The 230,686-nt window shown below is 47.7% G+C and carries 200 protein-coding genes and 15 pseudogenes (2 of these 215 cut by a window edge); 101 read left to right on the forward strand and 114 right to left on the reverse strand.

Going from position 1 to position 230,686, the window contains the following annotated elements; genetic code table 11:
* From AC566Q_RS17115 to AC566Q_RS17175, 13 genes are all read right to left on the reverse strand, one after another.
* Window positions 1–115: the start of a hypothetical protein gene (locus AC566Q_RS17115; RefSeq protein WP_499608631.1), read on the reverse strand. 317 nt of this gene lie to the left of the window's left edge; 115 of the gene's 432 nt are visible here — the first part of the coding sequence; the start codon lies at window positions 113–115; its stop codon lies beyond the left edge, outside the window.
* An 18-nt stretch (window positions 116–133) separates the two neighbouring features.
* On the reverse strand, window positions 134–442 hold the full coding sequence (locus AC566Q_RS17120; RefSeq protein WP_499608634.1) for a HypC/HybG/HupF family hydrogenase formation chaperone: 309 nt from the start codon (window positions 440–442) through the stop codon (window positions 134–136).
* Window positions 442–1,068: a HyaD/HybD family hydrogenase maturation endopeptidase gene (locus AC566Q_RS17125; RefSeq protein ID WP_499608636.1), complete on the reverse strand. Its 627-nt coding sequence runs from the start codon at window positions 1,066–1,068 to the stop codon at window positions 442–444. The genes AC566Q_RS17120 and AC566Q_RS17125 overlap by 1 nt, the downstream gene beginning before the upstream one ends.
* Before the next feature lie 199 nt (window positions 1,069–1,267).
* A complete protein-coding gene (locus AC566Q_RS17130) occupies window positions 1,268–1,573 on the reverse strand; it encodes a HigA family addiction module antitoxin (RefSeq protein ID WP_499608639.1) in 306 nt (101 codons plus the stop codon).
* Between the two features lie 87 nt (window positions 1,574–1,660).
* Window positions 1,661–2,419: a Ni/Fe-hydrogenase, b-type cytochrome subunit gene (gene cybH, locus AC566Q_RS17135; protein WP_071978378.1), complete on the reverse strand. Its 759-nt coding sequence runs from the start codon at window positions 2,417–2,419 to the stop codon at window positions 1,661–1,663.
* Between the two features lie 35 nt (window positions 2,420–2,454).
* Window positions 2,455–4,263, reverse strand: coding sequence for a nickel-dependent hydrogenase large subunit (locus tag AC566Q_RS17140; RefSeq protein ID WP_020745479.1), 1,809 nt, complete (start codon window positions 4,261–4,263; stop codon window positions 2,455–2,457).
* The gene (locus AC566Q_RS17145) at window positions 4,263–5,339 is read right to left on the reverse strand and encodes a hydrogenase small subunit (RefSeq protein WP_020745478.1); all 1,077 of its coding nucleotides are present in this window, start codon (window positions 5,337–5,339) and stop codon (window positions 4,263–4,265) included. Before AC566Q_RS17145 ends, AC566Q_RS17140 begins: the two co-directional genes overlap by 1 nt.
* Before the next feature lie 343 nt (window positions 5,340–5,682).
* Window positions 5,683–7,986 (reverse strand): carbamoyltransferase HypF, encoded by a 2,304-nt coding sequence (gene hypF, locus AC566Q_RS17150; protein ID WP_499608648.1) that lies wholly within the window; start codon window positions 7,984–7,986, stop codon window positions 5,683–5,685.
* On the reverse strand, window positions 7,986–9,437 hold the full coding sequence (locus AC566Q_RS17155) for a nickel-dependent hydrogenase large subunit (RefSeq protein WP_499608651.1): 1,452 nt from the start codon (window positions 9,435–9,437) through the stop codon (window positions 7,986–7,988). Before AC566Q_RS17155 ends, hypF begins: the two co-directional genes overlap by 1 nt.
* A 32-nt stretch (window positions 9,438–9,469) precedes the next feature.
* Window positions 9,470–10,465, reverse strand: coding sequence for an NADH-quinone oxidoreductase subunit B family protein (locus tag AC566Q_RS17160; RefSeq protein WP_499608655.1), 996 nt, complete (start codon window positions 10,463–10,465; stop codon window positions 9,470–9,472).
* Entirely contained in the window at window positions 10,458–11,786 is a 1,329-nt protein-coding gene (locus AC566Q_RS17165; protein WP_499608660.1) for a PAS domain-containing sensor histidine kinase, read from the reverse strand. The genes AC566Q_RS17160 and AC566Q_RS17165 overlap by 8 nt, the downstream gene beginning before the upstream one ends.
* Before the next feature lie 127 nt (window positions 11,787–11,913).
* Window positions 11,914–12,552: a GNAT family N-acetyltransferase gene (locus AC566Q_RS17170; protein ID WP_499608663.1), complete on the reverse strand. Its 639-nt coding sequence runs from the start codon at window positions 12,550–12,552 to the stop codon at window positions 11,914–11,916.
* 366 nt (window positions 12,553–12,918) lie between these two features.
* Window positions 12,919–13,281, reverse strand: coding sequence for a DUF3192 domain-containing protein (locus tag AC566Q_RS17175; RefSeq protein WP_123324358.1), 363 nt, complete (start codon window positions 13,279–13,281; stop codon window positions 12,919–12,921).
* Window positions 13,282–13,495: 214 nt separating this feature from the next.
* Between AC566Q_RS17175 and AC566Q_RS17180 the strand changes: the two genes are divergently transcribed.
* Window positions 13,496–13,780 (forward strand): hypothetical protein, encoded by a 285-nt coding sequence (locus AC566Q_RS17180; protein WP_499608672.1) that lies wholly within the window; start codon window positions 13,496–13,498, stop codon window positions 13,778–13,780.
* Here AC566Q_RS17180 and syd read toward each other — a convergent pair.
* Window positions 13,777–14,325 carry a SecY-interacting protein gene (syd, locus tag AC566Q_RS17185; RefSeq protein ID WP_499608678.1) on the reverse strand — a complete coding sequence of 183 codons (549 nt, stop codon included), beginning with the start codon at window positions 14,323–14,325 and terminating at the stop codon, window positions 13,777–13,779. The two genes, AC566Q_RS17180 and syd, sit on opposite strands and share 4 nt — an antisense overlap.
* Window positions 14,326–14,448: 123 nt before the next feature.
* On the opposite strand from syd, the gene queF reads away from it, so the two are divergent.
* From queF to AC566Q_RS17225, 8 genes are all read left to right on the forward strand, one after another.
* Window positions 14,449–15,291 (forward strand): NADPH-dependent 7-cyano-7-deazaguanine reductase QueF, encoded by an 843-nt coding sequence (gene queF / locus AC566Q_RS17190; protein WP_499608682.1) that lies wholly within the window; start codon window positions 14,449–14,451, stop codon window positions 15,289–15,291.
* A gap of 43 nt (window positions 15,292–15,334) precedes the next feature.
* Window positions 15,335–16,837 carry a GGDEF domain-containing protein gene (locus AC566Q_RS17195; protein WP_499608686.1) on the forward strand — a complete coding sequence of 501 codons (1,503 nt, stop codon included), beginning with the start codon at window positions 15,335–15,337 and terminating at the stop codon, window positions 16,835–16,837.
* Window positions 16,834–18,198 (forward strand): nucleotide 5'-monophosphate nucleosidase PpnN, encoded by a 1,365-nt coding sequence (gene ppnN, locus AC566Q_RS17200; protein ID WP_499608689.1) that lies wholly within the window; start codon window positions 16,834–16,836, stop codon window positions 18,196–18,198. The genes AC566Q_RS17195 and ppnN overlap by 4 nt, the downstream gene beginning before the upstream one ends.
* A gap of 106 nt (window positions 18,199–18,304) precedes the next feature.
* Complete coding sequence (locus AC566Q_RS17205) at window positions 18,305–18,679, forward strand: DUF3192 domain-containing protein (RefSeq protein ID WP_105933852.1); 375 nt, start codon at window positions 18,305–18,307, stop codon at window positions 18,677–18,679.
* Between the two features lie 5 nt (window positions 18,680–18,684).
* Window positions 18,685–20,307 (forward strand): hypothetical protein, encoded by a 1,623-nt coding sequence (locus AC566Q_RS17210; protein ID WP_499608695.1) that lies wholly within the window; start codon window positions 18,685–18,687, stop codon window positions 20,305–20,307.
* 217 nt (window positions 20,308–20,524) lie between these two features.
* Window positions 20,525–21,532: an isocitrate dehydrogenase gene (locus tag AC566Q_RS17215; RefSeq protein WP_105933854.1), complete on the forward strand. Its 1,008-nt coding sequence runs from the start codon at window positions 20,525–20,527 to the stop codon at window positions 21,530–21,532.
* 383 nt (window positions 21,533–21,915) lie between these two features.
* Window positions 21,916–22,128 carry a hypothetical protein gene (locus tag AC566Q_RS17220; protein WP_105933855.1) on the forward strand — a complete coding sequence of 71 codons (213 nt, stop codon included), beginning with the start codon at window positions 21,916–21,918 and terminating at the stop codon, window positions 22,126–22,128.
* A gap of 62 nt (window positions 22,129–22,190) precedes the next feature.
* Window positions 22,191–22,610: a Dabb family protein gene (locus AC566Q_RS17225; protein ID WP_105933920.1), complete on the forward strand. Its 420-nt coding sequence runs from the start codon at window positions 22,191–22,193 to the stop codon at window positions 22,608–22,610.
* Window positions 22,611–22,682: 72 nt separating this feature from the next.
* Here the strand turns inward: AC566Q_RS17225 and AC566Q_RS17230 are convergent, their stop codons facing one another.
* From AC566Q_RS17230 to AC566Q_RS17250, 5 genes are read right to left on the reverse strand one after another with little or no spacing between them, the layout of a single operon-like run.
* Window positions 22,683–23,054 (reverse strand): sensor histidine kinase, encoded by a 372-nt coding sequence (locus AC566Q_RS17230; protein WP_170308421.1) that lies wholly within the window; start codon window positions 23,052–23,054, stop codon window positions 22,683–22,685.
* A 42-nt stretch (window positions 23,055–23,096) separates the two neighbouring features.
* On the reverse strand, window positions 23,097–23,999 hold the full coding sequence (locus tag AC566Q_RS17235; RefSeq protein ID WP_499608706.1) for a hypothetical protein: 903 nt from the start codon (window positions 23,997–23,999) through the stop codon (window positions 23,097–23,099).
* 12 nt (window positions 24,000–24,011) lie between these two features.
* Window positions 24,012–25,532: a DUF3369 domain-containing protein gene (locus AC566Q_RS17240; RefSeq protein WP_499608709.1), complete on the reverse strand. Its 1,521-nt coding sequence runs from the start codon at window positions 25,530–25,532 to the stop codon at window positions 24,012–24,014.
* A gap of 34 nt (window positions 25,533–25,566) precedes the next feature.
* Complete coding sequence (locus tag AC566Q_RS17245; protein WP_499608712.1) at window positions 25,567–25,899, reverse strand: ATP-binding protein; 333 nt, start codon at window positions 25,897–25,899, stop codon at window positions 25,567–25,569.
* Between the two features lie 50 nt (window positions 25,900–25,949).
* Window positions 25,950–26,984: a sensor histidine kinase gene (locus AC566Q_RS17250; protein ID WP_499608718.1), complete on the reverse strand. Its 1,035-nt coding sequence runs from the start codon at window positions 26,982–26,984 to the stop codon at window positions 25,950–25,952.
* Window positions 26,985–27,704: 720 nt separating this feature from the next.
* On the opposite strand from AC566Q_RS17250, the gene AC566Q_RS17255 reads away from it, so the two are divergent.
* The gene (locus AC566Q_RS17255) at window positions 27,705–28,019 is read left to right on the forward strand and encodes a ComEA family DNA-binding protein (RefSeq protein WP_499608721.1); all 315 of its coding nucleotides are present in this window, start codon (window positions 27,705–27,707) and stop codon (window positions 28,017–28,019) included.
* A gap of 99 nt (window positions 28,020–28,118) precedes the next feature.
* Here AC566Q_RS17255 and secF read toward each other — a convergent pair whose 3' ends face one another.
* The 6 genes from secF to AC566Q_RS17285 form a co-directional block, all read right to left on the reverse strand.
* Complete coding sequence (gene secF / locus AC566Q_RS17260; RefSeq protein ID WP_279318322.1) at window positions 28,119–29,060, reverse strand: protein translocase subunit SecF; 942 nt, start codon at window positions 29,058–29,060, stop codon at window positions 28,119–28,121.
* An 11-nt stretch (window positions 29,061–29,071) separates the two neighbouring features.
* Window positions 29,072–30,913, reverse strand: coding sequence for a protein translocase subunit SecD (secD, locus tag AC566Q_RS17265; RefSeq protein WP_499608726.1), 1,842 nt, complete (start codon window positions 30,911–30,913; stop codon window positions 29,072–29,074).
* A 54-nt stretch (window positions 30,914–30,967) separates the two neighbouring features.
* Window positions 30,968–31,306 carry a preprotein translocase subunit YajC gene (yajC, locus tag AC566Q_RS17270; protein ID WP_105933863.1) on the reverse strand — a complete coding sequence of 113 codons (339 nt, stop codon included), beginning with the start codon at window positions 31,304–31,306 and terminating at the stop codon, window positions 30,968–30,970.
* 21 nt (window positions 31,307–31,327) lie between these two features.
* The gene (gene tgt / locus AC566Q_RS17275; protein ID WP_499608734.1) at window positions 31,328–32,440 is read right to left on the reverse strand and encodes a tRNA guanosine(34) transglycosylase Tgt; all 1,113 of its coding nucleotides are present in this window, start codon (window positions 32,438–32,440) and stop codon (window positions 31,328–31,330) included.
* A gap of 95 nt (window positions 32,441–32,535) precedes the next feature.
* On the reverse strand, window positions 32,536–33,582 hold the full coding sequence (gene queA, locus AC566Q_RS17280; RefSeq protein ID WP_499608737.1) for a tRNA preQ1(34) S-adenosylmethionine ribosyltransferase-isomerase QueA: 1,047 nt from the start codon (window positions 33,580–33,582) through the stop codon (window positions 32,536–32,538).
* A 483-nt stretch (window positions 33,583–34,065) separates the two neighbouring features.
* Window positions 34,066–34,302 (reverse strand): DUF6471 domain-containing protein, encoded by a 237-nt coding sequence (locus tag AC566Q_RS17285; protein ID WP_499617539.1) that lies wholly within the window; start codon window positions 34,300–34,302, stop codon window positions 34,066–34,068.
* Between the two features lie 296 nt (window positions 34,303–34,598).
* Between AC566Q_RS17285 and AC566Q_RS17290 the strand changes: the two genes are divergently transcribed.
* From AC566Q_RS17290 to AC566Q_RS17330, 9 genes are all read left to right on the forward strand, one after another.
* Entirely contained in the window at window positions 34,599–34,988 is a 390-nt protein-coding gene (locus tag AC566Q_RS17290) for a DUF2170 family protein (protein ID WP_070177030.1), read from the forward strand.
* 15 nt (window positions 34,989–35,003) lie between these two features.
* Window positions 35,004–35,684, forward strand: a complete 681-nt coding sequence (locus AC566Q_RS17295; RefSeq protein WP_499608741.1) for a PspA/IM30 family protein — start codon at window positions 35,004–35,006, stop codon at window positions 35,682–35,684.
* Between the two features lie 114 nt (window positions 35,685–35,798).
* The gene (locus AC566Q_RS17300; protein ID WP_499608744.1) at window positions 35,799–36,851 is read left to right on the forward strand and encodes a potassium channel family protein; all 1,053 of its coding nucleotides are present in this window, start codon (window positions 35,799–35,801) and stop codon (window positions 36,849–36,851) included.
* Between the two features lies 1 nt (window position 36,852).
* Window positions 36,853–37,497, forward strand: coding sequence for a YjfK family protein (locus AC566Q_RS17305; protein WP_499608747.1), 645 nt, complete (start codon window positions 36,853–36,855; stop codon window positions 37,495–37,497).
* A 15-nt stretch (window positions 37,498–37,512) separates the two neighbouring features.
* Complete coding sequence (locus AC566Q_RS17310) at window positions 37,513–37,929, forward strand: DUF350 domain-containing protein (RefSeq protein WP_105933870.1); 417 nt, start codon at window positions 37,513–37,515, stop codon at window positions 37,927–37,929.
* A 10-nt stretch (window positions 37,930–37,939) separates the two neighbouring features.
* Window positions 37,940–38,560: a DUF1190 domain-containing protein gene (locus tag AC566Q_RS17315; RefSeq protein ID WP_499608752.1), complete on the forward strand. Its 621-nt coding sequence runs from the start codon at window positions 37,940–37,942 to the stop codon at window positions 38,558–38,560.
* 1 nt (window position 38,561) lies between these two features.
* Window positions 38,562–39,728: a glutathionylspermidine synthase family protein gene (locus AC566Q_RS17320; protein WP_499608755.1), complete on the forward strand. Its 1,167-nt coding sequence runs from the start codon at window positions 38,562–38,564 to the stop codon at window positions 39,726–39,728.
* Entirely contained in the window at window positions 39,725–40,276 is a 552-nt protein-coding gene (locus AC566Q_RS17325) for a rhomboid family intramembrane serine protease (RefSeq protein WP_105933873.1), read from the forward strand. Before AC566Q_RS17320 ends, AC566Q_RS17325 begins: the two co-directional genes overlap by 4 nt.
* A 42-nt stretch (window positions 40,277–40,318) precedes the next feature.
* On the forward strand, window positions 40,319–41,026 hold the full coding sequence (locus AC566Q_RS17330; protein ID WP_105933874.1) for a VC0807 family protein: 708 nt from the start codon (window positions 40,319–40,321) through the stop codon (window positions 41,024–41,026).
* Between the two features lie 97 nt (window positions 41,027–41,123).
* On the opposite strand, the gene AC566Q_RS17335 is transcribed toward AC566Q_RS17330, so the two are convergent.
* Complete coding sequence (locus AC566Q_RS17335) at window positions 41,124–41,780, reverse strand: spondin domain-containing protein (protein ID WP_105933875.1); 657 nt, start codon at window positions 41,778–41,780, stop codon at window positions 41,124–41,126.
* Between the two features lie 336 nt (window positions 41,781–42,116).
* On the opposite strand from AC566Q_RS17335, the gene AC566Q_RS17340 reads away from it, so the two are divergent.
* Together AC566Q_RS17340 and AC566Q_RS17345 are read left to right on the forward strand one after the other, a co-directional pair.
* Window positions 42,117–42,656 (forward strand): helix-turn-helix transcriptional regulator, encoded by a 540-nt coding sequence (locus AC566Q_RS17340; RefSeq protein WP_105933876.1) that lies wholly within the window; start codon window positions 42,117–42,119, stop codon window positions 42,654–42,656.
* A 58-nt stretch (window positions 42,657–42,714) separates the two neighbouring features.
* Window positions 42,715–43,164 carry a hypothetical protein gene (locus tag AC566Q_RS17345; RefSeq protein WP_499608762.1) on the forward strand — a complete coding sequence of 150 codons (450 nt, stop codon included), beginning with the start codon at window positions 42,715–42,717 and terminating at the stop codon, window positions 43,162–43,164.
* A 73-nt stretch (window positions 43,165–43,237) separates the two neighbouring features.
* Here AC566Q_RS17345 and AC566Q_RS17350 read toward each other — a convergent pair whose 3' ends face one another.
* Together AC566Q_RS17350 and AC566Q_RS17355 are read right to left on the reverse strand one after the other, a co-directional pair.
* Window positions 43,238–44,656 carry an alkaline phosphatase gene (locus AC566Q_RS17350; RefSeq protein WP_420836929.1) on the reverse strand — a complete coding sequence of 473 codons (1,419 nt, stop codon included), beginning with the start codon at window positions 44,654–44,656 and terminating at the stop codon, window positions 43,238–43,240.
* A 156-nt stretch (window positions 44,657–44,812) separates the two neighbouring features.
* Window positions 44,813–45,760 carry a chemotaxis protein CheV gene (locus AC566Q_RS17355; protein ID WP_170308422.1) on the reverse strand — a complete coding sequence of 316 codons (948 nt, stop codon included), beginning with the start codon at window positions 45,758–45,760 and terminating at the stop codon, window positions 44,813–44,815.
* A gap of 245 nt (window positions 45,761–46,005) precedes the next feature.
* Here AC566Q_RS17355 and AC566Q_RS17360 point away from each other — a divergent pair, with 245 nt between their 5' ends.
* The 4 genes from AC566Q_RS17360 (at window position 46,006) to AC566Q_RS17375 (ending at window position 52,195) form a co-directional block, all read left to right on the forward strand.
* Complete coding sequence (locus AC566Q_RS17360; protein ID WP_499608767.1) at window positions 46,006–47,598, forward strand: isocitrate lyase; 1,593 nt, start codon at window positions 46,006–46,008, stop codon at window positions 47,596–47,598.
* Window positions 47,599–47,896: 298 nt separating this feature from the next.
* On the forward strand, window positions 47,897–48,835 hold the full coding sequence (locus tag AC566Q_RS17365) for a LysR family transcriptional regulator (protein WP_499608770.1): 939 nt from the start codon (window positions 47,897–47,899) through the stop codon (window positions 48,833–48,835).
* A gap of 169 nt (window positions 48,836–49,004) precedes the next feature.
* A complete protein-coding gene (locus AC566Q_RS17370) occupies window positions 49,005–51,179 on the forward strand; it encodes a malate synthase G (protein WP_499608773.1) in 2,175 nt (724 codons plus the stop codon).
* Window positions 51,180–51,346: 167 nt separating this feature from the next.
* The gene (locus tag AC566Q_RS17375; RefSeq protein WP_499608776.1) at window positions 51,347–52,195 is read left to right on the forward strand and encodes a patatin-like phospholipase family protein; all 849 of its coding nucleotides are present in this window, start codon (window positions 51,347–51,349) and stop codon (window positions 52,193–52,195) included.
* Between the two features lie 15 nt (window positions 52,196–52,210).
* Here the strand turns inward: AC566Q_RS17375 and AC566Q_RS17380 are convergent, their stop codons facing one another.
* The 8 genes from AC566Q_RS17380 to AC566Q_RS17415 form a co-directional block, all read right to left on the reverse strand.
* Window positions 52,211–53,227, reverse strand: a complete 1,017-nt coding sequence (locus AC566Q_RS17380; protein WP_499608779.1) for an NAD-dependent epimerase — start codon at window positions 53,225–53,227, stop codon at window positions 52,211–52,213.
* 30 nt (window positions 53,228–53,257) lie between these two features.
* Entirely contained in the window at window positions 53,258–54,382 is a 1,125-nt protein-coding gene (locus tag AC566Q_RS17385) for a nucleotidyltransferase domain-containing protein (protein ID WP_170308423.1), read from the reverse strand.
* Complete coding sequence (locus tag AC566Q_RS17390; protein ID WP_499617541.1) at window positions 54,372–55,214, reverse strand: HprK-related kinase A; 843 nt, start codon at window positions 55,212–55,214, stop codon at window positions 54,372–54,374. Before AC566Q_RS17390 ends, AC566Q_RS17385 begins: the two co-directional genes overlap by 11 nt.
* Window positions 55,215–55,231: 17 nt before the next feature.
* Window positions 55,232–55,495, reverse strand: a complete 264-nt coding sequence (locus AC566Q_RS17395) for a hypothetical protein (RefSeq protein WP_499608782.1) — start codon at window positions 55,493–55,495, stop codon at window positions 55,232–55,234.
* The gene (locus tag AC566Q_RS17400) at window positions 55,476–55,727 is read right to left on the reverse strand and encodes a hypothetical protein (RefSeq protein ID WP_499608785.1); all 252 of its coding nucleotides are present in this window, start codon (window positions 55,725–55,727) and stop codon (window positions 55,476–55,478) included. Before AC566Q_RS17400 ends, AC566Q_RS17395 begins: the two co-directional genes overlap by 20 nt.
* 346 nt (window positions 55,728–56,073) lie before the next feature.
* Window positions 56,074–57,054 (reverse strand): IS5 family transposase, encoded by a 981-nt coding sequence (locus AC566Q_RS17405; RefSeq protein ID WP_230237739.1) that lies wholly within the window; start codon window positions 57,052–57,054, stop codon window positions 56,074–56,076.
* A 38-nt stretch (window positions 57,055–57,092) separates the two neighbouring features.
* Window positions 57,093–57,494: a hypothetical protein gene (locus AC566Q_RS17410; protein ID WP_499608790.1), complete on the reverse strand. Its 402-nt coding sequence runs from the start codon at window positions 57,492–57,494 to the stop codon at window positions 57,093–57,095.
* Window positions 57,495–57,680: 186 nt separating this feature from the next.
* Window positions 57,681–58,442 (reverse strand): S1 family peptidase, encoded by a 762-nt coding sequence (locus AC566Q_RS17415; protein ID WP_499608795.1) that lies wholly within the window; start codon window positions 58,440–58,442, stop codon window positions 57,681–57,683.
* A 57-nt stretch (window positions 58,443–58,499) separates the two neighbouring features.
* Here AC566Q_RS17415 and AC566Q_RS17420 point away from each other — a divergent pair, with 57 nt between their 5' ends.
* The 15 genes from AC566Q_RS17420 (at window position 58,500) to AC566Q_RS17490 (ending at window position 80,375) form a co-directional block, all read left to right on the forward strand.
* Complete coding sequence (locus AC566Q_RS17420; RefSeq protein ID WP_499608798.1) at window positions 58,500–59,279, forward strand: YdcF family protein; 780 nt, start codon at window positions 58,500–58,502, stop codon at window positions 59,277–59,279.
* A 121-nt stretch (window positions 59,280–59,400) separates the two neighbouring features.
* Window positions 59,401–60,198, forward strand: coding sequence for a PEP-CTERM/exosortase system-associated acyltransferase (locus AC566Q_RS17425; protein WP_499608803.1), 798 nt, complete (start codon window positions 59,401–59,403; stop codon window positions 60,196–60,198).
* 205 nt (window positions 60,199–60,403) lie between these two features.
* Complete coding sequence (locus tag AC566Q_RS17430; RefSeq protein ID WP_499608806.1) at window positions 60,404–61,249, forward strand: Npun_F0296 family exosortase-dependent surface protein; 846 nt, start codon at window positions 60,404–60,406, stop codon at window positions 61,247–61,249.
* A gap of 172 nt (window positions 61,250–61,421) precedes the next feature.
* Window positions 61,422–62,264 (forward strand): Npun_F0296 family exosortase-dependent surface protein, encoded by an 843-nt coding sequence (locus tag AC566Q_RS17435; RefSeq protein ID WP_499608809.1) that lies wholly within the window; start codon window positions 61,422–61,424, stop codon window positions 62,262–62,264.
* Between the two features lie 105 nt (window positions 62,265–62,369).
* Window positions 62,370–63,995 carry an FAD-binding protein gene (locus tag AC566Q_RS17440; protein ID WP_499608814.1) on the forward strand — a complete coding sequence of 542 codons (1,626 nt, stop codon included), beginning with the start codon at window positions 62,370–62,372 and terminating at the stop codon, window positions 63,993–63,995.
* 87 nt (window positions 63,996–64,082) lie between these two features.
* Window positions 64,083–66,812, forward strand: a complete 2,730-nt coding sequence (prsT, locus tag AC566Q_RS17445) for an XrtA/PEP-CTERM system TPR-repeat protein PrsT (protein ID WP_499608820.1) — start codon at window positions 64,083–64,085, stop codon at window positions 66,810–66,812.
* A 17-nt stretch (window positions 66,813–66,829) separates the two neighbouring features.
* Window positions 66,830–67,909: a GNAT family N-acetyltransferase gene (locus AC566Q_RS17450; protein WP_499608823.1), complete on the forward strand. Its 1,080-nt coding sequence runs from the start codon at window positions 66,830–66,832 to the stop codon at window positions 67,907–67,909.
* A 117-nt stretch (window positions 67,910–68,026) separates the two neighbouring features.
* Window positions 68,027–70,621: an RIFT barrel domain-containing protein gene (locus AC566Q_RS17455; protein ID WP_499608826.1), complete on the forward strand. Its 2,595-nt coding sequence runs from the start codon at window positions 68,027–68,029 to the stop codon at window positions 70,619–70,621.
* A 2-nt stretch (window positions 70,622–70,623) separates the two neighbouring features.
* Window positions 70,624–71,589, forward strand: coding sequence for a glycosyltransferase family 2 protein (locus tag AC566Q_RS17460; RefSeq protein ID WP_499617543.1), 966 nt, complete (start codon window positions 70,624–70,626; stop codon window positions 71,587–71,589).
* The gene (locus AC566Q_RS17465) at window positions 71,579–72,697 is read left to right on the forward strand and encodes a glycosyltransferase (RefSeq protein WP_499608829.1); all 1,119 of its coding nucleotides are present in this window, start codon (window positions 71,579–71,581) and stop codon (window positions 72,695–72,697) included. Before AC566Q_RS17460 ends, AC566Q_RS17465 begins: the two co-directional genes overlap by 11 nt.
* A gap of 9 nt (window positions 72,698–72,706) precedes the next feature.
* Window positions 72,707–73,723: a polysaccharide deacetylase family protein gene (locus tag AC566Q_RS17470; protein ID WP_499608833.1), complete on the forward strand. Its 1,017-nt coding sequence runs from the start codon at window positions 72,707–72,709 to the stop codon at window positions 73,721–73,723.
* Window positions 73,720–74,754, forward strand: coding sequence for a GNAT family N-acetyltransferase (locus AC566Q_RS17475; RefSeq protein ID WP_105933898.1), 1,035 nt, complete (start codon window positions 73,720–73,722; stop codon window positions 74,752–74,754). Before AC566Q_RS17470 ends, AC566Q_RS17475 begins: the two co-directional genes overlap by 4 nt.
* 12 nt (window positions 74,755–74,766) lie before the next feature.
* Window positions 74,767–76,668 (forward strand): asparagine synthase (glutamine-hydrolyzing), encoded by a 1,902-nt coding sequence (gene asnB, locus AC566Q_RS17480; protein ID WP_499608835.1) that lies wholly within the window; start codon window positions 74,767–74,769, stop codon window positions 76,666–76,668.
* Window positions 76,669–76,685: 17 nt separating this feature from the next.
* On the forward strand, window positions 76,686–77,783 hold the full coding sequence (locus AC566Q_RS17485; protein ID WP_338065253.1) for a glycosyltransferase family 4 protein: 1,098 nt from the start codon (window positions 76,686–76,688) through the stop codon (window positions 77,781–77,783).
* A gap of 27 nt (window positions 77,784–77,810) precedes the next feature.
* Entirely contained in the window at window positions 77,811–80,375 is a 2,565-nt protein-coding gene (locus tag AC566Q_RS17490) for a PHP domain-containing protein (protein ID WP_499608838.1), read from the forward strand.
* Window positions 80,376–80,393: 18 nt separating this feature from the next.
* On the opposite strand, the gene AC566Q_RS17495 is transcribed toward AC566Q_RS17490, so the two are convergent.
* From AC566Q_RS17495 to AC566Q_RS17510, 4 genes are read right to left on the reverse strand one after another with little or no spacing between them, the layout of a single operon-like run.
* Complete coding sequence (locus AC566Q_RS17495; protein WP_499608841.1) at window positions 80,394–81,221, reverse strand: hypothetical protein; 828 nt, start codon at window positions 81,219–81,221, stop codon at window positions 80,394–80,396.
* 57 nt (window positions 81,222–81,278) lie between these two features.
* The gene (locus AC566Q_RS17500; RefSeq protein WP_105933902.1) at window positions 81,279–82,754 is read right to left on the reverse strand and encodes an oligosaccharide flippase family protein; all 1,476 of its coding nucleotides are present in this window, start codon (window positions 82,752–82,754) and stop codon (window positions 81,279–81,281) included.
* Between the two features lie 60 nt (window positions 82,755–82,814).
* Window positions 82,815–83,693: a glycosyltransferase family A protein gene (locus AC566Q_RS17505; RefSeq protein ID WP_105933903.1), complete on the reverse strand. Its 879-nt coding sequence runs from the start codon at window positions 83,691–83,693 to the stop codon at window positions 82,815–82,817.
* Complete coding sequence (locus tag AC566Q_RS17510; protein WP_499608845.1) at window positions 83,690–85,042, reverse strand: O-antigen ligase family protein; 1,353 nt, start codon at window positions 85,040–85,042, stop codon at window positions 83,690–83,692. The genes AC566Q_RS17505 and AC566Q_RS17510 overlap by 4 nt, the downstream gene beginning before the upstream one ends.
* Before the next feature lie 296 nt (window positions 85,043–85,338).
* Here AC566Q_RS17510 and AC566Q_RS17515 point away from each other — a divergent pair, with 296 nt between their 5' ends.
* The gene (locus tag AC566Q_RS17515) at window positions 85,339–86,175 is read left to right on the forward strand and encodes a sulfotransferase family protein (RefSeq protein ID WP_499608850.1); all 837 of its coding nucleotides are present in this window, start codon (window positions 85,339–85,341) and stop codon (window positions 86,173–86,175) included.
* 51 nt (window positions 86,176–86,226) lie between these two features.
* Here the strand turns inward: AC566Q_RS17515 and AC566Q_RS17520 are convergent, their stop codons facing one another.
* Complete coding sequence (locus AC566Q_RS17520) at window positions 86,227–87,117, reverse strand: glycosyltransferase family A protein (RefSeq protein ID WP_499608855.1); 891 nt, start codon at window positions 87,115–87,117, stop codon at window positions 86,227–86,229.
* Between the two features lie 84 nt (window positions 87,118–87,201).
* Window positions 87,202–88,023 (reverse strand): hypothetical protein, encoded by an 822-nt coding sequence (locus AC566Q_RS17525; RefSeq protein ID WP_499608859.1) that lies wholly within the window; start codon window positions 88,021–88,023, stop codon window positions 87,202–87,204.
* 312 nt (window positions 88,024–88,335) lie between these two features.
* Here AC566Q_RS17525 and AC566Q_RS17530 point away from each other — a divergent pair, with 312 nt between their 5' ends.
* The gene (locus AC566Q_RS17530) at window positions 88,336–89,466 is read left to right on the forward strand and encodes a glycosyltransferase family 4 protein (RefSeq protein ID WP_499608863.1); all 1,131 of its coding nucleotides are present in this window, start codon (window positions 88,336–88,338) and stop codon (window positions 89,464–89,466) included.
* Here AC566Q_RS17530 and AC566Q_RS17535 read toward each other — a convergent pair.
* Complete coding sequence (locus tag AC566Q_RS17535) at window positions 89,463–90,614, reverse strand: glycosyltransferase family 4 protein (RefSeq protein ID WP_499608865.1); 1,152 nt, start codon at window positions 90,612–90,614, stop codon at window positions 89,463–89,465. The genes AC566Q_RS17530 and AC566Q_RS17535 overlap by 4 nt on opposite strands.
* A gap of 249 nt (window positions 90,615–90,863) precedes the next feature.
* Between AC566Q_RS17535 and AC566Q_RS17540 the strand changes: the two genes are divergently transcribed.
* Genes AC566Q_RS17540 through AC566Q_RS17550 form a run of 3 tightly spaced genes read left to right on the forward strand, consistent with a single transcriptional unit; the run spans window position 90,864 to window position 93,782 of the window.
* The gene (locus AC566Q_RS17540) at window positions 90,864–92,078 is read left to right on the forward strand and encodes a TIGR03087 family PEP-CTERM/XrtA system glycosyltransferase (protein WP_499617544.1); all 1,215 of its coding nucleotides are present in this window, start codon (window positions 90,864–90,866) and stop codon (window positions 92,076–92,078) included.
* Window positions 92,075–92,671, forward strand: a complete 597-nt coding sequence (locus tag AC566Q_RS17545; RefSeq protein WP_499608867.1) for an acyltransferase — start codon at window positions 92,075–92,077, stop codon at window positions 92,669–92,671. The genes AC566Q_RS17540 and AC566Q_RS17545 overlap by 4 nt, the downstream gene beginning before the upstream one ends.
* 1 nt (window position 92,672) lies before the next feature.
* A complete protein-coding gene (locus AC566Q_RS17550) occupies window positions 92,673–93,782 on the forward strand; it encodes a right-handed parallel beta-helix repeat-containing protein (RefSeq protein WP_499608870.1) in 1,110 nt (369 codons plus the stop codon).
* On the opposite strand, the gene AC566Q_RS17555 is transcribed toward AC566Q_RS17550, so the two are convergent.
* Genes AC566Q_RS17555 through AC566Q_RS17570 form a run of 4 tightly spaced genes read right to left on the reverse strand, consistent with a single transcriptional unit; the run spans window position 93,779 to window position 98,491 of the window.
* A complete protein-coding gene (locus AC566Q_RS17555) occupies window positions 93,779–94,672 on the reverse strand; it encodes an FkbM family methyltransferase (RefSeq protein WP_499608872.1) in 894 nt (297 codons plus the stop codon). The genes AC566Q_RS17550 and AC566Q_RS17555 overlap by 4 nt on opposite strands.
* Before the next feature lie 2 nt (window positions 94,673–94,674).
* On the reverse strand, window positions 94,675–96,216 hold the full coding sequence (xrtA, locus tag AC566Q_RS17560) for an exosortase A (RefSeq protein WP_499608875.1): 1,542 nt from the start codon (window positions 96,214–96,216) through the stop codon (window positions 94,675–94,677).
* Window positions 96,217–96,233: 17 nt separating this feature from the next.
* Complete coding sequence (locus AC566Q_RS17565) at window positions 96,234–97,046, reverse strand: XrtA system polysaccharide deacetylase (protein WP_499617546.1); 813 nt, start codon at window positions 97,044–97,046, stop codon at window positions 96,234–96,236.
* 32 nt (window positions 97,047–97,078) lie between these two features.
* Window positions 97,079–98,491 carry a TIGR03013 family XrtA/PEP-CTERM system glycosyltransferase gene (locus AC566Q_RS17570; RefSeq protein ID WP_105933915.1) on the reverse strand — a complete coding sequence of 471 codons (1,413 nt, stop codon included), beginning with the start codon at window positions 98,489–98,491 and terminating at the stop codon, window positions 97,079–97,081.
* A gap of 195 nt (window positions 98,492–98,686) precedes the next feature.
* On the opposite strand from AC566Q_RS17570, the gene AC566Q_RS17575 reads away from it, so the two are divergent.
* The 4 genes from AC566Q_RS17575 to AC566Q_RS17590 are packed head-to-tail and all read left to right on the forward strand — an operon-like array spanning window position 98,687 to window position 103,633.
* On the forward strand, window positions 98,687–99,319 hold the full coding sequence (locus tag AC566Q_RS17575) for an XrtA/PEP-CTERM system exopolysaccharide export protein (protein WP_105933916.1): 633 nt from the start codon (window positions 98,687–98,689) through the stop codon (window positions 99,317–99,319).
* A gap of 50 nt (window positions 99,320–99,369) precedes the next feature.
* Window positions 99,370–100,944: an XrtA system polysaccharide chain length determinant gene (locus AC566Q_RS17580; protein ID WP_105933917.1), complete on the forward strand. Its 1,575-nt coding sequence runs from the start codon at window positions 99,370–99,372 to the stop codon at window positions 100,942–100,944.
* Window positions 100,944–101,933: an XrtA-associated tyrosine autokinase gene (locus AC566Q_RS17585; RefSeq protein WP_105933918.1), complete on the forward strand. Its 990-nt coding sequence runs from the start codon at window positions 100,944–100,946 to the stop codon at window positions 101,931–101,933. Before AC566Q_RS17580 ends, AC566Q_RS17585 begins: the two co-directional genes overlap by 1 nt.
* A 20-nt stretch (window positions 101,934–101,953) precedes the next feature.
* Window positions 101,954–103,633 (forward strand): porin family protein, encoded by a 1,680-nt coding sequence (locus AC566Q_RS17590; protein ID WP_499608884.1) that lies wholly within the window; start codon window positions 101,954–101,956, stop codon window positions 103,631–103,633.
* 55 nt (window positions 103,634–103,688) lie between these two features.
* Here AC566Q_RS17590 and AC566Q_RS17595 read toward each other — a convergent pair.
* The 3 genes and pseudogenes from AC566Q_RS17595 to tnpA (AC566Q_RS17605) form a co-directional block, all read right to left on the reverse strand.
* Window positions 103,689–103,826 (reverse strand): annotated as a pseudogene (locus AC566Q_RS17595) (transposase); the annotation flags it as partial.
* 16 nt (window positions 103,827–103,842) lie between these two features.
* Window positions 103,843–104,872 (reverse strand): IS630 family transposase gene (locus AC566Q_RS17600; protein WP_499608887.1). Its coding sequence is split into 2 segments (ribosomal slippage): window positions 103,843–104,419 and window positions 104,418–104,872, totalling 1,032 coding nucleotides; the frame shifts between segments, so codons are not numbered across the junction.
* Between the two features lie 60 nt (window positions 104,873–104,932).
* Window positions 104,933–105,229 (reverse strand): annotated as a pseudogene (tnpA, locus tag AC566Q_RS17605) (IS200/IS605 family transposase); the annotation flags it as partial.
* Between the two features lie 208 nt (window positions 105,230–105,437).
* Between tnpA (AC566Q_RS17605) and AC566Q_RS17610 the strand changes: the two are divergent.
* Window positions 105,438–105,866: pseudogene (locus AC566Q_RS17610) on the forward strand (IS1595-like element ISAma5 family transposase); the annotation flags it as partial.
* 93 nt (window positions 105,867–105,959) lie between these two features.
* Here the strand turns inward: AC566Q_RS17610 and AC566Q_RS17615 are convergent.
* The 5 genes and pseudogenes from AC566Q_RS17615 to AC566Q_RS17635 form a co-directional block, all read right to left on the reverse strand.
* Entirely contained in the window at window positions 105,960–108,941 is a 2,982-nt protein-coding gene (locus tag AC566Q_RS17615; protein WP_250245381.1) for a Tn3 family transposase, read from the reverse strand.
* A gap of 138 nt (window positions 108,942–109,079) precedes the next feature.
* A pseudogene (locus tag AC566Q_RS17620) lies at window positions 109,080–109,931 on the reverse strand (conjugal transfer protein TraC); the annotation flags it as partial.
* Window positions 109,931–110,623 carry a DsbC family protein gene (locus tag AC566Q_RS17625; RefSeq protein WP_015066567.1) on the reverse strand — a complete coding sequence of 231 codons (693 nt, stop codon included), beginning with the start codon at window positions 110,621–110,623 and terminating at the stop codon, window positions 109,931–109,933. The pseudogene AC566Q_RS17620 and the gene AC566Q_RS17625, both read right to left, overlap by 1 nt.
* A gap of 210 nt (window positions 110,624–110,833) precedes the next feature.
* Window positions 110,834–111,088 (reverse strand): IS66 family insertion sequence element accessory protein TnpB, encoded by a 255-nt coding sequence (gene tnpB, locus AC566Q_RS17630; protein WP_011788498.1) that lies wholly within the window; start codon window positions 111,086–111,088, stop codon window positions 110,834–110,836.
* Complete coding sequence (locus tag AC566Q_RS17635) at window positions 111,085–111,357, reverse strand: hypothetical protein (protein WP_071979591.1); 273 nt, start codon at window positions 111,355–111,357, stop codon at window positions 111,085–111,087. The genes tnpB (AC566Q_RS17630) and AC566Q_RS17635 overlap by 4 nt, the downstream gene beginning before the upstream one ends.
* Window positions 111,358–111,476: 119 nt before the next feature.
* Between AC566Q_RS17635 and AC566Q_RS17640 the strand changes: the two are divergent.
* Window positions 111,477–111,979, forward strand: a pseudogene (locus AC566Q_RS17640) (IS4 family transposase); the annotation flags it as partial.
* A gap of 78 nt (window positions 111,980–112,057) precedes the next feature.
* On the opposite strand, the gene AC566Q_RS17645 reads toward AC566Q_RS17640, so the two are convergent.
* The 10 genes and pseudogenes from AC566Q_RS17645 to AC566Q_RS17690 form a co-directional block, all read right to left on the reverse strand.
* Window positions 112,058–112,249 carry a heavy-metal-associated domain-containing protein gene (locus AC566Q_RS17645; RefSeq protein WP_015066565.1) on the reverse strand — a complete coding sequence of 64 codons (192 nt, stop codon included), beginning with the start codon at window positions 112,247–112,249 and terminating at the stop codon, window positions 112,058–112,060.
* A gap of 97 nt (window positions 112,250–112,346) precedes the next feature.
* Window positions 112,347–112,730, reverse strand: a pseudogene (locus AC566Q_RS17650) (efflux RND transporter permease subunit).
* A pseudogene (locus AC566Q_RS17655) lies at window positions 112,721–113,254 on the reverse strand (efflux RND transporter permease subunit). Before AC566Q_RS17655 ends, AC566Q_RS17650 begins: the two co-directional pseudogenes overlap by 10 nt.
* Window positions 113,238–113,330, reverse strand: a pseudogene (locus tag AC566Q_RS17660) (hypothetical protein); the annotation flags it as partial. The pseudogenes AC566Q_RS17655 and AC566Q_RS17660, both read right to left, overlap by 17 nt.
* Before the next feature lie 213 nt (window positions 113,331–113,543).
* A complete protein-coding gene (locus tag AC566Q_RS17665; protein WP_011788495.1) occupies window positions 113,544–115,037 on the reverse strand; it encodes an efflux transporter outer membrane subunit in 1,494 nt (497 codons plus the stop codon).
* Window position 115,038: 1 nt separating this feature from the next.
* Window positions 115,039–118,230, reverse strand: a complete 3,192-nt coding sequence (locus tag AC566Q_RS17670; RefSeq protein ID WP_499608906.1) for an efflux RND transporter permease subunit — start codon at window positions 118,228–118,230, stop codon at window positions 115,039–115,041.
* The gene (locus AC566Q_RS17675; RefSeq protein ID WP_011788493.1) at window positions 118,227–119,537 is read right to left on the reverse strand and encodes an efflux RND transporter periplasmic adaptor subunit; all 1,311 of its coding nucleotides are present in this window, start codon (window positions 119,535–119,537) and stop codon (window positions 118,227–118,229) included. The genes AC566Q_RS17670 and AC566Q_RS17675 overlap by 4 nt, the downstream gene beginning before the upstream one ends.
* 361 nt (window positions 119,538–119,898) lie before the next feature.
* Window positions 119,899–122,553: a heavy metal translocating P-type ATPase gene (locus AC566Q_RS17680; protein ID WP_011788492.1), complete on the reverse strand. Its 2,655-nt coding sequence runs from the start codon at window positions 122,551–122,553 to the stop codon at window positions 119,899–119,901.
* A 596-nt stretch (window positions 122,554–123,149) separates the two neighbouring features.
* Window positions 123,150–123,428: an ArsR/SmtB family transcription factor gene (locus AC566Q_RS17685; protein ID WP_011788491.1), complete on the reverse strand. Its 279-nt coding sequence runs from the start codon at window positions 123,426–123,428 to the stop codon at window positions 123,150–123,152.
* 44 nt (window positions 123,429–123,472) lie between these two features.
* Window positions 123,473–124,501: a cation diffusion facilitator family transporter gene (locus tag AC566Q_RS17690; RefSeq protein ID WP_011788490.1), complete on the reverse strand. Its 1,029-nt coding sequence runs from the start codon at window positions 124,499–124,501 to the stop codon at window positions 123,473–123,475.
* Between the two features lie 345 nt (window positions 124,502–124,846).
* On the opposite strand from AC566Q_RS17690, the gene AC566Q_RS17695 reads away from it, so the two are divergent.
* Both AC566Q_RS17695 and AC566Q_RS17700 read left to right on the forward strand, forming a co-directional pair.
* Complete coding sequence (locus AC566Q_RS17695; protein ID WP_015066563.1) at window positions 124,847–125,545, forward strand: FAD-dependent oxidoreductase; 699 nt, start codon at window positions 124,847–124,849, stop codon at window positions 125,543–125,545.
* Window positions 125,487–125,825 carry an oxidoreductase dimerization domain-containing protein gene (locus AC566Q_RS17700; protein ID WP_231401330.1) on the forward strand — a complete coding sequence of 113 codons (339 nt, stop codon included), beginning with the start codon at window positions 125,487–125,489 and terminating at the stop codon, window positions 125,823–125,825. Before AC566Q_RS17695 ends, AC566Q_RS17700 begins: the two co-directional genes overlap by 59 nt.
* A 40-nt stretch (window positions 125,826–125,865) precedes the next feature.
* Here the strand turns inward: AC566Q_RS17700 and AC566Q_RS17705 are convergent, their stop codons facing one another.
* The 3 genes and pseudogenes from AC566Q_RS17705 to cueR (AC566Q_RS17715) form a co-directional block, all read right to left on the reverse strand.
* Complete coding sequence (locus tag AC566Q_RS17705; RefSeq protein ID WP_011788489.1) at window positions 125,866–126,219, reverse strand: ArsR/SmtB family transcription factor; 354 nt, start codon at window positions 126,217–126,219, stop codon at window positions 125,866–125,868.
* Between the two features lie 370 nt (window positions 126,220–126,589).
* A pseudogene (locus AC566Q_RS17710) lies at window positions 126,590–126,798 on the reverse strand (IS4 family transposase); the annotation flags it as partial.
* Window positions 126,799–126,981: 183 nt separating this feature from the next.
* The gene (cueR, locus tag AC566Q_RS17715; protein ID WP_011788488.1) at window positions 126,982–127,407 is read right to left on the reverse strand and encodes a Cu(I)-responsive transcriptional regulator; all 426 of its coding nucleotides are present in this window, start codon (window positions 127,405–127,407) and stop codon (window positions 126,982–126,984) included.
* A 1,049-nt stretch (window positions 127,408–128,456) separates the two neighbouring features.
* Between cueR (AC566Q_RS17715) and AC566Q_RS17720 the strand changes: the two are divergent.
* A pseudogene (locus AC566Q_RS17720) lies at window positions 128,457–128,906 on the forward strand (Cd(II)/Pb(II)-responsive transcriptional regulator).
* A 29-nt stretch (window positions 128,907–128,935) separates the two neighbouring features.
* Here AC566Q_RS17720 and AC566Q_RS17725 read toward each other — a convergent pair.
* From AC566Q_RS17725 to traL, 9 genes are all read right to left on the reverse strand, one after another.
* The gene (locus AC566Q_RS17725; protein WP_499608922.1) at window positions 128,936–129,892 is read right to left on the reverse strand and encodes an IS1595-like element ISAma5 family transposase; all 957 of its coding nucleotides are present in this window, start codon (window positions 129,890–129,892) and stop codon (window positions 128,936–128,938) included.
* A 127-nt stretch (window positions 129,893–130,019) separates the two neighbouring features.
* Window positions 130,020–130,484, reverse strand: coding sequence for a Cu(I)-responsive transcriptional regulator (gene cueR, locus AC566Q_RS17730; RefSeq protein ID WP_015066558.1), 465 nt, complete (start codon window positions 130,482–130,484; stop codon window positions 130,020–130,022).
* A gap of 25 nt (window positions 130,485–130,509) precedes the next feature.
* Window positions 130,510–133,005, reverse strand: a complete 2,496-nt coding sequence (locus tag AC566Q_RS17735) for a heavy metal translocating P-type ATPase (RefSeq protein WP_011788479.1) — start codon at window positions 133,003–133,005, stop codon at window positions 130,510–130,512.
* A 408-nt stretch (window positions 133,006–133,413) separates the two neighbouring features.
* Window positions 133,414–133,803 (reverse strand): TraA family conjugative transfer protein, encoded by a 390-nt coding sequence (traA, locus tag AC566Q_RS17740; RefSeq protein WP_011788478.1) that lies wholly within the window; start codon window positions 133,801–133,803, stop codon window positions 133,414–133,416.
* Window positions 133,800–134,372, reverse strand: coding sequence for a TraV family lipoprotein (locus AC566Q_RS17745; RefSeq protein WP_015066557.1), 573 nt, complete (start codon window positions 134,370–134,372; stop codon window positions 133,800–133,802). The genes traA and AC566Q_RS17745 overlap by 4 nt, the downstream gene beginning before the upstream one ends.
* A 74-nt stretch (window positions 134,373–134,446) precedes the next feature.
* Window positions 134,447–135,736, reverse strand: a complete 1,290-nt coding sequence (locus AC566Q_RS17750) for a TraB/VirB10 family protein (RefSeq protein ID WP_011788476.1) — start codon at window positions 135,734–135,736, stop codon at window positions 134,447–134,449.
* Between the two features lie 2 nt (window positions 135,737–135,738).
* Window positions 135,739–136,635 carry a TraK domain-containing protein gene (locus AC566Q_RS17755; protein WP_020743644.1) on the reverse strand — a complete coding sequence of 299 codons (897 nt, stop codon included), beginning with the start codon at window positions 136,633–136,635 and terminating at the stop codon, window positions 135,739–135,741.
* Entirely contained in the window at window positions 136,619–137,245 is a 627-nt protein-coding gene (locus AC566Q_RS17760) for a TraE/TraK family type IV conjugative transfer system protein (RefSeq protein WP_000667170.1), read from the reverse strand. Before AC566Q_RS17760 ends, AC566Q_RS17755 begins: the two co-directional genes overlap by 17 nt.
* Window positions 137,242–137,523: a type IV conjugative transfer system protein TraL gene (gene traL / locus AC566Q_RS17765; RefSeq protein ID WP_011788474.1), complete on the reverse strand. Its 282-nt coding sequence runs from the start codon at window positions 137,521–137,523 to the stop codon at window positions 137,242–137,244. Before traL ends, AC566Q_RS17760 begins: the two co-directional genes overlap by 4 nt.
* Before the next feature lie 288 nt (window positions 137,524–137,811).
* Between traL and AC566Q_RS17770 the strand changes: the two genes are divergently transcribed.
* Window positions 137,812–138,399 carry a hypothetical protein gene (locus AC566Q_RS17770; protein ID WP_011788472.1) on the forward strand — a complete coding sequence of 196 codons (588 nt, stop codon included), beginning with the start codon at window positions 137,812–137,814 and terminating at the stop codon, window positions 138,397–138,399.
* 26 nt (window positions 138,400–138,425) lie between these two features.
* On the opposite strand, the gene AC566Q_RS17775 is transcribed toward AC566Q_RS17770, so the two are convergent.
* The 4 genes and pseudogenes from AC566Q_RS17775 to AC566Q_RS17790 form a co-directional block, all read right to left on the reverse strand.
* Window positions 138,426–139,061, reverse strand: coding sequence for an IncC plasmid conjugative DNA transfer DtrJ family protein (locus AC566Q_RS17775; RefSeq protein ID WP_011788471.1), 636 nt, complete (start codon window positions 139,059–139,061; stop codon window positions 138,426–138,428).
* Window positions 139,048–139,608 carry a hypothetical protein gene (locus tag AC566Q_RS17780; RefSeq protein ID WP_011788470.1) on the reverse strand — a complete coding sequence of 187 codons (561 nt, stop codon included), beginning with the start codon at window positions 139,606–139,608 and terminating at the stop codon, window positions 139,048–139,050. Before AC566Q_RS17780 ends, AC566Q_RS17775 begins: the two co-directional genes overlap by 14 nt.
* Before the next feature lie 9 nt (window positions 139,609–139,617).
* Window positions 139,618–140,349, reverse strand: a pseudogene (locus AC566Q_RS17785) (TraM recognition domain-containing protein); the annotation flags it as partial.
* A 94-nt stretch (window positions 140,350–140,443) separates the two neighbouring features.
* Window positions 140,444–143,422, reverse strand: a complete 2,979-nt coding sequence (locus tag AC566Q_RS17790) for a Tn3-like element ISShfr9 family transposase (RefSeq protein WP_273604201.1) — start codon at window positions 143,420–143,422, stop codon at window positions 140,444–140,446.
* A 165-nt stretch (window positions 143,423–143,587) separates the two neighbouring features.
* Here AC566Q_RS17790 and AC566Q_RS17795 point away from each other — a divergent pair, with 165 nt between their 5' ends.
* The 13 genes and pseudogenes from AC566Q_RS17795 to AC566Q_RS17855 form a co-directional block, all read left to right on the forward strand.
* The gene (locus tag AC566Q_RS17795) at window positions 143,588–144,577 is read left to right on the forward strand and encodes a tyrosine-type recombinase/integrase (RefSeq protein ID WP_499608954.1); all 990 of its coding nucleotides are present in this window, start codon (window positions 143,588–143,590) and stop codon (window positions 144,575–144,577) included.
* 2 nt (window positions 144,578–144,579) lie between these two features.
* Window positions 144,580–144,966 carry a mercury resistance transcriptional regulator MerR gene (gene merR / locus AC566Q_RS17800; protein WP_040133151.1) on the forward strand — a complete coding sequence of 129 codons (387 nt, stop codon included), beginning with the start codon at window positions 144,580–144,582 and terminating at the stop codon, window positions 144,964–144,966.
* A 93-nt stretch (window positions 144,967–145,059) separates the two neighbouring features.
* Window positions 145,060–145,407, forward strand: a complete 348-nt coding sequence (locus AC566Q_RS17805; RefSeq protein WP_007642845.1) for a mercuric transporter MerT family protein — start codon at window positions 145,060–145,062, stop codon at window positions 145,405–145,407.
* A 55-nt stretch (window positions 145,408–145,462) separates the two neighbouring features.
* Window positions 145,463–145,738 (forward strand): mercury resistance system periplasmic binding protein MerP, encoded by a 276-nt coding sequence (gene merP / locus AC566Q_RS17810; RefSeq protein WP_011711647.1) that lies wholly within the window; start codon window positions 145,463–145,465, stop codon window positions 145,736–145,738.
* A gap of 3 nt (window positions 145,739–145,741) precedes the next feature.
* Window positions 145,742–146,161: an organomercurial transporter MerC gene (gene merC / locus AC566Q_RS17815; RefSeq protein ID WP_007642843.1), complete on the forward strand. Its 420-nt coding sequence runs from the start codon at window positions 145,742–145,744 to the stop codon at window positions 146,159–146,161.
* Window positions 146,162–146,198: 37 nt separating this feature from the next.
* A complete protein-coding gene (gene merA / locus AC566Q_RS17820) occupies window positions 146,199–147,866 on the forward strand; it encodes a mercury(II) reductase (RefSeq protein ID WP_255053959.1) in 1,668 nt (555 codons plus the stop codon).
* Between the two features lie 11 nt (window positions 147,867–147,877).
* Entirely contained in the window at window positions 147,878–148,678 is an 801-nt protein-coding gene (locus AC566Q_RS17825) for a putative bifunctional diguanylate cyclase/phosphodiesterase (RefSeq protein ID WP_499608967.1), read from the forward strand.
* A 19-nt stretch (window positions 148,679–148,697) separates the two neighbouring features.
* Window positions 148,698–149,132, forward strand: coding sequence for a MerR family transcriptional regulator (locus AC566Q_RS17830; RefSeq protein ID WP_011711644.1), 435 nt, complete (start codon window positions 148,698–148,700; stop codon window positions 149,130–149,132).
* Between the two features lie 23 nt (window positions 149,133–149,155).
* The gene (locus AC566Q_RS17835) at window positions 149,156–149,551 is read left to right on the forward strand and encodes a hypothetical protein (protein WP_101566845.1); all 396 of its coding nucleotides are present in this window, start codon (window positions 149,156–149,158) and stop codon (window positions 149,549–149,551) included.
* The gene (locus AC566Q_RS17840; protein ID WP_040133153.1) at window positions 149,548–150,114 is read left to right on the forward strand and encodes a hypothetical protein; all 567 of its coding nucleotides are present in this window, start codon (window positions 149,548–149,550) and stop codon (window positions 150,112–150,114) included. The genes AC566Q_RS17835 and AC566Q_RS17840 overlap by 4 nt, the downstream gene beginning before the upstream one ends.
* A 116-nt stretch (window positions 150,115–150,230) precedes the next feature.
* Window positions 150,231–151,373 (forward strand): annotated as a pseudogene (locus AC566Q_RS17845) (DUF4158 domain-containing protein); the annotation flags it as partial.
* A gap of 107 nt (window positions 151,374–151,480) precedes the next feature.
* Window positions 151,481–152,581: an ISAs1 family transposase gene (locus AC566Q_RS17850; RefSeq protein ID WP_123323549.1), complete on the forward strand. Its 1,101-nt coding sequence runs from the start codon at window positions 151,481–151,483 to the stop codon at window positions 152,579–152,581.
* Between the two features lie 17 nt (window positions 152,582–152,598).
* Window positions 152,599–153,375: pseudogene (locus AC566Q_RS17855) on the forward strand (Tn3 family transposase); the annotation flags it as partial.
* Between the two features lie 91 nt (window positions 153,376–153,466).
* On the opposite strand, the gene AC566Q_RS17860 reads toward AC566Q_RS17855, so the two are convergent.
* Window positions 153,467–156,445, reverse strand: coding sequence for a Tn3-like element ISShfr9 family transposase (locus tag AC566Q_RS17860; protein ID WP_273604201.1), 2,979 nt, complete (start codon window positions 156,443–156,445; stop codon window positions 153,467–153,469).
* 147 nt (window positions 156,446–156,592) lie between these two features.
* Between AC566Q_RS17860 and AC566Q_RS17865 the strand changes: the two genes are divergently transcribed.
* Together AC566Q_RS17865 and AC566Q_RS17870 are read left to right on the forward strand one after the other, a co-directional pair.
* Window positions 156,593–157,669 (forward strand): ATP-dependent nuclease, encoded by a 1,077-nt coding sequence (locus tag AC566Q_RS17865; RefSeq protein WP_273604200.1) that lies wholly within the window; start codon window positions 156,593–156,595, stop codon window positions 157,667–157,669.
* A complete protein-coding gene (locus AC566Q_RS17870) occupies window positions 157,666–159,342 on the forward strand; it encodes a UvrD-helicase domain-containing protein (protein ID WP_015066574.1) in 1,677 nt (558 codons plus the stop codon). Before AC566Q_RS17865 ends, AC566Q_RS17870 begins: the two co-directional genes overlap by 4 nt.
* Before the next feature lie 141 nt (window positions 159,343–159,483).
* Here the strand turns inward: AC566Q_RS17870 and traN are convergent, their stop codons facing one another.
* The 13 genes and pseudogenes from traN to AC566Q_RS17935 all read right to left on the reverse strand — a co-directional run bounded on the left by traN (window position 159,484) and on the right by AC566Q_RS17935 (window position 184,562).
* The gene (gene traN / locus AC566Q_RS17875) at window positions 159,484–163,176 is read right to left on the reverse strand and encodes a conjugal transfer protein TraN (protein ID WP_499608988.1); all 3,693 of its coding nucleotides are present in this window, start codon (window positions 163,174–163,176) and stop codon (window positions 159,484–159,486) included.
* 2 nt (window positions 163,177–163,178) lie between these two features.
* A complete protein-coding gene (locus AC566Q_RS17880; protein WP_024008827.1) occupies window positions 163,179–164,207 on the reverse strand; it encodes a TraU family protein in 1,029 nt (342 codons plus the stop codon).
* Window positions 164,191–165,318, reverse strand: a complete 1,128-nt coding sequence (locus tag AC566Q_RS17885; RefSeq protein WP_289108732.1) for a TrbC family F-type conjugative pilus assembly protein — start codon at window positions 165,316–165,318, stop codon at window positions 164,191–164,193. Before AC566Q_RS17885 ends, AC566Q_RS17880 begins: the two co-directional genes overlap by 17 nt.
* Window positions 165,319–165,325: 7 nt before the next feature.
* Complete coding sequence (locus AC566Q_RS17890) at window positions 165,326–165,838, reverse strand: S26 family signal peptidase (protein WP_015066570.1); 513 nt, start codon at window positions 165,836–165,838, stop codon at window positions 165,326–165,328.
* Window positions 165,822–166,169, reverse strand: a complete 348-nt coding sequence (locus AC566Q_RS17895; protein ID WP_015066569.1) for a hypothetical protein — start codon at window positions 166,167–166,169, stop codon at window positions 165,822–165,824. The genes AC566Q_RS17890 and AC566Q_RS17895 overlap by 17 nt, the downstream gene beginning before the upstream one ends.
* Window positions 166,162–167,718 (reverse strand): annotated as a pseudogene (traC, locus tag AC566Q_RS17900) (type IV secretion system protein TraC); the annotation flags it as partial. The pseudogene traC and the gene AC566Q_RS17895, both read right to left, overlap by 8 nt.
* 90 nt (window positions 167,719–167,808) lie before the next feature.
* Window positions 167,809–170,790, reverse strand: coding sequence for a Tn3 family transposase (locus AC566Q_RS17905; protein ID WP_278343597.1), 2,982 nt, complete (start codon window positions 170,788–170,790; stop codon window positions 167,809–167,811).
* A 102-nt stretch (window positions 170,791–170,892) separates the two neighbouring features.
* Window positions 170,893–174,792 carry a non-ribosomal peptide synthetase gene (locus tag AC566Q_RS17910; protein ID WP_499608998.1) on the reverse strand — a complete coding sequence of 1,300 codons (3,900 nt, stop codon included), beginning with the start codon at window positions 174,790–174,792 and terminating at the stop codon, window positions 170,893–170,895.
* Between the two features lie 135 nt (window positions 174,793–174,927).
* Entirely contained in the window at window positions 174,928–175,719 is a 792-nt protein-coding gene (locus tag AC566Q_RS17915; RefSeq protein ID WP_499609004.1) for an undecaprenyl-diphosphate phosphatase, read from the reverse strand.
* A gap of 80 nt (window positions 175,720–175,799) precedes the next feature.
* Window positions 175,800–180,617 (reverse strand): amino acid adenylation domain-containing protein, encoded by a 4,818-nt coding sequence (locus tag AC566Q_RS17920; RefSeq protein WP_499609007.1) that lies wholly within the window; start codon window positions 180,615–180,617, stop codon window positions 175,800–175,802.
* Between the two features lie 2 nt (window positions 180,618–180,619).
* A complete protein-coding gene (locus AC566Q_RS17925; protein ID WP_250245381.1) occupies window positions 180,620–183,601 on the reverse strand; it encodes a Tn3 family transposase in 2,982 nt (993 codons plus the stop codon).
* A gap of 102 nt (window positions 183,602–183,703) precedes the next feature.
* A complete protein-coding gene (locus tag AC566Q_RS17930) occupies window positions 183,704–183,874 on the reverse strand; it encodes a DNA adenine methylase (protein WP_499609023.1) in 171 nt (56 codons plus the stop codon).
* Between the two features lie 136 nt (window positions 183,875–184,010).
* A complete protein-coding gene (locus AC566Q_RS17935) occupies window positions 184,011–184,562 on the reverse strand; it encodes a hypothetical protein (protein WP_499609038.1) in 552 nt (183 codons plus the stop codon).
* A gap of 196 nt (window positions 184,563–184,758) precedes the next feature.
* Here AC566Q_RS17935 and AC566Q_RS17940 point away from each other — a divergent pair, with 196 nt between their 5' ends.
* Genes AC566Q_RS17940 through AC566Q_RS17955 form a run of 4 tightly spaced genes read left to right on the forward strand, consistent with a single transcriptional unit; the run spans window position 184,759 to window position 191,153 of the window.
* Entirely contained in the window at window positions 184,759–188,445 is a 3,687-nt protein-coding gene (locus AC566Q_RS17940) for an ATP-binding protein (protein ID WP_499609045.1), read from the forward strand.
* A 4-nt stretch (window positions 188,446–188,449) separates the two neighbouring features.
* Window positions 188,450–189,082, forward strand: a complete 633-nt coding sequence (locus AC566Q_RS17945) for a condensin complex protein MksE (RefSeq protein ID WP_499609051.1) — start codon at window positions 188,450–188,452, stop codon at window positions 189,080–189,082.
* The gene (locus AC566Q_RS17950) at window positions 189,082–190,305 is read left to right on the forward strand and encodes a hypothetical protein (protein ID WP_499609056.1); all 1,224 of its coding nucleotides are present in this window, start codon (window positions 189,082–189,084) and stop codon (window positions 190,303–190,305) included. Before AC566Q_RS17945 ends, AC566Q_RS17950 begins: the two co-directional genes overlap by 1 nt.
* On the forward strand, window positions 190,302–191,153 hold the full coding sequence (locus AC566Q_RS17955) for a DUF7281 domain-containing protein (RefSeq protein WP_499609059.1): 852 nt from the start codon (window positions 190,302–190,304) through the stop codon (window positions 191,151–191,153). The genes AC566Q_RS17950 and AC566Q_RS17955 overlap by 4 nt, the downstream gene beginning before the upstream one ends.
* Window positions 191,154–191,228: 75 nt before the next feature.
* Here AC566Q_RS17955 and AC566Q_RS17960 read toward each other — a convergent pair whose 3' ends face one another.
* The 3 genes from AC566Q_RS17960 to AC566Q_RS17970 all read right to left on the reverse strand — a co-directional run bounded on the left by AC566Q_RS17960 (window position 191,229) and on the right by AC566Q_RS17970 (window position 192,845).
* Complete coding sequence (locus AC566Q_RS17960; RefSeq protein WP_499609062.1) at window positions 191,229–191,900, reverse strand: hypothetical protein; 672 nt, start codon at window positions 191,898–191,900, stop codon at window positions 191,229–191,231.
* 70 nt (window positions 191,901–191,970) lie between these two features.
* Window positions 191,971–192,216 (reverse strand): helix-turn-helix domain-containing protein, encoded by a 246-nt coding sequence (locus tag AC566Q_RS17965; RefSeq protein WP_499609065.1) that lies wholly within the window; start codon window positions 192,214–192,216, stop codon window positions 191,971–191,973.
* Entirely contained in the window at window positions 192,213–192,845 is a 633-nt protein-coding gene (locus tag AC566Q_RS17970; RefSeq protein ID WP_499609068.1) for a hypothetical protein, read from the reverse strand. Before AC566Q_RS17970 ends, AC566Q_RS17965 begins: the two co-directional genes overlap by 4 nt.
* Before the next feature lie 453 nt (window positions 192,846–193,298).
* Here AC566Q_RS17970 and AC566Q_RS17975 point away from each other — a divergent pair, with 453 nt between their 5' ends.
* Window positions 193,299–194,402, forward strand: a complete 1,104-nt coding sequence (locus AC566Q_RS17975; RefSeq protein ID WP_499609071.1) for a tyrosine-type recombinase/integrase — start codon at window positions 193,299–193,301, stop codon at window positions 194,400–194,402.
* A gap of 87 nt (window positions 194,403–194,489) precedes the next feature.
* Here the strand turns inward: AC566Q_RS17975 and AC566Q_RS17980 are convergent, their stop codons facing one another.
* Window positions 194,490–194,807, reverse strand: a complete 318-nt coding sequence (locus AC566Q_RS17980) for a hypothetical protein (RefSeq protein ID WP_499609074.1) — start codon at window positions 194,805–194,807, stop codon at window positions 194,490–194,492.
* A gap of 343 nt (window positions 194,808–195,150) precedes the next feature.
* On the opposite strand from AC566Q_RS17980, the gene AC566Q_RS17985 reads away from it, so the two are divergent.
* Window positions 195,151–195,660, forward strand: coding sequence for a hypothetical protein (locus AC566Q_RS17985; RefSeq protein WP_499609077.1), 510 nt, complete (start codon window positions 195,151–195,153; stop codon window positions 195,658–195,660).
* A gap of 517 nt (window positions 195,661–196,177) precedes the next feature.
* Here the strand turns inward: AC566Q_RS17985 and AC566Q_RS17990 are convergent.
* Together AC566Q_RS17990 and AC566Q_RS17995 are read right to left on the reverse strand one after the other, a co-directional pair.
* Complete coding sequence (locus tag AC566Q_RS17990) at window positions 196,178–197,398, reverse strand: lipid A-modifier LpxR family protein (protein ID WP_499609081.1); 1,221 nt, start codon at window positions 197,396–197,398, stop codon at window positions 196,178–196,180.
* Window positions 197,399–197,673: 275 nt separating this feature from the next.
* Window positions 197,674–198,333, reverse strand: a complete 660-nt coding sequence (locus AC566Q_RS17995) for a hypothetical protein (RefSeq protein WP_499609084.1) — start codon at window positions 198,331–198,333, stop codon at window positions 197,674–197,676.
* A gap of 125 nt (window positions 198,334–198,458) precedes the next feature.
* On the opposite strand from AC566Q_RS17995, the gene AC566Q_RS18000 reads away from it, so the two are divergent.
* The 3 genes from AC566Q_RS18000 to AC566Q_RS18010 all read left to right on the forward strand — a co-directional run bounded on the left by AC566Q_RS18000 (window position 198,459) and on the right by AC566Q_RS18010 (window position 200,872).
* Window positions 198,459–198,764, forward strand: coding sequence for a hypothetical protein (locus tag AC566Q_RS18000; protein WP_499609087.1), 306 nt, complete (start codon window positions 198,459–198,461; stop codon window positions 198,762–198,764).
* A 200-nt stretch (window positions 198,765–198,964) separates the two neighbouring features.
* A complete protein-coding gene (locus AC566Q_RS18005; RefSeq protein ID WP_499609090.1) occupies window positions 198,965–199,426 on the forward strand; it encodes a hypothetical protein in 462 nt (153 codons plus the stop codon).
* 87 nt (window positions 199,427–199,513) lie between these two features.
* A complete protein-coding gene (locus AC566Q_RS18010) occupies window positions 199,514–200,872 on the forward strand; it encodes an alpha/beta hydrolase (RefSeq protein WP_499609094.1) in 1,359 nt (452 codons plus the stop codon).
* 72 nt (window positions 200,873–200,944) lie between these two features.
* On the opposite strand, the gene AC566Q_RS18015 is transcribed toward AC566Q_RS18010, so the two are convergent.
* Window positions 200,945–201,217 carry an HU family DNA-binding protein gene (locus AC566Q_RS18015; protein WP_278346678.1) on the reverse strand — a complete coding sequence of 91 codons (273 nt, stop codon included), beginning with the start codon at window positions 201,215–201,217 and terminating at the stop codon, window positions 200,945–200,947.
* 195 nt (window positions 201,218–201,412) lie between these two features.
* On the opposite strand from AC566Q_RS18015, the gene AC566Q_RS18020 reads away from it, so the two are divergent.
* The 7 genes from AC566Q_RS18020 to AC566Q_RS18050 all read left to right on the forward strand — a co-directional run bounded on the left by AC566Q_RS18020 (window position 201,413) and on the right by AC566Q_RS18050 (window position 204,757).
* Window positions 201,413–202,069 carry a response regulator gene (locus AC566Q_RS18020; RefSeq protein ID WP_278346677.1) on the forward strand — a complete coding sequence of 219 codons (657 nt, stop codon included), beginning with the start codon at window positions 201,413–201,415 and terminating at the stop codon, window positions 202,067–202,069.
* Window positions 202,070–202,256: 187 nt separating this feature from the next.
* Entirely contained in the window at window positions 202,257–202,631 is a 375-nt protein-coding gene (locus AC566Q_RS18025; RefSeq protein WP_278346676.1) for a hypothetical protein, read from the forward strand.
* An 81-nt stretch (window positions 202,632–202,712) separates the two neighbouring features.
* On the forward strand, window positions 202,713–203,051 hold the full coding sequence (locus AC566Q_RS18030) for a hypothetical protein (protein WP_499609099.1): 339 nt from the start codon (window positions 202,713–202,715) through the stop codon (window positions 203,049–203,051).
* The gene (locus AC566Q_RS18035; RefSeq protein WP_278346675.1) at window positions 203,044–203,328 is read left to right on the forward strand and encodes a helix-turn-helix domain-containing protein; all 285 of its coding nucleotides are present in this window, start codon (window positions 203,044–203,046) and stop codon (window positions 203,326–203,328) included. The genes AC566Q_RS18030 and AC566Q_RS18035 overlap by 8 nt, the downstream gene beginning before the upstream one ends.
* A gap of 38 nt (window positions 203,329–203,366) precedes the next feature.
* Window positions 203,367–203,675: a hypothetical protein gene (locus AC566Q_RS18040; RefSeq protein WP_278346674.1), complete on the forward strand. Its 309-nt coding sequence runs from the start codon at window positions 203,367–203,369 to the stop codon at window positions 203,673–203,675.
* Between the two features lie 268 nt (window positions 203,676–203,943).
* Window positions 203,944–204,498 (forward strand): hypothetical protein, encoded by a 555-nt coding sequence (locus AC566Q_RS18045; protein ID WP_278346673.1) that lies wholly within the window; start codon window positions 203,944–203,946, stop codon window positions 204,496–204,498.
* A complete protein-coding gene (locus AC566Q_RS18050) occupies window positions 204,491–204,757 on the forward strand; it encodes a hypothetical protein (RefSeq protein ID WP_278346672.1) in 267 nt (88 codons plus the stop codon). Before AC566Q_RS18045 ends, AC566Q_RS18050 begins: the two co-directional genes overlap by 8 nt.
* Window positions 204,758–204,881: 124 nt before the next feature.
* Here the strand turns inward: AC566Q_RS18050 and AC566Q_RS18055 are convergent, their stop codons facing one another.
* Window positions 204,882–205,616 carry a hypothetical protein gene (locus tag AC566Q_RS18055; RefSeq protein WP_499609107.1) on the reverse strand — a complete coding sequence of 245 codons (735 nt, stop codon included), beginning with the start codon at window positions 205,614–205,616 and terminating at the stop codon, window positions 204,882–204,884.
* 441 nt (window positions 205,617–206,057) lie between these two features.
* On the opposite strand from AC566Q_RS18055, the gene tnpA (AC566Q_RS18060) reads away from it, so the two are divergent.
* The 11 genes and pseudogenes from tnpA (AC566Q_RS18060) (at window position 206,058) to merA (AC566Q_RS18110) (ending at window position 214,825) form a co-directional block, all read left to right on the forward strand.
* Window positions 206,058–206,342: an IS66 family insertion sequence element accessory protein TnpA gene (gene tnpA, locus AC566Q_RS18060; RefSeq protein ID WP_499609110.1), complete on the forward strand. Its 285-nt coding sequence runs from the start codon at window positions 206,058–206,060 to the stop codon at window positions 206,340–206,342.
* Window positions 206,342–206,677 (forward strand): IS66 family insertion sequence element accessory protein TnpB, encoded by a 336-nt coding sequence (tnpB, locus tag AC566Q_RS18065; RefSeq protein ID WP_499609113.1) that lies wholly within the window; start codon window positions 206,342–206,344, stop codon window positions 206,675–206,677. The genes tnpA (AC566Q_RS18060) and tnpB (AC566Q_RS18065) overlap by 1 nt, the downstream gene beginning before the upstream one ends.
* Before the next feature lie 23 nt (window positions 206,678–206,700).
* Entirely contained in the window at window positions 206,701–208,257 is a 1,557-nt protein-coding gene (gene tnpC, locus AC566Q_RS18070; RefSeq protein ID WP_499609116.1) for an IS66 family transposase, read from the forward strand.
* A gap of 288 nt (window positions 208,258–208,545) precedes the next feature.
* Entirely contained in the window at window positions 208,546–209,547 is a 1,002-nt protein-coding gene (locus AC566Q_RS18075; RefSeq protein ID WP_499609119.1) for a hypothetical protein, read from the forward strand.
* Window positions 209,548–209,619: 72 nt separating this feature from the next.
* Window positions 209,620–210,609 (forward strand): MBL fold metallo-hydrolase, encoded by a 990-nt coding sequence (locus AC566Q_RS18080; RefSeq protein WP_499609122.1) that lies wholly within the window; start codon window positions 209,620–209,622, stop codon window positions 210,607–210,609.
* A gap of 40 nt (window positions 210,610–210,649) precedes the next feature.
* A complete protein-coding gene (locus AC566Q_RS18085; RefSeq protein WP_499609125.1) occupies window positions 210,650–210,964 on the forward strand; it encodes a hypothetical protein in 315 nt (104 codons plus the stop codon).
* Between the two features lie 616 nt (window positions 210,965–211,580).
* Window positions 211,581–211,976 (forward strand): mercury resistance transcriptional regulator MerR, encoded by a 396-nt coding sequence (merR, locus tag AC566Q_RS18090; protein ID WP_425292844.1) that lies wholly within the window; start codon window positions 211,581–211,583, stop codon window positions 211,974–211,976.
* An 84-nt stretch (window positions 211,977–212,060) separates the two neighbouring features.
* Entirely contained in the window at window positions 212,061–212,408 is a 348-nt protein-coding gene (locus AC566Q_RS18095; protein ID WP_012801203.1) for a mercuric transporter MerT family protein, read from the forward strand.
* Window positions 212,409–212,442: 34 nt separating this feature from the next.
* Window positions 212,443–212,718, forward strand: a complete 276-nt coding sequence (merP, locus tag AC566Q_RS18100; protein ID WP_012801202.1) for a mercury resistance system periplasmic binding protein MerP — start codon at window positions 212,443–212,445, stop codon at window positions 212,716–212,718.
* 13 nt (window positions 212,719–212,731) lie between these two features.
* A pseudogene (gene merC / locus AC566Q_RS18105) lies at window positions 212,732–213,177 on the forward strand (organomercurial transporter MerC).
* A gap of 10 nt (window positions 213,178–213,187) precedes the next feature.
* Complete coding sequence (merA, locus tag AC566Q_RS18110) at window positions 213,188–214,825, forward strand: mercury(II) reductase (RefSeq protein WP_012801201.1); 1,638 nt, start codon at window positions 213,188–213,190, stop codon at window positions 214,823–214,825.
* Between the two features lie 378 nt (window positions 214,826–215,203).
* On the opposite strand, the gene AC566Q_RS18115 is transcribed toward merA (AC566Q_RS18110), so the two are convergent.
* Both AC566Q_RS18115 and AC566Q_RS18120 read right to left on the reverse strand, forming a co-directional pair.
* Window positions 215,204–215,464: a bile acid:sodium symporter gene (locus tag AC566Q_RS18115; protein WP_499609130.1), complete on the reverse strand. Its 261-nt coding sequence runs from the start codon at window positions 215,462–215,464 to the stop codon at window positions 215,204–215,206.
* A 322-nt stretch (window positions 215,465–215,786) separates the two neighbouring features.
* Window positions 215,787–216,836, reverse strand: coding sequence for a DNA-binding protein (locus AC566Q_RS18120; protein ID WP_105934539.1), 1,050 nt, complete (start codon window positions 216,834–216,836; stop codon window positions 215,787–215,789).
* Between the two features lie 204 nt (window positions 216,837–217,040).
* Between AC566Q_RS18120 and AC566Q_RS18125 the strand changes: the two genes are divergently transcribed.
* The 3 genes from AC566Q_RS18125 (at window position 217,041) to AC566Q_RS18135 (ending at window position 219,771) form a co-directional block, all read left to right on the forward strand.
* On the forward strand, window positions 217,041–218,054 hold the full coding sequence (locus AC566Q_RS18125; RefSeq protein ID WP_037431571.1) for a tyrosine-type recombinase/integrase: 1,014 nt from the start codon (window positions 217,041–217,043) through the stop codon (window positions 218,052–218,054).
* A gap of 26 nt (window positions 218,055–218,080) precedes the next feature.
* A complete protein-coding gene (locus AC566Q_RS18130) occupies window positions 218,081–218,836 on the forward strand; it encodes a helix-turn-helix domain-containing protein (RefSeq protein WP_050991421.1) in 756 nt (251 codons plus the stop codon).
* 74 nt (window positions 218,837–218,910) lie between these two features.
* On the forward strand, window positions 218,911–219,771 hold the full coding sequence (locus AC566Q_RS18135; RefSeq protein WP_186507490.1) for a sterol desaturase family protein: 861 nt from the start codon (window positions 218,911–218,913) through the stop codon (window positions 219,769–219,771).
* 66 nt (window positions 219,772–219,837) lie between these two features.
* Here the strand turns inward: AC566Q_RS18135 and lspA are convergent, their stop codons facing one another.
* From lspA to AC566Q_RS18170, 7 genes are all read right to left on the reverse strand, one after another.
* Entirely contained in the window at window positions 219,838–220,374 is a 537-nt protein-coding gene (gene lspA / locus AC566Q_RS18140; RefSeq protein WP_140907663.1) for a signal peptidase II, read from the reverse strand.
* A 4-nt stretch (window positions 220,375–220,378) separates the two neighbouring features.
* Window positions 220,379–220,699, reverse strand: a complete 321-nt coding sequence (locus tag AC566Q_RS18145; protein ID WP_037431672.1) for a P-II family nitrogen regulator — start codon at window positions 220,697–220,699, stop codon at window positions 220,379–220,381.
* Between the two features lie 77 nt (window positions 220,700–220,776).
* On the reverse strand, window positions 220,777–223,917 hold the full coding sequence (locus tag AC566Q_RS18150) for an efflux RND transporter permease subunit (RefSeq protein ID WP_499609136.1): 3,141 nt from the start codon (window positions 223,915–223,917) through the stop codon (window positions 220,777–220,779).
* 74 nt (window positions 223,918–223,991) lie between these two features.
* Window positions 223,992–224,933 carry an efflux RND transporter periplasmic adaptor subunit gene (locus tag AC566Q_RS18155; protein WP_011711492.1) on the reverse strand — a complete coding sequence of 314 codons (942 nt, stop codon included), beginning with the start codon at window positions 224,931–224,933 and terminating at the stop codon, window positions 223,992–223,994.
* Window positions 224,930–226,270: a TolC family protein gene (locus AC566Q_RS18160; RefSeq protein ID WP_499609139.1), complete on the reverse strand. Its 1,341-nt coding sequence runs from the start codon at window positions 226,268–226,270 to the stop codon at window positions 224,930–224,932. Before AC566Q_RS18160 ends, AC566Q_RS18155 begins: the two co-directional genes overlap by 4 nt.
* Window positions 226,271–226,454: 184 nt before the next feature.
* Window positions 226,455–226,586, reverse strand: a complete 132-nt coding sequence (locus AC566Q_RS18165; RefSeq protein WP_499609142.1) for a hypothetical protein — start codon at window positions 226,584–226,586, stop codon at window positions 226,455–226,457.
* 315 nt (window positions 226,587–226,901) lie between these two features.
* Entirely contained in the window at window positions 226,902–227,801 is a 900-nt protein-coding gene (locus AC566Q_RS18170; RefSeq protein WP_011711494.1) for a cation efflux transmembrane domain-containing protein, read from the reverse strand.
* Window positions 227,802–227,878: 77 nt separating this feature from the next.
* Here AC566Q_RS18170 and cadR point away from each other — a divergent pair, with 77 nt between their 5' ends.
* A complete protein-coding gene (gene cadR, locus AC566Q_RS18175) occupies window positions 227,879–228,286 on the forward strand; it encodes a Cd(II)/Pb(II)-responsive transcriptional regulator (protein ID WP_105935174.1) in 408 nt (135 codons plus the stop codon).
* Here the strand turns inward: cadR and AC566Q_RS18180 are convergent.
* Together AC566Q_RS18180 and AC566Q_RS18185 are read right to left on the reverse strand one after the other, a co-directional pair.
* Window positions 228,264–230,252 (reverse strand): cytochrome c/FTR1 family iron permease, encoded by a 1,989-nt coding sequence (locus AC566Q_RS18180; RefSeq protein WP_499609146.1) that lies wholly within the window; start codon window positions 230,250–230,252, stop codon window positions 228,264–228,266. The two genes, cadR and AC566Q_RS18180, sit on opposite strands and share 23 nt — an antisense overlap.
* 230 nt (window positions 230,253–230,482) lie before the next feature.
* On the reverse strand, window positions 230,483–230,686 hold the 3' portion of the coding sequence (locus AC566Q_RS18185) for a GDCCVxC domain-containing (seleno)protein (protein WP_427616048.1). Its footprint extends 33 nt past the window's final position; only the last 204 of its 237 coding nucleotides appear in the window; its start codon lies off the right edge, out of view — the gene reads right to left on this strand; it ends in the stop codon at window positions 230,483–230,485.

The following is a 230,686-nucleotide window of genomic DNA, read 5'->3' on the forward strand; positions in this document are numbered from 1 at the left end:
CGGTTAAAAACAGCACACTAATTGGTGTCTGCTCAATGAAACCTTCAAAGTTATCGTCGTCGAGTAAGGGATAGCCTAATTCGTCGATAAGACGATTGATCAGCGGTGAGTTCATAGTGTTCTCTTATCTTATTTATTTTAAAAGCGGTTTTAAGTGGTCAGGTAGCTCAGGCTCCCGGTCTACCAGATCTTTGAAGCAATCGTCGAGATCGACACTGTGCCCGGACATCACCCGTTCTATAGCGCTGACGGCCTCTTCCACCTGTTGTGCCCGCGCTTCAGTGAGCACTTCCCGGGCAGCGTCTAAAAAGACTAACAACCAGTCACCAGCCACTACATCGCCCACCAGCGAGATATCAATCCAGCGCTGCTCTGCGCCGCGCTGACAGTAAGCCTTGTGGCTGTCGGTGTGAATAACCTGAAACGGCACGCCAATACACATTACTTGGTACTTTCCCCTACAGCTCCGCCTATTACACGGCTATCACCGGTACGGCACGCTGCCTGCTCATCCGGGCGGCCCTGCTCATAGTCGCTCAGGTTTAACTGACCCGGCGCCAGCGCCTGTGCCGTCCCTGCGCTTCGTTGCGCACAAATACCAAACTGCGTCAGGTAGGCCAGCGCAATGTCGATAGCGGGTTGCACCTGTGCCTTTACTTCCTCGCGCAAACTACCGCCAAAATCTTCCAGCTCAACCGGCTGACACCCCACCAGCAACAAATCCGCCGGGTAATGACCGGTAAACTCGGCCATGGCTAACACTTCCTGAAAACCGGTCTGATGCAGACTCATCTGTTTAGCGCCCATAAATTTAGGCACTTCGTCGTTATAGATGGTTTTTAAGGTGCCTGGTGCCAGGCCGTAATCAATAGCGTCGAACACCACAAGCACATCGGCTTCCTGAACATGCTGTACCAGATAAATGCCCTGGGTACCGCCATCCATGATTTTTACGTTGTCGCCAAAATCATAATCCTGGTTAAGCGCCTCAACACAGCGAACACCAAACCCTTCATCGGCCCATAACACATTGCCAATGCCTAAAATAAGTATTTGCTTTTCATTCATTAGATTTTGCACGGTAGTAAAACTCAGACTCTCTGACGCTTGCGCTAATTACATTTTATTTACATACATCAAGTTGCATGCCAACTTAGTAAAAAATCAGGAAGCGCCGTATGGCGGGGTGTCACGGGGGGCGTTACAAGTAACCATACTAAAAAAAAGGAAATAGATATAACAATACTATCCAGCAATTGGAAAGTTACTAACCACCCTCTTTAACGAATCGGCGGCTGGCATCGTACAGCTCCCAAAGCTGTTGTTTTTCCAACCAAAACATCGGTGTTGTCTGAAAGTGTCGGGCCAGTCTGATAGCGGTATCGGCAGAGATCGCACGTTGGCCTTTGATAATTTCGTGTACACGTCGGCGGGATATGCCTAACAGTCGCGCCAGCTCAGACTGGCTGATATTCAGCGGTTTAAGATAACAACGCTCAAGAAATATACCGGGATGTTCAGGCTTGCGGCTACTCAGACAATGGCTGCGAACATTGAGGTTGAAGGCTGTCATCCGGTTGCTCAGAATAGTCATTAAAATGGGTTAAAGAAAAAGGGACGCAGACGGGGTCAACAATTGCCTGCATCCCTCTGAGGAGCCTTAATCCGGCTTATCGTCCTTAAACATCCGCCAGCCGCTGATCATGGTGGAGATCAGACTTTGACGTGACATGATGTCTTCACGAATTGCCACATAGACATGGATCATAATAAAAGTGATCAGATACCACATGCCCAGGCGATGCCAGGTATGCACATCCTGACTCTGGCCAAACAGCGGGATCACCCAGCCAAACAACGTATCCTGCCAGCTTCCCTGCCCGGCACCTTCACTGTAAAGCGCAAAGCCTGTGAAGATCATAAAGATCATGCCGAGGATGAAGAAAAAGAACATGCCCAGTTGTGCCAGCGGGTTGTGACCGATGTACTTCTTGGGCGTCTTTTCCATAAACAGGTACCAGCGTACCTCGTGCCATACCTCTTTCCACCAGGCTTTCACAAAAAACTTGGGGAAGAACAGTTCACGGGAATGATGGTTCCCTACCAGCGCCCAGTACAACCGGCCGATAAAGCCCACGGTTACCACGTAAGCCGCGGCAAAGTGGGCAAATCGAATGTAACCCATCAGGAAATTATCGCTGGCTTCTCCCGGTAAAGTGGGTAAAGGCTGACCGATAAAATACCCCGTAACGCACAGGGTGATGATGGAAAACACGGTTATCCAGTGCCACAAGCGCACTGGCGCTTCGTAAACATACACCGCGGTTTGACGGCGGGTGATAACCTTCTCATCACCACTGTGATGGTTATCCGTAAGCTGACTTCTCTCAACAGCTTTGCTTTTCACTGACGTAGACATAATTGAGTCTCCAGAGAGAGCAACAGAGTGCTCTCTTAACGAATTTTCACTTTAGTCAGTTCCTGACCGTCTTCACTCATTACGTGTGTGGAACAGGCCAGACACGGGTCAAAGCTGTGTAAAGTTCGCAGGATTTCAACCGGCTCATCAGGGCGCTCCATGGGCGTATTAAGCAATGACGCTTCAAACGCACCGATATTGCCTTCTGAATCACGTGGAGAACCATTCCAGGTGGTGGGTACCACCGCCTGGTAGTTTTCAATTTTACCGTCTTTAATCTTAATCCAGTGACCCAGCGCACCACGCGGCGCTTCGTTGGTCCCCACACCTTTAGCCTCTTTAGGCCAGGTTTTCGGATCCCATTTTTCCACGTTGGCGGTAGAGGTATCACCGTTTTTAATGTTATTGACCAACTGATGCCAGTCATCCAGCATAGAGTCGACACACAGTTCAGAATCCAGCGCACGCGCCAGAGTGCGGCCCAGTGTTGAAGGCAGGAACTGCTTTAAGCCGAGGTCCATACCGGTAGCCTGATTAAACGCCGATAATGAGCGGTCAACCTGTTCCTGAACGTACTCTTTACCAGAAGCATAGGCCACGATGTAGCGTGATAGCGGTCCCACTTCCATGGCATGGCCTTTCCAGCGCGGTGATTTGATCCAGCTGTACTTAGCGCTTTCATCAAGCTCTTTAATATTCGTTTTGGTGCCTTTAAAGTTTGGCCCCAGTTCAAATTTCGCTTCGGTTTCACCGTCCCAGGGGTGCAGGCCTTTAGCGCCGTTGGCATACTGATACCAGCTATGATCCACGAACTCCTGAATTTCATCCGGATTACGCACATCCACCGGGTGTATCTCGTCCCAGTTGCCATTGATAATCGCGCCAGCCGGAATGAGGTCGGTAGATTTATCGCCCGGTACCACTGTGTGCGTGCCATAACTCAGCACGTTAGAAGCAGCCAGGCCGCCGCCGTACAACCAGTCTTTATAAAGCGTGGCAATGGCGATCACGTCCGGAATATAAACGTTTTTAATGAAGGCTTCTGCTTCGCGAATACGCTCCAGCACAAAGTTAAGGCTGGTCATATTAACCGGTGCGCCCGATGAGCCTGTACCGTCGAGGTTAATCGCACATGGCACACCGCCAACCATAAAGTTAGGGTGTGGGTTCTTACCGCCGAAAATAGTGTGGATCTTAACGATCTCTTTTTGCATATCCAGCGCTTCAAGGTAGTGCGCCACCGCCATCAAATCTGCTTCAGGCGGCAGTTTATAAGCCGGGTTGCTCCAGTAGCCATTGGCAAATAACCCTAACTGACCGCTTTCGATAAATTTCTTTATACGCGTTTGTACGTCACGGAAATAACCCGGACTGGATAACGGATGTGACGACGATATTTTCTGCTGTAGGGCAGAGGTAGCTTTCGGATCGGCTTTCAGCGCATTAACCGGGTTCACCCAGTCCAGCGCATGCAGATGATAAAAGTGCACCACGTGATCGTGGATATTCAGGGTCTTATCCATCAGGTGACGAATAAGGTGCGCATTTAACGGAATGTCGATGCCCAGCGCATCTTCTACGGCGCGAACACTGGTGAGTGCGTGGCAACCGGTACATACCCCACAAATACGTTCAACAAATGCCCAGGCATCACGCGGATCACGGCCTTTTAAAATCACTTCCAGCCCGCGCCACATGGTACCGGTAGATACCGCATTGCGGATAATATTATTATCGTCAACGTTCACTTCGCAGCGCATGTGCCCTTCAATACGGGTCACCGGATCCACCACAATACGGCGGCCTGAGCTGTCGAGTAATTTAGAATTTAACGGCGTGTTCATTATTCTTGTTCTCCCTTATGCTGCGCGCGTTTAACCGCACTAACGGCAGCATGGGCAGCAATCGCTGCACCTACACCGCCAGCAACGGCAGTGCCTACTTCATCAGCGTTCGATTCGATACCGAACTGGTTAATGTCAGTCAGACGGTCATAGAAGGAACCCTTGTCCCAGAACCCATCTTCTGAACAGCCAATACAACCGTGGCCTGCCTGGATTGGGAAGGACGTGCCTTCGTTCCAGCGCACCGTTGAACAGGCGTTATAAGTTGTTGGCCCTTTACAACCCACTTTGTAAAGGCAGTAGCCTTTACGCGCGCCCTCGTCATCCCACTGTTCAACAAACTGACCGGCATCGAAGTGCGGACGGCGATAACATTTGTCGTGGATACGCTGGCTGTAAAACATCTTCGGACGTCCCTGACGGTCCAGTTCCGGTACCTTGCCGAAAGTCAGCATATAGGTAATTACGCCGGTCATTACCTCTGCAATGGGCGGACAACCCGGCACTTTAATAATGGGCTTATCTTTGATTACTTTATGAATAGGTACCGCCTGAGTAGGGTTAGGACGTGCGGCCTGGACACAACCCCATGAGGCGCATGAGCCCCAGGCAATAATGGCTGCCGCATCTTTGGCGGCATGCTTAAGCTGGTCAAGGAATGGCTTACCACCAACGATACAGAACATGCCGTCTTCATTGAGCGGCGGATTACCTTCTACAGCCAGGATGTACTTACCCTTGTACTTCTGCATGGTCTCTTCAAGAATCGCTTCGGCCTGATGGCCTGCTGACGCCATTAACGTATCGTCGTAATCCAGTGAGATCATCGACAGTACAACGTCTTTCACCAAAGGGTGTGCAGAGCGAATAAAGGATTCAGAACAACAGGTACATTCCAGTCCGTGCAGCCACAGTACAGGGGTACGCTCCTTGGTTTCCATGGCATTGGCAATACGCGGTGCAAACGCGGGGCCCAGGCCTAATGCAGCAGCAGTCAGGCTACAATACTTCAGAAAACTGCGACGGGTAATCCCCTGTCGCCGCATGACTTCGTAAAAGGTCTCTAATTGGGACATTCGGTCCTCCGGCAGTGATACCGCTGAAGTTACACTTACCTCAAATTTGCACGGCCAATCGGTCTTGGTTTTTGTTCTGATGTAAGTTGCGTTCAGCTATTATTTTTCTAATAACACAGCGTGGTGTTTTGTTAGTACGCACAAGTCAGAATGCAAACAACAGACCAACTACAAAAACCATTTATTTTCATCAAGTTAGAATAAATCGAGAGAGAGTTACCTGAAGTCTACTTACCACTAGAAGAGGAAAGCGGAAAGTCTGTTTACACTGTGTTAACGGTGTTTCCAGACAGTAATTAATGAGGGGATGGCAGAGCAGAAGCTATGCCGGATAAAGCTGATTTTATTGATTTTTTGCCAGAGCAACCAGGGCCTGACCAAAGGCTATCCCGCCGTCATTCGCCGGCAATTGCTGATGCGTAAGGACTTTAAAGCCACTTGACTGCAAGGTATCCTGCAGCGCCTCACCAAGCAGCAGGTTTTGCATCACACCACCGGATAACACTACGGTTGTAAAGTCGTAAGCCGCTTTTAACTTTAACGTCATCTCACTAAGCGCAACCACCAGCCCTTTATGAAAAGCCATTGCCATAGCAGCTTTGCTCCGTCCCTGGCCTAAATCAGTTACAATCTGCTGCCACATCGCCTGTGGCACTATATGATTATCAGTGATCCTGAGATGATAAGGTTCAATATCTTCCTGACAGTTCAGAGCCAGCGATTCCAGCCGGATTGCGGCCTGCCCTTCGTAGGTGATTTGTGCAGGGGCGCAGCCAAGGGCTGTAGCAACGGCGTCAAACAGCCGGCCTGCAGAGCTACTCAACGGGCAGTTTAACTGCATTGTCAGCATTTTTTCGAAGCTGTTGCACATGGGGTCAGCAAACTGTGGGCAAATATCGGTCATTTCTGCCAGTTGTTCGGCAGTGAAGCATTGTCGGAGCTGAGCATACAGCGACCGCCAGGGTGACTTGATCGCATGAGCGCCACCAATTAAGGGAACCGGCGCTAGTGAGGCTATCCGTTTCATGGCAGCATAACCACCATATAAAAACTCGCCGCCCCACAGGGTCTCATCGGTGCCGAAACCGGTGCCATCCAGGCATATTCCGAGTACTGCATCGCCGGCCAGTGGATACTGATTGTCGCCCAGACAAGCGCCAATGTGCGCATGGTGATGCTGTACCCGGGTAAGGTGATTGCCCTGCTCTTCCAGGCTTACACCATGTTTTGTGGACAGATACTCCGGATGCATATCACAGACGTAATGTTCAGCAGCGTTTTCGTACAGCTCGCGATAGAGCTGCACAGTGTGCAAATATTCATCGAACGTACTGGCATCGTGCAGATCGCCAAGATGTTGGCTAATCACCGCCCGGCCATCCTTAACCAGACACAGTGTATTCTTTAACTGGCCGCCCAAAGCGATAAGTGTCTGCCCGGCAGAGAAGCCTGATGGTAGCGGTAAACTGGCAGGCGCATAGCCGCGCGCGCGGCGCAGCATTTGTGTACCGTATTTACCCGCCACCACCACCGAATCATCCAGGCGGTTGTGGATTGGCCGATTGTGCAACAGCAACAGATCGGCAATGTTATTTAACTGAGAGCGAGCCGCATCATTGGTGATCGCCTGGGGTTCTCCGGAACGATTACCACTGGTCATTATCAGCGGAAAGTCTACCTCTGCCAGGAGCAGATGATGTACCGGCGAATAAGGTAACATCACACCGATTTTCGTATTGTCAGGTGCAACCGATGGCGCAATTTTAAATTGCTCCGGGTTTTCCTGCCGGGACAACAGCACAACCGGCGCAGCAGGATGCGTTAGCAGCGCCTCATCCTGCTCGTTAACTCTGGCAAACTGCCTGACTGCCTCAATATTCGAGGCCATTAATGCCAGCGCTTTATGGGGGCGCTGTTTTCGTTCACGCAATCGTTTCACTGCCTGCTCGTTAGTGGCGTCACACGCTAAGTGAACCCCGCCAATCCCCTTTATCGCTACTATTTGACCACCCCGTAATGCCTCACCGAGGGCCTGAAACGGCGTTTCACTGGCGACTGGCCCGCCACCGGGTATTTCCAGCCAGCAATGAGGGCCGCAATCAGGGCAGGCATTTGGCTGGGCATGAAAGCGGCGATCGGCCGGGTTGTCATATTCCTGCTGACAAGCCGCACAGAGGGTAAATTCTACCATGGTGGTGGAGGCACGGTCGTAAGGAATTTGCCGGATAATACTCAGCCGCGGGCCGCAGTTGGTACAATTGATAAACGGATAATGATAACGGCGATCACCAGGCTGGCACAGCTCTGAAAGGCAGTCCGGGCAGGTAGCGGCATCCGGTGCACAGCCGGTAGTAACGATCCCCGACTGAGATACATCTATTGCAAAGGATGAAAATACAGGTAAATCCAACGCCTCTTGATGGATTGCATCAATCCGGGCCAGTGGCGGGAGCTGCTGCAACATCAGCTCAGCAAACTCACCAGCCTGCGCCTCACTACAGTTAAGCTCAACTATAACGCCACCGGCATCGTTGAAAACCCGCCCGGTGAGCTTTAACTCTGTTGCCAAACGCCAGACAAACGGGCGAAAACCCACGCCCTGAACAATCCCGTTAACGCGTAAGCGCATTCCTTTGCTGTGTGGCATTAATGCACCGTGCAGGCCATACAGGGATCGAAAGAACGGACAATATGTTGCACCGACACCGGTGTTTTTTCACCGCTCATTACCGGCGCGCCAACGACAGCTTGCTCCAGCGCACCGGGTTGTTCGTGTTGATCCCGGGGCGAAAAATTCCAGCTGGTCGGGGCGATAATCTGATAGTTACTGATTTTACCATTTTTCACTTCCAGCCAGTGACCTAAAGCGCCCCGCGCCGCTTCAACCAGGCCAACGCCGGAGGCCTCGGCAGGCATTTCACCGTGATGACAAAAGGGCGCCGTGGGATCAATTTGCTTTATCCACTGCTCCATTTGCCCTACCACAATGGCCACTTCAAGCAGTCTGGCCACCACCCGGCTTAACACATTGCCACCATGGCGGCTGATCATGTCTCGCATCAACGGGTGACCGTTAACTACCTGTCGCGCCAATGGCCCGACTTCCACCACCTCCTGACCTAAGCGGGGCGCTTTACACCAACTGTATCCTGCCTCGTTATCCAGCGTGGGTTGGGTAATTCCCTGCGCCGGCGGATGCGGATGATCGCTGTCACTCATCCAGCTATGGGAGTGATCTTCGACTATTCGGGCGATATCCAACGGACTTGTCTGGCCATTCCTATAGCTACCAGCTGCCCACATGGGGTCATCAATCGCCCCATAGGCTCCAAAGCTGAGGAAATGATCGGTTGCCCTGCCAAGCTGATGTAACTGTTGTACTTCAGCCACATGTAAAAAGCGGCGGAAATCAGAGCTCTGCCAGGGCTTTTGCTGATACCACTGCCATAATTCGGCTTCGCTTTTAAGCTGACTGATGGTGGTCAGGCTATCTCCAAATAAAGTACTTTCGAGAAAACGCTTAAATCCGGCAACGATAGCCAGTAAACGCATGCGCTCTTTGGGTTCAATCGCTTTGGCTACGCCACCCGGCTGTAAACTCAGGGTGTGTGGCCACTTGCCGGCCATCAACCCCATCAGGTGCAGAAAATCGGCCCGGGCTGGCAGCATCTGGGCCGCTGCGGAGCCTGCAGTGGCTTTAAACCGCCCCTGAATATCATCAAACCAGCTAGCCCCAGCGTATGTGTCGCGGGCAAAATCGGGCATAAAAAACAGATAAAAATGCGTGGTCAGATCGGTAATGTTCTCACTTGCCAGCACTAAGTTGGTACACAGCTCGCCGTTTTTAGGCATTCCCAGTCCCATGGCATCGGCTAACGCCCGGGCACTGGCTACCGACTGAGTAACTGAGCAAATACCACAGATCCGCGGTGTGTAAACCAGCGCATCCATGGGTTTGTGGCCCAGTAAAATTCGTTCAAACCCTCGATAAAGCGGCGAGTTTACTTCAGCTCGCTGTACTTTATCTTCCCCGGTTTCCAGGGTAATTTCCAGGTCCCCTTCCACGCGATTAAAGGGACCGGCGACAATTCGGCTCATACTGCTACTCTCTGACTGCACATACTGATAGTTCAGCCTTTGCGTTTATGAATGGTGGGCGGATAGATTAGCTGCTCGGCAATGGCATTCTTTTTTAACCGTTCAGGCGTGGCCGCTTTAGACAATTGCGCCAGGGCAACAAACCATGCTTTGGGCATATCGGTTGGCAGGCCAACCGGGATCCCGGCAATTTTGGGCGTTTGGCAAAAACTGTGGCCCGGTTCTTCAAATTCGGGGGCGGTGCAATTAATACACGGGTAGCCACCGTTGGTACAGGAACCCTGGCCATTCCAGGGCCGGCTGTTACAGTCAGCATGCGCCTGGGTGCCTTTACACCCCATATTTTCCATCATGCAACCGCGATCGCCCATATCCACCGCACTGGCTTTATATTCATAGAACTCGTTGCGCGAGCAACCATGATGCACCAGGTGCTCGGCGTACATACGCGGACGACCAAACTTATCGAGTTGCTCATCATTGTGTTCACCCAGCGCTATGCTCATCAGGGTTTCGGTAACCCAGTCAGGGTGCACCGGACAACCGGCGATATTAACCACCTGATCGCCACTTTGCGACGTAAAATCCTTACCCAGCAGTCCGCCCGCCATTTCGCCATCAAATTGCAGGCCCGTGGCATCAGTATCATTGGCACCAGCTGCCGTAATACCGCCGTAGGCCGCGCAGCTACCAACAGCAACAGTGTAGCGGGCAATATCCGCCAGCGCTTTTACCCACTCAATCATAGGCTTGCCGGTACCGCCCATTATGTGAAACTTACCGGTGCCCATGGGGCCGGTCATCATAGAGCCTTCGATACAAAGAATATCCAGAATAATGTCACCGGCCAGGATCCCCTCGAGCATGGCAATACACTCATCACCGGTGGCTTCGCTTAATGATGGATGCCAGAGCAGATTGATGCCCGCATTTTCAAACAGGGTCAGGACATCGGGGGATTCGGCATTGAGTAACGACATGGAACAGCCGCCGCAACCACCGGATTGCAGCCATAACAGATTAAGCATCAGCGGACTCCCGGTTAGGTAAAAACAGGCTAGCGATTGCACCGCCATCGATATGATTGTCGATGGATAATTCGCCATTATGTTGCGAAACGATACCATAACTAATTGATAAACCTAAGCCTGTTCCCATTCCAACTGGTTTGGTTGTATAAAAAGGCTCAAAAATTTGCGGCGCATCGTCGGCGCTGATCCCAGATCCGGTATCCCTTATGGTCAATAACACGCCATCATTATCTGCACTGGCATTGATGGTTAATCTGCGCGTCTCGGAAGCAGCCATGGCATCTACCGCGTTTTCGATCAGGTTGACCACGACCTGATGGATCTGCCCGGCATGGCCATAAGCTTCCAGTGGTCGGGGAATGTTGTCTACCACCTCAACCGCAAAATCACTTTCTTTCATTATCCAGTGTAAAGCGGTATGCACCGCGTGACTGAGGTCGAAAGACGCTTTCTCCGACACCTGCGCAGACGAGAACTGACGTAAATCATTGACGATTTCTTTTACTCTGTCTGCGCCTTCCATGGTGCCATCCACCAGCGAATTGAGATCTTTGATGGCCTTTTCCAGACGCATGTTTTCACGCATCTCGCGCAGCGCGTCACGGCTTTCACCGCTGGCTACCGCATCAAAGTAAGTGCTGAGTTTATCGGTGTAACGACGTAACACGTGCATGTTGCCATACACAAAGCTGATGGGATTGTTCAGCTCGTGGGCTACACCTGCCACCAGACGACCCAGAGAAGCCATTTTTTCTGACTGAATAAGTCGTTGCTGGGCGAGCTGTAATTCAGCATGGGCAATATTAAGCTCTTTATAGGCTCTTTGCAGCTCACCAAGAGGGCGTCCTACCAGCACCATGCCCACAGACTTACCGCGGTGATTTAAGCGCGCCGTACAATTTACCGATAACGGTACACTGCCCGACTTGCCCTGTAATTCCAGCTCGTAGTCGCGCACAGACTGAGCACGCAGGCGTTCGTAAAAGCCCTGTACCTTGTCGTGCAACTCCGGGGCGATAAAGGTTAAAATAGAACGACCAATCAGAGCCGATTCAGACTCCCCCACCAGCTCGGTTAATGCCCGGTTTACGCCTTCAATGATACCGTCGTTATCACACACGACGAGCACATCGTTCATAGCACTTTGAATACTGTCAGAAAAGCTTTTGGCCTCTTCCAGCTCAACGTTTTTTTCTTCGACTTCGACCTGTGACTGCACCAGATCCGCATAGGCTTCATCCATTTTCTGGATGACACTTACCCAGGCGTCTTCATTCTGAATGGCTTGTGCCGGATCGAAGTCTAGAGAGTCGGACATATCTGCAGCGTGTAATTATCTATACAGGCACTATACCTGACGGGATTCGGCCCGCAAGACTGACAAGGCATTTTCTCGGTAAAAGCAGGGCAGATTGCTCGCCCTGCACGGTATTCCCGGCGAACGATTATGGCCTTGGACGGAACATTACCTGCCCGGTTTTATTCGCAATTTCCACCTGCGCGACCTTTTGATAAAAGCCGTCGGAAAAAAACGTTTCGTATTTAGGCACCGTCACAAATACGCCTACCCCTTCTGAATCACGATGCTCAAGTAAGACACTGTCGATTGCCCGCATCAGCAGATGACCAAGACCGTGTGACTGATAGTCCGGATGCACCGCAATGAATGACAACAGGTGATACTTTTCAGCTGGCATGGCAGAGCGAATTTTTTCCTCTTTCTCGAGCATTTGCCGGGTACCGTAATAACCAGTGGTTAGTAGCATCTTTAACCGCCAGTGCCAGTAACGACCAGCCCCGGCAGCATTGTCTGGCCCTGTAAGACAGGCAACAGACAATAACCGTCCCTCATCAAACAAGCCAATAATGGGTTGCTCTGCTTCCCAGAAAGCAGTGAGTTCTTCGCGTATAGCCGAACGTAACCGCGATTCGTAGCCTTCTTTTTCGCTCTGGAATATTTGTAAAAAAATTGGATCGTCGTGGTAGGCGTTGTAAATGATGGATGCAGCCACTTTCAGATCTTCCGCCGATAAGTATGCGGCTCTGATTTTATCCAGGTTTTGTTTGATTTCCGCTTGTACCATAGCCTGTCTCCCGTGTGGTGGTGATGCGTAAACGCCAGTTATTGCGACCCAGGCCGCCCTCTCACTCAACCGCTCAGCGCTGCTGCTGAACAACAGCAAACTGAAAACAACAAGATTGGTTTTAAGAGTTACGTAATAGACGCACAAAAAGTGCATCAGTTCCCCACTCTAGCCGAAAAAATTACACCGTGTAAATATATCATTAACAATATTCATACATTTGAATAAGCTTAACTATGAGGATTGAGTGCAACAACCAGACAGGTAGTGCACCCACGCTATCATTAATTTGGCCGGCCAGACAGCAACAAGCCCGATAAACGGGATGTTTATCGGGCTTGTCCATAAGTGTAAACGGTGGGCGGATTAAATTTTACGAACCGCTTCTTCACCCCAACCAATTAAGCGGTTGTCTTTAAAGACCAGTGGCGTGCACTCGTCCTTAGTGGTGATGCCATCGTCCTCGGTTCGCTGCGTGCGATAGTAAAGGATCCGATAAACATGATCGCCCTCGCCTACCATTTCGTTAAAGTCGGCCACACCCATCTTACGGGTAACGTCTTCAAAGTGCGCATTCACTTCCAGATTGCTGATATGTTTGCGGTTGTTATACTCGCGCTGCTCCCAGCTGGCCTGATAGTGTTCTCTGTCGTCATCACCCACGGAGATAATACAGCCAGACAATAACATTGGTGCTACCAGAGCAGTACAAAGCATTAATTTTTTCATAGTGGTTCCCTGTTGAAAAATAATAAGTCACTAATGAACTTCAGGTAATCAAGAATGAGGCCAATTATAACTCGTTGAATTTTAAGGAATTTAAAAAAAGCCTCTTGGCGGCAGTGCTAACTATAGGTATGATTAGCGAAATTTTCGTTGTTTTGACTAACCTGCTACAGGCCAAGCCCGGCTGATGTGTTGGTCACCAGTTAAGAGTAAGCGCATGTCCTCTAAAGAAAACCATAAAACCTTGGTCGAAATCTGCCATACACTGGCGGCTGAAGGTCTGACACCGGGTGTAGGCTTATTACGTGGTAAAGCCCCGTTCAAGGTAACTGTGCTGGATGCCATCGAGGCGATAAAGGTATTTAACCAGCAAAACGTGCAGATCAAAGCTCAGCCCAAAACTCTGAGCGACAAAGAGCGCATCATTGAGCTGGAAAAACGGGTCGAACAGTTAGAACAGGCTCTCGCGGTGATAGAGAGCCGGTTGGCAAAGCTCAGTTAAGCGGCTGGCGTCAGGCCATCAATAAAGGTTGCCAGATCAGGTGCCAGACAACGAGTGGGTAATTTGCCTACCTGCTCCAGCACCACTTCGCCTGAGGCGTTATCGACAGACAAAATAAAGTCATCTTCATCGGTTAAGCCAAAAAATAGAGTGGGCGGCTGTTTTAGTCGCTGTTTCCTTAACAAATGCCCAATCAGGTTTTGTTGTAGCCGCTCGAAGTCCTCTTCACTGCAAACCTGCAATAATTCGCAGTTGCCCTGTTCAGCCTTAACCGGCAGATTAAAACTCCAGTAAGTGGTAAAGAACTTACAAAATTGCTCGTTCAGCGTGATGTGCAAGGCATTTTCGATATTGGCAAAAGTATATTCTCCTTCCATCGGTACGGGTTGCCAGGCGCAGGGCTCTCCCTGGCTGGCGTCCCCCACATAACAGGGGGATGCTAATTCCACTTCAAACTCAGTGGTCATCAGCACGGGATGAGACGCTGCTGCTTGTTGCAAATCGCGCATTAACTTATGCAATGATTGTTGAACTATTTTCTCCATTGCGATTCCATATCAGGTATAATAAACCCCTATAGTAAAGAATTTATGGCACTTTAAACACCAGCTTTGCATATTGAATGCGCGTGCCGTGATTAATCAGTGGTAAAAAAGTTACAGGACAGCATGACAGTAAAGCACTCTTCGCCACCGTCTCTTCCCGCCAACCTGACACTGGGTCAAAAGGTTGACTACATTGAACAGTACACGCCTGAGCTGTTGCAAGGTGTGCCGCGCTCGCTAAGCCGTGAACAAATTGGCGTTTCACAGCCCCTGCCGTTTGGCGGTGTGGATATCTGGAACGGTTATGAGCTTTCGTGGCTTAATCCGAAAGGCAAACCGCAGGTCGCCATTTTACAATGCCAGGTGCCGATTGATTCGCAAAACCTTATCGAGTCTAAGTCATTCAAGCTTTATCTGAACAGCTTCAACCAGTCGGTTTTCAGCAGCATAGATGAAGTGGCCCGACACCTAACCGAAGATTTATCGGCCTGTGCCCAGGCACCGGTTGACGTGCAATTATCCAGCGCCGGTCAGTTTGGCGCCCTTCACCTTGGTGAACTTGACGGCACCGTGATTGACGATCTGGACATCGAAATCAATACCTATGAGCCAAGCCCGGAGCTGCTCACAACCGGCGAACAGCAGGTTTCTGAAACCCTGGTGAGTCATTTATTAAAGTCTAATTGCCTGATCACCAGTCAGCCTGACTGGGCCAGTGTGCAAATTCATTACGAGGGCGCGGCCATAGACCACGCCGGATTGCTGGCTTATCTCATCTCGTTTCGCCAGCATAATGAGTTTCACGAGCAGTGTATCGAGCGAATTTTTTGTGATTTAATGAATCGTTGCAAGCCGCACAAGTTAGCTGTCTATGCGCGCTACACCCGCAGAGGCGGCTTAGATATCAACCCGCTACGGGCGAATTTTGATTTCAATGTATCGAACAATCGGTTAGCCCGGCAGTAGCATGCCGGCGGCTTTTTTGGCTAATAAGGAGCTTGCATAACATATGGAAGCGAAACAACTCCAATCGCTGCGCGCTCACAGTGAGCAACTCGCAGGATTTATAGTCCGGCTCACCAGTTATTATGAGGGACTATCGGCTGAGATTGATAAAGAATTACAGTCTCTGCGCGGTCATTTAAGTGGCAAGATTGATTTCACTCTGGCCACCCTATCCATGAATAAAGTCAGCCAGCTAATAATGCTGGAGCCCTACTCAGTAAAAACCCTGACTCAGGCCTGGCTTCGCCAGTTGGAAGAAGATATCCAGGCATTTCAGCGCCTGGTGACTGAGCCGGCGGCCCGCAGCCAGGCAGCCAAAGTCAGTAGTGCCTTGAAAAAGCCCATCAATGGCATCAGTGCCGTGCTGCCGCTCTATCAAAAGGTGTTAAAGTGCTATCAATCCGGCATGGGCAATACTGAAGAGACAGCGGCTGACAACCAACCCAATAACCGAACGGTACAGCTTAAACAAAACCTTATCGATGAGCTTGGCCAGTTGGTACAAACCTATATCCGGGTCAACCCGGAGGATGACTACATCGCCTCCCTGCAGGAAAGGCTTGGCCAGGGACTTACCGAAGAAGAGTTACTGAATAGCTGCCTGATCCTGATCCGGGTAATGGTTCAGGAAACCCTCACCGAGGCCAATACGGCCGGTAAAATTATTCAGCGGCTGAATAATGCCCTGGGTAATATTAACGGTGATGTGCAATCCAGTATTTCAAAAAGTGCCGAGAGTTTTGAGGCGCGCCAGTCTCGCAACCAGGAATTGCGAAACGTGCTGGAAGACATGGAAGACGCCCTGGAAGGCGAAAGCAATATCGACGACTTAAAGCAGCAGGCGCAGCACTACTTGGGCCAGATGGCTAACTCACTCAGTGCCGGTGAAGAAGCCGAGCGTCAGGAACAGGAGGGCCTGATGTCACTGCTGGTGTCCATGCAGCAACAGCTCTCGTCGCTGCAAAAACAAACCGACTCATACCGTAAAAAGCTGGTTGAGCAACGCATAAACATGTACACCGATCCGCTCACCCGGGTGCCCAACCGCATGGCATATAATGAAAGGGCTTCAAAAGAATGGGATCGCTGCCAGGCCCAGGACAAGCCACTGAGTATCGCGGTAGTCGACGTGGATCACTTTAAACGGATCAATGATAAGTACGGCCACGCCGCCGGTGATAAAACACTCCAGGCCATAGCACGCCACTTGAAAACCAACCTGACCAGCAGCGAGTTTATGGCACGCTGGGGCGGTGAAGAATTTATTATACTGTTGCCCGATCATGCCAGTGATAAACTGTTAAATCGCCTGAATGAGTTGCGCGAGGGACTGGCTAAGCTACCCTTTAAATTTAAACAAGAGCGCCTGACAGTCACAGCCTCCATCGGCGGTACCCAGTGCCGTACCGGGGAGAAGCTCGACGCCGCCTTTGAGCGGGCCGATAAAGGGCTATATAAAGCAAAATCCGGTGGTCGGAATCAGGTGGTCATTCAGGATAACGAATGAAAAAAATTCAGCTCAACCCTGTAGGTTGGATGAGCCAGCTCTCCCAACTTGAAGTCAGCAAGCTTGAAGACACCACAAACAGTAATCTGTACCAGCTCTTTCGTAACTGCTGCCTGGCAGTGCTTAATAGCGGTGTGGATGAAGACAACTACGAAATGTTGTTTGCCCCGTACGAATCCTTCGATATTCGGCTGATTAAACGGGAACGGGGCGTCAAACTCGAACTGATAAACCCGCCGGAAGTTGGCTTTGTCGACGAGCGATTGGTGAAAGGTGTTCACGAGCATCTGTTCTCAGTGTTACGCGACATGCTTTACATGGGCAATAAGTACGCCTTTGTACACGAGAACGCCCCTCAGGACAGCGGCAGCATTACCGACATGGTTTTTGATATGCTGCGTCACGCCAAAGTCATCGAACGCAACAACGAACTCAACACGATAGTATGCTGGGGTGGCCACTCCATTGGTCTTAAGGAATATAAATACACCAAGGAAGTGGGCTATCAGCTGGGTCTGCGCGAAATGAACATCTGCACCGGCTGCGGACCAGGGGCCATGAAAGGTCCCATGAAAGGCGCAGCCATTGGCCACGCTAAACAGCGTTACCGTGACGGCCGGTATATTGGTATCTCCGAACCCAGCATTATTGCCGCTGAGCCGCCCAACGCCATTGTTAATGAGCTGGTGATCATGCCCGACATTGAAAAACGTCTGGAATCCTTCGTTCGCATAGCGCACGGCATTATTATTTTCCCTGGCGGCGTAGGCACCGCTGAAGAATTGCTGTATTTGCTCGGTATTCTTATCCACGAGCGAAATGCCCAGCAGCCTTTCCCGGTAATATTAACCGGCCCGGCTGGCAGCGAGTCTTATTTTGAGGCTATCCACGAGTTCGTGGGCGCTACCCTGGGGCCCAAAGCACAAAATCGCTATCAGATTGTTGTGGACGATCCGGTGGAAGTTGCCCGGGTACTTGGCCAGGGCGTTAAAAAGGTTGAGCAGTTCAGACTGGCCATGGGTGATGCGTTCAGTTTTAACTGGTCACTGAAAATCGAAGACGACTTCCAGCAACCTTTTAATCCCACCCATAAATCCATGGCGGCGCTAAATCTGCACCGGGATCAACCGTTGTCTGATTTGGCGAATAACTTACGCAAAGCATTTTCGGGGATTGTAGCGGGTAACGTGAAAGCCGAAGGCATTCGCCAAATCCGCGATTTTGGCCCGTTTAATCTGTCTGGTGAAGCTGATTTAATGGCTCGCATCGACGCCTTGCTGAAATCCTTTGTTGCCCAGCAACGCATGAAATTACCTGGCACGGAATACCGGCCCTGTTATAGCATTAACCGTGATTCATAATCAGTAACATTCTTAAAGCTGACAGTGTGGCCTTAATTGGATAGACTACTATTGATTAAGGGCCGATAGGGCCATAATGAATTAACCAGTAAAACGACAAAGATAAATGAACAGTAAAGCAATCCGACTTATTTTGATCGGCGTAGCCTCTTACGCGGTCCTTGCTTTTTTACTCATCGCGTTTTATCCGGACAAGCCGGAGAACATGGACTGGCAGGACCGGGAAGAGTATAACAAAGTGCAGATTTCCAAACTGGAGCTGGGTATTACCCGTGCAGAAGTCATGGCTTTACTGGGCACGCCGGATATTACCGAGGCAAAAATGCAGGATAGCCGTGAAATCCAGGTCATGTTTTACCGTACCCAGCATGTTCGTGCCGATGGTATGACAACTCAGGATGAATGCACGCCGCTTTTATTCGAAAACGAAGCCCTGATTGCCTGGGGTGACGGTGCTTATCAAACCTACCTGAGTAGTTAATTAATTTGACGGCCATGCTGGCAGCCTTGCAGGAACTGGTGCGAGACAGCGAGGCGCTGCCGCCTTTGCCAGCTCAGGAAGCAGCTCAACTTTCCCGGTATCTTGATGTTAGCGCCCGCTGGCTCGATTTTGCCCAGGCCAACCTTCCACTGATGACAGTAGTGGCCAGCCGCCCTTATAACGTTACTGAGCCAACTAAATATTTATGGCTACGCCATATTTCTGTGTATGTACTGCTCTGTTTACGCAATCGGGTCAATCATCACACCCAGCAGCAAGGCGTTGCGGCGCTGTTGTCTTATTATCAGTTAAAACAGCAATCATTACTCAATAAACAGCGTCTGAGCAGTGCAATTAAACAACTCAGCCGTTGTGGCCAGCAATACTGGGCAGCGCATGTTCTGCCGGCAAGCAGACGCCCGCCCCTCTACAGCGATTGTTTTGATATTGCCTGGTTATGGCAACGCTACCTGTTGCGGGCTCCGGGCAGCGACTTTAACGATATTCTGGTCAAGCTGGCGATGACACTTCCGGTCACCGGACAACAACTCTTGCATGCCCTTACAGACTATCCCGGACTCCTTCACGAAGGCTTAATAACAGCCTCCGGACAGCATATCGGGCCGGTGATGAGTCAACTAACAGATCAGGTGCTCATTTACTCAAACACTGAGGAGCGTTTTTGCTGGCTGGCCAAAAAGCAGGTTCGCCTGATGCGCAAACAATCCCTTAGTGTTGAACACTGGGTCAGCCTGTTTAGCAAACTGGACGAACAACCGGAAGAAGGTGAAGTGATACGTCCTGGCGATCATGGCTGGGCACTACCTGTTAGTTACCCGACATCACGCCCGCCGCTTAGCCTGCAAACACTGTTAAAAGCACTTAATGATCCGGACATCGCGGTCGACAAAATAGTCGCGATGGTGGAGGTTGAGCCGGCTTTCAGTCATTTTCTGACCGATGCTGCATCAAAGGACAACCGCATGCAGTTACCGGTGCAGAATGTAAAGCAAAGTATTCTCACCTATGGCCTCGAAAGAGTCGGTCATATGCTTGTGCAGTACGCCCTTTTTCAGCGTTTAACCCAGCACTGGTTTCCGTTACTCGACTGGTATTCACGATTGGCTCAGACAGCCATTTTGCTTAGCAGCGAACTGGCTAATGAGAGTGGCCGGATAACCCCACAATATGCCAGCCTGGTGACCACCGTCGCCCTGTCGCCATTGTTTACGTCGGCGCAGGAAAAAGGCAAAACAGCGGTAAAACACAACGATCAACGGCTGTTTGATGTCACAACACTGCTGCAAAATAATACCGGGCAAGGTAACAGCGCCACCCGACAGCGCCTGATTTCACTCGCCAGCGCCTGGGAGCAGGACAAAGGTCAGTCACGATTGATAGCCTGCTGTGGCCGGCTGCCTCAGGAAGTTCCCGGATTATTGCGCCTGCCCCATTGTATAAGCGGATTGAGCCTTATCTGGGCCCGACAATGGCTGCTCGGACACAAGCCCTGCGCACAGACGACCGAGTTTATCCAACAAACCCAACAGGCATTCCCTCAACTGATTGCATTGCAATCGCAACTGCAGCCCAAGGTCAGTCATCTGCTCAATTGCCCGTTAACATAGCCAGCAATCAGAGGGCCTTAATAAACGCTGTTTATAAGCACTATGGCCTATTTAACTACTCATTTAGTCTTGCATCATATACACTTATGCCTGTGTAAAGACACCCTACAATTGATTACAAAAACGCCAGAGAAAAACCCTCTTGCGCAAAAATTACGCTACACTTATCAAAAAGCAAACGACCTAACGAATCAGTAAAAGTTATTAAGGATCTCTGATGACTCAACAACGCATTACTGTCATCCGCGGAGATGGTATCGGCCCGGATATTATTGATGCAGCAACGCAAATTTTAGATAAAGTAGGCTGTGACTTTGCCTATGATTACGCTGATGCCGGCCTGATGGCGCTGGAAAATCATGGCGAGCTATTACCTCAGGAAACGCTCGATCTGATCGCCAAAAACAAGGTGACCCTGAAGGGCCCACTGACCACCCCGGTTGGCGAAGGGTTTACTTCAATCAATGTAAGCCTGCGTAAGCAGTTTCAGCTCTATGCAAACGTGCGTCCGGTATTGTCTTTTAAAGGGACTAAGGCGCGTTACGAAGATATCGATATTATTACCGTGCGCGAAAATACTCAGGGCATGTACTCTGGTCTGGGGCAGGTAGTGTCTGAAGACGGAACCGAAGCTGAAGCGCGCAGTAAAATTACCCGTGAGGGTGCGGAAAAAATTGTGACTTTCGCCTACGAATTAGCCCGTCGCGAAGGCCGCAAGAAAGTGACCGCTGTACATAAAGCGAATATCCTTAAATCGACTTCAGGCTTGTTCCTGAAAGTCGCTCGCGAAATTGGTGAGAAATACCCGGATATCGAGTCTACTGAGATGATCGTAGACAACGCCTGTATGCAGCTGGTAATGAATCCTCACCAGTTCGACGTCATTGTTACCACTAACCTGTTTGGTGACATCCTGTCAGACCTGTGTGCCGGTCTGGTTGGCGGCCTGGGTATGGCACCTGGCGCCAACATCGGTGGTGAATGTGCTATTTTTGAAGCGGTACATGGCTCAGCACCAGACATCGCCGGCAAAAACCTGGCTAACCCTACCAGCGTGATCCTGGCTTCTGTACAGATGCTTGAATACCTGGGCATGGCCGACAAAGCTGAGGCCATCCGTTCAGCCCTGAAAGATGTGATTGAAAGTGGCGATCGCACTACCCGCGATCTGGGTGGCCAGCACGGCACTACCGAATTCACTCAGGCAATGCTGGAACGTTTGTAACCTGCATCTCGATTTCACTTAATGATAAGCAAGTCTTCGGACTTGCTTTTTTTTGTCTGGATAATACCAATCGGCATAGAGGTTTACCCTCTCAGAGTGAGTCAAAACGACTTAGATCACGACGCGTTCTCTGCGGCATAGTCATTCTATGCCCAGAGGGCGCAACACAGATGTAAGTCGTTTTGGCCACTCCCATCGGGCAAGGCTGGCAGGCTTTCTGGCGTTGTTACGCTTGCTTGATTTGGAACCACCAAACCTGTGCAACCAAGCCTAGCCACAAAACCTGCCAGTCTTGCTGAGAGGGTAAACCTCTATGCGGATTGGTATAAAGTGAACTATTTTTGTTGTTGTCTCGAATTAATGAGAGCAATAAGGAGAAAGTCATGTCTCAAACCACGCAAGACAATAGCATAGCCAATATGGCAGCGGTGCAAACCGCCATCGCTAATCAGGACAGTGCTGAGCTTAAACAATTGCTTGGCGGGCAAACACTCGACCCATTACAAAAAGCTTATCTTAAGGAGCTGGCGGAAATAGGCAGCGACAACCAAATCCGGCAAATTATCGACAATACGCCTCAAAAAGGTGATACCTAAACGTAGCTAAATGCCGGCAGAGTGTGCAATGATGAGAGCCTGGTCATTATATGAGTGAAGTTATGTCAGACTCCCAATCACAACGTCGTCGTTTTTTGTTAACAGCGGGCGCTGCCGCCGGTGCCGCAGCGCTGGCACCGGCATCAGCCGTTTCGGCCGGCGAAGTAACTCTGCCGACGATTCGCCACAGCGTATTTTTCTGGTTAAAGAATCCGGGTGATCAGGCCGATCGGGATGCCCTTATCGCGGGCCTGAAGACACTGGCTGGCATAGAAACGGTGAAAGGCATACAGATAGGCGTACCGGCATCCACCGAGAAACGCGACGTGGTCGACAACAGCTTTGACGTATCCGAGATGTTGTTATTTGATAATGTGGAAGGGCAAAACAGCTACCAGACCCACCCCATTCACCTGAAGTTTGTGGAAGACTGCGAACACCTCTGGCGAAAGGTGGTCGTTTACGACTCCATTGCTGTATAAGTAAGCTGTTCGGGCTACGCTTAATGCCAATTCAATCAGGTAGTCAGGCTCAGCCTCATCATTAACAGCCGGTTACGGGCTTTTTGGGCTGATATCCAGAGGCAGGGTAAAGGCAAATTCCACTCCCTTCTGTGGCGCCGACTTAAATGTTAAGTCGCCCTTAAGCTTATTGGTTGCCAGCGCTTTAACTATGGACAACCCCAAACCACTGCCGCCCGCTTCTCTGCGAGTGGTAAAGTAGCGTTCAAAGACAGCTTGCTGATCTGTTTTGGGTATACCGATCCCATTGTCACGATAGATTAATTTCAATGCCCCGCTATGAGAGTCTATTTCGCTGTATAAGGTGATTTGCTTCTTATCGATGCCGGTAAAAGCATGGTTAATCGAATTAAACACCAGGTTGGTGATAATTTGCGACAATGCACCAGGGAACGACCACAGCACACAATGGGGTATTTTTCCGACTTTCAGTTCGATGCCATAACGTCAGAGTTCCAGCATAAGACTGTTTGTCGTACTGTTAAGGACCGACTCCAATTCAAACCGAACAGCCTGGTCGGCGCCCTGATTTACGGCATTGGCTTTAAAATCCCCAATCAGCTTCACCGCTCTTTGCAGATTAAAAGCCAGCAAGTCCGCCACATCTTGCGACTCCTCCACAAAATGACGAAAAAATGATTCGGTAAGCTTGCCTGAAGAAAAATGCTTGTTGAGCTCGTTGAGTGACTCATTTAAATGAGACACCCCGGTAATAGCCACCCCAAGCGGGCTGTTGATTTCATGGGTAACACTGGCCACCAGCCTGCCCAGGCTCATCAAGCGTTCCTCTTCGGCAAGGGCTTCATAGGTTTTAGTTTGCGGTAGCGGCGCTGTTGAAAAGGTTTCCACTGAAAATAATGGCGACTCGCTAATGCGGCAAATGGTGGGTAGCAAGCTTTCTACCATATGGCATATCGCCTTCAGTTCATTGCCTTCGGGCTCCTCACCGCCTAACTCAAACACGCCCATATAATCTTCGCCACAGCCACACAACCAATGGTGTATCCAGGGCACGGATAAGGTTTCTCTGTCGGCTAAAAGAGCATGACTATAGTTGGTAGCGCTACTGCATACCCGTAGGTGCTGAGCGGTGGTTAGCTGCTCAATATACTGCCTGGTTGCTGCCGTTGGCGAGCGCCATGGGTATTCCAACAAAGGATTATTTCGCCCCAGCACAACGGGCACCCAATCAGCACTGTTGGTAGAGAGTACCCATAAGGTACACATAAATTCTTCGGGCATTCGCTGTTGCAGGGCATCAACCGCATATTGCAGCAGCGTAGTACTTTCGGTGTGACTACGGATGAGTCCAGCCCATTCATACGTCCAGTCAAAGCGATCTGTACTCATTGAAGCTCTTCCCTAGTCCGGATAGCGATTACGGATTTCCCAGAAGTCCTCGAAGTTATCGAGCAATAAATCAACCAGTCCCGGGTCAAAATGCTCGCCCCTTTCCTTCAGTAGCTCTTCACGAATGGTTTCTTTGGCCCATAGCTCCTTATAACAGCGTTTGGAACCGAGTGCGTCAAACACATCCGCCAATGCAGCAACCCGCCCGGCAATCGGAATGTCCGCGCCTTTTAAACCCAGTGGGTAGCCCTTGCCATTCCAACGCTCATGATGGGTCATACAAATCATGGCCGCGACTTTGAGGATGGGCTTGGTCGATTTTCTGAGGATATCGTGACCTACTGCGGCATGGGTTTTCATGGTTTCCCATTCTTCTAAATCCAGCTTGCCCGGTTTGTGCAGAATGCGATCAGGGATGGCCACTTTGCCAAAATCATGTAACGGTGCAGCCCGCTTTATAACCAGGCATTCCTCTTCAGGTAAACCGTATAACTGGGCCAGACGATAACTCACCAACGACACCCGTTTTACATGAGCCCCGGTTTCTTTGCTGCGCATCTCAACAGCATCCCCGAGCAGATAAACCAGCTCGCGCTGGGTGTCCAGTATTTCTTCGCCCTTAAGTAAGCTTGCGTAGGTAAGCGCAACATTAAAGCAATAGATATCGAGTAATTCCTGCTGCGCATCGGTGAGCTTGCCGTTGGTGTCAACATAGAGCAGTGACTGGTAACCACTTTCGGTTTCGGTGTAAAACACATAACCTTCCTCGCTATATAGCGACCGGCTTTCCTGCAGGGCTTTGTCGAATAAGCGCTGCACCGACTCCGGTAACCCTTCAGAGTCATCCCTGGCAATTACGTCGGCCATTGAGCCGGTGGCCGCCAGGATCCGTCGCTGACCATCAAAACCTCGCTCAGAAAAAGTTGTGCAATACACAGCGCTGGAGTCGAGCTGTAACAGGTTCATGATCTCTTTTAAAACCGCCGTCGCAAACTCGCTCATGGAACTCGGTTTGAGCATTTTACTGGTACTTTCAATTACCTGGCGTAGTCCTTTACGGTGGCTATCAATAGTCTGAATATCCCGGAAAGAGCGCAAGCCGCTATACATCAGGGTTTTAAGTTTCTGACTGGTTAATTCGGTTTTTTCTTTATAGTCGTTAATGTCATAACGTTCGATCACTTCATGTTCCGGGGCCTGCCCGGGCTGCCCGGTTCGCAGCACCAAGCGAACCAGGTGGTTACCCAGCTCATTCCGAACCTTATGTACCAAATCCAGCCCGGCATGATCGGTTTCCATCACTACATCAACCAATGCCAGTGCGATATCTTCATTGTCGGCAAAAATTTGCAGGGCTTCCCGGGCTGAGTAGGCATGTAAAAAACGGATCCGCTTGCCATCAAAACGAAACCGTTTAAGGGTTAAATCGGTAACCTTATGCACTTCGACTTCATCGTCAATGATCAACACGGTATAACCGTACTCCGCATCCGCCTGATCAGTTGGTACTTGTTCGGCCGATGATGTTTGCAATGCAAAAAGTGGGTTGGATATCACTGTTGACCTCTCACTTATTCAAGTCATGTAATTCAAAGGTCAACGCCAGACCTTCATCAACAAATATATTTAAGTCGCTGTCCAATTTACCTTTAACCAGGTTGTAAACTACGCTCAACCCCAGGCCGGCGTTGCCGGCACCACGGCAGGTGGTAAAGAACGGATCAACAATGCGTTCCAGCAAGGCTTTTTCTACGCCGGTGCCATTGTCTTTAAACAGCAGTAAATGGGTTTGACTATTTCCCTGGGTGTAGGGAAAAGTAATGCTTATCTCACAGTGCTTTTGCTCGGGCTTAAAGGCATGGCCTACCGCATTACTGGCGAGATAATTGAGAATGTCCAAAATGACATCCGGATAAGTGTAAACCATGGCACGCTTATCAATATTAGCGTTTAATTAGCGTTTATCTTTACCAGAGATCCCGGGTATTCATTGTAAAAACGTACAATAAACGAATCGACCAGCTCGGCTATAACCACGGGTTCAGGCGTCATGTTGGCATCGGAGCTGATTACATCGACTTTTTTAAACCGCGTAACCAGAGCCGATGCTTTATGCATATTACTCAGCGACAAGCTGACCATTTCATCCCCGGACTCCATAAACTCTTTAAAACGCTCAGCATCCAGGCAGCCCATATCGTAATCCTTACGCAAATCTCCCATCATTTCCTGTAAGTGAGACATGCTGGTGATACCTATCCCTAAAGGCGTATTCACTTCGTGAGCAACACCGGCAACAATACCGCCCATTGCTGATAGCTTTTCATTTTCCACCAGCCGCTGCTGGGCAAACTGAAGATCATCAAATGCCGCTTGCTTTTCGCGATTTGCCGACTTTAATCGCTGTGCCTGCACCACCAGATACACAACCAGTAAACTTAAAGTAAATGCCGCAACCGGGATAACTGAATAGGCAGCTTTGTGATGGAACAGATTGTTCTGATATGTCGACACCATCCATTGGCGATTAAAAAAATTCAGGGTAGCGACAAAGTCACCATTGGTGACATCTTCAGAACCGCTTATCACCTGATTGTGTTTACTGAACACCAGGCTGGGTAAACCTGATTCACGCTCAAACAAGGAGTAGCCATTATTTATCTGGTTATTCAGTGTTTGTTCAAGGGTGAAACCAACATCTATCAGTATGCCCACAAAACCCTGCTGCTCAGCTACCCGCTGTATAACAAACGTGTAATAGTGGTCATTGCTTTGAAGTTTAAATATAGGCGAGGCAACAACCCTGCGAGTATCCGAAAGACGTTTATACAGTTTATTAATGTCAGCCTTTTCGAGCAGGTCGTGAGAACTCAGCCCGGCCACAGAACTTGCTCCCTGCCAATAAGTTTGGGTTAACGACTGCTCTGATTGATTATCAGGTTCTGCCAGATAGGTCATGGCAACGATATTACCAAACTGCCCCATCACCAGATTGGTGTAACTGGCAAACTCATGGGCCTCTACCGACTGAGACGAGCGAAAAAGCTGTGCCAGTGAGCGCAGCGCATAAGCGTTGTAATCTAGCTACCTGCTTAATGTATCGATAAATTCCTGCATTGGGGCTTCGAAGCTGACTACCTGATCCTGTTTCAATAACGTTTGGCTAACTAAGGTACCCATTATGGTAATCACTACTACGAAAACTCCCCCCAAGCAAAAACGTGGTGAGCTGACTGGGCATTGATGATTTCCTGGATTTTTAATAACTATAGTTTAGTAATGTAAAGAGAGGTAATTTAACCGGGTAAAGAAACCTCACAACCAGGGCACTGCGGAGCTGTTACGACCAATAAAATTAAACGCTCAGACTTTAGCCGTTTTTTATTAAAGCTTAGTCTTTCACAAAACAAAACGACAAGACTCTGATGTTTAAAGACTTTTACAAAATAAGCGAAATGTAAAAGCGTTCATTATCAATATAAAGTTTGAGTGTAATCAATTTCGGTTAACAGCAAAATAGCAAAGATACACCTTTAGTATAATTTTTAATTTACGCTTGCCTGCACAATATTATTACCTGCTGAAGCTTGCAAAAAATGAGTCGGAGAACACAAAACTGGCCATTTTCTGTACTGCCGCTTTTCAGGAGAGATGAGTAGAGTAAAGGGGATGATTATCATCATTCACAACCTTTAGGAGCTACACATGAAATTATCCACTGTTCGTATCTGTATGATCGTGCTGGCGCTGTTCGCTGGCTTTAATAGCGCCGCTGCCGAGTCATTAAAAATGACCGACGAAGTTAGTCAGGTGGCAACCACTGAAGCTTTACTAAACCTGAACACCGCCTCGCTGGAGCAACTGATGACGTTACCGGGAATAGGCAAAAGCAAAGCAGCTGCCATTATTAATTACCGGGAGTCCCAGGGGCCTTTCAGCTCAGTGGATGAGCTGACCCGGGTAAAAGGTATCGGGGTTAAAATGCTGGCAAAACTCACCGGCAGCATTGAAGTCCGCTAATGCTTTAAGAAATTGTTTTTCAAGACTGGCGGACTGGCTACAAAAAAGCCGCGGAAATTTCCGCGGCTTTCATTTAAGCTTAGATAGCTTGTCTGCCATTTACGGCATTGCGTCCAAATCTTCACCTTCTTTTTCAACCTGCGGCGGCATAAGATCTTCTTTACTGATCCCCAGTGCCAATGCCACAGAGCTGGCAATATAGATAGAAGAATAGGTACCAACTACCACACCAAATAACAGCGCCGTGGCAAAACCATGGATAAGCGCACCACCCTTAAAGAACAGCGCCAGCAATACCAGCACAGTGGTTAATGAGGTAATGATGGTTCGGTTAAGTGTTTGGGTCAGTGAAATATTGATAATTTCCACCGGCTCTCCTTTGCGGATCTTGCGAAAATTTTCGCGGATCCGATCCGATACCACAATGGTATCGTTCAGCGAGTAACCAATAACCGCCAGTACAGCTGCCAGTACCGTCAGGTCGAATTCCAGTTGTAGAAACGAGAACAGCCCCAAAGTCAGCAGCACATCGTGTATCAGTGCCGATACCGAGCCCAGCGCAAAACGCCATTCAAATCGTGCCGCTACGTAAATAAGGATACAGATAAGCGCTACCAGCATCGCCAGACCGCCCTGTTCTGTGAGCTCTTCACCTACGTTTGGTCCAACAAACTCGATACGGCGTTTTTCTACACTGCTATCAGCCTGTTGCAGGATATCGATCACCTGATCACCAATAGTAACGGCTTTTACCCCTTCACGCGGCGCAATTCGGATGAGTACATCAGTACTGCTACCAAAATTCTGCACTACGGCATCAGGGAAGTCGTTAGCTGCCAGGGACGAACGAATTTCACCCAGATCAGCGGCTTGCTCATAACCGACTTCAATCAGCGTACCGCCGGTAAAATCCAGCCCCCAATTCAGGCTGTTAGTTACCAGCGAGAATATCGAAGCAAGGATTAGCAGCGTTGACAATACCATTGCGGGTAACCGCAATTTCATAAAGTTAACAGTTTCGGATAATTTTAATAATTGCATGTCAGACGCTCCTATATCGCCAGTTTGCTAACACGGCGACCACCCCAGACGGCATTTACAATCACCCGGGTAACCAGAATCGCGGTAAACATAGAAGTGGCGATACCAATCATCAGCGTAATCGAGAAGCCTTTTATCGGACCAGTACCAACGGCAAACAAAATCAAACCAGCAATAAAGGTGGTAATATTGGCATCAAGAATGGTCGAGAAAGCGCTGTCGTAGCCCTGATGGATTGCCTGTTGCGGACTGCGTCCATCGCGAATTTCTTCGCGGATACGCTCAAAGATCAGCACGTTGGCATCAACCGCCATACCAACCGTAAGAACAATACCTGCCATACCAGGCAACGTCAGGGTTGCCCCCGGGATCATCGACATAATGCCCACAATCATAACCAGGTTAAGGCCCAGTGCAATGTCAGCCACAATGCCGAAGGCTTTGTAATAAACCAGCATAAACACCATTACCAGCGCCAGACCCCAGATGATCGCCTGCATACCTAAATCGATATTTTCCTGACCCAGGCTTGGGCCAACGGTACGTTCTTCGACAATCTGAATTGGCGCAATCAAAGCACCAGCGCGAAGTAACAGGCTCAAATCACGGGCTTCTTTAGGTGAATCAAGACCAGTGATCTGGAAGTTACTGGCAAACTGACCACGGATGGTCGCTACATTGATAACTTCTTCGTGACGTTCAAAAATCAGTTTATCGTTGGCGTCACGTTCGCCGGTTGCTTTGTATTCAATAAACACGGTGGCCATAGGTTTACCCACGTTCTCGCGGGTATTGCGCGACATTTTATTACCACCTTCACTGTCAAGCGATATGCTGACCTGCGGCAAACCGTATTCATCAACGCCACTGTTAGCATCAATAATGTGGTTGCCGGTTACTACCACACGCTTGTCCAGCAGCACCGGACGTTCACCTTCATACAGCAGTTGTGAACCCGGCGGTACACGCCCAGCTATGGCGTCACGAACGTCGTTATCCTGATCTACCATTCTGAATTCCAGCGTCGCGGTGGCGTTCAGAATTTCTTTAGCCTGGGCGGTATCCTGAATACCCGGCAGTTGCACCACAATGCGCTCTGCGCCTTGCTTTTGCACCACAGGTTCAGCAACACCCAGTTGATTTACCCGGTTACGGATGATGGTGATGTTCTGCTTAACCGCATAGTCTCTTATCTCGGCAAGCTTCTGCTCAGAGAAACGGGCCCGCAGTACCAGATCATCCATTTCCTGATAAGTCAGGTCACGATTACGGTTTTCGAGGAAAAACTCCGCTTTATCAAGCGTTTCTTCATCGCGGAACTGGATATCAATAAAGCCATCGCGCACATTCACCGAGCGATAACGCAGTTTTTCTTCACGCAGTGCAGTACGAAAATCACTTTCGGCATCTTCCAGTGATTTACCAATGGCTTCGTTCATGTCGACTTCCATCAGGAAGTGCACACCACCACGTAAATCCAGCCCCAGTTTCATCGGCATGCCACCGAGGCCTTCAAGCCACTCGGGCGTATCAGGCGCAAGGTTCATGGCCACTACATAGTCAGTGCCCAGTTCACGATCAAGGAAATCACGCGCTTTTAACTGGCTGTCGGAATCCGGCAGACGGATCAGCAACTGCTCGTTTTCAAACTCTACCGATTTAATCGGAATGTTTTGTTCAGCAAGCGCGGTGGTGATTCGAGATTCGAGTGCTGCGGTGACAGTGGCGTTGCGCGAACCGGAAATTTGCACGGCATTATCTTCACCGTACAAATTTGGCAACGCATACAGGCCGCACATCAGTACCATAAACAGTACGACCAGCACCTTAAAAAATGAGTTTTGGTTTAACACAAAAATTCCCTACGACGGGCTGCAGTGATCACCGAGCCCGTTTTAGCTGGTTACTTAGATAGACTTCATTGTGCCTTTTGGCAGCACGGCACTTACGGCAGATTTTTGCACCACGATGTTGGTTTGGTCATTCAGCGCTACTTCAATAAAATCCTTTTCGTCAGACACTTTGGTTACTTTACCGACCATGCCGCCCTGGGTCAGAATCTCATCACCTTTGGCCAGTGATGATACCAGTGCTTTATGCTCTTTAACGCGTTTTGCCTGCGGACGATACAGCAGGAAATAGAAAATCAGGCCAAACACGCCCAGCATGATCAGCATTTCTAAACCGCCGCCCTGGCCACCGCCACCAGCTGTTTGTGCGTGTGCTTCGGAAATAAATAAACTCATAATGTTCCCCGTTATAAATTGTTATAAAGCCGGTACCGGCATGTTTTTCTGTGCGTAAAATTCGCTGACAAATTGGTCGAGAGTATTACTCGCAATCGCGTCCCGCAATCCCTGCATAACCCGTTGATAATAACGCAGGTTATGGATGGTATTGAGTCTGGCGCCAAGTATCTCATTGCACTTGTCGAGATGATGTAAATATGACCGAGAATAGTTTTTGCAAGTGTAACAATCACAATTTTCGTCGAGCGGACCCGTGTCATGCTTATGTTTGGCGTTGCGGATTTTTATCACACCTTCGGTGACAAACAAATGACCGTTACGAGCATTTCGGGTTGGCATCACGCAATCGAACATGTCAATGCCGCGGCGAACCGCCTCTACGATATCTTCCGGCTTCCCTACGCCCATCAGGTAGCGGGGCTTATGCTCAGGAATTTTCGGCGCCGTATGTTCGATGATGCGTATCATGTCTTCTTTGGGCTCGCCCACCGACAATCCGCCAATGGCGTAACCGTCGAAGTCAATATCCTCAAGACCAGCCAGCGAAATATCCCGCAAATCTTCGTACATGCCCCCCTGAATAATACCAAACAGAGCTGAAGGGTTATCGCCGTGGGCATCTTTACTGCGTCGCGCCCAGCGCAGCGACAACTCCATAGAAATTCGGGCTTCCTGCTGGGTAGCAGGGTACGGCGTACACTCATCGAAAATCATCACGATATCAGAGCCCAGATCACGCTGTACTTCCATGGATTTTTCCGGCGTCAGCAAAATCTTTTCGCCATTGATTGGCGAGCGGAAGGTCACCCCTTCTTCAGTGATTTTGCGTAAATCACCCAGGCTGAATACCTGAAAACCACCGGAATCGGTGAGAATTGGCTTTTGCCAGTGCATAAAATCGTGCAGATCACCGTGCTCTTTTATAATCCCGGTCCCCGGGCGCAACATCAGGTGAAAGGTGTTTCCCAGACAAATATGGGCACCGCTATCGGCCAGTTCTTCGGGGGTCATTCCTTTTACGGTACCGTAAGTACCTACCGGCATAAACGCCGGCGTTTCCACTTCGCCACGTTCAAACACCAGCTTTCCTCGTCTGGCGCGTCCGTCGGTATGGAGCAGTTCAAATTGCATGAGAAATTATATCCTGTCTGATCAAGAGGGCTATTTACGCACCCCCTTCGTCGATACTCAATTGAGGGCGGATTATACCAGCAATACAACAGAGATCATGTGTTAATGCTTTTTTCAATAAACATGCTGTCGCCGTAGCTATAAAAGCGGTATTCCTGTTCAATGGCTTCGGCGTAAGCCTTAAGCACATTGTCGCGCCCGGCAAAAGCACTGATCAGCATAATCAGCGTGGATTCAGGCAGGTGAAAGTTGGTGAACATGGCGTCCACTACCTTAAATTCGAAACCGGGATAAATAAAGATATCCGTGTCGGCCTGGAACGGCTCAATCACTTCGGCTTTATCGGCATGCAGCGCTGCAGACTCCAGTGAACGCACTGAAGTGGTTCCTACCGCAATCACGCGCTTACCAGCGGTTTTGGTGGCTCGTACTGCATCCACCACAGTTTGCGGCACAATGGCATATTCGCTGTGCATCTTGTGTTCAAGCACATTGTCGACCCGCACTGGCTGAAAAGTACCAGCACCTACGTGTAAAGTAACGTAAGCCAGATTAACCTGCTTTTCTGCCAGCGCGGCTAAAATGGTCTCGTCAAAATGCAATCCTGCCGTAGGTGCTGCTACGGCGCCGGGGGCCTGATTATAAACCGTTTGATAACGTTCTTTGTCGCTGTCTTCATCGGCTCTGTCTATATACGGTGGTAATGGCATATGGCCATGGGCTTCAAGCTGCTCAAGCACCGTACTCTCGCCGTCAAAAGACAGCTCAAACAACGCGTCCTGCCTGCCTGTTACGGTCACTTCAACCGCCCCTTCCAGGAGTAATTTAGTGCCGGGCTTCGGTGCTTTGCTGGCGCGCACATGGGCCAGCGCTTTATGCTCGTCCACAATGCGCTCAACCAGCACTTCCACTTTACCGCCAGAGGCCTTCTGCCCCAGCAGTCGAGCAGGTATGACCCGGGTATTATTAAATACCAGCAGATCCCCCGGCTCTACCAAATCAAGCATATCGCGGAACTGTTTATGCTCGACCGTGCCCGTTTTACCATCAAGATGTAACAAACGGCTGGCAGTGCGTTCGGCGGTAGGATGTTTAGCAATCAGGTGCTCGGGCAGTGTAAAACTAAAATCTGATAATTTCATGCAGCTCAAATGTCGTATCAAATTGCTTTTAAGTCGCGGAGAATAACCGCCCTAACGGGCTTTCCTTCGAGTCAAAAGGGTTTCTGTCAAAAATTGGCGGGAGTTTAACACATTTCGTCGAAAAAAGGCCGTGTCATCGGCTCAATTTCACGCTTTACAGCGGTATTTAAAAGCTCATTTAGCGGGTGGCAGTTTCAGGCCTGGCGACATTCTATTGAGCAACTGTAAAGCCTCAGTTCTCTTGCAATTCATTTACTTACAATTTCCCTGAATTTACCCTGCAAGTATCTCACCAACTTTAGGTATTTATATCCATACCAATGAATGCCGTATGATACACAGTTTTTCTTTTATTATTTTGGAATAAGACTATTATTTAATCAAAGCGATGATGTTCTCCCATCTTCCTTATTCGACCCAGTCATTTTGGCTGGGTTTTGTTTATGTACCACGCAATCCACGTATCTTCTGCCTTGTAGCAATTTAATCGCTGTCTCCGGCAGCCATTACCTCGGCCATCATCTCTGCCGATAACGGCCGTGCTTTGAGGACAAAAAGAATCTGTAACAGCAAATCGGCACCTAAAATGCCTTTATTCACTTTATTGCGCAAATTATCGGCCGTTTGCGAGACCCCTATTTCTGCCAGTTTGTCACTCAATCCCTGATATTTCACACCGCGCAGCGACATTTCCGAACGAATAATCCGCTGTACCACCATCCGCCATTGATTCTGACCTTTCAAAACAACCCCTTTTGTGAATTATAATTTACATTGACACACTTTTTTACACATATAGACATAATTATTATTGACTATTGCTACCTTAATTGTCTACACTTTTCCTCGTTCCGGCAGATATGCTCAAAAAAATCAGTCGGAACGGGCAATGAGAACAACACAGACTATCGGTTTAGAGACACTTTGTTGCACTAATTAACGTAAAGTCGTTGCAACAGTGTAGTAAATCTGACTAGAGTTAACGGCATTTAGCTGATTCGGTAAGGAGATATAGTATGGAATGGGATCTTGAACAACTTGAGGCCCTGTTTAAAGACATGGATGACCTGGTCGTCACCCGCGAGAAAGAATGTTTACTGATTGCAAATCAGGACGGGCTGGATGCCTGGCTGGCAATCAGCGGTGAGCAAATCATAGTTGAGAGTTTACTGTTTAACGCTTCGCAGGTTGCCGATAAAGCCGCTCTGGACCACGATATTCTGTCAACTCACATGCTTTTCCCACTCACAACGGTGGCCATATCCAACGTTAATGGAGAGGAATACTACACGGCATTCGGTGCGCTGAGCGCGCAGTCAAAAGCAGAGAGTATTCAAATTGAAGTGACTACGTTATTCCAGAACGTGGCAGCTTTCCTTGACGCTTATGAGTCACATTTGAAGTAATTTAAGGAGAAATTTATGTCTGTTTGGAAAAAACTGATCACAGCAGTGAAAGGTGGAGCCAACGAAGCGGCCCAGTCAGTGGTAGATAGTCAGGCAATCAGAATTCTTGAACAGGAAATTCGGGAAGCAAAAGAAGAGTTGCGCAAATCTGATCATGCCCGCACCCAGATTCTGGCTAAGTGCAAATTGTCACAGCAAAAAGTTGATGGATTTAACCAGTCGATTGCGGAGTATGAAGCCCATGCCCGTAAAGCTATCGACACCGACCGTGAACTGGCGCTTGATTGCGCACAAAAAGTTAGCGAACTGAAAGCTGAACGCGACCAGGAACAGCAATACCTCGACCAATTCAATGCGTCAGAGAAGCAGCTGGCTAAAAATATTCAGCAGGCAAAAGCCAACCTGCGTCGCCTGGAACAACAGGTTGATATGGTAAAAGCAACTGAAAGCGTGCAGAAGGCTCAGGTTGCAGTATCTTCCCGTCATATGGGCGCAAACAGCAAAATGAAGACGGCGACTGAGTCACTGTCGCGAATTCAGGAAAAGCAGAAAATGCGCACCGCGGAGCTCGAAGCAGCGGAAGAACTGGCTTCATCTGAATCGTCTGACGATTTAGAGAAGCGTCTGGCAGAGGCTGGCATCAAAGGCGGCCAGAGTTCGGCCGACGATGAGCTGGCGCGCATTTTAGGCAAGTAAATAAAATCAAGCGGTTAAGTCTCGGCTTGCTCTCTGGCAGGTACTTGGACTAACCGCTATTTTTTTGCGAAGATGGCAATCAACTCAACAACAGGGATAGTCAGTGGCGCCAATATGTGGATAAAGATCCGACGCGTAATGCTTAACTATTTTGCCGAATCACGATGGTACACCATCGTTCTGGCGACGCTGTTTTATGGCTTGTCGTCCTGGTTGTTACTTTATGCATTCGACGAACAGGCACTGACCGAAAGTGTTGATTTCATCTATTGGCTGGCAGTGACCGGCTCAACAGTTGGCTACGGTGATTTATCGCCGCAAACCCCTGCTGGCAAGCTTATTGTAGCCTTGTATGTTATCCCGCTAGGCTTAAGTATCTTTGCGATGATTGTTGGCCGGGTTGCCGCCTTTGTGGGAAATCAATGGAGAAAAGGTATTATGGGGTTATCCAGTCTCGATGTAAGCAACCATATTCTGGTCATTGGCTGGAATGAGCAACGCACGTTATTACTACTCAAACTACTCCTGCAGGAACGTCATTCTCTGGCTGAAAAGCCTGATATCGTGCTGTGTGTCAGAGCCGACATTACCAATCCCATGCCCGGTAAAATAGAATTCGTCCGGGTTGAATCGTTTAATAAAGATGAAGACATGGACAAGGCCTGTATCAGCTCGGCCTCCACCATTCTTATTGATAATCCCGAAGACGATTTAACCATGACCACCGCACTTTATTGTGCACAAAAGAATCCGTCGGCCCATCAGGTTGCGTATTTTAATGATGAAAGCCTGGTCCGGCTGCTGCAGATGCACTGCCCACAGGTAGAATGTACGCCCAGCGTGGCGGTTGAAATGCTCGCCAAAGCTGCTTTCGACCCCGGTTCCAGCACACTGCACCACGATTTGTTGAGCGTGGATGACGATGGTCAGGCGCAATTTTCTCTGACTATTCCCCACTCGGTTGAACCAGTGAGCTACCAAACCTTATTTATGGCGTTTAAACGTCAGTATGATGCTACCTTAATAGGTTGTGCCGGCGCTGAGCGCGGCCAATCCATTACGCTCAACCCCGCACTAAATACGGTTATTTCACCACAGGATAAACTTTATTATATCGCCAAAGCCCGCATTACCGATATTAACTGGAATGCGCTCACGGAGCAGTGATATGTTTAAAAAATGGTTTAAATCAGATGCCCCCAAAAATCCTGCCGCACCGGAGGTGATGGGTCTGTATTTAGGCGGCTCCTTTGAACTGGATGCGCTTAAACTCAAATTACTCACGCCACAATTGTGTATTGAAGGGGCGGCCAGCAAACATCTTATTCAGGCCGTAGGCCAGGCAGAGCTGGACAGCGGCGGCACCCTGTTACGCTTTTATACCGACGACGATGCCTTCCTGCAGGTAGTGCTTGACGGTGGTATGAGCGAAAACCACATTACCGATGTCAAGCTCTGGTACTTCTACTCTACCACCACTGTCGGCAACCAGTCGCAATGGCAACAATGTCTGAACAACGAAATTTCCCGCCCTACCTATGAACTTGAAGGCCATAGTTTTTCTCGCGTTTGGGATGCAGTAGGTGAAGAATCACCCCCGGTTGCGGTTACCGAGAAAACCTGGGAAGAAGACGGCGATGTGAGTGAAACCGACCAGTTTATGATGCTTTACGAGCGCGAAATGGATAACGACCGCACGGAGTCTTTGCTGGTTGCCGGCGAAGAAAAAATCGTCGGTGCCAATACCGATCGCTGCCTGGTGATCAGTACCGGTTTTGACATACAACCCTCAGATATTCGCATTAACGGCTAACAATAAGGAAAACGCATGGAAATTATCACTCAGTCGATGGCCGGACTTTTAAACTTCGCCCTGTATTTTGCGATCTCTATTATTTATCTGTTCATTTTTAAAGTGGTGTACGCCATGGTTACGCCGCACGATGAATGGAAACTGGTAAAACAGGAAAAGAACGTGGCCGCAGCCATTGGCTTTGGTGGCGCCATGGTTGGTTTCAGTCTCGCCCTGGCAAGCGCCGCGTCAAACTCTCTGGGGTTAATTGATTTTACCCTGTGGGGCATTGTTGCCGTGATTGCGCAGAGCCTGGCCTTTGCCCTGTTGCGGTTTAGTTTTATGCCGAAAATTGCCGAGCGCATTAATAACAATGAAGTTTCTGCCGGTGTTATGCTTGCTGCCATGTCGATTGCCGTGGGTATTCTGAATGCCGCTTGCATGACTTATTAGGAGTTTTGCGATGAGCCATTCACAAAAACGTTCTAAAAGTATTCATCTGCATCAGTTACGCAAAGCTTTTGCATTAAAACCGCTGGCCGTGGGTGTAGCCGGGATCATGCTCACCGCCTGTGGTGGCAGCCGCGAACAGTCAAACATTTATGTATCGCCGGAAGATTGCCAGCAGGATAATCCGGAAGCAACCGGCCAATGCCTGGCGGCATATGAGTCGGCGCTTGAGGAACATAATCGCACCGCGCCTAAATTCGACACGCAAAATGATTGCGAATACGAATTTGGTAATGACCGCTGTCAATATGTACAAACGTCATCAGGCAGCTTTTTTATGCCCTTTATGGCCGGTTACATGGTAAGTCAGTTGCTGCAGCCGCGGCCGTATTATTCGCAGCCTTTATACACCTCATTCTCCCCTTACTCGCCATTCCGTTCACGCTGGGTTACCTCAAACGGCTATGTATTTGATGGTGATATCAGAAGACGCTCATATAATGCACCCTCATCGGTATTTGAGAAAAAGCCAACCGTAAACCGCACTATTAAACGCGGCGGATTTGGCAGCAGCGTGCGGGCGAAATCGAGCTGGGGTAGTTCAAGCAGTAAATCCAAGGGCTGGGGCGGCTAGCATGTTCAGAATGGCCAGTCAGCCGCGCCACAACTGGCAACAGTTAGCGGCTGAATATGGTTTTCATTTTCATACCATGTACGGCGAACCCTACTGGGATGAAAGTGCTTACTATCAGTTTACCCTGCTTCAAATAGAACAGGACATTGAAGATCCCAGTGCCGAATTACACCAGATGTGTTTGCATGTGGTAGATAAAGTGGTTAATTCTGAGGCATTGCTAAGCCAGTGCCAGATCCCCCAACCACACTGGGATTTTATCGCCTCAAGCTGGCGTGAAAAACAACCTTCTCTGTATTCACGGCTGGATCTGGTTTACGACGGTCAATCTCCCGCCAAGCTGTTAGAAAACAATGCAGATACCCCCACTTCCCTGTATGAAACCGGCTTCTGGCAATGGCTATGGCTGGAGAATCTGGTGGATGCCGGTCAGATTGCGCGCCACGCCGATCAGTTTAACTCCTTGCAGGAGAAGCTCGTTTACCGGTTTGAGCAATTAAGACAGCAATATAATTATCAGCGTATTCACTTTAGTTGTTGTGAAGATTCGGTAGAGGATCGCGGCACCGTGCAATACCTGCAGGATTGTGCCAGTGCAGCGGGCATAGACGCACCGTTTTTGTTTATTGAAGACATAGGCCTGAGCGACACAGGCTACTTTACCGATTTAGACGACAACGCCATTACCCGATGTTTCAAACTGTACCCGTGGGAATTTATGCTTCGGGAGGAATTTGGTGATGCGCTGGAAGCCGCTGATGTAGGCTGGCTTGAGCCACCATGGAAATCAGTGTTATCCAATAAGGCGCTGCTGCCGCTGTTGTGGCAGGAATTTCCCAATCATCCCAATCTGTTACCGGCATTTTTTGAACAGGATAAGCATCGGACCACCGCCGGTAAGTGGATTAAAAAGCCGTTATTTTCCCGTGAAGGGGCCAATATCTCGCTGCTTAACGATAATGATTCACCAACCACCCTATCAGAAGGACCCTACGGTGAAGAAGGGTTTATCCTGCAACAGTACCAGCCACTGCCCCGCTACGGCGACCAATATGTATTGATTGGCAGTTGGCTGGTAGACGATTTACCGGCTGGCATTTCCATTCGGGAAGACCGTTCACTGATTACTCAGGACTTATCGCGCTATTTGCCGCACATTATTTTATGAAACAGTTTACCTTATCCCAGCAACTCAGAATTTTAGGCATATTGGCGCTCGGCCTGCTCGGCACCGAGTTTATTAATTTATTGCTGTCTAACTGGTTAAATCAATTCGGCATCCGTCCGCGCGATCCGGGCAACCTGCCGGGAATTTTTCTTGCCCCCTGGCTACACGCTAACCTCACCCATTTTGCCAGTAACTTTTTGCCATTATTACTGTTTATGTGGCTGAGTATGCAATGGGGCAAACTGACTTTTCTGAAGTCTACGCTGCTGATTTGGCTGGGCGCCGGCTTGCTGGTGTGGTTATTTGGTCGTAATGCTATGCACATTGGCGCCAGCGGCATTGTTTATGGTTACCTTGGCTTTCTCATCCTCGGCGGCTTTTATAGCAAAAAGTTACATTTATTGATTATTTCAGTAGTGATAGCCGTGCTATATGGCGGTATGATATTCGGTGTACTGCCCTTACAGCGATTTGTTTCCTTTGAATACCACCTGTTTGGTTTCATCATGGGCTTACTAAGTGCCCATCTGTGGGCGAAATCCTCATAAGCCGGGCTTGAAGCCTGCCATTGTAAGTAAAGAAGTTACCTTATGTCAGACCGCACACCGTCAACCGCTAAACCTCAGAATCAGGGGTTTCTGCCTAATCTGGCATTTAATATTGTCATCCCGGTGGTACTAATGAGCTATGCCAGCTCCGAAGAGTACTTAGGCCCGGCCTGGAGTATTGTGGCCGCACTGAGCTTTCCGCTGGGCTATGGTCTATGGGACTTAAAACAAAGCGGCAAGATTAACGGCTTTTCTGTACTCGGGATTGTCAGTGTGTTACTGACCGGAGGGATCAGTTTATTAAAGTTACCGGCAGAATATATTGCCATTAAAGAAGCCGCTATTCCGGCCCTGATAGGCATAGCTGTGCTGGTTACCCAGGCAACAGAAAAACCGCTGGTAAAGATGCTTATTCTTAACGATCAGATTATTAACTGGCCCAAATTGAATGAAGTGCTCGATCAGCAGAATAAGCAACCGCTGTTTAAGGAAAAAATCAGGCACTGCTCTTACATTGTTGCCGGTTCGTTTTTCTTATCCTCTACACTTAACTATATTCTTGCCAAGGTCATTCTGGTGAGCGAACCGGGTACCACGGCCTATACAGAAGAGTTAGGACGGATGACTGCATTGAGCTACCCGGTCATAGTTATCCCCTCTATGGTGTTACTGATTGCTGCACTGTGGTATCTGTTCAGCCAGATTGGCAAAATTACCGGTGAAGATATCGAGAGCTTTATTAATCAGTAATAAAACGGTTAGGGTGCAACTAATTACCTGATAAGGGCAGTCTGTCACACCTTCATCGCGCAATGAATTACTGCTCGATACCTTGCCTCAACATCGGTTAATACACCCGCTTTATTTTCACTATGGCTACTGGTCCCTGCCAGTCATACATCGCCTGACTCAAATCGGCCTCACCATGGATCCCGGCAGACGGGAAAATATAGCCCTCGCCTAAATCCGTATCGGAAAAGGCTTCACCGCCACAGGTCGGCCCTGGAATAAAGGCACATTCTTCTGAGTTAGTTTCGGTGCCGGCGTCATACGCCATGGCCAGATAGGTTGTTTGAGCCCGCATACCAGAAGGGAGGTCAATAGCCTGAGCAGCAACAATATTATCGTTGGTGGGTAATAACATAGACACCAGACTTAGTTTATTTTTGCCACCTCGGGCGTCTATAGAGAGTGTCACCGACTCACCAGGGCCTAACAAACCATCTGAGCTAACCGTTTGATAAACCCCATTCGATGCATCGAGCTCAGCCTGAAGCCCGGCAGTATCTCCACCTTCAGCCACCCGCCCAAGTGCCTCAGAAGCTGGCGCTCCCAGCTCAAATAAGCTCACCCGTTTGTTATGCGTGGCCAACAGGAATGGCGTAAAACTAATTCCAGAAGTGACATTCTGAATAGTCACCTCATAGGATTTTGCCGCGGCCATAGCCGGTGCGGTAAAGGCCAGTACTGCAGGTACTACTAATGAAAACACTATTTTTTTCATTTTCTTTTTCTCCGTAAAAGTCAGTAAATAGGGGGGTAGCCTGAAACCGCATTGACTCCTCCCCCCGCCAAGGAAAAGACTAGAAGCTTTGTTTCACACCAAAATCACGGAATTATCACGAAATGATCACGGCTCAATAGTCGTCAACTGAGGTCTTGATAGAACTGTAAGATGTTTTCCCTGACATTTTCAGAATGGACACAAAAACCGAAAAAACTAACAAAAATAGTAACTTGACACCTGGTGTCGTATTGGTAACGTAAGCGTTACGGGTGAATAACGTCAGGAAAACGGGCAACTCCTGTTAGCTTTAAATCGAGCCAACGGAGACCCTTAATGCAATTGAAAATTAACGCAAATAAACTTAAACAGCTCAGAGAAAGCCGCTGCTGGTCTCAGCAACAGCTTGCTGATATGTCGGGGTTAAGTTTAAGAACAGTTCAGAGAATTGAAGCAAAATCAGTGGCGTCACAGGAAAGCGTAAAATGCCTAGGCGCCGTGTTTGATATTGGCATTACTGACCTGTTTGCTGACGATGCGTTTACTGACAATCCTGCACCAGACTCTCCGCAACCCGATAAGGAAGCGCTCTCTGCTCCCTCGTCGATTGAAAATGACCAGAATGAATCACCGCGAACTGAACAAGGCAAGCTGGAAATCAGGAAGTTACATATCGCATTTTGGATTGTACTCGCCAGTCACCTGTTCGGTTTTTACGGTATTTTTAGCGCCTTTGGCGAACAACGCATTGATGAATCCACATTTCAGCTGTTAAAAAATACGGTTTCCATTGCGCTGGTCATTTCCGCTATCGTTTATTTCTTTAAGCATAATCGCCTGAAGAAAAAATACGGGCTTGGCTCATCTTTACTTTAAACCACCATTAACAGGCAGATTGCGTATTGCTGCGCGCTTTGCCGTAGAAGGAAGAAAGATGAACACTCAACCACTCAGCGTAAAATCGTTAGTTATCGCATTTTTGATATATGTTGTTACCACTGTCATTCTGGCAGTGGTGCTGTCGGTATTCTGGCAATCCGGTATTGATACCACCGCCTACTCGCAGCAACAATTAATCGACATGGCTGCGCAGTCAAACCTGTTGACGATTGGCTCAATGATTATTGGCAGTTTGATGGCAGTAATTTGTGCTTATTTTATTACCCGGCGCACCGGTAGCGACGGCTATAAGCATGCTATGTATTTTGCCGGACTGCTAATCCTGTATGGCATCTTAGGCGTTTTCCTGCATCCCGAACACCACGTTATTCAACAGGCTGCCAAATTACTTGCACCTGCACCACTGTGTTTACTGGGTGCCTGGTTTGCATTAGCAAATATGAATAAAAAACACGATAAAATGTCGCACGGAGCGTGCGAATAAAGATAAATGACGAACAGGGGCCTGTTCGTCATCTTTTAACGGCTCAAAGATTCGCCTCTGAAATAACTATTGATTACTCACAGCGCCAGTCGGTTTCAAAATCGCACTGGCTTTTTTCTTCTTTGGGAGCTGGTGTGGTTTCTGTTTTCACCACTGGAGCGCGCTTAGGTAATAAACCAAACAGCTTTTTGGCGATATCGGTATTGTCGTACTGCCCGTAAAACTGACTGCTACCGGCCCCGAATGCAAATACTTCTACATCTACCCCGGTATGACCGGTGGTGGTCCAGCCTGTATTTGACCGGATATCGAGCAAAGCCTTAATACCAGCAAAGCGCGCTTTAAGGTCGCCCTGTTTTGCCAGTTCTACTACTTGCTGTTTTTCTTTGTCGTTTAGCTCAAAGCCCAGTGCATCGCTAACATACGCTACTGGCGAGTCCATCTCGACGATATTCTGAGCGATGGTCTCCGGCGATTGTTTTAGGTTTTGCAGCCATTCAGGTGCCCAGCGATATTCGCCGCGCGCACCAATAGTCAATCCGCCTGTACTGTGATCGGCAGTGAGGACCACCAGCGTATCCGGATGTTCTTCTACATAGCTGACCAGATACTCCAGAGCAAGGTTCAGATCATGCATTTCAGCCATTGCTGCGGCAATATCATTAGAGTGACCAGCCCAGTCTACCTGACTGGCTTCCACCAGCAGAAAGAAGCCCTTATCGTTCTCTAAGTGCTTGATCGCATGCTCAGTGAGATAAGCCAGACGATTTTTACGCAGGTCATCGAGTGCCCAGGGCAGGCCTACTTCGGCAAAGAGTCCCAGCACATTTTCGCCGGCAGGTAGCGTGGCAAGTTTGTTGTAAGTATCTACATAGGCATAGCCAGCGTCGATAAATTCGCCGGTAACATTACGGTCTTGGCGCTCAAAGTATTTTGTACCGCCGCCAAGCATCACATCGGCTACAAACTCACCATTGATGCGATCGTCAAAAAAACTGTCGGCCAGTTCATTATAGTTCTGGCGGCTTTCATTGTGCGCAACATATGACGCTGGCGTGGCGTGAACAATTTGTGATGTTACGGCAACACCGGTGCGCATCCCCAGCTGTTTAGCCCGTTGCAGAATAGACGTCACCGGCTTTTTATTTTTATCAACGCCGATGGCACCGTTATAACTTTTCACACCAGAAGCCAGCGCTGTTGCTGAGGCGGCCGAATCGGTGACAAAACCAGAAACCTGATCAGGATACGTACTGGCATTACCCACAAAAATATCGTCCAGCACAACACCTTCCACCTCTGGCGTGTCGGGGTTGTCACGGAAATTACGATAAGCCGTGGTATAGGCTGGCCCCATGCCGTCTGAAACGATCATAATAATATTTTTAGGCGTTGAAGGGAGTTGTTTCTGGGTATTAGCGGTATCGGTAGTATTCACACAAGCCGACAACGCAAACGTTGCGGCCACTGCCACAAGCAATTTCTGTCGCACGATAGGTTCCTTTTTGTAATCTTAATATATCGCAGTGTATCGCTGCTATCTTACATCCGCATGAAAAACAGATAAGATGTTAAAACAACAGGTTAATTTTATCTAATCCAGAGTATACCGATATCCGTACCGGATGCCCATGCACCGGCTAAGCGTTTACAGCAACTCCCGCATGCGTTGCTGAACCACGTCAACCAGCATGTCTGGCTGAAATTTAGAGATAAAACGGTTACAACCTACTTTTTCAACCATGGCCTGATTAAAGCTACCGCTGAGCGAAGTATTCAGTGCAATAAATAAGTCTGCCATGCGCGGATCGGCTCGGACTTCCGCAGTTAACCGATAGCCGTCCATTTCGGGCATCTCGGCATCGGTAAACATCATCAAAATTTCATCGGTAACGGTTTTGCCTAAATCCGCCCACTCCTTCAGCAACATGAGAGCTTCAGCTCCATTGTGACATTCAAGAATGTGCAATCCGAGTTGTTCAAGGGTATCGCGAATTTGTTTGCGGGCTGTTGATGAATCATCGACGATGAGCACTTTTCGTCCTTTCAGGTGATCGACAACCTCATGATCAAGGATTTCTTCGGAGATTGAGACATCATATTCAATGATTTCGGCCAGCACTTTTTCCACATCGATAATCTCGACTAACTCTCGTTTACCCTGAATATCAATCTGAGTGATGGCGGTAAGAAAGTTTGTCTTACCGATGGATTTAGGCGGAGGCTGAATATCCTCCCAGGATGTATTAACAATACTGACCACATCACCAATCATAAACCCCTGCACAGAACGGTTATATTCGGTAATAATAACATTACGGTCGGTATTGCCATTCTCGGTGCTCACCGGGCGCATTCTAATGGCCTGCCGTAAGTCAATCACGGGGATTGTCAGCCCGCGGTAAATCGTTACACCCCGCAGATTACCATGGGTTCCGGGCATCATATTCATCTTCGGCACCGTGATGACTTCCTTAACCTTAAACACGTTGATAGCGTAGGTATGACGGGTTCCTAACCTGAACAACAATAACTCGAGGCGGTTTTCACCTACCAGCTTAGTTCGCTGATCAACTGACGAAAGTATTTCACTCATGATAAATGGCCTAACGAATATCCTTTCTTAATGATAGATTTTTTTTAATCACTTTGCGCGGAAAATCCTTAGTAATCACACTGTTCAGAATTCAAACACCAAACATTCACACAGATTATTACGATAATGAGGATTATATATTTCTGTTATTGGGCTCGCCGCTCTAGGATGAAATGGAAGTCGATGACAACCCAAGGGTGTTATCAGCAAAAGATTCATTCTATTTTCGGGAAGGAGAGACAGTCATGTCAGAATACCAAAATGCAATCGATCAGGTTGCCACGCTTAAGAGTCAATACAACGGTACTTGGGATGCCATCAGTCCAGATTTTGCTGCACGTATGGTTGTTCAAAACCGCTTCAAAACCGGTTTAGACGTTGCTAAGTATACGGCAAAAATTATGCGTCAGGACATGGCCGAGTACGATGCAGACTGTACTCAATACACGCAATCTTTAGGTTGCTGGCACGGGTTTGTTGGTCAGCAGAAAATGCTGTCTGTGAAGAAACATCAGGGCACTACCAGTAAGAGCTATCTTTATCTGTCTGGCTGGATGGTTGCCGCACTGCGTTCTGAGTTCGGTCCTCTGCCGGATCAGTCAATGCACGAGAAAACCTCAGTTGCATCATTAATCGAAGAACTTTACACCTTCCTGCGTCAGGCTGACGCACGTGAACTGGGTGACCTGTTCAAGCAGTTAGATGCTGCTAAAGCAAACGGTGGCGATGTAGCTGCAATCCAGGCGCAAATCGACAACTACGAAACACACGTTGTACCAATCATTGCCGATATCGATGCCGGTTTCGGTAACGAAGAAGCCACTTACCTGCTGGCGAAAAAGATGATTGAAGCGGGCGCGTGCTGTATCCAAATCGAAAACCAGGTATCTGATGCCAAGCAGTGTGGTCACCAGGACGGTAAGGTAACTGTTCCTCATGAAGACTTCCTGGCGAAAATCAACGCGGTTCGTTATGCCTTCTTAGAGCTGGGTGTAGACGATGGTGTTATCGTTGCTCGTACTGACTCATTAGGTGCCGGCCTGACGCAGAAGATCCCGGTGTCTACCAGCGAAGGTGACCTGGCTTCTCAGTACAACGCTTTCCTGCAAACTACACCGGTTAACTCAGTAGCAGACCTTAACGAAGGTGACCTGGTACTGAAGCAAAACGGCGAACTGGTTAAGCCTGAGCGTCTGCCTAACGGTCTGTTCCGCTTTAAACCTGACACCGGCGTAGCGCGTTGTGTACTGGATTGTATCACCAGCCTGCAAAACGGTGCAGACCTGCTGTGGATTGAAACTGAAAAACCACACGTTGGTCAAATCGGTAATATGGTTAACCAAATCCGTGAAGTTATCCCGAATGCGAAGCTGGTTTATAACAACTCACCTTCATTCAACTGGACACTGAGCTTCCGTCAACAGGTATTCGATGCATGGAGTGAAGCCGGTAAAGACGTATCTGCTTACGACCGCGCTAACCTGATGTCTGTTGAGTATGATGAAAGTGAACTGGCCGCCGAAGCAGATGCGAAAATCCAGAGCTTCCAGGCTGACGGTGCGCGTGAAGCAGGTATCTTCCACCACCTTATCACACTGCCGACTTACCACACTGCAGCGCTGTCTACTGACAACCTGGCGAAAGGTTACTTCGGTGAAGAAGGCATGCTGGCTTACGTTAAAGGCGTACAGCGTCAGGAAATCCGTCAGGGTCTGGCGTGCGTTAAGCACCAGGCAATGGCCGGTTCTGACTTAGGTGATACTCACAAAGAATACTTCTCTGGTGAGCAGGCACTGAAAGCCAGTGGTAAAGACAACACTATGAACCAGTTCGACTAATTCGACTCATTCCCAACTGAAACAAGTCGATTCGTGTTAAGCCTCCTTCGGGAGGCTTTTTTTATTCCCGTGTGGCCTGAAATATTGGTGGTTCTATCGGTTTTATTCACCATAATTATTTATTTTCAACCATTCACAAAACACATTCGCCCGCCCCAAAAAGCACATTTAGTCTTAATTTCAAGCAGTTAAACTAAAAACACTAAGAAAGCACTACGACCAAAGGCCTATCTGACAAGCACTCAGACTATGAGTATAATAGCGGCGTTTAATAAAACTAATACAGGCTATTACAGTTATGAATATTGCAAAGGTTGATTTGAATTTATTGGTGTATCTGGATGTCCTTTTGCGAGAAGGCAGTGTTACCCGCGCCGCAAATCAGCTTAGCATTACCCAGCCGGCAATGAGTAATGGTCTGAAACGCCTGCGAGATTTATTTAAGGATCCGCTGTTGGTTCGCACCAGTGACGGCATGACGCCCACAAAACGAGCGCTAGAACTGCAACCTGTGATCCGCGATGTGCTGAGCAAACTGGAAAGCTCTATCCAGCCGGAAACCGATTTTAACCCCGCCACCAGCAGCCGGACCTTCCGCATCATGACCAGTGATTATGCTGAATCGACGCTGCTACTGGAACTCCTTGGCAGATTAGCCGACTGTGCACCCAATATTACGTTGGATTTAATTACCCCCAGCGACGTGACCTTCCACGATGTGGAACAGGGCAAAGTGGATATGGCCATAAACCGCTTTGACGAATTGCCGCTGTCATTCCACCAGAAAGTGATTTGGTACGATAACTTCGCCTGTGTAATGAATAAAAAGCATCCCCTCGCCAGCCATTATGATTTAGAAACCTATCTGAAAGCGCAACATATCTGGGTCAGCAAAACCGGCTTTGGTGTGGGTGTCGGCATCGACCCCAATGAAGTACAAAAACTGGGCTGGGTTGATGCGGAGCTCACCAAACTCGGCAAACAACGTGATATCCGGGTATTCACCCGTCACTATCATGCCGCTTTGCAAATTGCCAAACGCCAGAGCCTGATCGCTACACTGCCCAGCAAAGCCGCTAAGATATTTACCGATGATCCGGATATCGTACTGCGCGAACCGCCGTTTGATATCCCGCCCATTGCACTCAAAATGGCCTGGAGTGCCCTGCTCCATCATGATGCCGGGCATATCTGGCTGCGTCGCCTGATCGGTGATGTGGCAGCAGAAATGCAATAGCTCACCTGATACCCTATTTAAGCGGTTTACCGGCGCAATGCCGGTAAACCCTGCTCAGTCAGCGCGCCAAATATTCACGCTACTTATGACAGCAATAAAAACCATAAACTAAAAATTTACCTCGCATCCCTCTAGACTGGAGGCTACTAACCGTAGACAGGGGACTTCTATGCAGGATTATATTCAGCGCGGCCGAATGCAGGTTGCGAAGATTTTAGACAAGTTTATTAATGAGCAAGCATTACCTGGCTCCGGCGTTGAGGAAACTGGCTTCTGGCAGGGTTTCGAGGCCATTCTGGATGAATTTGTTGGTCAGAACAAAGCTTTGCTGAACACACGTGACGAGCTGCAAGCCAAAATTGATGATTATCATAAAGCAGGCAATTCACCTACCGGCGCGCAGTACAAAATGTTTTTACAGGAAATTGGCTATTTACAGTCTGAGCCTGAAGACTTCTCCATTGAAACTGACAACGTCGATGCCGAAATGGCCACTATGGCGGGTCCGCAGTTAGTGGTTCCCATTAACAATGCCCGCTATGCCCTGAATGCCGCGAATGCGCGCTGGGGCAGTTTGTATGATGCCCTGTATGGTACTGATGTGATCAGCACCGACGGCGGAGCTGAAATCAGCAAAACGTTTAATCCGGTACGTGGCGAGAAAGTCATTCAGACTGCCCGGGAATGGCTCGACACCATGCTGCCATTATCTACCGGCAGTCATCAGCAGGCCGTTGGCTACGCCATAGATGGCAATAACATAGCTGTAAAATTAGCTGACGGTGATGTTGCCACGTTGGCTGACAGCGCCCAGTGGCAAGGCTATCAGGGTTCTGCCGAAGCACCTACAGCATTGTTATTTGTGCACAATGGCTTACATTTTGAAATCCAGATAGATAATTCTCACCCGATCGGAAAGACAGATCCGGCGGGTGTTAAAGACATTCTGGTTGAAGCAGCCTTAACCACCATTATGGACTGTGAAGACTCTGTTGCCGCCGTAGATGCTGAAGATAAAACCCTGGTCTATTCAAACTGGCTCGGGCTGATGAAAGGCACGCTGAACATCGAGATGCAAAAAGGCGATAAAACCTTTGAGCGTAAAATGAATCCGGACCGGGAATACACTTCACCATCCGGCGCTAGTTTAACGTTGTCGGGCCGTAGTCTGATGTTTGTCCGTAATGTGGGGCATCTGATGACCAACGACGCCATTTTGTTCGACGGTGAGGAAGTACCAGAAGGCATTATGGATGGGGTAATCACCTCACTGATTGCTAAACATGACCTGTTAGGTAACAGCACCTTTAAGAATACCCGTACCGGCAGTATCTATATTGTTAAGCCTAAAATGCATGGCCCTGATGAGGTCGCCTTCAGCAACGCGCTGTTTGGCCGCATTGAGGAAGTGGTTGGGCTGGAACCCTTCACCCTTAAAATGGGTATTATGGACGAAGAGCGCCGCACCAGTGTAAACCTGAAAGCTTGTATTGCGGCGGCTAAACAGCGCACCGTGTTTATTAATACCGGCTTTTTAGACCGTACCGGCGACGAAATTCACACATCAATGCTGGCAGGCCCCTTTGCAGACAAAGCCAGCCTGAAAGCCATGAAATGGATCCAGGCCTACGAGAAAGCTAACGTAAGCACCGGCCTGGCCTGTGGCTTATCAGGCAAAGCTCAGATTGGTAAGGGCATGTGGCCGATTCCGGATCAAATGGCGCAGATGATGGAAGCGAAGATTGGCCATCCGAAGTCAGGTGCGAATACGGCCTGGGTGCCCTCGCCGACTGCCGCAACGCTGCATGCGCTACACTACCATCAGGTTGATGTATTTGGCCTGCAAAAAGAACTGGCAAGTGAGCGCTTTGACGGGATTGATGACATCATCACCCTGCCCTTACTGGAAGATCCGTCGGCACTGACAGAGCAACAAATCCAGCGCGAAGTAGACAATAACGTTCAGGGTATTCTGGGCTATGTTGTACGCTGGGTTCACCAGGGGGTTGGTTGCTCCAAAGTGCCTGATATCAATGATGTGGGCTTAATGGAAGATCGCGCGACATTACGTATTTCCAGTCAGCATCTGGCTAACTGGCTGGCTCATGGCATTATCTCTGAGGAGATGGTAAAAGCCTCGCTGGAACGCATGGCCAAACTGGTTGATGAACAAAATGCTAACGATCCGGAATACATTGCAATGACCCCGGATACCGCTAACTCAATCGGCTTCCAGGCGGCCAGCGAACTTATCTTTAAGGGTAAGGAACAGCCAAGTGGTTATACCGAGCCGTTATTGCATCAAAAGCGCAAGGAAATGAAAGCGGCACTGCGAAACCGTTAAGTATTACCTACCTTCCTATGAGTAAAGCAGGCCGAGGCCTGCTTTTTTATTTAAAGCCAGCGAATAGCACTGAACTGGTTAATGTCATTCCTGAAAAAAGATTAAAAATCCAGCGTTATTAGTAAATTGGTATATGCTAATAACATCGGAAATTTTTTTAAGACGCTATGGCAACACAACAAATCGTGCCCATTTTTTCTGGTGGTGGTACCCGACTACTTGCCCACATCGGTATCCTCAAAGCATTGCAGGAATTAGAAGTAAACTTTAATTCATTGGTCGGGATTTCCGGAGGCTCTATTGTGGCGTCACTGCACAGCTATGGGATGTCGAATAAAGCGTTGTACGATCTGGCTGTAAATACCGACTTCAGACAATTCCGCGACTTTTCAATACTTAGATTACTTCGCCATGGCGGCCTGTCATCCGGGATTAAATTTGAGCAATGGATGGATAAGCAGCTCGATGGCATGACGTTTTCTGAAGCACCTATTCCGCTTCATATTCTGGCCACCGACGTTAATGGTGGCGGGCCCGTGATATTCAGCAAGGACACCAGCCCCAATATGAAGGTTTCGCATGCCGTGCGCTGCTCAATGTCTATTCCGCTTTTGTTCAGTTACACGGTGTATGAGCAACACTTACTGGTGGATGGTGCAATTTTATCTGAGGATGCGCTATTCAGGGACTGGCAGCAGGATGGCACTCCTAACATTTGCTTCCGGCTTCGTAGCGAAGCCCGTGAGCAGCCGTTTAATCCTAAACGCCGGTTTATGTTACCGCAGTACATAGGCATGCTTATTCGCACCTTTATGACCGCGCTTTCGCGTGAGTACGTTCACGCAGAACACTGGCACAATACTTTGGTGATTAATACTGGTACAGCTTCCTCGGTAGACTTTGATATGTCTTACGAGGATAAACTGTGTTTATTTAAGCAAGGCTATGAAACAGCGATGAACTTCTTACCGGTCAAACTCAGCAAGCTCAATACATCTCAGCCGAGCGCCGGCTAAAACTTTCGGCCCGCCTCACACCTGATAATATTCACGATACCATTTAACGAATTCACCGATCCCATGTTCAATACCAATCGTTGGACGGTATCCGGTATCTTTCACCAGGCTTGCCACATCGGCATAAGTGTCGGGAACATCGCCTGGTTGCATGGGCAGTAATTCTTTATTGGCGGTCATTCCCAGCGCTTTCTCCAGAGTTTCGATGAAGTTAAGCAGGTTTACCGGGTTTTGCGCGCCAATATTATACACCCTCCAGGGCGCCTTACTGGTAGCCGGGTTGGGTGTCGTACCCTGCCAGTTTTCATCGGCCTGAGCGGGGCGGTCCAGCGTGCGGATAATGCCTTCTACGATATCATCGATGTAGGTGAAATCGCGGTGATGGTTACCGTAGTTGTATACCTGAATGGTTTCGCCGGCCAGTATGGCTTTAGTAAATTTAAACAGCGCCATATCCGGTCTTCCCCAGGGGCCATATACGGTGAAAAAGCGCAGGCCAGTAGTGGGCAATCCATACAGGTGGCTGTAGGTGTGAGCCATCAGTTCATTGGCTTTTTTGCTGGCCGCATAAAGACTTACCGGGTGATCAACATTGTGCTTCTCTGAAAATGGCATGGTTTCATTAGCGCCATATACAGAACTGGAAGATGCATAAACCAAGTGCTCCACCTCATTATGCCGGCAACCCTCGAGTATATTCATAAAGCCAACCAGGTTGGCATCGACATAAGCATGGGGATTTTCAAGGGAGTAGCGGACTCCGGCCTGGGCAGCAAGGTGCACGACGCGGTCAAACTTTTCATTAGCAAAAAGTTCGGTACAAGTATCACGCTCCTCAACGCCCATTTTCTGAAAGCGAAAACTACCGGTGAATTCCGCAGACTCAAGCTGACTCAGGCGGCCATACTTAAGATTTATATCGTAATAGTCATTGATATTGTCGATGCCGACTACATCATCTCCACGTTGCGCCAGGTATCGGCTTACCGCTGAACCAATAAACCCGGCGGCACCGGTGACCAGAACTTTCATGTAATTCTCCGCTTGATAGTAAGTTTCGATTTAACGCTTGAATGCGGCGCCTAAATCGACCGGTTTCGCATCTGCCGTGGAGTCACCGCGAAGCCAGTTATGTATACCTAACCACAGTTTAATAGAAAAATGCTTAACGAGTACAGTAAACGGCATTTTAATACTGTGGCCGCGTACAAATACCATAAATCTCGCTAAACCCGAACGCACTGAGTGTAATGCAGGATGCGCTGGTATCAAAGCGTATTTATAGGTTCGTGTCAGTAGCTTTACTTTAATACGCTGAAACATTCCTTGTGGCTGGCCGATGGAATAAGTGGTTTTGAACCAGTGGTTTAGCAACGTCACTACCACCTTTAACTCTTTCTCGAAATGACTTGCAACGGCTAGCTGTTCAACCCGCAGCCAGAACGCATCACTATCATATTGCTGGGCCAGGCACTTTAAATCCACTATATCGCGGAAACCATACACGACTTCTTCATTTAGCATCAGGTGGATAATGCTATGCATAAACATTGCCGCGGGTTCAAGGGTATACAGCCCGCACTCCTGACGCCTCACTCCCAGCCAGAACTCCTCTAGCGGTGGCGCCTTGCCACTAACAGGCAAAAACAGATTGTGGTGCAGATCGAGCACCGTCCCTCGGGTAAGATGATAGAGAGGCGGAATTTCGTGAGCATATTCACGATAATATTTATCGTCGTAGTCAGTGATTATTTTGTGATACCAGAAGTTATCCAGCAGTACAGTCTCACTGGTTGCCAACGCCCCCTCTTTAACTAACAAATCAATATCCGAACATAACCGGCCCGGCGCATTATTGGTTGCCGCAACAATATAGGCTGCGCCTTTTAGGAAAACCGGCGTCACACCCTGGGCCATTAACACGTCATGGATTTCCTGCCCCTCATGGAACACCTGGTCATTTTGTCGTTGGGCATAAACCATGGCCGCGCTCAGATGAGCCTGAACCTGCCCGGGAATACTGTCCCAGGTCCCTGAGTCGCGTAAAACAAAGGCTAAATAAGCTTCAAGACGTGAAGTTTTCAGCACAAACAACATAGATTCCCACTCTTGAAGTGAGCGATGGGTAAGCTGCTCAGGCGAATTAATCGCCTGGACAAGGTCTTCAAAGCTGAATTTATGCGCCATGCCCGACCACCTCATCCAATAAAAACTCGTCCATAAAGTCCAGATTGCTATAGTGCACCTCAAACACCTTCACTTTATCAATCAAGCGCCAAACCGTGTCGAAGGCCTGGTACCCTAAGACATGATAATTAAAGGCATGCTGACATAGCTCTTCAAACACCTGCGATTTAGCAATGGTGTAGTACTGCTCTTCTGCCAAGTCACCATCGTACTTAGGAAACACTATCCCGGCTATTTCGACAGGCTGTAAGCGGGAATATTCCGTCCAGGTCTGAAACTTAGCATGAGCTACATCACCTTTAGCCGTATCACTGCAAACCTTCGTAATAGTTGCATCCGGCTGCCAACCTCTTACCAGTTCAATAGAACGGTTTTTAATACACGCTGGCCGGTAAAGTGGCTCTGCGGTAAGTGAATCGGTATTGATAACTGCCATTTCATCAGAATAGAGCTTCCAACCGTTAATCGCTAACCAGCAGGACAAGGTACTTTTTCCCGAACCAGGAAGTGCTGGAAATAACACCGCTTTATTGTTTTTTACCAATACCGCAGAATGCAGTAGCAGATGGTTAAAATCATGTGTAGCCAGACACCAGTTAAGCCCCCACTCTAGCAGCGCATAGGCCTGGGAAAAGGGTAAGGGTTTAAATGGAATTTGCGTATTACTTTCGAATACTATTTGCGGTCGGAAATATTTACGTACAATGCTTCCAGGGGCCAGACTTACTGTGAAATCAGACATTTCTTTTGGCTGACAGTCACCGTAAATTTGATTGAGAGCAGGGCTTATTGAAGAGGGATAGTCGTTTAATCTCGCCTGAAACAGGCCCATATTAATAAAAAATGGCTTCACACGCGTACCAATAAACCCCGTGCTTCGAGCTCATTAACTGTGGCTAGCTGCCCATCGTGAAAATGATCAATAAATTCATCGACTGACATTTCATTGGAGGGTTCAGCAAGGTTAATGGCGCGTTTTAAAGATTGGTGAACAAAGAAGGTTTCGCATGTCCGGGCAGAGAAAAAAGCTAACCCGGACATATCGCTAAAAGAGCGGCAACTTATGCCGTCTTTAAGACGGATATACAGCCCCTTACCTCCGGCTGTTGCCATTATTTCCGTTGTTGCCGCTGTTACCGTTACTACCAGAACTACTAGTTGAGCACGCAGCACTGAACACCTCGTCAAATTCAGATTCAAATGTAGATTGGATAATCTGACTATGACCATCAGTATAACCGAGTTGTGCATCACTCATATCTGTATCGCTTGTCTGCTTCAACTGAATTAATGCAGCCATTACAATTTCAGCCGTTTCCATTGCTGCGCTGTGATTTAGCGGCATGGAAACACCGTTATAGAGCCCAAAGTAAACGTTCATGTAAACAGTGGCGGAGTGACGCAAGATACTTTTTCTGCTATCCAGAGGAACAGGTGAACCCGTTCCAAAAATCGCATCGGTCAGCGAAACAGAGGTACTGTAATAGGTATCAGAATCAAAAATGTATTTTGCTGCAGCCTCAGGTAAGGTCAGGTGAGTGCTAAGGAAACTGCGAATAAGTCCTGCAATTTAGTTCTTGAACCAGCCTTTGCACTTACCGTCTAATTTTTGAACGCTAAAATTTCAATTTCGGCAAATATACTGCCGTTTTAGGCCTGATTTCGGCCTTATTCCGGGTTATTCCCGGATTTCAGATAGATCTTGGCTGTCGCCTTAACATCTGGTCTACTTTAAACAGGTTCGCTAAGGTGAATAACATGGCTAACTGTGAGTCATTTTTCATCAGCCCTTTATAACGTGCTTTGATAAAGCCAAACTGACATTTGATGATCCGAAACGGATGCTCCACTTTTGCTCTGATGCTGGCTTTTAAGTATTCGATGTTAATGGCCGTTTTGTTTTTGCGAGGATGCTTTTTCAGTGCCCGGACTTTTCCGGGGCGTTCAGCAATCAGCCATTCCACATTCGTATCTTGCAACTCTTCCCGCATCGAAGCGCCCTGATAACCGGCATCGCCGGAAACGAATTCTTCTTCGCCATGCAACAGGTTCTTCAACTGGTTCAGGTCATGCTCGTTTGCGGCGGTGGTCACCAGCGTATGGGTGAGGCCACTCTTGGCATCCACACCAATATGGGCTTTCATACCGAAGTGCCATTCATTGCCTTTCTTGGTCTGATGCATATCAGGGTCTCGTTCATTCTTTTTGTTTTTAGTGGAGCTGGGTGCTTCAATAATCGTCGCATCCACCAGTGTACCCTGCGTCATCATCACACCGCAGTCAGACAGCCATTGGTTGACCGTTTTGAATAATTTGCGAGTCAGCTTGTGCTTTTCCAGCAAGTGCCGAAAGTTCATAATGGTAGTGCGGTCTGGAATGGCTTTATCCAATGACAGTTGCACAAACTGACGCATCGAGGCAATTTCATATAACGCATCTTCCATGGCTTCATCACCGAGGCTATACCATTGCTGCATACAATGAATGCGAAACATGGTCTCAAGCGCGTACGGACGTCTACCATTGCCAGCTTTAGGATAAAAGGGTTCAATCACTTCCAGCAGTTGAGGCCACGGCAGCAGTTTATCCATTCTGGATAAGAATATCTCTTTACGAGTCTGGCGGCGCTTGCTGGAAAACTCACTATCGGCAAAAGTTAACTGTTGGCTCATGGGCGGTAATGGCTGTGATTTACTATGCAGCTATGATCTCACATCGGGGACTTATTCGCATCTTCCCTAACAATAAACTGGTTGATAATTGTTCGCATCTCTTCGATTCGAGTATCGAGCAAACAATTATCACCTGATTGAATCCCTACGTGAAGCTGAGGGAATACAGACGCAGGCGCGTCGCCGTTACTTCCGGGTGTCCATGTATTACCCTGGAACCATGAACCAGGTGAACGCCCACCATTTGGCATTTGCACAGTTCCACATGTATCACCTGTACCGCCACCTGTTTGCGACAAATTACCTGACATGACACCTGATACTGAACACGCTCCCCATACTGATTTCATGGGAAGTGACGATACCGCCACACCAGCACCGGCTTTTTTTATAAACTGACGACGTTTTGTCACTGATGATTGATTTTGTTCAATACCCATACTGATAACTTTTGTCTTCCATTGAAAAGCGGCCTGCTAAACATATGCAGACCAATTTTAAAGCATCATGAATAAATCATGCCAACTCTCTAACATCATGATAGTAAATGAATTTTATTATTTCAGGGTACTAATTACTGCCTTTTTGTAAAAATTACCGACAGTAACAATCCAGGCGCCCTCTCACTAAAGCGCTATATTAGACTTTGCTGCAAGCTTTCGCAAATGCATAACGGGAATAGCGTATGAGATTCCAGACGGTTTACTTAGTACTGACTCTTTCGTCTCGGCTACAAATACTTTGTTTATAACGCCAACTACAACTCCGGATTCACTGAGATACATCGGGCTACCACTGTTTCCTGGGTAGGCAGTCGCATCCAACTGATAGATTAGAAATACCTTTTGTAATCTGTCGAGCATATTAATAGATAGCTGATCGGAACGGCGCGCCGGAATAGCGTCGGGGGTTATCGCGGCAATCATGCCTCGATGAGTTGCAGGATACAGACCCAAAACAGCTCCAATAGGGAACCCGGTGAAGGCAATATGAGTGCCTTCTGGAACAAAGTCATCAGACGCTACTTTCAGTGGAGTCAATTTAGTGTCTATTTTCAGAATGGCCAGATCATGAGCAGGGTCAATATCAACTACCTCAGCACGGTACGTTCTCGTATTCTTCGCATTTCCTGCATAAACGGAACGATACTGCACTACGTCCGGATCCAAAGGCGTTGATACAACGTGATAGTTAGTAGCAATATAATGTCCATCGCCGATAACGAACCCCGTCCCCTGCAATTGATTTGCTGGCGAATTCATCGGCGTAGTTATACCCACCCCAACCACAGAAGGTTTCACTTTTTTTATCACCTCCACCATCGACTGATTCGCCTCAAGAGAGGTTGACAAAAAGATAAATAACAAAAACAGAAAGATATTCTTCATTGCAACTCGCTTTTAAATCATTGACTATATCATCCTGTTAATCAGGGAACGATAATTGTGGATATAGACACATTAAAATTTATTGTTAAGCAACTTATCTCGCCAGTCGTTCTCTTTTTCATTCTGCTGTTTGCCGCCCTGGCTTGCTATTATTCAAAGAGGTTCTCCAGATACACTTATCCGATATTTATAAGCGGTTGTACATGGTTGCTGCTTGCCAGTCAGTATACATTTAGTAACTGGTTACTTGCACCACTGGAATATGCCTACCCACCTTTAAAAAAATCAGATACAGCCTGGCATCAGGTGGAGTATATTTTCACTCCTGGTTGTTATTATTACGGTAAAGATTTACCTGAAGCCAGTAACTGGCATCAATGTTCATTAACCCGCTTAACTCAGACGGCCATAATGTCTGTTTACAAGAATAAACCGATCATTGTTACCGGAGGTAACTTTTTAAGGGATAGAAACATTGTGTATGCAGAGAAAGCCCAAAAATTTCTATCTCATCTGGTCACTTCTTCTGTTACTGCCCTGCCTCTTGGCCATAATACAAAACAGGAACTTCAAGCACTGTTTAACCTTACCGGTGATATTCCTATTGCGGTAGTGACTTCAGCCACGCATATGCGCAGGTTATTGTACCAGGCGAGACAAATTGGATTTAACCACCTTGTTCCAGTGCCGGTAGAACATCTGAGCCCGCCAACATACGAGGTAACATTGAATATTCCGTCTATTGCTAGTATCTATCATACTGAGAGAGCACTATATGAATACTTTGGGTTGCTTTATGAAACTGGAGGCTGGCAGATACAGCAACCTAGTAATTAGTGTAAATAGCGTTGAGTATGCATTTTTAGTGGTATTATTAGGGAACATAAAGAATAATAGATGCAGCGCATCCACATACGAAATATGAAGATTATCACAAGCCCGGACGGAAGAGGTGACGGTGTTTAAGAGTACGAGCGCAAAAATTTCCAAGCTATGGCAGTCTTACCAGCGCTTACGCGAGGCGACGGCTATCTCCAAGCATTTCTCTACTTTCTTAACGCCTGTCGTTGCGAATACCGGCGAATTGAAAGAAGAAGTCTATAAGATTCGCCATAATGTGTATTGTGAAGAGCTTGGCTTCGAACCATTAAGACCTGATCAAATGGAAATGGATGAGTTTGATGCATTTGCTCAGTATTGCCTTATTAAGCACATTGGGTCCGACGCCTTCGCAGGTACTGTCAGGTTAGTTACACCTTGTGAGGAAGGACAGCTTTTGCCTTTGGAGAAGTATTGTCTTCACTCCATATCTCATGACGAATTTACACCAAACCACTTTGAACGCCACGAAATCTGTGAAATATCGCGGCTTGCTGTTCCAGCTCACTTCAGACGACGGGCCATGGATAAGTTTGCCGGTGCCGCCACTGGTGCAATTAACGAATCGACTTACTCCGAAGCTGAACTACGATGCTTTCCGTTTATAGCCATCGGACTTTATCTTTCTGCCGCCTCACTAGCACTTACGCAAGGTATTCAGCACGCCTTTGTAATGATGGAGCCCCGTTTAGCCAGGAGCATGCGTTTTCTTGGGATTAAGTACATTAAGATTGGTCCGACGATCGAGTATCATGGCCAGCGCGCGCCTTATTATATCAACGCAGAGATCTTGCTCCGCGATCTCGCTCCAAGCTTTAAATATATGCTTCGTGATATTCAGATTCAGGTAAATAAACAGATAAAAGAAAATAGCTAAGGTATTTGCATTAGCCGTTCAATTTCTTAACAGTTGAAAGCGAACGGCTAATGAACAAAAAAACATGTCAAAAAATTTTACAAAGCGTACTTACCACACCCAACCAAAAACACGCAACCCCCTGATAAAAATAGACTTTTCATTTTTGGCATAGCCCATGCATTACCTTTGTCGTGGTAACTTTCTTAGTACAGAGGACAGTAATATGAAAAAATTTTCCAAATTCACCAAGGCGTTGTCTTTAAGTGCAGTAATCGGTTTAGGCTTTGCTGGTGTATCTAACGCAGCAACAATTATTTTTAACAATGGCGTAGCGGCATCTGATGGCTCTGGCTTAACTAGTCAGTACATCGACCCAATCAACGGCGGTCTGCCAGATTACTTCATTGAAACATTTGACCAGGCAACTGGCGTACCGGGATTCCCAGGCACAACTGCATACACTGTCGCAGGTTTTGAAAACGACTGCGCAGTGAACAGTGTTAACGGTAGCCCAATCGGTATTTCTGTTAACGGAAATGCAAGCGAAATCGGCGTTCGTCAAAATTCTGTGTCAGGAGTGGCAGCAGCGCCTCTTAACGATTCTACTTGTTACGGATACCTGTCTAACAATGGCTCAGGTACTGCAACGGTTGAGTTTGACTACACCAATTTGTTGGATTTTTATTCTGCTGCCGCCCCAGGTAACACTCAGCTTGGCATCACCTACTTAGGGTTTTACTGGGGATCAGTTGATACTTACAATGATTTTCAATTTTATTCTGGCGGTTCTTTAGTAACAACGATTACCGGTACGTCGCTGCTAAATCAGCTGAATGGTGACTCTGGTGACCAGAACGATCCAGCTTCAAATACCTATGTAGAGATTGAATTTTCTATTGCAGAACAGTTTGATACGTTAGTAATCAACACTTCGGGTATTGCTGGTGAGTTTGACAATATCGTAATCGGTCTGAGCTCTCGTGAATTGCCAGTACCGGCTCCAGCAGGACTTGCACTGTTCGCTTTCGGCCTGGTTGCGCTTGGCCTGAGATCTCGTTTAAAAAAATAAACGAAAGAGAAAGTTACCTCTAAGAAAAAGTCGGCTAAGTGCCGACTTTTTTTACACTTATAACTTTTGTTCGAAAGGTCATTTTTTAAGCTTGTGAATTTTTAAGTTTTTTTTATTGGTCTGAAAAATGCATTGCTCCGATAGTTGGTGACATTAATTAAGGAGCGACTCTATGAAACGTTTTTCCCCGGTCACTAAATCCCTTTTATTCAGTGTCGTACTGGTTTTTAGTGCCTCTAATCAATCTTCTGCAGCATCTATCAGCTTTGGTGGAGTAAGCGCCTCTGATGGTTCCGGCATAACAAGCACCTTTATGGACCCCATAAACGGCGGGCTGTCAGACTACTTCATTGAAACCTTTGATATTGCGACGGGCGATCCTCTTTATCCTGGCTCAACAGATTACACCGTCTCTGGATTCGAAAACAAATGTGCCGTAAATAGCCTAAATAATAGCCCGATTGGCGTAAGTATTACCGGCAACAGTAATGAAATAGCAGTTAGGCAAGGTTCAGTCTCTAGCGTTGCTGCGGCACCGGCAAACGATAACACTTGCTATGGCTACGCGACGAATAATGGTCAGGGTGTAGCTACCATATCTTTTGATTACACAAATCTATTAGACTATTACAGTAGCTTATACGGAGCTTCAACCCAGTTGGGAATTACTTACATTGGATTCTATTGGGGATCTGTCGATATATATAATGACTTCGAGTTTTATTCTGGAGGTTCTCTAGTATCGTTCATAACTGGCTCTTCGTTGCTTGCACAACTTGGCGGCAATTCGGGTAATCAGTCAGATCCAGACTCCAATGCTTACGTCAATATTGCGTTTTCAATCGCTGAACAGTTTGACACCCTGGTTATCAATACCAGTGACATTGCCGGAGAGTTCGACAACATAGTTATTGGTCTTAGCACCCGGGAGATTCCTGTCAACGCGCCGGGAGCAGCACTTTTACTGTTGTTTGGAACGGCTATGATAGCAAGTCGTCGGTTACGTAAAAAATAACCAGCTGTCTTCATTTCAGCAAGAAAGCCGGCTTTGTGTCGGCTTTTTGCTTTTTTCACGCTATAGTCTGGTAATATAAATCGACTAAACACTAACCAGATTTTTATGGATATTCACAGCCAACTCACGATTATTTGCCAGTCAGGCACTGCCACACTCATTGACTCAGAAAAAGCCGTAGAACTTTACGGCATCAATACTTTCGGTCAACCTCAGCGATTTGCCGGTGCCATAAAGGTGTTTGAAGAGTCGGTAATCCCCCAACTGCTTAAATTGGCAAACACAGCCGGCTTTAAACTTCATCCTGTCAGCACTAACAATAACTGGGGGTATGGCTCTATTCTGGTGAACAAGGATCCAGTCTATCTTCTGGACCTTTCCCCCCTTAACAGCATTACACCCACCAATAAACAATTGGGTCTAATTACTATCGGCCCTGGTGTTACCCAGCAACAGTTACATGATTATCTCGTTGAGGAAAACTGGCCACATATGGTGCCGGTGACCGGCGCGGGACCTTCATGTAGTCTGCTTAGTAATGCTCTGGAAAGAGGGTACGGTATCACGCCCTACACAGACCATTTTTATGCCTGTAATGCATTAAAAGCGTATCTTCCTCATCCCGAATTATGTGAGCAAAAACTTTCCTCTGCGGTCTCAGCGTTGGATCAAAGCGGCAATGATTTTATCGATAAAACCTTTAAATGGGGTCTCGGCCCGTATATTGACGGTTTATTTACGCAAAGTAACCTTGGCGTGGTTACAGAAATGACACTAAGACTGGCTAAAAAGCCTTCGTCTTTTAGTGCATTTTACATTCAGATTTTTGAGGGCGATGACTTTGCTGAAGCGGTTTCTTTTATTCGAGATTTACTTGAGTCTCAAAGTGGCATGGTCGGTTCAATCAATTTAATGGACAAGAGACGCCTGGTATCGATGACCTGTGAAAATCCCAACCTCGATAAGAATCCTATTGAGCCATTATCCGATGAACAGGTAAACAAACTCGCAGCATCCAAACGACTTCCCGAATGGATGATCGTCGGTTCAATTTATGGCGAAAAACCAGTCGTCAATTTTGTTAAAAAATATATAAAGCAAAAAGGTAAAAAACTGGGACGAATTCTTTTTTCTGATTCTTGGTTACTGAAATTCGCTCATCAGTTTGTACGTCTGCCGATGAATTTTGTGCCTGCTTTTAAAGACGTAAAAGGCCAGCTGACCTCCCTCAAAGAAGGGATAGATATCATGCTCGGCGAACCTAATCAGGTTGCCCTCCCCCTTCCCTACTGGCGCAATAAAACCACTCAAGGCAAAAAATCCCGCCCGCTTGATCCGGCCGCTGAAAACTGCGGTTTACTGTGGTATGCGCCGCTGCTCCCTATGGACCCTGATGCCTTAAAACAGTTTGTTTCATTTGTCCGCTCAACCATGCTCCAATATGGATTGGATCCATTAATCACCTTTACAAACTTAAAGCATGACTGCATCGATTCAACAGTTCCTCTTGTGTTTAATAAACAAAGTGAAGAAGATGAAATAAAAGCGTTCAATTGTCTGCACGAATTAATTACTGAGGGATGTAAACAAGGATTTGTCCCTTATCGGCTACCCATTCATGAACAGCAGCAACTCGACAAAACATCAGCATTCTGGCAAACCATAAATATCATAAAAAATGCTGTGGATCCGAATAATATTTTATCGCCTGGCAAATACGATTCACAGTAATCAGCCTATAGGGGTATAGTCAGAGTGATATCAAACTGTTATCTTTGCCTGTAGTATGAGGTATTAAGCCATAAGGAATGGACGCAAATGAAACTGGCCGCAGCATTATTATGTGTGTTGTTTATTACAGCTTGCACGCCGAAATCAGCAGAAGAGCAAATTGCAGAGGCAAAACGCCTGGTATTAGAGGGCGAGAGAAATGCAGCTATTGTAGAGTTAAAAAATGCGGTAGTAACAGAGCCCAATAATGCAAATGCTCGTTTCCAACTGGGCAAACTTGAATATCAACAAGGGTTGTGGGAAGAAGCTGAAAAAGAGCTGAGACGTTCCCTTGAATTAGGTTATGACAAGCTTCAGGCCTACCCCCTTTTAATCAAATCTATATTTTATCAAAATGACTTTCTCCGCGTGCTTACTGAATTAGAAAGTGCACCGGAAATCTCTGACCCGGAAATTACCAGCACCATCTCCTTATTCGAATATCTGGCAAAATTAAAAAGTGGTGAGCAAAACCCGGTTATTCCAGCCAAGCGCCTGCAAAGCGAAGAATTATTAATTGCCCAAGCCTATCAAACACTCGAATCAGGCAAGCCTCAGGTAGCTAAAAATATTACTGAGCAATTCATTAGTCCCGAAATAGAGCCTTTCGAAAAATACCTGTTGAAAGGGATGATTGAGTCTTTGATAGGCAATCATGTGGAAGCCATCATTGCTAACACCAAAGCGCTGGAGGTTTTCCCCACCTACCACGTAGCGCGATTTATGCTCGCCGAACAGCTTATTGAAGATAAGCAACTGAACCGCGCTGATGAAGAGATTGATAAGCTTCTCGCCCTCAACCCTAACAGCGGCCATGCAAATTACCTGAAGTCGCTGGTCAGGTTCTATCAGGAGGAGTACGAACAAGCTTATAATCTGGCCAACCTGGCTTTGCAACACAAGGCCAAACCCGCGCTTGCAAATTTTATTGCGGGTACCAGCGCTTACTATACTGGCCGACTTGAAAGTGCGCTAAGACTCTTGTCTACCGCAGCAACCACCCTGCCTCCGTCTCACCCCGTTCATCGGATGCTGGCACAGGTAAAACTGGAGTTAGGCTATGTAAATGAAGTAGCGGGTAACTTAGATGACCTGAATATTGAACCGGGCCAGGGTGCTGAAATATATAGTCTTGCCGCACTGCAGAAATTACAACAAGGTGAAAACGCTGAATCTCAGAACTTACTTAAAAGAGCAAAAGCACTTGATCCCAATAATCCGGTCAGTCTGTTAAGAGAAGGGTATATTCTGCTCGATGAAGGTAAAGAAGGAGCCTCTGACTCACTCTCACAAGCGCTTGAAATTGCTCCCGACCTTAGCGAGGCCTGGATCCTTTTAGCGCAGGCTAAATATGAGGAAGAAGGACTGAGTGCCGCTTTAAAGGTCGCCGATCAATGGGCCGAACTCAATGAACTCAATGGCGAACTATTGAGGGGTATCATCTATTTACGCCATGGCGATGAAAAAGCAGCGATAGAGCATTTCACTAATCTGGTAAAACGGGATCCTGATAACGCAGGAGCGATTCGCTACCTTATGATCGGCGAGGCTCGTTGGGAAAATTTTGATAAAGCAATAGACTACGGCGAGCGACTGTTAGACTTAACCCCAAACAATCTGCAAAACCTGATTGATGTGGTCAATATTAAACTCGCGATGGGACAAGAAGAGCAACTGGAAGCTTTTCTATCGAAACGTATAAAACAATTTCCTGAATCAGACGCCCCCAGCTCAGCATTAGCATTAATTTACCTTCGTTCCGGTCAACCGGAAAAAGCCATTAGTCTTCTTAGAGGGATTGCAGAGCCGCAAAGTTTTGGTGTGTACCAGGCGCTAGGCGACGCATATGTTTCTGTAAAAAACTTCGACAAGGCGATCGAAACCTATCGCGACTGGTCACAAAAGTTCCCCACCGACAGTCGCAGTTGGTATCGTTTGATTGCGACTTACCAACTGGCGAATAACTTCGACGGTGCATTAGAAGCGACGCAGAATGCACGCCGATATTTACCCAGAGACGAGCGACTTATTCTAGTTGAGGCCCACCTTGCCGCATCTACAGGCAGGTTTGCCCAATCTAAGCGTGCTATTGAGTTGCTCTCTGAAGACAGCAGCGAACTGGTAAATCTGACTCATACCAAAGGTTTACTGGCATTAAACGAAAAGCGTTTCAGCGATGCCGTTTCACTACTGTCTGCTTACTACGAAACCAATCCGGGTTTTGCAGTTGCCCGCTTACTGGCACTGGCGCATGCGGGTTTGGGACAGGCCGATAAGGGTCTTGAATACCTGCAAACAGAAGCTGCGAAAGAAAACGACACACTGGTGTTTAAACTGATTAGTGCAGATTATGCCTCTTCCTACGGGATGTATGAGGCATCAATTGAGCTATACAATCAGGTTTTAGCTCAAAAGCCGGACGACTTCGCATCTCTCAACAATCTGGCTTCAGTTTATACTCAGTCTGGCGACTTAACTAAAGCCGCTGAAATTGCCAAACGGGTTATTGAAATTGCTCCCGACTCACCCTATGCATTGGATACCTACGGTTACGTATTACTTAAACAAGGTAAGGTACAGGAAGGCCAGGCATTCGTTGAACGAGCTCTAGGCAAAGATCCCAATAACAAAGAAATACAGTTACATAACGTTGAAGCCCTGATCCTTAATAACGAATTAACCCAGGCGCGCTCAATGTTGTCACGGATACGCCCTGCTACGCCGTTACAGCTATCCTTACATCAGGAACTGAAAAGCCGTCTAGACGCGCAGAAATAGCCCTGGCGTTTTTTACAGTGCTGACTCTTGACGTAAGGGATAACTACACGCTGGATGAGGTGAGCTCAACACTCACCTCACTGGAAAATGCGATCCCATCGGTACCATTATTTCTGAGTCTATTCTGGCTCAGGCCCTGGCTCGAACAGTGCAAAAAGCGCCCCTTGTGGTTAACCTGTAGGGATAACGATCGGGTTGTGGGCAGCATCTTTTTATCTACCTCCGGCTACCGCTTACCAAAAGAACCCTTCGGCTCAGGCTGGTTTAATAAAACCGGTGAAGCTAAGCTGGATCAAATCTGGATAGAGTACAACGACATACTGGCACTCCCTGAGTACCGGCAGGAAGCTATCAGATGCTTACTGGATTGGTGCCAAACCCAGTCGCCGCAGAAGTGGATCCTCGAAATAACCGATAAACCGGCAGAGTGGCTGCAGCACCCGGCGTTTAGCGCTGAGGTGATGGATATCCCCGCATTTCGGATTAAACTCACAGACGTATTCTCCGATTACAATGCTTTTCTGTCTCAATGTTCCAGTAACAGCCGTAGCCGAATCCGCAGAGCAATGAAGTATATGCAGCAGCATTACGGTGAGCTCTCCCTGTGTTCACTTGGTTCACAACCAGATGCCGTGACATTGTCTAATATGATGTCACTTCATCGCCGCAAATGGGGAAAGACCAGCGAAGGCAGTGGTTTTGATAACCCCTACTTTGTTAACTTCCATAAAACGCTCATGGCCAATGAACAACAGCATGCTTGTCATTGTGAAGTGCTGGCATTTTATGCTGGCGATCTTTGCCTTGGCTACACCTATAACCTGCTGAATCACGACACAGTCTATTTTTACTTATCTGCTATTGAATATGCCGAAGAAAGCAACCGGTTTCAGCCGGGGCTGATAATGCATACCCTGGCAATCGCCTATTTTGCCGGTAAAAAATTTAAAACTTATGACTTTATGGGCGGCGACAGTCAGTACAAGCGCTCATTATCCAATGAGGAATATTCCTTAACTGCCATTCACCTGTTCAAGAAAACCTGGCTTACGCGATTGTTAAGTATAATAAAAACCATTGTTCGCAGGTTTCGCTAATAATAGCCGGGCAATACGTGTAATCCGAGATTAATGTTTGCTCTGCGGCGCAGTTTAACGGTACAGTTACACTCAGATTGACTCCCCATTAACGACAATAACTACAAATACCGACACATGCTGGAACCTAACTATTTTTCGCTACAAACGCCTGCTAAGGACAACAGTTCAGGGGCATTATTTTCTGTCGGTTTACCACTTCCCAAAGGCCGCTTTTCTGCTCTTCAGCAATTGATCTGCTGTCGTGATGATGGAGAAGAAGTCAGCGCTGCCGTCGTGCCTCAGGCATTCTGGCCGGATAACTCCCTGAAATGGGTTCAGGTACATGGCGAAACCAGCAATCAGGGGCTGGACAAAACCGGCTTTACAGTTTGTGAGGCCCCGCAGAACACCATCCTTTGTAAGCAGCAATCACCTGACATCACTACAACACAGAACAAAGTCGAAGTTCAATGCGCAAACACCACTTGGTTAATTAACACAGATCAGCTGTTCTCCGGCACCCTCACCGTTGCCGGAAAGCTATTTCAGTTTGGCGTGGAATCTCAGTTCAGGGCGCCCTATGATACCTTACAAACCAATTTAACAAACTGGCATATCACCCCGGCATACGATAACAATCGCAGCGGCGAAGCGGCTTTTATAGAGCTAACGCTACATTATCAGCTTATCGGCCAGTCGCCAGTTACCCTGCCTCTTGAATTTAATGTAGCGCTAAAATACTTTACCCACTTCGGCTACTGTGAATTACATAGCACGCTGCTGAATCCAAATCCGGCCGAACATGCCGGAGGCACCTGGGACCTCGGTGAACAACAAAGCCTGCTAATAGAAGAGCTTGCCTTTCTCATTAAAGCTGAATCAGTTACATCACACCTCAGTGAAGAGAGTGTATCAGTTACCGGTGAGGAGCCCATTCATACCCATAGCATCCTATGGCAGCGTTCCAGCAATGGTAAACACTGGGACAGCCCGGTACATGTTAATCATGAACGTAAGCTCAGCATATCAAACCCATTAAGTGTTATCGACGTTAATGGCGAAAAGTCCGAACAACCGGTTAGACTTGCACCTACCGGCAGCCTGAAACAGGATGAAACCTGCTTACGCATCGAGCCGCAAAAGTTCTGGCAGAATTTTCCTACAGCCTTCACTGCCAACTCAGCTCAATTATGCTGGCACTGGTTTAAAGCCGAAGCCAACCTCCCGGTTGAATTACAACCCGGCGAGCAGAAATCCCATTGTTGCGAACTGGCTTTTAGTGACAAGTCAGATAGCTATGTTAAAGCGAATGCCCGCCTCAACCCTGAGTGGATATCACACTGCGATGTCATCCCCTGGTTCTCTGAATCTCTGACTTCGGATCCGCTACAGTCTCTGATAAACCTGGGACAGAATGGCGAACAGAATTTTTTCGCCAAGCGGGAGCGTATCGATGAATATGGCTGGCGAAACTTTGGCGATCTCTATGCAGATCACGAAACCGCAGAACATCAGGGTGATGAACTGTTTCCTTCCCATTACAACAATCAGTACGACCCGTTGTACGGCTTTTTAAAGCAATGGCTATTAAGCGGTGAAGAAAAGTGGAAAGAGCTCGCAGACGACCTGGCCAGACACATTATCGATATTGACATTTATCACTGTGACCATGACAAGCCGGAATACAACAATGGTTTATTCTGGCATACCGACCATTACCTGCCGGCTGAAACGGCTTCACACCGTACTTATTCAAAGCATCATAAGAGTGATGCTTATCAGGACCATGCCGGCGGCGGTGGACCAGGCGGCCAGCACTGCTACACCAGCGGCCTGCAGTTGTATTATTTCCTAACGGGTTGCCTGCAGGCTAAAAAAGCGGTGCTCGGGTTAGCCAACTGGATAACTCAGGTTTACGAAAGTGATGGCACCCTTTTTGGCTTACTGTTGCAATTCAAAAATCGACACCGAAAGGATTTAAAGCAGTTCACTACAGGTCGTTATCCGCTGGACAGGGGCACTGCCAATTACATGGTTGCCCTGCTTGATAGCTACGAACTCACTGGCAATACTCACTTACTGGACAAAGTGGCCCATATTATCCGCCATACTGTCTCTCCTGACGATAATATCGATGGCGAGAGAAACCTTTCCAACGTTGAGGAGTGTTGGTTTTACACGGTATTCTTTCAAGCCTTGTGCCGCTACCTCAGGGTGCAACAATGCGTCGCAGAAAACAGTGATTTTAAATACGCCAAAGCGTGTCTGCTGCACTACGCTAACTGGATGGCCGATAACGAATATCCGTACCTGGAAAAGCCTGACATTCTGGAATATCCCAACCAGACATGGAGCGCCCAGGACCTTCGCAAAGTGCACGTTTTAGCCGTTGCAGCTACCTATGCAGACCACGACCAGGCCGACCGCTTTATGCAAAAGGGTAAAGCGCTGAAGGAGTATATCGTCACAGCGCTGTCTGACAGTAAAGAGCGCGAATATACCCGAATTCTGGCCCTCGTAATGCAAAATTATGGCGTGGATACCGTGTTAGCATCATCCTCTAGCAACCAGGTTACACAGGCTTCGGCCAGCACGCTGGTAACTGAAGAGCTACATGTAACAGGCTGGCAAGCAGAGCTGCTGCGGGTTATAAAACAGTTCTCACCACAATATGAGTGGCAACAATTGCAAAAGCGTATTCCTAAATTACGCAGAAATCGGTGGCATTAAACATGGATAGCGTGTCGTTTATAATCCCCCACAAGGGGCGTGAAAACATGTTGATTGAAACTATTGATTCAATCGCCGCATTGGAATACCCCCACGAACAGCTTGAAATCGTGCTGGTGTCGCAGAATCCTGCCGTCTCTGAAGATGTTAAACAGGCTGCAGGCAACATAACACTACAAGTTATTGAAAGTACGCCGGACAACACTATTTCGACCTCACGAAATATCGGTGCCAGACAGGCTAAAGGCAACTACTTTGCTTTTCTCGATGCCGACATTGCCCTGTCCGCTAACTGGTTGAGCACGTGTTTACAGCTATTGCAAAGCCGCCCGGACACTAAACTGGTAAGTGCCATGCAATTGCCATCTGCAACGCCCACGCCTCTGGAGCACATCCGGGTTGCGCTGAGCAATGCAGACCTCGATTGTACGGTGAGCTTTTTACCCGGTCGAAATTTACTGCTAAGCAAAGAAACCTTTTATCAGGCCGGCCAGTTTCCGGACGACTTAGTGACCTGCGAAGACTACTATTTTACCGATAAGGTTAACCAATTGGGTGAGCTGTATTATACGAGTCAGGCGCAGTATGTGCATATTGGCGAGGATAAACAGCTCTCAACCATGTTCAGTAAGGAAATCTGGCGTGGTCAGTCAAACCTTGCCTCCACCCGGGATCGCCGCATCCCGCTCAGGGAATGGCCAAGCTTTATCGTACCGGTTGCAATACCAGGGCTGCTTTTCTGCGCCCTGTTACTGGCTATCGCCGGCTATAGCGGATTAAGCCTGATGGCTCTCGGTCTGGCTGTATTGCCGGTCATCCTTTACAGCCTGCGCTTGTTCAAACTGGTCGCCGGCACGACTTCCTTCTGGCAGGTCTTAAAATTTTACAGTGTTTATTTCCCGGCCCGGGCCATTGGCACCGTTGGCGGTATTATAAAAACCATCGGAACGTCTTCACATGGCAAATAAAAAAATAAAAATTCTGCAATTTATCTGTTCAACGGGTTTTTATGGTGCTGAACGCTGGGTGCTGGCTTTGGCCAGCCATTTACCCAAGGATAAAACCGTCTCGCTACTGGCTACCACACTGGAAGATAACTCCCAGGACCTTGAACTGGTGCGACAGTTTAAAGAACGTTGCGGAGAAACTTTCGAACTACCGATGAACCATAAATTCGATTTCTCAGTGGTGGATAAGTTGGTCGAACTCATCAGGCGTGAAGATATCGATATTCTCCACACTCATGGTTATAAGTCGGATATTATTGGTGTCTGGGCTGCCCGCAAGGCAGGAATTCCCTGCGTTGTAACACCACATGGCTTTGAGAATGCCAAGGACATTAAACTCCGTATGTTTATCTGGCTCGGCTGCCAGGCAATGAAATACGGTGATGCAATAGTGCCTTTATCCCGCCAGTTACTTGCCGACATGCAACGGCTTGGAGTTAAAGCAGAAAAAACGCACTATATTCAAAATGGCGTAGATTTGTCTGAAGTTGAGTCCGTGCGTACCGACGAGAATGTCCCGGCCAGCACCGAAAAACTCCGCGTAGGCTTTATTGGTCAAATGATTAGCCGCAAAAATATCGATGACATTCTGACCATTTTTGATGACCTGCATCAGGAAGGAATGAACATTGAACTGCTGTTCCTGGGTGATGGTGACGATCGTGCCCGACTGGAGCAAATCGCTGCTACTTTGCCAAGCAAAAGCGATATTCATTTTCTCGGTTTTCGCGACGACCGGCTGGCGCTGCTGAAAACCTTCGATTTGTTTGTCATGACTTCCACTCTTGAAGGGGTGCCCCGCTGCCTCATGGAAGCCTGTGCCATGGGTACCCCCGTAGCGGCCTATCAGATTCCTGGGATTGACCAGCTCATCACCCACCAGCAAACCGGTTTACTCGCGCCGCTTGGCGAGCGTGAAACCCTTAAAGGCTACTGGCGGGAGATGTTATCTGATACTATCAGAGCAAACGAATACGGCTTACAGGCAAAAGCCTATGTAGAAGAACACTTCTCGGCGCAACGCATGGCCAATGAGTATATGGTTCTTTTTGAGGACTTACTGAGCTAAGGAAATGGCATGGTAAACCAGCTTTCACCCAATACTACACTGTTTGTATTGACTATCGATACCGAAGAAGAATGGCATTGGGATGGTCCCTTTCCGCAACACAACTGTCAGGTCGAGAATATTCAGCGTATTCCTGAATTTCAGCAGTTTTGCGAAAACCTCGGCGTCAGGCCAACCTACTTTGTGGACTATGCTGTGGCTGATAATCAGCAGGCTGTAGACGCGATACAACAAGCCAGGCAGCACAACCAGTGTGAAATAGGCGCCCACCTGCACCCGTGGTGTAATCCGCCCTACTTTGGTAAAACCGGTGAGGCTGAATCTCACGTTGTAAATTTGCCGCTTGAGCAAATTGAAGCCAAACTGGATGCCCTTATAGAGTTGCTGGTTAAGCGCTTCAACATCCATCCGCGTTCGTTTCGAACCGGCCGTTGGGGGATTGACAGCAAAGTCTTGAAGCTTCTGGCCGACCGGGGATTTCGCGTCGACAGCAGTGTTTATCCCTATTATCGAAATGAGTTTTTCACCTGCGAAGGGTCACCCCTGACCCCTTACTGGCCTGATTTTAGCGCTCCGCTTAAGCCTGGTAACCAACGTCAGATAATGGAGCTACCAGTCACCGCTGGCTTTAATCGTCAGAATTACGAAACCGTGGATAAAATTCACCGTCTGGGCGAATCTGCGCCGCTTAAAATGCTCCACACCATTGGTTTAATGTGGCATACGCGCATATTGAGAAAACTTTATCTGAGTCCTGAGTTAAATGACAGCGAGAACCTTTGTTTGCTGATGGACTCTGCATTAGGTCGGGGACATAACGTCATTCATATGTATTTGCATAGTTCCAGTCTGATAGACGGTGTTACCGGATTATTTGATGAAAAAAACTCGCTTGACGTGATTTGTCAGCGGATTAAAACCACTGTAGAACACCTCAAAAAGTCGGGCCCTGTGCAGTTTTGTACCATCACAGAAGCCTGTGAAATACTGAATGTGAGAAATCCGGAGGAAGCCGTTCTTTTATGAACATCAGACGGGCAACACCCACCGATGCAGCAGCCTGGGATAACTATGTTGCACAGCATGCTGAAGCAACGCCATACCATAAATTTGGCTGGGGCATAGCCTGTGAACAGGCATATCAACAGTCAATGCACTACCTGCTGGCCGAAGATACTAACGGCAACTTAATCGGTGTACTGCCGGCCATCGATTTTAAACGCCCGCTTAAGGCCGGGCATCTGGTCGCCCTGCCTTTTTGTGATACCGGCTTTGCGCTGGCAGACAGCCAGGATATAAAAACAGCTCTGCTATCGCATCTTAATGAGCAAAGTGATTACCGCGATTTACGTCAGGAACCAGCGGATACCAACACCCTGAGTCCCGGCCAGAAAGTGATTTTACGCTTACCATTGCCAGACAGCAGTGAAGCATTATTGAGCCAGTTTAAGTCCAAGTTACGCAGTCAGATCCGTAAAGCCGAAAAGAACGGCCTGACCATGAAAATGGCAGATAACTTTACTCAACATAAAGCGTTACTAGGCGACTTTTACGACGTGTATAAACAGAATATGCGCCAGCTAGCCTCACCGGTTCACTCCCGCAGGTGGTTTGAACGTATTTTAGCCAATTACGATGATGGCGCCCGGGTTTGTGTTGTTTACACCGGAGATTTAGCCATCGGCGCAGGCATTGTGTTAATCAACGGGCAAATGGCTGCCATTCCCTGGGCGTCGACTTTGAGTCAGCATAACCGGCTGGCGCCAAATATGTTACTTTATTGGTCACTACTGGCTAACGTCACCGATAACGGCCAGCGGATGTTTGATTTTGGCCGCTCCTCTTTTGGTGAAGGTACTTATAAATTTAAAACTCAATGGGGCGCTGTGCCCTATGCGTTGCACTGGCATGACGGTGCAACACCTGAGCTAGCGGCAGCAGTTGAAACGGGTCCTCCGGGTACAGTAAGGCAGTTAGCGGAAACAATCTGGCCCCGACTTCCGTTGGGATTAACAGTTTCTATGGGGTCGGCTATACGACGCTATATCAGTTTATAAGGCAGGATTTTTATGTGCGGGATTGCCGGCTTCAGCCGCTATCAGTTTGAATCGGGTGATGAGTCCCTTTTGTCAGGCATGGGTCAGGCCATTTATCACCGGGGGCCGGATGCGGGCGGTACTTATCTGGATGCCGGAGTGGGTTTGTGCCATCGCCGCCTGAGTATTCTGGATTTATCCGCAGCGGGCAACCAACCGATGTTCAGCCCGGACCGCCGTTACGTAATTGTGTTTAATGGTGAAATTTACAATTTCCTCGATATTCGCGCATCGTTGGAAGCACAAGGCCATCAGTTTACGACCCATACCGATACCGAAGTTATCCTGACCCTCTATGCACTGGAGGGCCCGGATTGTCTTGATAAGCTCAATGGCATGTTTGCGCTGGCTATCTGGGATACCGTTGAGCAAACCGTCTTTCTTGCCCGCGACAGAATTGGTAAAAAGCCACTTTATTACACTCACCAGCAAGGCAAATTCGCTTTTGCCTCCGAAATAAAAGCGTTACTACCTTTACCTTTTATCAGCAAGTCCATCCGCGACGACGCGGTATACGACTTTTTTGCTTACCAGTACGTCCCGGACCCAAAAACGATTTTCACCGATATTCAAAAATGTCCTCCCGGTCATTATATGCTGTTTAAAGGGGGCGAACTGACTATCAAGCGCTACTGGGACGTTGATTTTAGTCGCACCAGCAACAATTCCGAAGAAGCTCTCACAAATCAGTTGAGAGAGCTTACCGCGCACTGTACTAAACAGCGGATGATAGCAGATGTACCACTCGGCGCTTTTCTTAGTGGTGGTGTCGATTCCAGTGGCGTAGTTGCCATGATGGCAAATCAATCTGAGTCGCCGGTGAAAACCTGCTCTATCGGTTTTGATGAAGAGCGCTTCAATGAAACAGAATTTGCCAAGGCAGTGGCTGACCAGTATCACACCGAACATCACGAATTTATTGTTCATGACAATGTCAGCGACAACCTTGAGCATATTGTCAGCTTTTTTGACGAACCCTTCGCAGACCCGTCGTTAGTGCCAACCTATTTTGTGTCTAAGCTGGCCCGTCAGGAGGTCACGGTTGCTATTGCCGGTGATGGTGGCGACGAAGTGTTTGCCGGCTATGAGAAATACAGTGTCGACGCAGTAGAGAATAATCTACGCAATAAAGTGCCGGGCTGGATACGCAAGAATGTATTGCCCGGGCTGGCTAACCTGCTAAGCGCCGGCTCGTCGATAACTTTACTGCGCAAGGCTAAATCCCTGTGTGACAGCTTATCCTGCGATCCGGCGATGGGTTTTTACCTGTCCAATGCACAAATCGACCAGCGCCACTGGCAACAGCTGGTAGCCCCGGATTTTGCCAATCGTTTGGGCGATTACCACCCCAGCCAAATAACCCTGGACGCTTATGCCAGAGCCAACGGACCGGATCACCTGGCCAAAATACTCTATACCGACCTTACGACGTTTTTGCCCGGCGGTATTCTGGTCAAGGTCGATCGCATGAGCATGGCCAATTCACTGGAAGTTCGCGCTCCAATTTTAGACCGCGAAGTCATAGAATTTGCAGCCACGGTTCCGTCCGCCTTCAAATTTAAAGACGGCGAGAAAAAACATATCCTCAAAGAAGCTTTTAAACCGCTGTTACCAGACGACATTCTGTACCGTAAAAAAATGGGCTTTTCAGTACCGCTGGACAGCTGGCTCAGAAATGAAATTAAAGCCATCGCCGAAAGCTACATCCTGAAAGACAACAACGGCCTGTGCCGGTACTTTAAACCGGCAGTAATCCGTCAGTTCTGGCAGCAGCATCAAAATGGCAGTTACCAACATGGTACCCTGCTATGGAGTATGCTGATGTTTGAAATGTGGTATCAGCGCTATATTGAAAGTGAGGCAGAGGCTGCGTGAGCGCAAGTATGAGGGTAATGCATATCACCTATGATATGCGTATTGGCGGTACCGAGATGGTCATTAAAAACCTGATAGAAGGTTTTGCTGCGACCTCAATTGAAATGTCTATATTCTGTATCGAGAATCCTTTAGGCCCCTGGGGGGAAGTGCTTAAACAAAACGGCATTCAAATTACCACGCATCCCCGCCAGCCTGGTTTTGACAAAGCGCTGATTAAAGCCATTCGGGCCCATATTCGCCAACACAAAATCGATATTATACACTGCCATCAGTACACCCCTTGGGTCTACGGTGTAATTGCTGCAGCAGGTCTTAAAACTAAGGTTATATTTACCGAACACGGCCGCTTCTACCCCGATTTTGGCACCTGGAAGCGTAAGTTAGTCAACCCTGTACTCCAGAGCCTGACAGACAGCATGACGGCCATTTCCGCCGCCACCAAGCAAGCGTTGGTCACCCACGAAAACCTAAACGAAAAAAAGATATCGGTAATCTACAATGGCATTCAGGCGCTGTTGCCGGCTGAGCAGTCATCACTGGACGCCTTGCGCGAGCAGTTAAAGATTCAGCCAGACACAATTGTGTTGGGCACCATTGCTCGTTTTGACCCCATTAAGAATCACCTGATGATGTTAAGCGCTTTCAAGGACTGCCTGGATACCGGATTAAATGCCGTATTGGTGATAGTGGGCGATGGCGAGATGCGCTCAGCTATTGAGCAACGAATCGCCGAGCTGGGTATTGCCGATGCGGTCAGACTTACCGGCTATCAGCCACAGCCATCGCAATATCTCTCTCTTATGGACATTTTTCTTCTGTCTTCCTTCAGCGAGGGAACTTCCATGACGCTGCTGGAAGCAATGTCTATCGGCAAACCCTGCGTCGTCACTGACGCCGGGGGTAATAAAGAAGTAATTGCCCACAATGAAAACGGCCTGGTGGTGGGCAATGACGATCAGACGGCCTTTGCCCTCGCGATTCAACAAATTGTCAGTGATAGAGCGCTGTATGATAAATTTGCCAGCGCGGCAAAAAGCCGGTTTGCCACACGCTTTAGCGTAACGTCTATGTGTGATGCGTTTAACAGCATCTACCAACGGCTAGCCTCGTAAACGACGAACAGTAAAACGGTCATTATTATGCCAAACCAATCTCCCACATCGGCAAACAAGCCAAGTAAGAAGCGCTTCTGGCGCAAAGGGCGGATCATCAAATACAGTGTAATTCTTATCCTGCTAGCGTTAATTTTTTCGTTTTCGCCATTGGTTATCCCCACTAGTAACCTGACGCCAAGCCAGGCTGCACAGGCGCGCTCAGGTGCCGCAAAGATTTTAAAGCCGTTAATGTCATCCCGGGAAGACGTCAGTATTTCGGTAACAGCCGACCACCTTGAAGCCATATCAAATGCGGTCAGTTATACCGTGCCGGCGGTGCAGTTACGTTTAAACAGCAGCAGCTATGGCATTCTTATCGCCTCTTCCCTGACCACTATCCCTGGTGTGGTGTATGTTAACTTCAGTTGCTGGCTGATGCCTGATTTCAATGGCACTATGACATTTTCGCAGTGTAAGCTGGGCAGCCTCCCGGTTCCCGGTAAACTTATTGAATACTTCGCGAAGGGCCTCGCCCGACTGCTTTTCGGTGAAGAAGCACTGACCACCCTGAATAATATTTTATCCAATACGCAGCTGGAAAATAACCAGGTCGTGGTACGTTTCAAAAAGCCCGGTAACCTTAAAGCAGCGGTTGAGCAACGACTCACTGACACCTTTAAGATGGTTCAGGATTTACGGCAGATCAATGGCGTAGAAACCGAGACCATTCAAACTTATCTGGACTACATTCAATCACATTCAGAGCGCACTGCAACGACAGCAGAGATGATCGGAAAAACCTTCTTGCTGGCAAAAACCCGTTCGGCATCTGAAGATCCCACCGACGAGAACTTCGCGGCCTTGTGGGCACTGGCGATGTCTTTTGGCGCTCCGGACTTTGCGCGAATTGTTGCTATGCCTGTGGATTACTCATTAATGCAGCCGAAAAAATATGTCCTGCGAGGTAGGATGGACCTTCGGCTGCACTTTTTTTACTCAGTAGCATTGCGGCTGGCCAGCGAAAAGCAAATGAGTATTAACATAGGCAAACTCAAAGAAGTGATGGACTCTGCCAAAGGCGGCTCAGGATACAGTTTCCGGGATCTTACTGCGGATAAAGCTGGTGTTGAACTGGCCGATTTCGCCATCTCCAGTGACTCCAACGCTCGCCGTGTGCAGGAAGTTTTAGCCGGTATCGACAGTGAAAGTCAGTTTATCCCGTTACTCCACGACCTGCCAGAGGGACTGAGTGAAGAAACCTTTGCCAGTGTATTTGGCAGTGAATCAGATCCAAGATATCAGGAAATGGAAGCGCGGATAGATAACCGCATTCAGGCTTTGCCCGTTTACGCCAATGATACGTCGCAACGCCAACAAGCGATTACGACTGCCACCTATGACAGACCTGTTAAAGCCGGTCAGATTACCCAAAGCGGTAACTGGTTTCAGGTAGATACGCACACCCATACCAGGTTTTCAGATGGTCGTTTCAGCATTACGCAGTTGGCAGAAAATGCCAGTAAATTTGGCTGTGACGCCGTTGCTATTACCGACCACGGCGATCATAACCTGAAAGGGGTATTTTCTGCAGAATACTGGCAGGATTTCGCCAATGCTTCGTCTCAGTTCAGTGATTTAACCCTGATTGCCGGTCTGGAGTGGAATATTCCACCGTTTGCCGGCCGCGAGCATATGACCTTACTGTTTCCTGAATCGGTGAACCATGACCGGCTTATCAGCCTGTTCAGAGACCGTTATGATCATTATGGCAAAACTAAATCCACTACTATTGATGAAAGTCAGGCACTGCAATGGTTGAATAGCCAGTTTAAAAGCAGCGAGACGCCGCCGGTTGTTATGTATAACCATCCCAGCCGCAAAGATTTAGAACCCGGCGAAAATGCTCATGACATGCAGAAATGGCGATCACAGACTCCTTACGTTATCGGCTTTTCCGGTGCGCCGGGCCATCAGAAAAAGCGTGGTGAAGATAACGGGTCCTATAATAATCGGTTTAAAACCCGCCATGGCTGGGATCCTGCCGTGGCTATTCCAGGCAATGATTGGGACACCCTGCTGCAGGCCGGCTTACAAACCTTTGCCGCTCGCGCACCATCCGATTTCCATAATACCCGTATGGACTACTGGCCATGCGAGTTTTCGACCACGCACGTCTACGCCAGCAGTCGCCGCACCAACGATCTACTTAACGGATTCGCCAGCGGTATTTACTGGGCCCAGCATGGTAAATTTGTCGCCTCATTGAGTGCGCAGGTACAAAATGACAACGGGCAGACACTCGCTCAGGCTGGAAACGTGATCGACAGTCCTCGTTTACCACTCACCGCCAAACTTAGCGTGACGCTGAATGAGAAAGACTGGCAGGGCTTTAAAACGTCACTGGACGAGGTTACGGCAGTGATAGTGACTGAGAATGGCGTGCAAACAGAAGTATTTTTCCCTGATTCACAGCGCCGGGAACATAGCTTTGAGATACGCCTGCCTGCCAATGCTAACATTACGGCGGTGCGTTGGTTTGGACGCAGCATTCAACCTGAGCAGCATCACTATCAGTTCTTTACCAACCCGGTGATGATCCACTGGCAGTAAACCTTGGTTAAAACCGGCTCACCGTCGTCCGGTTTTACGCCACATTACCATTGCGATGAGCAGCAGAGTAACAGGGAAAGCCCACTTGACCACATAAGCAACCTTCTCAAAGTAATATTTTTTGGTAATAAAGTGCGACGTGCCGTTCCAGTATTTGAACCCGTCTTTAATCAGGTTACCGGCAATCATAAGCTCACCATCATTAACCCGTCCTAATTGCTGCTGGTAAGCGCTAATCAGCGCCTGTGGGTTTTGCTCATAAAACATGATGCCCTGTTCCAGCACAACGCCAAAGTCAGCATCCAGTAGCAGTGGCTCACCATCAAAATAGGCTTCTACCATTACATGGCCAGGCACAGTAATAATCTTGTTGGCAATGCCCTGCTCATCAAGCAAGCCTGACAGGGTCATGGAAGCGTCACCGCAAATTCCAATACCACGTTCAATACTGCGATAAGGGTTTGCATAATGGTAACGCTGATACTCAGGAATGCTGGTCACAACACCCATCAGATGGAGGATATAGTTTTCCCACAGCGGTACGCGCTGATGAAACAAATCGGGATCGAAGTCTTCCCACTCCACATGGGCAATCCCCCCGGCTAAGTCTAGGGTCAGACGCTTCGCATATTGTTTATCCGTTTCACCGGGCAAACGAAAGATTGCCTGCTTTAACTCCGGCGGTGTTAGGGTGAGATCCTGTTCACCAAACCTAAGGACTTCCGGTGTCAGCCCGTCAGGCCTTAAATCCTGGGTAAAACCATAGAGATTCAGAGCTAGCAAGGCCAGGCCAAACAACCCCAAAACCGCTGCAAGCCATCTCGTTAGTTTATTTGTCGTTGTCATTCTATTCTCTGGACCAGTTTTTTAAGCCTGAATACTGATATTACCAAACTCGCTCTTTTACGCACTACCCACCATACGCCGGCATTTTTGCCAGGCAGGCATCATTAATTTAACTGTGTAGGCAAAACAATAGACCCTGCTTTGTAGCACTAAAATCAACATAAGCTGCATCATACCGAATAAAGCGGCCGTGATTAATGAATGCCCGGCCAGCGTCCAGAATGAATCAACGGTAGGTATTACCAAAAATGCCAGATGTCCGCTAAGTGATATTGTCAGAACAGACGGCACTAACGGAGCTACCAGCGCAAAGTACGCATGCTTGCCAACAAAAGCCCATATTACGATGGTGAAGAATAACACCACAGAAAAGACATCAAGCGCCACCTTATATTCCGCCAACTGGTTAACGCTGGTGAAATCAACTGTTGCAAACATTATCGCCTGGGCGATTGTGGAATATATGGAATAACCAAACAATAACCTCGTACGATCCTTTAACATCACGATTTGGCTGAGGATATTGTTAAGCGTCATCACAATGGTAAAGAAAGCAAATATTGCCAGCAAGTCCGAATACTCAACCCACTTTTGCCCCAGAATTAATTCCACGACATAAGCGGCATGGGCGTTCATTAGATAAATGATGGGCGCGGTGATCATCGACATGAAAAACAGTACAACCTGTAACTGCTTTTCAAAATAATTGGGATTGTTCTTGAATTGAGAGAACTGAGTCAGCAACGGACCACTGGCCGGATTGATAAACATCGTGGTAGGAATGTTAGCGTAGTAACGCATTGAGTTATATCCACCAACGATGGCCTTGTCAAAGGTGACTGTAACAAACATTGCGTCCAGTTGACTTCTGAAAAAATTAAGTATCGACTGAGGCAACACCCATTTTGAAAACTCCCACTGTGGACGAATATTTTTTAACGAGAATCTTGGCATCTTTGGCGCGATGACATAGCCTGATAAAAGTTGACTGACCGTTACCATGAACTGGCCCAGTACCAGCGCCCAATAGGTTTCATAGATAACCGCAATGCCAATTGTAATCCCAGTTGTTACAAACCGGGATATGATTTGCCATTTAGTGATAGCCCCCAGCTCTTGCTTTTTAATTTTATAAATCAGTCCCGGGCTGCCCAACTGGGCGATAAATGACTGTAAACTAAGCACCAGAATAACCGGCATCAAGCGAGGATCGTCATAATATTGGGCAATGGGATAACTGGAGAGTGCAAGTAATACAGCCAGACTACCTTTCAATATGAAGTTAAGTGTCCAATTGGTATAAACCAAATCGTCACTCAATTCTTCCCGGCTTAACAGGTAACTGTCTCCGCCAGTACTTGAAATAACATCTATAAAATTAAGGAACAACAGTGCAATAGCAACAAGACCATAGTCTTCGGGAGTCAGGATCCGAGCCAGAATAATCAGGCTTACAACACCAACCATGCGCCGCGTCACCTGTGTCAGGACAGACAATGCGCTGGCTATAATTCCGGAGCGGGCAGTTAGCATAGGGTAATAACTCGAACTAGGAACTCAATTAAACTAAAAAGAAAGCTAGGAATCAGAAGGTTAGGCTGAATTTCGTTTTTTATTCAATAAGCGTGTCAGGCGCTTTCTCACCATCCGCTTTTTAATCGGCCCCAGGTGCTTTGCCAACTGGTCGAAATCAGCTTCAATTTGTTCATTAATAGGGGTCATATCCCGTGGCCATTGTTCGCAAGGCAGTTGGTCAAGAAACACTTCCTGAATCTTACCTAGCTCATACCGGGCTATTCGGTTTTTATACAGGCGGATGTCGCTGAGCTTAAACACCGACAACTTTTCAAAGTCATATCCTACTCCCTCTAACCAAGTCGTTCTGTTAGGTAAGTTTTTCTTACCGAAAGCCAAATTGGTATTCGCAGCTTTTGTCAAAAACGAATCAATCCAATTCAATCCAATCGGCAGGTAAAACGGTTTTTCCCGAATCCGCTTTATGTAAGACCACTTCATGCCATAAAGATTACCAAAGAAACAAGCGCGTTCAATTACCAGGCTGCGATAAAAGTCCAGATTTCTGCCACTAAGGGGCATTCCCGCGATAATAACGGTTTGCTCCGGCGAGGCATGAAGTTTTTCCGCCATTTTGGGAAAACAGTCTGATGAGAAACGTACATCAGCATCTACGAAGAAATGCACTGCAACTTCATCTGCCAGTTCATGTACGTAGGTATTCCACGCATTACATTTATCGCCGAGCTCAATTTCATGGACTGTTAGCTCATTAAAATTGAGTTTTTGCTTTACCGCGTTAGCCACACTTACAGTGTTGTCAGTGCAACCATTGGCGATAACATAAAAGCGATGCAAATATTCATCGGTACTATTAAAGACACTTGTTATAGAAGTTTCAATATTATCCTGCTCGTTATAAGCGAACATGACTATATTGTATTTAAGTCCATTCATGCCGTGACCTTCTGAGTGTTACTGGCATCATCTTCACTGAGGTCTGCCATACGGATCCCCTCAATACCGGTGTTATTCTCTACCGCATTCTTAACCATGTAATAGTTAGCCGTGATTAGAATTAATAAAAAATAAAACGGTTCAAAGATAATTAAATCAAGGAAAAACGCCCCGACAAAGAAGCCAACTAAGCCTCCCATACAAGATAAATTTATGTAGTCGAACGTAGAGTTATCTTCGGCAAATCGTTTGACAAACTTGTATTGCTTATATGAAACCCAAAAGAAAGAAAGATAAATCAAACCGGCAATTAGTCCCGTATTTGCGGAAAAGTTAATTAGCGTATTGTGCGCTACATGAGGCGATTTACCCGGATAAAGTTGCTGTGATGCATATTGAAATCTCTGTGGCCCCGCTCCGAGCAGAGGATATTCGAAGGCTATACCTATGCCAACAGACCAGGAAACCAGGCGAGGATTCAGCGGCTCATCATCACTACTCGTAGACTGGGCCTGGCTAACGGTACTCGAGGTGCGCTGCACAAGCATACCCCCCTGATAAACCAGCATCGCAACAAAGCCAATTGCCATAACGAGATTAAGTGATTTGGACTTTACTACCAAAGCGAAAAACAGCGTCACAGAGGCAGCGCTTAATAATGCACCACGAGAAGCAAAAAGAATCAAAGCATGCCAGATAAAAGGCAACGTCATGATCAAGGCGTACTTGAGCCACTTTTGTTTGAAATAACGGATCCCAAACATGACAAAAGCCAGACCGCTGGTTAATACGATAGACGTTACGTTGCCATCTTTATAGGGACTGCGCCGAGGCCCTAGTAAGCGCCCTCCCTCAAATTGTGACCAATTGCCACTTAGATAGTGATCGTTTGCCCAATAGGCATAATAAACGGTAATGAAAATAAACATGAAGCCGAAAAACTTGATTGTGTTTTCCTGATTGATCAGCGGCAATACAAAAAAGTACATGATGGCTATGGTTGTAAATATGTCCACCACCAAGTCGCCGCTTACTAATGAAAAGTAACTTTCATAAGGCGTCAACATATTGGAGAGATGAAATATTATCGTGAGTGCAACAACACCTTTAAATTGGCCTGACTGGTAGACATCCCAGCGAATATTCCCGTTTAAAACATGCCATGCCCACGCAATGATAGTTATTCCAGCAGACACCTTAAAAGCAGAAAAATCTTCAAAAGCCCAAAACCATATGTACTGGGGCTGCATCACGGAAACGATGGAATAGACCAGCGCCGCAACCCAAGGGGCATTGAATATCATAAAGAAACTGACAATCAATGCTAAATAAAGCGCAATTTTTACCATACCACAACCTGAAAAACGGTGAGGGCTCTATGTTCACTCTGCAGTAAAGCTTAGTAACTCTCAGTAGTCCATTAAATATATTGCCAAACAGGATACGGCAAGTCCCGTTTAAATCCCATTTACATATTCAACCTCAGACAGAGTCAAGTAGCAACGAATTATTAGGTCAGAACGCGAATTTTAAATCTCACGCCCTACCTGTACGTATTATTCCCTATATTTATATGTGAAAATCACAGTCTTTACGTTTAATAATAGAGTGTTACACTACCCGCTCATAATTTGAGTTAATAAAAATGATTACATCTCCCCCTCACTTTATTGGTATTGGTGCGCAACGTTCGGGTACCAGTTGGATGTTCGAGTGCTTTCTCGAACACCCTGAAATATTTATGCCCCAAAAGGAAATGCAGTTTTTTAATAAGCGGCCATTAAGTGAGCTTGACAAATACCTTATTAAATTCACTGACAAATCAAAGGTTTGTGGTGAAATAACCCCCGATTATTTATCCTCCCGGCAAGCCATCGACGGCATATCCAAAGTTTGTCCGGATGCAAAATTAATAATAATTTTGCGTAACCCTGTTGAGCGCACGAGGAGCTCTTATTCTTTGTATAAAGAACGTGATGTCACCGATATCACCTCGTTTGATGACGTGTTCACCAGTCAATCCGTTATTTTTACCAAGAGTTTGTATGGTGAGCAGGTAGAATACTTATATAGTCAGTTTAACCCTGACAACATCAAAGTCGTTTTCTTCGATCGTATTAAGACCGAACCTTTAAAGCTCATTCAGGAAGTTTTCGATTTCATTGGCGTGGATCCATCATTTGCTCCACAAAGTGCTACTCGAAACTTTAATGCATCTTCAGTTGGCTTTGGCAGCAAAAAAGTCGCCAGAAGGCTGACTCTAATTCAAAATTACCTGCATAAACGTGCCTGGGGAAGGTCTATCCTGAACATTAAAAAAACCGCTTGGTTTAAAGCCTACAAGCATCGACTGGTCACTAAAAACCAGCCCTCGGCTAACGAAAATGCCAAATACTACCCGTACTTTGCTGAAGACATAGCCAAACTTGAAAAGCAAATTGGAACCAAAGTCCCTGATAGCTGGAAGTACGGCAACCTGTAACAGCTGTACTTCGCTAACTCGAAAAGCGCCCTGTTGAGCCGCCAAAAACCACTAAATCATGGTTTGCTTTTTATCGGTCGCTCGCCAGCCAATATAAGACTGTAAGCTCTCGAGTAAGGCTTTCACCCTCTTATTTAGCCCTATCGGCTTTTCGCTAGCCTCAATTGAGCTAATGCCAAATTGTGTAAGAAAACTTTTTGATAATGGCAGTCCGTATTTACCCGGATTTTGCGCGGAGTGATTTTCGCCGGTATTCAGAATCCACGCCACGGCAGGTACTAACAGCTCCCGCACCTGCAGACCTTTAGAGCGAAAGGTGTGAAGTTGATGACGATGATTGCCAAGTATCTGCTTTAGAAAGAAGGGGTCGACGGCTTCATAGATTCTCTCCTTATTCAATCCCTGCCTATACTCCAGTTGAGATAAGCCGGAAAGTTTCATGAGCACCGCAAAACTATAGATGTAAACCGAACCGCAATAGCGACAAAGGCCAAACTTTTTCAAAAAAGTCTTCTCTGCCAAATTAACTACATACCCTGAATTTGCATAGAACAAATCACTGGCTGAAGACTTATACACGTGTTCAATAGTATCAATATTAAACCAATCATCACCGTCTATTACATAGACATAATCGGGCGAAAAACGTTTTGCATAAAGCAATCCAATCGAAATTTTACATCCCTTATCATCTTTTACTAAATCTAAAGGTACCTGAGTGCCCTTATTCGTGTCAGGAGGTGGAAAATCGACTGCCACAAACTCAGTATTGTTAAAGGTTTCTGGCACTGGCGGTACCTCATTGCAGACAACAACGATTTTGTAAGGTCGGTTTGTATGTTGAGCATTTAAAGACTCAATAGTGTTATTTAAAAACGTCAGCACGCTGGCATAATCATTCGACGAAGCCGGATGACGAATTGGACAAACAAATACAAACATACTTAAACCTTAATTAAAGACAACGCAAAACGAATCATGAAAATATATGCTGAACTTTTTAAGTTGCATCATTTTAACCATCGGCTATTTCCCTCTTAATTTGCGAAGCATTTTTAAAGAAAACAGCGGGTGACCAAACAATTGCGATTTGAATAAGCGTATTTGCTCAGGTAAATTAAAGTTACGCTGCAAGTTGGAGTCCGCCGCCTTCCCGCCATGATGAATACAGGTTGCGGAACTTAAATGCTCGCAGGCTATCGCGGTTACTTTGAGCTCCAGTAATCTTGGCGCAAATTGATCATATGGTTTGGAGCCATACCACCCCCCGGAAAATAGCCATCGACCAACATGATACGCACCGGATTCATTAAAAAAATGCTTTAACATTTCAAAACTATTGGTTTCACAAAAAGCACGTTCTGCCTGTTGAAACACTCTGTGACATCCGGCAATAAATAAACTACTGGCAGACTCATTTAAATAAAATAAGGCAGATCTGACAAAATGTTTATGAGAGATCCCCATCACCACAGACTGGTACGGAAGTTTAACAGTTTCACCTAATTGAACAGGCTTTTCCAGCTTAGAATAACGCTCAATCTGACTCAGGAAATTGATGATTTTCCAATAAAACAACTTAAAATGACTAAAAACGGTGTCATTAAACAATACGAATGACTTAGCACCGTGCTCAGCAACAATGTACTCCATTCCTTCCACCCACGCAGAAAACTCTCCGTATTTATTAGAGCCACGTAGTTGCTGTACTTTCGAAGATAAACTAGTGAACTGATTGATTTCTGCTTTAAGCATCCCCGATGAATTATCAACTAAAACAATGCCCTCTACACCATTTCTCAGTAGTATTTCCAGTAGAGCTTCCAGCTTATGGTAGTTTCGCGTCACTCTTTCCTGTGAGTAAAGACAAAAAACCACCCAGGTATTACGAAAATTTGCGGGATTCAAATCGATTTCCTGCAGAACGGGATAAGATAGTTAAACATCCTTTATATCACTAACATATTACAGAGCCAATGAAATCAATCTCAAAAGCAGGTAAAACAACTGGACTGCCTGATAAATCGAATGATATGCAACTTTATTGCAACAACGTTGAAAGATTTACGCTAAAAAACCGATGCTTAATTTTTTATTGTCTGCAACAATAGGTCGATGATGGTATCAAGCCAGAACTAGTAAACTAAAGGGATATTCTCAATGCGGGTCGGCATTTTCGTTGAAGTAGTCAAAGCACAATTCCATACCGGAATATCCAGATATGTAAAAAAATTAGTCGAAACGCTGGTCAGTCAGCACCATTCTGATGTCACCTTTTACCTTTATTACCAACATCAGCCCGGAGAGCAAAAGCTTGACTGGCTAACCGATAATAAACAGGTCAAACACCGCCCGCTCTGGACACCGGTAAATCTACTTAGCGAACACCCCAGTGTCTGGTGGAAATATTATCTGCCGCTGGTAATGAAACTAGACAGATTAGATATATTCCACGGCCCTAATCATAATGTTCCGGTTAAAAGTAAAATACCATCGGTTTTAACCATTCATGATATTGCCTACTTTTACATGAAGGTGCATGGCGATGGTCTCGACAGAATGCTCAAACGAACTACTCTTGAGAATATGGCAAGCGCTACGCATATAGTCGCGGTCTCTCAATCTACTGCTAATGACATTATCAGGGAAGGCGCAGCAGCAGAAAAAACTTCGGTAATCTATCAGGGATATGAACCGAATCCAGGAGAGGCGACTGAATCCACCAATATCATAAACCAACCCATCGCTTCCATGTCCCCCTATTTACTGTTTATCGGGACCGTGCAACCACGCAAAAACGTTGAATATCTGGTTGATGAATTTGCCAAAATCAGTTCGAAGATACCGCACACACTTATTATCGCCGGCGCTCCTGGCGAATCGCAACGTACCGTTGAGCAAAAAATTGCTGAATATGGGTTGGGCGAAAAAGTCTTACTGACTGGCTTTATCTCTGATGAAGAGCGTCACACTTTATACAAACATGCCGACGCCTTCCTGTACCCGAGCCTTTATGAAGGCTTTGGCCTGGTTATCCTTGAAGCAATGTCCTATGGTGTGCCGGTTATCACTGGCAACAACAGCTCGCTGCCCGAGGCGGCAGGTGACGCTGGAATAAAAGTGGATATAACAATTCAAGGCGCATTTAGTGAGGCGATTCTCAAACTGATAAATGACCCACAGCTAAAAGAAGAGCTAATAGAAAAGGGACTCACTCACTGTCATTCATTTGGCTGGGAAGAGTCTGCCAGGCAGATGATGACACTGTATCGTCAACTCGCCCGGTCTTAGCCTTTAGCAAACACCGAGCGGGCGTTTATTGCCGCATTGTCCCAGTCAAAGGCCTCAACCGAATGTTTTCGACCTGCTTTCCCATAGGCTTCACAGCGAGCCGGGTCTTCTATAAATGAAGTGATAACGTCGACCAGGGCACTTACCTTGGTGGCATCCACAATTTCACCGGTTTCACCGGCAAGCAATGTTTCTTTAGTGCCACCTGAGTCACCGGCAATAACAGGTTTTGCACAGGCCTGCGCTTCCACCAGTACCATACCAAAACCTTCGATGTCCTGTCCTTCTGTTCGGTTGGGCAGAATAAACACATCGCATTGCTGATAGCATTTGATCATGGTTTCATCGTCACAATCCGTTAGCATTTGAACGTGATCCTGTAACGCCAGCGACTCAATCAAGTGCTCCAGATCAGTACGGCTCTCGCCATGTCCAATGATCACATAGTGAGCCTGTGGACAGCGCTTTAAAATCTCAGGCATGGCTTCAATCATTTTGTCCTGCCCTTTACGAGCCTGCAATCGACCAACCGTCAGAATGACACTTTTTCCATCCCACCCCATGGCAGAGAGAAAATCCTCATCTTTATTTTCTACCGGATAAAACTTGTTGGTATCAGCGCCCGGATGCATTACTGTCACTTTATGGTTAACACTATCATCCACGCGACTAACGATATTGGCGCTATTGTGACTGTTGCAGATTATCTTATCGGCACTGCGCATCACCAGTTTGGTCAGACTATTTAATTCGCGGGACAAAGCACTGGCTTCCAGATCTTCACCGTGCACGTAGCACAGGTAAGGTGTGCCCAGTGTTTTCTTCAGCATCCATGCCATCAATCCCTCAGGCAGCACTCGGCCACAATGGATGTAGCTGATGTCCTGCTCTTTCACTAACCGCCTGAGCGCTTTGAACGACTGCCAGTAATAGTTTAAACCCTGCAGATTAGCTACACCCCATTGGGGACTGTAGAGCGGCAGACGATGAATAGCCATTGGCGCGTTGGAATCAAATACCTCGGAATCGGCCATCTTATCGGCAGCAACAATGTAATCGTTGCCTAAACGTGAATAGAGTTCCCAGAACCAGCGACCGCTGCCTCCGGATGCAGGCGGGAAGTTCTGAGTTAGTACCAGCGTCTTCAATGATTACTCCGAAAAATGATTGAAATACCAACTCTCTGCAGAATAGCGTTGGCTCGGGAAAGTGTAAATAAGCATTTGCTTTGCAAAGGCATTTATAAACCGCTTGGGACGTAATCAGCAATCGTTCAGATACAGTCTGTGGCAGAAATCTGATTCACATGCCCTTATGGCTTTTTATTCATCAGAAAGCATAATACACTAATCAAAACATATGCCTATAACAACTAAACGAGATCACTCTTGCACTGTTTGTACCTTGCCCAGCGGATACCTTTTCCGCCAAATAAAGGAGAGAAACTACGCTCTTTCCATCAGATAAACTTTTTGCGCAAAAATGGCATAGAAGTGACGGTAGCTGCTCCTTTCGAACAGTCAGATGAACTCGAATATTTCAAAAGACTGGAGCAGGATTACGGCTGCCACACACTTAGTCAGCCACTTAGTCACAAACTGCTACGTTATTTGTCTGGTATCGCCGGCAACACCTCTTTGAGCGAAGCGCATTTTTATAACAGCGGATTACAGAAACAAATAGATGATTTACTAATGCGGCAAAATATTGATGCCATCGTTTGTACTGCTTCCAGCATGGCGAATTATGTTTTCCGCTCCACGGCATTAGCAAAAATAGCCAGGCGCCCCCGCCTTATCATGGATTTCATGGACATGGATTCTCACAAATGGCTTCAGTATTCATGCAACACCAAACCGCCAATGCGTTGGGTGTATCAACGGGAAGCCAGTTTGGTCAAACGCCTTGAAAATCGGATAGGAAGCCAGTTCGATGCTTGCTTTTTTGTTGCCGAACCAGAGACTAATTTGTACAAACAGCAAACGGGAAATCCTGCAGCCGAGGTGTTATCTATTGGCAATGGCATTGACCCTGCTGAATTTTACCCGACGACTCATCCCACAGAAGTAACAACGCCACATTTGTTGTTTGCCGGTGTGATGGATTATACGCCTAACGTAGATGCTATGCTGTGGTTTTATAACGAGGTCTGGCCGAGCGTGTTAACCCGTTGGCCCGATGCTACGCTAACTATCGCTGGCATGAACCCAACCCCGGCTATCGCCAGATTGCAAGGCGTAAACAATGTGAGAGTCACTGGATTTGTAGAAGACATATTACCCTACTTCCATGAGAGCAACATATTTGTTGCGCCATTTCGGATAGCCCGCGGCATTCAGAACAAAATCCTGCAGGCCTTTGCGTGCGGGTTACCTGTGGTCAGCACCTCAATGGGAGCTGAAGGTATAAAGTGCACGCCGGGGCAAAATATTGAGGTCGGTGACGAGCCAAATGATATGTTTGATGCCATCAAACGATTAATGGCAGCCCCTCACCACTACCAGTCTGTACGCAATAGTGCCCTGGCAACTATCGACGAACACTATTCCTGGGACGGCATTCTGACCCCTTTGTTACAACTGCTCGACAACGATAAGGCGACTGCTCAATGAAAGCCTTTGTCAAAATGCTCTTAAGGCTATTGTTCGTGATCCTTTCCCTGCCCTTTTATCTGTTGTTTAAGCTACAAAGTGCATTAATGGGGGCTGATCAGGCAACTACCAGTTGGTCACAGTTAATGAGTCTGTGGCCGGGAATGCTGGGCGTCTATTTAAGAGCTGCATTTTACTCACTCATCTTTAAGCACACCAGTCAGGAGCTGGTTATCGGTTTCGGTACCTTATTCTCCCAACATGACACACAAATCGGCGCAGGTACCTATATCGGACCGCAGTGCAATATAGGCAAATGCACCATAGGGAAAAACTGCTTATTAGGCAGCGCCGTGCATATTATGAGCGGCAAAGGTCAGCATAACTTCTCAGACCCGGAGACTCCACTACGTGAACAAGGAGGCGTTTTTACTCAGGTAACTATTGGCGAGGATAGCTGGCTGGGTAACGGGGCGTTGGTGATGGCCGACGTCGGTAAAAAATGTGTGATTGGTGCAGGGAGTGTGGTTATCAACCCCGTACCTGACTACGCCATTGTAGGTGGTAATCCGGCTAAAGTTCTCGGCAGCCGAAAGCCTGCCGGGGAGTCATAGAATGCAACGCTTAGTCCGCCTGGCTTTTCTAACGCTATTCGCTTCTTTATGCCAGGCTGATGAATTACCTATCTCTCAGCAATATCAATATACCGTCAAAGTTGATACTGTGCAGGGGCTTTACAAAGCCGTCAAACTAGCCAATCAGCGAGGCAATACACTTATCCTTATTGCCGATGGTATCTATCAGCTCAGTTCGACCCTCAATATCACTGGCAATCATGTTGCATTGAAGTCAGCTTCAGGCGATCCCGACACCACTATTCTGCGTGGCGCGGGAATGGTCCCATCCAAACGGGTTAAAAACCTTATCAGGGTAACCGGGCACCACTTTACATTTTCAGGCTTAACCGCGGAATCAGCTCCCCATCATATTATCCAGATCGTGGGGGAAGCCAATGCCGACTATGCCGTTATTGAACACTGTGTGTTACAGAATGCTTATGAACAACTACTTAAAGTCAGTCACCGGGCTAATAGCCCAACGGCGGCAGACCACGGCATTATCCGTCACTGCACCTTCGGCTATACTGAGGGTATTGGACCTCAGTATTATATTGGTGGTGTGGATTTACACCTTGGTCAGCACTGGTTAATTGATTCCAACCAGTTTTTTGGTATAGCCAGCCCTGCAGACAGAGTAGCTGAGCATGCGATTCACTTGTGGAATAATAGTGGTCACAATCAGGTAGTCGACAATATTGTTATCAACAGCGACCGCGGCATAGGTTTTGGTATGGGAGGCAGAGGTAATCAGGGCGGGTTGATTAGCGGCAACATAATTTATCACGCCGATAATAATCATCCTTATGCCGACGCCGGCATCATTCTTGAATCCTCCCCTGACACCACGGTCAAGCAAAACTGGGTGCTCCAACATCATGGGTATCCAAACGCCATTGAATACCGCTTTGAAGCAACCCAAGGCGTTTTGATTGCAGAAAACGGCACGAATAAAAAGATCCGCAAGCGTAGTAGCGGAAGTGCAGAATTAAAAGATAATTATCGCTTAACCGAACTGCCATCGGCCCTGAAAAGAACCATCATCGAACGCTTCCCCGCGCACTATCAACAACAGGTGTTTGACACGCTTTACCCGGCTCGTAATTAAAGCAAATGCTGCAGGGATGGAGTTAGTGCTATCACGTCGTATTGCTGCCCTGGAAACTGATTAAAAAAAGGTTGCTGTCTGTCAACCTTCCGCTGACCAAACATAGGCACAAACCAACTCACATCGAGTATCGTTTCAATTTCGCCAAACATATCTTCTGGCGTTTGCCCTTGGGAAGCCAGTACCTCAGGATGTATCTCCAGCAGGAACACTACGCCAGAAGCACGCTGAATACTCGCCAAAGCCCCTTTTACAGCAGGAATTTCCTGGCCTTCCACATCAATTTTGAGCACCAGAATATCCGCCAGGTTTATAACATTGTCAGCCAGAAAGCTATCAATTGAGGTTACTCTGGTATCTCCGGTAGAGCCCCGCACAATATGGCCTTCGTGATCACCGGTTTGACTATTTTCAGTGGTAAAACTCACCATGCCGTTAAAGTCAGAAACCGCCTGATTCACCGCCAGAGCAGGAACCTCGAGCCCGGCAAGGTTGTAACTAAGCATGGCGTAAGAGCCAGGATTGGGTTCAAAAGCCACGATATTCTGCAGCCGGGTGCAGTTTCTCGATACCAGAGCACTCACAGTGCCTATGTCAGCCCCCAAATCAAAAAAAGAAAAGGGACCCAGCTTATTGAGCAAATCGCAAAATGGGCCAAATTCATCCGGATAATAATTGTCCGGCCCACCCTCGAGCCAAAAGCACCACTCATCGACCGGCAGAACAAAACTGGCCTGGTCGAACTGATAACGCACATAGCAATCTGAGTAATGCTTACACATCCACCGATAAAAAGCATATTTGCCTTTAACGTTATGCAACTGGCTCCACACCACTAGCCGGTTTAACCAGCCAGGCAGGGCTCGCAGACTGCCAACGAGTTTGGACACAGTTAATTACCGGCCAGACGCGATTGCTGCGTGAGTTCAGGGTATGACTGAGACACCTTATCCATGAACCACTGTTGCTGTGCTTGCAGAAAGCGGCGTTCCACTTCCATAGACATAATTACGACTGCGCCATGGGCAGGCTCCCCACCCAATGTGGTAACGATTTGTTGAAGTTTGGTTTGTTGTTTACCGGCAAAGGTATCTTCAGCTAAAACATACCAACTGGCTATCAACCGCAAGTTACCGGCTGGTGAGGAAAGCAATTCCACAGCAAACGGATACTCCGCAGAAGTCGATACGTCAATCAACTCTACCCGGGTCCAACTGTCCTGATCATAAAGACGATTTAATGAGCTTACCAGTTCACCGTCTCCAGCAGCATAAAAAGCCTGGTAGACAGTGATGGGGGAATCATAAGGCGTAGTGAGTAGCAGATACTGCTCAACTGTGGGCGAGCGGAATTTCGCCTTCCATACTAACCAGTAAACTTCGTCCTCGCTGAGCGGTTTGGTTTGAGGGGTATTTGCGAACTCAAACTGCTGAACTTGCTTATCAGGAATAGCGCTGGCGATAAACTGATACCACCCAGCCGCAGCCATTAATAAGACAGCGACAGAAATCAAGCCACCTCTTGCAGCAGTTACGGGCGATCCAGGCTGAATAGTAAGCTCTGTATCATTGCGTTGCGGTGGCACTTTTTCACGTAGCAACTCACCGAGTCCAATTAAACATACAATCACAAAAGCAAAGAAAAACCAGCCATAGATAAGGTGATCCGCACCTACCGCATATTGCATGTCGGATAAGTGTGCGATCAGAATGATGCCATAAACCCGGATAATATTGGCAGCTACAGGAAATATCACCGACAGTAAAACAAAAACACAACGTCGCTTGGTGCTATATATATTGAGATAAGCATAAAGACAACCGATCACTAGCGATGCAATAAAAAAGCTGATCCCGGAGCAGGCTTCTGCCACCAGAAAGCGCCCTTTAGGTATCTCAATATAAAGCCCACTACGAAATACAGGGATCCCGGATAGCTCAAGCAAATCTACCGAGAATCTCGCAGCGATTTGTTGCAAGTAGGGAATCAACTCTTCCCCTACAGGAATACAGAAGAGGATAAACACCAATGGAAATAAAATTTGCCACGCCGCTTTATTACCAAGCACCATCCATATGAGTACCGGTAGCACACCAAACATAGCCGCATGCATAAACAGTTGCACTTCTCCAGCCAACCCTATGGCATAAAGTGCAATGGCAGGAAGGACTAGAATCGCCAGCCAATAATTTGGTTTAATTGGCTGTGTAAGCAATGCCTTACGTTTGAGGTAAATAAGGAAAAAAGTGCCGGGGATGACAAATAAACAATGATTAAATATATCAGAGTTGTACCAGATAGTAATGGCGGTAACCAATCCCTGATGAAATACCGCAGCCCAACCCAATAAGACCAGAATCACAGGTACCATTACGGCAGTAAAGGCCTTATTTATTTCCTTATCGCTGTTACCTGCGACTGCTTGCTCCTGCATGATTTACCACCGCGATATTATTTAAGTTCGTAAGCGTCTTGCATTGTACCCCAGCGATAATCAGCCAGAAGTTGTTTGAGTTTGCCTTCCATTTTGCTCAGGTTAATGTAATGGCGAACCCTGGACTTCAGTGGCGCCTCATTTATTCGAGGCTGATCGGGGTCAATTTCCCATGGATGGAAATAAAAACTGTAAGGCGCAGACTCGGTCTGCATAAATCGTTCAATTCGTTTTCTGGATAACCAATAGGGATACAAACGAAAATAACCACCTCCGCCGATCCCGACATTTTTACCTTTCTTGATAATCGTCGGCACCGGAATTTCAGTGATGCCTTCAGGTCTCTCATGCTTAAATCGTGGCCAGTCTGGAACGCCATACAGGTCATGTACAACCGGGTAGGTGCTTGAGGAATAGGTAAAGCCGAGTTCCACCAGGACTTCGTAAATCCATTGGTTCGTATCATTTACAGAAAAGCTGGGGGCCCGATAGCCTTTTATCGCTACGCCGCCGGCATCTTCTAAAATAGCCTTACTGGTTTGAACGTCATCAACAAAAGCCTGACGGTCCATGGTCGTCGCACGTCGGTGGTTTAAACCATGGCTAGCCAGCTCATGTCCTTCATCTACAATCCGTTTAATCAGGTTCGGGCAGCGCTTTCCCACCCAACCGAGGGTAAAGAAAGTCGACTTAACATTATTTTCGGCGAAAATATCCAGTAGTCTGTTGGTGTTATCCTCGACTCTCAGAGGAATATCCGGCCAGTCATCAGGCGTAAAAACCGACTCAAAGGCGGACACCTGGAAATAATCTTCCACATCTACTGTCATTGCATTTAAGCGAGAGTCTGCAACACTCACAACTAACGCCCTTTTCCGAACAAAACAATCTCAACAGTTCTTATCAAAATTAGGATATCCAACAGCAGACTTTGGTGTTTTACGTAATATAAATCAAATTTAAGCTTTTCCATGGAGTCTTCAACACTTGCCCCATAAGGATAATTAAGCTGCGCCCAGCCGGCTAAGCCGGGCTTAACGTTGTGGCGTTGGTTGTAATATGGCACTTCTTTGACCAGTTGCTCAACAAACTCCGGGCGCTCCGGACGTGGTCCGATGAAAGACATTTCGCCTTTGAATACGTTGATCAATTGAGGTAATTCGTCGATTCGGTATTTACGGATAAAAGCACCAATGCGGGTAACCCGATTGTCGTTCTTGGTTGCCCACTTTGCCCCGTCTTTTTCGGCATCGGGCCGCATACTGCGAAACTTGATAATTTTAAATAACCGCCCGTTTTGCCCAACACGCTCCTGTTTATAGAACACTGAGGTTTTCGTTCTGCGTCCATCATCAAGGTAGATGATCATCGCTGTAATAAGCATAAAGGGCCAGGTAAAGAACAAAACAAACAACGCAAGCACTGCGTTCATCGAATAGTCAAGCGCATCACGCAGATAGTTTTGCGAATGGAAACCGTTGGAATAGATGACCCAGCTCGGGTACATGAGGTTTACCGCAATCTGGCCGGTTTCCCGTTCCATAAAATCCAGCAAATCCGTGACTTCGATACCGCGTAAACGGCAATCGAACAGAATTTCTATTGGCAATGTACCCCGTCGTTGGTCGCAGGCGATTACAATTTCTTCAATGTCATTTTCAACCACAAAATTACGCAGACTTTCATCTACTTTAACGTGGATGATCTTTTCATTTTTTATCCCGTCTTCCCGGTTATCTCCCGGCACGGGCACAAAACCAAGTAGTTCGAAACCCAAACGGTCGACATCACGTCGCATCCGCTTTTCTATAATCGATGCCCGTTCTCCGGCTCCGAGTACAACCAAACGAACACGACCGAGTCCCAACAAACCAAGACGATTAGTAAAATATCGGAAAAAAACCAGCGCGATAATATTCAGACATATTGCGGTGGGCAGATAGTAAGAGTGCATGTCCAGCGAGGCAAACAGAGTGCCGGTGAGAATTTCGACAATAAAATAGCTCAGGCCCAAGCTCACAAAGATACGCCGGATAATCCCCCTGAAGGTCTCTCGGAGCTTTGCTTCATAAAGACCCACAGACAATGAGCAAAGCAGCACTGAAAGCGTGATCAGAAAGATATTAATTGTCAGATTTTCGATATCAGGTTCAGCAATCAGGTTTAGCTGAACCAAAATAAAGCTGGTAATGTAACCCACATACGAAACAAGCAAAGCTTCTGTGATAACCAACGCGTTAGAACGCTTATTCTGTCTGTTTTTTGCAACTGCCATATTGTCTTTTACCAGCCTGTTATTGACGTAATTTCCGCTGTCGGGATTTATGATATGACATTTTTTTTGAATGAGATAGACTAATTGCTCACTATCGCATTATATTAGTGACTAAATTTTAACAACAGACTCAAAAAGTCTGATAAGTTGAGACGTCACCCGTCAATTAATTTGTTAAGTACAGGATAGAAAAGCATGGAAAAGGTAAATACCAGGTTATTACTCGCTGCGGCTGCACTGGGAACTTTACTGACCGGATGTAGTGGAACCAGCAGTCTACCCCAGGCTACCACGCGTCCCTCACTCACCACGGATGTTAATGACTACAAATATCTGATTGGCCCGGGTGATAATGTGTCAATTTTTGTTTGGCGTAACCCTGAAATCTCAGGAAGCTTCGTGGTTCGTCCCGATGGTAAGGTTACTACTGCGCTGGTTGAAGATCTGGATGTTTCAGGTCGTACCCCAACAATGCTGGCAAGAGAAATCGAAGAAAAATTATCGACTTACATCAACAACCCTCGAGTTACCGTGAGCGTAAACGGTTTTTCAGGTCCGTTAAGCGAACAGGTTCGCGTAATCGGTGAAGCGACCAACCCAACAGCAATTAACTACACAGAGCATATGACGCTGCTGGATTTAATGATCGCTGTGGGTGGTTTGACCGAATTCGCTGACGGCAACGATGCAAAGCTTATTCGAGTTGTGGATGGGCGCCAAAGTACATACAAAATCGCCATTGACGACTTAATTCGCGATGGCGATATTTCTAAAAATGTGGATATGTTACCTGGTGATATCGTTATTATTCCAGAAGCATGGTTCTAGAAATCAGAATCGTAATCACTGTGTCTAATTAGCGGTAAACGGACGAAATCATGCAGGAACTGCAACAAACTATTGAGATGGTCCTCGATTATATTCGTGGGATTTGGTTAAAAAAGCGCTACATTATGCTTTGCTCGTGGCTAATCTGCCCTATCGGATTTGGCTATGTGGCAATGATGCCCGATGTTTATAAGTCTCAAGCTGTTGTCTTTGTTGACACCCGCTCGATGCTTCAACCTTTGTTGAGTGGTTTAGCAATACAAACCAATCCTCAGCAAGAAATTGCGATGATGGCACAGACGCTGTTAAGTCGCTCCAACATCGAGATTATCGCCAGGGAGTCCGACCTCGACATTACAGTAAATACTGCTGAGGGCTACACCAATCTGATTAATACGCTTAGCAAAAATATCAGGCTGGACAGAACTGGCAGAAATAATATTTATAATATTTCCTACTCTAACCGCAATCCAGAACTTGCTAAACGTGTGGTTCAGGAAACACTGGATTTGTTCGTTGAGGGAAGCTTAGGTAACAACCGTAGGGATACCGATACTGCCAGTCGCTTTCTGGATGAGCAGATTTCAGAATATGAAACCCGCCTAATCGAAGCTGAACAACGCCTTGCTGATTTCCAGCGTCGCTACAATGATATATTACCGGTTTCGGGCTCATTCTACTCGACACTCCAGGGAGCAAACAGCAATCTGGAAAGCACTCGATTGCAAATCAGAGAATTACAGCAACAAGTTTCATCGCTTAAAAGCCAAATGACTTCAGGTCGGGCTACTGATGGATTTGATGTTCGTCAGGGCGATAACACGCCGGTGATTACAACCCGCTACGATAACAGAATCAAATCTCTGGAAGAGAAAATCGACCAGTTAAAGTTGCGATTCACCGATAAGCATCCCGATGTGATTGAAGCTAAGAGCTTGTTAGCTTCGCTCGAACAATCGCGCCAGGATGAACTGAAAGCTTACTTTAGCGAAACAGCCGAAGACGGAGACGATACAAACTTAAGTCCGCTTGCCACAGAATTAAAGCTTGAGATTAGCCGTCTCGAAGGTCAAATCGCGTCGCTGCGAGTCAGGGAGAGTGATTTTGAAGCTAAAATTCAGGAACTAAGAAACAAAATTGATCTGGTCCCGCAAATTGAAGCGGAGTCCACTGCTCTGAATCGTGATTACGGTATTACTAAGCAGAAATATGAAGAATTGTTACGTAGAAAAGAAGCGGCAGAGCTTTCACGTCGCGCCGATGTATCATCCGAAGAGTTGCAGTTTAGAATTATCGAACCACCGTTGGTGCCAGATACACCTACGGGGCCTAAACGACTCGTGTATTATACAGGTATTCTTGTTCTTGGTTTCGGTATGGGTGTTGCACTAGCATTCGCTATCAGTCAAATCAGGCCAGTGCTGGTCCGTGGCAGACAATTAACAGCCCTTACATCGTTCCCGGTTTTAGGTGCGGTGACGCATTTAAACCTGAAGCAGATCCAACGTAGAAACCGTTTACGAGTGTTCCTGTTTATCTTATCCTCCGGGGCAATTGTAACCATGTATGCTATCCTGCTGGCAGCAGAAGTAGCGCATGTTAACCTGGTAGAGAGGTTCCTATAATGGCTAATAACACAATAGAAAAAGCCTTGCAGCGCCAAAGAGAAGCTGCAGCCAGGCAGGCCGCTCAGCAAGCAGAGAGTGCTCAGGAAGACAAGAAATCATCTACCATTGAGCGTACCCTGGAAAAACAACAGGCGGCAAAAACTGATCTGCCTGTTGAAACACCAGTAACAGAGGGACAGGTCAAAACCAAGCCAACACCAGCAAAGTCAAAGCCTGGGGCTGCAGTTAATGCGGATAATGAGGCGTTGCGCCTGACCATAGACCTCGAAGAACTTGATGAAAGAGGCTTTGTTTCTGTCAGCAATGCTCGAAAATTAATTAACGAAGAATACCGGGAAATTAAGCGTAAGTTGCTAAGAAATGCTTTTGGCGCACTGTCGAAGACACTCAATAACAGCAACATCATTATGGTGAGCAGCGCGCGCCCATCAGAAGGTAAAACCTTTACAGCAATTAACTTAGCGTTAAGCTTTGCCGCAGAACAGGATAAAACCGTTCTATTAGTAGATGCTGATGTTCTTAAGCCAAATGTTACCAGAACCTTGAGGGTAAATCCCGGCGAAGGCCTTATGGAATATCTGTTGGATGAAAACAAGGATATCTCTGATGTGCTCTATCGTACTAACGTAGATAAACTGAGAATTATCCCTGCTGGTCAAACGCATCATTTGTCTACTGAGTTATTAGCCAGCGAACGAATGAACGAGACGATTGATGAGTTTTCCAATCGTTATCCTGATCGTATTGTCATTATCGATACCCCACCATTAATTGGTATTAATGAATCAGCAGTACTGGCGAGTTTTGCCGGTCAGGCGGTTATAGTTACTGAGGAGGGCCGAACCAAGTTAAACGATATTAATAATATCGTCGACAGGCTCAACCCTGATATGGCGGTGGGTTTCGTGGTTAACAAAGCTGTTAACGAAAGCGCCGATAATGGTAATTACTATGGCTACTACTACGGTAGTGGTCCCTCTGAATAGACAGCGATAAAGGACAGCTTGTGGAAAGGATTAATACATTTCGCCCGGCATTTATCGCGACAGCTGTGGCGGTAGCGTTTAGTGCTAACGTATATGCTGACATCCAATTTCGGGGTGCCGTAGATGCATCTCTGGTAAATCAATCTTTTGACACAGAGAGTGAAAATAGCCGCTACGAAGATAGAAACGCGTTACAGATTTCTCCTACTCTAACCGGGATTTATACCAGCAAAAAGGCCAGTGCTACCGTGTCCGCTACTCACCTTTATCAACGTTTCGAACTTGATGAAGGCAGTAGTTCGACTAATTTCACGGAATTCAACTATGCTGGCAATCTCAGTGTCATTGATAACGTATTTCAGATTTTCGGCAGCGGCTCTCAAGGATATCAGTCCTATCGTCCGGAAACTTACATTTCCTCCGATTATCTCCTAAATTCGGATGACTTGACCAAGATAACCACGCACAGTGCTGGAGCCAGGTTGAACGTACCTCGCGGTGACATTTGGGGTTTAAGCGTAACCAGCCAGTATATGGAAACGAAGTCTGATAACACACTTGAAGAAGTAGAAGGCGACAGTACTTCCCCCTTTAATCAGTTTATTGACTCTAAGGGCGTTTCGGCAAATGCTTCATTGGTGAATGGCGATTGGTTCAGAAACGCTTACTGGCGTGCTAATGCAACCTATCGTAAAACCGATCGGCAGGACCGAGGAGAATTTGAATCGTTATTCGTAAATGCTGAAGTTGGTTATAACCTTTACTATGATTTTGGGCTCTTGCTCACAGCTACCCACGAAGAAAATGACATTGCAGGTGAATTGCAGAACTTCTTTGCTCGTTTCAACAATCAGTTTTCAAAGTTTAATACTTACGGGGTCGGTTTAAACTATCGTCCCGCTGAAGGCCGCTTTTTCAATGTTACGCTCAATAAGATATCCACTGAAGGTGAAGACGATGGAAAAACCTTTGTAGGAATATCTACTAGTTGGCAATTTTCGCCGCGCACCAGTGTTCAGGCTCAGTATAATCGCCGCTATTATGGCGAAGCTGCGACATTTAGCCTCAACCACGGCACCAAACGAATACGTACATCAATCTCCTACCAGGAGCGAACCACAACATTTTCAACTATGATGTTCGATGTTGCCGATGCCGGAACTTTTGTTTGTCCCGCGGGTTCAGTCGATATTCTCGACTGTTTCCAGCCTGATACCCTGAATTACGAATTACAGCCAGGGGAACAGGTAGTTCAATTTAGCCAGTTAATCACGGAATTAACCGACCAGGTTATCTTACGTCGCCAGCTTGGTAGTAGTATTGGTTATCAACGGCGAAACTTAAAGCTATCATTGGATGGCAGATATATCGATACGGAATACAGTATTGACAACCGTCAGCAAATCCAGAAATTAATCGGATTGAACGCAAACCTTGAGGTTGGCTCAAGAACTTCCATTTATAGTCGTTTTCAGTTTTCACAGATTAACAATACAATCGACGACGCTGGGCGCGATACTGATGCAAGCATGTACTCCATCGGCATTCGCAACAGATTGTCGAGAAGCTTATCTGTGGGTGCTGATGTACGTTATTTGGATAATGAAAATACCAGCGGGATAGGCAGAGATGTGTTTGATTTCAATGAAACTCGCATATCACTTACCATGACCTACAACTTCCAAAGTAACAGACAGTAAAGAATCCACCTTCTAAAGAAGGTGGCTTTGCGTTAACCCCCTAAAAGGGGGCCTTCTATTCAAGGGCTAGCTGAGCTTGCTCTTGTCTTTCAACCTTCTCTTGGTGACGAACATACCGTCTTATGATCTCTTCGTTTATCCCAACTGAGTCAACGAAGTAGCCTCTTTGCCAAAAGTGGTTGCCCCACATCTTATACCAATTGCATTAACTAATTGACCAAATTTGTCCACTCTCTCCAACAGAGATTTTTGACTCGCTCAACATCCTCAATGAATGTATTCCAGGCACGAGAGACCTGTTCTACTATTTCTTCGTAACCTCGAAATACCCGGTTTGATAAGCAACGCTGCCGTAGCCATTGCCATACCTGTTCCATCGGGTTCAGCTCCGGAGAATAGGCTGGGAGTTTTACGAGACTGACGTTGGTAAATGGGCTGGCCGTGTCAAATGTATGCCAGCCAGCGCCATCCATCACAACAACGGCATGACGCCCAGGCTCTGTCGCTTCGCTGATCAATTTCAGATGCTGCTTCATCACCTCTTTATTGACAAGAGGGCTGATAAGCGCCTGGGTATTGCCATTGCTCGGACACACCGCACCAAAGATATAGCCATAATCGAATTGCTGTTGCTTTACCACTCTTGGTCTGCTGCCCTTCGCAGCCCATATTCTGGACGTCTGATTTTGCTGACCGAATCGTGCTTCGTCTTGGAACCAGACGTCAACGCGATCCAGAGGGAGATGACCTGGAGTGTGAAGGATCGTTTCCAACTGGAAGTTTTTTAAAAGTATCTTGGGTTTGCTGTGATTGTTTAGGGTGTTTAGAGCGGCTGGTTATCCAACTGAAACCGAGCGTATCCATGATGCGGTATACGTTTCGCAACTGATAGTCGATTTGGAAGGTGTCGCTAATGTATTGTCGTACATCCTGAGCAATCAAACGACCTCCTTCCTTTTTAACCGCGTTTTCTTCAATAAAATGTGCGACCTGTTCTCGCTGAGAGACGGAGAGCTGGCAGGGTCTACCCGGACTAGGTTTGGATTGCAGGCCTTCAAGTCCGTGAGCCAGATAGTTGGATACCCATGTATTAACACTGCCTCTGGCAACCCCGAGGTAAGCGGCTATCTGAGTACGTGTTTCTCCTTTCTTGAAATGATACAAAGCTAAATAGCGGGTCCGTAATTGGCCGTTGGATGTCTGCTTTGCTAATTGTTTAAAGTCGTCGGCAGTATGCATATGAAAATCACTCGAATATAAATACTGCCATTAGATCAAACTTTTAAGGCAATTGGTATTATTCTTTCTCAAATGCGGATATTTGCTAAATAGCTTCAATGCTATTTTTCCTTTTAAAGCTCCCATTAAATTCGATATGAATAACTTTGGAGGAATTTTTACTACCAGATGGACATGGTCAATCTGTACATTCAACTCCACTACTATGCAGCCGAGTTGCTGGCAATACACGTGAATACACCTGTAAACATCTTTGCCTAATTTATTCTTCAAAACCCTAAACCGATACTTCGGCGTCCAAACTATGTGATATTGACATCGCCAGAACACATGCGATGCTTGCTCGTATCTACTCATGTTAATTTCCTTTTTGACTTCGCTAAAAATCAAAGGGAGATTTAACATGGGTAGGTATACGGGCAAAGCCCTACCATGCATGATAACCACCTACTGAAGTAGGTGGTTTAGGGCTAAAAATAAAAAAGCCCTTACGGGCTTTTTTATTGGCTATGTTCTGCTAAATTGTTGCTACACTGTATATGAATACAGTTATTGAGGGTTGATCATGATCCCAGCACAATTTACAAAGCTTATAGCCGAGTTAGAACACTTAACAGATAGTCAAACCCGTTATGTTGAGAAGCTGCTGAAAGGCACTGATAGCGTCTCACAGTTGATAACAGAGCTTGAGGAGCGGATGGTTGAAAACCCTGAATGTCCGCACTGCCATAGCTCACTGATCAATCGGCACGGCAAGGTAAACAAGATGCAGCGTTATCGCTGCAAGAACTGCGGCAAAACCTTTGTAGCGACAACGGCGACACCGCTAGCTCGACTGAGGTACAAAGAGCTTTGGTTAGAATATATTCGCTGTATGCTGGACAGTAAGCCATTGCGTAAATGTGCCGAAGAATGTGGCCTCCACCTTGAAACATCGTTCAGGTGGCGGCACCGATTCTTGGCGCTACCATCAGCACTGAAAGCGAGCAAATTGGGGTTCTAGGGATTTTCCCCTCTAAAGTAACATAGAATGCTACAGGCTTTGTATTATATAGCCTCCAGCTGTGGGTTACTTTCGTTTCCAAGCTTAATCATCCACGATTGGCTTCGTAATTTCACTAATATCAGGCAATTTTCCGGTATTGGTGAAGTTATACGTCCCGCTTAAGTTGATACTTTGCCATGCAACGGGCGAAACAGCACGAGTGATAGCCGCTTTTTCTTCATCACCTGTCGCTTCAAAGTGTCCCAGAAGATGACTCAGTATCGCGGAGTTGAAGTAGATGAGCGCATTGGCAAGCAATCTTGCGCATTCATTCCAGATAGCGATTTCAGACTCGTTTTTGCCACGGAACTGATCACCATTCACCGACGCAATGGCTCGTCTAAGGAAGTGCCATGCTTCTCCCCGGTTCAGGGCACGTTGCACATACTGCCGCAAACTGGCATCGTCGATGTAGTCAAGTAAATATTGCGCTTTAACCAGTCGATTATACTCCGTCAGAGCCTGTAATATTGGGTGTCCAGAAGGGTAACCAGACAGCTTTCTCACCAGCATTGCTTGTGTCGTCCGCTTTGTCTGAAGTGACAGAACAATACGCCTGATATCTTGCCATCCCGTTGTAATAACATTCGTTCTGATAGGCTTCTTTAGCGCCAGTATGGTGTTACATTGTTCATTTTCAGTCACCTCAAACAGATCGTTGATGACGCTGTTAAATTGCGCGTATCGCGGTGCAAAGCTGTAGCCGCATAGATCCAATAAAGCGAAGTTGACGTGATTGACACCGTGTGTATCTGTCGAGAGTACGTCAGGTTTGATATCGCTGCTGTTGGATTGCAACAGATCATAGATATAGTGTGATTCATGCTCGTTGGAGCCGATTATCCGTGCATTCAGCGCGCTGTGATTGGCGACCAGGGTCATGGCCGTGATCCCTTTATTGGTACCGAAGTACTTCGAGGAATACCGGGTTTTAAACGTTTCCAGATGCGTTTCGAATTTCTGACCATCCGCACTGGCGTGCAACTGGTCCTCCTGAATATGGTAGTGGCGGAAGATGGGTAATGAAGCCACCGCATTATTGATCACGTCGCTGGCATCATGCAGCGTTTCAGGTCGGATATAGTTAGCCTGTACTGTACTCAGGTGTTCATAACTGCGGTCGGAGATCTGCGCCATACCATACACACCACGGTGAGTGGCGTTAGCAATCAGAATGGCCAGTAAATCATCCTGATGAGTAGTTCCCTGTTTTTGTATTGGCAGCACATGTGTCAGGCATCGCATAAACCCGGTTTCGCGCTCAACATACCGCAGGACATCCGCGATACCGACTGGCTGCATTCGCTTAAAGAAGGGATTGTTGACCAGAGATGTAGCGCCTTTTGTTGGCAGGTGCCAGCGGGTGCCCGAGCGATTTTTCATGATTACATTGCGATTATCTCCCTCATCAATATGGCACGCCACGTCTTTGAGCGCGCTTTCCAGTCGATGTTGTTTCTCCTGTAACAATGCGTCAACAGGTTGTTTTAGTCTGTCCAGCGTTGATGACTCCAGCAGTGCATCCTGCGATGTTTGGGGGATCAGGTCGTCTTCCAGTGCCCGGTATTTGGTGACATTTGACAGATAAATACGTCCGTTCAGTCGTGAAGTTAACTGCCGGTAGAGCAGCCATTCATAACGTTGCGGATTAACGTTATCCTGTTTCACCAGCCATGGGAGGTGCTTTTTGGGGATAAGCGACGTATCCATTGTCATCAGTGATTCACCGGATACAATTTCCGTTTGCATCTTTTGAAGTTGGGCGACGACGGCTTCTGAGCCTTTACCGGCCTCACATTCAAGGCACAGGAACACTGGTCTTAACAACTGTTCCAGAAGGTTTCGTTGTTCGTCATAATATTGCCACTGGTACTCTTCCACGGTCCGTTTCTGTTTTTTCAGGTAAAGGCAGAGGGTCTGGATATCCCTGTCATTCATGACCTTCAATGCCTGTTGTCTGACTACTGAGAAGGGCTGATTGTCATCAATATTCTCGTCAACAAACAGGTGAAGTAGCTCTGCCGCTTTCGTGACATTGTCCGCAGCTGACTGCCAGGACAGGAACACTGCTTGTTGTGCAAAGGCGTTGGCGGCTTCCTGTTGTTTTCGGATATGGTAAACAAACCCATCCGTCAGGCGCTCCAGTGCAAGTTGCATGCGCTCTGTCAGATGACACAGTAACCACAGGTGCTGCTGTGAGCGTTTGAAGCGCCGCACTTTACTGCCGTAGTAATCAATAAGGCCGCTGAAGTGTTGTCGATTTTTTAGCGACAGATTGAGCCTGTCCACAACGTCATTTATTTGCGTGTGCCATGGTGCTAACCGGTGGTAAATGGCGAGCTCTTTTTTAAGCTCAGGCACGGTCAGACTTTTGGCACCACCCCTGAGATGGCTCAGACTCAGCCCGTCGTCTTTAGTAGTGATTATGTTGTCCAGAAAGACGTTAAGTTCATTACTGGTAAGTTGATTCAGTTGGAGCGTCAGGTCTTTTCTGACCTGTTGCATTGTGCGGCTTATCAGTCTTTGAAGCACGGAGTACTTAGGAATGGCAATGTTATGGCTGGCAAGGTATTCAATGGCCGCATCAAAGAGGTGTCGAGGCTCCAGCCAGGTATGACCAATGTAAACCAGGTGGTGGCACAGAGCATTGAGGTGCTGTTTTTCATTCCACTTAATGTAATTAAGTAGACGCAGTATCCTTGAGTAAATACGGTCACGCTGCATTTTACTGACACTGAAAGGCCTGATCCCTTTACCTCTTTGAATTTGGGAGGCAATAAACTGCATGTCGATACTGATATCACGGAAACTCGGAGCAATGATCACTGGCTTAGATTTAAAATAGCCCAGAAGCGCCACGAAATAACAACGATGTTTAGTAAGCCTGATAGTACGGCATTCGGCCTGTTCTACATCGTTTAGCGAAAAATACAAACGTTGTTCCTCAATAGAAAACTGAGGTGCTGAATACAAGTCTCGTTGTTCTGCCTGAGTCAGAATCGAGAGTTCATTACTAATTGCCATGATGAATAAACGCCAATATGATTGATGGTGTTTATATAAGATGGCAGAATATTGGAAGGTAACCCACCGCCACAGACCATATAATATAATACCTGTAGCGTTCTATGTTACTTTAGAGGGGAAAATCCCTAGAACCCCTAAACGAGATCGCATCGCCTCAGCTGAGGGAAAGTGAATGGTGACATTTAGCAAAAAGCTGCCGCGTAAACCGCGACTGCCCGTCATCATATCGCCCGCAAAACTTGCGGCATGACCAAACCAGATCCGCTCAGGCAAGCGTTTAAACGATAAGGTTTTAACTCGGTAATCGCCCAGCATCAGACCTTGGCTATCCACCTTGATAGCTCGGTCATAATCCAACACTTGCTCCCGAAGTGGTTTATCTGCCTCACTGCGGATTGGTGATGGATTACGCCAGGAAGCATCTTTTCCCCAGTTAAGCTGAGCACTTATTGCCGCGAGCCAGTTTCGGTCAGTCATCTCAGTGACGCGAAAACCAACCGTTGCCAGCGCTTGCGAGAAAGAAGCCCGAAGCGCGGATGCTCGACTCAACTCACGCTCCGTCGGAATAGGACTTTCCAAAGGCAATTTGCAGGTGACGATCAGTTGAAAGTTGCGTACCTGAGTCTGGGTCGATTCTTCTATCGATTGAACCGTGCCCCCATCGAGGAAATCCGCACGTTTGCGTATCGACGCCCTAAGCAATGGATCAGATTGACGATGCCGTAAGCCCATCATGCGCTGAAGGTCGGTTTGAATATCAGGCGAGGCGTAAAGGCCAAATTGCAGCAAAGTGTCTTTTGGCCAGTCGTTGTTGAGTAGAACATTAACCCTGTCTGCAACAGACTCATCACCACCCGGCAATGGGTCACATAGAAAACCAAAGCCAACACTTTGGTCTTCCATGAAAAACAGTTGCTCATCGTCTGAATAGGCCAATACTGGCAATAGCTCTGAAGCGCGTTGTCCTGAATACAAAGAGGCTTTCATTAACGCCCCTCCAACCAAGCAGAAAGGTCATAAGGACGACCTCGGCTGATGCGACCATCATTGGCGACAATGAAAGGCACACCTTGAATGCCCAGAATTTGAGCCGTCACCAAGGTACGCTGCATTGGTTCTAAGTTGCAGGCATCATCCTGTTCTAGGTTACCAATCCGGCCATTCAGCAATGCATCGGTGGCCGCTTTCTTGTCACGCGCACAGCCAAGCTGGCGAACCTGACGCTCTGAATCTGGACCAAGCACTGGCACAGGGAGAATTTGGAAGGTGTATTCTTTGGTTAACGGCAGGGCTTGTTTCAAAAGCTCATGGCAATGTGGGCACCGAGGGTCAACAAAGACCACCACTTTCTTTTTGCCTTCGCCTAAAGTCAGTGGGTTCAAATCAGCCATTTTTAAGCCAAGGCGACTTAAGTCCAGCGTGTTTCCCGCTTCTCGAATTTCTTCAAGGCTGGTAAGCGGCTTTTTGGACCAGGCATCATAGAGCGTGCCATCAATGACGAACCGGCCACTGTCTGACATAAAAATAATACGGTTATTGCTTTCGACCGCTTTCATACCCGTGACAGGTAAAGAAACCATGCCGTCAATTTTGCCAACGGGCGACACTTCAGACACAGGTTCAGCTTGAACAAAAGGAGACAGCGCAAGCGCCAGAATAAATGGAGATAGTTTTCGCATGAGGAGTCCTCGTTAATGTAAATCGAGGCTCCAGTCTATGCAGTTGTCCTATGTGGACTCGGTTAGATAGATTGAAGAATTGAATACCTTACTAAATAGCTGCTCCGAAGTGTAGATCACCTGCGAAGGTGAACTCAGTGTTGAATGAGCGATCAGATAAGTCTCCAAACCGCACTTTACAGAAGCACTTGGTGGTTTTGAAACCGCCCCCTACAGGTAGATTTCGAGAGGCCTTCTCTCATCAGAAATACAGATCCAAAAGGTATTAACCTTTTGTTCGTGGCACACGCCAGCACAACACTTTGATTTTATCGCGCTGTTTTTGGTGAACAGGAATAATGCGCCACTTACTAACGGTAAATCGGTGTCACTTTCGATAATCGCGGCAAGGCCGTTGATGGACTTTCTAAAATCGACACTTTCACGATACAGATAAATCTCTAGTGAGCTCAGCATGCCTTTCATGATAGCGCACCGATGAGTTCAGCCAGGTTACTTACTGGCGTGCATTGGGGATTGCGCAGTTCGATATCATTGACGAAGAGTGTCATGTTGGCGGTTGCCACTTGGGCCTGATATTGAGTTATCTTTTCAACGACTTCTGCTCTAACAAAACCTTGAGATGCGCCAGTGTTGTTGAGTTGCTGGCGCTTGGCAGAGAACGTTGAGGGATTGAGTTGATTGAGCTTACAAAATGTGAGTGTTGATAATGAACTCGATTCAGATTGCTTGATTAGCGTTTGCCATTATTGGTTGGTGCATCGTTTGCCATTTTAAATCTCCTTATGGTTGGAGACTTGATCTTATTCTGCGTGTTAGGTGATTAGAATGCGCGGTTTATGAGGCGCTTACGCTCGATTTGCAAGTTCGTCGAGGAAAGCAGATATTCAGAGTAATAAGGCTCTGTTTTGCCGGAGAAATACGATTTTGCATCTGGCTTATCAACCTCCCGCGGGAAACCTACTAAGCGGATGATGTTATGGCAATCTATCGTTGTCGCTGGCAGGTGAAGTTGCGATTCAAAGAGTTGAAATCCCATACAAACTTGCAGAAATTTATGGCGGCACAGAAAGCGATTGTAGATGGTTTGGTATGGTCAAGCCTGCTCGCTCTGATCATTCGGCGAAGCGTCTTTCTTCAAATCATGCCATCAGTCTAGCTATTCAAGGCCGCCAAAAATGTGGAAATTTGGCTGTTGCCGATCTTGAAAGCATCAGCCAGCACGCATGGTCAGAAATAGCGGAGAGGATAGATTGGGCGACCCGTTATATAACGAAGAACGCCCAAAAAGCCCAACAGTCAAAAGACAAACAAAACATCACGTTAGATGGGATACTGCATGGGCTTAATTCTTAAGGTCCAGTCTATGAATGAATGCCCTGAATGCGAAATTTAAAGTTGCCTCATTCAGGAGGCAACCGTAAAAGGAAAATACTAATCCCGAGGAGGGAAGCCTGCTTCAATTAGAGCATAGGAGACCTTTTCAACTGATAATGAAGTTTTTACCGTCACCTTACGAGTCGGAGGATCAGTTAAAACTGTAGCCTCTGGGTCTATATCCTTAATTGCTTTAGTTACCGTCCGGGCGCAGCCCCCACATGTCATATTTTCTAAATGAAATTGCATTTATATACCTCCAGTTTGGTTTGAGTACTTCTGATTGTAGGGCTTTCCACTGTTGTAAGGTCAAGGTCTAAACTCATTTCACTCTGATATCTTTTCACTAAAGATTGACTATACTTTCTGCGTTTTTTCTTAATGACAGATTTCTTACTATAACGTAAAACACCGGCGTAAGTAGTAATCCAAAGAAGGTTACACCAAGCATACCGGCAAACACTGCAATACCCATGGCGTGACGCATTTCTGCTCCAGCACCACTAGCTAGTACAAGAGATATCACACCAGCAATAAATACAAGAGAAGTCATCAAAATAGGACGCAAACGTAAGTACGCTGCCTCGAGTACGGCCCCAAGCGGTGATCGTCACTAATTCTCCTGAGTCCTTGCAAAATCAACGATTAAAATGGCATTTTTTGCGGCCAGCCCGACTAAAACAACGAAGCCAATTTGAGTATAGATGTTATTATCACCGTTTAGATCCATATACCGCCAATTGCAGAAAGGAGTGCCATTGGTGCAATAAGCAGCACAGCAAATGGAAGCGACCAACTGTTGTACTGAGCGGCAAGAATCAAGAATGCAAAGAATACCGCCAATGGGAAAATATACAGTGCGGAATTGCCCGCTAATTTTTCCTGATAGGTCAGATCAGTCCATTCGTACGCCATACCTTCAGGTAGATTTTCCTTAACTATTTTCTCAATAGCATCTGTAGCCTGACCAAAAGAATATCCTGATGCAGTACCTCCCGTAATATCAGCGGATGGATAGCCGTTGTATCTCATAACGCGATCAGGATCTGAAGTTAGTTTGATATTGATCAATACTTATAAAGGGATCATATCACCAGCAGAATTCCTGACTTTCAATAATCCAATATCGTCTGCCTGCATACGGAATGGGGCATCAGCTTGAGTTATTACACGGTAGGTACGGCCAAATCCATTAAAATCATTGACGTAAAGCGATCCCAAATTTACCTGTAATACATCAAAAATGTCGGTCAAAGCTACCCCCTGAGATAGTCCGGATCTGCTCCAGACTGATACCTAATACTTTGCAACTTAGTATAAGCTGCAACCGCTCAACTTGCTCCTGCCTTTATTGCCTTTAGTTGTTGCTATAACGATCAGGAGCAGGTAAAAGACCCTGAGCCTCGTAGAACCCAGGGAGTCCTCGTTAGCTTTGCAAGCTCGCCGGTTTTCATACTCATCTACACACGCATGGAGGCGACTGCCACCATGCGTCATTTCTTGGTACGAATATCCAATACCAGTGCCAGTAGGGAAAAACTAACTATCGACTCGCTTGCGCCACACCACTTGGTGTGCTCTCTGTCCACCCGCCTCCCAGAGCCTTGTAGAGCGCGATAAGGTTGCTCAACCGAGCCAGACGCGTACGCACCAACGTCTGCTGCGCGCTGTACAGCGTACGCTGCGCGTCAAGCAAGGTGAGGTTATCGTCCACACCTTCCCTGAAACGTTGCTCGGCCAGGTCATACATGCCCTGACTAGCAGCAACCAGGAATTGCTCTGAACGAATCTGCTCATCAAGTGTTCGCTTGCCGGCAAGGCCATCAGCCACTTCACTAAAAGCAACTTGAATGGACTTCTCGTAGTTGGCGATCTCGATGCGCTTTTTTACGTGCGCCACATCCAGATTGGCGCGCAACGCGCCACCCCGGAAAATAGGCACCGTAATCTGCGGCAAGAAGCTCCAGGCGCGCGAACCCGATTCGAAGAGCCCATCAAGCGATGCGCTTGCCGTCCCCGCCGAACCCGTCAAGCTGATGGTGGGGAAGAAAGCGGCTCGCGCTGCTCCGATACTGGCGTTGGCACCCAGAAGTACCTGCTCGGCCGCGCGCACATCCGGTCGGCGCACGAGCAACTCAGAAGGTAGGCCACTGGGCAGTTCGGTCGGCACGATGCCATCCGGCAGCACTATGGCTTTGTCAAGTTGCTGCGACAGCTCAAGCGTCAGCGGCTGGCCGAGCAGTAGCACTAGCGCGTTTCGGTCTTTGGCCGTTTGACGTGTGTAGTCCGCGAAGTTGGCCTCGGCTGTACGCAGTACAATTTCCGAGCGGCGCACGTCAAGTTGCGTGGCATTGCCAGCCTCGAACAGTTGGGCAGTAAGTTCATGCGAACGCTTTTGCGTGCCGAGCGTCTCGCCTGTTAACTGCAGTAACTCCTGGTCAGCCCGCAACGTGAGATAGGCGTTAGCAACCTCAGAGATCAAACTCATCTGCGTCGCTATGCGAGTCTCGTCCATAGCCAAGTAGGAAGCCAGCGCTTGGTTGCTGAGGCTGCGGATACGGCCCCAGACGTCCAGTTCCCAGGCAGCGGTCACCCCAGCAACCTCGTAACGACGCACGACGTCGGCAGCGCCGGTGTTGCTGAGATCGGCTGGCAGTCGTTCTGCGGCCCCTCTGCCGGATACCCCCAAGTTCGGGAGCACCTCAGCGCGCTGAATGCGGTACAGTGCCTGCGCCGCCTCAACGTTGAGCGCAGCTTTGCGCATGTCGCGGTTGCTCTCCAGCGCGATACCGATCAATTGTTGCAACAGCGGGTCGCGGAAGAAATCTCGCCAGCCGATATCGGCCGCGTCCGTGACTGGGGCCTCTGGCGTCGCTTTCGCCGGTTCTGCATAGGCCGCGCCCGAAGGATATACTATATCAATCGGCGCTGGCGGCCGATCGTACTTGGGTGCCATGGAACAACCGGCTAACGCTATCGCGAAAGCTACCGGTGCCAAGCTCTTGGCAGGTTGTGTGAGTGCGAAAGGTTTCTTCATCTCAAAATTCCTCCTGGCCGTTATGCTTGTCGCTCATACCGACGCGGGCTTGACTGGCTTCACGACGCAACGCCAGCTTGCGCACTACGACGTAGAACACCGGCGTGAGCACCAGACCGAATGCCGTCACGCCCAACATGCCGGCGAACACAGCGATACCCATTGCGTGACGCATCTCGGCACCCGCTCCACTCGCGAGCACCAGCGGTATCACGCCAGCGATAAAAGCCAGTGACGTCATCAGAATCGGGCGCAGCCGCAGCCGCGCCGCTTCAAGCACGGCCGCCAACGGATCGACACCTTCACTCTCCTTGGCACGGGCAAACTCCACGATCAGAATTGCATTCTTGGCTGCCAGGCCTACGAGCACCACGAAGCCAATTTGCGTGAAGATATTGTTGTCGCCGCCCGTAAGCCAAACACCGGCGATCGCCGAAAGCAACGCCATGGGCGCGATCAACAGAACAGCGAATGGAAGCGACCAACTGTTGTACTGAGCTGCCAGGAACAAGAATGCCAACAGCACTGCCAACGCAAAAATGTAGATGGAGGTGTTGCCAACCCGCTTTTCTTGGAACGTCAAGTCAGTCCATTCGTAGGTCATGCCGTCCGGCAGCGATTCGCTCACGATCTTCTCGATCGCGGCAGTAGCCTGGCCAGACGAATAGCCCGGTGCTGGTCCGCCGCTGATGTCAGCTGATGGGAACCCGTTGTAGTGCATCACTCGATCGGGACCGGAGCTACGTGAGATCGTCGCGATCGCGCTCAACGGGATCATGTCCCCCGAAGCGTTCCGCACCTTCAGCATGCCAATGTCTTCAGCCTGCATACGGAACTTCGCATCGGCCTGCGTCATCACTCGGTAAGTTCGGCCAAATCGATTGAAGTCATTGACATAAAGCGAGCCCAGATTGATCTGCAGCGTGTCAAAAACTTCGGTCAGCGACACACCTTGCGACTTGGCCTTTACGCGGTCGATGTCCACCTGCAACTGTGGAGCATTGGCCTGGAAGCTGGCCAACATGTTGGCCAGCTCAGGCGCTTGCATGGCTTTGCCCATGATCTGACCTTGGGCCTGTGCAAGTGCGTCTGGCCCCAGGCCCGCACGGTCTTCGATCTGCAACTTGAAGCCGCCCATTGAACCCAGGCCAGGCACCGGTGGCGGAGGAAAAATCCCGACGAAGCCGTCCGGTATTTGACTGAATTTGCCCATGAGCCTGCCTTGAATGGCGAACGCCGACAACGACGGGTCCTTTCGTTCGTTGAAGGGCTTGAGCATGGCGAACACCAGCGCGGTGTTGGGCTGATTCACTTGGCCGTTGAAGGAGAAGCCGGGGAATGCCATCACGCTTTCGACGCCAGGCTCGGCAAGCGCGATCTTGCTCATTTCCTTGACAACCGCGTCGGTGCGGTCCAGCGAGGCACCAGTCGGAAGCTGGGCGATGCCCACGAGGTAATACTTGTCCTGTGCGGGCACAAAGCCGGCAGGTACCTTATGAAAGCCCAGCCACGTCAACCCCAGGAAACCGACATAGAGCAGCAGCACCACAGCACTTCCGCGAACTGCGCGGCGCACGCCTCCGACATAAGCATTCGAGGCGCTGTCAAAGAAGCGGTTGAAGCGGCGGAAGAAGCCACCAAACAGGCCGTCGATGAGGCGCGTGACTCGATCGGGCTGGGCCGCGCCATGATGCGGCTTGAGCAGGATGGCGGCCAGCGCGGGCGACAGTGTGAGCGAATTGATCGCCGATAGGATGGTCGAGAACGCGATGGTCAGCGCGAACTGGCGATAGAACTCGCCTTGCAGCCCAGACAGGAACGCCGAGGGAATGAAGACCGCCGCCAGCACCGAGGTGATGGCCAGGATCGGGCCAGTAACCTCGTCCATGGCTTTGAGCGCTGCGTCCTTGGGCGACTCGCCAAGTGCCATGTGGCGCTCCACGTTTTCTACCACGACGATGGCGTCGTCCACAACAATGCCGATTGAGAGTACGAGGCCGAACAATGACAGTGTGTTCAACGAGAAGCCGAACATGTGCATTACGGCGAAGGTGCCGACCAGCGAGACCGGCACGGCGATCAGCGGGATGATCGACGCTCTCCAGGATTGCAGGAACAGCACCACCACGATCACCACCAGCAGAATCGCCTCTAGCAGCGTGACCGCTACAGACTGAAGCGAGGCCCGCACGAAGACCGTAGGATCGTAGGCGATCTTGTACTCGATGCCCTCTGGAAAGCTTGCTTGTAGACGATCCATCGTCGCGCGTACCGCGCTAGACACATCTAGTGCATTGGAGCCAGGCGTCATCAGGATCTGAATGCCAACCGTGTTGCCGCCATCAAGTTGGGCGCGCATGGTGTAGTTCTCCGCACCTAACTCCACACGTGCCACGTCGCGCAAGCGTGTAACCTGGCCGTGGGTGCCAGCCTTGATGACGATATCGCCGAATTGCTCTTCGGTGGTGAGACGCCCGAGTGCGTTGACGGTGACCTGAAAGGCAGACGAGGCGTTAGGCTGCTGACCGATAGAGCCGGCCGCAACCTGCACGTTCTGCTCCCGAATGGCGGCGACCACATCGCTAGCGGTCATGCCACGAGACGCAACCTTTTCGGGGTCGAGCCAGACCCGCATCGCGTACTCACCCTCACCACCAAGCAACACGTTGGCGATGCCCGGCAGGCGTGCCAGTTCGTCACGGACGTTGAGCATCGCGTAGTTGGACACATACAGCGGGTCGTAACGATCCCCTGGCGATAGCATGTTCACAACCATCAGGATGTCGGGCGCGGTCTTCTCAGTCACAACGCCGATGCGTTGGACCTCGGGTGGCAACCGGGGTAGCGCACGCGACACCCGGTTCTGCACCTGGATTTGCGCGATATCGGCGTTGATGTGTTGCTCGAAAGAGATGGTGAGCACCATCTTTCCGTCCGTGGACATCTGGGACTGCATGTACATCATGCCTTCCACGCCGTTGATGGCTTGCTCTAGCGGCGATGCCACGGTGTCGGCAATCACTTGCGGATTGGCGCCGGGATAGCTCGCCGTGACCTGTACCGTTGGGGGGGTAACCTGAGGGTACTCGCTCAGTGGCAACTGGAAGTAGCTGATCGCGCCCGCGATCAGCATCAGCACCGAAAGGACGATTGCGAAGATAGGGCGGTTGATGAAGAAACGGGGGAAATTCATTTGCGAGCCTCCGCTGAGCCAGCTGCGCTGTCAGCCTTGACCTGATCGGCCCCAGCCGCCCCAGCGGCCTTGGCAGACTCCGCAGGGACTGCCGGGGCACTAGCCGCAGTCTTAGTCGCGTCGGGAGCGCCGGCGGCCGGTGCTGCCGGCCCCTGCATGGGCACCATGCGCGGCGTGACAGTCATACCAGGTCGTACGAGGCCTTTGATTATGATTTTTTCGCCACCCTGCAGGCCACCGTTTATAACGCGCAGACCGTCGACTACGGGACCCAGCTCAATCGGACGATACTGAGCTTGGTTGTTTTCACCCACGACCAGAACATAGTTTCGGCCTTGATCGGTGCCAACCGCTTGGTCGTCGATGAGGACGGCCTGCCGAGAGCTTGCGGTGGAGAGCTTGGCCCTCGCAAACAGCCCAGGCGTCAGCCGTCCATCAGGGTTGGGGACGACCGCGCGAGCGCGGATCGTGCCGGTACTTCTATCAATCGCATTGCCGACGAAGTCGAGCACGCCCTTGTACGGAAAGTTTCTGTCAGTGCTCAAGCCTACTTGAACGGGCAACGAAGCATGAGTCCCTGAACCAGGTCTCGAGCGGCTCACCACATTGACGTAGGTTGCCTCATCGATGTCGAAATAGACGTGCACAGGATCGATGGACACGATCGTGGTAAGTAGCGTGGCTGCTCCTGCACCGCCGCCGCTGACCAGGTTGCCCTCGGTCACCAGCACTCGGTCCACGCGCCCGGCAATTGGTGCCGATACCCGCGCGTAGGACAGGTCGAGCTGCGCCGCTGCGACTGTGGCCTTTGCCGCCTGTACCTGCGCCTGACGCGCATTGCGTGCGGAGACTGCATCGTCATAGGTCTTCCGAGACAGGGCGCCAGTGGCAACAAGCCGCTCGGCACGATCAAAGTCGGCCTGAGCCTGACTGGACAGCACCTCAGCCTGCCGCAACTGCGCCGTGGCGGTGTCGAGCGCGACTTGGAAAGGCCGTGGGTCAATCTGGAACAACAATTGCCCCTTGCGTACCAGACTTCCCTCGGGCACGCTCACCGCGTCGACGGCCCCCCCCACACGCGAGCGCAACTCGACCACCTTCGGTGCGGCCAAAAAGCCGGTGAACTCAGTTGACGGCGTGATTGTGCGCGTGATGGCCTCAGCCACAGGCACCTGCGGTGCCATCGGTGCGCCAGCTGGTGGTGCTGCTGGTTTACTTTCATCCTTGCCATCTCGGGCAGCCACCGCTATCCCCCCGACGGCCGCGATGACGCTAGCTACCAAAATGATCCTGATTTTTTTATGCATGGAAGTTACTTTTTTATTACGGGGCTTCGGTCCATCCGAAGCGGTTCGCATATGTTTCTAAAGGCTAGCCCTTACAACCACGTCAAGGTCAAGCCTTTTTCGATGACCATGACGAGCATGGGACTGGACTACAAGCTCTGGAACCTTCCGGCCTCCCGGTGAACGCATGAGATGCAGTTACGGCCGAAAGGGACGCATCTGAGCCCATTATCCACGTCCGATCATCCCATCTATTTAAACTCGTTGTTCTAAAGGCATTCGTTTATCGCCTAACATCGATGTTTTCGGAGATCGATTTACAGATGAAGATATGGAAGGGCTTGGCGCCGCAACAACGGCAGTTCAAGCCCTCTGCAATACCTCAATGGGCATCCTGTACGGACACAGAGCTTTGATGACCTCCGTTCTGGCCATCGGCTGGCTCTTGGGCACCCTTAAAGCGGAGTAGGCGCAGCGCATTGAGCGTGACCAAAGCGGTGGCACCGGTGTCGGCCAGCACAGCAACCCAAAGGCCAGTGATACCCAGCACACTGGTGACTAGGAACAGGCCCTTGAGGCCAATGGCGAACACTACGTTCTGGTGGATGTTGGCCATCGTCGCGCGGGACAGCGCCACCAGGTGCGCAACGTCCGTGACGCGGCTCTTGAGCAGAGCAGCGTCTGCGGTCTCTAGGGCCACGTCGGTGCCGCCGCCCATGGCGATCCCTACATCGGCGGTCGCCAAGGCCGGCGCGTCGTTGATGCCGTCGCCGACCATCGCCACCTTCGCGTCGCGCTTCAAGTCGTTGACCAGGCGCAACTTGTCTTGCGGAAGCAACTCACTCTCCCACTCGATATCCAGCTTGCCGGCGATGGCCTGCGCAGTTCTCCGATTGTCACCGGTGAGCATGACCGAGCGCACACCCATCGCCTTGAGCTGGGCCACGCCTTCGCGGGCGTCACGGCGAGGTTCGTCACGCAAGGCCAACAGGCCCATGACATTCTTGCTTGCTTCGTCGAACAGAACCACCACCGTCTTGCCACCATCTTCCAGCTTGGCGATTTCCTGCTGGTGCGCGAGGGTCAGCGTGGCCATCTGCCCTGCATGGACGGGCGATCCCACGGCTAGCTTGCTGCCGTTCACGGTAGCGCGAACTGCCTTGCCCGGGATAGCGAATGCTTCGGTGGCTTGTGGAACCTCCACATCGAGGCTCTTGGCGTGGGCAACGATTGCCTTCGCCAACGGGTGATTCGATCCAGACTCGACGGCGGCGGCGAGCGCCAGTACCTGTTGCTGCTTGGATTGCCCGAAAGGCACGACTTCAGTGATGCGCGGCTTGCCCTCTGTCAGCGTGCCAGTCTTATCGAAGGCGACTGTGCGAACGCGACCAATGGTTTCCAAGGCGTTGCCACCTTTAATCAGCAAACCTCGGCGAGTAGCAACAGCCAGTCCCGAGGCAATGGCCGCCGGCGTTGACAAAACCAAGGCGCACGGGCACGCGATTAGCAGCAAAGCAAGACCACGGTACAGCCAAGTGCCCCAATCACCACCCATGGTAAGCGGGGGAACCACGACGATCAGCGCCGCGATGGCCATCACGGCCGGGGTGTAGTAACGGCTGAACTTTTCGATGAAGCGTGCCGTCGGCGCCTTGGAGGATTGAGCTTGCTCGACGAGCTGGATGATGCGCGAGATGGTGTTGTCCGATGCAGCCTTCTCAACCAGAACTTCAAGCACACCGTCGACGTTGATCGAGCCGGCAAATACGTCATCGCCACCGGCCTTTTGACGCGGCACGGACTCCCCTGTGATCGGAGATTCATCGAGACTGCTTTCGCCGCGGAAGATCTTGCCGTCAGCGGGCACTCGATCACCCGGGCGCACCAAAACCCGGTCGTTCACGCTCAGGGAGGCAGCGGGCACTTCGCGCTGCCCACCATTGGCGTCGAGCAAGACAGCAGTTTTAGGCACCAGAGAAGCCAGCGCTTTAATGCCGGCGCGGGCGCGGCCAGCGGCCACACTTTCAAGCAGCTCGCCGACCGCGAACAGGAACACCACAGCAGCGGCCTCCTCGGCCTCGCCAATCACGAGCGCGCCCAGCGAGGCGACAACCATCAGTGTTTCGATGGAGAACGGGGAGCCAGATATGGCCAGCGCGAAGGCTTTGCGCGCGAACGGGAGTACGCCAGCGATCACGGCAGCGGCGAAGATCCATTCGGCATAGCCGGGGATAAATTGAGCAACTGCATAGGCCGAGCCCATGAGAGCTGCTAGGCCCTGCACATGCTTACCCTTCTTCGTCTGCCACCAGCGTTGAGTGATAGCTGAGGGCACGCGGGCAGGCGCGGCAGGCGAGGATCCATCAAGGCGGCGCACGTCGGAGACGCCGAAACCCAGGCTTTTGATGGTCTTCTCGATGTCGCCAATATGTGTAGGACTTCCAGACGCGAGCGTCAGCTCAAGCGTTTCTGCCGTGAAGTTGATGCGGGCATCTGATACGCCCGCCATGCGAGCAAGAGCCGTTTCAATCTTGCCAACGCAGCTCGCGCAGTCCATGCCTTCCACGTGCATCGAAACGTTGGGTGGGTTACCAGGGGGCTCGCGGCGAGCGTGTGAGGTGTGATCATGTCCACTGCAGGAGCCGTGTTCATGCCCGCCGTTTGTCTTTTGCGTGTGGCCGTGCCCATGATCACCGCCGCAAGCGTGACCATCCTTGTGATCTTCGCTGTGGTCATGTGCATGGACCGATTGGCGCGATACGGCCGCAATCGAGAGCGACGACACTGGCAGTTCTTCCACACCGAACCCCAAAGTTTTGATTTTCTTAGCTACATCGCGAGCAGTGAAGCGGCTTTTCAGATTGCGAGTCAACGTCAGCGTTTCACTAGAAAAATTGACTTGCACGTCCGTCAGCCCATCCATTCGGGAAAGGGCCTTCTCGATTTTGCCGACGCAGCTCGCGCAATCCATGCCCTCCACACGGAAGCTCAGCTGCTCCCTAGCCTTGTCCTGGTACTCCGTTATTTCCCTTGTCATATCTACCTCCAAGTTCTCTGAACACTTTGCAAGTTAGGTTCGCCGCACGCCGCACATACTGCTTAAATATAACAAACACATGAACATACATCCATGTGTTAATCATTAAAAAAGAAGGCTGTTGTCCTTCTGTTTACGATCGTCTGTGGTTGTGGCGTGCGGCGTGCGGCGCACGTGCTTACAGTTTCGACACATTTTCAAAATGCAGATTGAATTTTAGCACACATATGAAGATATGTTCAATTATTTAATTCATGAAGTTAGCATGGTTAATTTCTACGCTCACGATGGGGGGGAGTGAAAGCTGGCGTCGGCTGATGAGGCCCAGGGGATTGAGTGCGGTCAGATTCATACAACCGTCACCCAAACATCACGCATGGGCGAAGTCGCGCTTACTCAGGACTGGGATGGCGCATTACAGTTGCTGACGGGCTGGCACCTCTCTTGCGCAATCGCGAAAATGCCCAGCAAAAAGTAGGCATCTTTGCGTTCGACGCAATTCGCAATCATTCCTCAGAGAAGTGACAGACCATGTCCTGAAACACTTGACTGATGTGCTCATCCGCGATGCCGTAGAAGATATGTTTCGCCTGACGTTATCCACGCACAAGTCGAGCTCCACGCAGGAGCCGCAGATGATGACTGACCAAGAATTGGGATAGATCGAGCGTTTCTGCGATGTCGCCCACCGCGACTGATCCGCGCATGCACTGTAGCAGGATCTTCAGGCGCGATTGATCTCCTAACAGGAGAAAAGTCTCAGCGAGAACAGCGACGTCACTATGAGAGAGCGCCAAGAGCTCTGGGGCCGAACGCTGAGCATTGGTGGCGCAATTCTGAGCATTGTCGCCATTGGCGTGTTTTCGAGAAGTCATGGATTTCTTGTCCCTGAGCTGCCAGCACTACGCTGGCTGCAGCATCAGTGTTGATGACCCGGGACGGAATGGTCGTGCTTATGACCCTTTTCATGGCTGTGGCTAGTGTCATGCTCATGTGGGGTGTGCCCTTGCGGCCCACCTGTCGGCTGCAAGCTGCAAAGGTTCTTTTCACCAGGAGAGTTCCATTCGATCCCGACCGTCACGTGCTCGATGCCAAATTGCTCTCGAAGCACCACCTCTACGCACTTGACCACGGTGCGCGCTTCCTCAGCCACACTAGGGCGAACGTGCAGCGTGGCCATCGTGCGACCAGAGGTAAGCTGCCATACATGCACATGACTGACGGCCGCCAAGCCAGGCACCGCGCCCATCAGGCCTTGTTCCACCTGCTCCGGAGAAGCGTCCTCGGGCGCACCTTCGAGCAAAATGTGGATCGATTTCGCCAGGAGCTTCCAGGCGCTGCGCAGGATCAGGGCTGCCACCAGCACCGACAGGATGGGGTCAATTGGCGTCCAACCAATGAGATAGATGACCACTGCAGCGACGATGGCACCGACCGAGCCCAGCAGGTCGCCCATCACGTGCAGGATGGCCCCCTTCACGTTGACGTGATCGGTCTCTCCGCGGGTCATGATCCACAACACCAGAACGTTTACCAACAATCCAAGCACGGCGACGATCATCATCGGGCCGGCAAGGATGGCGGGCGGAGCTTGCAGTCGCTCCCATGCTTCATAGGCGATCCATGCCACGATCACAAAGAGCGTCACAGCGTTCAGGAAGCCGGCGATGACCTCGAACCGAAGGTAGCCAAAGGTGCGCTTGCTGTCAGCTGGTCGGCGCCCGAACCGGAATGCCGCGTATGCCAGAGCCAGCGCTGCTGCATCGGTCAGCATGTGGCCCGCATCGGCCAGAAGGGCCAGCGAGCCCGACAGCACGCCGCCGACAGCCTCCACGATCATGAAGCCGAAGATCAGGAAGAAGGACAGCAAGACCTTGCGTTCGTTAGCGCCGGTCACTTTTGGAGTGTGGTCATGGTCGTGACCATGTTCATCGTGCGATTGGGACATCAGGGCCTCGCGCAGAAATTAGGTGGTTGACTGTACGTAAAATATAATACATGAACATATGTTTATGCAATGTATTTTTAGCAAACCATACTAAGGACTGCGAAAGATGAGTGGCGGCGATGCGGCTATTTAGTACGCCTATCCTCTTGGCCACACCCTGTGCAGGTCGTCCACAATCAGGTCGTGATGATGTTGGCCCAGATCCAAGTGCTGACGCAGATAGAGGATGACCCGCCGGAAGGTTCGGATGGTCGTGAGCCAGATCGGACGGGGCGCTGGCTGGCCAAAACCGCAGCGCGAGCACCACGCAGGAAAGCGCCTGAAAACATCTAGGAGATTTCAATCATGGACACGAACTTCGACGTCATCGTCATCGTCATCGTCATTGGCGCCGGGCCTGGTGGCGACATCGCAGCGATTCGCGCCGAGCAGTTAGGCATGAATGTCGCCTGCGTCGATGCCTGGAAAACCAAGGAAGGCAAGCCTACCCAAGACGGTACATGCAACAACATCGGGTGCATCCCGTCAAAGGCGCTGCTGCAGTCGTCCAAAAACTTAGACCAAGCCAAGCACCACTTCGGCGCGCTCGGCATCATGTCCACGGGCGAGCTACGCATGGACGTGGCTGTGATGCTGGAGCGCAAGAATCAGGTCGTGAAGTCGAGCAACGAAGGCAAACTCTATCTGTTCCGAAAAAACAAGGTGCAGTTCTTAAACGGTCTGGCGTTTATGACTCGGGCCGCCGTCGGCCTTGAACTGGATGGGCGCGGAGCCGTCGTGGTGAACGGCGAATGGCGCACCAGCGTGCCCAGTATCTGGGCCATCGCCGATGTGGTGCGCGGCCTGATGCTAGCGCACATGGCAGAGGAAGAAGGTGTCGCTGTGGTCGAGCGCAGAAGGTGTCGCTGTGGTCGAGCGCATTGCAGGCCATCGCGGTCATGTCGATTTCAACACGATCCCCAACGTCATCTACACCAGCCCGGAAATCGCCTGGGTAGGTCGCACCGAGCAGCAGCTCAAATACGCGGGCGCAGCATATCGTAGCTGTACATTTCCGTTCATGGCTAACGGTCGCGCGCGTGCATTGAGCGAGACAGCGGGTCTCGTCAAGGTGATCGCAAATCCTACGACAGACGAAATCCTCGGCGTACATGTAGTCGGCCCGCAGATCAGCGAACTTGTGGCTGAGGCGGTCATCGCGATGGCATTCAATAAGGCCTCACTTGCGGTCGATAAGCGCGCTGAACTTCTGATTGATCAGAATTGGACCCGCATTCATCTCATTGAGTGTAGCCGCGGGCGGTCATACGGCCCCAGCTTGTAATAGATCGCAATCCGCATCGCAACGAGCGCTTCGCCCGCGGCTAATCGTCGTTGTGCTCTTCGACGATGTGAGTGGACATGTCCAGCAGCACTTGGTTCACATGCTTGTCGTCCACCTCATAGAAAATTTGCTTGGCCTGGCGCACCCCCTTCACAAGGCGGGCTCCACGCAGCAGCCGCAGGTGGTGACTGACCAGCGACTGCGAAAGCTCGAGGGATTCCGCGATGTCCCCAACCGAGGAGGAACCCTTCATGCAGCACAGCATTATTCTCAACCGAGACGGGTCGCCCAGTAGGCGGAAGGTCTCGGCCAGGATCGTAACGTCATTCTGTGACAAAGAAGCCAGATCGTCGCTTGCACCGCGGGGCGCGTTAACTTGTTTGCGTAAAGTCATTTCTCAAAAATTCCAACTCTCGAACAGCTACTCATGCCGTTCAGAATTAACGAGGCTGCGATAATTTGATCGCACTCGCCGACAAAGATCAGGAGACAGCCTGCGAGCCAAGGCGCGCCGCGTCTATGCGCAGCGAAATCGTCCAAACCAGCAGCGCTCAAAATAGGGCTTAACCTTACAACATAGTAACCCTCAAGTACCCTGTATGTCTAATTTCAATTTTGAGAAGACACCTTGAGCATGCCATTAACAAGTGCTGGTCGTGCCACCGTAGCAGCGATCAGCCTGCCCATCGAGGGCATGACCTGCACGAGCTGCATCGTCCGAATCGAGTGCGCCCTGACCAAGGTGCCTGTCTCTTGATCACATCTCATTGATCAAGAGACTTGGCTAACAGGTAACCTTCAAGGATGGTTTGTGGTAAAACTATCCTTCCCATAACCGCTCCCTGCCGACTCGTCCCGTCCTTTTTGAATCAAACCAACCCACTAATTTTCCGAGACTTATACAAACCCAATAAACACTTGGAGTTCGCTTCGGTACTTTTTTCTTTTCGACTTTTGACCACAGCAGCTTCCAATCACTCACAAACTTACTTGTTAGCACTGATTAAATAAAGTTGACTTTAATCATATGAATTTTAATAAATTAAAAATCAGGCCGCATGCGACCTCATCCTGACGACAAAGGTCTAGCTTTCGAGCTAAACTGCGTATTCCCACCCATGGCGATCACCTAATAACATTGAAGGGAGTCGAAAGTTTAAGGGCAGCTTTCTATGTCCTGCAGATGGGAAGTATCCGCGAGGTAGAGAGCCTTCAGTATTGGGCAGTCGGGTTTTTCATTTCCCGCGCAGCAAGCAGAGAGTGTGGTAAGAATTGATGCCATACGTTGAAATTCTTCAATTTTTAAGGTTAAATCATTAATATGAGATTCAACTATACTTTTAACATCTGCACTCTGACGCGAATGATTTCCCCAAAGAGAAAGTAACTCTCCTGCCTGTGACAGAGAAAAACCGAGATCTCGACATCGACGTATAAAATGTAACTTATAAACATCGGCATCTTTGTAGATCCGATAACCAGCCTCTGTTCTGGAGACTGATGGTATTAGCCCAACCTCCTCATAGTAACGAATCATTTTCGCCGAAACTCCCGATAAGCGGGCTGCATCACCAATGTTCATCTTCACCTCCCAAATGATTTTTACTAATACTGTAGTTAGCTTTAAGTAACATAGTTTCGGGTAACATTTATTGAAGGAAATTTCCTAATCCATTGAACCAAGTAACCATTAACCTGTTCCCAAAAATCTCACCAGCCCCCACCTAACTTCAGGTTAAACCTTCCCCTAACCGGAAGGTCAAGAGAAGTCGATAGATTTTTTGTATGATATTAAAATCTTGATCGTTTAGATTTCCCACATGGTTTAATAATAAATAATTCTTAAAGTTCAAAAATAAATGCCGACTTAATTCATCTGACTCCACTGATCATCTAGTGTTCAAAAAATTATCTACCCATTGAACCATTGCTTTAACCAAATCATCATCATATGCGATGTGCTGACCATGGCGCTGTTCTGGCGAGGGCAGCCTCAAGGTGTCATCGTTCATACTGATAGTTGGACCATTGCAGTTTTGAGAGTCAAATTCATTAGAGATCCGATTGCATTTCGAGCTCTATCGAGTGATTTTGCTTCAATGAGTTCAGCAATAGTAAAGAGCACCATAATCATCGCAGCTTCTGGCCACTGTCTAGAATTAAGGCCCATAACTGCCATATACATCCCCTTATTTCTTTTTAATCAGTTTTTCCTCTACAGGACAATCCATTTGCATAATGCGGATTTCAGTTCGCCCCCCCCAGATTATTTAATCTTTGTAGGCGCAGCCGCGCAACAGTCTCCACTAAGGCCATGATCATCTTGATCATGCGATTTCTGGTCATGGTCATGGCCACAACCTTTGTAAGTAGGCTTATCATGATTTAGGTCTTTTTCAACATGCGAATGGTTGCAATCATTATGAACATACAAATGACCATTCGCCTTGTTCAATTCGCCTGATTTCTGAATCTTGCCTCCCACAACCAAGCTTAATTTTTAAATACAACTAGCAGCTTCCTTCCTACTAGAGTTTTACTTTTTTGCGGGACCACTTGCCCAATATGTTTACTATACTGACTACTGAAGACCCTAATCTAACTACAGAGTCAAGTTCAAACGAGGGATATATGAAAATTGGTGAGTTGGCGCGTAAAGCAGGCTGTCCGGTAGAAACGATTCGTTACTACTAGAAAGAAGGTCCACTGCAGGCACCTTTACGAGACATAGGAAATAATTATCGTCACTACGACAAAACCCGTCTTGAAAAACTACTATTCATCCGCCGCTGCCGTTCTCTCGATATGACCCATGAGGAAATTCGCGCTTTGCTGTTAGCAATCAATAATCAGGGTAAAGAATGTGGCCCGATAGATGCAATCATCAACGCCCACCTAATTCACATTCAGCATCGAATCAAAGAATTAGTAGCGTTAGAAGAGCAACGTAAGGAGCTGAATGCTTTTTGTAGCGCTGACCGCAGCATAGATAAATGTTGCATAGTCCAAAAATTGACAGCTGATGAAAGTGATAGCGATCTTTCCTTAACCGCACCAACCAACCATTTAGGGGGGCATTAGTGATGCCACGCGCTTGTTTAAAATGAAGGCTATGTTCGGATTAACTGTTGTTGAATCGAAAAGAGCCTGTTTTCGTTAAGGTTTTCTGGATTATCCATAAACCTGAACCAACCCAGGTAGTGTTCCAAGTATTTTGTGGCTACTCCGTGAAACCGTTTTATCCACGCTTTCAGACGGCTGTGATAGGCGTTAACATTCTGAATATGAAAGACTTTATCTATCACCTTAACACCTCCCGCCACGTCTAAGCGCTTGTGTATTAAATCATTTTTCTCAGAAAGAGCTATGTAGGGCTTATATCCATCACTACATAACACACTGTCTTTCTCTAATTTTCCTGCTAGCTCCTGATGCAGAGTTGCCGATGTAACACTTGGCACAACGGCCTCATACGTATTCTTGGCTCTGTCTCTGACCGTTAAAACGGGCACCCAGTCATCTTTTGAACGCCCTCGTTTTTTCGCTTTCATCCCTCTTTTGCGGGGCTGACGAGTCATCCGTTTTGAGCCTTTCTCTGAGTAGGGAAAAAGTGTTTCGTCAGCCTCGATAATACCTTCTAGTTTGCTCGCCTTCAGTGCTGATGGTAGCGCTAGGAATCGATGCCGCCACCTGAACGATGTTTCAAGGTGGAGACCACATTCTTCGGCACATTTACGCAATGGCTTACTGTCCAGCATACAGCGAATATATTCTAACCAAAGCTCTTTGTACCTCAGTCGAGCTAGCGGTGTCGCCGTTGTCGCTACAAAGGTTTTGCCGCAGTTCTTGCAGCGATAACGCTGCATCTTGTTTACCTTGCCGTGCCGATTGATCAGTGAGCTATGGCAGTGCGGACATTCAGGGTTTTCAACCATCCGCTCCTCAAGCTCTGTTATCAACTGTGAGACGCTATCAGTGCCTTTCAGCAGCTTCTCAACATAACGGGTTTGACTATCTGTTAAGTGTTCTAACTCGGCTATAAGCTTTGTAAATTGTGCTGGGATCATGATCAACCCTCAATAACTGTATCCATATACAGTATAGCAACAATTTAGCAGAACATAGCCAAAATGAAAAAAATGTGATGGTGTTAAAACTGCGTAGTCTTACACCATTATGGGCCAATTTAAAGTACTACATTTTGCCGCTCAGCTTATCTCCAGAGCGGCGCTGTACCGCTCCTCCTCGGTTTACGGTGCGGGCTTTGCCCGAAGCATTGGTTAATGTCCTAAGAATAGGACATTCTGACCGCTCATCCCCAGCACAACTCCGGATTAAAACTCGTAGTTTCTCAGTCATTTGACGTGTACTTTCCATACGTCGTTCTAAGTCAGCAATGTTCTCCTGAGCCAGGCGTTTAACATCAATGCTCTGGCGAGATTTGTCATTCCATAACGTAAGCAAGCCTTCTATATCTTCCAGAGAGAACCCGAGATCTCGGGCACTACGAATAAAAACCAATCTATGAACATCATTGAGAGCATACTTACGATAACCTGACTCCGTACGCTCGGAGGCAGGGATTAATCCAATTTGCTCGTAATAACGAATCATCTTGGTGGATATTCCTGATTTACGCGATGCTTCTCCGATATTCATAAGCCCACCTTGTTAATGCTCAGCGTTAATGCTCAGCGTCCTCAACCAAAGGAGGCTGGAACCGACGCAGACGCAATGAGTTTCCCAGAACGAACACGCTTGATAGCGCCATCGCCCCTGCTGCAAAAATTGGAGAGAGCAGTATTCCATAAGCTGGGTATAGCAGTCCTGCAGCCACTGGAATCAATGCTGCATTGTAAGCAAATGCCCAAAAGAGATTTTGTCTGATGTTACCGATTGTTGCCTTAGACAATCCAATAGCATTAGGAACTCCCTGCAAGTTTCCTGACATTAAGACAACATCAGCTGACTCCACGGCTATATCTGTTCCTGTACCAATTGCAAGTCCAATATCTGCAACTGCAAGTGCCGGGGCATCGTTTATCCCATCGCCGACAAAAGCAACTTTACCGTAATTTTCTTGCAGTCGACGCACCGCTTCAACTTTGCCTTCAGGTAACACTTCCGCAACCACTTCATCAATATCTAATTGTTTAGCAATAGCCTGAGCTGTATTCGCATTGTCACCGGTAATCATGGCGACCTTGAGACCAAGCTGATGTAATGCCTTTATAGCTACTGGAGTACTTGATTTAATAGGGTCAGCTACAGCAATAATTGCAGCCAACCGACCATCTATAGCAACATAGAGAGGTGATTTCCCCTCATTCCCGAGGCGTTCAGAAATCCGGGAAAAATACGTTACCTCCAATGCTAACTCACGCATAAATCGATCAGCGCCTACTTCTACAAGGCTCCCTTCAACAGTCGCTCGTACTCCCATACCAGTGATTGAATCAAACTCAGTAAGCTCTGGCAGTAAAATGCCGTCTCCTTCTGCCGACTCAACAATAGCGCGAGCAATAGGGTGCTCAGAACGTGATTCAACTGCGGCAACTTTTGCTAATACCTCATTACGTTCAAAACCCTGAGCTAGTTCCAGATCTGTCATGACTGGACGACCTTCAGTCAGAGTTCCGGTTTTGTCTACAGCAACAACTTTGGCATCTTTGAGTAACTGTAGGGCTTCTCCCTTGCGGAATAAAATTCCCATTTCTGCACCACGACCTGTACCAACCATGATAGATGTCGGTGTCGCGAGTCCCATTGCACATGGACATGCAATGATTAGCACTGCCACAGCATTAACCAATGCGAAAGACAGGGCTGGTGATGGACCAAATACTAACCAAATCAGGAATGTAAAAAGTGCTGCCAACATCACAGCTGGAACAAACCACAATGTCACTCTGTCCACAACAGCTTGTATAGGTAACTTTGACCCCTGGGCCTGTTCTACCATCCGTATGATTTGTGACAGCATTGTCTGACCACCAACCGCAGTAGCACGCAACCTCAGTGCTCCTTTCTGGTTCACAGTCCCTCCGACAACTCCACTGCCAACGATTTTTTCCACTGGTATAGGCTCACCAGTTATCATCGATTCATCTATAAAACTGGTACCTTCACTTACCTCTCCATCGACCGGAATCCTTTCTCCCGGGCGAACTTCGATAATGTCTCCAAGCACAACGTCTTTGACAGGAATATCATTCATTACGCCATTACGGAGCACGTGCGCCTCCTTAGCCTGCAAGCCTACTAAGCGTTTGATAGCCTCAGACGTTCTCCCCTTAGCTCTCGCCTCCATAAATCGTCCCAAAAGAATGAGAGCGACAATCACTGCAGCAGCTTCGTAGTACACATTAACGGTACCCTCAGGCAAAAGGTATGGTACAAACGTAGCAACCACAGAATAACCAAAAGCAGCAATAGTCCCGACAGAGACCAGTGAATTCATGTCAGGAGCAAGCCGCGTAAGAGCAGGAATGCCTTTCATGTAGAATCGACGACCTGGAACCACTAAGACTAACAATGTCAATACAAACTGGACGTACCAGCTTTCCTGGATCCCAATGGTATTCATCACCCAGTGTTGCATTCTTGGAATCATGTGAGATCCCATTTCGAGAACAAATACCGGCAGAGCCAGTGCTGTTGCAATAACTAAATCTTTCTTTAATAAAGCCTTCTCTGCGTCCTTTCTTACTTCAGACTCATTACTGACCTGATTTTGGGTATCGATGACACGGGCTTCATAGCCAACTTTTTGAATAGCAGATATGAGATCGTCTATGCCAGCCACTCCGCGAATAGTTGCCCTCTCAGTTGCAAGGTTAACCGTTGCCGCCTTTACACCATCAACCGCTAAGAGTGCCTTTTCAACACGGCCAACACACGAAGCACATGTCATACCTTGCACTGAAAGTTCAACGGATGTTACAGGAACTTCATATCCTACCTTTTCAATTGCTTCGATTAACTTCAGTCGATCAACAGGAGCTTTAAGATGAATATCCGCCAGCTCAGTCGCAAGATTGACACTTGCGTTTACGACGCCTTCAACTTTGTTTAAAGCTGCTTCAACTCGTCCTACACAACTTGCACAGGTCATACCCTCAATAGGTAAGCTAACCCGGGCTTCAGCATTGCTGGAGAGCTGGTTTTTATGAATGCTCATGATGTATTTCTCATTGTTGGTTCAGATATTAAACAGTCTAGGGCTTACCATGATGGGAAGGTCAAGCGTATTATTTTTAACCTCATGAACACAACAAATGAAGCGCCATCATTCCTGATATTCATCCAGCTGTTTGGTAGTGTGTAACTCTAACTCAAAAGAAACGAGCGCCTAAATCTCAAAATATCAGGCTAGTAGCCTGTTTGAATGTGCTCCCTCAAGAAAAGCCCCGCTAACTGCCTTTTGCAGTGGCGGCGCTAGCATTCTTTTCGGTATTCATGGCCGCTGCTTGTAATCAAGCTAAGTGAATGGGAAACCTATTAACTGAAACGCCGTCATGGTAATCGGGGACGGGGTGGGATGACGCCCAAGCCGTCAGAAATCTGGCCGCTTGGGCGTTTTTTATTGTTATAAGGTGCCCAGTAAAACGGCGCTGATTGCTGGAATTGTTGTGCCAATGACTTCTTGAGTGCTAGCAACAACAGGTAAAGTTGCAGACATGACACTTTCAACGACTGTTGGTGTGTTGTAGAGACCCATACCGCCACCAATGCCCAAGGCAAAGGCCATCAAGCTTTGGCGAGCGATACCGCCCACAATACCCACCAGAACCATGGCTCCCGCTACGATCCGTCCCAAAGTACCTTGGGTCCAATCTTTTAGGGTATCCCACACATCGGTGAAAGCATCACCACCGGTGCCTGCAAATGAGGGCTCCGAAATCATTAACGCCATTAAACCAAGCGCACCAATGGTCATTAGGCGCTGAGTCTGAATGCTGCGAACTGCATTTGTCATTCGTTAGTTTCTCCGTAGATACTCAAGTTATCGCGCTTACCATCAGCTCCCGCTGAGGCTGAATCGCTTTGAGTCTGAAGTGGACGTAGCACTGGCGAAACCGTTCGAGGTGCTGACACCCCAATATCCCACCGGCGCGGTTCAATTTCGGTAAACACGTAGCTGGATAAATTCAGATCTCCACGGTCATCCTCCCAAGGCGCAATCCAAATCCGCATTACCCTTGAAGGAATGCGAATAGGTGCAGATTGCTGCGTCTCGGGTAATGCTGGATGGCTCAGCAGTCCTGTCTCTAAATCAGATTGTGAATACCCAGAGGGAGAACCAATTCGAGTCGCCACAGCATCAATCGTCTTGGGTGCAGCGCCATAACTGGTAAGCTCATAGACTTCACGAGCAGATAAACAGCGCACACCGTCAGGCATACCTGGGCATCCATATTCACTACTCCCAAGACCCAATGAACTACAGCCAGACAATAAGGTTGAGCCGACTGCCAATAAAAGTAATCCAGCTTTAGACCACTGTTTTGACTGGTGCTTTGGGTTGTTCTGCATTGATGTCGTCATGGTTAACTCTCCTCTGGATACACATCTTATTGTCTGAAACGGACTTCGATCGGTTAGCAACATGCAGGATTTTTTCATCTTCTTGCACCACCCCCTTGAGAAGTGGCCAACGACAACGAGGCACCACGAGTGACTATGACTTCAATTTTCCTTGCAGCGTCTACCTCTATGACTGGGAACATATTTTCAGCCATGTCCAAATAGAACTTGGCCACTCTATCCAATGCTTTACCTGTGCCTTTAATCGCAGCGCCTTGTAATGCTTCTTGGCTCATGACTTGCTGGTACAGCTGAGTATCACCGGCATTACCCGTCTGAATCGTCGGAACAGGATTTACATCAAATGCGCCAGCCAAGCCCTGAAGGAATCCGGCCATCATCGACTTGGCCACCAGCTGGCCTTGTTTCGACACCAATCGGCCACGAATGCCGGCTTTGCCGTCTTCACCTACAGCATAAGAATCCAGTCGTGTTTCAATGACGCCACCGTCTTCTCTCACACATGAAATGGTCTCGCCTCGCAAATAAGCACGCTCAGAGCTCAAATCACCGTAACCTGCGGCGATCAAGAAACACTCTTTGATATCCGCTCTAAATCGGTTGGGTAAAATGGCTTCCTTTTGAATCCTCAGCAATGCAGGAAAAGGTTCGCGTCTTGCGGACTCGTGAGTAGGTGCATCCAAACCTGTGATCAAAGTACCTGAGATGATGCTGCCCGCCGGTAAATACAAAGGCGGCGCTTCTTGCACAACAACCTCTGGTTCAGCAACCACTTCAGGCTCAATCATACGAATCGTGATTGGCGGCAATGGAACATCCCGTGCTCGTGAACCTTGGCCACTGGCTGGCTGCCGATAGAGCGGATCTGGCAGCGGCGCATTGGCAAAATAGTCGTCTGGGTTAGACGGCAGTGGCTTTTCGTCTTTAGGCAATTCCATGGCAGATAAAGGCACTTCAAAACGGCTATTTGTGCCTTCAACTGCTGCATCACCTCCAGCGCGAACATCATTAAGTTCCGCTCGAAGGCGAACCAACTCCGCATTGACCTCACTTGGTATAGAAGGCGAACCTGGGCTTAGCCGTCCTGAATCGACGTCACGACGCAAGCGCTCAACTTCACGACGTAACTGTTCATTGCGCTCACTGAGTAGTTTTACGTTCGCAGCCAAACTATCGACCCCAACATCACGAGTATTGGTATCCGTAAGAATGTGCCGGATCGTTTCCTGCCGGTTCCGACTGTTCGCGCCATCGTCAGGATTAGGTGAAAACACCATCACCATAAGGATGAGACCACCAGCAATACCTGCAACCGATAGGCCCCGCTTCATGTTCGGGCTCAATTGCTCCCATTGTGCTTTCATCGTTATTCACCTCCTACAAGAAGCGAAGGTCGCTGACTTTCCACCGCTTCTTCACGATGATTGCGAACAACCACATACAACTCAGTCTTTTCGCCCGGCAACAAGATATTGCGAGGCCAGTAGGCGCTTGCCACTATACCTGGTGCATTGCAGGCTATCTCACTGGCTTCTATCGGCTCATCGGCAAAGCTTTCAACCAGTCCTACATAGACGGTGAAGTAATGTCCCGTCACAATTTGCCCCTGTTTAAAACCAAACTTTAAGCCAGGCTGAAAACATTTCGGGCTTGTGTCAGTTTGGCCAGCTAAACGGATGTCATAGCCTTGTGGTAACTCATTTAGTGCAAGGCGTCTGAGTAAATCACGTAAGCTATCGACGTATGGCTGAGCCGTTTCCCAAGTGGCGGCTTTTCGGTTCACGACGCCCTTAATAGGCCACTGCTGACCATCAATAGCTAAGGTGATTTCACGCGGTGGAATACGACGAGGTACTAAGGTGACAGATAATGCGGGAGCTTCCTGACCAGGCGGAGTGATGTAAAGTGAAACCGGTGATTCTTTGTCCGTGGCTACATATACAACATTCCCCTTGATTTGCGTCTGAGCATCACTGGTTGTTCTCACCTGAGGCGATTCAAACGGCGTCACAATCCGATTCAGATGACCAAGTGCTACAGGGATCAGTTCATTAACCCCCGGTGTCATCAGTAGCATTGTTGGCGTATCCGCTGCAACCGAATTGCTTTGAACCGGTGGATTTGCAGTAGCAGACTGCTTCATCACACTGGCTGGTACAATCGGCAATTCCACGTCTGCATAAGAAGCTTGAGATAACAGGACGCCACTCAAGCTCATTGCGATTAAGCTTGGTATCATCCATCGACTAATTTTGGTTCGCATCATTCACCCTCCGGTTTTGCTCTTGGGTCAACTTTTCACGAACTCGCTTCGTTCTAGCTTGCCCCTCATACGTATCCATCCAACTGAGCTTTGGACGGTATTGCTCAATATCGATGTCAAACTCATAGGTGCGAGTTTGGCGCTGTTCATCTCCAGATGGTCCAGAGACCAAGGAATAACCGGTCACAAAGACATGGCCGGTTTCATACTCATACTCCACTTGTCTGGGTTGGAATTTGAGCGTGACTCGGTCTTCCCGGATTTGTCTTGCCTGAATCTCCAGTGCATCGACCACTTGCTGGTACACCGCTGGAGAAAGTAGCGGCTCAATAGCAACCCGGATAAAAGACACATTACCCGGCGTCACGTTGCCCATAAGCTCAGCCAGGTAGAGCCCCCAGGATTCCAAGTAAGGCTGAGTAGCCTGGTTTCGTGACACTTCAGCCGTTTCAGACAAGGTTGGCGGTTGAATGGCTACCACGGTATTGCGAGAAAATGCCGCTACCGCAAGCAGCAAGTTAGATAGCACCAGCACTGCAATCAGGAACCGTTGCCATCGGTTCTCTAATTGCGTGCCTTGCCATGATTTTAAAAACACGTCGAACTTCACGGCAGATAGCTCCTGATAAATGGGTTAGGGATCGTCTTGGCTTTGGTTGGCAACAGTCCGCCCCAGTAGATGGCGTGAAGAATAAAACCATCTGGGCGGCCATCACGAAAACGCCGATAGAGCTTGGTTGTTACCAACCCCAACAGGCATAAAACCAAGGCATTACCGGTAAAAATGCCGATCACTAGCCCCAACAGAATGGGAGCCATCTCATCGGCACTCCAAAGCAGGAAGTGCGGCGGGTCATCGATATAGGATGGAATATTTACAGGTTCCATAGTCACTCCTCGTTGTTTGAATTGAGAAGTGAAGGATGCCTCGGGATTGGCAGCTTCAGTGGTCAGCTAGATGCCGAATTCTTGAAGGTTTTGAGGGTTCTAATCAGACAATACTAACAATTGATCTTTTTGATGCGGTTGATATGATGGGGATATTGGTCGTGTCGAGACCAGCTGCCCACTTTAGCAAACCCGGACGGGACGACATGCATATCAAATTTATTTTTTGCTTAGGTTTTTTCTGCGACCTCGGCAGTGGGCACCGTATTCGCTAATAGGAGAAACTCAATGCAAATTACTAAAATCATTTCCTCTGCCTCGGTTGAACGTTTAAAGCAAAAAGCACGAAAGCTTAAACGTGAAAAATCCATTACACACACTGAAGCACTCGATGAAATTGCAGTATCTGCTGGTTTTAATCATTGGCATCAGGTTGTACAAGCTAATGACGTACTGAAACCATCAGAAGTGGCATTATCTTCTGGATGTGTCATGGCTTTTGATGTCAAAGATGGTATGGATGTCGATACCAGTGATGGGGTTTTAATTAAAGACCACTTATTGGAGATACTTACTGAAAAGCAGCTATTTGAAATTTATGCCAACTCCCCTGATGAGGACGACGAACAAAACAGGCCGCTAAAAGAAACGCTATCGGATTCAGAGCTTCATGAGTATTTTCGAGATGATTGCTCATTCATGTACTTTCGTCTTGCCGAGCCTCATGCAAACAAACCGTTAAAAGAAGTATTGGCTCTTATACGACAGTACTCTTTTTGGATGCCTCAATATATTTGGCTTCAAGGCCACCTTATTGATACTTACCATTTGCCTGCTGAAGACGAGAACGGCAATACCGTAGGCGTAAGGTTTTAGCTCTACAAGATGAGGCCTGATGGGCCTCATATCTTCTTCTGCAAGTGACTTAACGCCAACCCCGCCATCAATGCCAAACCGATGATCAGCGACGGTAACACCACCGGTGGAATAGCCAGTGGGGCGAACAATCCCATAAACAGCAAAATGACACCTGAGCCCAGGATAATCATGCTGTAGCGGTGAATGATAGGGCTCGAAAAATCAAATGTTGTCTTCTTAATCTTCCAGGTCATTAAGCCATCCCACAACGCCGGCAACATGAGAATAAGCGCAAAGGGCAACCAGACCATCAGCAACGCAAATCGAGTGAACACTTGGTACAGCACATCAAAAAATGCCTGAATACGGTCTTCTACCCACACAAACCAAAAGCCTCCCATGTTCTCCATCCCTTTAGAACGAAGTCGCTGTTCTTCAGTGGGGATTAGAAAATCACGCACAGATTGCTCCATCTGCGTATCCACAATCCATGACTGATACCAGCGATGGCTAGTTTGACCAATCCAATAGCTTGTTTGTGCGCCCAATTGGTTTTGGATCATCTGCTTCTCTTTACTGATGACCCGGCCAGTCCAATCACCGGGCACTAACACGCCAATGGCAATAATCTCCAGCATCAGTGCCAGACACAGCAGCCAAACGGACTTATGCTTGCTCATGCCAAACATCCTCTTCTACTCGCGCCAGCATGGCTGCAACGGTTGGCGTCATAATCCGAGCTTTAATCACTTGCTGAAGCCGCTTTGTCGATGTATGGTCACTGACATAACGCACATCAATACGTCCTTCAGCCAAATACGCCATCCGATTTGGACGATTACGAATCCAGGTGTGGAAATACACACCATCCACGGCGGCCCACTCGAAATGGTCAGGATCACGCAGGCGAATCCCCGTTAAAGCACTGGCGGCAGCCCAGGTCAGTGCCTCAATGAAATGCCAAAGGCGTACACTATCATCATCACAACTGACTTCTTCATAACTGCCCAAGCCATTACACAGACACAAATCAAAGATGGAATGGCCATCTAAAGTGAGCGCATCTGTTAAATAGTCCGCCAAACAGTGCACTGAGGCCAAAGCATGAGGCCAGTCGGTTTCAAGTAGTCTTAAGGTTTCCTTGAACTGGGGATTATGTTGCTGCCACTGAGCGAGCATTTCTTTACTGGTAAGTGTTGTCATTTTCAGACAGACAGAATGATGCATACAGACTCCTTATGCTGCCTGTGTAGAGCTGGTTAAAATAGGAATGCGGCCTTTGATCACGCGGCCACCTGAAAGCTTGGCGATGTACTCCAGGTTGGGAAGCTGGCCTAATAACTGCGGTGGAAACATATCGCCTTCTTCCTCCATCAAGCGTTCGCCATGATTGCCGGTAAACAACGCGGGGCTGTCCGAGTTGGACGACATACCTTGAGTTTGCATGATGTACTGCAACCGAGTCTTAGGCAGATTGTCGGTAATGTACTGCTGCGTTTCGGCATCCATCACCCGAAGGGCTATCAAGTTGTTGATGTTACCTAACACCTGGCGAGCCTTAGCTTCACTGCCTGTACGAGCTGCAAAGTCAGCAAAGGTCTGAGTAGCAATTACACAACGCATTTTTGCGCCACGGCCTTTGTTGAGCAGTTGAATGAAGGGATCGTTGACGACTTCAGCCGCCTCATCGATGAAGATATTTACGGGACGATTTTCAACACCATAGTTATAGCGATCACCGGCCACAGCAGTGAGATCGGACAAAAGCAACGAACCAATGGCGCTGCCAACCATGGCGTCAGTTAATGAATCCAAGCCGATATACGCCACTTGGGCATTGTTGATAATACGGCCAGAATCCGTAATTAACCGGCTGTCATCCACATCGTTTGCAATCGGTGATAACAGTGGCCCTAATTCACTTGATGTGAGCATATTGAGCACCGGCATCAGTGAGGCCACCATCTTGGGGTTCTAGGGATTTTCCCCTCTAAAAAGACATAATCCTCTGTAGACCACACCAATAAATGGCTGCGGAGGTGGTTTACTTTCAGCTTGGAGCCTAATCATCCACTATCGGCCTTGTTATTTCGCCAATATTGGGCAATTTCCCAGTATTAGTGAAGTTATACGTTCCGCTTAAGTTGATATTTTGCCACGCAACGGGCGAAACAGCACGAGTGATACCCGCTTTCTCTTCATCTCCTCTCGCTTCAAAGTGTCCCAGCAGATGACTCAGTATCGCGGAGTTGAAGTAGATGATCGCGTTGGCAAGCAATCTTGCACATTCATTCCAGATAGCGATTTCACTCTCGTTTTTGCCTCGGAACTGATCGCCATTCACCGACGCAATAGCCCGTCTCAGGAAGTGCCACGCTTCTCCCCGGTTAAGGGCACGCTGAACGTACTGCCGCAAACTGGCATTGTCTATGTAATCCAGTAAATATTGCGCTTTGACCAGTCGATTATACTCCGTCAGCGCCTGTAATGTCGGGTGCCCCGAAGGATAACCAGACAACTTTCTTACCAGCATTGCCTGTGTCGTTCGCTTTGTCTGAAGTGACAGAACAATGCGCCTAATATCCTGCCATCCCGTTTCGATGACATTCGTCCTGATGGGCTTTTTCAGGGCAAGGTTGGTGCCGCCGTGTTCATTTTCAGTTACGTCAAACAGATCATTGATGACACTACTGAACTGCGCGTATCGCGGTGCAAAACTGTAACCGCATAGATCCAGTAAGGCGAAGTTAACATGATTGACACCGTGTGTATCTGTCGAGAGTACGTCAGGTTTGATTTCACTGCTGTTGGATTGTAACAGGTCATAAATATAGTGTGATTCGTGCTCGTTGGAACCGATGATCCGAGCATTGAGGGCGCTGTGGTTGGCTACCAGTGTCATGGCCGTGATCCCTTTATTGGTGCCGAAATACTTAGAGGAGTACCGGGTTTTAAAGGTTTCCAGATGGGTTTCGAATTTCTGACCATCCGCACTGGCATGCAACTGGTCCTCCTGAATATGGTAGTGGCGGAAGATGGGTAGCGCTGCAACCGCATTATTGATCACATCGCTGGCATCATGCAGCGTTTCAGGCCGGATATAGTTGGCCTGCACCGTACTCAGGTGTTCATAGCTTCGATCGGAGATCTGCGCCATGCCATACACACCACGGTGAGTGGCGTTGGCAATCAGAATGACCAGTAAATCATCCTGATGAGTGAACCCTTGTTTTTGTATCGGAAGTACATGAGTCAGACATTTCATGAACCCGGTTTCGCGCTCTACATACCGCAGTACATCCGCGATATCGACCGGTTGCATTCGCTTAAAAAAGGGATTGTTGACCAGAGATGTAGCGCTTTTGGTCGGCAGACGCCAGCGGGTACCGGTACGATTTTTCATGATCACATTTCGATTGTCTCCCTCATCAATATGGAGAGCAACGTCTTTGAGCGCACTTTCCAGCCGGTGTTGTTGCTCCTGTAACAATAACTCTGCGGGCTGTTTTAGTCTGTCCAGTGTTGATGAGGCCAGCAAGGTATCCTGCGATGTCTGGGGGATCAGGTCGTCTTCCAGTGCGCGGTATTTGGTAACATTTGGCAAATAAATGCGTCCGTTCAGTCGCGAAGTCAACTGGCGGTAGAGCAGCCATTCGTAACGTTGCGGGTTAACGTTATCCTGTTTAACCAACCATGGGAGGTGCTTTTTCGGGATGAGCGACGTATCCATCGTCTTCAGTGGTCCACCGGATGCGATTTCCGTCTGAATCTGTTGAAGTTGGGCGACGACGGCTTCTGAGCCTTTACCGGCCTCACAATCAAGGCACAAGAACACCTGCCTTAACAGTTGCTTCAGGAGATTGCATTGTTCATCGTAATGTTGCCACTGGTACTCTTCCACGGTCCGTTTCTGTTTTTTCAGGTAAAGGCAGAGGGTCTGGATATCCCTGTCATTCATGACCTTCAATGCCTGTTGTCTGACTACTGAGAAGGGTTGATTATCATCAATGTTCTCATCCACAAACAGATGCAGTAACTCTGCCGCTTTTGTGACATTGTCCGCGGCTGACTGCCAGGACAGGAACACTGCTTGTTGTGCAAAGGTGTTGGCAGCTTCTTGTTGCTTGCGGATATGGTAAATGAACCCATCAGTTAACCGTTCCAGTGCCAGTTGTATCCGCTCTGTCAGGTGACATAGCAACCATAGATGCTGCTGTGCGCGTTTGAATCGTTTGAGTTTACTGCCGTAATAGTTGATGAGCTCACCGAAGTGTTGTCGATTTTTAAGAGACAGATTAAGCCCATCGATAACGCCATTGATTTGCGTGCGCCATGGCGCTAACTGATGATAAAGGGCAAGCTCTTTTTTAAGCTCAGGTACGGTCAGACTTTTTGCACCGCCTCTGAGCTGGTTCAGGCTTAGTCCGTCATCAATGGCTGTTATGCTGTCCAGAAAGACGTGAAGTTCAGGACTGGTGAGTTGATTAAGTTGGTGCGCCAGGTCTTTTCTGACCTGCTGCATTGTTCTGCTTATCAGTCTCTGGAGTACGGTATACCTGGGGATAGCAATGCTGTGACTGGCTAGGAATTCAATAGCAGTATCAAAGAGGTAACGCGGCTCCAGCCAGGCATTGCCCACCTGAACAAGGTGGTCGAAAAGAGAATTGAAGTGCTGACTTTCGTCCCATTTGTGATAACCAGCAAGGTCTAATACTTTTGCGTAGAGTCGATCTTTTTGTTTTTGTGAGGGAGTGAATGGTCTGAGCCCCTTGCCGCCAAGCAGCTCTTTACTGATGAACATTAAATCCTTAGAAACCTGCGAGTAAGCGATATCTAGGATGACGGGCTTTGATTTGAAGTATCCCAAAATCGCGACAAAGTAACATCTATGAGCTCTGAGACGAATTGACCGAAAAACTGCCAATTCCGCATCGTTCAGAGAAAAGTACAGACGTTGTTCTTCGATTGAAAAAATGGGTGGGGAATAAAGATCTGCCTGTTCTGCTCTCGTGAGAATAGTAATTTCGTTTTTGATGGCCATATCAGGGCTGTTCCGTATTAAATGTACGATATTTACCTAATTTGCCACACTTATAAGTAGTAACCCACCTCCGCAGCCATTTATTGGTGTGGTCTACAGAGGATTATGTCTTTTTAGAGGGGAAAATCCCTAGAACCCCACAAACCGCCAATACAGGCTAGCAACTTGTCGTTACGTAATAAGGATGCGACCCTGGTTGAACGCCAGGGGCCCGAACCACTACGGCAATACCTCCAGGCAGCGACATCCGACAACACACGTAAAGCCTACCGTTCGGCCATTCGACAATTTGAAAAATGGGGTGGTCGCCTGCCCTCGGATCGGGATACTGTCGTGCGTTACCTGCTGGCCAGAGCCGAATCGCTTAATCCCCGAACCCTGGATCTGCACCTGACCGCTATTAGCCAATGGCACCATTATCAAGGGCTCATCGATCCAGTAAGTGATCCGTTGGTCCGCAAAACCATGGAAGGCGTTCGTCGTACCCATGGCCAACCCAAGCGCAAAGCCAAGGCATTGCGCTTGGAGCACGTCGCCCAAATAGTGAATCATTTGCGGCAACTACCAACCACCAAAAAGAAACTGAGGGATATCGCGCTGGTGTTGACCGGCTTTTTCGGTGCCTTTCGCCGTAGCGAATTGGTGGCCATTCGCTACGGTGATCTGGTGTGGGAACCTGAAGGACTTCTCATCCGGCTGTCTAGTTCCAAGACCGATCAACAAGCCTCCGGCTTAGTGCGAGCATTACCTTTCGGTGCACCAGACTGCTGTCCTGCTACGGCCATGAAAAACTGGATAGAACTGGGTGGCATTAATGAAGGTCCGGTTTTTCGCCCCATTAACCGGTGGGATAAGATTCAGCCTAAAGCGTTGAATCCCAGTGCCATTAATGAATTACTCAAGACTTTGGGTAACGCCTGCCAGTTCGATTTTGTACCGGAATTGAGCAGCCATAGCTTCCGGCGCGGCCTCTCTACATCGGCAGCCCGAGAACGAGTTGATTTTGAGTTGATTAAAAAGCAAGGCGGATGGAAGAGCGATGCCACCGTCTGGGAGTACATTGAAGAAGGACAGCAGCTCTCCAATAACGCTACCCATATATTGATGGAGAAAATGGCGGTTCTTATAGATACCGTTCGGGTAAAAGAGATATGAACATGACAAGAACTATCAGTAAAGTTGCCAAAGAACTGGCTATCAATATAGAAACCGTTCGCTTCTATGAGCGTCGTGGATTAATAGAGCAACCGCCAAAACCCGAGTTGGGCTACCGCCATTATCCCGATGAAACGGTTAATCGCATCCGGTTCATTAAGCGGGCGCAAGAATTGGGGTTTACCCTGGAAGAGATCGCCAACCTGCTAAGCTTGAATGACCGCCCATGTGCTCAGGTGCAGGAGCTGGCCGAGTATAAACTCAGCGCCGTCATGGAAAAAATTGCCGATCTGAAGCGGCTCGAAAGCGCACTCAAGGCATTATTGACGCAATGTCAGAGTAATAACGATGACTCACATTGTCCCATTATCGACTCCCTGCAACCTTAATTAGTTTTACACGGGCATCACAAAAACGTTTGACTCCGTACATAGGTACGGAGATTACACTTGCTCCATACACTGAAATCAGAGGAGTAAGTCGTGTCACAGAAAGAATCCAATCTACCTATTATTGGCGGCGTTATCGCGGCTGTTGGCGCTGGCCTGTGCTGCGCTGGTCCTTTCGTGTTGTTGCTGCTAGGCGTGAGTGGCTCCTGGATTGGTAATTTAACCTTGTTAGAACCTTATCGTCCCATTTTTATCCTGCTGGTTTTAGCCTTATTTGGCTTCGCAGGCTGGAAGGTCTATCGCCCCGTTGAGGACTGTGAGCCAGGCACCGCCTGTGCAGTTCCTCAAGTGCGAAAACGCCGGCAGGTGATCTTTTGGTTAACGGCACTGACTGCGTTGGTGCTAGTCACCAGCAATTATTGGATTGTCTGGTTTGCCTGAATACTTTCTTACCGCTCACTTTTATTAATGACTTAATACGTTACTGGAGAAAATGATGAAGAAAATTGCCTTGTTGTCTTTGCTAGCCTTGACCAGCCTGACCGCTTTTGCTGCGCCGAAAACAGTTACTTTGGAAGTTCCAACCATGAACTGTGTGACCTGCCCCTTTACGGTCAAAAATGCCTTAAAAAATGTTGAGGGTGTGAGTAAAGCTGAAGTCACCTTTGAAACCAAATTGGCAGTTGTCACATTCGACGACGAAAAAACCACAGTAAAAGCACTGACCGAAGCCACCACTAATGCGGGTTATCCATCAACGCTCAAGGAGTAAAGCATGGAAATGCTAATACAGTTACTGACCCGTTTCGGCGATAAGATTAGCTCATTGGGCGCGCTGGTTTCTGCTATGGGATGCGCCATGTGTTTCCCGGCCATCGCCAGCCTGGGCGCTGCGGTCGGGTTGGGTTTTCTCAGCCAATGGGAAGGTTTGTTTGTTAATACCCTGTTACCGTTGTTTGCCTGGATTGCCCTGGTACTCAACGGACTTGGCTGGTTCAGCCACCGGCAATGGCACCGTAGTGCGCTGGGTGTGGTCGGCCCCATTTTATTGCTGTTATCGCTCTATCCGTTTTTCCAATACGGCTGGAGCAGCTATGTCACCTATTCAGCGTTAGGTCTGATGGTTGCCGTATCGCTTTGGGATATTTTTTCACCCGCGAATAAACGCTGTGATGATGACAGCTGTGCTGTTTAACACGACGCAATGCCTGACTACTATTTGAGGAAAACGAATGATCTTACTATCGATAGAAGGGATGACCTGTCCAAGTTGCGTCGCTCACGTTAAAGAAGCGCTCGATGCGATCGAAGGCGTGAATAAGGTTGAAATATCTTATGAAAACGCCAGCGCAACGATCACCACAAACGGTGGGGTCAGCGTAACCGATCTCATTGGAGCGATTGAAGCCCTGGGTTATACCGCAAAAGAAAACCCCTTAGCGGAAAACACAGCACCGAACGCCTACTGTGACAACGAAAATACCAGCAACACAGAAAGCAACCGAACTCAACATGTGGCGATTATCGGTACGGGTTCCGGCGCTTTTGCCTGTGCTATCAAAGCCGCTGAAGGTGGTGCCAAGGTCACTCTTATTGAGGGAGCCGATGTGATTGGCGGCTGTTGCGTGAATGTCGGCTGCGTACCCTCAAAAATTTTGATCCGCGCCGCTCAATTGGCACAGCAGCAACGCAATAATCCCTTTGCCGGACTGGAAAATCATGCGCCCCAATTGAGTCGAGCCTTGTTGGCTCAGCAGCAGACCGCTCGAGTCGAAGAGCTGCGCGCTGCAAAGTATCAGAATATTCTAGAGACAAATCCTGCGCTTAGTTTACTTAAAGGTTGGGCGCAATTTAAAAATGCAAACACCCTGATAGTCAGAAAAAATGATGGCACTGAGCAGGAAATCTTTGCTGATAAAATCCTGATCGCCACTGGCTCCACGCCAACCATTCCTCCCATCGAGGGGCTGGCCGAAACGCCTTACTGGACCTCTACCGAAGCGCTGTTTGCCGAGGAATTGCCGCAGCACCTGGTGGTGATTGGTTCATCGGTCGTGGCGCTAGAAATTGCCCAGGCTTACCGACGATTGGGCAGTGAAGTCACCGTGTTGGCAAGACACTCACTACTTTACAGTGAAGACCCCATAATCGGTGAAAAACTGGCGGGCTGTTTTGAAAAAGAAGGCATTCGAGTTTTAAACAACACGCAAGCCACCCAAGTGACCCACGATGGAAATCAATTCACCCTGAACACTAATGCAGGCGAGCTCAGTTGTGATCGTTTGCTGGTAAGCACCGGGCGACACGCCAATACCAGCCAACTCAATCTGGACGCGGTGGGTGTCACCACCAACAAAAAGGGCGAAATCGTTGTTAACGAACGCATGGAAACCAATGTTGCTGGTATTTACGCTGCCGGTGACTGCTCTAACATGCCGCAATTTGTCTATGTCGCCGCGGCCGCCGGTAGCCGTGCTGGTATCAATATGACGGGCGGCAACGCCAAACTGGATCTGTCCACCATGCCCGCCGTGATCTTTACCGATCCACAGGTGGCTACCGTCGGACTGACCGAGGAGCAAGCCAGGGCTCAGGATATTGAGACCGACAGCCGCGTACTGGGTATGGAAAATGTCCCACGTGCGTTAGCCAACTTTGAAACCGACGGTTTTATCAAACTGGTCACAGAGAAGGAAACGGGGTTGTTGCTAGGCGCGCAGATCCTGGCTCACGAAGGCGGCGAACTGATCCAGAGTGCGGCTTTAGCCATCCGCAACCGTATGACGGTGACGGAATTAGCCGACCAGCTTTTCCCTTACCTCACCATGGTGGAAGGTTTGAAGCTCTGCGCGCAAACCTTTAACAAGGATGTCAAAGAACTGTCCTGTTGTGCAGGATAGGAGAGGGCAGTATGGGAACGGCACCCGCCACGCATTCACTGACAGCCCCAACGGTCAATGCGTTGGCGGATGGATTGAACAAGGGTGAATTCGTTCCTTTTTACCAGCCTCTATGGGATGTTCAACACCAATGCTGGGAAGGCGCTGAAACGCTCATTCGCTGGCAACATCCAACTGAAGGATTGATCCAGTCAGACACCTTTATTCCCGTTGCCGAACAAAGCGGATTAATTCTGGAACTGGGCGCGTTTGTCTTACGGGCGGCCTGTCAACAGATGATGCATTGGCGTCAACGCGGTTTACCCGAGGGTATCATCGCGATCAACGTCTCTGCCTTACAAATCCAACAACCTGACTTTGTCGAAGACCTTGCCAGGATATTGCGTGATACGGGACTGCCTGCTCCGGCATTGGAACTGGAATTAACCGAAACACTGGCCCTGGAGGATACGCCAATCCTGATCGAAAACCTGCATCGCTGCCAGGCGCTGGGCATTCGCCTGTCCATCGACGATTTTGGTACCGGGAGTTCGTCGCTGGCACGCTTGCAATGCTGCCCAGTGACCCGCCTAAAAATCGACAAAACCTTTGTCACGCATATGACAACCGAGCCAAAGGATCGCGCCATTACCGAAAGCGTCATCACCCTTGGCCATAACCTGAATTTATCCATCGTCGCGGAAGGGGTTGAGACGGCCACTCAACAACAACTTTTAGAGAAGCTTGGCTGTGATGTATTACATGGCTATCGGCTGGCGCGGCCAGCCGATGCCGAAACGACTGAAGCGTTGTGGCCAGGCCGCAGTGTTTGAAACGAACGGAGACAAACCCATGTCAAAAGCCGCCGTGTCAAAAGATGTGTCACGATACTTTGAGGTGATCCCCGACTTTGCGGCATTCATGGATGCCGATGGGCAGGCACTCGAATTTCCCCTGACGATCTCGCAACTGGCGAAAGCCGCGCAAACCACAGTGCATACCGTCAGGAATTACGTCTTGGAAAATTTGGTACTTTGCCCAGAGCATTCCGCGGGTGGTTTCGGTTTATACAATCAATGCGCTTTAAACCGGCTGCGCTTCATTCGCGCAGCGCGTGCGGCGGGCCTGCTGATCCTGGATATAAAACCCTTGCTCTACGCCATCAACGAAGGCGACCAGCAAGCCTGTGAAGCCGCCATGCGCGAACTGCAAACCAAAATTGATGAACGCCAGGCTTACTTGCAGGCATTGGATTCACAGCTGTCGGAGCTGCGCCAACTGGCCTGATCGCCATAACAAAGGAGTATACGATGTCAGAGAAATGTGAAACCGGCCCCCACGACTGGGTAGCCAATAAAGGCCGATTTATTCTCACCTGGGTATTGCCAGCGATACTCATAGTGATTACCGGCATGATGCAACTTGCACCGTGGATGACCGGCAGTATCTGGGCGATCGCTTTAAGTTGGATGGGATATGCCTGTTTAAGAAATGCGAGTCAATGTGGGCGAATGCATTGTTTTTTCAGCGGGCCATTTTTTCTGGGTTCCGCCATGTTGGCATTAGGCATTGGGATGCAGTGGATACAATGGCTCACCTTTAACGGATTAGGACTCTCTTTACTGATCGGTACACCACTGGTTTGCGTGTTACCGGAGATGTTCTGGGGAACTTACAAAGTTGCGACAAACGGCAAAGAAGAATGAATGCGATAGTGAAGCGCGCTACAAACTCTATAAAACGCCTCTGGTCACTTGTAGTGTATGCATTTCAATCGCCGGTTCAGGATTCTCACTCAAAACGGCGTACCGCGATCCTCTTTAGTCTGGTGCTGGTCGTCCACTTGGTTGTCCTGCCAGCGCATGAACTGGGTTCCGATATTGGCTTGCGTTCTTTTGCACATCTTAATCTGAGAATCGCGCTATTTGCGTTTTTGTTCGCAACGCTGGAGAGCGTTCTCATCAATTTATGGGTTCAACTGATACGCAAGAAGACCCATTGCAGAACGGCACCAGCGGCGGGCGGCATAGTTATCGGGATTGTAAGCCCCCTGTTGTGTTGTACCCCGCTGCTGCCGACCATCTTAAGTTTTATCGCCATTTTGTTTCCTTCCGCTGTTTCTGGTATGGGTCTCAAAATTCAGTATGCGGTCAATGTGTATCAAACCGAACTGTTGCTGTTGGCGTTGGTATTACTGTTGTTTGCGATTGTTCAAAATGCTTGGCATCTCAATTCAGGCGACGTAATGGCAGGCCATCACAAGGAATAAAGCAATGAAAGCCACTTGCGACTAATCTAGGCATATCCAAATGACGACTAGAAACCTGGTAACTATAACGCGATGCTTTTACACAATAATGCATCTATCAGAGAAAATTTAAGTCGATGGCCGCTATCTATCAGACAGCTTATCCACGAATTAAATCTGATATCACCGAAGATGAGTTAGGGGATGTCTATACACCTACGCCGGAAGATCAGAAGTTTGCACTGCGTCACTGTAAACGAACCAGCGCATCCTTTTTGGGGCTCCTGATTCAGCTAAAAATCACGCAGCGATTGGGCCGGTTCGTAAACCTGGGTGAAATACCAAAGGTGATCATCACGCACATTAAAAATCAGTGCCGTTCGCGGGTGACACTGAAGGATCTCCAAACCTATTACACATCGGGCGCGAAGGATCGTCACGTAAAGCTGATTCGGCGCCATCTTAATATAAAAGCCTACGATGCGGCCAAGACCTCTGAATTGGCACAGATTTGGGCACTTGAGGCAGCGACTACCAAAGATGCATTACCGGATATCATCAATGTCACGTTGGAATATTTGGTCAAAGAGCGATACGAGTTACCGGCGTTCAGTGTACTTGAGCGGATATGTCAGGCGGCCAGGGCCGAAGTCAACACTCGGTATTACGATCAATTGTGTGGCTTTTTAGAGTCTGAAAGTCGCCAATGCATCAACGATATTCTTCGATCTAGCACAGGACTGAATGGTTTTGGTTGGAGCACGCTGAAAAATGAACCCAAACGCCCGACCCCTCGCAATATCCATGCGTACATCCAATACCTGGAATGGCTTACATCCCTGCAAACACTTTTGCCCACGGATTTGGGGTTGCCGCCAGTTAAACACCAGCAGTTTATCAACGAGGCCAAGGCCCTGGATTACGCCGAATTGATGAAACTAAAGCTGAACAAGCGACTCGCACTCGTCATCGTTTTAATCCGGCACCAATACGCACAAACACTGGATAACGCCGCCGATATTTTTATCAAGATGTTGTTAAAAATGGATCGCTCGGCGCAGAAGCTGTTGGAGAAGTACCTTGCAGACCATCAAAAGCAAACCGATCATTTGATTTCTGTGTTGTCTGGGACGGTCAAGGTGTATCTTGATAAACCCGATTCGGTGGCAGCTTTTGATCCGATACTGGGAAAGAACAGTGATCAGCTAATGCAAATGTGCGAACAATATATGTCATTCGCAGGCAACAACTATTTGCCGTTTATGGTTCGACTCTACAGGGCAAGATCGTACTTTTGTTAAATTACTCTGATATCTGATCGATTTAATTCGTTATATTTATCATCATTAGTGTGATCAAATAGTTTTTTTGATGACACGAGTTAATTATGAGTTTTCTAAGCCATTTTTCAGAAGTTACCGATCCCCGCACGCAAATTAATGTTCAACATGACTTTATTGATGTGATATTTCTGACTGTGAGTGCAGTCCTTTCTGGAGCAGAGGGTTGGAGCGATATAGAAGTGTTTGGTCGAGATAAACTTGATTGGTTGCGCCAATACCGTCCCTTTGAAAACGGCATTCCTGTTGACGATACCATTGCCCGAATTGTTCGAGTAATATGCCCTGAACAATTAAATAAAGCCTTTATGAATTGGGTGAATGAAGTGCGTGTTGAAACGGGTAAGCCTCAAATTGCCATCGACGGTAAGACACTTCGTCATTCCTACGATGGCGATAAGCAAACGGCATTACATAGCATTACCGCCTGGAGCAAAGATGCAGGTTTAGTGCTTGCGCAACTGAAGTCATCGGGCAAGAAAAATGAGAATGCTTCGGTATTGGACCTACTCGACACGCTTAATATTAAAGGCGCTCTTATCAGTGCAGATGCCATGAACTCTCAGAAAAAGATAGTCGAGAAAATCAGCTCGGAGAACGCAGATTATGTGCTCTGCATCAAAAACAACCACAAACAACTACGCGATGAAATTGCCGCCTATTTCCATAAGGTAGAGAGGGATAATCCCGCTTGGATTGCCTGTAATGAACAGACTGATTCTGGCCATGGACGAATTGAAGTACGCCGGTGCCAGCAACTAAGAGTCAGTGAGTGGATAAGTGAAGCACAGCACTGGAAAGGTATACGCAGTGTTATCAAAATAGAGCGAGAGCGCCACCTTAAAGACAAAGAGGTGAGCACTGAAACGCAATATTACATCAGTTCACTGGATATTGACCCCGTTGCGGTCAACCAGGCTATCCGAGCACACTGGGAAGTCGAAAATAAAGTCCACTGGGTGTTAGACGTGACGTTCAAAGAAGATGATAGCCGAATACGCAAAGAGGACGGAGCGGAAAATGTCGGAGTGATTAGGCGGTTTTGTTTGAATATGGCTCGTTTACACCCCAAGAAAGCCAGCATGAGAAGCAAACTCAAAATGGCTGGCTGGGCCGATGAATTCAGAGCAGAGCTTATTTTTGGGTAAAAGTATGCGGTTGCCCTGTTCGACTCTATAAAAAGCAACGATCCACCTTGTTTCGTACGATTGAAATACTCAACCTGGCATCGGCCACGGAAGACAAGGACTTGCTCAATGCGTTCCAGTTTATTTTGACGCACAAAAAGCGTCGCACGGAGTTCCTGTCAATTCAAAGCGATCCGAACGATCCCTCTTCCAGAAATGTCATTAATATTCGCTGGATTCGCGAAAGCTGGTGGAAATTAGTCACGGGAAAATCAACCAAATCAGCACAGGTGTCGGAGGTTAATAAAACCTGTTTTGAGCTGTGTGTGTTTGAACGGATCGCTGAAGAACTAAGTACCGGTGACTTGTTCATTCCCTACAGTGAAACCTTCGATGATTACCGGGAGCAGATGATCACCTGGGAAGAATACGAAGCGCAGTTGCCTACCTATTGCGAGGAGGTAGGGCTCGTCGCCGGTGATACTGAATTTACAACAACGCTGAAGAAGTCCATGGAAACGAGCTGCCGGAAAGCTGACAGCCAATTCCCGGAGGACGAACTGGTTCGTATTGAAAACGGGAATCTGATTATCGGTAAACCAAAGCCTGATCAACCCTTACCTGAAGTCGAAGAAATTGGAGCGCTTTTGCGCGATCGGTTGGACAAAATCAACCTGCTTGATGTGATTATCAATGTCGAAAAGTGGCTGAACCTGAATAAACATTTTGGCCCGTTGTCGGGCTTCGAATCACGTATCAGCGACCCGGAGTTACGTTTTGTCCTGACCGTGTTTTGTTACGGTACCAACATTGGGGTTCTAGGGATTTTCCCCTCTAAAAAGACATAATCCTCTGTAGACCACACCAATAAATGGCTGCGGAGGTGGTTTACTTTCAGCTTGGAGCCTAATCATCCACTATCGGCCTTGTTATTTCGCCAATATTGGGCAATTTCCCAGTATTAGTGAAGTTATACGTTCCGCTTAAGTTGATATTTTGCCACGCAACGGGCGAAACAGCACGAGTGATACCCGCTTTCTCTTCATCTCCTCTCGCTTCAAAGTGTCCCAGCAGATGACTCAGTATCGCGGAGTTGAAGTAGATGATCGCGTTGGCAAGCAATCTTGCACATTCATTCCAGATAGCGATTTCACTCTCGTTTTTGCCTCGGAACTGATCGCCATTCACCGACGCAATAGCCCGTCTCAGGAAGTGCCACGCTTCTCCCCGGTTAAGGGCACGCTGAACGTACTGCCGCAAACTGGCATTGTCTATGTAATCCAGTAAATATTGCGCTTTGACCAGTCGATTATACTCCGTCAGCGCCTGTAATGTCGGGTGCCCCGAAGGATAACCAGACAACTTTCTTACCAGCATTGCCTGTGTCGTTCGCTTTGTCTGAAGTGACAGAACAATGCGCCTAATATCCTGCCATCCCGTTTCGATGACATTCGTCCTGATGGGCTTTTTCAGGGCAAGGTTGGTGCCGCCGTGTTCATTTTCAGTTACGTCAAACAGATCATTGATGACACTACTGAACTGCGCGTATCGCGGTGCAAAACTGTAACCGCATAGATCCAGTAAGGCGAAGTTAACATGATTGACACCGTGTGTATCTGTCGAGAGTACGTCAGGTTTGATTTCACTGCTGTTGGATTGTAACAGGTCATAAATATAGTGTGATTCGTGCTCGTTGGAACCGATGATCCGAGCATTGAGGGCGCTGTGGTTGGCTACCAGTGTCATGGCCGTGATCCCTTTATTGGTGCCGAAATACTTAGAGGAGTACCGGGTTTTAAAGGTTTCCAGATGGGTTTCGAATTTCTGACCATCCGCACTGGCATGCAACTGGTCCTCCTGAATATGGTAGTGGCGGAAGATGGGTAGCGCTGCAACCGCATTATTGATCACATCGCTGGCATCATGCAGCGTTTCAGGCCGGATATAGTTGGCCTGCACCGTACTCAGGTGTTCATAGCTTCGATCGGAGATCTGCGCCATGCCATACACACCACGGTGAGTGGCGTTGGCAATCAGAATGACCAGTAAATCATCCTGATGAGTGAACCCTTGTTTTTGTATCGGAAGTACATGAGTCAGACATTTCATGAACCCGGTTTCGCGCTCTACATACCGCAGTACATCCGCGATATCGACCGGTTGCATTCGCTTAAAAAAGGGATTGTTGACCAGAGATGTAGCGCTTTTGGTCGGCAGACGCCAGCGGGTACCGGTACGATTTTTCATGATCACATTTCGATTGTCTCCCTCATCAATATGGAGAGCAACGTCTTTGAGCGCACTTTCCAGCCGGTGTTGTTGCTCCTGTAACAATAACTCTGCGGGCTGTTTTAGTCTGTCCAGTGTTGATGAGGCCAGCAAGGTATCCTGCGATGTCTGGGGGATCAGGTCGTCTTCCAGTGCGCGGTATTTGGTAACATTTGGCAAATAAATGCGTCCGTTCAGTCGCGAAGTCAACTGGCGGTAGAGCAGCCATTCGTAACGTTGCGGGTTAACGTTATCCTGTTTAACCAACCATGGGAGGTGCTTTTTCGGGATGAGCGACGTATCCATCGTCTTCAGTGGTCCACCGGATGCGATTTCCGTCTGAATCTGTTGAAGTTGGGCGACGACGGCTTCTGAGCCTTTACCGGCCTCACAATCAAGGCACAAGAACACCTGCCTTAACAGTTGCTTCAGGAGATTGCATTGTTCATCGTAATGTTGCCACTGGTACTCTTCCACGGTCCGTTTCTGTTTTTTCAGGTAAAGGCAGAGGGTCTGGATATCCCTGTCATTCATGACCTTCAATGCCTGTTGTCTGACTACTGAGAAGGGTTGATTATCATCAATGTTCTCATCCACAAACAGATGCAGTAACTCTGCCGCTTTTGTGACATTGTCCGCGGCTGACTGCCAGGACAGGAACACTGCTTGTTGTGCAAAGGTGTTGGCAGCTTCTTGTTGCTTGCGGATATGGTAAATGAACCCATCAGTTAACCGTTCCAGTGCCAGTTGTATCCGCTCTGTCAGGTGACATAGCAACCATAGATGCTGCTGTGCGCGTTTGAATCGTTTGAGTTTACTGCCGTAATAGTTGATGAGCTCACCGAAGTGTTGTCGATTTTTAAGAGACAGATTAAGCCCATCGATAACGCCATTGATTTGCGTGCGCCATGGCGCTAACTGATGATAAAGGGCAAGCTCTTTTTTAAGCTCAGGTACGGTCAGACTTTTTGCACCGCCTCTGAGCTGGTTCAGGCTTAGTCCGTCATCAATGGCTGTTATGCTGTCCAGAAAGACGTGAAGTTCAGGACTGGTGAGTTGATTAAGTTGGTGCGCCAGGTCTTTTCTGACCTGCTGCATTGTTCTGCTTATCAGTCTCTGGAGTACGGTATACCTGGGGATAGCAATGCTGTGACTGGCTAGGAATTCAATAGCAGTATCAAAGAGGTAACGCGGCTCCAGCCAGGCATTGCCCACCTGAACAAGGTGGTCGAAAAGAGAATTGAAGTGCTGACTTTCGTCCCATTTGTGATAACCAGCAAGGTCTAATACTTTTGCGTAGAGTCGATCTTTTTGTTTTTGTGAGGGAGTGAATGGTCTGAGCCCCTTGCCGCCAAGCAGCTCTTTACTGATGAACATTAAATCCTTAGAAACCTGCGAGTAAGCGATATCTAGGATGACGGGCTTTGATTTGAAGTATCCCAAAATCGCGACAAAGTAACATCTATGAGCTCTGAGACGAATTGACCGAAAAACTGCCAATTCCGCATCGTTCAGAGAAAAGTACAGACGTTGTTCTTCGATTGAAAAAATGGGTGGGGAATAAAGATCTGCCTGTTCTGCTCTCGTGAGAATAGTAATTTCGTTTTTGATGGCCATATCAGGGCTGTTCCGTATTAAATGTACGATATTTACCTAATTTGCCACACTTATAAGTAGTAACCCACCTCCGCAGCCATTTATTGGTGTGGTCTACAGAGGATTATGTCTTTTTAGAGGGGAAAATCCCTAGAACCCCATCTGTCATTGGTTCTTTCATCTCAAGCAATTGGGCGTGCTGTCCTTGCCGGTGAGGACGGCTCTTTTGACCCAGAAAAATTGCGTCCGCCAGTCTTTACTTTGATTGCCCTTGAGGAACCAGAGAACAGCCTCTCGCCTCACTATCTGGGGCGGATTGTCAGCGCTCTGAACTCCATGACGAGCAACGAGGATGCTCAGGCCCTAATCGCTACGCATGCTCCGTCAATGTTACGACGTGTCGATCCGGAACATATTCGATATCTTCGACTTACCGAAACCCGGCAATCAAGAATTACGAAAATCCAATTACCCGCTAAAACCGATGAAGCGCACAAGTTTGTACGCGAGGCTGTCCAGGCATTCCCTGAGATTTACTTCTCACGTTTGGTTGTGTTGGGTGAAGGGGATAGCGAAGAAATTGTACTACCGCGCCTTTTCCAAGCAAAGGGTGCGCCAGTTGATGAATCAGCGGTTACGATTGCTCCGCTTGGAGGTAGGCATGTCAATCATTTTTGGCGCCTGTTATCAGCACTGCAAATCCCATTTTTGACCCTTCTCGATTTAGATGTGGGCAGATATCAAGCGGGCTGGGGAAGAATAAAGTATGTAAATAACCAACTTGGCTTATATCAACCTGAAAAAGTTCTGCCAAATACTTTTTCTTTATCAGATTGGAATGATGACAAAGTACCTGTTCGTACCCACCACTTCTTTGAAAACGGCACTAAGAGTGTATTTGCAGAGCTGGAAATGCGTGGTGTGTTTTTCTCATTTCCAATGGATTTAGATTTTTCAATGCTCCTTGCTTTCCCAGATGCTTACGGTGTTCAGCAGGAAGTTCCGGATGACTCAACAATTAAAGCCGTGTTAGGCAAGAGCCATCATGACCCATCCCAATATAGCTATGACGAGTTAAATCTTTTCTCTACGTATCACAAGCTTTTTAAACTGGGCAGCAAGCCCGCTGCTCATATCGAAGCTCTCGCTCAACTAAGCGACGAGGATTTGCTGGCGAACATGCCTGAATCATTTGGACGACTCACTGATGCCGTGATCGCCAAGCTTGCGGAACTGCCCGAGTGATTGCTGTAGATGCATGGCTGCCTTCGGATGGGCTAACTCTTGAACCCAATGCACTGCGGGCTGCGAAGGAACAAGCGCGCTGTCTTGCACTGACGGCGGGGCCGGGCGCGGGCAAGACGGAAATGCTTGCACAAAGAGCTGACTTCCTCCTACGAACCGGAACCTGCCGTTATCCGAAGAGAATACTCGCTATCTCTTTCAAAGTTGACGCCAGCAAAAACTTGAAGGAGCGAATCCAGCAACGCTGTGGACAAGAATTGGCTTCCCGTTTTGATAGCTACACATTTCATGCGTTTGCAAAGCGTATTATTGATCGCTTCCGAGTAGTGCTTACTGGTAATGATGCTCTTGATCTGGATTATTCGATTGGCGAAAGAAAAGTCACAAAAAGGCAAATTACATTTCATGATCTTGTACCGCTAGCAATTCAAATTCTTAAGGCCTCCACTGTCGCAAGAAATGCCATACGCCAAACTTACAGCGATGTTTTCTTGGATGAATTCCAGGACTGCACGGATCAGCAGTATGAACTCGTGAAGGTAGCCTTCCAAGGTACGAGCATTCGTCTCACTGCTGTCGGTGATACCAAGCAGAAAATCATGGGATGGGCAGGTGCATTGGACGGAATTTTCCAAACGTTCGCTAGGGATTTTTCAGCGGTCCCATTAAACATGTACCGAAACTTTCGTTCAAAACCACGCCTGCTTCGGATGCAGAACGAGATAATTCGCGTGCTCGATCCGGCTTCCGTCATGCCAGATCACCAACTTGCTGGTGAAGAGGGAGAGGTCTTCGCGTGGCAATTCGAGAATGCCCAGGGTGAAGCTGAGTACTTGGCCGATTTGATTGCCGGGTGGATAAGAAATGAACAGGTTCCGTTATCCGAAATCGCCGTATTAGTGTCCAAACAACTAGATCTTTACGCCAATCACCTGATGGTGGCATTGGAAGTTAGGGGAATACCGTACCGGAATGAGCAGGAGATGCAGGATATTACTGTCGAACCTGCCGCAAGGCTCGTTGTTGACTATTTGTCCTGTCTCTATGGCCAGCGAGAGCCCAAAGCCTGGATTCGGCTGATGAATCAATTGATTCCCTTTGCCGATGACGAGGTGCAGTCTAGCGTCAGGCAAAATTTCCAAAGCTTCTTCAAGGAACAGCGAAAAATCATCGCCATGGCCGAGTTGTTGGATGAACCGTTTTCGGGATGGTGGGATTCTGTGTGTAGATTTTTGAAGAAAATAGGAATGGAGACTCTTGTTGCTCTCTCGCCTGACTATGAGTCACATGCCAGATTAGGTGAAGTTGTGGGAGATACCAAAGCGCGCATTGAAGAATTGCTTGAACTTACCCCCGACTTGCCTCAAGCCTTGACTCGTTTCTCTGATGATCAGGCTGTGCGTATTCTGACTATCCATAAGAGCAAAGGATTGGAGTTCGACTCAACGATAATTTTGGCCGTTGAGAACGAAATATTTTTTGGGGATCAAGATTCTAATCTGTGTGCTTTCTTTGTTGGTGTATCCCGTGCCAAGCGTCGGCTTGTTCTTACATACGCTAAACAACGCGACAGGCCCCTTAACTATGCTAAAAGATGGGATGTAATTCGAACTCCACAACAGGAATATCTTCAATATGCAGCACAGTTTATTACCGATTTAACGCACATTTAAAAAGTCATTAGCTAAACTACTCAGTTCAAAACTTGCAAAGCCATAAACCGTCCTCAAAAACGTTCTCTTTACTAAATATAATGCAACATCTAGCGCGATGTCAGCTCCAAAATATACTGGAGCTGACAAAGATTTTTTCTTCTAGTTATTCCCCGAAATTTCCTCCGTCGCCTCCTGACGCAGTTTCTGGGCATCCATTCCGTTTAGCCGTTCAAGGGCTCTGTCTGCGGCACTCTGACGATTTCCATCAACGTTTAGCGTACTTCCTGAGCCTGTGAGTCTTTCCAGATCCAGTGACGGTACTTCGGGTAGGTTGCCTGTTATCGATAAGATACCTATCCATTCATCCAGATTGACTTGGCTCCAATCCACCTGGTTTAACTGACTCGCGGTCAATCCTTCACAGTTTGGAGATTTCGCACTGCCCCAGCCAAGGCCCAATTGCGGACGCACTTGCTCTTGAATGATCCGTGAAAGCGGCGAAGTAAAGCAGCAATATGATTGCCGTTTCTCAACACAGGCACCTAAGAACTTAGACTTGCAGTAAGAGCCCACATAGTGGCAACTCTTCAATACCCGCTTAGCGTTCATCTCAAACTCACTCTGCTCACATTTCCAGATAAGCTGAATGAGGATCATGGTGACTGAGTAAATCATGTAGGCCGTCATAACCGTACTCAGAACCGCGCCCGCAGCGCCACCCAGCGCAAAGTTACCACCCGAAACGACACCATCGGCTCCAACTGCGCCACCAACGTTACTAAACAGTGCCGATTGCGCCCCCGAACCAAAGGTCGTACCTACCCATTCAGCCGTTTTGTTGGTCAACACCTGCATGAAGCCAGTCGCAGCTTGCTCCGCTCCCGCGCCAGCAGCCGTTGATGGCCCAGCCCCCATAAGAGAGTCCCAAGCAGACACAAAGGGCTCTTTGACCGCACTCCAAGTACTCGTGATTGGCTCCCTAAGCGTATTCCAGGAACCATAGATTGCCGACGACGGATTCATGGCCATGACTGCCGTATCAAGCTTGTTGACCGCCACAATCATTGTGATGTAATCCGATAACGACACGCCACTTGGCTTTTCACAGCAATCCACTATACCGCCAACGGCTTTTTTGCACTGGCCAGCATTACCTTTAAAGACCGTACACTCGACGTTATCTTGGCCATCAGCTCCCGTGCATGACATATCATTGGTCATAAACTGCGCCGCATTAAGCATCGCGGCGGCCTCTGCAAAGTTAGCCTGCTTGATTGACTCTGGCTCTAAACAATCTGTGCCCATACAGCGAACTGGCCCCTCACAGTTGTATTGAGTTTCCATTCGTGCATTTTGCACTTCAACGCTTTGTCCACAGTCATACACCAAACTTTGGATATAACAGAAGCCTTCATGACCAGCCCCGCCTTCAGTGCATTCGGTTCTGACATACTGGCAGGCCGGGTTTTGCTCCAGCGCGGCACACGTATTGGTGGTCGTGTTTTGTCCGTTATTGACGATGGTTTGTGTATTACCATTGGCATCTACCCAGCTATCTGAGCTGCCCATGTTGAATTCTGGATGAGCAGTCGAAGCATTGTAGGTCGCTTTTGCCCTCCAGCATGAGAGCCCCAGTCCATCAGAGCTGCCACGACTGGTTAAATGAGCAGGAGACGAAACAACCGTCGGATAAAGGCTTCCAAGATTGGCCAACTCGCCACTACCAACTGTTAACCCGTCGATTCGTTTTATGCCCGTATCCAAACACTGCCACTGCACCGCAGTGAACTGATCCGTTTGCATCAAGCATTGGTCTATGCCCGGATCACTTGATTGATGAACAACGTCTTGCTCTAAGTATTTGCCAGAGAAGGTCAAGGAAGCACTCAGTTTCGCAGGAGCCAAACACTTCTGAACTTCTCGGCTGCAAGTATCGAAATCGACTTTGTTCCAGCCGGACTCACATCTGGAACGCGTGACTTCCTGCGGTTCATGCCACGAAATAATCGACCCATTAACGACCTTGCACAATGAGCCAACCAAGGTTCCTTTTGGACAGGTCATTTCAGGGTATTTAATGGACGGTTTCGTCTCTGTGACCGTCTCCTTGTTGCCCGTCAATGAGAGTGTCGTTTTCCAGCCATTTGCCTTGGACGGCGACTCGGTGATTTTTATCTCAGTATTTTGATTATCAAACACTCTCAGCGTCGCGTTTCCAGTTTGCATGGTACTGCTGTGCTGTGGAACAAAGCTGAGCGTTTCAGAGCTAAAGCAACCGCGCTCAATGGACCAGCTTTGTTGATGGGTTTCAGCGGATACACGTCGTTCTAACTGACACTGAGTAAGCGTGCTGATCTTCTCGCACACCTGGTAATCCGGTACATGCTTGGTTTCAGTAAATGGCGTAATCGTCTGAGTAGGCTCACAGGCCTCAAAACTACTTGGCATAAGGTTGGATACCACACACTTTGGATCGCTGGTTTGCAATCCACAGTCATAGGTATCGGTAAAACGAATGCATTCACCTTTATCATTGGTCTCGGCACATTCTGACGACATGAATCCACAGGAAGGATTCGCTTCAAGCACTTGGCAGGCCTGATTTTCAATCCCCTTATAGCTTTCATCATCCACACTGACTTGTACACGCCGACACAAAGGCGATATGCCAGCCACAGGGCTAGGGGCAAAGTAGGATTCACAAACTGAAACACCATTGACCACCGTACATCCGTTGGTTGAAGACGGCTGATCCGTGCATTGAATGCTGTAGTCTGAAAACTTCGTTGGGATATCCGCTGCTTGTTCGATACAGGATTGTGGCGACCAACTATCATTCATCACTACCTTGGTTGGATCAAAGCGCACCTTTATGCGTGCATAGCCCTCACCACTACCCGTAACCGATACGCGAATTTTTACCGGCACTTCTAAACCTGGTTCTACCGCTTTTAGCTTGGCAGTGAGATCGGTATTTGGATTGCGCTCCCAACTGGTACTGAGCTCGCAACGACCTGCCGTTTCTGGTGGAAAGTTATTGTTCGGCCCAGACCAGACTTTCTGATCACCAAGCCACACTTGCATGTAGTCATCCCATTTGGCGTACTCAAGTACGGCTGAGGTAATCGCATCGGGATTCACGACTTTGAGTGTGATGGCCTGTTCAAATACTTTACAACGGCCACTCCAGTAGTTGTCACCAATTCGCCCTATCCAAACTTCAAGACACCCCTCACCACAAGAGCGAAGGTTCATCGGCCCTGAAACATGCTCAATGATGCCTGCCGTGTAATCGTGAGTAATCGTGCAGCTGTTAACCGCTGTATTGAGCCTGTCACATTGCTGGTAATTTGGGCTGCCTTCACCTTGAGACTCACAGCCGGGGAAGCTTTGGGTTAATAGATTGGGGTCAGTTTGAACCGCATCAGTTAATGCCCAAAGCGGATCATTGACCATATCTGGCCGAGACCTGTCTTTGATTTGCTGTAGCGAACGAAACGCCTCACCCGTAGCGCCACTTTCGGATGCCATGCTCTCTTGGCGCTGCGTCCCCAATTGATTCATGCTGGTATCAGAGCCATAAACGCCCGTTAAGACATCCAATGAGCCCTGATCCATACCAGGGAAAAGCTCTTGCAAGTTAATGGACTCATTGCCACTGCCATTCGGCACCGACAATGTATTGCCATTGAGTGCGGGCATCGTCCAGTTTTGCAGCAATTGCTTACCTTCCTGTTGTCCGCTTAGACCGGATTGGCGCTGCACATCAGCGGCCACACCATGTAAGGGCAGGCACGCCATAGTGATAGATAAAATACCCGCTAACACTCGGGTAAAAAATATTGGTTTCATGGTTAACCTCCCGAGTTACAGCAGTCTTGCCAGCGCCACAAAATGTAGAGCGCATCTTCACCGGCACCTGGGATCGTTCGCCACTCTCCCCATTTCATGGTGCTTTCACCGATAACATGAGCACTTTCAGTTTCTGGTACAGGAAAGAACATACTCATCTTGTATTGGGATTTCGGCAGCATGGGTTCGATAACAGGTCGGCATAGCGCACTGTTCCCCATTGTTCGCCTAGCAAGACCACGCCTGTGTTGAGCCGCGATTGCACGCGCCGCTAAATGGCTGGTGTTTTCTGCTAATGAGCCAAAAGCTAAGGTGTGGCCAGATAACGGGTAGAGATGGCCCCAACTGCCAGCACACCAAAACAACTGGTCGATAGGTTTACCAAGCGTTGATGATGCAGCGTCAGCGGTACAAGCAGATATAGCCAATGGATTGGCAACGGCAGCCGCTTCAGGCTGAGTAAAAAAGGCCAGTTCATCGTTCAGCCATGTTGGGTCCAATTCCGACAAATACATCAAGTCAAAATCCATGTAACCATCGGCATTGCAATTGCCATCCATGAACAAATCGAGCATGACCAAAAGCGGAAAGGCGTAATAATGGTAATGATAGAAAGCAAGATCACCGGTATCGTATTCACCTTCACCATGACCACCTTGCAATCGCCTATCACCTAACGGTAAGCGAATCCCTCCCAGTGAAGGCGAACAACCCGGCGTTCTGACCAGTTCAATCAGACGCGCTGGCTCCCACATGCTGGTAACAATACCTGGCCTTGGCACACCTAAGTTGTCTTCACATAAGCAAAACGACTTGTTTGATGCGCCGCTTGGGACACTGCCAGAGCCAAGTGGAAGACCTGCAACCCGGATAGGAAAAATGCATGACCAGCAAACATCCGTCAGCAACTTACCGGACAATAAACCCGCGTCTGGGCAGGTCAGTTCGGCTTTAGCAGAAATAGATGCGCCCAGGACAAACATGACAACGAGAGTCCGCAACAGACGATACGTATTATTGAGCTTTTTCATGAACAAGCTCCTTTGCTGGAATTTCTTCTATTTCAAACGCGAGCCCCTTTGCTTGAACAAACGATGGGGTGACTTGCAGATCAAAGCGCTGCTTTAGCGAGGCATTGAGAAGGTAAACCGGACTGTCCAATGTCTTTTCGAGCGCATTGAGGCTATTCCAACCTTGAGTACGGTCGAGCTGCGTGGTGATAAGCGTAATGCGGCGCAGTGTCCTATCTTGCGTCTCAAGCCAATGCGCAACTGCGTCCACTTCTTCAGCGTTCGACGCATTAAACACCACAAGCTGCTGAGTAAACGGCAAGGCTTTTAGCGGGTTAATACGCGTTCCTGCTGGGATCAATGTTCGGCCATTGGCATCCAATAGTGGCCGCTTCATGACGATGGTTGGATCAACCATTCTTATCCGATACTGCGTGGCTTTGGGTAAGTCAGTGAAAGTTTGGCGAGACCAGAAACGCTCAATGGCTTTTTTCTTTAATGCGCCCAGGTCAATCGACTGTAAACGCTGCATCGCCACTTGCATCAAATCCGGTTCTAAAATGGAATGAATAGGACCGCGTTGACCCAATGAACCGGTATTGCCTGTTTCAATTTGACGCTGCAACCAGTCGTTGCTGTAAACCCCTAGTGCACTTGCAGTCACCTTGTCATCTTCTATGCGGAAAATGGCAGGCACGCTAGTCACCCGCCAGTGCACAAAGGCTTTCGGATCGATTCGAACCTGAGGAACAGGATCAAGCCCCGTCATCAGCGTATGCCAATCACGGATAGCCGCCCCCAAGGTCTTTCCTTCAGGAATTCCCCGAAACAACACAATAGCGCCGGTAGCACTGGCCTCTTTAAATAGCTGCTTCAGTGACGAATCTCCCAGTGAAGACGACGCAAAAATCAACCATTCATCGTTGTGTTTGAGCGACGCAGGTTGTTCAATCGGTGCAAAAGGCTCAATAAATTCAGATGAACCATCCACAGCACTTTGTAAAATGCTGCGGCTCATTTCGACGATCTTTTTGTCTTCGTCAGACAACGGAAAAGGCTCTTGTGCCCAGGACACTTGAACCCAAGCCAATGGCGCAACCAACAAAAATAAGAGACATAGTCTTTGCATCATCTACCTCCTACCAAAGCGGCCAAGCGCGACCGACAATCTGCTCGCGCTTAACGGCGTTCCAATAGCGGGAGTCGAAACTCGTTGCAGCCTCGCCGGAAAACCAATACTCGTTTTCTTGCAGCGTCAATGAGCGGCTAAATTCTGTTTCAGCCACACCAAGACGCTGGGCTAATGCCATGCCGGTAGAGACTTCAGCACCATTCACCAGTACATGCTCAGGCGTCACCTTGACTTCATCCCCTGGCATCCCTGTTAGGCGTTTCAGCATCCGAGTACCGTCGTTATATAACGGAGCAAGTCCTTTTGAGTGGAAGGCATACAAACCATCCTTAACGGGCTCTTTATTCCATAGGTCAATCAGATACACCGTGGTATCAGGCAGGCAGCGCTCTTGCTGGGTATCAATACCTATTCGGTAGCGCATCATGGCGTAGGTGCCTACCAAGGCCATGATTAACGCAAGAACAGTCAACCGGATGAGGTATGGCCGCCAAGGCATTCTTTTACGGAGTATCTGCATGAGACACCTCCTTTGAGCCTACTGGCACAAATACGGAATCATCAGCACCCACCACCGCTTGGGCATCCAGCACGATAAAACCGGCTGTTTTTAACTTTTCAATTTGCTGATTGGTCTGAAGCAACCTGGATTCGATGTCTTGTTCGCTGGCATTGGGGCCCAGTGACAACACCGCCTCCCCAAAATCTACGACTGCAATGGGCGTACTTAACGCCAACTGGCTGTGGATGGGTTCGAGTGTTTTCATTAAGAGCCAGCTGGTCATTAAACCGCTGCCTGCAATAGACAAAGTAATAGAGGCCATAAATGGCCAAAGCGTGGTCTTATTCATAGCCTCGCTCCTTCAACAACTGAGAGATGGCATCAGCAACAGAAAGGCCTTTGCGCGTTAACTGTTTAATCGCGTTTACATCTTCTGCACGGGACGAGTACAACAGCTTGTGAAACGGATCGACAATGAGGCGGCCAATCCCGGTGCCCATTTCGGTAATAAAGAAAATCTCGGAATAGACACCCGTGACGGTATGAACCGTTTTCAGGTATTCATAGCCGCCTTCACCTAGTGGCAAGCGGCCTTCTTTTTTGAGCGCGTTGATGGTTTCAGCTTTTTGGCCAAGCAGGTACATATTGGCCGAGTTTTCAGCGATGGCTTTACCTGTTGGGCTGTCATACAAATCGTTGACCGACTGCGTTACCGTTACAGCACTGCCGCCATATTTTCGAAATCGACGGTAACCCGTCTCAATGAACTTACCGACATCACCTTGAGTCAGCAGATCCCAAGCTTCATCAATGAACACAATCTTGCGACGATCCCGCTCACCTAAGTACATCTCTTGTTGGATTTGGTAGATAAGCTGAAGCAACACTACTTGTTGTAGATGCTTACGCCCCTTAAGCTCTTCTAACTCCAGAACGGTGAAACGGTTTTTGAAGCGAATATTGTTGTGGCCATTAAAGAATCGGCCATATTCGCCCTGTGTCGTAAACGGATAGAGCTGCTCACCCACGTCTTGCACACGTCGGTCTTCATGATTTTTTAAAGCCTCTGCCACATCATCAACCAACATGGCACGACCTTTTTTCTCCCACAGTTCACGGGTCTGACGCTTTAGGTTTGCCATCTGAAAATCGGTTAATGACTGCGTAGGTGCGGCCATTGCGGCCAATAACCCAACCAACACATCCGCTTCTTCGTCATAGTCCTCAACGATTTCAAACGGATTTAAGCAAATGCCACTGTCTCGCCCGAACTGTAAGAACTCACCGTCATAGACTTCACACAGCTTTTCATAAGAGCGGCCAACATCAATCACCCAGCATTGCCCGCCTTCTGATAGGTAGGAGGAGATGATTTCGTTCACCAGGAATGACTTACCCGATCCCGATTGCGCCGCGATGCAACAATTGTAATTACTGCCCGAGTCATAAAGGGACACACTCATGATCTGGCCATTACGGGAAACAAAGTTAATCACCGGCGTGCCAGTGCCTTTCCAATCCGCAAACAAAGGCAACAGAGGGATCACATGCCGTGTCGCCATGGTCTTGAATCGAAACAAGTCGTTCATCGCCTGGCGGTCGGCACCAAATGGCAGGGCATTCAGAAAAATGGGCAAACAGAAGTACTTGTCTTCCATCAGCTCAAATCCGAGTTCTTTGAAATAGGTTCGAGCATTTGAAACAGAACTGATGGACGCTTCTTCCGTTGGGGAAAACAGCGTCAAAGTCATATTTGCCCGAATAGGACGATCACCTTCTTGCAAAGCTTCAAAAAGAACATCAAATCTCTTTTTCTTGGCTGCAAGCACCGGCACAAACTTGAGCATCGGGCCATAGGCCTGATTGACCGCCCACTGACGCTTCGTCTCTAAACGGGGTTCTAGGGATTTTCCCCTCTAAAGTAACATAGAATGCTACAGGCTTTGTATTATATAGCCTCCAGCTGTGGGTTACTTTCGTTTCCAAGCTTAATCATCCACGATTGGCTTCGTAATTTCACTAATATCAGGCAATTTTCCGGTATTGGTGAAGTTATACGTCCCGCTTAAGTTGATATTTTGCCATGCAACGGGCGAAACAGCACGAGTGATAGCCGCTTTTTCTTCATCACCTGTCGCTTCAAAGTGTCCCAGAAGATGACTCAGTATCGCGGAGTTGAAGTAGATGAGCGCATTGGCAAGCAATCTTGCGCATTCATTCCAGATAGCGATTTCAGACTCGTTTTTGCCACGGAACTGATCACCATTCACCGACGCAATGGCTCGTCTAAGGAAGTGCCATGCTTCTCCCCGGTTCAGGGCACGTTGCACATACTGCCGCAAACTGGCATCGTCGATGTAGTCAAGTAAATATTGCGCTTTAACCAGTCGATTATACTCCGTCAGAGCCTGTAATATTGGGTGTCCAGAAGGGTAACCAGACAGCTTTCTCACCAGCATTGCTTGTGTCGTCCGCTTTGTCTGAAGTGACAGAACAATACGCCTGATATCTTGCCATCCCGTTGTAATAACATTCGTTCTGATAGGCTTCTTTAGCGCCAGTATGGTGTTACATTGTTCATTTTCAGTCACCTCAAACAGATCGTTGATGACGCTGTTAAATTGCGCGTATCGCGGTGCAAAGCTGTAGCCGCATAGATCCAATAAAGCGAAGTTGACGTGATTGACACCGTGTGTATCTGTCGAGAGTACGTCAGGTTTGATATCGCTGCTGTTGGATTGCAACAGATCATAGATATAGTGTGATTCATGCTCGTTGGAGCCGATTATCCGTGCATTCAGCGCGCTGTGATTGGCGACCAGGGTCATGGCCGTGATCCCTTTATTGGTACCGAAGTACTTCGAGGAATACCGGGTTTTAAACGTTTCCAGATGCGTTTCGAATTTCTGACCATCCGCACTGGCGTGCAACTGGTCCTCCTGAATATGGTAGTGGCGGAAGATGGGTAATGAAGCCACCGCATTATTGATCACGTCGCTGGCATCATGCAGCGTTTCAGGTCGGATATAGTTAGCCTGTACTGTACTCAGGTGTTCATAACTGCGGTCGGAGATCTGCGCCATACCATACACACCACGGTGAGTGGCGTTAGCAATCAGAATGGCCAGTAAATCATCCTGATGAGTAGTTCCCTGTTTTTGTATTGGCAGCACATGTGTCAGGCATCGCATAAACCCGGTTTCGCGCTCAACATACCGCAGGACATCCGCGATACCGACTGGCTGCATTCGCTTAAAGAAGGGATTGTTGACCAGAGATGTAGCGCCTTTTGTTGGCAGGTGCCAGCGGGTGCCCGAGCGATTTTTCATGATTACATTGCGATTATCTCCCTCATCAATATGGCACGCCACGTCTTTGAGCGCGCTTTCCAGTCGATGTTGTTTCTCCTGTAACAATGCGTCAACAGGTTGTTTTAGTCTGTCCAGCGTTGATGACTCCAGCAGTGCATCCTGCGATGTTTGGGGGATCAGGTCGTCTTCCAGTGCCCGGTATTTGGTGACATTTGACAGATAAATACGTCCGTTCAGTCGTGAAGTTAACTGCCGGTAGAGCAGCCATTCATAACGTTGCGGATTAACGTTATCCTGTTTCACCAGCCATGGGAGGTGCTTTTTGGGGATAAGCGACGTATCCATTGTCATCAGTGATTCACCGGATACAATTTCCGTTTGCATCTTTTGAAGTTGGGCGACGACGGCTTCTGAGCCTTTACCGGCCTCACATTCAAGGCACAGGAACACTGGTCTTAACAACTGTTCCAGAAGGTTTCGTTGTTCGTCATAATATTGCCACTGGTACTCTTCCACGGTCCGTTTCTGTTTTTTCAGGTAAAGGCAGAGGGTCTGGATATCCCTGTCATTCATGACCTTCAATGCCTGTTGTCTGACTACTGAGAAGGGCTGATTGTCATCAATATTCTCGTCAACAAACAGGTGAAGTAGCTCTGCCGCTTTCGTGACATTGTCCGCAGCTGACTGCCAGGACAGGAACACTGCTTGTTGTGCAAAGGCGTTGGCGGCTTCCTGTTGTTTTCGGATATGGTAAACAAACCCATCCGTCAGGCGCTCCAGTGCAAGTTGCATGCGCTCTGTCAGATGACACAGTAACCACAGGTGCTGCTGTGAGCGTTTGAAGCGCCGCACTTTACTGCCGTAGTAATCAATAAGGCCGCTGAAGTGTTGTCGATTTTTTAGCGACAGATTGAGCCTGTCCACAACGTCATTTATTTGCGTGTGCCATGGTGCTAACCGGTGGTAAATGGCGAGCTCTTTTTTAAGCTCAGGCACGGTCAGACTTTTGGCACCACCCCTGAGATGGCTCAGACTCAGCCCGTCGTCTTTAGTAGTGATTATGTTGTCCAGAAAGACGTTAAGTTCATTACTGGTAAGTTGATTCAGTTGGAGCGTCAGGTCTTTTCTGACCTGTTGCATTGTGCGGCTTATCAGTCTTTGAAGCACGGAGTACTTAGGAATGGCAATGTTATGGCTGGCAAGGTATTCAATGGCCGCATCAAAGAGGTGTCGAGGCTCCAGCCAGGCATGACCAATGTAAACCAGGTGGTGGCACAGAGCATTGAGGTGCTGTTTTTCATTCCACTTATTGTAATTAAGTAGACGCAGTATCCTTGAGTAAATACGGTCACGCTGCATTTTACTGACACTGAAAGGCCTGATCCCTTTACCTCTTTGAATTTGGGAGGCAATAAACTGCATGTCGATACTGATATCACGGAAACTCGGAGCAATGATCACTGGCTTAGATTTAAAATAGCCCAGAAGCGCCACGAAATAACAACGATGTTTAGTAAGCCTGATAGTACGGCATTCGGCCTGTTCTACATCGTTTAGCGAAAAATACAAACGTTGTTCCTCAATAGAAAACTGAGGTGCTGAATACAAGTCTCGTTGTTCTGCCTGAGTCAGAATCGAGAGTTCATTACTAATTGCCATGATGAATAAACGCCAATATGATTGATGGTGTTTATATAAGATGGCAGAATATTGGAAGGTAACCCACCGCCACAGACCATATAATATAATACCTGTAGCGTTCTATGTTACTTTAGAGGGGAAAATCCCTAGAACCCCAATATGGTGTATGTTCAAATGAAGAACTCCTTCTGATGAATCTCCCTCGCCGCCCAAATGCAAATAACTGCCCCTAACCATGAGATCCTGAGCAAGGTTAAAAGTTTTGAGGCTTTCTTCGGTTAACCATTGGTATACTGCCGTTCTCTGATGCTCACCAGACAGAGATGAAAAATCGTATGTTTTTGTTTCAAATACAGGGGCAAGCAATACCCGTTGACGTCCTTGCCCGTCATACTCTTCATAGACAGTGCGAAGGATTTCATGGCGCTCGATTATCTGACTCATTACCCGGTTCAGGATGTTGATATCCAGCTCGCCCGACACCTTATACGTGGCTGGCATATTATATTGTTCAGGATTGTTACTTAGTTGATTGAGTAACCACATGCGCTGTTGCGAATAGGACAGTATTTCGGAGTCCCCCCCCAGCTTGCGTTTGACAATGGGAGGCCTGGCAGTTTGTTCACATGAGTTATCAATGGCAGTGGACAAATTTGCTAATGTCATGCTATCGAAAACATCACTGACTAGTATCTCAACCGACAATTTGTTCCTTATCTCAGCCACAAATCTGAACGCCAGTAATGAATGTCCCCCTAACTCGAAGAAATTAGCCGATGTACTGATTGAATCTGCATCAATTTCCAAAAGTTCAGAAAGGATTTCAACCACTACTCGCTCGGTGTTTGTTTCAGGCTTAACCAAGTCACCAAGGGACGTCACTTCTACCTGTGGCAAGGCTAGTTTATCCAACTTTCCGCTCGGTGTTAACGGCCACTCTGTGACTAACACATACAAAGCCGGAACCATATATTCCGGCAAGATGTTCAAAAGTGATGCCTTCAATGCCGACTGCCATTGGAAACGATCCTCCACCTCTTCCTGAGGAATGACATACGCCACCAATTTCTTGTCTCCACCACTGGTTTCTTTGACTAACACCAGACTCGAAGCAACTGACGCTTGCTGCGACAACTGATACTCAATTTCTCCCAGCTCTATCCTGAATCCTCGGATCTTTACCTGCTCATCCACGCGCCCAATATATTCCACTTCGCCATTGTCAAGGTAACGCACCAAATCTCCGGTTTTGTATAGCCTTTTGCTGCTGCCAGCAACGCGCTCATCGTAAAAGGGGTTGGTGATAAAACTCTTTTCTGTCAACGAGGGGTTGTTGAGGTACCCCCGCGTCAGCCCTGCTCCACCAATATATAACTCGCCTATGGCACCGGTTGGCAACAACTGCTGTGCACTGTTGAGGATAAAAAATGACGTGTTATCAATTGGCCTGCCAATGCTGTTTGGATGCGCAACGTTCAGCGCTGTGCGGGCACAGGAAATGCTAGCTTCGGTGGGGCCGTAGACATTCACCAGTTTATCTTTGACCAAATCTCTCAGCGACTGGGTTAATGCTTCGCCACCGGAAATGACACGATTCAGGCCCGGCAACTCCCTATCAGTCAACAGCGCCGCAAGAAAAGTAGGCGTGCTATTCAGGTGACTGACCTGATGCCTGACAATCAGCTCTCTGAGACGAGTCGGTTCATGCATATCATCAGCACAAGGCAACACCAAGCGGCCACCATTGCTCAGAGCCAGAAACATCTGCTCCACAGATGCATCAAAGGTGTAACTGGACAACAAGATGCCAACCTCATCGCTACTGTAACCATAACTTCTGGTCAGCGACAGCAGCGTATTGATGACACTGCGATGCTCCACCATCACACCTTTGGGCTGGCCTGTCGTACCCGAGGTGTAGATCACATAAGCCAGATTGGCTGCGTTCATTGCCACGGCCTGCTTGTCCGGATTATCTGCGGCGAACCCGGCAAATTCCTGAGGCACCTTATCCGCAGTATCGCCTAGGCCATCGAGCATAACTGAGCGCACTTGTTGCGCCGGCAAACGTGTTGCCAACGCAGAACAGGTTAATACCAGTGTCACACCGGTGTCCCTGAGCATATATTGAAGACGTTTCTGGGGCGCATCCGGCCCCAGCGGAACATACCCTTTACCTGCTTTTAATACCGCCAATATCGCAATTACCATCTCAAAGGAGCGCTCTAGGTAAATGCCAACCAGCGAGTCCGGTGCAGTACCGTCTTGCTCAATCAGGTAATGGGCCAATCGATTGGCACGTTGGTTGAGCTGGCCATAGGTAAGCATGTCACCATTATGTAGCAACGCCACGCTTTGTGGGCGGGCTACTACTTGCGCCTCAAACAACTCATGAAGACACCTGTCCTTCGGGAAATCCGTCCTGGTATTATTCAACGTTTCCAGTAAATACTGTCGCTCCGGTTGCGATATGAAGTCTAATTCACTTAATCTTCCAACGTTACCCGAAGCCAACTGAGATAACACCTCCCCTAAATGAGCATTCAATTTCTCAATGCGCTTGGTGTTAAAAAGGGCTTTGTCGTAAATCCAGTGGAGTAACATTCCTTGTTCGGAATGACTGATCACAATTTCCAAATCAAATTTCGACACTGTTGCGCCGCTATCGTATGGCGTCAAATTCAAACCAGAGACATCAAATGCAGCGCTTTCTTTACCTGCAGACAAACCGTAATCCGAATTTGTTGTAAGCATAATTTGAAAACCAGGCGTATAAGCGCGGTTTCGAGGCATACTTAACATCCCCATCAATTGCTCGAACGGCACATCCTGATTTGACTGGGCATCCAGGTGAACCTGCCTGACATGGGCCAGGAAACCCGCCAACTCCGAATGCTTAGTATCGACACGCAATATCAATGTATTGACAAAGAAACCGACGAGCGGCTCAAGCTCAGTCTGCAGGCGATTTGCAATAGGTGTACCAATAACTATATCAGACTGGTTGCTGTGCCTCGACAACAACAATGCCAAAGCGCCATGCATTAACATGAACATGGTAAGTCCATTACGTTTAGCCACTGCCAATAAGCCCTGCGCTATGTTTGCAGGTAACTGGCTGGAAACCTGTTCTCCAACGGGCTGTTTAACAGTCGGACGCACATTGTCCAACGGCAGGCTATGAAGCAATGGCATATCTTGCAACGTTTCACGCCAATAAGATAACTGGCCGGTAAGCCTATCGCCTTGTAACCAGCAGCGTTGCCAATGTGCATAGTCGATATACTGTATATCCAGAGGTGGTAACGGATTAGGCTTGCCTTCCGTAAACGCCTTATACAAAGACAAGAACTCTTGTTCCAGAATGCCCATAGACCAACCATCAGAAGCGATGTGATGTATGTTCAGATGCAGAATACCGGACGCCCGGGTTCCCTCTCCGCCGAAGTGTAAATATCCCCCTCTTATCATCAAATCTTGCGAAAGGTTAAAAGGTTTTAAGGTTTGTTCTATCACCCAATCTGAAGCGGCTTTGTCACGTGCATTGCCGGTTAGTGATGAAAAATCATATCGGGTTAACTCAAAAGGCACCGATGGTTTGATACGTTGTAAACCTTCCCCATCCTGCATCTGATAAACGGTACGGAGGATGTGATGGCGATTAATTATCTCATCAAGCACCTTATTGACGACTCTTACATTTAGTTCACCAGTGACCTCGTATACTATTGGCATATTGTAAAGTGCCGAACTGCCTTGCAGTTGTTCCAATAACAATAGTCGCTGTTGCCCAGCAGAAAGACGACCTGTGTTCAGACCTTTTGGTAGTCTCACCGGACGCTGGTAAGCCTCGCTTTTCACCCAATAAATAATTTCTGTTTTTTTTTCCTTTATTTTTGCTATCAGTGCCGCATCCAATTGATTTGATGCACAAGTGATTTTCAAGTTTTCTTCATTTTCTATGGTAAAAGTGACGCCTTTCTCAACACACTCTTGCAACACATTATCTAGCAGAAGCATAATTTCCTTATTCCCATCAATATGTCGTCACCGCAAGATGAACCTGGCATTCTTACAAAATTAACGCTTAATAACAGTTATCTCCCGAGGGTGATTTATAAACCGTACGGCATTGACTAAATTAATAATGTTCCTTTAAATCAACGCAAATAAAACGGCACCCAATAACAAACGATAAATTATGAATGGCATCATACCGATTCTATTCAGAAGCGAGATAAAAACCGAAATGCAGGCAAAAGCCGCCACAAAAGAGAATAACACTCCAAGTCCTAATGATTGCCAATCGACGGCTGTTCCAGTGGTAGCTAGATCTAGTGACAAATAGATCCCCATTGATGCAATAACTGGTATAGATAAAAGGAATGAGAATTTTGCGGAGGCGGTTTTATTGAGTCCGAGAAATATGCCCATTGTTATTGTGATCCCTGACCTTGATGTGCCGGGAATTACCGCCAATATTTGAGAAATGCCAATAACCAATATGGACTTCCAGCCCAGGTCATTCAGGGATTGATTTTCTTTGGCATAAACAATTGCGCCCCAGAGTAATAGTGCATAAAAAACCGTGGTTGTAGCAACAACCCATGTCTCTCGCAAATAACTGTCCACGTAATCTTTGACCAAAATACCTGCAAATCCAAAGATCAGGGTCGACACTAGGATAAGCCAAGCAAGCCTGCTCTCTTGACTTTGCTTACCAGCAATGGAATTACACCAAGCGAAAAAAATACCAGCAACTTCCTTTCGCATATAAACACAGACAGCCAGTAAACTACCGAAATGGACGGCTATATCGAAGTCCAACCCTTGCTCTTTCCAGCCTAACAACAAACTGGGGAACAACAAATGCCCCGAACTCGATACAGGTAAAAATTCAGTCAATCCTTGGATAAGTGCTAATACTATTATTTCTAATACACTCAATGTATTTCCTTAAGCTAAAACTGCTATTTTTTTACAAAAAATCTCTCAGTGACAGTACAAAATATTGTTACAGGTTGAATTTAAATGATTAAGACATCTTGTTCTTGTGACGAAGAGTGATTCTGAGTTAATTGGTGGAACACACTATTTTGCTGTGTATTTGCTACTTCAAACTCGATAAATTTAGACAACTTCTCAAGTGTTTGACTTTCGTAAATTGAATAGGCGTATAGTTGTACGTTAAATTGAGTTTTGACCATAGCAATTAAGCGCATTACAAGTAACGAGTGCCCGCCTAATTCAAAAAAATTAGCGTTGCAACCGATCTGTTTTACGTCTAGTCCTAATAGTTCAGCCCATATATCTGACAGGGCAATTTCAGTCTCAGAAGTGGGACCAATATACTCCCAATCTAAGGGGATTTCAATTTGGAGTAAGGCTAGTTTATCCACCTTTCCGGTCGGTGTTAACGGCCACTCTGTGACTAACACATACAAAGCCGGAACCATATATTCCGGCAAGGTGTTCAAAAGTGATGCCTTCAATGCCGACTGCCATTGGAAACGATCCTCCACCTCTTCCTGAGGAATGACATACGCCACCAATTTCTTGTCTCCACCAGTGGTTTCTTTGACTAACACCAGACTCGAAGCAATTGACGCTTGCTGCGACAACTGATACTCAATTTCTCCCAGCTCTATCCTGAATCCTCGGATCTTTACCTGCTCATCCACGCGCCCAATATATTCCACTTCGCCATTGTCAAGGTAACGCACCAAATCTCCGGTTTTGTATAGCCTTTTGCTGCTGCCAGCAACGCGCTCATCGTAAAAGGGGTTGGTGATAAAACTCTTTTCTGTCAACGAGGGGTTGTTGAGGTACCCCCGCGTCAGCCCTGCTCCACCAATATATAACTCGCCTATGGCACCGGTTGGCAACAACTGCTGTGCACTGTTGAGGATAAAAAATGACGTGTTATCAATTGGCCTGCCAATGCTGTTTGGATGCGCAACGTTCAGCGCTGTGCGGGCACAGGAAATGCTGGCTTCGGTGGGGCCGTAGACATTCACCAGTTTATCTTTGACCAAATCTCTCAGCGACTGGGTTAATGCTTCGCCACCGGAAATGACACGATTCAGGCCCGGCAACTCCCTATCAGTCAACAGCGCCGCAAGAAAAGTAGGCGTGCTATCTAGGTGACTGACCTGATGCCTGACAATCAGCTCTCTGAGACGAGTCGGTTCATGCATATCATCAGCACAAGGCAACACCAAGCGGCCACCATTGCTCAGAGCCAGAAACATCTGCTCCACAGATGCATCAAAGGTGTAACTGGACAACAAGATGCCAACCTCATCGCTACTGTAACCATAACTTCTGGTCAGCGACAGCAGCGTATTGATGACACTGCGATGCTCCACCATCACACCTTTGGGCTGGCCTGTCGTACCCGAGGTGTAGATCACATAAGCCAGATTGGCTGCGTTCATTGCCACGGCCTGCTTGTCCGGATTATCTGCGGCGAACCCGGCAAATTCCTGAGGCACCTTATCCGCAGTATCGCCTAGGCCATCGAGCATAACTGAGCGCACTTGTTGCGCCGGCAAACGTGTTGCCAACGCAGAACAGGTTAATACCAGTGTCACACCGGTGTCCCTGAGCATATATTGAAGACGTTTCTGGGGCGCATCCGGCCCCAGCGGAACATACCCTTTACCTGCTTTTAATACCGCCAATATCGCAATTACCATCTCAAAGGAGCGCTCTAGGTAAATGCCAACCAGCGAGTCCGGTGCAGTACCGTCTTGCTCAATCAGGTAATGGGCCAATCGATTGGCACGTTGGTTGAGCTGGCCATAGGTAAGCATGTCACCATTATGTAGCAACGCCACGCTTTGTGGGCGGGCTACTACTTGCGCCTCAAACAACTCATGAAGACACCTGTCCTTCGGGAAATTCGCTGACTTTGCATTCCACCCCGTTAACAACTGTTCTTTCTCTTTGCCCACAACTAGACAAAAATCGGCCACCGGTCGCTGTTCACCAGAATATAATGCCGCACTAAAGGTTTGAATGGCCGCATTGACATAACTCAAAATGCGCTCAGCATTTAAACTGACACATAACTCTAAAGTGATCAAAAAGTGAAGCCCAAAATCATCTACAGACATACAGAAAGGGTAATTACTGGTTTCATCGCCCCCCAGGTAACGGAATGGTAACCTTTCTTCTGCGCTATTTTCAGAGCCCATGGTTGAATGTCGATAATTTAACACAGAGTTGAACAATGGCATCCGTGAATCTAATCCGCTACAGCTTTGCGCTTCAATGAGTGAAACCTGCTCGAAGAGCAGCTGCGCTTGCAACCTGTCGTTCACGTCCCTCATCAAACCTGTTGCTGATTTTTGCTCCAACTTTACTCTCATTGGCAACGTATTTATCAGCATCCCGGGCATTTTATCCGTGCCTTCTACACCAATCATACGGCCAGACATAACAGTGCCAAAGACCACATCATCCTGATTACAACAGTTGGCTAAAACCACCGCCCAAATACTATGGAAAAATGCCGCCGGGCTCAGATGTAGATCGCGACAAATACGCCTGATATCACCACTAAGAGCAGCGTCAAGCTCTTGTCTGATTTCCTGAATTTGCTGACCATCACCCTGCACATTGACCAGCTCAAACGGCAGTGACGGTTCTGTAAAATCAGCGAGCATCTCAGTAAAGTACGCGTTGCTGTTCAAATTGCTCAGCAATGTCCTAGAGTAAGCAACGTAATTGCGGTATGGCACGGCTGGTGTCATGTGATCTGAGTGCCCGCGATAAAACTCGACTAACTCTTCATACAATATGTCCTGTGTGATGTGATCAGTGATCAAGTGGTGCCCATAAACCAGCACCACAGAGCGTCCAGAATCATCATCAGTTGCAACTTTTACGTGAAGCAATGGTGGCTTTTCCAGATCCATCCAGAACCCACTTTGAAAGCCCAATTTTGTCAGTTGTTGTTCTTCATTCAAAGATAGGTCCATAGACGCATACTCGATCTGCAAATCGACCTCTCTGAGTACGACCTGGATAGCCTGCTCGCGGTTCCGCCAAAATATTGCAGTACGAAATACATCATGTCGGCTGAATATAAATTTTATACCGTCTATAAACTTATCCAACGAATCTCGGTCGTCCACTTCAAACAAAGATGTGGTGATATAAGGGTCGACCTGCTCATTTAAACTGTGAATAAACAGAATGCCCTCTTGTAATGGTGCCAGGGGATAAATATCTTGTATATTTGTCATTCCGCCTGGAACGCGCTCTGCAATCTCGTTTATCTCTCGCTGTTCGAGCGAAACCAGTGGCAACATCGATGGCGTTATCAATTCACAATGTAACGGTAAACTATATGTCGGAGGCACAAATTCCTGCTTGATGTCGGCGTTGCCTGTTGCCATCAGAGACGCCATATGAGTAAGATCATCAGCCTTAAATAAATCCTGTATATCTGCTCTGTAGCCCGCTTTTTTAAGTTGATATGACAACTGCATTACCAACAACGAATGGCCGCCCAACTCAAAGAAATTGGCAGTGGTGCTGATCTTCGCTTGGTCCAGACCCAGTACATCTGACCATATTGCCTGCAGCGTTGCCTCAGCCTCATTTGCCGCCGCCACATATTCACCCTCAATACTGACGTCAACCTCAGGTAACGCCTTTCTGTCTACCTTACCGTTCGAGGTTAACGGCCATTGTTCTACTTTCACAAAATGATTAGGCACCATATATTCTGGCAACTGTTCTAGCAGTACTGCTTTTAATGACGACAGCAACAATGTCCAGTCTTGTGACAAGCTTTTGGGCCTCACATAGGCCACCAATTGTTGGTCCTCCGCCGACAGGCTGTTGACCTGCACTAGCGCCGATTCAACCCCTTCCTGCTGTGAAATCTGATGCTCTATCTCACCCAACTCGATTCTGAAGCCCCGTACCTTCACCTGAAAATCTGCTCGGCCCACGTATTCCAACTCACCATTTTCACGGTAGCGAACCAGATCGCCTGTCTTGTACAACCGGGCGCTGCTGCCAGGGTCGGTTTCATCAAAGTAGGGATTGGTAATAAAGCGCTCCGACGTCAACGCCGGATTATTCAGGTATCCCCTCGCGAGGCCCGCTCCTCCCACATACATTTCTCCGACACTACCCCAAGGCGTCAGACTCAGATTGTCATCCAGAATGCACACCGACTGATCTGCAAGAGGGCAACCAATGCTGATCCCCGACAAATGGGCCTCGGTGATCTCTTTGTAGGTCACATGTATCGTGGTTTCCGTAATGCCGTACATGTTGATTAACCGGGTTGGTGCCTCACCAAAGTGTTTGAACCAAGGCGAGATATGCCCCGGGCTAAGGCTTTCCCCACCAAAAACGATACACCGCAACTCCTTCAAAGGTTGTTGTGTATCGATCATGCTCTGACACAACACCCTAAAGGCACTAGGCGTCTGATTGAGTATCGTTAATCCCTGTTCGGTACACAACCTCAGTAACGCCGGGGTATCGTGTACCTGCGCCTGAGTCGGCATGATCAGTTTACCGCCGAACGCCAGTGCTCCCCAAAGTTCCCAGACACTAAAATCAAACGAAAAGGAATGAAACAATATCCCACAATCCTGCTCATTAAAGCCAAAGTTCTCCTGGGTGACGGCAAACAAACGACACAGGTTCAGATGGGTCTGCATGACACCTTTGGGTTTCCCCGTCGAGCCAGATGTATAAATCACATAAACCAGGTTCTCCGCACTTGGGGTTCTAGGGATTTTCCCCTCTAAAGTAACATAGAATGCTACAGGCTTTGTATTATATAGCCTCCAGCTGTGGGTTACTTTCGTTTCCAAGCTTAATCATCCACGATTGGCTTCGTAATTTCACTAATATCAGGCAATTTTCCGGTATTGGTGAAGTTATACGTCCCGCTTAAGTTGATACTTTGCCATGCAACGGGCGAAACAGCACGAGTGATAGCCGCTTTTTCTTCATCACCTGTCGCTTCAAAGTGTCCCAGAAGATGACTCAGTATCGCGGAGTTGAAGTAGATGAGCGCATTGGCAAGCAATCTTGCGCATTCATTCCAGATAGCGATTTCAGACTCGTTTTTGCCACGGAACTGATCACCATTCACCGACGCAATGGCTCGTCTAAGGAAGTGCCATGCTTCTCCCCGGTTCAGGGCACGTTGCACATACTGCCGCAAACTGGCATCGTCGATGTAGTCAAGTAAATATTGCGCTTTAACCAGTCGATTATACTCCGTCAGAGCCTGTAATATTGGGTGTCCAGAAGGGTAACCAGACAGCTTTCTCACCAGCATTGCTTGTGTCGTCCGCTTTGTCTGAAGTGACAGAACAATACGCCTGATATCTTGCCATCCCGTTGTAATAACATTCGTTCTGATAGGCTTCTTTAGCGCCAGTATGGTGTTACATTGTTCATTTTCAGTCACCTCAAACAGATCGTTGATGACGCTGTTAAATTGCGCGTATCGCGGTGCAAAGCTGTAGCCGCATAGATCCAATAAAGCGAAGTTGACGTGATTGACACCGTGTGTATCTGTCGAGAGTACGTCAGGTTTGATATCGCTGCTGTTGGATTGCAACAGATCATAGATATAGTGTGATTCATGCTCGTTGGAGCCGATTATCCGTGCATTCAGCGCGCTGTGATTGGCGACCAGGGTCATGGCCGTGATCCCTTTATTGGTACCGAAGTACTTCGAGGAATACCGGGTTTTAAACGTTTCCAGATGCGTTTCGAATTTCTGACCATCCGCACTGGCGTGCAACTGGTCCTCCTGAATATGGTAGTGGCGGAAGATGGGTAATGAAGCCACCGCATTATTGATCACGTCGCTGGCATCATGCAGCGTTTCAGGTCGGATATAGTTAGCCTGTACTGTACTCAGGTGTTCATAACTGCGGTCGGAGATCTGCGCCATACCATACACACCACGGTGAGTGGCGTTAGCAATCAGAATGGCCAGTAAATCATCCTGATGAGTAGTTCCCTGTTTTTGTATTGGCAGCACATGTGTCAGGCATCGCATAAACCCGGTTTCGCGCTCAACATACCGCAGGACATCCGCGATACCGACTGGCTGCATTCGCTTAAAGAAGGGATTGTTGACCAGAGATGTAGCGCCTTTTGTTGGCAGGTGCCAGCGGGTGCCCGAGCGATTTTTCATGATTACATTGCGATTATCTCCCTCATCAATATGGCACGCCACGTCTTTGAGCGCGCTTTCCAGTCGATGTTGTTTCTCCTGTAACAATGCGTCAACAGGTTGTTTTAGTCTGTCCAGCGTTGATGACTCCAGCAGTGCATCCTGCGATGTTTGGGGGATCAGGTCGTCTTCCAGTGCCCGGTATTTGGTGACATTTGACAGATAAATACGTCCGTTCAGTCGTGAAGTTAACTGCCGGTAGAGCAGCCATTCATAACGTTGCGGATTAACGTTATCCTGTTTCACCAGCCATGGGAGGTGCTTTTTGGGGATAAGCGACGTATCCATTGTCATCAGTGATTCACCGGATACAATTTCCGTTTGCATCTTTTGAAGTTGGGCGACGACGGCTTCTGAGCCTTTACCGGCCTCACATTCAAGGCACAGGAACACTGGTCTTAACAACTGTTCCAGAAGGTTTCGTTGTTCGTCATAATATTGCCACTGGTACTCTTCCACGGTCCGTTTCTGTTTTTTCAGGTAAAGGCAGAGGGTCTGGATATCCCTGTCATTCATGACCTTCAATGCCTGTTGTCTGACTACTGAGAAGGGCTGATTGTCATCAATATTCTCGTCAACAAACAGGTGAAGTAGCTCTGCCGCTTTCGTGACATTGTCCGCAGCTGACTGCCAGGACAGGAACACTGCTTGTTGTGCAAAGGCGTTGGCGGCTTCCTGTTGTTTTCGGATATGGTAAACAAACCCATCCGTCAGGCGCTCCAGTGCAAGTTGCATGCGCTCTGTCAGATGACACAGTAACCACAGGTGCTGCTGTGAGCGTTTGAAGCGCCGCACTTTACTGCCGTAGTAATCAATAAGGCCGCTGAAGTGTTGTCGATTTTTTAGCGACAGATTGAGCCTGTCCACAACGTCATTTATTTGCGTGTGCCATGGTGCTAACCGGTGGTAAATGGCGAGCTCTTTTTTAAGCTCAGGCACGGTCAGACTTTTGGCACCACCCCTGAGATGGCTCAGACTCAGCCCGTCGTCTTTAGTAGTGATTATGTTGTCCAGAAAGACGTTAAGTTCATTACTGGTAAGTTGATTCAGTTGGAGCGTCAGGTCTTTTCTGACCTGTTGCATTGTGCGGCTTATCAGTCTTTGAAGCACGGAGTACTTAGGAATGGCAATGTTATGGCTGGCAAGGTATTCAATGGCCGCATCAAAGAGGTGTCGAGGCTCCAGCCAGGTATGACCAATGTAAACCAGGTGGTGGCACAGAGCATTGAGGTGCTGTTTTTCATTCCACTTAATGTAATTAAGTAGACGCAGTATCCTTGAGTAAATACGGTCACGCTGCATTTTACTGACACTGAAAGGCCTGATCCCTTTACCTCTTTGAATTTGGGAGGCAATAAACTGCATGTCGATACTGATATCACGGAAACTCGGAGCAATGATCACTGGCTTAGATTTAAAATAGCCCAGAAGCGCCACGAAATAACAACGATGTTTAGTAAGCCTGATAGTACGGCATTCGGCCTGTTCTACATCGTTTAGCGAAAAATACAAACGTTGTTCCTCAATAGAAAACTGAGGTGCTGAATACAAGTCTCGTTGTTCTGCCTGAGTCAGAATCGAGAGTTCATTACTAATTGCCATGATGAATAAACGCCAATATGATTGATGGTGTTTATATAAGATGGCAGAATATTGGAAGGTAACCCACCGCCACAGACCATATAATATAATACCTGTAGCGTTCTATGTTACTTTAGAGGGGAAAATCCCTAGAACCCCGGCGACTGATGAGCTTCCTGTAAAGGCGTCAATCAGGATGCCACCGGTTTTCGGCAAATGTCGCAGTAACTTAGGCATCATGAGTTGCTTGGAACCCGGATACTTCATATATGATCTGGTGAGTGCTTTCATCATGGCAATTTAAAAGGGTTTATACCAGTGTATTAAGTTTGCTGTTCAGCCTTAATACTTGTGTTATATACATAACGGTATCATATTGGTTTGGTCGCGCTTTTTTAGCAAACTCTTTGAGCCAAGTATTAGTAGCTTGTCACATACGTCTGGCAGGCCCACGCGGAAGCATGGTTTCTTTAACTTTGGCATCTGGTGATAGGAATTGACTCTTATCAATGTCATTCTGTACAAACTGTGTCGCTTGGATCAGCTTTTGGGTAATTTCTGTTTTGAGTTTAAGACACCGGGCTATTTGTTGTTCGGTTTCATCGACTGGGTGTGTACACACTTGTTCTATTTGCTCTACAAGCGGTTGCTTTGGATTTAGTATGATTGAATATTGCGTATCCACATCCTCATCGTCATAGTCGGCAGCACCTAATACAAAGCAATGGTATCGGCTATCATCGTCGTAAAATTTACCAGTCATGATCAGGTCAAGAAAGATTTCACCTACAGCTGCTCCGTCAACGTTGATACTGTAACCTAAACTGTCTACGTTTAGATTATCGCTACTTAATTTGAACCGGTAGTCGTCCAACACCTCCTCTCGTAAACTGTTAACGATGCGAATGCTATTAGCTTCAACAGCGTCACTCTGAAAGGGCATACAGCGTATTTCGGGGTCGTGTGTTTTTACGATTGTCATATGGTTATATATCCCTGTTTTTATCACGGTATCAGTGAGTTTCCTTTTTGCCAATATACCGACACTAAGATTATACGCCACAGTTGATTTTTTCTGACCTTTCAGATACAGCAAATTTAAATAAATATTGAGGTATTTGTAGGTTTAATACACTATTTGTTAATAGCTTTTGGCGTTGTAGTGAATAGGAATTTGAATGCTTGGACTGCAAAACATAGTATTAAGTAACTCGATTTATCGGAGTAAAATCGTACAAATCGAAGTCAACGGCCATACTAATTTATCTGGTGGCAATGGTGCCGGTAAAACTTCCTCTCTTAATTTGGTACCAGTGTTTTATGGTACAGATCCCAATAGGCTTGTGCTTAGGGTTGCAGGCAAAGTCTCTTTCCTTGATTACTACTTACCTCAACAATCTAGTGCGTTGATTTTTGAGTACCTTCGTGATGATGGTCCGCGTTTAGCGGTACTGCATCGTCATGCCAGCGGCAGCAAACATATTTATCGATTTATTGCTGGTGGTTTTGAGGAAACGTTTCTCATTCCATCAATAAAGGCGCTGGTGGAATCTGGAGCAGGTATGGGAGATGTGCTTCGGGCTATTAGCAGTTTGGGATTTGACGTCAGTCGTCAAGTCGACACCATTATTGATTACCGCGCTATTATTCAGCACGACAAAAAATTACTTCAACGTCATGGCCGTGGGAAAAACACTGAACGAGAGCTTGCTTATCAATTTTGTTTGGGTGGCCGAAATAGCTACATGAGTAATTTGGATGCAATGGCTTATTCAGTTTTAAGTCGCAAGGATATGTTCGATCGGTTTAAAACGATGATTGCTGAAACGCAATTTAACGAACTGTATATCGAAGAACGCTCGGATATGCTCAAGGATAAATCTTTACGAGAGGATATCGCTTCTATTCGCACGTTCACGCAATCGGAAAATGCCATTCGTGGTTGTATTGCTAGTTACTATGACCGGGAAGACTTGTTATCTCAACGTGATTCCGTGGCCGGCCAACTTAAATCAAGGTTGTTGGAGGCGCATCAGACCTGCGATGAACTGGCGATCATGATCCGTGAGAATGAAGACCAGATAAATCAGCATGAATTGCAGTATCACAGCCAGTCCATGGCCTTAAGGGAGCAAGAAAATGTTCTTAGCAGTAGAGTCCGTCACCTGGAAGGCGAAATAAATGCTATCCAGGATGAGCGTGAACGCTTTGATGAGATTGATATTCCTCAGATGCGTGCTGACTATGCTCAGTTAAAGTCCTACCGAAGCGAATTGTCACAATTAGAGCAGTTTTATGCTGACATTACCAAGCAGGTACAGGATTTAGCGTCTGAAAAGCAGCAGAGTATTGCTCGAGTCAGAGAGGTGCGTGACGAAATACGTTCAGATATTGATAAGCAACGAACTGAATTAAGCGTAAAGCGCGAGCAGATCACAAAGCAATTTGAGGCGTTGATTGAGAAAGTGCGTAAGCAGCGAGAGGATGCACTGGAGAAATACAATGATGATCATTTAAAAGAGTATCAACGACGTGCAGAACAGTTGACGGTCGTCCAACAAAATGCGTTGTCCTCATCGTTCACTGACGAAGAAATACAGACGATTAACGATTTAGAGGCTCGGCGGGATTTATTGGATGAGCAGCGCAACAGTACTGAGCTGGAAGTAGCAACTGAACGAAAATTGTATCATGACGCCAGTGATAAGCGAGATGGCATAATCGAGGTTCGTCGTGATCACGAATCGCAGCGTCAACGGTTGCAGGCAGATATTGAACGGATTACGAAATTAATAACGCCCAGTAAAAATAGTTTCCTGGCTGCTCTACGTGAGCATAATCCAGATTGGACCGAGACCATCGGTAAGGTGATACCTGCAGAGATATTAGCCAGGGAAGACTTAGAGCCAGTATTGGATGACAGTGGCAGTGATGTTCGTTTATTTGGCTGGGAAATAGCATTACATAAACTGGATAAGCCTGAGTTTGCACTGGAGATTTCGCAACTCGAAGAATCATTACGTGGGCTCGAAATTAAACTCGCTGCAGTAGAAGATAAACTTGATGATCTACGCAACCAGGAAGCACAGATCTTTGAGTATATGAGTCAGCGAGAGAAAGCACTGCGTATTCTAGAACGTCGAGCTCATACACAGAAAGAGTTATGGACGGCGATATATACGGAGATTAAAGACAAGAATGCAGAAGCAAAACGCGCGGTGCGAAAGCGACAGGAAGGCTACCGTAAAGAGGCGGATGCGTTAAAACTAGCGCTATCCCGGTTTGAGAAAGATTCAGAAGTAGAAAAACAACAGCTCAAGCATAATTTTGACCAAGGAGTATTAGAGCATAAAACGAATTGTGCGGCAGATCTGGGTGATTTGGATACCCATTCGGCTCATTTAGTAGAACGTCGCGAAGAGGCCGATGAGCTTTGCAAAGAAAAAGAAGATGAGATTCAGGAAGTTTTTGAGCAGCGGTGCACTGAAGAAGGTGTTGAACCTGCCAAAATTCGTCAGGCTGAGGAAAACGTTAAACAACAGGAAGCGTTAATTAAAAAGGTTAGTGGATATCTTCATACGCTGGAAGAATACGACCACTTTGAAAAGCACCGGTTGAGTCAACTAAGTGACTTACAATCTGAACTGACCTCGAAGTCGACAGAGTTACAAACACTTCAAACTAAACTGGTTCAGTTAAAAAGTGAATATCAAGCTATTACCAAAAGGCTTACACAGGAAAAGGATCAGGCCAATAGTCGCTTTAAAGAACTTACTACGTTAATCGAGCAAGGACAGTATCAGATTAAGCGTTGCCCGGTGCCTGTGAATGCTACGGAACTGGAAACTGGTACAGGTAGTCTTGAACACCTTATTAAACAAATTCAGTCAATTCTCGATAGTGAATACAAGAAGCGTAATGAGGTGTTTAATGGTATTGCCAGTGTGCAGCGGATTTTAAATACGTTTATCAATTCAAAAATTTATCGGGCGTGGGATTATTTGGTTGGCCAGCGTCAGTCCCGTATGGGTATATCAGAGTCAGACGATGAGTTCAGGCTATCTCAACCACTTGACCTCGAAACGTTGCTTAATACTGAATTACCGACCATTAGAGATGGTTTGTTAGAGCAAGTCCGGGCAGTGGGTGATAACCTATCGAAATACCATACGATTCTTGATGGCCTAAACAAAGAAGTGGCGCGTGTGTCACGTCACCTGGGGCGCGAGGTCAATACTGGCAACCCATTCGATGAAATATCCGATATTTCCTTTGAGCTTACTTCAGTCATTGTGGAAGGAGATTATTGGTCTGCACTGACAGCCTTTAATCAGCAATGGAAATCCTGGCGTGAATCCAGAAGTGAGATATTGCCGCCTGATGCTTTGTTGGATTCTCTGTACAGGGCGAACGAACTGCTTAGTCAGGCGAAGATTGGTAAGAATATCGACTCCTTACTGCGCTTAACTATTCATCTGAATGAAAATGGCAGAAATGCTCGCATAGCGAGTCAGAGAGATATGGAAAACGCGTCCAGTAACGGACTTTCTTATCTGGCGATTTTGGTAATTTTCATGGGCATGACACGCTACCTTTGTCCTAATGACGCCATTAAACTGCACTGGAGTATCGATGAATTCGCCAATTTGTCGCTTCCAAACATTGCTAAGGTGTTTGAAATGCTCACCGAGAAAGGCATTTACTGCTACTCCGCGTTCCCTACCAGCGATCCGAATATCTTGCAGCACTTCGACCACAAATACCTTATCAATGTAAAAGAAGGTGTTCGTCAATTTAAGGATCAGGTAGTGAAAACTGATAATCCGTTTTTAGCTCAATCAAATCAATTGATGGTGGAGGGCTAAGTATATGGCGAGTGAAACTTTTACCAGTGTGGCGCAGGCGCTGCTAACCGGTCACATGATCTGTGAAACGGTATACCCCAATGAATTTCATTTTTTACAAAACGATGTGAATAGCGACCAAATTGAGAAGTATTTAGCGCAAATAGACCGTGGACTGGCCTGTACGCAGGATGGCAGGGCTTATTATTGTGCTTTTCTTGATGTGGAAGAATCGGGTGCGAAAACGGCTATTCGTCAGGTGTTTCGTGAAGTTGCACAGGATTTAGAGCCGCTATTACGTTGGATGCGTTTTGTCCGTGAAGCGAATGCCATGGGGCAACCCGTTGAAACGGGTATGTTGGTCAAACAAAGTGAATTGTTACAGGCGGTAGAGAGTTCACCGGCCAAGCAGCATGAACTGAACGAACTGACAAAAAGCGGTTTATTTAAATCATCTGCCAAAAACAGCAGCGCTAAAATCGACCAGATACTCGGCAAACTCAAAGACAAAGGGTATTTGGTTGCGCAGGATACGTCTGGCGCATTGTATCGCGCTACGGGTCTTTGGAGCTATCTGTACGATGTTCTTGACTTTATCCGAGCGCATGAGCATTTGGAAAGTGACGATGATGACAATGAACAACCGGAGTTATTCTAGTGGCGCGGTTAGATGATGCCAAAGATGGTCTAAAGGCCATTGCCGCACATGCTGATGCGTTGCTGGATGCTTACCTTAATACGCAGAGTCGGCTATTAGAGACTGAGCAAAATCAGCCTGCGATAAAGTCGATGCTAAAGCATCACCTGGCGTGGCAGATTGATCCGGATGAACCGGTGGTATTAAGCCGGGCACTGACAACAACGTTAGATACATTGACACGCAGTTACCGTATCTCTGTGGCCAATAGTGAAGTGGGCTCATTGTGGACTGAAATGATGCGTGCAGTGGATGATTATCAACAAGCCTATGTAAAAGGCGCCAGTACGGACGCTGATACTTTCTTAGGGCAAGCCTTTGAGCTGGGCTTTCAATTGATAGAGAGCTTACGCAATGCATTGGCGGGATATTCTCACTATATTAATTCAGGTTTTACGGAAATCCGTGATCTAGATCTTAGAGCTAAAGCAAACCGGCGAATGGTTAACCGGGCCCGTGATTTTAACGATGTATTAGAAAGCTTTGATTTTGAAGAATTAGACAGCAAGGCAGGTTATAACACTGAGTTACGGCTATTATTGCGTAAGGTTATTCCCCGGGCCATCGCCAGGTGCAGTGAAGAACTCAATTATGCAATTGGTCGTTTGCGTGAAATGCTGCACGTTATTAATGAACAGCAAATAAAAACCAGGTTAGTTGAGCAAGTTTTGGAGTTATATGAGCGGCAGGACGATTACTCACCGTCGTTAGACTCACTTGATTCGATACCTCAAAGTTTAAATAAGGCGCCGGCACTCTTGGTCGGTTCTCGCGCGAACCCATATCATGAGGGATCAGCGTTAGCGCTTGCTGAGATTGCCAGTAAACTAGAAACTAGCGGCAGCAAAGAGGTAGAGGTACACACCCCTGAGCCGGTAGTAGACGGACTGGATGCCGAAGAAGTAGAGCTTGAATCAAACCCTATTTGGCTTGCTGCTCAAAACTTGATTGAACTGACTATCCAGCAAAATGGTGTATTTTCAGCGACCAAGGTTTATGAGCAATTCGATTTGCCCTGTTCAAAAGAACTATGGCTTTTGGGTTTAGTGAATGCGGTCAATGCAATCAAGGGCGAACATCGCAAAGATATAGAACTGCGGTTCGTTGAGCGGGTGGATGCACAGATGTCTGGTAATTTATGGGTTGAGGATATTCTGTTACGTCGTCAGGAGTCATTGAAGTGAACCTCCATTTCAAGGCTGTACAACGACTTGTTTCCAGAGCTGAAAAAGAGGCTAAATTAAACAAGACTTGGCAACAGATACATGATGACACCGGTATTGGCGTTGTAATCGGTGACAGAATAAGTTTTACGCTAGAAGACCGTTCTTTGCTGAGAGAATATATAAAACGCAAGACTGGTCTCGACCCTTTCGGACAAGGACAGCAAATTCCAAAGCGTCGTGTCGAAGCAGCGTTTGTTACGACGGATGAAAAAGGGTTTGGGGTACCGGTATTCAGTCAATTACTACGTGTGGCGCGAATTACCAGCAAACCTATTAATACGGTACATGGCGAAGCTGTTCTCCCTACTGGTTGTTTTTTATCCGTTCCAGGTACCTCACTTAACATAAGCGATGAAGTGGTTGTGGTAGTGGAAAATGGCGACCTAATGTGTAGCCTGGATCGGCTTGGATGGCCTGATAGTATTCAAGATGCACTATTTGTTTACCGCGGCCATGGACAAGATGCGAGTGAACTAATTAGTTTGATCGCGCGTTCATCGCCGTTAAAAAAAGTCGGCTTTTTCGATTTCGATCCTGCTGGATTGCTTCTCGGCATTGAGAGTACTATAGGCTTCGACTCTCTGATATTGCCAGATTTAGGAGAAGTTTTCGCAGATATGAGCTCGCTTCAACTGATTAATAAAACGAGTGCATTCTGGAAGCAGAGTGAACAGCTAAATCAGTTGATAAGAAAAATTCCAAACACCTTGTCAGTACCTTTATTGAAGATTCAAGAAAATCAGTTGGCTATAATGCAAGAGCACATGTGCGCACATAATTTAGCTCTTCAAGAGTGGAAGTTATAATGTAATTTCCCGGAGAGTCTGGTTTTGAAAAACTTAGCCGGCCATCTAAGTAAATAGATGGCCTAAGACCGTAGCTCAAGATACAAAGTGGCGAACATTTTTTGGTGGGTATGAAACACTTACTTGTTCAAATAAAAGCCAGTTTTGCGGGTTAAAAAATTTTGCATCTAATATTCTCCTATTTTCTGGCTTATCCTTGATCATCTGTTCGTGATGTTCCAATTCTCTCCAAAAACCATCACAAGCTATTCGGTCTCCCAGGAAATTAATGAGTTCGCCATCGTTTATTAATCTATCGAATATTGCGCATTTTTTTAAGCCTTCAATTATCAACAGAGAATAGCTATAAATACAGGTGTGGACAAGAATGTATCGTTTACTGCTACTATATAAACCATTGTTGTTGATTAAGTGAATTGCAAAAACTGTATCACCACCGTTGGTGATTGAATCGTAGAGTTCAATTATTCCCTCACGGTCTTTAGGGTATAGGGTTTGACCTCCTGCTGCGAATTCTATGTAATTATTTTCTAAATGAAATGGATTGTACTCGCATCTGAAGTAGGCAAATAACTCCTGATGCTGTCGCCAACTAAGAGCCTGTTTTAAAGATAAAAAATCATTAAGTGTTTCTGTGCGAATACCAGTTGCTTTAGCAATAATGGCTATGGGTTCTGGTACGCTTTTTACAACTTCACAAATGCAATCATGGAGCGCTAACTGTTCGTCTGGTATAAAATTAGTCATTTTGTTTACCACAGACTGAATTACCTATAGGTTGAATATCCAGACATCTTGCTCCTATTAGACTTGTCAGTCAATTTAGCTTTTTTGTGATAAGCACGCTACCCTCTACAGGATCTGCATCAAATGCTTTGCACAACTCCAGATATTCGATAACGGTTATATTTCTCTCTCCTGTTTCAATTTTGCCATAAATCGAAAAGTGTTTACCCGTTAATGCTGATAAGTCTCGTAAGGTTAGACCTTTTTCAATGCGTTTTGTTTTAAGCCAAGTTTGCAATTGTTTATTAGCCGGAGAATGCAGTGTTGAAATTTTCATATTTTGGGTTTTGTTGTAAATTTGTTGTACTGGCTAATATATTCACTGGTGGCTTTGGATCTGGCATCTGGCTTTTTGGAACGACTGGCCTTCGCCGATGACCAACCATCCATAAATGCTCTCTCCAGGGCCAGCAACAGCATTTCCCGGTCATTGCGAGAGAGCCTATTCAGTAAGCTCGTGAGATAAGGTGCGTCAATATCAAACGGCATATCCGCCAAGGCCTGGCGCTCAGCGGCATATTCGCCTCGGGCATAATTGGGACTGATTAAATGGTGTAGGGCTTCATCCACACTATCAAAATGCAGTTCTTTTTTGGCCATCATGATCCGGTCGTGGGTGGCCTCTTCGATTTGAAGGGTTTTCTTTGATTTACCCACCCGGTATTTGTAACTTCGGTACCTGACCCTCAACTGTTCTATTTTCTCTTGAGTGACCAGCCCTTTTAGCATTTTGACGGCGTCATTAAGATTGTCGGAGCGCTTCAGGTGTTCGCAAATTGATTGCCAGTATTTCTCAGGCGGGACTTCTTTGCTTTCAAAGTCACTGGGATCTGCCGGCGCAAAAAATGCCAGCAACAAAGAGTCCCGGTACTTTATCCAAATGGGATCTGGTGAATTTTTAGCCATGCGCTATACTGATCTTGTCTGGTGATTTTCTTAAAAGGGTACTAGCCACTTCTGGTCACTTTATTTCGTGAAACTTACCAATCCTACTATTCGAAAAGTTAGGTCTGAGTCTATTTCTACTTTCTTAAAGAAACACAATAACATGATGTAACACGGTAGCGAAATGATTTTGAACTGCCCTACTCTGCGAAAAGCGTGTTACATCATGGTTGAAATACTTTTTAATTTCTTACCCCCTACCCCGATTCAAAAAAACATGATGTAACACGCTTTTGTTGACAGTTAACCCTCCTGCCCTATATATTAGGTTTATATAACTAACGGAAATGACTCTTACCGACAGTAATTAGGATCTGTATAATAGAGCCGTTAACAATTTCCGAGCATACAAATAAAACTTACAACAACCCATTTTCAGACAGAAAAGATCGCAAGCGCGAAGGAACAAATTGAATGGCTTTGGTGACGAAACACGATGAATCACGGTACGATATCAGTCCATCTGGGTCTGATGAAACGCCATTGAAGGACGACCAGGTAGCTAAATTTAAGCAGTATGGTTTGACTGAACTCCATGTACGCTCTGCCTATAAAGAACACCCAATCATCCAATACCTTGCGTCACTACATTCCATCGAATCGTGCGTAAAAGTCACGAACATCATCAAACGTATCGCTAAAATGCTCGAACCTGATGTTGTTGTTAGTGATGATGATGAGGTTAATATCTTTACGTTTCCATGGGAACTGCAGAAAGCCTCAGACTTTGCATTGATGCTCAAAGACATGACGGTGATCCGTTATGTGAAGAATAAGTCTGGTGTTAAAGAGAAACAGTTAGCGCCGGCTTCGCAGGCGACCCGGAATTTATATAAGTCGGTGTTCAAGCAAGTCATGAGCTTTTATGCGGATGTGCAGAAAGTGCCAGTGACCGAAATATTTGCCATTGCGAGGATCAAGGTAAAAGAAGTAGACAGACCCTTGCTCGGGCAATATATCCCTAAAGAAACACATGAAGCTGTTACGCGTTACCTGAGTACGCTAACAACATGCCGCGGTATGCGTGATGCAGCCATCTTTGCGTTGTTACTGCACGCCGGGTTGCGTCGCAGCGAAATCGGACTCATTCAATACCAGGACATTGATTTCAAGGCGCGTTCACTGATGATCCGAGGCAAAGGTGACAAACATGCCGAGCGTCCGCTATGGGATGAGGCGTGGGATCCGCTGATGGCCTATCTTAACACCTGGCAGCCGCAATTGGAGCGTGATCATATCTTTACCGCAGCCAGCAAGAACGACACCTTGCGCGATGAGCCCCTGCGCGGTGTAGGCGTGCGATATATTATTAATGAAGCGTGTGCTGCTGCTGGCGTTGCATCAATAGCGCCGCATGATCTTAGGCGTACGTTTTGTACGGATAAAATTGAAAAATACGGCGAGAGTACGGCACAACACTTAATGCGTCATGCCAATGTTCAAACAACCCAGCGCTACAATATGAAGATTGAGGCCCAAACGACAAAACTTCGGGATAAAGACAGTCGCCATGGTTAATGTAGAGTTATGCAATCACACTAATTAACAACTCGAGATATTTACAGTGAAACAAGGACGGCGACGAATTGATTTAATCGAATTAATCTAACGGGGTTCTGTAAATGACTGCTGAATTTTGAATAGGACCGTCGGAATAATGAGCAGAAACACATAAAGATAGTATCCTTCGGCAATAAATTTCTCTGCGTATTTTTCGGGTGGTGTATCAGACCAGCCCTGCGCTTTGAGATCCTCATTTTTTTGAGCAATCTCTGATTCAGCTTCTTTAGCAAGCCGTTCTTCTGATTGTTTTTGCTCTATGATTTTAGCTTGCTCAGCCTCTGAAAGACTGTTCCAGGTATATGTGTCATAAAATGCTGTTGCAAATAATACTGCTACAAAGAGAGCCACCCATTTAAACATAAATTCCTCGACTTAAAGGTAGTATTTTCAATAGTTAGGTCTAGTGTATTAGCCATCATTTTTCGTCAATCACCATTGAAATACTTCATAAATACAAACGCTTTATCAGAGTAAATTTTATGGGCGCTACGGGTACGCCGTCGAAAAGAGTCGATAAATACTGCCTGAGGGTATCTCTTGCAATGTCTGACACGTTACAGCGATACAATATGGTAGACAAGACGTAAATGCGTGAGCTAATAGACAAGTTTGGGTAACGCTCCGATTTTATTATGGTAGTGTATGCACTCAGTTAGATAAGACGAATTTGGTCTTCCAGTATTTTGCTGAAAAGGAGTTCAAGGTGAGTAGCAATGTAAAACGAAAATGCCCGAAATGCGGGGCCAGTGTTAGCAAATTAACCACTGTCTGTAATGGCTGTGGGGCTTCAATAACAGCTTCAGAAAATCGCACTTATGGTGACCATCCTACTAAAAATGAAGATAAAAAGAACGCACTACAAGGACTCCTATTTTTAGTGTTACTTTTGGGCTTTGTTGTATGGCTTTTCATTCCAGGGGAAGATGAACCTACATCGAGTGAAGAAATACCTCAAGCCTCAATGGAAGAGGAAAGTACAGAGACCAATTCTGACCTGGTTACCTATTCTGGTTTGGCTGGATACGAAATGCTTAAAGGTGACGCAGAGCCAATAAATATGGCGATGATGATTGCTGATAAACCTCCCAGATTGCTTAACTCTCTAAATCATGCGTGTCGTGTCATCGAAGGGCGTTTCCAGCGAACGAGAGACCCATTACCGAAGACAGAGTCTTTGTTTGAGAAAGTTAAGGCGGTATGTGATACCTATTAGTAATTTAAGGAAGATTGATGGTTAAGTCTCGTTGGTTATATATTGGGGTAATGCTTGGTCTACTCTAAGGGATCTATGTGTTTCGATTGATAGTTGGGCTAACTTTATTCTGCTGTGCATTTCAGGCCTTTTCAACATCACACCCGAAACAACTTGAGCGGTGTGAAGTGAGCATTCGATCCGACTAACCAAGTCGTTGATAAATTCACCCATACGTGCGGGCGGATTTATGGTAAGCAATTGCAATATGGGACCATACACCTGGTAAGTAAGAATAACGGGGGGTCAGAAGTGCAAGTAGATTTCCACGAACCAATTGGTTATTGCTCGGCAGAGCTGGAGAATAAGTTATTTACCTGTGTGACATCCAATGAGTATCTTGTGACTTTAGAAGTTAAGTTGGCGTATTAATTAGCAAGATTTATGTCGTCTACTGCATTGCTTGCGATCGTCTTTGCTAGTGGTGAAGCATGGATAGGAATACTTGGTTCGCCAAGGTAAATTGCCATTGTGCCAATTACCAATTGCCTCCAATCTGGAATTCACCCCATCGATGGTATTTACTGTCAAACGGGATACCTTTTATTTCCGGGCTACGATTGTTAAAAGCCACAGACAACCACCAGTTTTCCCAATTAATCTTGGCACCTAAACTGGTTGTTCTAACGTGGTGGCGAATATCCTGGGTATATTCTGACGACGTAAACATTCCTCCTTCAATGGTGGAATTGCGAAGCACGCCGGTTTCTTCAATTTTTCCGAATAAATAACCGCTTTCCGGTAAGCACAAAATATAGAGCATGCAACCTGATTCGTCAGTCAAGATGGAACTGTCGAAAGCCTTAGGTAAAGAATCAGTGATTTTTTGCCCACTAAATTGGCCCTTCATGTTGAAACCAATTCTGGCATCAATGCCGGCTGTAGCCCTCACAAAGACAGTCCCCACCTCTGCGAAGAGATAAGGCTGAATATCAAACAATCGAATATTGGCGCTTTCGTCAAGGTCGTACTTAAGGTATGAGGGAACGGCGAAGCGGTATCGTACGTTCACCTGCAGGGCCGGCTCAGTATCTATTTGTTTGTCCCATTCTGGCCGGTCGAAACCAAATATTTTGTGCCATACGCGCTGAACTGTTTGGGACATTGAGGCTTTACCTAAAATGCCTGCTTGTACTTCGTAGTGCGTTGAAGAGTCATTGGCACGTACAGTCTCTACAAATCTGCCAAAATAAGTGTACCCGGCATACGGTCTGTCGTAGGGTTGAAATTCATCAAAGGTGGCAGTGATTTCAGTTGGGGTATAAATCAAGTTTGCGAACGTCCATCCAGCATAATGTTTATGAACGTCTATGTCCTGGCCATCATTAAAGCAGCCCAGTTTATTCGCCTGGTAATACATTTGATAAGCACTTTCTGGCTCATCGGTGCAGTCGGATGGACCTGAGTTGCGTAATGTTGGTTGAGGAGCGCCTGGTACCGTTATGAATTTTTCATCGTTATCAAAAGAAGCGAAATGCTTACCATTAAGCGTCAGTTTTGCAGCGCCCTGGTGATATCGGGTAAAGCGAATGCCATTGGTGTAATAGCGGTCTGAACCTCGGTACGCATCGTTTTCGGAATCGAGCACCCATGTTGTTACTGGGCTTTTAACCGTTTCTTTGTAGGCGTCAATGAGATTGCTCTGGGCCTGCGCCGTAGTGGTAAGAAATACGGCAATGGTATATACAAAACGGAGCATAACAGTCCTTGTTAAGGTTTCGGTCTGCTCAAATTATAGCCACGTATTCGTATATTTACATTGTTTATGTTTTAAGTGGTTGTTCGTAGCCATTTTGGCACTTGTTACCGTTGAGTTGTGGTGAAGATTATTCCCACCACTCAAGGAGTACAGAAAGTTTATAGTGATGAGATTTTTAGTTTTAGATTCCGTTGGCGTGATCTGTTCCTTTTAGACTGTCCTCAAATTTGCCGCACTGAATAGTTGGTTCTCGGACACTTTAGTACGAAAATAAATTACTTATCTATCATCTCTTCAGCGAGTTTTTTATATTTCATGGCTTCGTTTCTGCCAATGCCCATTTGTTGCATTACAGTTCGTACAGCTCTTTCTTCTATGGCTAGTTGTTCATCAAGGCAATATTTAAGACTGGTAGGTACCGATTTTTTCTCGATTAATGTCTTGAATGCTTTATCGTTTTTTGAATCGGGTTGTCTAATTTCTTTAAGCATGTCACTTACACCAGGATCTTCGATTTCCGGTGTTTCATCAATCATTGTTAATGCACAATCAAATGCTTGGGCCAAACATGCAGTGTCGAGAAGTACTTTCTTGTTAACATTAACTCCTTCGTGATCCGCTTGTTTTTCGTTTGCCGCGATACCCGCATTAGCATATTTAATAGCTGTACGAGCATCTAAGCTATTTAGAGCGGTTCTGGCTATAACAGCATACAAAAAGTTAAGAATAGGGAAGTTTTTAACGTTTTCTTCAAAGGTTATCAATTCTGCTAATAAGGCCTTTGATTGGTCAACGGTTTCTTTCGCCTGGTCAGGGTTGCCGAATTGCACGAAGAGTTCTTCAGCTCGTTCTCTCAATAAAACGGCGTCATTTATTTCTGCTTGTAAGTCTTGTTCAATTTGTTCTTGGGCACTTCCAAGCGTCTCAAAATCCATATCAGTAATACCCTATCTTAATCGTAAGTTTGAGTATGATAGTAGATTTGGAAGAACGCAAGTCACCAGGAATCTGAAATAGACGGTTAATACACTGATATTTTTCGTTCTGGAGTATATGTAGCATGACGACAAGTGAACAATGGCATGTGCCTCTAAGTGATGGCCATAGAAAATTGGGTGAATGTTTTGCTGAACTAAAAGCAATTGGGTTATCTCAGGATGATATACCGCTGATGGTTAAACTGGTGGAAAATCCCAACTACGATTGGTTGCCGGGCTTCGATATATTTAACGGCGCGACCGATTTACATCAGCACGATTATATTCATATTGTTCTTGGGCGAGGCCTGCTATTAAAAGGCGAAGCGTTTGTGCTCGGTTTTAATGACGGCAAGACGCTTAATAAACCTCAGTTAAAAGAGCTTTAAATCGTCGGTCTTGTATTCAAGCTAACACCGGTTGAATAGCGCGCTACTTTGTGGTGAAGCGGTGGGTAATACACTTTTATTGGGCTAGGCAGGTTTGGAAGTGATGTTGCACTGAAGCCTCTCTTTTCATTACTCTTTGTATAAAACTAGTGGTAAATTCATGAATGTTGCCGCATTAGAAATGATTAAGGATCGTTAGAGTGTTTACGGATGGTTACTGGGGCCCTTTTTTTGTTACGTTGATTACAGGTATTGCTGTGCTTGTTACGCTTGTTTCGTTAAGGAATGAATGGATAAAACCGAAACGAAGTAAGCTTTCTATCGCTTTGCATCTTGGTGTGGGGTATTTATGGGGATCGGTTTTTTTGGTTGGCGCTGAGTACACCAGTCAGGCTCACTTTTACACTTCTCACGAAGAATATGAAGCCTGGGGGATGGTGAGTTCTCGTTATGTAGCTGACGAACTGGGCTTGGTCGATATGTGTGTTGTAGAGGATAGTAGCGAAAGCAATCTGTGTATGTTCCTGTTAAGAGCAAACCAATCAGGTGAAACCGGGCCAAACCTATTAGTCCTTCACAATGAACAGACATATTTAATTAGACAGGGAAATTGGCCGTTTTCAGACGCCATTCAAATTTCTAAGGACAGATTAACCCTTTAGTCTGTCAGGCGTGCCGGTCGAGTTTAACTGGACAAATTCCATAAAGCGCAATAGATTGGTTAAATAATAACCAGTCCAGGAAGGCGCATGTCTAATAATTTAAAATCAATATTTCTCATATTAACAGTCTGTCTTGCTCTCGGGTGTAGTTCTGGACCGAGACCGATTTACTTAGAAGAATCTGGTAATGGGTTACAACCCCCCTCTCCACCCACTCCTCCGAAGAATGAACTGATCCCTTTTGATGAGTATGTTCAAACAAATACACAGCAAATACGTGAGGCAATGCAAGGCCGTCTCGATCCCAGTAAGTTTCAAGGTGACTATACGCTGGAAGATGCTGTCGAATTCAGAGCGCCCTTTGAGGTACCTATCGATGACGCCATGTGCCCTGAGGGTGTTGATGCTGGTGGTTCAAATAAGGGGTTCTTACTGATACACGGTCTCACGGACAGCCCTTACCTGATGCGCGGCCTTGCAGCGTCAACACGAGCTAAATTTCCATGTGCTGTGATCCGAGCTGTTGTGCTACCGGGCCATAGCACGGTACCAGGTGATTCAAACCTTTCAGATAAACCCACTGAAATGACGTATAGGCAATGGCTGGCAACGACGAGATATGGGATCAGAAGCTTTGATGACATCGATGAGGTCGATTCTCTTTACGTCATGACATTTTCCACCGGTGCGCCACTCCTTATTAATCACATTGCTGGTCTAAAGAACCCAGAGAAAAAATTGAAAGGGGCTGTCATGATTTCAGCCGCAATCAAAGCAAAAAACCGGTTGGCTTTTTTAGCACCAGCAGCACAGTATTTTGTGCCATGGTCTACGGTATTCCCCGAAGAGGATGCAGTACGATACGAAACATTCTCGACGCACGCAGCAGCTGAGTTTTATAAGCTGACAAAGAACCTCCTGGATAAAAAGTATCGATTCAAGTTGCCGCTATTTATCGCAATTAGTGCCGATGATGATACGGTCAGTGCAGAGGCCGCTCTTAAGTATTTCTGCTCAGCTGAGACTGATACTAAGAGAATGGTCTGGTACCAACACGCTGATACCAATAAAAAAGAAAAACTGGCTTATTTTGATGAGGGAAAAGGTGCCTGTAAGCAGAATATTTTTGTCAGGGAAGCAGAAGAGATAGGTTTACCCGATTATTATAAGAGCTTTGCGCATACAGCGTTATCTGTTCCCCCATCTGACCCACATTACGGCGTCAACGGTGCCTACAAGCAATGTAAGCATTACTTTGAAGATAAAGATTTCAAAGAGTTTGAGGAATGCAAAAGGGCTGTGTTGCCATCTTTCGTTGTGGGTGAAACAACAGATTCATTTAAAGAGCGCTATGGCGGGATTAAAAGCATCCGTCGCGGAGTCTATAATCCGGATTATGAAACAATGGAAACCGAAATATTCAGTTTCATTGGTAGCATCGACTGACGGCCGGCCAATAAGCCCCTGGCTATCAGGGGCTTTAAAGGCTTATCCACAAATATCGATACAACTTGTGCTTTAGTTCACTGCATCTTTTAGCTTTGAACCTGACTTGAAATTTGGCAACCGAGCCGCTTTTATGGTCAATGCTTCACCAGTTTGCGGGTTGCGCCCAGTTCGTTCTGCCCTTTCTTTGACGGAAAAAGTACCGAATCCGACGAGTGAAATACTGTCTCCACCGGCGAGCGCTTCTGTGATGGCATCAGTGGTTGCATCCAGTGCTTTGCCGGCAGTTGCTTTACTTAGTTCTGCTTTCTCAGCAATTGCTTCAATTAACTCTGCTTTGTTCATGTTTTTCCTTACTGGTTAATAGATAAATAGCGGTAATATCCTGTATGTCATCGCCTTATATTTCAAGGAATATCGCTGTGAACGCCTGTATATATGAGTTTAGCGTGAATTTAGGACACATCTCGTCCTGTAATAATATAAGGGGCGATTTATACTTTTAGTTATTAGGGAATTTAACTATTAGTGGTGAGTGGCGTGATTACAATACTAATTGCTGATGAGCATGAATTGGTTCGTACAGGGATCAAGCGCATATTGTCGTTTGAGACAGACTTCGAGGTTGTGGCGGTAGCCGCGTCAGGGGAGCAAGTTGTTTCATGCTGCCAGAAGTTAAATCCTGATGTCGTACTTCTCGATGTCAGCGTACAGGGGATTGGCGCCATTGAAACCGCGAAACGCCTGATACGACGATTCCCCGGCACTAAAATCGTTTTCATTTCTGACTCGGGTCAGTTAGCGCTTGTTTCACAGCTCCTGGATATTGGGGTGCATGGCGTCATTACGAAAGACGTCACTATCGATATCATGGTCGAGTCTGTGCGACGTGTAACGGCTGGTGTGCGATACTTACCGCAAGACGTTGCACAGCGATTAGCATTGAGTCGATATAATTCATCCGTTAGTGAAACGCCGTTCCAGGCACTGTCAGAAAGAGAGCTCAATATAGCTTTGCTCCTCTCAAAGGGGACAAAGTCAGCTGATATAGCCAAGGAGCTTTCGATTACAGCGAAAACAGTAAATACCTATCGCTATCGAATGTTTGAAAAACTAGGCATAAAAACAGATGTTGAGTTAGTTCATCTGGCTTTGTTTTACAAACTAATTAAGGTGAACCAAAAGCTTTGTGCATGACATTGCTTCGTTTGTGCATTCGCATAGCAACGGTAGCAAAGATGCTGTTCTGCGTTGGTAGTAGCACACTAAGTAATACAGATTCAAAGTGCCTCAACGTTTCCCATCACCCTTTATTTCTAGCGACTTGTAGACGGGTGCTGTTATTTTATACTACGATATTGGAAACCTAGTTTCCTATATAAATATGTCGGATGAAAATATAGACTTTAAGTGGCGCTGGAACCCTCCTTCTTTGCGAACTGTTAAACAACCAGAAACCCTTACGCCAGATGAGTTCCTAGATATGGTCGAGCGTGTAGATAACGAGGGTGTTGATCCGCTGATTGGCTTGCGCAACCAATGCATGTTGTTAACGACCTATTTTAGTTGCTTCAGAGCTGTTGAAGTGAGCCAGTGGAAAATAAAAGAAGCGCTATACCCTGATGGCTCCTTAATGTACGTCACACGCTTGAGAAAAGAGGGAACGAAAGGTAATTATCCAGCCATAGCCCATATCCCCAATGTGCGTGAATACAGACAGTATTTAGAAAAATGGTTCGATGCGAGAGTTAAGCATTGAATTGGGCTGGCTAAACATGGTTCAGTTGAATATAGGGGCTTAGATCCTGAGTCGCATGTATTTCTTAGTAACTGGCGAGGTATGTGGCAACCGTTTTCGCTCACTAGAAAAGTCTCGAAAGGCAAGGAATACAAGGTTGCTACTGCTGTTCAAAACCTTCTGACAAAACTCTATAAGGATTATGGGTACCAAAACTCTAGCAGTCACGCTGGGCGTCATAGTTTTGCTCAGTTCGCACAAAGATTATTACAGAAGAAAAATAACCCTGACACATCACGTATAATTCAAACACTGCTCCACCATAAGACTGAAGAGGCGCAGCGTGACTATACGGATGTAGATTTCAACCATATTAGAAAGGTGGCTCAAAAGATGATGCCCAAACCCAAGAAACGGGGAAGACCGCCGAAAAATGACTAGCTATAGCAAAACAAAAACAAGCTACTACAGAAGGCTTTATGTCGCGTATCTGATTGATTCTGGCTCCAACACTGTACCTGCATTGCTCGATGCCACAGAAATGCACCGTAGAACGCTTCAGGACACGTTAAAGGCGCTTGCTGACCTCGATATCGTTATTGAGAGTCGGGGCGGGACTAAGAACGCCAGTTACGCTGTTAAATCATGGGGCGCAATTGATAAAGATTGGATTCGGAATAATTTGCAGCACATCAAAAACGTGCTAGAGTGCACTTAAGTTAGATGGTTTAAATGGGCAACATTTGTATGGGATATATGAAAAAGATTTTACTAACGTTAATTATTGCTTGTTCAAGTGGTGCTCTTGCCTCCGAAGTGAAGAAAGTGCTAACAGAGGATGAAGCGAGGGAGTTAATAGGTACATCTCTTTGTCCCGATAACTTTAAGCCTTCACTTTACTTCTACGAGAGAGTAAAACTTTCCAGCTATACCTATTCGGACGGCAATGTAGTTTTGGATGATGCAGGGATGAAACAATGCGATACCGGGGAAAGTGAATACGGCTCATTTTGTATTGAGCTACTGTGCACATTAGATATGTTGGTCGATAAAGATTCAAAGTAGGAAACATGATGCTTTCAAACTCTGGTAACAGAATGCTCACTGACAAGGAGTGGAAGGATGTTGACTCTGCTTATGCAGCAAGAAAGCCTTACTGCCAATACTGTGACTCTTCTGTGGGCCACGATGAAATAGTTCATACAGGCGACTTAGAAAGCTTGTACATATATGAAATCTTGTTCTGTTGTCATTCGTGCCGAGATAAGCATGCCCCCTGCGAGTCTTTTTTTAAACTTGAAAAACAGCCTGATTAGGTGATGGAAAATTACGTATGAATTATGAAATATTGTTTTTTGCGTGTGCTGGAGTTTGCTTTGTCGGAATATTGTCAAATATAGTTGCACTACAGCCGTCTGATTACGGCAACTTTACTAAAAATGGTCCACTTCGCTTAAGCCTTTATATCTCCACAGTGAAAACAAGACTAATAAGGCAACGAGCAAAAAAATCTTTTGTTATACCAGCGAGACTACTTGTGTTTTTATACCTTTCACTTCCTCTACAAGCTTGGCTTTTTCCTTTTGACGCAGCTATAACATCAAAGATTATTTTCTTTTTGAATGCACCAGTGGTTGCTGTTTTATCCGTTTACACAGCGCTAACTCATAGCCTTTTGGTGTCTACGGATGAAGCTTCAAAAGAGGAAATCGATGAATTTATCAGTTCTATCAATGGGACACCGGGTTTTGATTACCTAATGTATCTTTTGAAGAAAAACCCAAAAAACTGTTTAACAAAACTAGATATTGAACTTTATCTTGAGCATGCAAAGAGATTCAATCAAAACAGTGCTTCGACATTGCGCAAGGAATTGATCATTGAATGAAGACACAAAAGTGCCATTTTTAAGAGCACCAAACAAAACAGACTGGAAGATGGCTTCAAGCTTTCTAGCATTGCTAACTTTAATAAACTTTGCCTTTATTTGGCTTTGGGGAAAGCCCTTCTCTATAGAAGGTAATACTGCTCTTATAGCGGGTGTTACATTGTCCTGCATTGGTGTCTTACCTCCAAGGAGAATTGAGCATTGGTTAATCTTTATTTCGATTGCTTTCTTTGGTGCAATAACGTTTTTTATGAGATAGGAAACACGAAAAAAAAGCATTCACTTATTCTTTATGGCTATGGCCCGTATAAAGTTATTACGGGCTTTACCAGAACACCAACTTTCAGCGCGTTAGCCGCCGTGGTGTTGGAAGAGAATAGTCATTAGGCGGCGCTGGATGCAGTATCGATATTGGTATTAGTAATGACGTTAGGGTTGTAGTCCGCAATGTCGAAGTGCTGACTATTGCGTAAAGCATGAGTAATAGCCTCAAGCTTGGTTTGAAAGAAAGGGGTACCGGGCGATGCTCCGGGGTAGAACGTCATGATTACGGCGTAAAGGTGAATACCATTACTGATATGGTTTGTGAGGTATCGTAGTTTTGCAATTGGTTCGTGAACGTTATCAATCTCCATCCGTTCACCTGGAGTCAAATCTACTGCCAAAGACGATGCCTTGATAAGAGGTTCGCCGGCTTTTTCAACGAGTACATTCACCAAAGCCGTCCAGGTGGTGAATTCGTTGTACAAACAAAGTGAGACTATTGGCCAGGCCGAATCCGCAAGGATATGCAATGTTCCGGTATGCCGGTTGATAAGTACCATACGTAGTGCTGATTCAGGTGGTGCAAATGGTAAGAAACCACTCAATTGCTGGTGGTCGAAAGGAGCCACGTAGTAATCGCCAGGGTAATATTCGACAGATGCGTGAGTGAGTTTAAATCCTGAAGATGCCAATGTCATCAAAACTGTTTTTGGCACGGTTGTATCGATACAGTCCGCGGGGGATTTCGTTTGCAACAGGGTAAACCAGTTTTGGACTGTTGAAGAAAGTGCTTGATTGAGTTTGAACTCAAGCTCGTTAAACATGAATTGGTGCATATCATTTAGTGTATTCAAGGTAGGTACTCCTGGTAAATGTAAATCCAGAATGCCATGGTTACCGTATCGCGCTACTTTGCGTTCTGACGCTAAATGACGGTGGAAAGAGCGATAAGGGAAAGGCCGAATACCGCTATTAAAAGTAATAATCGCCGGTATTCATGCATGGTGTCTTTGTCAGGCATAGGCTTATTCCTCCACGTACCAGTTAGTGTATTAGTGCATTGCTCTGGTGGGCGGAAGCCTCACTTGATCTAAATCCACCGGCCGGGTGGCGGGATAGCGTAAAGAATTAATGTAAGTGGCTAATTATTATTAATAAACGGTAGAAATAAAAATCCAGCGTTCTATTTTGTTTTCGAGTAGTTGATATGTAAGCGATCAATTTAGACCGTCTTTTCCCGGCGGAGCTACCCCGTAAAATGGTCCCCGTAGATTTTACTCACGGAGACTTAATCGATGGCAACAAAAAGACGAACACGCGAGCAATGGCAGGAATTGATTGATAAGCAAGCAGCAGGCGAACTGACAGTCAGTGAATTTTGTGCACAGCATGCGTTAACGGTATCAAATTTCTATTTGTGGCGTAAAAAGCTGAGTGATGATAGTCAACCGTTTGCGCAGCAGGATAACTGGCTTGCCTTTGATATGCCAGCGAGTGGTAACCAAAGTGCAGGCGCTACCTGGGAGATTGAACTGACCTTGCCCGGTGGTGTGGTGCTGCGGATGAACCGAGCCGCCTGATGTTACCCTTATCCAATGGGCGTATCTGGTTGTATACCGGCAATACCGATATGCGCAAACAGTTTGACGGGCTGGCGGCACTGGTGCTGGGCAAGCTGGGGATGCAGGCGCATTGTGGTGACTGGTTTGTGTTTATCAATAAACGCCGCACGCAGCTAAAGGTGTTGTATTACTACCAGGGCGGCTATTGTTTGTGGAGTAAACGGTTAGAAAAAGGCACCTTCGCCAAAGTCACTGACGGTACAGCAAAAACACCATTAAACAGTGCTCAGTTACAGTGTTTGATTGATGGCATTTACTGGCAAAAAGACAAACAAAACAGGCGATTTAATTGACTGATTTTGTTATAATTTAGCCCATGAAAACGCCCTCAGATAACACCTTGAAAGATGCACAAATTGCGGCTTTATCAGATGAAGTTGCGCAACTCAAGCATCAACTCGACTGGCTTAAACGCCAGTTGTTCGGGCGTAAGTCTGAAAAGGTGTTGGTGGATAATCCGGCCCAGAGCAGCCTGTTTGACGAGGGAGAGTCGCACGCCTTACCGGCAGACACCAAACCGGTGAAGGCCCATACCCGCTCATCCCAAAAACAACGCCGCGACTCAGATGTGAATGATGACGGCCTGCGCTTTGATGAGACGGTGCCGCAACAGGTGATTGACCTGCCTGCGCCGGAATTACAAGGAACGAATGCCGACCAGTATGAAGTTGTTGATATCAAAGAAACCTGTCGCTTAGCACAACAGCCTGGCAGTTATGTGGTATTGAGGTTCCGTCGTCAGGTCGTGCGTCATAAAACCACGCAAACTATTAAGGATACCCCGGCTCCTACCAATGTACTGGAAGGCTGTTACTGCGATGTTTCACTGCTCGCTGGACTCATGGTGGATAAAGCGGTATATCACTTACCGCTTCACCGCCAACATCAACGGATGCTCGATAGCGGTATCACCCTTAGCCGGGCTACCTTAATCAACTGGATACAACAAGGCATTGAGCTGCTTCGGCCCATCGCCAAGGCCCAGTGGCAGCACATTCTGCAAAGCAACATACTGACCATGGATGAAGTGCCCATTAAAGCCGGGCGTACCAAAGGGGCTGGCCGAAAACCGGGGCAAATGAAACAAACCTACTTCTGGCCGATGTACGGTGACAGTGATGAGGTGGCGTTTACCTGGAGTCACAGCCGGGGCATGTTGCATGCCAAAGCACAGCTACAGGACTTTACCGGTACCTTGCTGACCGACGGCTATGCCGCTTACACCAAAACGGTTGAACAATTAAATCAACACGAACTGCAGATTGTGCACGCTGCCTGTTGGGTACACATGCGCAGAGGCTTTGAAAAAGCCCTCGACAGTGAGCCGCAAACAGCGCAACAGGCACTGGATATCATCGCCACGCTCTACCGGCATGAAAAACACATCCGGGATAAGCAATCAGACCTGGCTGATATCCATGCCTACCGCCAACAACATAGCGAACCACTCGTGACTGACTTCTTCCGGTGGGTCTACCAACAACGCCAGCGCACCGATTTACTACCCAAATCCCCCTTCGCCAAGGCGCTTCACTATGCGCATGAGCGGGAGAGCCAACTCAAGGTGTTCCTGAGTAACCCGGCGTTACCCCTGGATACCAATCATCTGGAACGGGCACTGCGGGTTATTCCCATGGGCAGAAAAAACTATTTGTTCTGCTGGTCTGAACTTGGGGCTGAGCAACTGGGTATACTACAAAGCCTGATGGTGACTTGCCGCCTGCAAGGCGTCAATCCCTACCACTACCTCGTGGATGTATTGCAGCGTGTAGCACTGCATCCGGCCAAGGATGTACTCGACCTGACGCCAAGAGTCTGGAAAGAGAAATTCACGGACAAAAAATTAACGAGCGACTTAGATAAAATGGGGTGATCCGGGTCTATATTGATCGCTTACGTTGATATGGCAGTTAGTGACTTAAAAGCTATGTGGTTCAGTCTTTTCAATGGTTTAGCCATATTGGTATTGAACAGAAAAAGGTTTATTGCGCTAACCATCAGTTTTTAAAAGAGTATAACCATAATTAAAAAATGCAGCGCTTACTTTTTATTGTTGTGGAAATAGTAGACAAAATAATGACTTATCGTAATGCTCGGTAATTGCCATGAAAATTGGCTACTAATACATTTAATGACGTCATCAAAACTACAGGGTATGTTTATGTCGGTAGCAAAAGAAGTCAATCCAGAATTTGAATCCCCACAAATCTTCCATTCCGATGAAAGCGGCGCGCATCAGTTAGCAATTAACACTCAGGCCCAGAAAGACATCGAAAGCATGTTAGCTTCCCTTGCAACGGTCGATGAGCACGTATACGAAGAACTAAAATGGGGTAACCAAAAGCCGGAGTGTAATTACGAATCCCTGTCTAATGCCTGGCTGATTGTAGAACTCGCGCTTAAACAAAATAATGTTACGGAAATAGTCGCTAACGATAAGGCCCTTTATGTCCTGTTGCTTATTGCATCGCTACCCCTTACCTTTAAAATCTACGCGCGGCTTTATCGCGTGTTTAATAACAGGGCCCTAACCCCCCGGGAACGCTATCATGTGAATAAGATGCTTGATTCGATTTCCTTACTGAACGATGCGCCAGGACAGTTAGAGTATTGCCCCAGTACCCTCCCCTCAGACTGCTTAGCTTTGAATGAAGAATTGCAATCAGTCGTTCGACAACGCGTTGAAGCTACGGTAAGGCCCGTGACAATGCTTAGTCATTTAATGACAACAGATTACGAGTATTTAGCCGGATTTTCGCCTATCGTTGCTAAGACAAAATTCAATGTTCGAGCGAAAGCTGCGAAATCTGCCAGCCGTACTCGAAGCTACTTTGTGCGAGTATTTAAAGACACTATCAAAGATGCATTTGCACGGATAGACACGCTCACTGAACAACTCAAAGAAACGCGCACCACTAAACAAAGGCAAATCAGAGAGCTAAAAAAAGAGCTTAATATCGCCAATGACGCAGTGCGGAAAGTGCAGGAAAGCGATCCATTAAGTGATTTGTTCGGTTTGAATTTTGATAGCCAAAAAGATGAAGAACTGGCCAATTTAACGCTTCGGATTGAGCAGCTGGAAACCCGGAATACTGAACTGCAAAAAGAAAATAATCGACTGCATAAGCAAGTTGTACAAAAAGAGTTTTCTGTCGATAAATAGCGCGTTGCTTGCTTTGTAGTGATTTGTTGTCGATAGTAAGGTAATCCTGACGTAAACAGTAAAGGAATACTAATGTCGAGTATACGGCTCACAATATCACTGGCTGCAATGTTGCTGACAGCATGTGCGTATCAACCATCCAGGTATATTCCGACTGTTGATGAATCGACGGTTAAACCCGATCTTTATGGTCGGTTTTTAGGCACATCGACACTCTATTTCACCGATGGCGATAGCGGCCTAATGGTTGATGCTTATCTTACTCGTGAATCGCTTTTGTCAAACATCATTAATGATATCCACTCTGATCGAGCATGGGTGGAAACCTTTCTTAAAGAGAAATCTGCGATCAGCATTCTGAATGCTGTTGTCATTTCGCATACTCACTTCGACCATGCATTGGACGTGCAATCTGTCGGCGAAACGTATCCGGACGCTACAATATATGGCTCTGAACAAACCATTCAATTACTCAGTAATGTGAAATACAAGGAGCTTTCCGAGCCAAAAACGCAGTTTACTGAAGGGAAGTTTAAGGTCACCCTTCTTCGCTCCCCACACGTTGAAAAAACCGGTCCTCAGAAGTGGGTCGAACCAAAGTTAAATGCCGCGATGGGTGGGGAAGCGTATGCTGATCCTGGTGACGTCTACAGCGTGCATATAACCCATCCAGCGGCCTCGATTTTAGTGATCCCAAGCGCTGGCTACCTGGCCGGGTATAACGACTTAGAAGCTGATGTGGTATTTATGGGGATTGGATTACTGAGTAATGAACTGCGTCAGCCTGGGCTTTACAACAACGACATTGACTACATTGAGGAGTATTGGCAAAAAGCGGTGCTGGATACCTGTGCCAAGGTTGTTGTTCCTGTGCATTGGGATTATTTCTTTAGTGAAGTCCGCGACAAGATGGCAGTGATCCCGAATTGGATAGATGATATCAAAGGGACAATGTCTGAATTGGATAAATTAGCAACATCTGAAGCTGGCTGTGATGGAAACCCGGTTACCATCGCGTTCCCCGAAGGAATAAAACCATTCGCGTTACCTATCATTCAATAACCGGTACCATACTGCTTGCCAGCAGAAATAGGGAGTAATTATGGCTTACGACTTCAATCGGGCTTATATGGATATTGATTCACTGATGGCATACAAGGCTGTTGATCGAGAGGTTGGTCAGACATTTGGCGTCGTCGTGCTTGCGGTGGAACTGAGCAACCGGGAATATCAACATCGTTTCGATAAGCTTCGTGATACTCACACTATGAAAAGTCCACCATCCAGTAATCGCATATTTGCGGGTTATCTGGTTGTGAGAAACTTGGGCCAAAAGGACCAGTATGAAACCTGGATGCCGGAGCATGTGTTTGTCGAACTGTATGAAAAGATCAACCTGCAGAAGGCTGACCGTTGACTTAATTGCTTCAACACTTCCTATTCCCTATCGTAAAGTGAAACGCTTTGCCGGTACCCGCTGAAAAAAATGTTAGACCGTTCACATTTCCTCTTGATTATGCAAGTTTGTGAACAACTCGATGCTATTCTCCGTTTTTTTAATCGGAGTTTTTATGTATCAGAGTCAACATTTTGTATCACTGTCCCTCTATTTAGTGGGGCTTTTAATAACACTTACTGCGGCTGCTATCGGGGGGCTCGGTCATGCGGTTGATGCGTCAATACCGTCATTTCGAGGTTTAGGGCATTTTGTTGGGTTCATAGGTCTTACCTGCATGGCTTATGTGTATGCTCAGGCATGTCAGGATAAGACCGTTTTCAGAACCTTAGTAATCGTTCACGCGGTGCCTTTCTCAACTGTCCTTGTGGTCTTGTTAGGCAACATTGATACCCCCTTTCTTGAGGTACGGCCACGATTCGTGATAAATCGACCAAAAAATAGTTTAACCATATGAAATATATTGAATATCTCAACGAACTAACAGCAGACTTTGCGCTATTGATACACTGTTTGTTATATTCGTACTTTCAACTTAGAATTTTACTACCCACTTCAGTACCGACAATACGGTTAAATTATGTATGTAATTGGTCAACTTGCCAAATTGGCAAGCGTAAACGTTGAGACCGTTAGATATTATGAACGGTGCGGCTTAATTGAACAGCCCCAAAAACCCGTTAAAGGTTATCGTCGTTATCCTGAGACGACTTTGAATCGCATTCGGTTTATCAAACGTGCTCAAGAGTTAGGGTTTTCCTTGGATGAGATCGCTAACTTGCTGATGCTGGAAGAGACTTCTTGCCAAGAAGTACAAAGTATAGCAAACCACAAACTTGCCAGTGTTCGTGCAAAAATGGCTGATCTACGCCGCTTAGAAACCAGTCTTAATGATTTACTGAAACAATGTGCAAGCAACACTGAACAGGCACATTGCCCGATTATTACTTCCCTTCTCCCAGAAAACAACTAATAACAATCGCTAAACCCCTTGACTCCGTACTTGGATACGGAGTTTATACTGTTTTCTATCAGAACATTTGAAGTGGAGTAAGCCATGGCAAAAAACGATACCAGTTTACCGCTAGTTGGTGGTATTGCTGCTGCTATTGGTGCTGGGCTTTGTTGTGCTGGGCCCTTAGTCTTGTTACTACTAGGCGTTAGTGGTTCTTGGATTGGCAATCTGACCGTATTGGAGCCATACCGCCCTATTTTTATCTTGCTGGTACTGGTTTTATTTAGTTTTGCCGGTTGGAAAGTTTATCGACCTATAGAAGAGTGTGAGCCTGGAACCGCTTGTGCAATGCCACAAGTACGTAAGCGCCGGCAGATCATTTTCTGGGTAACCGCCTTCATTGCATTAATATTAGTCACTAGCAATTACTGGATTATCTGGTTTGCTTAATTATATCGTTGAGAAATAACCCTTGGAGAAGAAGATGAAAAAAATTGCACTATTATCCCTACTATCAATACTTAGCTTGGGTGCGTTTGCCAAGCAGCAAACAGTCATGCTTGAAGTTCCCACGATGACCTGCGTAACTTGTCCGATTACGGTGGAAAAAGCATTGCAACAGGTTGAGGGAGTTACCAAAGCTGAAGTGACCTTCGAAGATAAGTTAGCCGTGGTCACTTTTGATGATGAAAAAACTACGGTGGAAAAGCTGACCGAGGCCACAAAAAATGCCGGCTATCCATCTGTGGTAAAGCAATAAAGGACGAATACTAATGAAGAACCTGCTGAGTCTTTTTACCCGCATTGGCGACAAAGCCAGCTCATTAGGTGCCGTGGTGTCTGCCATGGGTTGTGCCATGTGCTTTCCGGCCATCGCCAGCTTGGGGGCAGCCATCGGGCAGGGTTCCTCAGTCAGTGGTAGTGGTTCTTTATCAATACACTCTTGCCTATATTGGCTTGGGTTAGCCTAATAGTTAACGGACTTGGCTGGATTGGTCACAAGCAGTGGCATCGTAACCTGCTTGGTATGCTAGGGCCTATTCTGTTGTTGCTATCACTTTATCCGTTCTTTCAATATGCCTGGAGCACTTATGTGACGTACTCAGCCTTGGCACTGATGGTAGCGGTATCAATCTGGGATATTTTTTCGCCAGCGAATAAACGCTGTGACAATGAAAGTTGTGTGCTTCCTGCCGACAACACTCACTCAAATCCATAAGGAGGTCTTTATGCGTAAATTCTCCATCTCTGGAATGACTTGTGAAAGATGCCCTCAGCAGATCGAAGATGCCTTGATCGTCATGCCTGGCGTCAGAAATGCCACCGTTTTTTATACGAAATCCAGTGCAGTCGTCGAAGCAGAATCTGATGTCAATGAACAGACGCTAATCAATACCATCAAAGCTCTTGGCTACACGGCTCAACCTGTCGCGTTAGATGGCTGCGATAGTGAAGATGTGACTGACAAAAAGTCGCTGCATGTCGCTATCATCGGTACTGGCTCGGCTGCTTTTGCTTGTGCTATCAAGGCAGTGGAAAATGGAGCACAAGTCACACTCGTTGAAGCTGGAGATGTGATCGGAGGTTGTTGTGTTAATGTCGGTTGTGTACCTTCGAAAATTCTGCTCCGGGCTGCCCAGCTGGCTGAACAGCAGCGTAACAATCCTTTCGACGGTCTAGAAAATCATGAACCTTCTTTGGATCGTAGCTTGTTAGCGAAACAACAAACTGCACGCGTGGAAGAGTTACGTGCCGCCAAATATCAGCATATTCTGGATACCAATCCAGCATTGTCATTGGTACAAGGTTATGCATCTTTTAAAGATACTCATACCTTAACTATTCGCAACAAAGATGGTTACGAGCAAGAGCTGGTTGCAGATCGCTTTTTGATTGCCAGCGGCAGTCAGCCATCTATTCCTCCTATTCCAGGCCTGGTTGATACCCCTTATTGGACTTCGACGGAAGCTTTATTCGAAACTGAGCTACCTGAGCACTTGTTAGTGATAGGCTCTTCAGTTGTGGCTGTCGAACTTGCTCAAGCTTATCGTCGGCTGGGTGCAGAGGTCACTATCTTGGCTCGCAGTACTTTATTGCTCCGTGAAGACCCACTGTTGGGAGAAGGCTTAACCGTAGCTTTTGAACAGGAAGGCATTCGCGTACTGGAACATACCCAAGCCAGTCAGGTGTCTTATGAAGATAATAAGTTTATCCTTGATACCGAGCAAGGAGAAATTCGTGGCGATAAATTGCTGGTCGCCACCGGCCGTGCACCTAATACCGGTAAGCTTAATCTTGCCGCTGCCGGTGTAGAAAAAGAGGCCAATGGAGCGGTCACTGTAGGTGATCAGATGCGCACATCACAGTCACATATTTACGCAGCAGGTGATTGTAGTAACATGCCGCAACTGGTTTATGTCGCGGCAGCGGCAGGCAGTCGTGCAGGGATTAACATGACAGGGGGTGAAGCTCGGTTGAATCTATCCGCGATGCCAGCCGTGATCTTTACCGAACCGCAGGTAGCAACGGTAGGGTTGTCAGAACAAGAAGCTCATGCACAGAATATTGAGACCGAAAGTCGAGTATTGCCACTGGAAAACGTGCCTCGAGCACTGGCTAACTTCGACTCTCAGGGTTTCATCAAACTGGTGGTTGAAGCTGGCTCCCAACGCCTGATCGGAGCCCAAGTATTAGCTCATGATGGCGGCGAGATTATCCAGAGCGCGGCACTGGCGATTCACAACCACATGACAGTGGATGACTTAGCGGATCAATTGTTTCCTTATTTAACTATGGTGGAAGGCCTGAAGCTTTGTGCACAAACTTTCAGTAAAGATATTAAAGAACTGTCTTGCTGTGCTGGGTAAGCTTTATCTTTCGTCAGAAAAGATATTTATGAGTCTGCTTTTGGTTTCCAGTGATACGGTACTACCAATTTACTGCATATTTCTTCGTGGAAAGTTTCTTCAGTAACTGTTTGAGAGCTAGCCTCAAGCAAGATATTTGGCCACAATAGGAGATGTGATCATCTGAATTACTGCAAAGAATGTGGCTGGTATTACTATTTCTGATGGCAACCGGGATGCAGCCACAAAAGCCGCTGCAATGCTAAATTCTTTTTTGCTGACAGTAAATAGGTATGCGATGACTTCCGGTCGGTCTGTCGTTATAAACCGTGAAGCCATTCCAATTAAGTAGCCACAAAGATTTAGACTTAAAGCTGCTCCAGCAATTACAAAAGCATACTATCCATAACCAATGATGGTTTCTGCATTGGAAGCCACTACCGCAAGTAATATTACAAGATAGAAGACTGACCCAATTCCTGCGTAAGTCGAATCATGCTTTGAAATAATCGTCGGAAAGTTGGTGCGTAAGGTTACACCGAGAATTGTAGGCACTAAAACAACTAGAGCTAACTCCAGGATGATGGAAACGAGAGGGACTTCTAGCTGTATCCCTGTCAGCCATAGAAAAAGGAGCGGAACTAGGACCAGCGGGGGCATTTGAACGAAAACCTACGGTTTTGAATCCTGTGGCACCCTCGTAACCGTAGGTTTTCGTTTGATAGCCGTTAATCCCTGTATTTGAGGTTCGGCTGCATTCGGCCGGTAAAAGCGTTGAATTTAGCCACAAAACCTATAACACATTGATAATATGTAGGAATATCAATATTCTTTTTCCACCTGACGTTGGTCGAATCGATGCTTCTCCTTGGCCTGCAGGGTCTTGTGGAAGAACCGACAAATTTGCCAAGTTTGCTCGTTTAGGGGCTGGCAACGATTTCTGCATTTGCAGCCAGACGATCAAAACACATCCATTAAATCGTTATAGCGAACTTTGAAGCTGTTTAAACTGCCCTTGGATCACTGCTTTTTCCTGAAGAATCACCTTATTCTCATCGGTCAGAAATGCCACTTTATCCTGGGCGGTTTTCAGTTCGGCTTTGGTGGTCTCCAGTGCGTGGGATAACACGGCCACTTGCTTATCGACATCTGCTTTCTGAGTGGTGAGCGCGGCCATGTTTTCCGACAATTGCTCATTTTTATGCTGGTATTCCCGGCACCTTGTCACGGCTTCTTCATACTCGTGTTCCAGGTTCTGGATATCTTCCATCTTTGCGTTCAAGTCGCTATTTAGCGCCGCATTGGCCCGTTTTAATTCATCGGCATTTCGTTGTAACTGCGCGTTGATGTCGAATAGCTCGGACGCTCTCGACTCAGTCTGTGCGAGCCGGTGTTGCAGATCCTGAATCTGATCATTTAACCCCTGGTTAACTATACGGAACTGTTCGCGCTCCTGCTGGCGGTCTTCGGCAGTGCGCTGCTGGTAATGTTCGAAATGATCGCGAATATCCCGGTTTTCTTGCCTGAGTTCACTGACACTCTCCTTCAAGTCGTTGGCTCGCGTAAGAGCTTCGTCCCGCTGAGACTCGGCCTTTGCCAGCCTGACGCGTGCGTCTTCCAGGGACTTGTCTTGCAGGCTTTTTTCCTCGGTAATTCGTGCTATCTGGTTCTCAAGGTCCCGTTGTCGGGCAGTAAGTTGCGCGATGGTGTTGTTGGCATAGGTCAACTCTGTGCGGAGTTCTTCCTTTAAAGTCTCGAATTCCTGGCGACCTTGTTCGATACGGTGGTCGGCCATCTGCTGTACCCGCTCATGCAGGGACTTTACCACCTCGATGAGGTCGTTCGGCAGTCCACTGACATCGGCCGCCTCCCCATTGTCTGACCGCCAACGCTTGAGCAATGGCGCGATGGTGCTTTTGCTGCCGGTGCCCAGATGCTCGCGCACCCTATCCACCGTGGGTTCCTGGCCATGTGTTTTAATGACTTCAGCTGCTTTAGCGATATCGTGATAAGTGACTCCGGCACGGGCCATGGTGATTCCTCTCGGATTATTTAGTAACATATTACATAACACGTAATATAACATTATATATGTGTTTTTCAAGATCGCTTGAATTCAAGATACTAACCACCGATAATCTACCTTATCGTAGGTTAATGGATCTTGACGTAAATTTTCGACTTGTAACGCCGGTACATAGCCGCCTTTTGAGCGACATCGAAGGAAATCCTATTCATGAACAACAAACCGCCAAAACCGGCTAGCAACTTGCCATTACGTAATGAGGAATCGACCCTGATTGAACGTCAGGAAGCCGAATCATTGCGGCACTACCTCCAGGCAGCGACGTCCGACAACACGCGCAAAGCCTACCGCTCGGCCATTCGCCAATTTGAAAAATGGGGTGGTCGCCTGCCCTCGGATCGGGATACTGTCGTGCGTTACCTGCTGGCCAGAGCCGAATCGCTCAACCCCCGGACCCTGGATCTGCACCTGACCGCCATTAGCCAATGGCACCATTACCAAGGGCTCATCGATCCGGTAAGCGATCCGTTGGTCCGCAAAACCATGGAAGGCGTTCGTCGTACTCAAGGCCAACCCAAACGCAAAGCCAAGGCATTACGTTTGGAGCACATTGCCCAGATGGTGAATCACTTGCGGCAACTGCCTGACACCAAAAAGAAACAGCGGGATATCGCGCTGGTGTTGACCGGCTTTTTTGGCGCCTTTCGTCGTAGCGAATTGGTGGCCATTCAAATCGGTGATCTGGTGTGGGAACCAGAAGGACTTCTCATCCGGCTGTCTCGTTCCAAGACCGATCAACAAGCCATGGGCTTAGTGCGAGCATTACCTTTCGGTGCACCAGGCTGCTGTCCTGCTATGGCCATGAAGAACTGGATAGAATTGGCTGATATCAATGAAGGTCCGGTTTTTCGTCCCGTTAACCGTTGGGATAAGGTTCAACCCAAAGCACTGAATCCCGGTGGCATTAATCAATTACTCAAGACTCTGGGCAACGCCTGTCAGTTCGATTTCGTGCCGGACTTGAGCAGCCATAGCTTTCGGCGTGGCCTCTCTACATCGGCAGCGAGGGAAAAAATCGACTTTGAGTTTATTAAGAAACAAGGCGGCTGGAAGAGCGACGCTACCGTATGGGAGTACATCGAAGAAGGACAGCAATTCACCAATAATGCCTCATTTATCCTCCTAGAAAAGTTGCAAGCGCTTATAGACAGTCAACTACAATGAAAAGCTGCCTTTGTAGAGATAGGGTAATGATCACAACAAATACTTTAGTGAACCCATGGCGCGGCTCAGTAGCGATAACACCAGGTATCGGTGCGTTCCTCGGCGAGTCAGGAGACAATAAGCCCCATAAACATTGGGCGCATCAAATCGCGATCGGTTTAGATGCAAACGTTGAAGTCATTTCCAGCGAAACACGGCACAAAGAAAAGGGGTTATGGATACCGGCTGGAGTTACTCATCAATTGATAATGGCCGAGGTACTGTGTATTTATATCGATCCAACCCATGATATTTGCAAAGCCTTGCTGCCTCACATAAAAAATCCGTTGATGCAACCCATTGGGACACTCCGTGAGGAATTCAATACGGCGTGTTTATCTCGCTTTACTGCCACGGAAAACCTTTCATTCGAACTGGAGGCTTTCGAGCGTCACTACCGGCACGATCAAACATCTGATCCAAAGAGCAGATTGAGCCACATTTTAAAAGCATTACATGCCGAAGCCATGGATGGGCGATCAATCTCTAGAGCCGAGTTGGCAAAGAAAGTTCGTCTTTCCCCAAGTCGTTTTTCCCACTGGTTTTCCGAAAGCACCGGCTTACCTTTACGCAGCTATAAAAAGTGGTTAAAACTATTAACGGGGTTTGAGTTATCACGCCAAATGTCACTCACTGATGCGGCAATTGCATCGGGATTTTCCGATCAGGCCCATTTCTGCCGGTCTGTTACCGAGGCTTTTGGTGTTTCCCCGGCAGTTATTCAACGGCTTTTGTCAGAATAAACAGCACTTTCGTTCAATGTGGCTACGTGTAAACATGAGATGCTGAACACTCTCAATCAGCGAGGAGTGTTAAAATGATTCGTAGCATAACGTGGTTGGTTAGGCTCCTGTATTTGCCGTTGTTTTTGCTCGTCGGAAATGGCGTCGCTATCTATCTTGTTGCCGAGGGTTACAACCAAGGTTGGCTGGTATTTTTGATCTTGGTATTTATAGGAATTTCCTTCGCCACCGAAAAACTGACACCCTATGATCGTGCGTTTAATGAACCGCAACAAGATCAGCGACGCGATCTGCTTCACGCCTTTATGAACGAGTCACTTAATGTTATTGGCGTTGCTGTACTCCCGTTATTTGGTGGCTTGCTGGTCTTGGCACCGATATGGCCTTCCGGGTGGCCGCTGGCTTTCCAGTTACTTTTGGCGATCCTCATTTCTGATGTTGGCATCACCCTGGCGCATTTTGCCAGTCATCGCCTCTCTTCACTGTGGCGCCTTCATGCCGTTCATCACAGCGTAAAACGGCTATACGGTTTTAATGGTCTTATGAAACATCCATTGCATCAATTGATAGAAACCGTCGCAGGAACGACACCATTGCTCTTTGTAGGAGTGCCACAAAATGTCCTGATGTTGTTGGTGGTTGCAGTAGTGCTTCAGTTACTATTGCAGCACTCGAACGTGGCGTATTTTACTGGACCGCTGAGGAGGGTTCTCGCAATCAACGCGGTGCATCGTTTCCACCACTTAAATACGGCAGAAGAAGGCGATGTGAACTTCGGGCTTTTTACCACCTTGACGGATCGCTTGTTGGGAACGGCTTATTTTGACTCTGAACGAACGATCGGTACTAAAGATCTTGGTATCGCTTCAACGCCGAATTATCCAGCTGACTATTGGCAACAGTTGATGCAGCCTTTTCGACGGGACAAGACATGAGGTTATTTAGTAATTGATAAATCCGAGAACACGCTCCACATGCCACAGCGGGAGCGTGTTCTCCACTTACCTCATTCCTTTGTTGTTTTCATGGTCGCTGTTATCGCCTTCATCATGAACTTGATGATTCCTACTACCTATGGTACTCACAATAAAAATACACACCCCTATGAATATCGCTGTATCAGCCAGATTGAATGCTGGCCAATGAGAATAGCTCCAGTGAAAATCAAGAAAGTCCACTACCGATCCACGCCATACACGATCAACCAGGTTGCCCAATGCACCACCAAGCAGCATCGAATAGCTCGCCGCTTCAAGCCGGGTTGGACGCCGCCGCATTGTCCAAACCAACCAAACCGATACGCCAGAGGCTAATGCAATAAAGAAATAGCGTTGCCAGCCACCAGCATCAGCTAGCAAGCTGAATGCAGCCCCAGGATTCATCATGTGTACGATATTAAGAATTGAGTTAATCTCCACGCGCTCACCGTACTCTATCGTACGCTCAACGGCATACTTACTCGCCTGGTCCATCAGTAATATCAAACCGGAAAGACACAGCCAACCACAAAAGGTGTTTGTCGGGTTAGAGTTCGCCATGAAGTTAATTTTCTTTTCCTCCAATCGGTAGCGCTTGCTCGACAGGGGTGACGTATACCCAACCGGATATGTTGGGTCCGATTTTCCCGGTTTTGCGAATGATGGTCGTCACCTCATCCACCTGATTGTCATCACAGACCAGTGATAATTGGACTTCTGAGATAACCACGCCAGCTTCGGCAGAATAGGCCAATTCCCGCTCCCCGAGGGGCTTCAAAGTACCCTTGATGTCGAGTAGCGATAGGTTTTTGTAACCCGCGTCACGCAGTGCGTCGATGACATCAGCGGATCGAACGTGGTGGATAAAGGCGGTAATTTGTTTCATGTAAATACTCCAAAAAAATTCGCTATTACTGTTAGATGGATCGCGGCAAGAGGATGCTTGCCGCGATCCAGCGGGTATTACTCAGCGATCGGTTCGCCATTGTTATCAATCGCTTTTGGCCTTCGCCAAGCCAATCGATACAGACCGGGGAGCACCAATAACGTAAGTAACGTGGAAGAGATAATGCCGCCGATAACCACCGTGGCCAGTGGCCGCTGAACTTCCGCCCCGGTGCTGGTATTGAGTGCCATCGGCAGGAAACCTAATGCGGCCACCAGAGCGACCATCAATATCGGCCGCAATCTCAACATGGCGCCGCCCAGAATCGCCTGCTCGACGGATTCACCGCGATTGAGCTCATCCCGAAAGGCCGACACCATCATGACCCCCGTCAGTACAGAAACCCCGCATAAGGTAATAAACCCAACGCCGGCTGTGATCGAGAGGGGAATATCTCTTAACCACAAGGCGATAACGCCACCGGTCAGCGCCAGCGGTACGCCACTGAAGACCAATGCCGCATCTTTTGCCGAACCAAAGGTCATCATCAACAGTGCAAAAATCATCACCAAAGTGACGGGGACAAGCAGGCTTAACCGCTGCGAGGCCGATTGCAGTTGCTCAAAGGTGCCTCCATACTCCAGCCAATAGCCGGGCGGCAATTTCACCTGTTGCGCAACTTTGCCCTGAACTTCAGCCACAAAACCACCCAAATCACGACCGCGAACGTTCGCGCTGACAACCAGTCGCCGCTTGCCGTTTTCGCGAGAGATCTGATTAGGTCCAGGGGCCAGCGTGAGACTGGCCACTTCCCGCAGCGGTACGTAGCCGCCCTCTGGCAGCGGTATCGGCAAACGTTCCAACGCGCGCAAGTCGCCCCTTATGCCCTCGGCCACTCGCACCACTATCGAGAAACGTTGATCGCCTTCAAAGATCAGGCCAGCCTCCTCACCGCCCGTGGCGGCGGCGACTACGTCCTGCACATCGGCGACATTCAAGCCATAACGATACATAGCTGAACGATCAGCATTAATGGACAGAATAGGCAAACCGGATACCTGTTCGACCTTGACACCTTCGGCGCCCTCGATGCCAGTCAATACCGCCGCGATTTCGCTGCCCGATTTAAGCAGCTGGTCCAAATCATCGCCGAACACCTTGATCCCGAGGTCTGATCGCACACCAGAAATCAATTCATTGAAGCGCAGTTGGATCGGCTGGCTGATCTCATAGGCATTTCCCGGCAACAACGTCAGTTTCTCACCAATTTCTTCCAACAGCTGCGCTTTGGTTTTATCAGGATCGGGCCATTCACTGCGATCCCTGAGCATGACATAGCCATCGGAAATGTTGGGCCCCATGGGGTCACTGGCAACTTCGGCCGTGCCGACGCGCGCGAAGTAGGTTTTGACTTCAGGGATTTCCAGAACCGCTTTTTCCAGTTGAAACTGCATATCCAGGGATTGAGTGAGACTGGTGCCGGGTATTCGCAGTGCCTGGACGGCAATATCGCCCTCATCCAGATTAGGGATAAATTCCGTCCCCATCCGCGTGGCCAGTGCGCCGACCAAAACCACAAAGATCAGGGCCGCAGACAATACGAGAACGCGAAACTTTAGCGCCCACGCCAAAACCGGGGCGTAAAACCGTTTGGAGTGGCGAACAATAAAATTGTCCTTCTCCTCGATATGCCCCGTCATAAACAGCGCCACGGCGGCAGGGACGAAGGTGAGTGACAGCACCAACGCAGACAGCAAGGCCATGATCACCGCCATAGCCATGGGCGTAAACATTTTGCCTTCCACGCCCGTCAAAGCCAGGATGGGTAAGTTCACCAGAATCACCACTAACACGCTGATCAAACTCGGCGCAAAAACCTCGCGGGTGGCCGCAAACACCGTTTGAAAACGCTCATCCAGTTTTAAGGTGCGCCCAAGATGATGCTGTCGCCCAGCCAAGCGCATGATACAGTTTTCGACAATGATCACCGCACCATCCACAATCAAGCCAAAATCGAGTGCGCCCAAACTCATCAGATTGGCGCTGACCTTGGTTTGCACCATGCCCGTCATCAACATCAACATCGACAATGGAATCACCATTGCGGTGAGTAAGGCCGCCCGGACGTTGCCGAGCATGATCAGGAGCACGACGACAACCAATACCGCACCTTCGGCCAGGTTGGCCTGCACCGTGGCAATGGTTTTATCGACCAGTACCGTACGGTTATAAACCGGTTCGGCAATCACGCCCTCGGGCAGCGTCTTATTGATCTCCAACAACTTGGCCGACACATCCTGGGAAACCGTCCGACTATTACCTCCCAGCAGCATGACGGCGGTACCCAATACAGTCTCCTCACCATCGCGAGTAGCGGCACCTGTGCGCAACTCTTTGCCGAATCCGACCTCGGCCACATCAGCCACGGTAATGGGTAACCCGGCTCGACGAGCGACGATGATTTTTTCGATCGCCGGGATGTCAGCTACCTGTCCGGGGGCACGAATCAGGTATTGTTCGCCATTTTTTTCGATATATCCGGCACCGATGTTGGCGTTGTTTTTCTCCAATGCCGCCACCAGATCGTCGAAGCTGAGCTGGTAGGCCAGCAGTTTTGACGGTTCCGGGGTGACGTGGAACTGCTTTTCAAAGCCGCCAATGGTATTGACTTCGGTAACACCTGGAACCAGGCGCAATTGCGGACGTATCACCCAATCCTGCAAGGTGCGTAAGGCCGTCGCATCATACGGCTCACCATTTTCCATCAAGGCGCCCGGTTTCGCATGCACCGCATAGTGAAAGATTTCACCGAGGCCTGTGGCAACGGGTCCCATCGCCGGATCGATTCCCGAAGGCATCTCGCTTTTCGCCTGCTGCAAGCGCTCGTTGATAAGATTGCGGGCAAAGTAAATGTCCGTGCCTTTTTCAAACACCACGGTCACCTGAGACAGGGCATAGCGTGATATCGAACGGGTACTCTCAACATAGGGCAACCCCGTGATCGCCAGTTCTACCAGGTAGGTAATGCGTTGCTCCACTTCCAGCGGTGAGTAGCCGGGAGCTTCGGTATTGATTTGCACCTGGACATTGGTGATATCGGGTACCGCGTCAATGGGTAGCTGCTGATAGTTCCAGACACCCAGGGCGCCCGTTACCAGCACCAGAAACATCACCAGCCAGCGGCGTGCGATGGAAAATTGAATGAGTTTATCGATCATCACACACTCCTTCGTTGAGCGGCGATAGAATGCTGCTCCGGCCGATGGAATCCAGAATGTCTTTCAGGGAGCTATTAATCATCATCGCCAACCTCCCCTTTACCCAATTCCGCTTTCAAAATAAAACTGTTTTTGCTGACATACACTTCATCTGCGGACAGACCTGCCACCACTTCGGTTAGCTCACCGTCGGTTCGCCCCAAAGTCACTGTACGTGCTTCAAAACCTTCCTCACCCCGAACAAAAACGACAGGGTTATCCTCGACGATTTGCAAGGCTTCGTTGCGGATCACCATTGGAGCGGCTATTTCGGCGCGGGTGATTTGCGCGTTGACAAAGAGACCGGGTTTCCAAATGCCATTCGGGTTGTCGATCAAAGCGCGCGCCATAATGGCCTGATTACCAGTTTGGCCAAGCGGCGCAATATAGATGATTTTTCCCTCTGCGATATGGGTCGAATCGAGACTGAGAATGCGAACCCGCTGGCCTAATTCAACCTGAGCAACATCCTTGGGAAAAACCGACAGCTCCACCCAAACCGTTGAGAAATCCTGTACTACCAACAACGGGATATCCGTAGTGTGCTCGCCAGCGTTTGCATTCCGCTGGGTAACGGCACCATTGAGTGCGGATACTATCGAATAGGTTTTCAGACTTTCATTCGCTTCCACAGTCACCAGGGGTTCGCCTTTGCGAACCGGATCACCAACACTTTTTTTAACTTCCCGAATAACGCCGTCGAAGCGTGCCGTTACCGACTGTACACGCTCTGCGTTGGTGGCGACGACGCCATATACTGGCAAAACATCGCGGATGCTGCCCGAGGTAACGGTTGCCAGCGTAATGCCGGCATGTTTTATCTGCTCCTGGGTCAGCTCGACGTGGCCTTCTTCACCGTGCTCTTCCTCTTCTCCGTGACCCGTCTCGGCGAAAGTTTGTCCAGACAACAGGGTGATCGCAAAGCAACACGTAATTAGACGGATAAATGATTTTTTTAACTGGGTATTTGATTTCATTGTGGGGTTCCTGAAAATGTGTTGTCTTCGCCATACTGTGTCAAGGCCAAGGGCTCTGCTGTTAGCTGCTCAATTTCTGCACCATAGGTTAAGGCGGCTGCGGCCGCTTCGATCTGGGTGCGCCTGGCGCTCAATAATTCCTGCCGCGCGCTGACATAGTCGAGATACCCGTAGCGACCGCGTTGATAGGCCGCCTGAGTTTCTACCAGGGCCTGCTCAAGGGCGGGAATGATGGCGGTGCGCAGTGCCTCTACCGCGACAATGGCTTGTTTGCGGTTGTGAAAAGCCCGGAACAGTTGCGTGTGTAGATCCAGCAGCATTACATCGCGCTCTGCCAACACCTGATTTTTTTCGGCCAACGCGGTCGAAACGGCGCCGACATTTCGCTTGCCGGAAAACAACGGCATGCTGAAACCCGCTACCAACGCGGTGTCATCGGTTTCCTGCAAGCGACGAACCCCCACCGACCAACTGATATCGGCACTGGATTGGGTTTGAGCAAGGCGTATTTCTGCTTCTTTGAGGCGGGACTCTGCTGCGAATACTTCTATCGCAGGATTTTTTTCAACTTTGGCGTACAACAGGTCGAATGCCACGTCCTCGCCAAACTGGAATAGATCACCTTCCACTTTGTCAAAGTCCGGTGAGGTTACCCCCCACAGGGCAGACAACGACACTTTCAAATAAGCAAGCCGTTGCTGCTCCGAAAGCAAAGCGAGCTTCGCTTGCTCGGCAGCGGCCTGTGCCCGTTTGACTTCCGCCTCGGGTGTCGCTCCCGCCGTAGCCCGCTTTTTCACAATGCGTAAGCTCTCGCTCGCCAATTGGGCGGCCTCGCCAGCCAGGGTGACCTGCTCCTGTGCTGCTAGCACATCGACGTAACGGCGGGTGACTTCGCCCAATAAGGCCAAGGATTCCACCTGTCGGCTGGCATTGAGCACCGACCGACTGTGGGAGATTACGCCTTGCCGTGCCGCGCGCTTATCCCCCATTTCGATGACCGAAGACAGCGCAATGGTGAGTTCAGCACCACTTGCGCCGCTGAAGTCCCCAGTGCCCCCGACATTTTCAGCGTCAAATCCCAGCTCATACGCCGGTCTTAACCCGGCTGTTTCGGCCTGCCCTTGAAGGGCTGCGTAGCGGTAGGGAAAAACTTTTAAAGACGGGTTTTGTGACAAGGCGCGCTGCACCGCATTGGTCAGCGTGATCGTTGAGTCCCCAGGTGCGGCGTTAAGCCCCGACGAAGAAATAAAAAATAATAAACTGAACAGAATGCAGCGGCTTTTGATATTCCTCCGCCCCAAAGCGCCAGAACCCGGCGCAGTACGTATTGATAGCATATGGTAGATCCTACTTATTTAAGATAATTCAAACCGCGCGTTGCAACGATAACGGCAACACAGAAAAAACATAATCGGTAAAATCAGGCGATTGGAGGGCGGTACAGCGACGAGGATGGGGCCTCGGGAATGAGGGCTTGAGAGTCGTTATGCAACGAATGTTTATGCAAAAAGTTTGGGTGAGTCAGGTTACCGGATAAATAGACATGGCAATGGCAGCCATGGTGATGGCAATGAAACAGGCAGTCAGTGGACATATTCTGATCAGTGGGATCAGTAGCGGTCGAGCTATCCAGTACTCACGATGATGAGCCATCGATGAAATCAGAGGAATAAGGGGCTGTATCCGAATAATTAATGGGATGCACGTCAGCCATAGCTGTCACTGATTGCAGTGCAATCAAGAGTAACAGCAGATAAGACAGTGCTTTTCGACTCATAAACCGAACATAACCCCAATGAAATGGAATAAACTGCGAAGCAGTCCACCCTTGATTACGGATTCAATCCCCGATTGTCCCAGCGCCTTTCGTTTACCTGTTATCCGCTTATCAAAGCGAGCCAGGTCGAGGATTTTTATTGGCGAGTTATCAAAAAAAGACCATTGCTTGTTGTTCATATTGTGCTCGGCTCAGGACTTGAGCTGCAAGATACGGCGCGCACCATTCAACACAATCAAACCGATGATAAGGCCAATCACCAAGTCTGGATAACGTGAGCCCGTCCAGGCCACCAATCCACCGGCAAGGATCACCCCTAGATTGGCAATCACGTCATTGGCGGAGAAAATCCAGCTGGCTTTCATATGGGCGCCGCTATCCCGGCTTTTGGCAATCAACAGCAGACAGGTCACATTGGCCGCCAAGGCAACAAGCCCGAAGCTCATCATCAAAGTGGAAACCGGTTCACTACCCAATACTAATCGCCTTACCACCTCGCCCAAAGCGCCCAAGGCGAGAATGATCTGAAGCCAACCGGAAAAATGGGCTGCACGCAACTTCATCCGCACACTGTGCCCTACGGCATACAGCGCCACGCCGTAGACGGCGGCATCAGCGAACATATCCAGGGAGTCCGCAATCAAACCAGTGGATTGCGCCCACCAGCCGACAGTAATTTCAATGACAAACATGATGCCATTGATTGCCAGTAGCCACTTGAGAATGCCAGCTTCTCTTTCTGCCTCCTGTTTTGCAGACGCCTGCGCACGGGCGATGGACTCGCTGGCGACGGGCATTGTACTGACAAGTCTCGCGCCCAGACCGACTGATTGCATTCTTTTTTTAATAAGGTCAGCGTTATCACCATGGTAGACACTCACCTTGCGCTTGGGGGTATCGAATTCCAATGTGACTTTAGGATGCACACTGTCCAACGCCATACGGATCATGCCTTCCTCTGAAGGACAGTCCATCTTGGGGACATGATACTCACTAACAAAGCCGCCATGAGAAGCGTCGTGTACTTCGGCAATTTGGGGAGTGTTCTCCGTCGCGTTATTTTGGCAATTGCCACCGCATGTGGTCGTCATAAAAAACCCTTGTTCTATCCAAGGTGGGCAGTTTAAACTCTATAGTTACTATAGAGTCAAGCACAGAGATTGAATAAATGAAGATTGGCGAGCTGGCAAAAAAGACGGATTGCTCGGTGCAAACTATCCGTTACTATGAAAAAGAACAGTTGCTGTGCACGACACAGCGTAGTGACGGCAATTTTCGACTTTACGATGAAGCTGCTGTCGAACAGCTGCTATTTATCAAGCTCTGCCGTAACCTGGATCTCAGTTTGTCCGAGATCCGCCAGCTACTCACATTAAAACGCTCACCGGGTGCGCAATGTGATCAAGTCAATCGCATGATGGATACGCACATTCAACAAGTGGAAACGCGCATTCAGGAGCTGGTTCAGCTGCGCGAGCATTTGAAAGTACTTCGCCGCAGCTGCTCCAGTGGAAGGACGATCGAACAGTGCGGCATCTTGCAAACGTTAACCACTAATCAGCATCAGAAGCGGTAACACTTACGCGCTTGAAATCGGACGCCTGTGTTATCGGCGGTGATGTTGCGCGTTTTGATTTGGATAGTATTAAAAATACCAGGTAAACCAGAAGTACCGAAAGTTGCGCAAGCACGCCTTGCCAGGTGGATTTGACGCCAATCCAGTCAATCTCAAAACTCACAGGTAATGGCGTCATACCGATGATGGCCGCCTCCTGTAATGCCGACACAGCTTTGCCCATCAGGACAAATGCCAGCGCTAGCAGCAAGTAGGTGGTGGCTGAAAAGAATTTGGCGATCGGCAGCTTGACGGAAAAGCGAATCAACACCCACGCCAATATGGCTAACAGCAACAAACCGAGCGCAAAGCCACCACCAACAGAAGAATATTGGGTTGATACCGCCTGCGTTAACAGCGATTGATAAAATAATACGGTTTCAAACACCTCCCGGTAAACCGCCACAAATGCCAACGCCACCAGCCCCCACAAGGTGCCAGACTTAAGTTGGGTATCGACATGTTGCTGAATGTAGGCTTGCCATTGTGCAGCCTGGGTTTTGCTATGCATCCAGATCCCAACATAGAGCAGTACCAACGCGGCCAATAAAGCGGCAATTCCCTCCATGATTTCACGATTGGCACCACTGATCGTGATCAACGATTGAGCGGCGATCCAGGTGGCACCACCGGCAAGTAATGCCGCAATCCAGCCTATGTGGACATATTTAAGCGCATCCCGACGCCCGGTTCTTATCAAAACCGTCGTTAAGGCAATGATAACCAGCAATGCCTCCAGGCCTTCGCGCAACAATATGACCAGACTAGCAGTGAATAAAGTTCCTTCGGACAAGGTGGACTCTGATAACAAACGTTGTGCGTCATCCAACAAATGCCGCGTCTCCGCCATTAGCGCACCCAATTCTCCGTTTACCTCGGGGCGGCTGGTCAATTGTCGTAGTGCCATCATGTTGGACTCGATGGATTGGCGCAGTGCTTTGTCATGCGCATCGAGGCTGTTTTCAATCAGTTCAAAACCGTCCAGATAAGCACTGACGGCGAGTTCACTTGCGGTTGAAAAATCTCCCTTCTGATGCGCTTTTTGGGCGGCTTGAAGTCGATTCCATGTGATTGCCAAGGGATCTTGGGATGCCTTGAATAATGCCGAGGGGTTAGCGCGTAAACTCTCCAAAGCTTGTAGGGTTATATCAGGGCGTGCTGCTGCCAGTTGCAGTGGGTTGTGATTAATCAGCTGCAGTTTGGTAATATTCAAATCATTGTGAGTAGGTTCGCTGGATTGAAAAGCGAGTCCACCGACATAGAATGCCATTGACCAACGCTCTTGCTCCGTTAGTTGTTGAAAAGATGGCATGGCGGTGTCGTCAATGCCATTGGTAATGGCGTCGTATAAACCCAAAATTGATCGATTTAATGCCCGCTCTTTATCGGTAAAGTCCGTGGGTGCGGGATCGAGTTGTGCTGCCAGCACTCCGTCACCTTGACCAGATACTCCATGGCAAGATCCGCAGTTAGTCTCAAATACCGGCCGGATTTTTTCTTGAGGTAATATCCGTTCCGGCAGGGATAAATGTGGCATCAATCCCAACAATGTGCCGCGTAGGCTGGCACTCATTTGACGGATCTCATCAACACCTTTCTTATCATGGATGGCCCTCTGCAATGCCATTGCTTGCACTGCGAGTGACTCTGCATCAGCAGTGGCGGCCAGCGAGCTCTTGCTAACAATCAGTTGTGAAAACTCCACCATCTCCTGATATTCATTGTCATTAATTACCTGACCGTTTTTCACCGCTTCGGCATAATCAACGCCTATGTATTCAGCGAGCTGTGCCAGTTGCCGGAGTTGAGTAACGTTGTCTGGGATCTCAGCTTCATTCGCCCCGGCAGATAGAGAAAGTGGCAGCATCAGAAATATGATGGCATGAAGGGTGGCTCGTTTCAGGCGTTGCAATCTGCAATCAAACATCTCGGTGTTCTCTTATTCATGAATCGCTAATGATTATTGATCGCAATTGTATACTCTATAGCCGCTATAGAGTCAAGAGAAGTAAAAATTACAGTCGGTTGGAAACCGTTTTGATAGAGAGGCCTTCCCAAGGCTCGCTCCTTAATCTTACAGAGATCATTGAAGGTGGATTGATACTGGAAAATCATCGACTTAACCGGGTGAGTGACATGCAGATTTGCGAGGTCCACTTAACCGCCGCAACAGGTTCCTGTGTCTTTATTGCCCTGTGACAACTGTATCGGCGGGCATGGTACCGAGCCATAGGAACAGTAGACACAGCAGTCACCGAGCTTCGGCTTCAATAAAACATGGCACTGCTCACACTCGTAGAACCACTGACACGCGTCGGTGGGCATGGATTCTGTTTTTTTATGGCCGCATTCGGGACAAGT

The sequence above is a fragment of the Alteromonas sp. H02 genome (assembly GCF_059682525.1).

Coding starts and splice junctions, on each gene's coding strand:
- AC566Q_RS17365 (WP_499608770.1), top strand. CDS start 47,897: ATGAATATTGCAAAGGTTGATTTGAATTTATTGGTGTATCTGGATGTC.
- AC566Q_RS17295 (WP_499608741.1), top strand. CDS start 35,004: ATGTCTGTTTGGAAAAAACTGATCACAGCAGTGAAAGGTGGAGCCAAC.
- AC566Q_RS17970 (WP_499609068.1), bottom strand. CDS start 192,845: ATGGCTAAAAATTCACCAGATCCCATTTGGATAAAGTACCGGGACTCT.
- AC566Q_RS17890 (WP_015066570.1), bottom strand. CDS start 165,838: ATGCAGATACTCCGTAAAAGAATGCCTTGGCGGCCATACCTCATCCGG.
- AC566Q_RS17440 (WP_499608814.1), top strand. CDS start 62,370: ATGGATATTCACAGCCAACTCACGATTATTTGCCAGTCAGGCACTGCC.
- AC566Q_RS17775 (WP_011788471.1), bottom strand. CDS start 139,061: ATGAGCAAGCATAAGTCCGTTTGGCTGCTGTGTCTGGCACTGATGCTG.
- AC566Q_RS17315 (WP_499608752.1), top strand. CDS start 37,940: ATGAGCCATTCACAAAAACGTTCTAAAAGTATTCATCTGCATCAGTTA.
- AC566Q_RS17910 (WP_499608998.1), bottom strand. CDS start 174,792: ATGCTTCTGCTAGATAATGTGTTGCAAGAGTGTGTTGAGAAAGGCGTC.
- AC566Q_RS17960 (WP_499609062.1), bottom strand. CDS start 191,900: ATGACTAATTTTATACCAGACGAACAGTTAGCGCTCCATGATTGCATT.
- cybH (WP_071978378.1), bottom strand. CDS start 2,419: ATGTCTACGTCAGTGAAAAGCAAAGCTGTTGAGAGAAGTCAGCTTACG.
- AC566Q_RS17460 (WP_499617543.1), top strand. CDS start 70,624: ATGGATAGCGTGTCGTTTATAATCCCCCACAAGGGGCGTGAAAACATG.
- tnpB (WP_499609113.1), top strand. CDS start 206,342: ATGTTACCCTTATCCAATGGGCGTATCTGGTTGTATACCGGCAATACC.
- AC566Q_RS17550 (WP_499608870.1), top strand. CDS start 92,673: ATGCAACGCTTAGTCCGCCTGGCTTTTCTAACGCTATTCGCTTCTTTA.
- AC566Q_RS17580 (WP_105933917.1), top strand. CDS start 99,370: ATGCAGGAACTGCAACAAACTATTGAGATGGTCCTCGATTATATTCGT.
- AC566Q_RS17940 (WP_499609045.1), top strand. CDS start 184,759: ATGCTTGGACTGCAAAACATAGTATTAAGTAACTCGATTTATCGGAGT.
- AC566Q_RS17470 (WP_499608833.1), top strand. CDS start 72,707: ATGGTAAACCAGCTTTCACCCAATACTACACTGTTTGTATTGACTATC.
- AC566Q_RS17850 (WP_123323549.1), top strand. CDS start 151,481: ATGAGTTTTCTAAGCCATTTTTCAGAAGTTACCGATCCCCGCACGCAA.
- AC566Q_RS17835 (WP_101566845.1), top strand. CDS start 149,156: ATGTCAGAGAAATGTGAAACCGGCCCCCACGACTGGGTAGCCAATAAA.
- AC566Q_RS17300 (WP_499608744.1), top strand. CDS start 35,799: ATGTGGATAAAGATCCGACGCGTAATGCTTAACTATTTTGCCGAATCA.
- AC566Q_RS17235 (WP_499608706.1), bottom strand. CDS start 23,999: ATGAGTACAGATCGCTTTGACTGGACGTATGAATGGGCTGGACTCATC.
- AC566Q_RS17880 (WP_024008827.1), bottom strand. CDS start 164,207: ATGAAAAAGCTCAATAATACGTATCGTCTGTTGCGGACTCTCGTTGTC.
- AC566Q_RS17585 (WP_105933918.1), top strand. CDS start 100,944: ATGGCTAATAACACAATAGAAAAAGCCTTGCAGCGCCAAAGAGAAGCT.
- AC566Q_RS17825 (WP_499608967.1), top strand. CDS start 147,878: ATGGGAACGGCACCCGCCACGCATTCACTGACAGCCCCAACGGTCAAT.
- AC566Q_RS17485 (WP_338065253.1), top strand. CDS start 76,686: ATGCATATCACCTATGATATGCGTATTGGCGGTACCGAGATGGTCATT.
- tnpA (WP_499609110.1), top strand. CDS start 206,058: ATGGCAACAAAAAGACGAACACGCGAGCAATGGCAGGAATTGATTGAT.
- syd (WP_499608678.1), bottom strand. CDS start 14,325: ATGGAGAAAATAGTTCAACAATCATTGCATAAGTTAATGCGCGATTTG.
- AC566Q_RS18160 (WP_499609139.1), bottom strand. CDS start 226,270: ATGCTATCAATACGTACTGCGCCGGGTTCTGGCGCTTTGGGGCGGAGG.
- AC566Q_RS17995 (WP_499609084.1), bottom strand. CDS start 198,333: ATGGATTTTGAGACGCTTGGAAGTGCCCAAGAACAAATTGAACAAGAC.
- AC566Q_RS18010 (WP_499609094.1), top strand. CDS start 199,514: ATGTCTAATAATTTAAAATCAATATTTCTCATATTAACAGTCTGTCTT.
- AC566Q_RS18015 (WP_278346678.1), bottom strand. CDS start 201,217: ATGAACAAAGCAGAGTTAATTGAAGCAATTGCTGAGAAAGCAGAACTA.
- AC566Q_RS17860 (WP_273604201.1), bottom strand. CDS start 156,445: ATGGCCATCAAAAACGAAATTACTATTCTCACGAGAGCAGAACAGGCA.
- AC566Q_RS17410 (WP_499608790.1), bottom strand. CDS start 57,494: ATGGGTATTGAACAAAATCAATCATCAGTGACAAAACGTCGTCAGTTT.
- AC566Q_RS17790 (WP_273604201.1), bottom strand. CDS start 143,422: ATGGCCATCAAAAACGAAATTACTATTCTCACGAGAGCAGAACAGGCA.
- AC566Q_RS17975 (WP_499609071.1), top strand. CDS start 193,299: ATGGCTTTGGTGACGAAACACGATGAATCACGGTACGATATCAGTCCA.
- AC566Q_RS17945 (WP_499609051.1), top strand. CDS start 188,450: ATGGCGAGTGAAACTTTTACCAGTGTGGCGCAGGCGCTGCTAACCGGT.
- AC566Q_RS18075 (WP_499609119.1), top strand. CDS start 208,546: ATGTCGGTAGCAAAAGAAGTCAATCCAGAATTTGAATCCCCACAAATC.
- tnpB (WP_011788498.1), bottom strand. CDS start 111,088: ATGAAAGGCATGCTGAGCTCACTAGAGATTTATCTGTATCGTGAAAGT.
- AC566Q_RS17140 (WP_020745479.1), bottom strand. CDS start 4,263: ATGAACACGCCGTTAAATTCTAAATTACTCGACAGCTCAGGCCGCCGT.
- AC566Q_RS18120 (WP_105934539.1), bottom strand. CDS start 216,836: ATGGCCCGTGCCGGAGTCACTTATCACGATATCGCTAAAGCAGCTGAA.
- AC566Q_RS18000 (WP_499609087.1), top strand. CDS start 198,459: ATGACGACAAGTGAACAATGGCATGTGCCTCTAAGTGATGGCCATAGA.
- AC566Q_RS17930 (WP_499609023.1), bottom strand. CDS start 183,874: ATGATGAAAGCACTCACCAGATCATATATGAAGTATCCGGGTTCCAAG.
- AC566Q_RS17935 (WP_499609038.1), bottom strand. CDS start 184,562: ATGACAATCGTAAAAACACACGACCCCGAAATACGCTGTATGCCCTTT.
- AC566Q_RS17755 (WP_020743644.1), bottom strand. CDS start 136,635: ATGCGAACCAAAATTAGTCGATGGATGATACCAAGCTTAATCGCAATG.
- AC566Q_RS18155 (WP_011711492.1), bottom strand. CDS start 224,933: ATGAAATCAAATACCCAGTTAAAAAAATCATTTATCCGTCTAATTACG.
- AC566Q_RS18170 (WP_011711494.1), bottom strand. CDS start 227,801: ATGACGACCACATGCGGTGGCAATTGCCAAAATAACGCGACGGAGAAC.
- AC566Q_RS17770 (WP_011788472.1), top strand. CDS start 137,812: ATGCAAATTACTAAAATCATTTCCTCTGCCTCGGTTGAACGTTTAAAG.
- AC566Q_RS17415 (WP_499608795.1), bottom strand. CDS start 58,442: ATGAAGAATATCTTTCTGTTTTTGTTATTTATCTTTTTGTCAACCTCT.
- AC566Q_RS17680 (WP_011788492.1), bottom strand. CDS start 122,553: ATGACAAGGGAAATAACGGAGTACCAGGACAAGGCTAGGGAGCAGCTG.
- AC566Q_RS17925 (WP_250245381.1), bottom strand. CDS start 183,601: ATGGCAATTAGTAATGAACTCTCGATTCTGACTCAGGCAGAACAACGA.
- AC566Q_RS17645 (WP_015066565.1), bottom strand. CDS start 112,249: ATGCAATTTCATTTAGAAAATATGACATGTGGGGGCTGCGCCCGGACG.
- AC566Q_RS17225 (WP_105933920.1), top strand. CDS start 22,191: ATGTCAGACTCCCAATCACAACGTCGTCGTTTTTTGTTAACAGCGGGC.
- AC566Q_RS17745 (WP_015066557.1), bottom strand. CDS start 134,372: ATGACGACATCAATGCAGAACAACCCAAAGCACCAGTCAAAACAGTGG.
- AC566Q_RS18025 (WP_278346676.1), top strand. CDS start 202,257: ATGTCGGATGAAAATATAGACTTTAAGTGGCGCTGGAACCCTCCTTCT.
- secF (WP_279318322.1), bottom strand. CDS start 29,060: ATGCAATTATTAAAATTATCCGAAACTGTTAACTTTATGAAATTGCGG.
- AC566Q_RS17615 (WP_250245381.1), bottom strand. CDS start 108,941: ATGGCAATTAGTAATGAACTCTCGATTCTGACTCAGGCAGAACAACGA.
- AC566Q_RS17170 (WP_499608663.1), bottom strand. CDS start 12,552: ATGGTACAAGCGGAAATCAAACAAAACCTGGATAAAATCAGAGCCGCA.
- AC566Q_RS17250 (WP_499608718.1), bottom strand. CDS start 26,984: ATGGGGCAGTTTGGTAATATCGTTGCCATGACCTATCTGGCAGAACCT.
- AC566Q_RS18095 (WP_012801203.1), top strand. CDS start 212,061: ATGGCAAAAAACGATACCAGTTTACCGCTAGTTGGTGGTATTGCTGCT.
- AC566Q_RS18150 (WP_499609136.1), bottom strand. CDS start 223,917: ATGATCGATAAACTCATTCAATTTTCCATCGCACGCCGCTGGCTGGTG.
- AC566Q_RS17375 (WP_499608776.1), top strand. CDS start 51,347: ATGGCAACACAACAAATCGTGCCCATTTTTTCTGGTGGTGGTACCCGA.
- queF (WP_499608682.1), top strand. CDS start 14,449: ATGACAGTAAAGCACTCTTCGCCACCGTCTCTTCCCGCCAACCTGACA.
- AC566Q_RS17355 (WP_170308422.1), bottom strand. CDS start 45,760: ATGAGTGAAATACTTTCGTCAGTTGATCAGCGAACTAAGCTGGTAGGT.
- AC566Q_RS17125 (WP_499608636.1), bottom strand. CDS start 1,068: ATGAATGAAAAGCAAATACTTATTTTAGGCATTGGCAATGTGTTATGG.
- AC566Q_RS18045 (WP_278346673.1), top strand. CDS start 203,944: ATGAATTATGAAATATTGTTTTTTGCGTGTGCTGGAGTTTGCTTTGTC.
- AC566Q_RS17490 (WP_499608838.1), top strand. CDS start 77,811: ATGCCAAACCAATCTCCCACATCGGCAAACAAGCCAAGTAAGAAGCGC.
- AC566Q_RS17690 (WP_011788490.1), bottom strand. CDS start 124,501: ATGTCCCAATCGCACGATGAACATGGTCACGACCATGACCACACTCCA.
- AC566Q_RS18130 (WP_050991421.1), top strand. CDS start 218,081: ATGATCACAACAAATACTTTAGTGAACCCATGGCGCGGCTCAGTAGCG.
- AC566Q_RS17505 (WP_105933903.1), bottom strand. CDS start 83,693: ATGAATGGACTTAAATACAATATAGTCATGTTCGCTTATAACGAGCAG.
- tgt (WP_499608734.1), bottom strand. CDS start 32,440: ATGCAATTTGAACTGCTCCATACCGACGGACGCGCCAGACGAGGAAAG.
- AC566Q_RS17400 (WP_499608785.1), bottom strand. CDS start 55,727: ATGCCGCTAAATCACAGCGCAGCAATGGAAACGGCTGAAATTGTAATG.
- AC566Q_RS17465 (WP_499608829.1), top strand. CDS start 71,579: ATGGCAAATAAAAAAATAAAAATTCTGCAATTTATCTGTTCAACGGGT.
- AC566Q_RS17180 (WP_499608672.1), top strand. CDS start 13,496: ATGTCCTCTAAAGAAAACCATAAAACCTTGGTCGAAATCTGCCATACA.
- AC566Q_RS18135 (WP_186507490.1), top strand. CDS start 218,911: ATGATTCGTAGCATAACGTGGTTGGTTAGGCTCCTGTATTTGCCGTTG.
- AC566Q_RS18115 (WP_499609130.1), bottom strand. CDS start 215,464: ATGCCCCCGCTGGTCCTAGTTCCGCTCCTTTTTCTATGGCTGACAGGG.
- AC566Q_RS17695 (WP_015066563.1), top strand. CDS start 124,847: ATGGACACGAACTTCGACGTCATCGTCATCGTCATCGTCATTGGCGCC.
- merP (WP_012801202.1), top strand. CDS start 212,443: ATGAAAAAAATTGCACTATTATCCCTACTATCAATACTTAGCTTGGGT.
- AC566Q_RS17990 (WP_499609081.1), bottom strand. CDS start 197,398: ATGCTCCGTTTTGTATATACCATTGCCGTATTTCTTACCACTACGGCG.
- AC566Q_RS17430 (WP_499608806.1), top strand. CDS start 60,404: ATGAAAAAATTTTCCAAATTCACCAAGGCGTTGTCTTTAAGTGCAGTA.
- AC566Q_RS17675 (WP_011788493.1), bottom strand. CDS start 119,537: ATGCATAAAAAAATCAGGATCATTTTGGTAGCTAGCGTCATCGCGGCC.
- AC566Q_RS18165 (WP_499609142.1), bottom strand. CDS start 226,586: ATGGCTCATCATCGTGAGTACTGGATAGCTCGACCGCTACTGATCCCA.
- AC566Q_RS17395 (WP_499608782.1), bottom strand. CDS start 55,495: ATGGCAACAGCCGGAGGTAAGGGGCTGTATATCCGTCTTAAAGACGGC.
- AC566Q_RS17500 (WP_105933902.1), bottom strand. CDS start 82,754: ATGCTAACTGCCCGCTCCGGAATTATAGCCAGCGCATTGTCTGTCCTG.
- yajC (WP_105933863.1), bottom strand. CDS start 31,306: ATGAGTTTATTTATTTCCGAAGCACACGCACAAACAGCTGGTGGCGGT.
- AC566Q_RS17130 (WP_499608639.1), bottom strand. CDS start 1,573: ATGACAGCCTTCAACCTCAATGTTCGCAGCCATTGTCTGAGTAGCCGC.
- merP (WP_011711647.1), top strand. CDS start 145,463: ATGAAGAAAATTGCCTTGTTGTCTTTGCTAGCCTTGACCAGCCTGACC.
- AC566Q_RS18040 (WP_278346674.1), top strand. CDS start 203,367: ATGAAAAAGATTTTACTAACGTTAATTATTGCTTGTTCAAGTGGTGCT.
- AC566Q_RS17495 (WP_499608841.1), bottom strand. CDS start 81,221: ATGACAACGACAAATAAACTAACGAGATGGCTTGCAGCGGTTTTGGGG.
- traA (WP_011788478.1), bottom strand. CDS start 133,803: ATGACAAATGCAGTTCGCAGCATTCAGACTCAGCGCCTAATGACCATT.
- AC566Q_RS17510 (WP_499608845.1), bottom strand. CDS start 85,042: ATGGTAAAAATTGCGCTTTATTTAGCATTGATTGTCAGTTTCTTTATG.
- AC566Q_RS17325 (WP_105933873.1), top strand. CDS start 39,725: ATGAAACAGTTTACCTTATCCCAGCAACTCAGAATTTTAGGCATATTG.
- cueR (WP_015066558.1), bottom strand. CDS start 130,484: ATGAATATCGGAGAAGCATCGCGTAAATCAGGAATATCCACCAAGATG.
- AC566Q_RS17145 (WP_020745478.1), bottom strand. CDS start 5,339: ATGTCCCAATTAGAGACCTTTTACGAAGTCATGCGGCGACAGGGGATT.
- AC566Q_RS17570 (WP_105933915.1), bottom strand. CDS start 98,491: ATGGCAGTTGCAAAAAACAGACAGAATAAGCGTTCTAACGCGTTGGTT.
- AC566Q_RS17735 (WP_011788479.1), bottom strand. CDS start 133,005: ATGAGCATTCATAAAAACCAGCTCTCCAGCAATGCTGAAGCCCGGGTT.
- AC566Q_RS17155 (WP_499608651.1), bottom strand. CDS start 9,437: ATGAGCCGAATTGTCGCCGGTCCCTTTAATCGCGTGGAAGGGGACCTG.
- cueR (WP_011788488.1), bottom strand. CDS start 127,407: ATGAACATTGGTGATGCAGCCCGCTTATCGGGAGTTTCGGCGAAAATG.
- AC566Q_RS17120 (WP_499608634.1), bottom strand. CDS start 442: ATGTGTATTGGCGTGCCGTTTCAGGTTATTCACACCGACAGCCACAAG.
- AC566Q_RS17340 (WP_105933876.1), top strand. CDS start 42,117: ATGCAATTGAAAATTAACGCAAATAAACTTAAACAGCTCAGAGAAAGC.
- queA (WP_499608737.1), bottom strand. CDS start 33,582: ATGAAATTATCAGATTTTAGTTTTACACTGCCCGAGCACCTGATTGCT.
- merA (WP_255053959.1), top strand. CDS start 146,199: ATGATCTTACTATCGATAGAAGGGATGACCTGTCCAAGTTGCGTCGCT.
- traN (WP_499608988.1), bottom strand. CDS start 163,176: ATGAAACCAATATTTTTTACCCGAGTGTTAGCGGGTATTTTATCTATC.
- AC566Q_RS17780 (WP_011788470.1), bottom strand. CDS start 139,608: ATGCATCATTCTGTCTGTCTGAAAATGACAACACTTACCAGTAAAGAA.
- AC566Q_RS17385 (WP_170308423.1), bottom strand. CDS start 54,382: ATGGCGCATAAATTCAGCTTTGAAGACCTTGTCCAGGCGATTAATTCG.
- AC566Q_RS17895 (WP_015066569.1), bottom strand. CDS start 166,169: ATGAATAAGACCACGCTTTGGCCATTTATGGCCTCTATTACTTTGTCT.
- ppnN (WP_499608689.1), top strand. CDS start 16,834: ATGAAAAAAATTCAGCTCAACCCTGTAGGTTGGATGAGCCAGCTCTCC.
- AC566Q_RS17390 (WP_499617541.1), bottom strand. CDS start 55,214: ATGGGCCTGTTTCAGGCGAGATTAAACGACTATCCCTCTTCAATAAGC.
- AC566Q_RS17215 (WP_105933854.1), top strand. CDS start 20,525: ATGACTCAACAACGCATTACTGTCATCCGCGGAGATGGTATCGGCCCG.
- hypF (WP_499608648.1), bottom strand. CDS start 7,986: ATGCCACACAGCAAAGGAATGCGCTTACGCGTTAACGGGATTGTTCAG.
- AC566Q_RS17175 (WP_123324358.1), bottom strand. CDS start 13,281: ATGAAAAAATTAATGCTTTGTACTGCTCTGGTAGCACCAATGTTATTG.
- merA (WP_012801201.1), top strand. CDS start 213,188: ATGCGTAAATTCTCCATCTCTGGAATGACTTGTGAAAGATGCCCTCAG.
- AC566Q_RS17685 (WP_011788491.1), bottom strand. CDS start 123,428: ATGACTTCTCGAAAACACGCCAATGGCGACAATGCTCAGAATTGCGCC.
- AC566Q_RS17515 (WP_499608850.1), top strand. CDS start 85,339: ATGATTACATCTCCCCCTCACTTTATTGGTATTGGTGCGCAACGTTCG.
- lspA (WP_140907663.1), bottom strand. CDS start 220,374: ATGGCGAACTCTAACCCGACAAACACCTTTTGTGGTTGGCTGTGTCTT.
- AC566Q_RS17330 (WP_105933874.1), top strand. CDS start 40,319: ATGTCAGACCGCACACCGTCAACCGCTAAACCTCAGAATCAGGGGTTT.
- AC566Q_RS17205 (WP_105933852.1), top strand. CDS start 18,305: ATGAACAGTAAAGCAATCCGACTTATTTTGATCGGCGTAGCCTCTTAC.
- AC566Q_RS17360 (WP_499608767.1), top strand. CDS start 46,006: ATGTCAGAATACCAAAATGCAATCGATCAGGTTGCCACGCTTAAGAGT.
- AC566Q_RS17255 (WP_499608721.1), top strand. CDS start 27,705: ATGAAATTATCCACTGTTCGTATCTGTATGATCGTGCTGGCGCTGTTC.
- AC566Q_RS17980 (WP_499609074.1), bottom strand. CDS start 194,807: ATGTTTAAATGGGTGGCTCTCTTTGTAGCAGTATTATTTGCAACAGCA.
- AC566Q_RS17220 (WP_105933855.1), top strand. CDS start 21,916: ATGTCTCAAACCACGCAAGACAATAGCATAGCCAATATGGCAGCGGTG.
- AC566Q_RS17305 (WP_499608747.1), top strand. CDS start 36,853: ATGTTTAAAAAATGGTTTAAATCAGATGCCCCCAAAAATCCTGCCGCA.
- AC566Q_RS17965 (WP_499609065.1), bottom strand. CDS start 192,216: ATGAAAATTTCAACACTGCATTCTCCGGCTAATAAACAATTGCAAACT.
- AC566Q_RS17370 (WP_499608773.1), top strand. CDS start 49,005: ATGCAGGATTATATTCAGCGCGGCCGAATGCAGGTTGCGAAGATTTTA.
- AC566Q_RS17165 (WP_499608660.1), bottom strand. CDS start 11,786: ATGTCCGACTCTCTAGACTTCGATCCGGCACAAGCCATTCAGAATGAA.
- AC566Q_RS17310 (WP_105933870.1), top strand. CDS start 37,513: ATGGAAATTATCACTCAGTCGATGGCCGGACTTTTAAACTTCGCCCTG.
- AC566Q_RS17320 (WP_499608755.1), top strand. CDS start 38,562: ATGTTCAGAATGGCCAGTCAGCCGCGCCACAACTGGCAACAGTTAGCG.
- merC (WP_007642843.1), top strand. CDS start 145,742: ATGGAAATGCTAATACAGTTACTGACCCGTTTCGGCGATAAGATTAGC.
- AC566Q_RS18080 (WP_499609122.1), top strand. CDS start 209,620: ATGTCGAGTATACGGCTCACAATATCACTGGCTGCAATGTTGCTGACA.
- AC566Q_RS17530 (WP_499608863.1), top strand. CDS start 88,336: ATGCGGGTCGGCATTTTCGTTGAAGTAGTCAAAGCACAATTCCATACC.
- xrtA (WP_499608875.1), bottom strand. CDS start 96,216: ATGCAGGAGCAAGCAGTCGCAGGTAACAGCGATAAGGAAATAAATAAG.
- AC566Q_RS17160 (WP_499608655.1), bottom strand. CDS start 10,465: ATGCTTAATCTGTTATGGCTGCAATCCGGTGGTTGCGGCGGCTGTTCC.
- prsT (WP_499608820.1), top strand. CDS start 64,083: ATGAAACTGGCCGCAGCATTATTATGTGTGTTGTTTATTACAGCTTGC.
- AC566Q_RS18085 (WP_499609125.1), top strand. CDS start 210,650: ATGGCTTACGACTTCAATCGGGCTTATATGGATATTGATTCACTGATG.
- AC566Q_RS17520 (WP_499608855.1), bottom strand. CDS start 87,117: ATGTTTGTATTTGTTTGTCCAATTCGTCATCCGGCTTCGTCGAATGAT.
- AC566Q_RS17290 (WP_070177030.1), top strand. CDS start 34,599: ATGGAATGGGATCTTGAACAACTTGAGGCCCTGTTTAAAGACATGGAT.
- AC566Q_RS18180 (WP_499609146.1), bottom strand. CDS start 230,252: ATGTTTGATTGCAGATTGCAACGCCTGAAACGAGCCACCCTTCATGCC.
- AC566Q_RS17565 (WP_499617546.1), bottom strand. CDS start 97,046: ATGACAGTAGATGTGGAAGATTATTTCCAGGTGTCCGCCTTTGAGTCG.
- AC566Q_RS18035 (WP_278346675.1), top strand. CDS start 203,044: ATGACTAGCTATAGCAAAACAAAAACAAGCTACTACAGAAGGCTTTAT.
- AC566Q_RS18125 (WP_037431571.1), top strand. CDS start 217,041: ATGAACAACAAACCGCCAAAACCGGCTAGCAACTTGCCATTACGTAAT.
- tnpC (WP_499609116.1), top strand. CDS start 206,701: ATGAAAACGCCCTCAGATAACACCTTGAAAGATGCACAAATTGCGGCT.
- AC566Q_RS17545 (WP_499608867.1), top strand. CDS start 92,075: ATGAAAGCCTTTGTCAAAATGCTCTTAAGGCTATTGTTCGTGATCCTT.
- asnB (WP_499608835.1), top strand. CDS start 74,767: ATGTGCGGGATTGCCGGCTTCAGCCGCTATCAGTTTGAATCGGGTGAT.
- AC566Q_RS17380 (WP_499608779.1), bottom strand. CDS start 53,227: ATGAAAGTTCTGGTCACCGGTGCCGCCGGGTTTATTGGTTCAGCGGTA.
- AC566Q_RS17725 (WP_499608922.1), bottom strand. CDS start 129,892: ATGATCCCAGCACAATTTACAAAGCTTATAGCCGAGTTAGAACACTTA.
- AC566Q_RS17575 (WP_105933916.1), top strand. CDS start 98,687: ATGGAAAAGGTAAATACCAGGTTATTACTCGCTGCGGCTGCACTGGGA.
- traL (WP_011788474.1), bottom strand. CDS start 137,523: ATGGAACCTGTAAATATTCCATCCTATATCGATGACCCGCCGCACTTC.
- AC566Q_RS17665 (WP_011788495.1), bottom strand. CDS start 115,037: ATGAAGAAACCTTTCGCACTCACACAACCTGCCAAGAGCTTGGCACCG.
- AC566Q_RS17625 (WP_015066567.1), bottom strand. CDS start 110,623: ATGCGAAAACTATCTCCATTTATTCTGGCGCTTGCGCTGTCTCCTTTT.
- AC566Q_RS17905 (WP_278343597.1), bottom strand. CDS start 170,790: ATGGCAATTAGTAATGAACTCTCGATTCTGACTCAGGCAGAACAACGA.
- AC566Q_RS17750 (WP_011788476.1), bottom strand. CDS start 135,736: ATGAAAGCACAATGGGAGCAATTGAGCCCGAACATGAAGCGGGGCCTA.
- AC566Q_RS17840 (WP_040133153.1), top strand. CDS start 149,548: ATGAATGCGATAGTGAAGCGCGCTACAAACTCTATAAAACGCCTCTGG.
- AC566Q_RS17830 (WP_011711644.1), top strand. CDS start 148,698: ATGTCAAAAGCCGCCGTGTCAAAAGATGTGTCACGATACTTTGAGGTG.
- AC566Q_RS17885 (WP_289108732.1), bottom strand. CDS start 165,318: ATGATGCAAAGACTATGTCTCTTATTTTTGTTGGTTGCGCCATTGGCT.
- AC566Q_RS17455 (WP_499608826.1), top strand. CDS start 68,027: ATGCTGGAACCTAACTATTTTTCGCTACAAACGCCTGCTAAGGACAAC.
- AC566Q_RS18145 (WP_037431672.1), bottom strand. CDS start 220,699: ATGAAACAAATTACCGCCTTTATCCACCACGTTCGATCCGCTGATGTC.
- merR (WP_040133151.1), top strand. CDS start 144,580: ATGACAAGAACTATCAGTAAAGTTGCCAAAGAACTGGCTATCAATATA.
- AC566Q_RS17345 (WP_499608762.1), top strand. CDS start 42,715: ATGAACACTCAACCACTCAGCGTAAAATCGTTAGTTATCGCATTTTTG.
- AC566Q_RS17195 (WP_499608686.1), top strand. CDS start 15,335: ATGGAAGCGAAACAACTCCAATCGCTGCGCGCTCACAGTGAGCAACTC.
- AC566Q_RS17705 (WP_011788489.1), bottom strand. CDS start 126,219: ATGACTTTACGCAAACAAGTTAACGCGCCCCGCGGTGCAAGCGACGAT.
- AC566Q_RS18030 (WP_499609099.1), top strand. CDS start 202,713: ATGTGGCAACCGTTTTCGCTCACTAGAAAAGTCTCGAAAGGCAAGGAA.
- AC566Q_RS17435 (WP_499608809.1), top strand. CDS start 61,422: ATGAAACGTTTTTCCCCGGTCACTAAATCCCTTTTATTCAGTGTCGTA.
- AC566Q_RS17475 (WP_105933898.1), top strand. CDS start 73,720: ATGAACATCAGACGGGCAACACCCACCGATGCAGCAGCCTGGGATAAC.
- AC566Q_RS17405 (WP_230237739.1), bottom strand. CDS start 57,054: ATGAGCCAACAGTTAACTTTTGCCGATAGTGAGTTTTCCAGCAAGCGC.
- AC566Q_RS17285 (WP_499617539.1), bottom strand. CDS start 34,302: ATGGTGGTACAGCGGATTATTCGTTCGGAAATGTCGCTGCGCGGTGTG.
- AC566Q_RS17670 (WP_499608906.1), bottom strand. CDS start 118,230: ATGAATTTCCCCCGTTTCTTCATCAACCGCCCTATCTTCGCAATCGTC.
- AC566Q_RS17335 (WP_105933875.1), bottom strand. CDS start 41,780: ATGAAAAAAATAGTGTTTTCATTAGTAGTACCTGCAGTACTGGCCTTT.
- cadR (WP_105935174.1), top strand. CDS start 227,879: ATGAAGATTGGCGAGCTGGCAAAAAAGACGGATTGCTCGGTGCAAACT.